Origin of the sequence: Flagellimonas sediminis, from assembly GCF_010500845.1 — a bacterium.
In the GTDB taxonomy this organism is placed as follows: domain Bacteria; phylum Bacteroidota; class Bacteroidia; order Flavobacteriales; family Flavobacteriaceae; genus Flagellimonas; species Flagellimonas sediminis.
The window spans coordinates 115,343-346,028 of sequence record NZ_JAAAMI010000005.1 but is presented as its reverse complement, the minus strand read 5'-3'; the positions used below and the strand labels follow the sequence as shown (position 1 = coordinate 346,028).

225 protein-coding genes, 1 other RNA gene, 2 pseudogenes and 1 riboswitch (2 of these 229 cut by a window edge) are annotated in these 230,686 nt (G+C 43.4%); of the genes and pseudogenes, 137 read left to right on the top strand and 91 right to left on the bottom strand.

Going from position 1 to position 230,686, the window contains the following annotated elements; translation table 11 throughout:
* From GTK07_RS19180 to GTK07_RS12410, 4 genes and pseudogenes are all read left to right on the top strand, one after another.
* Positions 1 to 347: pseudogene (locus GTK07_RS19180) on the top strand (hypothetical protein); its annotated part reaches 84 nt to the left of the window's first position; the annotation flags it as partial.
* 189 nt (positions 348 to 536) lie between these two features.
* Positions 537 to 1,733 (top strand): serine hydrolase domain-containing protein, encoded by a 1,197-nt coding sequence (locus GTK07_RS12420; RefSeq protein ID WP_163635555.1) that lies wholly within the window; start codon positions 537 to 539, stop codon positions 1,731 to 1,733.
* Between the two features lie 236 nt (positions 1,734 to 1,969).
* Entirely contained in the window at positions 1,970 to 2,740 is a 771-nt protein-coding gene (locus tag GTK07_RS12415) for a DUF6090 family protein (protein WP_163635265.1), read from the top strand.
* 1 nt (position 2,741) lies between these two features.
* Positions 2,742 to 3,116 (top strand): iron chaperone, encoded by a 375-nt coding sequence (locus GTK07_RS12410; protein ID WP_163635554.1) that lies wholly within the window; start codon positions 2,742 to 2,744, stop codon positions 3,114 to 3,116.
* A gap of 210 nt (positions 3,117 to 3,326) precedes the next feature.
* Here GTK07_RS12410 and GTK07_RS12405 read toward each other — a convergent pair whose 3' ends face one another.
* Entirely contained in the window at positions 3,327 to 4,310 is a 984-nt protein-coding gene (locus GTK07_RS12405; protein WP_163635553.1) for a GlxA family transcriptional regulator, read from the bottom strand.
* Positions 4,311 to 4,486: 176 nt separating this feature from the next.
* Between GTK07_RS12405 and GTK07_RS12400 the strand changes: the two genes are divergently transcribed.
* The 5 genes from GTK07_RS12400 (at position 4,487) to GTK07_RS12380 (ending at position 6,981) form a co-directional block, all read left to right on the top strand.
* Complete coding sequence (locus GTK07_RS12400; protein WP_163635552.1) at positions 4,487 to 4,720, top strand: hypothetical protein; 234 nt, start codon at positions 4,487 to 4,489, stop codon at positions 4,718 to 4,720.
* 76 nt (positions 4,721 to 4,796) lie between these two features.
* Positions 4,797 to 5,171, top strand: coding sequence for a DoxX family protein (locus GTK07_RS12395; RefSeq protein WP_163635551.1), 375 nt, complete (start codon positions 4,797 to 4,799; stop codon positions 5,169 to 5,171).
* A gap of 75 nt (positions 5,172 to 5,246) precedes the next feature.
* Positions 5,247 to 5,636, top strand: a complete 390-nt coding sequence (locus GTK07_RS12390) for a VOC family protein (protein ID WP_163635550.1) — start codon at positions 5,247 to 5,249, stop codon at positions 5,634 to 5,636.
* Between the two features lie 111 nt (positions 5,637 to 5,747).
* Entirely contained in the window at positions 5,748 to 6,536 is a 789-nt protein-coding gene (locus GTK07_RS12385) for a helix-turn-helix domain-containing protein (protein ID WP_163635549.1), read from the top strand.
* A gap of 85 nt (positions 6,537 to 6,621) precedes the next feature.
* Entirely contained in the window at positions 6,622 to 6,981 is a 360-nt protein-coding gene (locus GTK07_RS12380) for a cupin domain-containing protein (protein ID WP_163635548.1), read from the top strand.
* A gap of 48 nt (positions 6,982 to 7,029) precedes the next feature.
* Here GTK07_RS12380 and GTK07_RS12375 read toward each other — a convergent pair whose 3' ends face one another.
* The 4 genes from GTK07_RS12375 to GTK07_RS12360 form a co-directional block, all read right to left on the bottom strand.
* Complete coding sequence (locus tag GTK07_RS12375; protein ID WP_163635547.1) at positions 7,030 to 8,148, bottom strand: TlpA family protein disulfide reductase; 1,119 nt, start codon at positions 8,146 to 8,148, stop codon at positions 7,030 to 7,032.
* Between the two features lie 125 nt (positions 8,149 to 8,273).
* Positions 8,274 to 9,131 (bottom strand): universal stress protein, encoded by an 858-nt coding sequence (locus tag GTK07_RS12370; RefSeq protein WP_163635546.1) that lies wholly within the window; start codon positions 9,129 to 9,131, stop codon positions 8,274 to 8,276.
* A 90-nt stretch (positions 9,132 to 9,221) separates the two neighbouring features.
* A complete protein-coding gene (locus tag GTK07_RS12365) occupies positions 9,222 to 9,596 on the bottom strand; it encodes a GerW family sporulation protein (RefSeq protein WP_163635545.1) in 375 nt (124 codons plus the stop codon).
* 16 nt (positions 9,597 to 9,612) lie between these two features.
* Complete coding sequence (locus GTK07_RS12360; RefSeq protein ID WP_163635544.1) at positions 9,613 to 10,104, bottom strand: hypothetical protein; 492 nt, start codon at positions 10,102 to 10,104, stop codon at positions 9,613 to 9,615.
* Between the two features lie 188 nt (positions 10,105 to 10,292).
* Between GTK07_RS12360 and GTK07_RS12355 the strand changes: the two genes are divergently transcribed.
* The 3 genes from GTK07_RS12355 to GTK07_RS12345 are packed head-to-tail and all read left to right on the top strand — an operon-like array spanning position 10,293 to position 13,322.
* Positions 10,293 to 11,378 carry an efflux RND transporter periplasmic adaptor subunit gene (locus tag GTK07_RS12355; RefSeq protein WP_163635543.1) on the top strand — a complete coding sequence of 362 codons (1,086 nt, stop codon included), beginning with the start codon at positions 10,293 to 10,295 and terminating at the stop codon, positions 11,376 to 11,378.
* Positions 11,375 to 12,637, top strand: a complete 1,263-nt coding sequence (locus tag GTK07_RS12350; protein WP_163635542.1) for an ABC transporter permease — start codon at positions 11,375 to 11,377, stop codon at positions 12,635 to 12,637. Before GTK07_RS12355 ends, GTK07_RS12350 begins: the two co-directional genes overlap by 4 nt.
* A gap of 7 nt (positions 12,638 to 12,644) precedes the next feature.
* Positions 12,645 to 13,322 (top strand): ABC transporter ATP-binding protein, encoded by a 678-nt coding sequence (locus tag GTK07_RS12345; RefSeq protein ID WP_163635541.1) that lies wholly within the window; start codon positions 12,645 to 12,647, stop codon positions 13,320 to 13,322.
* 7 nt (positions 13,323 to 13,329) lie between these two features.
* On the opposite strand, the gene GTK07_RS12340 is transcribed toward GTK07_RS12345, so the two are convergent.
* Genes GTK07_RS12340 through GTK07_RS12330 form a run of 3 tightly spaced genes read right to left on the bottom strand, consistent with a single transcriptional unit; the run spans position 13,330 to position 15,886 of the window.
* Positions 13,330 to 14,319, bottom strand: coding sequence for an MlaD family protein (locus GTK07_RS12340; protein WP_163635540.1), 990 nt, complete (start codon positions 14,317 to 14,319; stop codon positions 13,330 to 13,332).
* Position 14,320: 1 nt separating this feature from the next.
* Positions 14,321 to 15,103 (bottom strand): ABC transporter ATP-binding protein, encoded by a 783-nt coding sequence (locus GTK07_RS12335; RefSeq protein WP_163635539.1) that lies wholly within the window; start codon positions 15,101 to 15,103, stop codon positions 14,321 to 14,323.
* The gene (locus GTK07_RS12330) at positions 15,104 to 15,886 is read right to left on the bottom strand and encodes an MlaE family ABC transporter permease (RefSeq protein ID WP_163635538.1); all 783 of its coding nucleotides are present in this window, start codon (positions 15,884 to 15,886) and stop codon (positions 15,104 to 15,106) included. It abuts the gene before it with no gap.
* Positions 15,887 to 16,022: 136 nt separating this feature from the next.
* Between GTK07_RS12330 and GTK07_RS12325 the strand changes: the two genes are divergently transcribed.
* The 4 genes from GTK07_RS12325 to deoD all read left to right on the top strand — a co-directional run bounded on the left by GTK07_RS12325 (position 16,023) and on the right by deoD (position 18,249).
* Positions 16,023 to 16,403: a hypothetical protein gene (locus GTK07_RS12325; RefSeq protein ID WP_163635537.1), complete on the top strand. Its 381-nt coding sequence runs from the start codon at positions 16,023 to 16,025 to the stop codon at positions 16,401 to 16,403.
* A gap of 87 nt (positions 16,404 to 16,490) precedes the next feature.
* The gene (locus tag GTK07_RS12320) at positions 16,491 to 16,895 is read left to right on the top strand and encodes a hypothetical protein (protein ID WP_163635536.1); all 405 of its coding nucleotides are present in this window, start codon (positions 16,491 to 16,493) and stop codon (positions 16,893 to 16,895) included.
* 1 nt (position 16,896) lies between these two features.
* Positions 16,897 to 17,535, top strand: a complete 639-nt coding sequence (gene deoC / locus GTK07_RS12315) for a deoxyribose-phosphate aldolase (RefSeq protein ID WP_163635535.1) — start codon at positions 16,897 to 16,899, stop codon at positions 17,533 to 17,535.
* Between the two features lie 9 nt (positions 17,536 to 17,544).
* Positions 17,545 to 18,249, top strand: a complete 705-nt coding sequence (deoD, locus tag GTK07_RS12310; RefSeq protein ID WP_163635534.1) for a purine-nucleoside phosphorylase — start codon at positions 17,545 to 17,547, stop codon at positions 18,247 to 18,249.
* Positions 18,250 to 18,263: 14 nt separating this feature from the next.
* On the opposite strand, the gene GTK07_RS12305 is transcribed toward deoD, so the two are convergent.
* Positions 18,264 to 19,976, bottom strand: a complete 1,713-nt coding sequence (locus GTK07_RS12305; RefSeq protein WP_163635533.1) for an adenosylcobalamin-dependent ribonucleoside-diphosphate reductase — start codon at positions 19,974 to 19,976, stop codon at positions 18,264 to 18,266.
* 163 nt (positions 19,977 to 20,139) lie between these two features.
* On the opposite strand from GTK07_RS12305, the gene GTK07_RS12300 reads away from it, so the two are divergent.
* Positions 20,140 to 20,904: an exodeoxyribonuclease III gene (locus GTK07_RS12300; protein ID WP_163635532.1), complete on the top strand. Its 765-nt coding sequence runs from the start codon at positions 20,140 to 20,142 to the stop codon at positions 20,902 to 20,904.
* A gap of 65 nt (positions 20,905 to 20,969) precedes the next feature.
* Here GTK07_RS12300 and GTK07_RS12295 read toward each other — a convergent pair whose 3' ends face one another.
* Positions 20,970 to 22,274 carry an OmpP1/FadL family transporter gene (locus GTK07_RS12295; protein ID WP_163635531.1) on the bottom strand — a complete coding sequence of 435 codons (1,305 nt, stop codon included), beginning with the start codon at positions 22,272 to 22,274 and terminating at the stop codon, positions 20,970 to 20,972.
* Positions 22,275 to 22,494: 220 nt separating this feature from the next.
* Here GTK07_RS12295 and GTK07_RS12290 point away from each other — a divergent pair, with 220 nt between their 5' ends.
* Both GTK07_RS12290 and GTK07_RS12285 read left to right on the top strand, forming a co-directional pair.
* Positions 22,495 to 22,878, top strand: coding sequence for a DoxX family protein (locus GTK07_RS12290; protein WP_163635530.1), 384 nt, complete (start codon positions 22,495 to 22,497; stop codon positions 22,876 to 22,878).
* Positions 22,879 to 22,944: 66 nt separating this feature from the next.
* The gene (locus GTK07_RS12285) at positions 22,945 to 23,961 is read left to right on the top strand and encodes a DUF4421 family protein (RefSeq protein ID WP_163635529.1); all 1,017 of its coding nucleotides are present in this window, start codon (positions 22,945 to 22,947) and stop codon (positions 23,959 to 23,961) included.
* 63 nt (positions 23,962 to 24,024) lie between these two features.
* On the opposite strand, the gene GTK07_RS12280 is transcribed toward GTK07_RS12285, so the two are convergent.
* The 3 genes from GTK07_RS12280 to GTK07_RS12270 form a co-directional block, all read right to left on the bottom strand.
* Positions 24,025 to 24,510 carry a hypothetical protein gene (locus tag GTK07_RS12280; RefSeq protein WP_163635528.1) on the bottom strand — a complete coding sequence of 162 codons (486 nt, stop codon included), beginning with the start codon at positions 24,508 to 24,510 and terminating at the stop codon, positions 24,025 to 24,027.
* 97 nt (positions 24,511 to 24,607) lie between these two features.
* The gene (locus tag GTK07_RS12275) at positions 24,608 to 24,970 is read right to left on the bottom strand and encodes a hypothetical protein (protein WP_163635527.1); all 363 of its coding nucleotides are present in this window, start codon (positions 24,968 to 24,970) and stop codon (positions 24,608 to 24,610) included.
* Between the two features lie 35 nt (positions 24,971 to 25,005).
* Positions 25,006 to 26,490: a potassium/proton antiporter gene (locus GTK07_RS12270; RefSeq protein WP_163635526.1), complete on the bottom strand. Its 1,485-nt coding sequence runs from the start codon at positions 26,488 to 26,490 to the stop codon at positions 25,006 to 25,008.
* 461 nt (positions 26,491 to 26,951) lie between these two features.
* Between GTK07_RS12270 and GTK07_RS12265 the strand changes: the two genes are divergently transcribed.
* The gene (locus GTK07_RS12265) at positions 26,952 to 27,707 is read left to right on the top strand and encodes a TolB family protein (protein WP_235932788.1); all 756 of its coding nucleotides are present in this window, start codon (positions 26,952 to 26,954) and stop codon (positions 27,705 to 27,707) included.
* A 685-nt stretch (positions 27,708 to 28,392) separates the two neighbouring features.
* On the top strand, positions 28,393 to 29,037 hold the full coding sequence (locus GTK07_RS12260; protein WP_163635524.1) for a response regulator transcription factor: 645 nt from the start codon (positions 28,393 to 28,395) through the stop codon (positions 29,035 to 29,037).
* Positions 29,038 to 29,110: 73 nt separating this feature from the next.
* Here the strand turns inward: GTK07_RS12260 and dnaK are convergent, their stop codons facing one another.
* Positions 29,111 to 31,027 carry a molecular chaperone DnaK gene (dnaK, locus tag GTK07_RS12255; RefSeq protein WP_163635523.1) on the bottom strand — a complete coding sequence of 639 codons (1,917 nt, stop codon included), beginning with the start codon at positions 31,025 to 31,027 and terminating at the stop codon, positions 29,111 to 29,113.
* A 229-nt stretch (positions 31,028 to 31,256) separates the two neighbouring features.
* Between dnaK and GTK07_RS12250 the strand changes: the two genes are divergently transcribed.
* Positions 31,257 to 32,681: an L-serine ammonia-lyase gene (locus GTK07_RS12250; RefSeq protein ID WP_163635522.1), complete on the top strand. Its 1,425-nt coding sequence runs from the start codon at positions 31,257 to 31,259 to the stop codon at positions 32,679 to 32,681.
* Here the strand turns inward: GTK07_RS12250 and GTK07_RS12245 are convergent.
* Complete coding sequence (locus tag GTK07_RS12245; protein WP_163635521.1) at positions 32,678 to 33,157, bottom strand: nuclear transport factor 2 family protein; 480 nt, start codon at positions 33,155 to 33,157, stop codon at positions 32,678 to 32,680. The two genes, GTK07_RS12250 and GTK07_RS12245, sit on opposite strands and share 4 nt — an antisense overlap.
* A 71-nt stretch (positions 33,158 to 33,228) precedes the next feature.
* On the opposite strand from GTK07_RS12245, the gene panB reads away from it, so the two are divergent.
* From panB to GTK07_RS12230, 3 genes are all read left to right on the top strand, one after another.
* The gene (gene panB, locus GTK07_RS12240; protein WP_163635520.1) at positions 33,229 to 34,047 is read left to right on the top strand and encodes a 3-methyl-2-oxobutanoate hydroxymethyltransferase; all 819 of its coding nucleotides are present in this window, start codon (positions 33,229 to 33,231) and stop codon (positions 34,045 to 34,047) included.
* A gap of 84 nt (positions 34,048 to 34,131) precedes the next feature.
* Positions 34,132 to 34,482: a four helix bundle protein gene (locus tag GTK07_RS12235; RefSeq protein WP_163635519.1), complete on the top strand. Its 351-nt coding sequence runs from the start codon at positions 34,132 to 34,134 to the stop codon at positions 34,480 to 34,482.
* The gene (locus tag GTK07_RS12230) at positions 34,479 to 35,219 is read left to right on the top strand and encodes an RluA family pseudouridine synthase (RefSeq protein WP_163635518.1); all 741 of its coding nucleotides are present in this window, start codon (positions 34,479 to 34,481) and stop codon (positions 35,217 to 35,219) included. The genes GTK07_RS12235 and GTK07_RS12230 overlap by 4 nt, the downstream gene beginning before the upstream one ends.
* Here GTK07_RS12230 and GTK07_RS12225 read toward each other — a convergent pair.
* Positions 35,209 to 36,753 (bottom strand): hypothetical protein, encoded by a 1,545-nt coding sequence (locus tag GTK07_RS12225; protein WP_163635517.1) that lies wholly within the window; start codon positions 36,751 to 36,753, stop codon positions 35,209 to 35,211. The two genes, GTK07_RS12230 and GTK07_RS12225, sit on opposite strands and share 11 nt — an antisense overlap.
* Positions 36,754 to 36,899: 146 nt before the next feature.
* On the opposite strand from GTK07_RS12225, the gene GTK07_RS12220 reads away from it, so the two are divergent.
* Together GTK07_RS12220 and leuB are read left to right on the top strand one after the other, a co-directional pair.
* Positions 36,900 to 38,072, top strand: coding sequence for a 2-isopropylmalate synthase (locus GTK07_RS12220; protein ID WP_163635516.1), 1,173 nt, complete (start codon positions 36,900 to 36,902; stop codon positions 38,070 to 38,072).
* 14 nt (positions 38,073 to 38,086) lie between these two features.
* Positions 38,087 to 39,205: a 3-isopropylmalate dehydrogenase gene (gene leuB, locus GTK07_RS12215; RefSeq protein ID WP_163635515.1), complete on the top strand. Its 1,119-nt coding sequence runs from the start codon at positions 38,087 to 38,089 to the stop codon at positions 39,203 to 39,205.
* On the opposite strand, the gene GTK07_RS12210 is transcribed toward leuB, so the two are convergent.
* Positions 39,198 to 40,439, bottom strand: a complete 1,242-nt coding sequence (locus GTK07_RS12210) for a peroxiredoxin family protein (protein ID WP_163635514.1) — start codon at positions 40,437 to 40,439, stop codon at positions 39,198 to 39,200. The two genes, leuB and GTK07_RS12210, sit on opposite strands and share 8 nt — an antisense overlap.
* Positions 40,440 to 40,568: 129 nt before the next feature.
* Here GTK07_RS12210 and pheT point away from each other — a divergent pair, with 129 nt between their 5' ends.
* On the top strand, positions 40,569 to 42,986 hold the full coding sequence (gene pheT / locus GTK07_RS12205) for a phenylalanine--tRNA ligase subunit beta (protein ID WP_163635513.1): 2,418 nt from the start codon (positions 40,569 to 40,571) through the stop codon (positions 42,984 to 42,986).
* On the opposite strand, the gene GTK07_RS12200 is transcribed toward pheT, so the two are convergent.
* The gene (locus GTK07_RS12200) at positions 42,987 to 43,517 is read right to left on the bottom strand and encodes a fasciclin domain-containing protein (protein WP_163635512.1); all 531 of its coding nucleotides are present in this window, start codon (positions 43,515 to 43,517) and stop codon (positions 42,987 to 42,989) included.
* Positions 43,518 to 43,737: 220 nt separating this feature from the next.
* Here GTK07_RS12200 and GTK07_RS12195 point away from each other — a divergent pair, with 220 nt between their 5' ends.
* Entirely contained in the window at positions 43,738 to 44,454 is a 717-nt protein-coding gene (locus tag GTK07_RS12195) for a hypothetical protein (protein WP_163635511.1), read from the top strand.
* Here the strand turns inward: GTK07_RS12195 and GTK07_RS12190 are convergent.
* Positions 44,451 to 46,079, bottom strand: coding sequence for an ABC-F family ATP-binding cassette domain-containing protein (locus tag GTK07_RS12190; RefSeq protein ID WP_163635510.1), 1,629 nt, complete (start codon positions 46,077 to 46,079; stop codon positions 44,451 to 44,453). The genes GTK07_RS12195 and GTK07_RS12190 overlap by 4 nt on opposite strands.
* Positions 46,080 to 46,346: 267 nt before the next feature.
* Between GTK07_RS12190 and GTK07_RS12185 the strand changes: the two genes are divergently transcribed.
* On the top strand, positions 46,347 to 47,636 hold the full coding sequence (locus GTK07_RS12185; protein ID WP_313790807.1) for a TlpA family protein disulfide reductase: 1,290 nt from the start codon (positions 46,347 to 46,349) through the stop codon (positions 47,634 to 47,636).
* 54 nt (positions 47,637 to 47,690) lie between these two features.
* Here the strand turns inward: GTK07_RS12185 and fsa are convergent, their stop codons facing one another.
* From fsa to ffs, 3 genes are all read right to left on the bottom strand, one after another.
* Positions 47,691 to 48,347 carry a fructose-6-phosphate aldolase gene (fsa, locus tag GTK07_RS12180; RefSeq protein WP_163635508.1) on the bottom strand — a complete coding sequence of 219 codons (657 nt, stop codon included), beginning with the start codon at positions 48,345 to 48,347 and terminating at the stop codon, positions 47,691 to 47,693.
* Between the two features lie 38 nt (positions 48,348 to 48,385).
* Positions 48,386 to 49,195 (bottom strand): SDR family oxidoreductase, encoded by an 810-nt coding sequence (locus tag GTK07_RS12175; RefSeq protein ID WP_163635507.1) that lies wholly within the window; start codon positions 49,193 to 49,195, stop codon positions 48,386 to 48,388.
* Positions 49,196 to 49,219: 24 nt separating this feature from the next.
* An RNA gene (gene ffs / locus GTK07_RS12170) (signal recognition particle sRNA small type) lies at positions 49,220 to 49,318 on the bottom strand.
* A gap of 76 nt (positions 49,319 to 49,394) precedes the next feature.
* On the opposite strand from ffs, the gene GTK07_RS12165 reads away from it, so the two are divergent.
* The 7 genes from GTK07_RS12165 (at position 49,395) to GTK07_RS12135 (ending at position 56,268) form a co-directional block, all read left to right on the top strand.
* Positions 49,395 to 50,459: a glutaminyl-peptide cyclotransferase gene (locus GTK07_RS12165; protein ID WP_235932787.1), complete on the top strand. Its 1,065-nt coding sequence runs from the start codon at positions 49,395 to 49,397 to the stop codon at positions 50,457 to 50,459.
* Positions 50,459 to 50,848, top strand: a complete 390-nt coding sequence (locus GTK07_RS12160; protein WP_163635506.1) for an acyl-CoA thioesterase — start codon at positions 50,459 to 50,461, stop codon at positions 50,846 to 50,848. Before GTK07_RS12165 ends, GTK07_RS12160 begins: the two co-directional genes overlap by 1 nt.
* A 447-nt stretch (positions 50,849 to 51,295) precedes the next feature.
* Entirely contained in the window at positions 51,296 to 52,030 is a 735-nt protein-coding gene (locus tag GTK07_RS12155; protein WP_163635505.1) for a LytR/AlgR family response regulator transcription factor, read from the top strand.
* Positions 52,031 to 52,170: 140 nt separating this feature from the next.
* Positions 52,171 to 52,341 (top strand): hypothetical protein, encoded by a 171-nt coding sequence (locus GTK07_RS12150; protein ID WP_163635504.1) that lies wholly within the window; start codon positions 52,171 to 52,173, stop codon positions 52,339 to 52,341.
* 398 nt (positions 52,342 to 52,739) lie between these two features.
* Positions 52,740 to 54,743, top strand: coding sequence for a tetratricopeptide repeat-containing sensor histidine kinase (locus GTK07_RS19410; RefSeq protein WP_163635503.1), 2,004 nt, complete (start codon positions 52,740 to 52,742; stop codon positions 54,741 to 54,743).
* Between the two features lie 22 nt (positions 54,744 to 54,765).
* On the top strand, positions 54,766 to 55,434 hold the full coding sequence (locus GTK07_RS12140; RefSeq protein WP_163635502.1) for a response regulator transcription factor: 669 nt from the start codon (positions 54,766 to 54,768) through the stop codon (positions 55,432 to 55,434).
* A 174-nt stretch (positions 55,435 to 55,608) separates the two neighbouring features.
* Positions 55,609 to 56,268, top strand: coding sequence for a hypothetical protein (locus GTK07_RS12135; protein ID WP_163635501.1), 660 nt, complete (start codon positions 55,609 to 55,611; stop codon positions 56,266 to 56,268).
* 23 nt (positions 56,269 to 56,291) lie between these two features.
* On the opposite strand, the gene glyA is transcribed toward GTK07_RS12135, so the two are convergent.
* Complete coding sequence (gene glyA, locus GTK07_RS12130) at positions 56,292 to 57,566, bottom strand: serine hydroxymethyltransferase (protein ID WP_163635500.1); 1,275 nt, start codon at positions 57,564 to 57,566, stop codon at positions 56,292 to 56,294.
* A 248-nt stretch (positions 57,567 to 57,814) separates the two neighbouring features.
* Here glyA and GTK07_RS12125 point away from each other — a divergent pair, with 248 nt between their 5' ends.
* Positions 57,815 to 58,999 carry a hypothetical protein gene (locus GTK07_RS12125; protein WP_163635499.1) on the top strand — a complete coding sequence of 395 codons (1,185 nt, stop codon included), beginning with the start codon at positions 57,815 to 57,817 and terminating at the stop codon, positions 58,997 to 58,999.
* Between the two features lie 29 nt (positions 59,000 to 59,028).
* Here the strand turns inward: GTK07_RS12125 and ytxJ are convergent, their stop codons facing one another.
* The gene (gene ytxJ, locus GTK07_RS12120) at positions 59,029 to 59,418 is read right to left on the bottom strand and encodes a bacillithiol system redox-active protein YtxJ (RefSeq protein ID WP_163635498.1); all 390 of its coding nucleotides are present in this window, start codon (positions 59,416 to 59,418) and stop codon (positions 59,029 to 59,031) included.
* A 142-nt stretch (positions 59,419 to 59,560) separates the two neighbouring features.
* On the opposite strand from ytxJ, the gene clpB reads away from it, so the two are divergent.
* The 5 genes from clpB to GTK07_RS12095 all read left to right on the top strand — a co-directional run bounded on the left by clpB (position 59,561) and on the right by GTK07_RS12095 (position 65,937).
* Entirely contained in the window at positions 59,561 to 62,164 is a 2,604-nt protein-coding gene (clpB, locus tag GTK07_RS12115; protein ID WP_163635497.1) for an ATP-dependent chaperone ClpB, read from the top strand.
* Positions 62,165 to 62,331: 167 nt separating this feature from the next.
* Entirely contained in the window at positions 62,332 to 63,645 is a 1,314-nt protein-coding gene (locus GTK07_RS12110) for a gluconate:H+ symporter (RefSeq protein WP_163635496.1), read from the top strand.
* Between the two features lie 8 nt (positions 63,646 to 63,653).
* Entirely contained in the window at positions 63,654 to 64,121 is a 468-nt protein-coding gene (locus GTK07_RS12105) for a RidA family protein (protein ID WP_163635495.1), read from the top strand.
* 8 nt (positions 64,122 to 64,129) lie between these two features.
* A complete protein-coding gene (locus tag GTK07_RS12100; RefSeq protein ID WP_163635494.1) occupies positions 64,130 to 65,194 on the top strand; it encodes a dipeptidase in 1,065 nt (354 codons plus the stop codon).
* A 146-nt stretch (positions 65,195 to 65,340) separates the two neighbouring features.
* Positions 65,341 to 65,937, top strand: a complete 597-nt coding sequence (locus GTK07_RS12095; RefSeq protein WP_163635493.1) for a TetR/AcrR family transcriptional regulator — start codon at positions 65,341 to 65,343, stop codon at positions 65,935 to 65,937.
* Between the two features lie 10 nt (positions 65,938 to 65,947).
* Here the strand turns inward: GTK07_RS12095 and GTK07_RS12090 are convergent, their stop codons facing one another.
* A complete protein-coding gene (locus GTK07_RS12090; protein ID WP_163635492.1) occupies positions 65,948 to 67,363 on the bottom strand; it encodes a PorP/SprF family type IX secretion system membrane protein in 1,416 nt (471 codons plus the stop codon).
* Between the two features lie 71 nt (positions 67,364 to 67,434).
* Between GTK07_RS12090 and GTK07_RS12085 the strand changes: the two genes are divergently transcribed.
* Positions 67,435 to 67,956, top strand: a complete 522-nt coding sequence (locus GTK07_RS12085) for a SixA phosphatase family protein (RefSeq protein WP_163635491.1) — start codon at positions 67,435 to 67,437, stop codon at positions 67,954 to 67,956.
* A 2-nt stretch (positions 67,957 to 67,958) separates the two neighbouring features.
* Here the strand turns inward: GTK07_RS12085 and GTK07_RS12080 are convergent, their stop codons facing one another.
* Positions 67,959 to 68,696 (bottom strand): DUF6503 family protein, encoded by a 738-nt coding sequence (locus GTK07_RS12080; RefSeq protein WP_163635490.1) that lies wholly within the window; start codon positions 68,694 to 68,696, stop codon positions 67,959 to 67,961.
* An 80-nt stretch (positions 68,697 to 68,776) separates the two neighbouring features.
* On the opposite strand from GTK07_RS12080, the gene smpB reads away from it, so the two are divergent.
* The gene (gene smpB / locus GTK07_RS12075) at positions 68,777 to 69,238 is read left to right on the top strand and encodes an SsrA-binding protein SmpB (protein WP_163635489.1); all 462 of its coding nucleotides are present in this window, start codon (positions 68,777 to 68,779) and stop codon (positions 69,236 to 69,238) included.
* Here smpB and GTK07_RS12070 read toward each other — a convergent pair.
* Entirely contained in the window at positions 69,235 to 69,876 is a 642-nt protein-coding gene (locus GTK07_RS12070) for a protein-L-isoaspartate(D-aspartate) O-methyltransferase (RefSeq protein WP_163635488.1), read from the bottom strand. The two genes, smpB and GTK07_RS12070, sit on opposite strands and share 4 nt — an antisense overlap.
* 114 nt (positions 69,877 to 69,990) lie before the next feature.
* Here GTK07_RS12070 and GTK07_RS12065 point away from each other — a divergent pair, with 114 nt between their 5' ends.
* The 8 genes from GTK07_RS12065 (at position 69,991) to GTK07_RS12030 (ending at position 77,641) form a co-directional block, all read left to right on the top strand.
* Complete coding sequence (locus tag GTK07_RS12065) at positions 69,991 to 70,956, top strand: Gfo/Idh/MocA family protein (protein ID WP_163635487.1); 966 nt, start codon at positions 69,991 to 69,993, stop codon at positions 70,954 to 70,956.
* Positions 70,957 to 71,008: 52 nt separating this feature from the next.
* On the top strand, positions 71,009 to 71,896 hold the full coding sequence (locus GTK07_RS12060) for a 3-hydroxyacyl-CoA dehydrogenase family protein (protein WP_163635486.1): 888 nt from the start codon (positions 71,009 to 71,011) through the stop codon (positions 71,894 to 71,896).
* 206 nt (positions 71,897 to 72,102) lie between these two features.
* A complete protein-coding gene (locus GTK07_RS12055) occupies positions 72,103 to 73,338 on the top strand; it encodes a DUF1015 domain-containing protein (protein ID WP_163635485.1) in 1,236 nt (411 codons plus the stop codon).
* A gap of 18 nt (positions 73,339 to 73,356) precedes the next feature.
* Positions 73,357 to 74,031 (top strand): YggS family pyridoxal phosphate-dependent enzyme, encoded by a 675-nt coding sequence (locus GTK07_RS12050; RefSeq protein ID WP_313790808.1) that lies wholly within the window; start codon positions 73,357 to 73,359, stop codon positions 74,029 to 74,031.
* Between the two features lie 17 nt (positions 74,032 to 74,048).
* Positions 74,049 to 75,389, top strand: a complete 1,341-nt coding sequence (locus GTK07_RS12045) for an exonuclease domain-containing protein (protein ID WP_163635483.1) — start codon at positions 74,049 to 74,051, stop codon at positions 75,387 to 75,389.
* Positions 75,386 to 76,234, top strand: coding sequence for an ion transporter (locus GTK07_RS12040; RefSeq protein ID WP_163635482.1), 849 nt, complete (start codon positions 75,386 to 75,388; stop codon positions 76,232 to 76,234). The genes GTK07_RS12045 and GTK07_RS12040 overlap by 4 nt, the downstream gene beginning before the upstream one ends.
* Positions 76,231 to 77,160, top strand: coding sequence for a tRNA (adenosine(37)-N6)-dimethylallyltransferase MiaA (gene miaA / locus GTK07_RS12035; protein WP_163635481.1), 930 nt, complete (start codon positions 76,231 to 76,233; stop codon positions 77,158 to 77,160). Before GTK07_RS12040 ends, miaA begins: the two co-directional genes overlap by 4 nt.
* Complete coding sequence (locus GTK07_RS12030; protein ID WP_163635480.1) at positions 77,147 to 77,641, top strand: gluconokinase; 495 nt, start codon at positions 77,147 to 77,149, stop codon at positions 77,639 to 77,641. Before miaA ends, GTK07_RS12030 begins: the two co-directional genes overlap by 14 nt.
* Before the next feature lie 84 nt (positions 77,642 to 77,725).
* Here GTK07_RS12030 and GTK07_RS12025 read toward each other — a convergent pair whose 3' ends face one another.
* The 13 genes from GTK07_RS12025 to GTK07_RS11965 all read right to left on the bottom strand — a co-directional run bounded on the left by GTK07_RS12025 (position 77,726) and on the right by GTK07_RS11965 (position 90,099).
* Positions 77,726 to 78,439, bottom strand: coding sequence for a response regulator transcription factor (locus tag GTK07_RS12025; protein ID WP_163635479.1), 714 nt, complete (start codon positions 78,437 to 78,439; stop codon positions 77,726 to 77,728).
* Positions 78,440 to 78,447: 8 nt separating this feature from the next.
* On the bottom strand, positions 78,448 to 80,028 hold the full coding sequence (locus GTK07_RS12020; RefSeq protein ID WP_163635478.1) for a sensor histidine kinase: 1,581 nt from the start codon (positions 80,026 to 80,028) through the stop codon (positions 78,448 to 78,450).
* A 64-nt stretch (positions 80,029 to 80,092) separates the two neighbouring features.
* Positions 80,093 to 80,686, bottom strand: coding sequence for a dephospho-CoA kinase (gene coaE, locus GTK07_RS12015; protein ID WP_163635477.1), 594 nt, complete (start codon positions 80,684 to 80,686; stop codon positions 80,093 to 80,095).
* Positions 80,683 to 81,621, bottom strand: coding sequence for a CdaR family protein (locus GTK07_RS12010; RefSeq protein ID WP_163635476.1), 939 nt, complete (start codon positions 81,619 to 81,621; stop codon positions 80,683 to 80,685). Before GTK07_RS12010 ends, coaE begins: the two co-directional genes overlap by 4 nt.
* Before the next feature lie 16 nt (positions 81,622 to 81,637).
* On the bottom strand, positions 81,638 to 82,645 hold the full coding sequence (locus tag GTK07_RS12005) for a glycosyltransferase family 2 protein (protein WP_163635577.1): 1,008 nt from the start codon (positions 82,643 to 82,645) through the stop codon (positions 81,638 to 81,640).
* 55 nt (positions 82,646 to 82,700) lie between these two features.
* Entirely contained in the window at positions 82,701 to 83,513 is an 813-nt protein-coding gene (locus GTK07_RS12000) for an enoyl-ACP reductase FabI (RefSeq protein WP_119641335.1), read from the bottom strand.
* An 86-nt stretch (positions 83,514 to 83,599) separates the two neighbouring features.
* Positions 83,600 to 85,252 carry a DNA repair protein RecN gene (recN, locus tag GTK07_RS11995; RefSeq protein ID WP_163635475.1) on the bottom strand — a complete coding sequence of 551 codons (1,653 nt, stop codon included), beginning with the start codon at positions 85,250 to 85,252 and terminating at the stop codon, positions 83,600 to 83,602.
* A 46-nt stretch (positions 85,253 to 85,298) separates the two neighbouring features.
* Positions 85,299 to 86,189, bottom strand: coding sequence for a type IX secretion system protein PorD (porD, locus tag GTK07_RS11990; RefSeq protein WP_163635474.1), 891 nt, complete (start codon positions 86,187 to 86,189; stop codon positions 85,299 to 85,301).
* Positions 86,182 to 87,387: a bifunctional phosphopantothenoylcysteine decarboxylase/phosphopantothenate--cysteine ligase CoaBC gene (coaBC, locus tag GTK07_RS11985; protein ID WP_163635473.1), complete on the bottom strand. Its 1,206-nt coding sequence runs from the start codon at positions 87,385 to 87,387 to the stop codon at positions 86,182 to 86,184. The genes porD and coaBC overlap by 8 nt, the downstream gene beginning before the upstream one ends.
* Before the next feature lie 3 nt (positions 87,388 to 87,390).
* On the bottom strand, positions 87,391 to 87,717 hold the full coding sequence (locus tag GTK07_RS11980; protein ID WP_163635472.1) for a DNA-directed RNA polymerase subunit omega: 327 nt from the start codon (positions 87,715 to 87,717) through the stop codon (positions 87,391 to 87,393).
* A 22-nt stretch (positions 87,718 to 87,739) separates the two neighbouring features.
* A complete protein-coding gene (locus GTK07_RS11975) occupies positions 87,740 to 88,567 on the bottom strand; it encodes an outer membrane protein assembly factor BamD (protein WP_163635471.1) in 828 nt (275 codons plus the stop codon).
* Positions 88,568 to 88,675: 108 nt separating this feature from the next.
* Positions 88,676 to 89,566 (bottom strand): 4-hydroxy-tetrahydrodipicolinate synthase, encoded by an 891-nt coding sequence (gene dapA / locus GTK07_RS11970; RefSeq protein WP_163635470.1) that lies wholly within the window; start codon positions 89,564 to 89,566, stop codon positions 88,676 to 88,678.
* Complete coding sequence (locus GTK07_RS11965; RefSeq protein WP_163635576.1) at positions 89,566 to 90,099, bottom strand: DUF6913 domain-containing protein; 534 nt, start codon at positions 90,097 to 90,099, stop codon at positions 89,566 to 89,568. The genes dapA and GTK07_RS11965 overlap by 1 nt, the downstream gene beginning before the upstream one ends.
* Before the next feature lie 115 nt (positions 90,100 to 90,214).
* Here GTK07_RS11965 and GTK07_RS11960 point away from each other — a divergent pair, with 115 nt between their 5' ends.
* From GTK07_RS11960 to GTK07_RS11950, 3 genes are all read left to right on the top strand, one after another.
* Positions 90,215 to 90,928: a 5'-nucleotidase C-terminal domain-containing protein gene (locus GTK07_RS11960; RefSeq protein ID WP_235932781.1), complete on the top strand. Its 714-nt coding sequence runs from the start codon at positions 90,215 to 90,217 to the stop codon at positions 90,926 to 90,928.
* On the top strand, positions 90,929 to 91,840 hold the full coding sequence (locus GTK07_RS11955) for a bifunctional metallophosphatase/5'-nucleotidase (protein ID WP_163635469.1): 912 nt from the start codon (positions 90,929 to 90,931) through the stop codon (positions 91,838 to 91,840).
* Positions 91,841 to 91,908: 68 nt separating this feature from the next.
* Positions 91,909 to 92,829, top strand: a complete 921-nt coding sequence (locus GTK07_RS11950; RefSeq protein WP_163635468.1) for a hypothetical protein — start codon at positions 91,909 to 91,911, stop codon at positions 92,827 to 92,829.
* Between the two features lie 128 nt (positions 92,830 to 92,957).
* On the opposite strand, the gene GTK07_RS11945 is transcribed toward GTK07_RS11950, so the two are convergent.
* The 5 genes from GTK07_RS11945 to GTK07_RS11925 are packed head-to-tail and all read right to left on the bottom strand — an operon-like array spanning position 92,958 to position 97,257.
* Positions 92,958 to 93,251 carry a hypothetical protein gene (locus tag GTK07_RS11945; RefSeq protein ID WP_163635467.1) on the bottom strand — a complete coding sequence of 98 codons (294 nt, stop codon included), beginning with the start codon at positions 93,249 to 93,251 and terminating at the stop codon, positions 92,958 to 92,960.
* A complete protein-coding gene (gene ligA / locus GTK07_RS11940; RefSeq protein WP_163635466.1) occupies positions 93,248 to 95,251 on the bottom strand; it encodes an NAD-dependent DNA ligase LigA in 2,004 nt (667 codons plus the stop codon). The genes GTK07_RS11945 and ligA overlap by 4 nt, the downstream gene beginning before the upstream one ends.
* A gap of 3 nt (positions 95,252 to 95,254) precedes the next feature.
* Positions 95,255 to 95,836: an LOG family protein gene (locus GTK07_RS11935; RefSeq protein ID WP_163635465.1), complete on the bottom strand. Its 582-nt coding sequence runs from the start codon at positions 95,834 to 95,836 to the stop codon at positions 95,255 to 95,257.
* A complete protein-coding gene (prmC, locus tag GTK07_RS11930; protein ID WP_163635464.1) occupies positions 95,837 to 96,772 on the bottom strand; it encodes a peptide chain release factor N(5)-glutamine methyltransferase in 936 nt (311 codons plus the stop codon).
* Positions 96,772 to 97,257, bottom strand: coding sequence for a GNAT family N-acetyltransferase (locus GTK07_RS11925; protein WP_163635463.1), 486 nt, complete (start codon positions 97,255 to 97,257; stop codon positions 96,772 to 96,774). Before GTK07_RS11925 ends, prmC begins: the two co-directional genes overlap by 1 nt.
* A gap of 29 nt (positions 97,258 to 97,286) precedes the next feature.
* Between GTK07_RS11925 and ribD the strand changes: the two genes are divergently transcribed.
* From ribD to GTK07_RS11905, 4 genes are read left to right on the top strand one after another with little or no spacing between them, the layout of a single operon-like run.
* Positions 97,287 to 98,339, top strand: a complete 1,053-nt coding sequence (gene ribD, locus GTK07_RS11920) for a bifunctional diaminohydroxyphosphoribosylaminopyrimidine deaminase/5-amino-6-(5-phosphoribosylamino)uracil reductase RibD (protein WP_163635462.1) — start codon at positions 97,287 to 97,289, stop codon at positions 98,337 to 98,339.
* Entirely contained in the window at positions 98,332 to 98,934 is a 603-nt protein-coding gene (locus GTK07_RS11915; RefSeq protein WP_163635461.1) for an HAD family hydrolase, read from the top strand. Before ribD ends, GTK07_RS11915 begins: the two co-directional genes overlap by 8 nt.
* A complete protein-coding gene (locus GTK07_RS11910; protein WP_163635460.1) occupies positions 98,935 to 99,798 on the top strand; it encodes an EamA family transporter in 864 nt (287 codons plus the stop codon).
* The gene (locus GTK07_RS11905; RefSeq protein WP_203583783.1) at positions 99,798 to 100,409 is read left to right on the top strand and encodes an IMPACT family protein; all 612 of its coding nucleotides are present in this window, start codon (positions 99,798 to 99,800) and stop codon (positions 100,407 to 100,409) included. Before GTK07_RS11910 ends, GTK07_RS11905 begins: the two co-directional genes overlap by 1 nt.
* Positions 100,410 to 100,527: 118 nt before the next feature.
* Here the strand turns inward: GTK07_RS11905 and GTK07_RS11900 are convergent, their stop codons facing one another.
* On the bottom strand, positions 100,528 to 100,926 hold the full coding sequence (locus GTK07_RS11900) for an acyl-CoA thioesterase (protein WP_163635458.1): 399 nt from the start codon (positions 100,924 to 100,926) through the stop codon (positions 100,528 to 100,530).
* Between the two features lie 201 nt (positions 100,927 to 101,127).
* Here GTK07_RS11900 and dnaA point away from each other — a divergent pair, with 201 nt between their 5' ends.
* Genes dnaA through GTK07_RS11885 form a run of 3 tightly spaced genes read left to right on the top strand, consistent with a single transcriptional unit; the run spans position 101,128 to position 103,755 of the window.
* Positions 101,128 to 102,552, top strand: a complete 1,425-nt coding sequence (dnaA, locus tag GTK07_RS11895) for a chromosomal replication initiator protein DnaA (protein ID WP_163635457.1) — start codon at positions 101,128 to 101,130, stop codon at positions 102,550 to 102,552.
* Between the two features lie 17 nt (positions 102,553 to 102,569).
* A complete protein-coding gene (locus GTK07_RS11890; RefSeq protein WP_163635456.1) occupies positions 102,570 to 103,022 on the top strand; it encodes a low molecular weight protein-tyrosine-phosphatase in 453 nt (150 codons plus the stop codon).
* Between the two features lie 4 nt (positions 103,023 to 103,026).
* Entirely contained in the window at positions 103,027 to 103,755 is a 729-nt protein-coding gene (locus GTK07_RS11885; RefSeq protein WP_163635455.1) for an SAM-dependent methyltransferase, read from the top strand.
* Positions 103,756 to 103,803: 48 nt separating this feature from the next.
* On the opposite strand, the gene GTK07_RS11880 is transcribed toward GTK07_RS11885, so the two are convergent.
* The 4 genes from GTK07_RS11880 to dapF form a co-directional block, all read right to left on the bottom strand.
* The gene (locus GTK07_RS11880; protein ID WP_163635454.1) at positions 103,804 to 104,448 is read right to left on the bottom strand and encodes a lysozyme family protein; all 645 of its coding nucleotides are present in this window, start codon (positions 104,446 to 104,448) and stop codon (positions 103,804 to 103,806) included.
* Between the two features lie 157 nt (positions 104,449 to 104,605).
* Positions 104,606 to 105,649, bottom strand: a complete 1,044-nt coding sequence (mltG, locus tag GTK07_RS11875) for an endolytic transglycosylase MltG (RefSeq protein WP_163635453.1) — start codon at positions 105,647 to 105,649, stop codon at positions 104,606 to 104,608.
* A complete protein-coding gene (locus GTK07_RS11870) occupies positions 105,639 to 106,172 on the bottom strand; it encodes a GNAT family N-acetyltransferase (protein WP_163635452.1) in 534 nt (177 codons plus the stop codon). Before GTK07_RS11870 ends, mltG begins: the two co-directional genes overlap by 11 nt.
* A complete protein-coding gene (gene dapF / locus GTK07_RS11865) occupies positions 106,166 to 106,942 on the bottom strand; it encodes a diaminopimelate epimerase (protein ID WP_163635574.1) in 777 nt (258 codons plus the stop codon). The genes GTK07_RS11870 and dapF overlap by 7 nt, the downstream gene beginning before the upstream one ends.
* Positions 106,943 to 107,076: 134 nt before the next feature.
* Here dapF and GTK07_RS11860 point away from each other — a divergent pair, with 134 nt between their 5' ends.
* The 8 genes from GTK07_RS11860 (at position 107,077) to GTK07_RS11825 (ending at position 118,339) form a co-directional block, all read left to right on the top strand.
* The gene (locus GTK07_RS11860) at positions 107,077 to 108,474 is read left to right on the top strand and encodes a trypsin-like peptidase domain-containing protein (RefSeq protein ID WP_163635451.1); all 1,398 of its coding nucleotides are present in this window, start codon (positions 107,077 to 107,079) and stop codon (positions 108,472 to 108,474) included.
* Positions 108,475 to 108,606: 132 nt separating this feature from the next.
* A complete protein-coding gene (locus GTK07_RS11855) occupies positions 108,607 to 110,055 on the top strand; it encodes a glyceraldehyde-3-phosphate dehydrogenase (RefSeq protein WP_163635450.1) in 1,449 nt (482 codons plus the stop codon).
* A 114-nt stretch (positions 110,056 to 110,169) separates the two neighbouring features.
* Entirely contained in the window at positions 110,170 to 110,778 is a 609-nt protein-coding gene (locus tag GTK07_RS11850) for a tRNA (guanine-N1)-methyltransferase (protein WP_163635449.1), read from the top strand.
* Between the two features lie 96 nt (positions 110,779 to 110,874).
* Positions 110,875 to 111,549, top strand: a complete 675-nt coding sequence (gene trmD, locus GTK07_RS11845) for a tRNA (guanosine(37)-N1)-methyltransferase TrmD (protein ID WP_163635573.1) — start codon at positions 110,875 to 110,877, stop codon at positions 111,547 to 111,549.
* 127 nt (positions 111,550 to 111,676) lie between these two features.
* The gene (gene rplS, locus GTK07_RS11840; protein ID WP_163635448.1) at positions 111,677 to 112,027 is read left to right on the top strand and encodes a 50S ribosomal protein L19; all 351 of its coding nucleotides are present in this window, start codon (positions 111,677 to 111,679) and stop codon (positions 112,025 to 112,027) included.
* A gap of 634 nt (positions 112,028 to 112,661) precedes the next feature.
* Positions 112,662 to 114,884 (top strand): NADP-dependent isocitrate dehydrogenase, encoded by a 2,223-nt coding sequence (locus tag GTK07_RS11835; protein ID WP_163635447.1) that lies wholly within the window; start codon positions 112,662 to 112,664, stop codon positions 114,882 to 114,884.
* Between the two features lie 157 nt (positions 114,885 to 115,041).
* Entirely contained in the window at positions 115,042 to 117,441 is a 2,400-nt protein-coding gene (locus tag GTK07_RS11830) for a TonB-dependent receptor (RefSeq protein ID WP_163635446.1), read from the top strand.
* A gap of 4 nt (positions 117,442 to 117,445) precedes the next feature.
* On the top strand, positions 117,446 to 118,339 hold the full coding sequence (locus GTK07_RS11825) for a DUF4249 family protein (protein ID WP_163635445.1): 894 nt from the start codon (positions 117,446 to 117,448) through the stop codon (positions 118,337 to 118,339).
* A 2-nt stretch (positions 118,340 to 118,341) separates the two neighbouring features.
* On the opposite strand, the gene GTK07_RS11820 is transcribed toward GTK07_RS11825, so the two are convergent.
* The gene (locus tag GTK07_RS11820; protein WP_163635444.1) at positions 118,342 to 119,664 is read right to left on the bottom strand and encodes a GntP family permease; all 1,323 of its coding nucleotides are present in this window, start codon (positions 119,662 to 119,664) and stop codon (positions 118,342 to 118,344) included.
* A gap of 56 nt (positions 119,665 to 119,720) precedes the next feature.
* Between GTK07_RS11820 and GTK07_RS11815 the strand changes: the two genes are divergently transcribed.
* Positions 119,721 to 119,957, top strand: a complete 237-nt coding sequence (locus tag GTK07_RS11815; protein ID WP_163635443.1) for a DUF6095 family protein — start codon at positions 119,721 to 119,723, stop codon at positions 119,955 to 119,957.
* On the opposite strand, the gene GTK07_RS11810 is transcribed toward GTK07_RS11815, so the two are convergent.
* Positions 119,954 to 120,658: a DUF4294 domain-containing protein gene (locus tag GTK07_RS11810; RefSeq protein WP_163635442.1), complete on the bottom strand. Its 705-nt coding sequence runs from the start codon at positions 120,656 to 120,658 to the stop codon at positions 119,954 to 119,956. The two genes, GTK07_RS11815 and GTK07_RS11810, sit on opposite strands and share 4 nt — an antisense overlap.
* Positions 120,659 to 120,760: 102 nt before the next feature.
* Here GTK07_RS11810 and GTK07_RS11805 point away from each other — a divergent pair, with 102 nt between their 5' ends.
* Positions 120,761 to 121,849: a M42 family metallopeptidase gene (locus GTK07_RS11805; protein WP_163635441.1), complete on the top strand. Its 1,089-nt coding sequence runs from the start codon at positions 120,761 to 120,763 to the stop codon at positions 121,847 to 121,849.
* 133 nt (positions 121,850 to 121,982) lie between these two features.
* Positions 121,983 to 122,537: an NUDIX hydrolase gene (locus GTK07_RS11800; RefSeq protein ID WP_313790805.1), complete on the top strand. Its 555-nt coding sequence runs from the start codon at positions 121,983 to 121,985 to the stop codon at positions 122,535 to 122,537.
* Here the strand turns inward: GTK07_RS11800 and hisS are convergent.
* The 5 genes from hisS to rpsF form a co-directional block, all read right to left on the bottom strand.
* Complete coding sequence (hisS, locus tag GTK07_RS11795; protein WP_163635440.1) at positions 122,521 to 123,909, bottom strand: histidine--tRNA ligase; 1,389 nt, start codon at positions 123,907 to 123,909, stop codon at positions 122,521 to 122,523. The genes GTK07_RS11800 and hisS overlap by 17 nt on opposite strands.
* A gap of 165 nt (positions 123,910 to 124,074) precedes the next feature.
* Positions 124,075 to 124,545 carry a DUF6495 family protein gene (locus tag GTK07_RS11790; protein ID WP_163635439.1) on the bottom strand — a complete coding sequence of 157 codons (471 nt, stop codon included), beginning with the start codon at positions 124,543 to 124,545 and terminating at the stop codon, positions 124,075 to 124,077.
* Positions 124,546 to 124,646: 101 nt separating this feature from the next.
* Complete coding sequence (gene rplI, locus GTK07_RS11785) at positions 124,647 to 125,099, bottom strand: 50S ribosomal protein L9 (RefSeq protein WP_163635438.1); 453 nt, start codon at positions 125,097 to 125,099, stop codon at positions 124,647 to 124,649.
* 13 nt (positions 125,100 to 125,112) lie between these two features.
* Positions 125,113 to 125,409, bottom strand: coding sequence for a 30S ribosomal protein S18 (rpsR, locus tag GTK07_RS11780; protein WP_072882551.1), 297 nt, complete (start codon positions 125,407 to 125,409; stop codon positions 125,113 to 125,115).
* Positions 125,410 to 125,412: 3 nt separating this feature from the next.
* Entirely contained in the window at positions 125,413 to 125,751 is a 339-nt protein-coding gene (gene rpsF / locus GTK07_RS11775) for a 30S ribosomal protein S6 (RefSeq protein ID WP_119641296.1), read from the bottom strand.
* Between the two features lie 236 nt (positions 125,752 to 125,987).
* Here rpsF and GTK07_RS11770 point away from each other — a divergent pair, with 236 nt between their 5' ends.
* Positions 125,988 to 126,680 carry a LytR/AlgR family response regulator transcription factor gene (locus tag GTK07_RS11770; RefSeq protein ID WP_163635437.1) on the top strand — a complete coding sequence of 231 codons (693 nt, stop codon included), beginning with the start codon at positions 125,988 to 125,990 and terminating at the stop codon, positions 126,678 to 126,680.
* On the opposite strand, the gene priA is transcribed toward GTK07_RS11770, so the two are convergent.
* The 3 genes from priA to nadC are packed head-to-tail and all read right to left on the bottom strand — an operon-like array spanning position 126,681 to position 131,051.
* On the bottom strand, positions 126,681 to 129,137 hold the full coding sequence (gene priA, locus GTK07_RS11765; protein ID WP_163635436.1) for a replication restart helicase PriA: 2,457 nt from the start codon (positions 129,135 to 129,137) through the stop codon (positions 126,681 to 126,683).
* Positions 129,138 to 129,167: 30 nt separating this feature from the next.
* Positions 129,168 to 130,193, bottom strand: coding sequence for a YihY/virulence factor BrkB family protein (locus GTK07_RS11760; RefSeq protein WP_163635435.1), 1,026 nt, complete (start codon positions 130,191 to 130,193; stop codon positions 129,168 to 129,170).
* Positions 130,194 to 131,051: a carboxylating nicotinate-nucleotide diphosphorylase gene (gene nadC / locus GTK07_RS11755; protein ID WP_163635434.1), complete on the bottom strand. Its 858-nt coding sequence runs from the start codon at positions 131,049 to 131,051 to the stop codon at positions 130,194 to 130,196. It abuts the gene before it with no gap.
* Between the two features lie 93 nt (positions 131,052 to 131,144).
* Between nadC and rlmH the strand changes: the two genes are divergently transcribed.
* Positions 131,145 to 131,618, top strand: coding sequence for a 23S rRNA (pseudouridine(1915)-N(3))-methyltransferase RlmH (gene rlmH / locus GTK07_RS11750; RefSeq protein ID WP_163635571.1), 474 nt, complete (start codon positions 131,145 to 131,147; stop codon positions 131,616 to 131,618).
* A 69-nt stretch (positions 131,619 to 131,687) separates the two neighbouring features.
* Here the strand turns inward: rlmH and serA are convergent, their stop codons facing one another.
* Positions 131,688 to 133,580, bottom strand: coding sequence for a phosphoglycerate dehydrogenase (serA, locus tag GTK07_RS11745; protein ID WP_163635570.1), 1,893 nt, complete (start codon positions 133,578 to 133,580; stop codon positions 131,688 to 131,690).
* 158 nt (positions 133,581 to 133,738) lie between these two features.
* Complete coding sequence (locus tag GTK07_RS11740) at positions 133,739 to 134,191, bottom strand: methyltransferase family protein (RefSeq protein ID WP_163635433.1); 453 nt, start codon at positions 134,189 to 134,191, stop codon at positions 133,739 to 133,741.
* Between the two features lie 59 nt (positions 134,192 to 134,250).
* On the opposite strand from GTK07_RS11740, the gene GTK07_RS11735 reads away from it, so the two are divergent.
* The 4 genes from GTK07_RS11735 to GTK07_RS11720 all read left to right on the top strand — a co-directional run bounded on the left by GTK07_RS11735 (position 134,251) and on the right by GTK07_RS11720 (position 139,391).
* Positions 134,251 to 134,832 carry a non-canonical purine NTP diphosphatase gene (locus tag GTK07_RS11735; RefSeq protein ID WP_163635432.1) on the top strand — a complete coding sequence of 194 codons (582 nt, stop codon included), beginning with the start codon at positions 134,251 to 134,253 and terminating at the stop codon, positions 134,830 to 134,832.
* Positions 134,833 to 134,972: 140 nt separating this feature from the next.
* Positions 134,973 to 136,754: a DEAD/DEAH box helicase gene (locus tag GTK07_RS11730; RefSeq protein ID WP_163635431.1), complete on the top strand. Its 1,782-nt coding sequence runs from the start codon at positions 134,973 to 134,975 to the stop codon at positions 136,752 to 136,754.
* 75 nt (positions 136,755 to 136,829) lie between these two features.
* Entirely contained in the window at positions 136,830 to 137,609 is a 780-nt protein-coding gene (locus GTK07_RS11725) for a carboxypeptidase-like regulatory domain-containing protein (RefSeq protein ID WP_163635430.1), read from the top strand.
* 93 nt (positions 137,610 to 137,702) lie between these two features.
* Complete coding sequence (locus tag GTK07_RS11720) at positions 137,703 to 139,391, top strand: alpha-amylase family glycosyl hydrolase (protein ID WP_163635429.1); 1,689 nt, start codon at positions 137,703 to 137,705, stop codon at positions 139,389 to 139,391.
* Positions 139,392 to 139,398: 7 nt separating this feature from the next.
* Here the strand turns inward: GTK07_RS11720 and GTK07_RS11715 are convergent, their stop codons facing one another.
* Together GTK07_RS11715 and GTK07_RS11710 are read right to left on the bottom strand one after the other, a co-directional pair.
* Positions 139,399 to 139,923, bottom strand: coding sequence for an SRPBCC family protein (locus GTK07_RS11715; protein ID WP_163635428.1), 525 nt, complete (start codon positions 139,921 to 139,923; stop codon positions 139,399 to 139,401).
* A gap of 42 nt (positions 139,924 to 139,965) precedes the next feature.
* Positions 139,966 to 140,619: a TrmH family RNA methyltransferase gene (locus GTK07_RS11710; protein ID WP_163635427.1), complete on the bottom strand. Its 654-nt coding sequence runs from the start codon at positions 140,617 to 140,619 to the stop codon at positions 139,966 to 139,968.
* 127 nt (positions 140,620 to 140,746) lie between these two features.
* On the opposite strand from GTK07_RS11710, the gene GTK07_RS11705 reads away from it, so the two are divergent.
* From GTK07_RS11705 to GTK07_RS11690, 4 genes are all read left to right on the top strand, one after another.
* Positions 140,747 to 141,499 carry a DUF6090 family protein gene (locus GTK07_RS11705; protein WP_163635426.1) on the top strand — a complete coding sequence of 251 codons (753 nt, stop codon included), beginning with the start codon at positions 140,747 to 140,749 and terminating at the stop codon, positions 141,497 to 141,499.
* Positions 141,500 to 141,660: 161 nt separating this feature from the next.
* Positions 141,661 to 142,047: a hypothetical protein gene (locus GTK07_RS11700; RefSeq protein WP_163635425.1), complete on the top strand. Its 387-nt coding sequence runs from the start codon at positions 141,661 to 141,663 to the stop codon at positions 142,045 to 142,047.
* A gap of 102 nt (positions 142,048 to 142,149) precedes the next feature.
* Complete coding sequence (locus GTK07_RS11695) at positions 142,150 to 143,652, top strand: S10 family peptidase (protein ID WP_163635424.1); 1,503 nt, start codon at positions 142,150 to 142,152, stop codon at positions 143,650 to 143,652.
* A 14-nt stretch (positions 143,653 to 143,666) separates the two neighbouring features.
* Positions 143,667 to 144,365: an SIR2 family NAD-dependent protein deacylase gene (locus GTK07_RS11690; RefSeq protein WP_163635423.1), complete on the top strand. Its 699-nt coding sequence runs from the start codon at positions 143,667 to 143,669 to the stop codon at positions 144,363 to 144,365.
* Here the strand turns inward: GTK07_RS11690 and GTK07_RS11685 are convergent.
* Positions 144,349 to 144,801, bottom strand: coding sequence for a heme-binding domain-containing protein (locus tag GTK07_RS11685; protein WP_163635422.1), 453 nt, complete (start codon positions 144,799 to 144,801; stop codon positions 144,349 to 144,351). The genes GTK07_RS11690 and GTK07_RS11685 overlap by 17 nt on opposite strands.
* A 31-nt stretch (positions 144,802 to 144,832) precedes the next feature.
* Here GTK07_RS11685 and GTK07_RS11680 point away from each other — a divergent pair, with 31 nt between their 5' ends.
* Together GTK07_RS11680 and purB are read left to right on the top strand one after the other, a co-directional pair.
* Entirely contained in the window at positions 144,833 to 145,405 is a 573-nt protein-coding gene (locus GTK07_RS11680) for a hypothetical protein (protein WP_163635421.1), read from the top strand.
* 46 nt (positions 145,406 to 145,451) lie between these two features.
* Complete coding sequence (gene purB / locus GTK07_RS11675; RefSeq protein ID WP_163635420.1) at positions 145,452 to 146,795, top strand: adenylosuccinate lyase; 1,344 nt, start codon at positions 145,452 to 145,454, stop codon at positions 146,793 to 146,795.
* A 177-nt stretch (positions 146,796 to 146,972) separates the two neighbouring features.
* On the opposite strand, the gene GTK07_RS11670 is transcribed toward purB, so the two are convergent.
* The 4 genes from GTK07_RS11670 to GTK07_RS11655 all read right to left on the bottom strand — a co-directional run bounded on the left by GTK07_RS11670 (position 146,973) and on the right by GTK07_RS11655 (position 149,092).
* Positions 146,973 to 147,512 carry a DUF4252 domain-containing protein gene (locus GTK07_RS11670; protein WP_163635419.1) on the bottom strand — a complete coding sequence of 180 codons (540 nt, stop codon included), beginning with the start codon at positions 147,510 to 147,512 and terminating at the stop codon, positions 146,973 to 146,975.
* 112 nt (positions 147,513 to 147,624) lie between these two features.
* Complete coding sequence (locus GTK07_RS11665; RefSeq protein ID WP_163635418.1) at positions 147,625 to 148,164, bottom strand: DUF4252 domain-containing protein; 540 nt, start codon at positions 148,162 to 148,164, stop codon at positions 147,625 to 147,627.
* A gap of 12 nt (positions 148,165 to 148,176) precedes the next feature.
* Complete coding sequence (locus GTK07_RS11660) at positions 148,177 to 148,596, bottom strand: hypothetical protein (protein ID WP_163635417.1); 420 nt, start codon at positions 148,594 to 148,596, stop codon at positions 148,177 to 148,179.
* On the bottom strand, positions 148,583 to 149,092 hold the full coding sequence (locus GTK07_RS11655; RefSeq protein ID WP_163635416.1) for an RNA polymerase sigma factor: 510 nt from the start codon (positions 149,090 to 149,092) through the stop codon (positions 148,583 to 148,585). Before GTK07_RS11655 ends, GTK07_RS11660 begins: the two co-directional genes overlap by 14 nt.
* Before the next feature lie 214 nt (positions 149,093 to 149,306).
* Here GTK07_RS11655 and GTK07_RS11650 point away from each other — a divergent pair, with 214 nt between their 5' ends.
* Positions 149,307 to 150,779: a S41 family peptidase gene (locus GTK07_RS11650; RefSeq protein ID WP_163635415.1), complete on the top strand. Its 1,473-nt coding sequence runs from the start codon at positions 149,307 to 149,309 to the stop codon at positions 150,777 to 150,779.
* 30 nt (positions 150,780 to 150,809) lie between these two features.
* Here GTK07_RS11650 and GTK07_RS11645 read toward each other — a convergent pair whose 3' ends face one another.
* The gene (locus tag GTK07_RS11645) at positions 150,810 to 152,672 is read right to left on the bottom strand and encodes a TonB-dependent receptor plug domain-containing protein (RefSeq protein ID WP_163635414.1); all 1,863 of its coding nucleotides are present in this window, start codon (positions 152,670 to 152,672) and stop codon (positions 150,810 to 150,812) included.
* A 69-nt stretch (positions 152,673 to 152,741) separates the two neighbouring features.
* Positions 152,742 to 152,964: riboswitch (cobalamin riboswitch) on the bottom strand.
* 55 nt (positions 152,965 to 153,019) lie between these two features.
* Here GTK07_RS11645 and GTK07_RS11640 point away from each other — a divergent pair.
* The 3 genes from GTK07_RS11640 to GTK07_RS11630 are packed head-to-tail and all read left to right on the top strand — an operon-like array spanning position 153,020 to position 155,988.
* The gene (locus tag GTK07_RS11640) at positions 153,020 to 154,177 is read left to right on the top strand and encodes an ABC transporter substrate-binding protein (RefSeq protein ID WP_163635413.1); all 1,158 of its coding nucleotides are present in this window, start codon (positions 153,020 to 153,022) and stop codon (positions 154,175 to 154,177) included.
* Positions 154,178 to 155,209: a FecCD family ABC transporter permease gene (locus GTK07_RS11635; RefSeq protein WP_163635412.1), complete on the top strand. Its 1,032-nt coding sequence runs from the start codon at positions 154,178 to 154,180 to the stop codon at positions 155,207 to 155,209.
* A complete protein-coding gene (locus GTK07_RS11630) occupies positions 155,209 to 155,988 on the top strand; it encodes an ABC transporter ATP-binding protein (RefSeq protein ID WP_163635411.1) in 780 nt (259 codons plus the stop codon). The genes GTK07_RS11635 and GTK07_RS11630 overlap by 1 nt, the downstream gene beginning before the upstream one ends.
* A gap of 2 nt (positions 155,989 to 155,990) precedes the next feature.
* Here GTK07_RS11630 and GTK07_RS11625 read toward each other — a convergent pair whose 3' ends face one another.
* A complete protein-coding gene (locus GTK07_RS11625) occupies positions 155,991 to 156,695 on the bottom strand; it encodes a hypothetical protein (protein ID WP_163635410.1) in 705 nt (234 codons plus the stop codon).
* A 484-nt stretch (positions 156,696 to 157,179) separates the two neighbouring features.
* On the opposite strand from GTK07_RS11625, the gene GTK07_RS11620 reads away from it, so the two are divergent.
* The 4 genes from GTK07_RS11620 to GTK07_RS11605 are packed head-to-tail and all read left to right on the top strand — an operon-like array spanning position 157,180 to position 160,992.
* Positions 157,180 to 158,691: a reverse transcriptase domain-containing protein gene (locus tag GTK07_RS11620; RefSeq protein ID WP_163635409.1), complete on the top strand. Its 1,512-nt coding sequence runs from the start codon at positions 157,180 to 157,182 to the stop codon at positions 158,689 to 158,691.
* A 42-nt stretch (positions 158,692 to 158,733) separates the two neighbouring features.
* Positions 158,734 to 160,068, top strand: a complete 1,335-nt coding sequence (locus GTK07_RS11615; RefSeq protein WP_163635408.1) for a DNA recombination protein RmuC — start codon at positions 158,734 to 158,736, stop codon at positions 160,066 to 160,068.
* 10 nt (positions 160,069 to 160,078) lie between these two features.
* Positions 160,079 to 160,444 carry a 6-phosphogluconate dehydrogenase gene (locus GTK07_RS11610; RefSeq protein WP_163635407.1) on the top strand — a complete coding sequence of 122 codons (366 nt, stop codon included), beginning with the start codon at positions 160,079 to 160,081 and terminating at the stop codon, positions 160,442 to 160,444.
* Between the two features lie 2 nt (positions 160,445 to 160,446).
* Complete coding sequence (locus GTK07_RS11605; protein ID WP_163635406.1) at positions 160,447 to 160,992, top strand: acyl-CoA thioesterase; 546 nt, start codon at positions 160,447 to 160,449, stop codon at positions 160,990 to 160,992.
* On the opposite strand, the gene pgl is transcribed toward GTK07_RS11605, so the two are convergent.
* On the bottom strand, positions 160,973 to 161,698 hold the full coding sequence (gene pgl / locus GTK07_RS11600; protein ID WP_163635405.1) for a 6-phosphogluconolactonase: 726 nt from the start codon (positions 161,696 to 161,698) through the stop codon (positions 160,973 to 160,975). The two genes, GTK07_RS11605 and pgl, sit on opposite strands and share 20 nt — an antisense overlap.
* 52 nt (positions 161,699 to 161,750) lie before the next feature.
* The gene (gene zwf, locus GTK07_RS11595; RefSeq protein ID WP_163635569.1) at positions 161,751 to 163,283 is read right to left on the bottom strand and encodes a glucose-6-phosphate dehydrogenase; all 1,533 of its coding nucleotides are present in this window, start codon (positions 163,281 to 163,283) and stop codon (positions 161,751 to 161,753) included.
* Between the two features lie 167 nt (positions 163,284 to 163,450).
* Here zwf and gndA point away from each other — a divergent pair, with 167 nt between their 5' ends.
* From gndA to GTK07_RS11570, 5 genes are all read left to right on the top strand, one after another.
* Positions 163,451 to 164,863 (top strand): NADP-dependent phosphogluconate dehydrogenase, encoded by a 1,413-nt coding sequence (gene gndA / locus GTK07_RS11590; protein ID WP_163635404.1) that lies wholly within the window; start codon positions 163,451 to 163,453, stop codon positions 164,861 to 164,863.
* Positions 164,864 to 164,882: 19 nt separating this feature from the next.
* The gene (locus tag GTK07_RS11585; RefSeq protein WP_163635403.1) at positions 164,883 to 165,734 is read left to right on the top strand and encodes a ChaN family lipoprotein; all 852 of its coding nucleotides are present in this window, start codon (positions 164,883 to 164,885) and stop codon (positions 165,732 to 165,734) included.
* 153 nt (positions 165,735 to 165,887) lie between these two features.
* Positions 165,888 to 167,918 carry a S9 family peptidase gene (locus GTK07_RS11580; RefSeq protein WP_163635402.1) on the top strand — a complete coding sequence of 677 codons (2,031 nt, stop codon included), beginning with the start codon at positions 165,888 to 165,890 and terminating at the stop codon, positions 167,916 to 167,918.
* A 52-nt stretch (positions 167,919 to 167,970) separates the two neighbouring features.
* Positions 167,971 to 168,339 (top strand): DMT family protein, encoded by a 369-nt coding sequence (locus GTK07_RS11575; RefSeq protein WP_163635401.1) that lies wholly within the window; start codon positions 167,971 to 167,973, stop codon positions 168,337 to 168,339.
* A 155-nt stretch (positions 168,340 to 168,494) separates the two neighbouring features.
* Entirely contained in the window at positions 168,495 to 168,812 is a 318-nt protein-coding gene (locus GTK07_RS11570) for a Dabb family protein (RefSeq protein ID WP_313790804.1), read from the top strand.
* 124 nt (positions 168,813 to 168,936) lie between these two features.
* Here GTK07_RS11570 and GTK07_RS11565 read toward each other — a convergent pair whose 3' ends face one another.
* From GTK07_RS11565 to GTK07_RS11550, 4 genes are all read right to left on the bottom strand, one after another.
* Complete coding sequence (locus GTK07_RS11565) at positions 168,937 to 170,394, bottom strand: TolC family protein (protein ID WP_163635399.1); 1,458 nt, start codon at positions 170,392 to 170,394, stop codon at positions 168,937 to 168,939.
* On the bottom strand, positions 170,354 to 173,623 hold the full coding sequence (locus GTK07_RS11560) for an efflux RND transporter permease subunit (RefSeq protein WP_163635398.1): 3,270 nt from the start codon (positions 173,621 to 173,623) through the stop codon (positions 170,354 to 170,356). Before GTK07_RS11560 ends, GTK07_RS11565 begins: the two co-directional genes overlap by 41 nt.
* A gap of 21 nt (positions 173,624 to 173,644) precedes the next feature.
* Positions 173,645 to 174,730 (bottom strand): efflux RND transporter periplasmic adaptor subunit, encoded by a 1,086-nt coding sequence (locus GTK07_RS11555; RefSeq protein ID WP_163635397.1) that lies wholly within the window; start codon positions 174,728 to 174,730, stop codon positions 173,645 to 173,647.
* A 147-nt stretch (positions 174,731 to 174,877) separates the two neighbouring features.
* Entirely contained in the window at positions 174,878 to 175,282 is a 405-nt protein-coding gene (locus tag GTK07_RS11550) for a hypothetical protein (RefSeq protein WP_163635396.1), read from the bottom strand.
* Between the two features lie 286 nt (positions 175,283 to 175,568).
* Between GTK07_RS11550 and GTK07_RS11545 the strand changes: the two genes are divergently transcribed.
* From GTK07_RS11545 to GTK07_RS11535, 3 genes are all read left to right on the top strand, one after another.
* Positions 175,569 to 176,156 carry a Crp/Fnr family transcriptional regulator gene (locus GTK07_RS11545; RefSeq protein WP_163635395.1) on the top strand — a complete coding sequence of 196 codons (588 nt, stop codon included), beginning with the start codon at positions 175,569 to 175,571 and terminating at the stop codon, positions 176,154 to 176,156.
* 65 nt (positions 176,157 to 176,221) lie between these two features.
* Positions 176,222 to 176,662, top strand: coding sequence for a carboxymuconolactone decarboxylase family protein (locus tag GTK07_RS11540; protein WP_163635394.1), 441 nt, complete (start codon positions 176,222 to 176,224; stop codon positions 176,660 to 176,662).
* Positions 176,663 to 176,792: 130 nt separating this feature from the next.
* Positions 176,793 to 177,395, top strand: coding sequence for a hypothetical protein (locus tag GTK07_RS11535; protein WP_163635393.1), 603 nt, complete (start codon positions 176,793 to 176,795; stop codon positions 177,393 to 177,395).
* Positions 177,396 to 177,407: 12 nt separating this feature from the next.
* Here GTK07_RS11535 and carB read toward each other — a convergent pair whose 3' ends face one another.
* Both carB and rpmH read right to left on the bottom strand, forming a co-directional pair.
* Entirely contained in the window at positions 177,408 to 180,260 is a 2,853-nt protein-coding gene (gene carB / locus GTK07_RS11530; protein WP_163635392.1) for a carbamoyl-phosphate synthase large subunit, read from the bottom strand.
* 94 nt (positions 180,261 to 180,354) lie between these two features.
* Complete coding sequence (gene rpmH, locus GTK07_RS11525; RefSeq protein ID WP_072882462.1) at positions 180,355 to 180,513, bottom strand: 50S ribosomal protein L34; 159 nt, start codon at positions 180,511 to 180,513, stop codon at positions 180,355 to 180,357.
* A gap of 170 nt (positions 180,514 to 180,683) precedes the next feature.
* On the opposite strand from rpmH, the gene GTK07_RS11520 reads away from it, so the two are divergent.
* The 4 genes and pseudogenes from GTK07_RS11520 to GTK07_RS11510 all read left to right on the top strand — a co-directional run bounded on the left by GTK07_RS11520 (position 180,684) and on the right by GTK07_RS11510 (position 182,603).
* Positions 180,684 to 181,199: a DUF2892 domain-containing protein gene (locus GTK07_RS11520; RefSeq protein ID WP_163635391.1), complete on the top strand. Its 516-nt coding sequence runs from the start codon at positions 180,684 to 180,686 to the stop codon at positions 181,197 to 181,199.
* 105 nt (positions 181,200 to 181,304) lie between these two features.
* Positions 181,305 to 181,496, top strand: a pseudogene (locus GTK07_RS19480) (zinc-ribbon domain-containing protein); the annotation flags it as partial.
* 12 nt (positions 181,497 to 181,508) lie between these two features.
* Positions 181,509 to 181,913 carry a hypothetical protein gene (locus GTK07_RS11515; protein ID WP_235932779.1) on the top strand — a complete coding sequence of 135 codons (405 nt, stop codon included), beginning with the start codon at positions 181,509 to 181,511 and terminating at the stop codon, positions 181,911 to 181,913.
* A gap of 30 nt (positions 181,914 to 181,943) precedes the next feature.
* Positions 181,944 to 182,603, top strand: coding sequence for a peptidoglycan DD-metalloendopeptidase family protein (locus tag GTK07_RS11510; protein WP_163635389.1), 660 nt, complete (start codon positions 181,944 to 181,946; stop codon positions 182,601 to 182,603).
* Positions 182,604 to 182,606: 3 nt separating this feature from the next.
* On the opposite strand, the gene GTK07_RS11505 is transcribed toward GTK07_RS11510, so the two are convergent.
* Entirely contained in the window at positions 182,607 to 183,578 is a 972-nt protein-coding gene (locus tag GTK07_RS11505) for a lytic transglycosylase domain-containing protein (RefSeq protein WP_163635388.1), read from the bottom strand.
* 50 nt (positions 183,579 to 183,628) lie between these two features.
* Positions 183,629 to 184,291 (bottom strand): alpha/beta hydrolase family protein, encoded by a 663-nt coding sequence (locus tag GTK07_RS11500; RefSeq protein ID WP_163635387.1) that lies wholly within the window; start codon positions 184,289 to 184,291, stop codon positions 183,629 to 183,631.
* A gap of 160 nt (positions 184,292 to 184,451) precedes the next feature.
* Here GTK07_RS11500 and GTK07_RS11495 point away from each other — a divergent pair, with 160 nt between their 5' ends.
* Positions 184,452 to 184,745, top strand: a complete 294-nt coding sequence (locus GTK07_RS11495; protein ID WP_119641241.1) for a GNAT family N-acetyltransferase — start codon at positions 184,452 to 184,454, stop codon at positions 184,743 to 184,745.
* A gap of 51 nt (positions 184,746 to 184,796) precedes the next feature.
* Here the strand turns inward: GTK07_RS11495 and mtaB are convergent, their stop codons facing one another.
* Positions 184,797 to 186,125 (bottom strand): tRNA (N(6)-L-threonylcarbamoyladenosine(37)-C(2))-methylthiotransferase MtaB, encoded by a 1,329-nt coding sequence (gene mtaB, locus GTK07_RS11490; protein ID WP_163635386.1) that lies wholly within the window; start codon positions 186,123 to 186,125, stop codon positions 184,797 to 184,799.
* A gap of 214 nt (positions 186,126 to 186,339) precedes the next feature.
* Between mtaB and GTK07_RS11485 the strand changes: the two genes are divergently transcribed.
* From GTK07_RS11485 to GTK07_RS11435, 11 genes are all read left to right on the top strand, one after another.
* Complete coding sequence (locus GTK07_RS11485; RefSeq protein WP_163635385.1) at positions 186,340 to 187,335, top strand: SDR family NAD(P)-dependent oxidoreductase; 996 nt, start codon at positions 186,340 to 186,342, stop codon at positions 187,333 to 187,335.
* Positions 187,336 to 187,363: 28 nt separating this feature from the next.
* A complete protein-coding gene (locus tag GTK07_RS11480; protein WP_163635384.1) occupies positions 187,364 to 188,185 on the top strand; it encodes an AraC family transcriptional regulator in 822 nt (273 codons plus the stop codon).
* Between the two features lie 75 nt (positions 188,186 to 188,260).
* Positions 188,261 to 189,088 (top strand): helix-turn-helix domain-containing protein, encoded by an 828-nt coding sequence (locus GTK07_RS11475; RefSeq protein ID WP_163635383.1) that lies wholly within the window; start codon positions 188,261 to 188,263, stop codon positions 189,086 to 189,088.
* Between the two features lie 87 nt (positions 189,089 to 189,175).
* The gene (locus tag GTK07_RS11470) at positions 189,176 to 189,700 is read left to right on the top strand and encodes a YceI family protein (protein ID WP_163635382.1); all 525 of its coding nucleotides are present in this window, start codon (positions 189,176 to 189,178) and stop codon (positions 189,698 to 189,700) included.
* A 119-nt stretch (positions 189,701 to 189,819) separates the two neighbouring features.
* A complete protein-coding gene (gene ygiD / locus GTK07_RS11465) occupies positions 189,820 to 190,647 on the top strand; it encodes a 4,5-DOPA-extradiol-dioxygenase (RefSeq protein WP_163635568.1) in 828 nt (275 codons plus the stop codon).
* A gap of 219 nt (positions 190,648 to 190,866) precedes the next feature.
* A complete protein-coding gene (locus GTK07_RS11460; RefSeq protein ID WP_163635381.1) occupies positions 190,867 to 192,912 on the top strand; it encodes an amidohydrolase family protein in 2,046 nt (681 codons plus the stop codon).
* 99 nt (positions 192,913 to 193,011) lie between these two features.
* Positions 193,012 to 194,058 (top strand): DUF6090 family protein, encoded by a 1,047-nt coding sequence (locus tag GTK07_RS19350; protein WP_163635264.1) that lies wholly within the window; start codon positions 193,012 to 193,014, stop codon positions 194,056 to 194,058.
* Between the two features lie 29 nt (positions 194,059 to 194,087).
* Positions 194,088 to 194,954: a polysaccharide deacetylase family protein gene (locus tag GTK07_RS11450; protein ID WP_163635380.1), complete on the top strand. Its 867-nt coding sequence runs from the start codon at positions 194,088 to 194,090 to the stop codon at positions 194,952 to 194,954.
* A gap of 42 nt (positions 194,955 to 194,996) precedes the next feature.
* Positions 194,997 to 196,589: a serine hydrolase domain-containing protein gene (locus tag GTK07_RS11445; protein ID WP_163635379.1), complete on the top strand. Its 1,593-nt coding sequence runs from the start codon at positions 194,997 to 194,999 to the stop codon at positions 196,587 to 196,589.
* 209 nt (positions 196,590 to 196,798) lie between these two features.
* A complete protein-coding gene (locus GTK07_RS11440; protein WP_163635378.1) occupies positions 196,799 to 197,986 on the top strand; it encodes a porin family protein in 1,188 nt (395 codons plus the stop codon).
* Between the two features lie 311 nt (positions 197,987 to 198,297).
* Entirely contained in the window at positions 198,298 to 198,705 is a 408-nt protein-coding gene (locus GTK07_RS11435; RefSeq protein ID WP_163635377.1) for a lipocalin-like domain-containing protein, read from the top strand.
* Positions 198,706 to 198,842: 137 nt separating this feature from the next.
* On the opposite strand, the gene GTK07_RS11430 is transcribed toward GTK07_RS11435, so the two are convergent.
* Entirely contained in the window at positions 198,843 to 199,205 is a 363-nt protein-coding gene (locus GTK07_RS11430; RefSeq protein WP_163635376.1) for a hypothetical protein, read from the bottom strand.
* Between the two features lie 93 nt (positions 199,206 to 199,298).
* Between GTK07_RS11430 and GTK07_RS11425 the strand changes: the two genes are divergently transcribed.
* The 4 genes from GTK07_RS11425 (at position 199,299) to GTK07_RS11410 (ending at position 202,778) form a co-directional block, all read left to right on the top strand.
* Entirely contained in the window at positions 199,299 to 200,933 is a 1,635-nt protein-coding gene (locus GTK07_RS11425; RefSeq protein WP_163635375.1) for a bifunctional metallophosphatase/5'-nucleotidase, read from the top strand.
* 12 nt (positions 200,934 to 200,945) lie between these two features.
* Complete coding sequence (locus GTK07_RS11420; RefSeq protein WP_163635374.1) at positions 200,946 to 201,344, top strand: DoxX family protein; 399 nt, start codon at positions 200,946 to 200,948, stop codon at positions 201,342 to 201,344.
* A 4-nt stretch (positions 201,345 to 201,348) separates the two neighbouring features.
* Entirely contained in the window at positions 201,349 to 201,774 is a 426-nt protein-coding gene (locus GTK07_RS11415; RefSeq protein WP_163635373.1) for a sulfur reduction protein DsrE, read from the top strand.
* A gap of 146 nt (positions 201,775 to 201,920) precedes the next feature.
* The gene (locus tag GTK07_RS11410; protein ID WP_163635372.1) at positions 201,921 to 202,778 is read left to right on the top strand and encodes a hypothetical protein; all 858 of its coding nucleotides are present in this window, start codon (positions 201,921 to 201,923) and stop codon (positions 202,776 to 202,778) included.
* Positions 202,779 to 202,788: 10 nt separating this feature from the next.
* Here the strand turns inward: GTK07_RS11410 and GTK07_RS11405 are convergent, their stop codons facing one another.
* From GTK07_RS11405 to GTK07_RS11390, 4 genes are all read right to left on the bottom strand, one after another.
* On the bottom strand, positions 202,789 to 204,603 hold the full coding sequence (locus tag GTK07_RS11405) for a CocE/NonD family hydrolase (RefSeq protein WP_163635371.1): 1,815 nt from the start codon (positions 204,601 to 204,603) through the stop codon (positions 202,789 to 202,791).
* A gap of 87 nt (positions 204,604 to 204,690) precedes the next feature.
* Positions 204,691 to 205,416 (bottom strand): LytR/AlgR family response regulator transcription factor, encoded by a 726-nt coding sequence (locus GTK07_RS11400; RefSeq protein ID WP_163635370.1) that lies wholly within the window; start codon positions 205,414 to 205,416, stop codon positions 204,691 to 204,693.
* Positions 205,413 to 206,474 carry a sensor histidine kinase gene (locus GTK07_RS11395; RefSeq protein WP_163635369.1) on the bottom strand — a complete coding sequence of 354 codons (1,062 nt, stop codon included), beginning with the start codon at positions 206,472 to 206,474 and terminating at the stop codon, positions 205,413 to 205,415. Before GTK07_RS11395 ends, GTK07_RS11400 begins: the two co-directional genes overlap by 4 nt.
* A gap of 41 nt (positions 206,475 to 206,515) precedes the next feature.
* Positions 206,516 to 207,097: a hypothetical protein gene (locus GTK07_RS11390; RefSeq protein WP_163635368.1), complete on the bottom strand. Its 582-nt coding sequence runs from the start codon at positions 207,095 to 207,097 to the stop codon at positions 206,516 to 206,518.
* A gap of 336 nt (positions 207,098 to 207,433) precedes the next feature.
* Here GTK07_RS11390 and GTK07_RS11385 point away from each other — a divergent pair, with 336 nt between their 5' ends.
* A complete protein-coding gene (locus tag GTK07_RS11385) occupies positions 207,434 to 209,080 on the top strand; it encodes a SulP family inorganic anion transporter (RefSeq protein WP_163635367.1) in 1,647 nt (548 codons plus the stop codon).
* A gap of 6 nt (positions 209,081 to 209,086) precedes the next feature.
* On the opposite strand, the gene GTK07_RS11380 is transcribed toward GTK07_RS11385, so the two are convergent.
* Positions 209,087 to 210,262, bottom strand: coding sequence for a GlmU family protein (locus GTK07_RS11380; protein ID WP_163635366.1), 1,176 nt, complete (start codon positions 210,260 to 210,262; stop codon positions 209,087 to 209,089).
* A 101-nt stretch (positions 210,263 to 210,363) separates the two neighbouring features.
* Positions 210,364 to 210,615 carry a type B 50S ribosomal protein L31 gene (locus GTK07_RS11375; protein ID WP_163635365.1) on the bottom strand — a complete coding sequence of 84 codons (252 nt, stop codon included), beginning with the start codon at positions 210,613 to 210,615 and terminating at the stop codon, positions 210,364 to 210,366.
* 159 nt (positions 210,616 to 210,774) lie between these two features.
* On the opposite strand from GTK07_RS11375, the gene GTK07_RS11370 reads away from it, so the two are divergent.
* The 8 genes from GTK07_RS11370 (at position 210,775) to GTK07_RS11335 (ending at position 218,341) form a co-directional block, all read left to right on the top strand.
* On the top strand, positions 210,775 to 211,296 hold the full coding sequence (locus GTK07_RS11370; protein ID WP_163635364.1) for a DUF4199 domain-containing protein: 522 nt from the start codon (positions 210,775 to 210,777) through the stop codon (positions 211,294 to 211,296).
* A 42-nt stretch (positions 211,297 to 211,338) separates the two neighbouring features.
* The gene (locus tag GTK07_RS11365; protein ID WP_163635363.1) at positions 211,339 to 212,286 is read left to right on the top strand and encodes a glycosyltransferase family 2 protein; all 948 of its coding nucleotides are present in this window, start codon (positions 211,339 to 211,341) and stop codon (positions 212,284 to 212,286) included.
* Between the two features lie 59 nt (positions 212,287 to 212,345).
* On the top strand, positions 212,346 to 214,052 hold the full coding sequence (locus GTK07_RS11360; RefSeq protein ID WP_163635362.1) for a phospho-sugar mutase: 1,707 nt from the start codon (positions 212,346 to 212,348) through the stop codon (positions 214,050 to 214,052).
* A 4-nt stretch (positions 214,053 to 214,056) separates the two neighbouring features.
* On the top strand, positions 214,057 to 215,883 hold the full coding sequence (locus GTK07_RS11355) for an ABC transporter ATP-binding protein (RefSeq protein ID WP_163635361.1): 1,827 nt from the start codon (positions 214,057 to 214,059) through the stop codon (positions 215,881 to 215,883).
* 450 nt (positions 215,884 to 216,333) lie between these two features.
* Complete coding sequence (locus GTK07_RS11350; RefSeq protein ID WP_163635567.1) at positions 216,334 to 216,876, top strand: RNA polymerase sigma factor; 543 nt, start codon at positions 216,334 to 216,336, stop codon at positions 216,874 to 216,876.
* Positions 216,877 to 216,909: 33 nt separating this feature from the next.
* The gene (locus tag GTK07_RS11345) at positions 216,910 to 217,443 is read left to right on the top strand and encodes a hypothetical protein (protein WP_163635360.1); all 534 of its coding nucleotides are present in this window, start codon (positions 216,910 to 216,912) and stop codon (positions 217,441 to 217,443) included.
* Positions 217,436 to 217,876 (top strand): hypothetical protein, encoded by a 441-nt coding sequence (locus GTK07_RS11340; RefSeq protein WP_163635359.1) that lies wholly within the window; start codon positions 217,436 to 217,438, stop codon positions 217,874 to 217,876. Before GTK07_RS11345 ends, GTK07_RS11340 begins: the two co-directional genes overlap by 8 nt.
* A gap of 111 nt (positions 217,877 to 217,987) precedes the next feature.
* Complete coding sequence (locus GTK07_RS11335; protein WP_163635358.1) at positions 217,988 to 218,341, top strand: DUF6515 family protein; 354 nt, start codon at positions 217,988 to 217,990, stop codon at positions 218,339 to 218,341.
* A gap of 59 nt (positions 218,342 to 218,400) precedes the next feature.
* Here the strand turns inward: GTK07_RS11335 and GTK07_RS11330 are convergent, their stop codons facing one another.
* Complete coding sequence (locus GTK07_RS11330) at positions 218,401 to 219,432, bottom strand: WD40/YVTN/BNR-like repeat-containing protein (protein ID WP_163635357.1); 1,032 nt, start codon at positions 219,430 to 219,432, stop codon at positions 218,401 to 218,403.
* 59 nt (positions 219,433 to 219,491) lie between these two features.
* Here GTK07_RS11330 and GTK07_RS11325 point away from each other — a divergent pair, with 59 nt between their 5' ends.
* The 3 genes from GTK07_RS11325 to GTK07_RS11315 all read left to right on the top strand — a co-directional run bounded on the left by GTK07_RS11325 (position 219,492) and on the right by GTK07_RS11315 (position 222,634).
* On the top strand, positions 219,492 to 220,703 hold the full coding sequence (locus GTK07_RS11325) for an RsmB/NOP family class I SAM-dependent RNA methyltransferase (protein WP_163635356.1): 1,212 nt from the start codon (positions 219,492 to 219,494) through the stop codon (positions 220,701 to 220,703).
* Between the two features lie 125 nt (positions 220,704 to 220,828).
* Positions 220,829 to 221,671 carry an SDR family NAD(P)-dependent oxidoreductase gene (locus GTK07_RS11320; protein ID WP_163635355.1) on the top strand — a complete coding sequence of 281 codons (843 nt, stop codon included), beginning with the start codon at positions 220,829 to 220,831 and terminating at the stop codon, positions 221,669 to 221,671.
* A gap of 60 nt (positions 221,672 to 221,731) precedes the next feature.
* Positions 221,732 to 222,634, top strand: coding sequence for a helix-turn-helix domain-containing protein (locus tag GTK07_RS11315; RefSeq protein WP_163635354.1), 903 nt, complete (start codon positions 221,732 to 221,734; stop codon positions 222,632 to 222,634).
* A gap of 237 nt (positions 222,635 to 222,871) precedes the next feature.
* Here the strand turns inward: GTK07_RS11315 and GTK07_RS11310 are convergent, their stop codons facing one another.
* The gene (locus tag GTK07_RS11310) at positions 222,872 to 224,464 is read right to left on the bottom strand and encodes a zinc-binding metallopeptidase family protein (protein WP_163635353.1); all 1,593 of its coding nucleotides are present in this window, start codon (positions 224,462 to 224,464) and stop codon (positions 222,872 to 222,874) included.
* Between the two features lie 247 nt (positions 224,465 to 224,711).
* Between GTK07_RS11310 and purL the strand changes: the two genes are divergently transcribed.
* The 3 genes from purL to GTK07_RS11295 all read left to right on the top strand — a co-directional run.
* Positions 224,712 to 228,377: a phosphoribosylformylglycinamidine synthase gene (purL, locus tag GTK07_RS11305; protein WP_163635352.1), complete on the top strand. Its 3,666-nt coding sequence runs from the start codon at positions 224,712 to 224,714 to the stop codon at positions 228,375 to 228,377.
* Positions 228,378 to 228,504: 127 nt separating this feature from the next.
* Positions 228,505 to 230,274 carry an AMP-dependent synthetase/ligase gene (locus GTK07_RS11300; protein WP_163635351.1) on the top strand — a complete coding sequence of 590 codons (1,770 nt, stop codon included), beginning with the start codon at positions 228,505 to 228,507 and terminating at the stop codon, positions 230,272 to 230,274.
* Between the two features lie 398 nt (positions 230,275 to 230,672).
* Positions 230,673 to 230,686, top strand: partial view of a MarR family winged helix-turn-helix transcriptional regulator gene (locus tag GTK07_RS11295; protein ID WP_119649175.1) — the 5' end (the start) only. 436 nt of this gene lie beyond the right edge of the window; only the first 14 of its 450 coding nucleotides appear in the window; it begins with the start codon at positions 230,673 to 230,675; its stop codon lies beyond the right edge, outside the window.

Genomic DNA, 230,686 nt, shown 5'->3' with positions numbered 1-230,686 from the left:
ACTTTGACCCGCCGAAGGTGGTATACTATGCCCGTTTTTTGCACTTATTTTCGGAAAATAAAGATGATATGGATTCTGGAATGTTGGAGGATATAATTGCTCAAGCAGGTTCGTATATTTTTGAAGTTGCAAGACGTAATTATGGTGGAAAATATTATTGGTTTGACCAATTAAATCAACCGATTTTAGTTACGGGACAACCTGAATTTGAGATTTCAATTTTAGCTTTTGAGAAAGTTAAGCAACGAATTGAAAATGGTACAGAAGACAATATTCCTTTCTTTTTTGCAGGTTATTCAGAACGAGTAAAAAAAGGAAAAAAGGGAGACAGAGCAATGATAACATAAAAACGAACACACAACAATGGCTATAAGCAATTGCTTGTTCTCGCCTACTCAGAAAATCCTGCGGATTTTCAGCTTGTTGTGTACTTGCAAAGTTAAGTGCTAAACCGCGCAACTACTCATAGCCGAGACCGTTGTGCATAATTTAGGCACAAATATTGATTCGAAATTTAATCAATAAATTTTCAATCGATGAAACATACTATATTCTTCTTTATCGTCTTTGTGATATTTTCATGCCAAGTTCATTCACAAACAATTAAAAGGATAGATGATTCTATTATACATATTGAAACTCTAAATTCTAATTTTGAGCGTTTGCAGCGTGAAGCCAATGTTCATGGACTCACCATTTCTATTGTTACAAAAGACAGTATATTATTTCAAAAAGCATATGGTTCCAGAAATTTAAAGGGAAAACTACCTTTAGAAATGTCGAATAACTTTTATGCCGCCTCTTTAAGTAAACCTGTATTCGCTTTTATTGTGATGAAACTGGTAGATGCTGGAGTTATTGATTTAGACAAACCTTTGGTAGAATATCTTGATAAACCATTACCATCCTATACTTTTAAAGAGACCTATGAAGGGTATCAAGATTTGGAAGGTGATGAAAGGTACAAAAAGATAACCGCCAGAATGTGTTTATCTCATACCACTGGTTTTCCTAACTGGAGATATATTGGAAATTCGGGCATTGACATGAACAAACCACTAGAGATAGAATCAAATCCTGGAACTTTCTACAGCTACTCGGGAGAAGGCATTCAATTGCTTCAGTTTGTAGTGGAACAAGTCACTAAAAAAGGATTGGAAGAGTTGGCGCAGGCTTACGTATTTGAACCGTTTAACATGACCATGACTAGCTATTTATGGCAAGATAGATTTGAGACCAACTACGCGTTGGGGCATTACGGCAGAAAAAAGGTACTGGAACGACAAAAAAGGAATCGGGAATATGCTGCTGGAAGCATGGACACCACTCCAGAGGATTATGCCAGGTTCATTCAGGCAATGTTGGGAAGAAAAGGTTTAAGCCCAAAGGCATTTGATGAGATGTTCAAGCCACAAATTGCTGTTACCTCTAAACAACAGTTTGGAGATAATAGGTGGAAAACTACCGATGAAAATAAAAATATTAACTTAAGTTATGGCCTAGGCTGGGGTATATACGAGACCCCTTTTGGAAAAGCAATTTTTAAAGAAGGACACATGGATGGCTGGGAACATTATGCCATATTATACCCGTCAAAAAACATAGGCATGGTCATTATGTGCAATAGTTCAAACGGAGAGGGAATTTTTAAAGAGTTATTGGAAATTGTCATTGGAGATAGATGGATGCCTTGGTATTGGGAAAATTTTATACCTTATAATTTTAAAGATTAACCATGGCTGTAGATGAAATAAACCATGCACAGCAAAAGTTATATGTAATTCGGGGTACAGCGGGTAATTCAACCATAGTTCTTCGTAGCATCAACGCCAATTCGTCTTTGGCGATTTGGCTAAAAAAAATATAACCAAACGAATTGGCTTAGTGGCAGCCTGACAGTGAAAAGTTTCAAAGTCCCCCACTCCATATAGCCCAACCGTTGTGCCTCATTATAACCAACCACTGACCAATGATAAACTTCTTCAGAAGAATTAGGCAAAACTTACTTTCAGAGGGAAAAACTGGAAAATATTTGAAATACGCAATTGGTGAAACTGTTCTTGTGGTCATTGGTATTTTAATGGCATTGCAAATCAACAATTGGAATGAAAATCGAAAAAAAAGGGAACAAGAAGCCTACTATCTCAATCAACTTCTAGAAGATTTCACCATCAATAAATCTGTAGCCAAATTACTTATCGACTTTAATGGAATGCAATTCGAAAATTCGTCCCTTTTATTAAAAAGTTATACTGATTCGCTTACCCCAACGGAATCAAATAATTGGTTTTATGCCATGAACAAGCTTGGGTTTCTCCCCCACAATTCTTTTAATGACGATACATGGAAAGAGCTACAGAGTACCGGCAATATTGGATTGATCCAGAATAAATTACTTGTTCAAAAAATAGCGGAATTCTATTCCATTGTTGAAGATGTATCCATCTTGGAATCTGAATGGGGATTATTCAATCTGGATTTTCGCAACAAGACCAACGGTATTTTAGAACCGTCGTTGAGATTTAGAATTATGGACCTTACGCTCATAGGAAAGGATACGATTATTGATACAACCGAACAATTCCCTTCTTTCAAAACACATCTTGATGAATTAAAGAAAATTCAAGGATTACAAGGGTTGATCAGCGATATACAAATAAACAGAAATGTAGGCCATAAAGAAGTATTTTCTAAGATGGAAATTGGAATTGACTCCATAATCTCACTTCTTAAAAATTAAAATGAAAAAAAAGAACCCGACCAGCGTTGAAGAATATATTGAACAATTACCCGAAGGTGCCCAATCAAAAATAAATGCATTGCGCGCAATTTTAAAAAGTGTTGTTCCCGAAGCGAAAGAAGGATTGAAATGGGGAAAACCAGTATTTGAATCGGCAACGATACTCTTTGCATATTCCGCCCATAAATCTCATTTGAGTTTTATACCCACTGGGCCCGCCCTGAAACCGTTTGAAAAAGAACTTGTTAAATATACAACTAAGCAGGATTCTGTTCAGTTTCAATATGACGAACCCATCCCTGAAAATCTCATCCGAAAAATTGCCGAATACAGAAAAATGAGTGTCGAGGAAAATGGGGCAAAATGGAAATATTAAAAAAGAGTTGCACTACATGGCAATAAGTAAGTGTGAACTCCCCCACCCTTGGGCAGACACAAGACATTGCTTCTGGAATTTCTCTTGGATTTTCGGTATGGTGCAACTTGTAAGGTTAATTGCATACCTCCTCAAATATCCAATACATGGTCTATCTTCTCCAAACTGCCCCTATGATGTTGATCGCGATCGCTGTCAACCAATTTCCCTTTACGCACTGAACGCTTCCCGTTTGTATTTGACCATATAATCAAAGGGAGTCATTTCCGTATACTTTTTAAAGACCTCCCTAAAGGCTTTGGGGTCCGTGTACCCCGCGTCGTACATGACCTCGTTCACGGTTTTGAATCCTTTTTCAAATTCTTTTTTGGCCACTTCAATTTTTACCCGTTGATGGTACTCCAATACGGTATTCGAGGTAGCCTTTTTAAACCGGCGTTCAAAGGTTCTTCGGTTCAAGGCTACGGCATTGCTCAAATCTTCCACAGAAATCTTGTCCGTATAATTTTGCTCGATAATTTCCTGTGCCTTCAAAATAGAAATGTCCTGATGGGATTTTTGCCCCTTGAATATCATGAACGGCGTTTGGCTGTTCCTATCAATATCGATCATGAAACCCTTGGCTGCCAAAATGGCCAGTTCCCTACCTGCGAACTTTTCGATCAGGTAAATGATGAGATTGGTGAACGCATATGCCCCACCGCTCGTGTATATGCCCCCCGAATCGGTAACAATACGCTCATCGGTCAATATCACATTAGGAAAAAGCTCCCTGAACATGGGGGCGGATTGCCAATGGGTGGAACATGGTTTACCATCCAAAAGTCCGGTAGAGGCCAAGAAAAAAGAGGAAATGCACAAGCTAGCTATTTCTGAGCCTTCTTCATACCGATCAAGTAGCCATGGTATAAATGGCTGATTGTCTTCCAAGGATTGCAGGTAACTTTCATGGATTGCAGGTATGATGATCAGGTCGGTCCTTTGAACCTCCGCAATGGTCTGGTTATGGTGTACGGAGAACAAACCTTTATGGGTACCATCCCTATCATCCATAGCGACTAAATGAATATCGAAAAGCGGCTTACTGCCGGATTGCTGCAAGAATTCATTCACCCAGGACAACATTTGGTAGCTTCCCGCCACATTGACCACACTAATGGTACCCTGGGGCACCAATATTGAAACGTGTTTCATAACATCCTTTTTGATGATGAAAAGATATAAAAACAGATTGTCGCAATCAACCCCTCGGAATGTCGCAAAGACACACTCAATTTTTCACCTATCTCCAATAACTTGCCTATCAGTTCTTTAATCAGCATTTTAATATGCATAAGTCACAACACAACCATAGCCCACAAACACGAACCATGCACAGACCAAATCCAATAGAAATCTTTAAGACGAACGTGGAAGATGAATCCACGGCGGTTCGTACCGTGAATGCCCTACATGAAAATTTTAAGAATGTTTGTGCCAACTTCGATTTGGAAGATTGTGACCGCATTCTTAGGGTGGAGAGTTTGGACGGTAACTTCTTACTGCATGAAATACAACAGTTTCTGAACAATCTCAACCTTGAGGTTCAACTTATTATGGACTAGCCTTTACCAGATAACAGATAACAGATATCAGACTTCTGACTTCTGACATTTCTAACCACTAAAAACCATAAAACCAATGAAAAATAAAGTTTACAATGTAGTATCCATCCTTTTGGGATTATTATTGCTCAACGGCGGATTCAGCAAATTTTTCAACTACATGCCACAACCCGAAAACCTGTCGGAAGCCATCATAAAGGATTTCGACGCCCTAATGGAAATTTCATGGTTGATGCCCTTGATCGGAATTGCCGAAATTGTAGGTGGTATTTTGATCATCATTCCAAAAACAAGGGCCTTGGGCGCATTGGTCATCTTTCCTGTCATGGTGGGGATTCTTTTAACGAACACCCTTGTTGATACCAGCGGACTTATTATTTCCTTGGTCATTTGGGCCATATTCCTTTGGATTTTGATCGAGAACAAGGACAAATACAAACAATTGGTTTGACGCATTTCCTCTTTCAATATGAAGTTTTAATCCAAGCTTTTCATCACAACCTAATAAACCATAAACTATATATCCATGAAAAATGAAAATCCCGTTATTTGGTTTGAAATCTATGTAGACAATATCAACCGGGCAAAAAAATTCTACGAATCTGTTTTTGATTATGAGTTCAACCAATTGCCTATGCCGGATTCTGCATCCGATATGGAAATGTATTTTTTTCCAAGTGATATGCATTCCGAAAATCGGGCTTCCGGAGCCTTGGTGAAAATGGAAGGGATGTCACCCGGGAATAACAGTACCTTGGTCTATTTCTATAGTCAAGATTGTAGCATTGAAGAGGCAAAAATAGAAGCTGCCGGTGGATCCATCTGTAGACCCAAAACGTCTATTGGGCAATATGGTTTTATCGTTTTGGCCACGGATACCGAAGGCAACATGTTCGGCATCCATTCCATGAATTAATTTTTTTATCAGGCTATCCTTAGTATACCATAAAGAAATAATTCCCCAAATGCATCCCATCATAGTTTTGATTTGATAAGTTTGGGGAATTTCCATTTTCAAGGTTTTAATATGGTTGACATACAGCGCATAGAGACCATTGTTGATTTTACTCCAAAACGCATCAAAAAATACCTCTTCATTTGGTGCAACCAGGGAAAAATTGATATTGAAGTTGACCATAAAGCCATCACTATAAACAAAAGACAAGTACTTACGGTCACTTCTGGACAATACCACTGTTTCAAAAAGATGGATAATGCCCAAGGCTATTTGTTGGGCTTCACCTTGGATTATATGTGTAAAACGGAAAAGGACATTGAACTGATTTTTCAGAACAGTCTTTTTTGCCATTTTGATTACAATGAGGTCATTCCCATTGTCCACACTGAAGATTTGGATCGCGATCTTCAAAAAATTGAAGAAGAACTTCAGCATAAACCGTATCAATATCTAGAGTCCGTTCACTCCCGCATCGAATTAATCCTATTCGAGACCAACCGCTCCAAAATTGCCAACGGCGGTGAAATCTGGAAGCCAGATGCATTGTTTTTACAGTTTTTGGAGTTTGTCCGAAACAACTTCAACAAAAATCTTTCTTTGAAAGAAATTGCGCCACAACTGAAGACCACCGAGTTAAAACTGAACGAGTTGGCCAAACAACACGCAGGTAAAACAGCTCAAAATGTCATCTTTGGACTTGTAGTTTCCGAAGCCAAGCGAATTTTACAATATGAGAACTTAAGCATGAAGGAGGTCGCTTTTTCCTTAGGCTTTCAAGACCCCTATTATTTTTCCAAATTCTTCAAAAACCATGTGGGCATGTCGCCAACGGCCTATTTAAAAAGTATTGCTTCTTAAATTTTACATCTCAAACCCGAGATTTTCCATTTTTTAACGAAGCTGTGTTGCTGAATTTTGTCCCATCATGTAAAAATCAAGAACTATGAATATTAGGGATTACATAACCAAAAGCCATGGGTTATCCTGGCAGCCCCTTATTGAAAAAGGAATCCATTACCAAGGAGTTTTTGTGAAATCACTCCGTTTCGACAAGAGCACAAATCGGTCCAAAGCCATTTTATTGAAGTTTGAAGAAGGAGCTTCCTATCCATACCATGTGCATCCTGCAGGGGAAGAAATTCTTGTTTTGGAAGGTAGCTGTGAAATTCACCATGAGACCTTGTCTCAGGGAGATTATCTGTACACGCCTCCAAAAGGCAAACACAGTGTGCATTCAGAAAATGGATGTGTCCTATTTCTATCCATCCCGGAAGAAGTAATATTGGTACAAGAAACGGAATAAAGTCCATGAAATTGGACACTACTTAGATTTGGATTTTCACTTAATTGGTCAATCACCCAAGTAATTTGCCACAAATTGGACCAAATCCTCTCCGTGAAGATTTTTTGCCAACACTTTGCCATTTCCATCTAAAATGAAATTGGCAGGAATAGTGTGTATCCGCAAGGAATCCATTATAGGGTTTTGGTCCCCTTCGAGATGTGAGGCATGGAGCCAGCGGTTTGCCCCATCCTTTTGGATGGCATTTTCCCAAGCGGGTCTGTTACTTTCCAAGGCGTATGCAATCACCTGAAAGCCTTTATCATGGTACTTTTGCCAAAGGGGCAACAGCACATTTCGGTTTTCTAGCCGACAGGGGGCACACCAAGAGGCCCACACATCTAAAACAAGGAGCTTTTTACCATCCGTGATAGCATTGAGGCTGGTTTTGGAACCGTCAACCATGGGAAATTCAAGATTGGACATTTGATCCCCGACCAAAATGGGCAATTTTTCTTTACTGGCCAAAGCTGCCAACTCTTTGACCCATCGGTCGTTTGGATAACGTTCGGACCATTTTACTCCTTGGTTGACCAAAAATTCGGGAATGCGTTCGTAATTGCCTTCTGGACTCACCCATTTAATCGCCATTAAAGCTGGAAACAGTTCTGGGGTAGCATCAGCAAATTGCATCAGAATAGCTTGATATTCATGTAGTGCTTTTTCACGCTCCAACAATTGCTCATCCCCTTGCAATAGTTCCAGAGTGTTTTTATACTTCAAAAAAGCATTCTTTTTTAAATCTCGAAGTTCAAGGAAAGAAGCATTTACCGTTGATGGATTTTCTATAGTGACCGATGATTGAAATTGATCTATGGCGGCATTTATCACCAATGTTTCCCCACGAGTCCAGATCAACGGCATATAATTGTCCGAATCCGGATTTTCGTTTTCCAATCGATTGGCGTACCGTTCCCCTTTCTTTTGAACCACCACTTCCAACAAAACTTGACCTTCAACGTTCTTCAACGCCTCAAATTCAAAATGGCCCCTTCCATCGACCTCTGCAGAATCTAACAGTTTCCCGACAAAGCTTTGCCCCAATTGGTCAAAATTCTCCGGTTGGACCAAATATACCATTGGTTTCAACCCTTCAGCTTGTGAAATATCCAAATCACCAGAAAGCATGGGCTTTTGTAAACATGATACAAGAAAAAAAGGAATCAGTAGCAATCCATAAAAGTATTTCATACCACAAAAATAAAGAACTGTAATCAGCACAGATCGGCTAAAGTTCAGAGGTGTTAAAAAAATTATTTGGAAAGTTCAGAGGTATCCCGCAGCACCAAAAAAGGAATATCGCAATGGTATCCCAGCATATCCACATGGTGCCTCAACAATAGTTGATCTAAAAATTGATGTTTCCTGTTCATCATGACTACGAGTCCCACGTGATTTTTTTCAATATAGGTATGCACAATATTGGGCATGTATTCCTCCGTGGTGTCAACAAAGACAATGTCCTGAAGGTTTTTGAACATTTGTTTTAAATAGGATTTGTTATCTTTTTGTGATGGAGTCAGTTCAAAGTCCTCCAAAGCATGCAACACGTGTAGTTTTGCCTTGAACCTTGTTGCAATGGCCATCAATGGTTCCAATTCTTCCGCTTTGTATTTGGATTCATAGCCTGTGGGCAGTAACACATCCTTGATGGGTTTGAAATCATAGGAACGGGGCACTACCAAAACAGGCACCTTGCTTTTGCGGAGCACATGTACCGTATTGGAACCTAAAAAAAACTCCTTTGCCCCAGTGGCACCCTGGGTACCCATGACCACCATATCCACTTTCCTTCGTTCCGAAAATTCCCGTATTTCATCGGATAGCGTATTGAAAGAAGAAATCATTTCGAAACTGTGGTTTGGGTTCTTATATTCCTTTTCGATACGCTTTACGGTGTTTTCCAATCCTTCCAACGAAATATCCAGTCCAAAATCGGGAACGGCACTCATCGCGGGTCCACCTAAAAGATAATCCATTCTGTAAAATGCAGGTGTATAGGTATTCAAGATATAAAACTTGCATTTTTCATCTTTAAAAAAATGCAAAGCATACTCTATGGCATTCCATGCGTTTCTTGAAAAATCGGTGGGCAACAGCATATTTTTCATGACTTGATTTTTGTTATGTGGTTAAAGAAATGGGAAGCCGGGTTGTGCTATCCCCCAACAGTACAACCCGGTGAGTCAAGAACGCCAATTTTATACTACAACTTCTTCTTCTTTTCTGTTGCGTTCCTTGACGATGCGTTCGATCAAATCGGGCACTTTCTCAAAAGCTGCGGCCAAACCGTGTGTTTTGCCGGCTTCCAAGAAAGAAATCTCATCTCCCTTGGTTACCAAAAAACCGATGGGTTGGATGCCAATACCGGCACCTGCACCAACTCCTTCACCTTTTCTGGTCTTCCCTTCGATCCCTTCACCACCTCCGGAGCCAAAGCCCATACCTACCTTGATTACGGGAACACACTTAAATTCTCCCAGTTGGAAGGGTTCCCCCACAATAGTTTCGGTCTTGGCCTCTGTTTTAATAAAGTCCGTGACCTTGTTCAATAATTCTTCAAAATGTAAATCCATGACCTTTAGTTTACTGTTAAACAATTGATTTTATGATCCAGATGGGCCTATTGCGTAAGTCCACCCGTAAATGGTTCCTATCTTGAAAATTGATGTTGCAATGGCCCCAGTAGTGGTCCATAAAAGCAAAAGCAGGGTACATTTTAGCATTGGTGATGTAATCTCCAGTATCCATTTCCCATGCAAATTCGCGTACTTTGAAGGATTTTAGGAGCCGGATGACCTTCCGAAACCCTAACCTTCTCCCTGAACCCATTTTCTTGTCTTTTCCATGTTTCTTTCTCGATGTATGGGAATCGGTAATAGGATAAAAACTCCGTTCCACGAACAGGAAACGCATACGTACCCTTACTATCTCCTTTTCATCAGGTTCAAAGCTTAACCTGACAAGTCCTTTCAGCCTTAAAAAATACCTCGCAGAATCCGTATCGATATAAATTTGGATCGGTATAAAGAGTAACCCAAGGACAAGTAGCACAACGAACAATATCAAAGCATATAGTATCATCCGCTTTTTTGAGGCAAAGGAAAAAGGAAAGGTTTCCAAATGCAATGATCTGCGTCATGGAGTAGTATTTTGTTTGAGATAAAATCCATGTAAACAAGGTTTTGACCATAAACGGACCATCCTGACCCTTCTCATGTTTTAGTTCTGTTTTTTATTAGTAATTTGAAGGTTCAATCACGATGTTCATCATGAAACATTCGATACTGTTTTTGCTAATTTTCCCTGTTTTGTTCTCCTGTGGCAAAAAAAAGGAAAAAACCTATCCCCAATCCATGCCGTTGACCGAATCGGTCTATGCCTCGGCAACCGTTCAACCGGATAGCCTCTACCAAGCCTACTCCATTGTGATGGGTATTTTGGACCATGTTTGGGTAGAAGAAGGCGATGAAGTGTCCAAAGGGGATCGGATCCTACAAATTACGAACACTTCCCCGGAACTGAACCTTGAGAACGCCAAATTGGCCCTGAAGCTGGCACAGGAAAATTATAACGGGAATGCGGCGATGTTGTATAGTATCATGGATGAGATCCAAGCAGCGGAGCTTAAACTCCAAAACGATTCCATCAACTATTACCGTCAAAAAAACCTTTGGGACCAGAATATCGGTTCCAAAGTGGAGTTCGACAACCGTAAATTGGCATTTGAGCTTTCCCAAAACAATTTAAAACTGCTGAAAAAGAAATACCAACAGTCCAAAAATGAATTGGAAACCCAACTCCGTCAGGCACAGAACAATTATCAAACCTCACTGACCACGACGGAGGATTTTACCATCACCAGCAAAATAGACGGAAAGGTGTACGCCATTTACAAGAATCCAGGCGAAATAGTGAATACCGTGGAACCCGTTGCCGCTGTTGGCCGCAGCGACATCTTCATTGTGGAACTCTTGGTGGATGAGGTGGATATTGTAAAGTTGAAATTGGGACAACGGGTATTCATCACCTTGGATTCCTACAATTCAAGGGTGTTTGAAGCCACCTTGCACAAAATCTATCCACGAAAGGATGAACGCTCCCAAACCTTTAAGGTTGAAGCATGGTTCGTGGATCCGCCCACCACTTTATATCCAGGGCTTTCCGGTGAAGGCAATATCATCATCTCGGAAAAGGCAACAACGCTTACCATTCCAAAGGAATACTTAGTACAAGGTTCTAAAGTATTGACCGATGATGGAGAAACCGAAGTGACCCTTGGCCTACAAAATTTGGATAGGGTGGAGATCTTGGGAGGGATCACTGAAAAAACGGCCATCTACAAACCCGAACCATGATCAATTGGAGTGTCATACTAGGGATAGCCAAGACCCATTTGTTGACCAAGATGAAGTCTACGGGCACTGCCACCCTTGGTGTTACCTTTGGAATCGGGGCTTACATAACCTTGGTCAGTTTCATGACTGGACTCAACGGCATGCTAGATGACCTAATACTCAACCAAACGCCCCACATCCATATTTATAATGAAATAAGACCTTCGGACCATCAACCCATATCATTATATGGCGAATTCAAGGATGCTTTCAACATGGTACATTCCATAAAACCCAAACAGAACCAAAAAAAAATACACAATGCCCTGCCCATCTTGGATTACCTCAAAAAGCACCCTAACGTAAAAGGGGCCACACCACAACTTCGGGCACAGATATTTTATCTGTCGGGGTCAATTGAATTGGGAGGTAACCTGGTAGGTGTGGACATTATGGAAGAGGTCCGTCTTTCCAATATCCAGGATAACATTGTTGAGGGTACTCCAGAAGCATTGAAAAACAATGACAGTGGTATATTACTAGGTGCCGGATTGGCCAAAAAAATGTCGTTACACGTGGGTGACAGGGTACAGATCAGCACTGTGTACGGAAACATTTTCCCCTTGAAGATTGTGGGTATTTATCAAAGCGGTATTGCAGAAATTGATGATTCCCAGAGTTTTGCCAACCTAAAGACCGTTCAACGTATTTTAGGTGAGGCCGAAAATTATGTCACGGACATCAATATAAAATTGGTGGACATTGCCCAGGCAGTACCCATGGCGCGACAGTTGGAGACACAATTTAAAACGAAAGCCATCGATATCAACCAGGCCAATGCACAGTTTGAAACAGGTTCCAACATCAGGAACTTGATCACGTATGCTGTCTCCATTACCCTTTTGATCGTGGCCGGATTTGGCATCTACAACATTTTGAACATGCTCATCTATGAAAAAATGAAGGACATTGCCATATTAAAGGCAACCGGGTTTTCAGGTAGAGACGTGCAACTCATCTTTATGGCGCAGGCCATGATCATCGGATTTGTTGGTGGAATACTTGGCTTGCTCATCGGATTTGTACTTTCTCGAGCTATCGATCATGCCCCTTTTGAAACAGAAGCATTGCCCACCATCACTACCTATCCCGTCAATTACAACCCCGCCTATTATATAATAGGGATTACTTTTGCCCTTTTATCAACCTTTATTGCCGGGTACCTGCCATCCAATAGGGCCAGAAAAATGGATCCGGTGAAAATCATCAGGGGAACCTAGGAGCACTATGGACTACGTACTGGAAGCAAGAAATATTGACAAGCATTTTCACAAACCCAAGGATTTTCATGTACTTAGGGACATTACTTTTGGAGTGAAGAAAGGGGAATTTGCCACTATCATGGGTAAATCCGGTTCCGGTAAATCCACCTTACTCTACATTCTTTCCACGATGGATACCGATTATACCGGAGCGTTGTACCTCAACCACGAGTTGGTCACCGGAAAGACCCATCAACAATTATCACGTATCCGTAACAAGAACATTGGTTTTGTATTTCAGTTCCATTACTTGCTTTCAGAATTCAGTGTATTGGAAAACGTGATGCTACCGGCAAAAAAATTGGCGGAAAAAACCAATGCCCAGATTGAAAAGGATGCCCTGCAAAAGTTGGAAATGTTACATATCGGACATTTGGCCGACCAAAGGGCATCACGTATTTCAGGTGGTGAAAAACAGCGAGTTGCCATTGCACGCGCACTGATCAACGACCCCACCATCTTAATGGGCGACGAGCCTACAGGGAATCTGGACAGCCACAACTCGGAAAACGTGTTCAACATTTTCAAAAACCTAAAGGAAGAGCAAGGGTTATCACTTTTGGTGGTGACACATGATGAGGATTTTGCCAAACGTACCGATCGTATCATCCAAATGGAAGATGGGATGATCCTGAATCCTTAGTTCAAGATCAATTCCTGTTTTCGTTGGCTTTTTTCTGTTCCTTTTCCAGTCTTCGAAAATAACCTCGAGTCAAAAAATTGTGCTTTAGCGCTTCCATGTTTTCATTGAATTTTTCGGTCCCTTCCTCAATGTTCTTCATGGTCCTCATGAATTGGCTGGTCAAAACGGTATCCTGGATTGCGTATTGAAGGGCACCTTTGCCGTTTTTCATCTCACCCACCCATTGGTTCAGGGTTTGGGCCGTTTTATTGATTTGAGCACTGGTACTATCCATATTGATGAGGATAGTATTGAGTTTCTTTGCCGATACACTATCGGAAAGCAGCATGCCCGAAATAGTTTGGTCCGATTGTGCCCCTTGAACCATTCTTTGCAACTCATCCATCGTTCGGTTCATCTTTTGGCTACTATATTTGAGATTGCTCATGATCTGTTTCAGGTCGTCGCCCATTTTAGTATCGTTGAGCAAGCGTCCCAACGTTCCCCTGCCATCCATCAAGGATTGGGTCACCTTTAGCAGATCTGAAGTGAGCAAAGCAGCATTCTCATTGGTAACGCTAAGGGTGTTGAGCATGTTTTGGGAAGAAATCCTACTGTATGATTCCAAACGATCTCCCTCCATAACGGAAGCCGCTTCCCCTACCCCTGGCACGATATTCACAAGCATACTGCCCACCAAACCATCCGAACCAATAGTGGCAATGGCATTTTTCCTAATGTGTTCCCTCATTTTTTTCTCGACCTTCATTTGGACTACGATGGTAGTATCGTTCATCATATCAATTTTATCTACCGTACCGATATTGATTCCCGAAAAACGGACATTGTTCCCCACTTGCAACCCATTTACATTGTTAAAGACAGCATTCACCGTAAAGTTTTTAACGAACATATTTTGTCTATTCCCAATGAGATAGGATGCCACTAGGATCAATAAGGTGCCCAACACCACAAAGATGCCCAGTTTCAGATTTTGAATGGAAGTCTTGTTTGTCATATCACTTTTTAAAAAATGCGTTTACCTTGGGATCTTGGGAACCAATCAGCTCCGTAAAGGTTCCCTCTGCGTAATTGATCCCATCTACCAATAAGATCATCCGTTCCGAAATTACGCGGGCGCAATCCACATCGTGGGTGATGATCAATGCCGAAGTGCCATATTTATGTTGAATGTTCCGCATGAGTTCTATGATCTCTTTGGAGGTAATGGGGTCAAGGCCACTGGTGGGCTCATCGTACAAGATCAATTTTGGTTTCAGGATGATGGCACGTGCCAACGCCACTCGTCTTTTCATTCCTCCCGAAAGTTCCGAGGGCATCAAATCCATGGTATGGGCCAATCCCACATTCTCAAGTGCTTCCTTTACCAAAGGTAAGGTATCGGTGATTCCTTCGAATTTCTTACGATGTCGGCGCATGGGAAACTCCAAATTTTCACGCACCGTCATGGAATCGTACAGGGCACTTCCCTGAAACAGAAAACCAATATCGGAACGAAGCTCATCCAGTTCCATTTGGTCTAGTTGGTCAATATTTTTGCCTAAAACCTCGATGATTCCGCTATCAGGAGCCATCAGTCCCACCAAACATTTGATCATTACGGATTTGCCGGAACCTGATTTGCCCATGACCACCAAATTTTCACCTTTCCGCAAAACCATGTTGAACCCTTTCAAAACTTCATTGTCCCCAAAGCACTTGCGGAGATCTTTGATCTTTATGACGATTTCTTCCGAGGTCGGGGCCTCTCTTATGGGCACTGTTTTATCTTCTATTTTCATCTACAGTTCATAAAAAATATCAGAAACGAATACGGCAATAAAATCGACCACGAAGAGTAGCAAGGAGGCCATGACCACAGCGGTGTTGGCGGCAATGCCAACGCCAGCCGTTCCCCTACCCGTCTTATACCCTTTATAGCAGCCTGTTAATCCGATCACAAAACCAAAAAAGAAGGACTTGATGGTGGCTGGAATCAAATCCCCGAAGGACAGTGCTTCAAAAACTTTGTTGAAATAAAGTCGGAACGAGACATTCCCTTTGAAGAATTCCACCAGGGAAGAACCATACAGGGCAATCAAATCCCCGAAAATGACCAGTAACGGCAACATGAGGGTCGCTGCCAAAATTCGGGTGACCACCAAATACTTAAAGGGATTGGTGCCCGAAACCTCCATGGCATCAATTTGCTCGGTCACCTTCATGGAACCCAATTCGGCCCCAAAACCGGAGGCGATCTTCCCGGAACAGATAAGGGCAGTGATTACAGGACCTACTTCCCTTACTATGGAAATGCCCACCATATTGGGCATCCAAGAAACCGCCCCAAACTCGATCAAGGTGGGCCTGGTCTGCAAGGTCAGTACTAGACCGATGATAAATCCGGTGGTCACGACCAATAATAAAGACCTGTTTCCCACTTGGTAACATTGTCTCAACAGTTCTTTGAACTCAAAGGGAGAATTTACGGCCTGCTTAAAAAAGCGTGCCGCGAAATGGGAAAGATCGCCTATCTCCTCGAAGAATTGCTTGGTCCTTTGGACCATGTTAAAATCGACCTCCATAATTTCCGTTCAATTGTAGTCCTCTGGCTCGCAACATGATAATAAAGCTAACCCAAACCAAAACTTCTTGGAATGACCTAGATCATTTACTCGAATAGGCCCACTGCCCTACCTTGTTGTATTAAATAGATGAGCCATGAAAAAGTTTATTCCAATACCAATTGTAATGCTTGCCCTGTTGGCCATGCAAGCCTGCGGGCCGGTACTGGTTTCTGCCCGCTTGGGAGACCCACCACCTCCATGGTTTTATCCACATCGTGCGGAAACTGTTCGCTATGTATTCTTTCCGGACATCAGTATTTATTACGACCTGTCTACCAGAACCTATATCTATTTGGATGGCGGTATCTGGGTAAGGCATCGTGAATTACCGAGCCGATACCGTAGTCAAGACCTGAACCGATATCGCTACGAACGGATCCGTAATTATTATGAAGATGACATCCAAAGGTATCATCAAGAAAACAATGCTAACCGGGGCCGTAGCAACAAAACGGTAACCAGAAGAAGTAATTAAAGCGGTAGGAAAATCAAAAAAATAACCCTTGTCCTATGAAAACGTAAGGCATTGATTGTACTTTTATGGGATATTAACTTTTAAGATATGCTGAATTCAGAGAAAATAGGAAACGAATTTTACCAAAACCTAGGCAAGCTGTTTTATGCTGTTGCGATGGCCGATGATCAAGTAAGGTCGGTAGAAATTGAACGAGTACGAAAATACGTCCGACAACATTGGTTGGATGTAGATCAAGTGGAAGATGAATTCCAATCCGACGCCGCTTACCAAATTGAAACGGTTTTTGATTGGTTGGATGAAGAGGAAAAGGACGGGAACGAATATTTTGACCAGTTCAAGGAATTTTATAAAGATCACCCCGAAAAATTTACTCCGGCCTTGAAACAATTGATCATGGAAACTGCCGAATCCATTGCAAGTTCCTTTGCGGGCAAGAACAGATCGGAAATGATCGTGCTCATGGAGCTTGAAAAGTTGTTCGCCCATTAAAATGGATTTAGCAGACCATATAGACCATACTAACCTAAAAGCCACTGCCACAATGGATGATATTCAAAAATTGTGCGACGAGGCCAAAACCCAAGGTTTTTATGCGGTCTGTGTGAATGGGTGCCATGTTTCCCTGGCCAAAAAGGCATTGGAAAATTCCAAGGTAAAACTCGCCGCCGTGATAGGGTTTCCCTTAGGTGCCATGTCTACAAAGACCAAAGTTTTTGAGGCCAAGGATTGTGTGTTGAACGGTGCAGATGAAATTGATATGGTCATCAATATTGGATGGCTGAAATCCAAAATGTACGAAGCTGTAGGGAATGAAATCCAAGCCATTAAATTGGCCATTGGCGATAAAATCCTGAAGGTAATTTTGGAAACCTGTTACCTAACGGATGCAGAAAAAGAAAAAGCCTGTTCCCTCTCCGTGGAGGCCGGTGCCAACTTTGTAAAGACATCCACTGGATTTGGTAGTGGCGGTGCCACCTTTGAAGATGTGATTTTGATGAAAAGAGTGGTTGGCAACAAGGCAAAGATCAAAGCTTCAGGGGGCATCAAGGATAAAGAGACCGCGTTAAAATACATAGAACTGGGTGTTTCCCGCATCGGAACCTCCTCTGGACCCACACTATTAAAATAAACCATTCGCATGAGCATACACATAGAAGCCAAGAAAGGAGAAATTGCAGAAACCGTACTGATGCCCGGGGATCCCCTTCGGGCCAAATGGATTGCGGAAACTTTTTTGGACGACCCTATTTGCTACAATAGGATTCGAGGTATGCTAGGTTACACCGGTACGTACAAGGACCATAGGGTTTCCGTGCAGGGAAGCGGTATGGGTATGCCCTCGTCCATGATCTATTTTCACGAGCTCATCAAGGATTATGGGGTAAAGAACATCATTCGGGTAGGATCGGCCGGGTCATACCAAGCTGACGTTAAAGTGAACGACGTAGTCCTGGCCATGGCAGCCTCAACCACTTCCGGTATGAACAATTCCCGGTTTCTCAACTCCGATTATTCCCCTACCGCCGATTTTGAACTGTTCCAAAAAGCGGTAAACTATGCCAAAGAGCACAACATCCCCGTAAAGGCGGGCAACATCCTTTCCTCAGACGAATTCTATGGGGATGACCCGGAAGAATACAAGCTTTGGGCCCAGTACGGTATTCTTTGTGTGGAGATGGAAACTGCCGGACTTTATACCATTGCAGCAAAATACAATATAAGGGCCCTCACCGTTCTTACGATTTCAGATTCCTTGGTCACTGGGGAACGGTTATCGGCCAAAGCCCGTGAAAACTCGTTCACGGATATGGTTGAAATTGCCTTGGCAGCAGCAATTTCGTAGAAAAACGGGTCGGCCTAGCAATTGGCACTTTTGTTCAAATGACAGGCCTGCAGCACTTGGTTGGCCTTACTACCGTCCCTATAAACGGTAATACCCTTTAGTCCATATTCCCAAGCAGTCCGATAAATTTCAGAGATGGTCTCCGTATCTGTTTCATGGTTCAAGTTGATGGTTTTGGACACGGCATTGTCCGTATATTTTTGGAAGGCCCTTTGGTGCTGTAAATGATATTGCCAAGGTATCTCCAGACTGGTTAGGAAAAGCTTTTTGATTTCCTGAGGAATGGTTGCCAGGTATTGAATGCTTCCGGTGGACAAGACCTCATCTTTTAGGGACTCGTTCCATAATCCCAACTTTTTCATCTTCGAGACAAATATAGGATTGATCTCCAACTGGGTCTCGTTTTCCAAGATGCCCACCCGTTTGTAGGCCAAGGCATACAAAGGTTCAATGGAATAGGATGTATCGGCGATCACCGAAATACTACCTGTAGGTGCAATACTATTACAAGTGGCATTCCTCATAGGAGTCTTGGGACTAAAAATACTTTCTTCCCAATTGGGAAACGCTCCCCGTTCCCTTGCCAAGTCTTCAGAGGCTTCGTAGCTTTTGGCCTGTATAAACTGCATGATCCGTTCTCCCAATTCCACGGCCGTGCCCGAAGCATAGGGTATGTCCAAAATAGCCAACAATTCTGCCCACCCCATAACGCCCAGACCTACTTTTCGATTGTTCTTGGTCTCGGTTTCAATTTGGGGGAGCAGATAATGGTTGGCAGAAATGACATTATCCAAAAATCGCATGGAAACCTGAACACAATGCTCCAATGTCTTCCAATCCACCTGCCATGTACCATTCCCGTGTTTGACCATTTTTGAAAGGTTCAAGGAGCCCAGATTACAACTTTCGTATTCAAACAAGGGAACTTCACCACAAGGATTGGTGCTCTGTATTTTACCAAGTTTGGGTAACGGGTTATGTCTGTTGATGGTGTCCAAAAAAATCAACCCGGGATCCCCGGAGGCCCATGCCTCAGCAACGATCAAGTCCCATAGTTTTTTGGCTCTAATGGTCTTAGTAATTTTGTTATTCCTTGGGTTGATCAAATTCCAATCCTCATCATTTTGCACCGCCCTCATGAAACTATCCAAAATCCCAACGGAAAGATTGAAATTTTGAAGTTCGTCCCTTTTGGATTTTGATGTAATGAATGCCTCAATATCGGGATGGTCCACATTCAAGATACCCATATTCGCACCTCTTCTCTTGCCTCCTTGCCGTACCTGCTCTGTTGCCGCATCGTAAACTTTGATAAATGCCAAAGGACCGGAAGAGGTTCCGCCCGATGATGAGACACGGTCACCTTGGGGGCGAAGTTTGGAAAAGTTATATCCCGTTCCCCCTCCGCTCTGATGGATCAGTGCCATATCCTTCAACGTGGAAAAAATACTATCCAAACTATCTTCCACGGGCAATACAAAACAGGCGCTCAACTGTCCATTGGGCAACCCGGCGTTCATTAAGGTGGGTGAATTGGGCAAAAAATAGAGATGGGCCATCAAATCATAGAAACGATTTTCCCATGCGGCCTTATCCTCTTCAACACTAGCGATATGTTTGGCCACCCGCCTGAACAATTGTTCGGAGGATTCCACAATCTTGCCATGGGCATTTTTCAGAAAATACCTTGCTTCGAGCAGATGAATAGCGTTATTGGAAAGTTTCATTTCGTTTCAAACTAAAATCCAAATAAATGTACTGTACCGCGGTTTGGAAGGCTATGACTTAGATCAGTGCTTTGCTTGCCTCGAATTGATGGGTTGATGGTATTTACGTTTCCAAGACCACCCAATTTCCCTATCTTTAGCCATAAAGTTTAAAGTAGAAACCATGCGAATCATCTCTTGGAACGTGAACGGTGTCAGGGCCGTTGTGAAAAAGGATTTTTTTGAAAACATCAAAAATTTGGACCCCGATATTCTCTGCTTGCAAGAGACCAAGGCACAGGACCATGAAGTGGAAAACGAGCTCTCCATTATGGGGAATTATGTTTCCTATTTTAACTCGGCCAAAAGAAAAGGATATTCCGGAACTGCTCTGCTGAGCAAACAAAAACCATTGTCCATCAACAATGACATGGGTGTTCCGGAGCACGATACCGAAGGAAGGATCCAATGCGCGGAATACAACAACTTTTATCTGGTGAATGTATACGTGCCCAATTCCGGGCAGCAATTGGACCGTTTGGATTATCGAAAGACATGGGATGCGGATTTTCTGGCCTACTTAAAAAATTTAGAGACCAAAAAGCCCGTTATTGTTTGTGGGGATTTTAATGTGGCCCATCGTCCCATCGACCTGAAAAACGACAAATCCAACTATAATAAGACAGCGGGGTATACCCAAATCGAAATCGATGGGATGGACAATTTTTTGAATTCGGGTTTTGTGGATTCTTTCCGACAACTGCACCCAGATGAAGAGGCCTACACGTATTGGAGCTACCGTTTTAAGGCCAGGGAGCGCAATGTGGGGTGGCGCATCGATTATTTCTTGGTGAGTCCCAGCCTTATGGACAAAGTAAAATCCGTTGAAATATTTCCGAATGTGCTTGGCTCGGACCACTGCCCTATCGCATTGGACATCGAACTATAACATAAAATGAAAAAAGCCCCCAAGTATGGGGGCTTTCATATTTAGGTCGGTTATTTTGCACTATCTCACAATTTAATGGAAGCACCTATGCCTATCATGGAAGTGGTCATATCATAAGAAACCTTGCTCCCTGGAATGGCCCCGTAAGGTGGGTATGCTTGTGCAAATTGAGGGTTCAACAATGGACCAGAGGTGGAACCTCCACTGGAACCGTAATGGTAAAGGGCATCCATCGTGAACTTATCACTGAACTCGTAGCTAAACCCTACTTGGAAGGCATTTTTAATGATGGCGGTTGCGGGAATATTAAAAAAGGCCACATCACTATCTATAGGATTGGAACTATAGGTGTACCCGACCCGTATCGGAAACTTGTTGATGCCCTTGTACTGCAAACCGGCAGAAACGATGTTGATGTTCTTCCAACCAAAACCTTGAACAGAAGCGGTTTGGGTCCAACCCACAGCGGAAAAACCATCGGTGTTTTCATAGTCTACAATCCTGTAATCCAAGGCTAAATCAATGGTGCCTAAGGAATAGCCCAAACCAAAGGATAGAATGGCAGGGTAATCCATATTGAAGGAGTTGGTTCCTGTAGTACCGTCCAAATAGGTGTTATCCAATTCGAAATCGCCAAAATACTGGGTAGTTTTATAGGATACCCCTGCCTTTATACCCGAATGGGAGTTGTAAAAGAGTCCGACTTGACCTCCGAATCCTAGGGCAGATGCTTTGTCCGTGGATGGATATCCGGCTTGTGTGGGATTGGCTGTTGGGTTGGGCATCAATTCCAAAGCCGCATAATCTAGGGTAGGTTGAATACCGAAAGAAAGCTCATCGGTCAGCTCATAGGCCCATGCCAATCCAATTTGGAGCAGCATGTAATCCGATTCCACCCGTCCAAAACCACCCATGCTCTGCGGCATGTTGATGGGGTTGGACATACTTTCCGGAAAGGTGACCCCAAAGCCACTGATCCCAAAAACGGATGCTCCAAAGGTATGTTTACTCTCTGGTTTGCCCCAAACCATGGCCAATGCAGGCATTGGGGAAACACCACGATCATCCTTGGTAGTGCCGCTGTAAAAATTTCCGGTGGGTTGCCCCTCACCATCAAATTCAGGAACAGTAGAACTCAGTTCAGGAGAAGAAAAGAACAACCCAACATCCAGTTTTAGGATGGTGTCGTCAAAGGTCGAAATAGTGGCCGGGTTCCAATGTAAAGCTCCCGAAATATCCAGGGGCTGAGCAGTAGCGGCCCCACCCATGGACATATTCACCGAACCCACCCCTTGCATAATGTGTCCTGCTTGGGAAAACATCGTTGTAGAAAACAAGTAGACACACCATAAAAAGAAGAAATTTTTCATTTGAACAGATTTAAACAGTAAATGACTTTTTCACCTGTTTTGCCAATGTGAACAAGCACCAATAACTGTAAAGTTGATACTGGTCACAAACCTACGCACGACAGCATGAAAATAGTATGATAAATATCACAATTGTCACATATACAAGACTTCAGACTATACCGTTAATATTTAAAAAATCTTCCGACTAAAGGGACAAATCAAATAAAGATCCATCGTCATGAATTTTAAATCCATCCTTAATTTGGCCCTGCGAGTGGTACCCGCAGTCATCTTGTTACAGACCTTGTTCTTTAAATTTTCAGCAGCACCGGAATCCGTTTATATTTTCTCCACTTTGGGCTTGGAACCTTACGGAAGAATTGGACTTGGGATTGTGGAGTTGGTCGTGGCCATCCTCCTCCTCATTCCCAAAACCACTTGGTTGGGTGGACTTTTAGGGGTTGGTATTATGAGCGGTGCCCTTTTTTCGCACCTGACCAAATTGGGTGTTGCGGTACAGGGTGATGGCGGCACCCTTTTCATTCTGGCCTTGATTACTTTTGTGTTCTGTGTGATTCTGCTTTGGAAAAACAGAAAAGATATTCCCTTTCTTCATTTGTAAATAGATGTAATCCCGATAAAAAGAAAAAAATCCGGGATTGCAATTTGCTGTGTATCTTGTGGTTTGATGAGGACCACAATCAATTTTCAGAAAAAATCCCTTTTCTTGGGTTGGACCTGGGGTCTTTGCATGTGGATAGGTGCCATACAAGCCCAGCATGATACTACATATATCATCAATTATGCGGATAAAATTATTCTAAAAGCCAATTTGGATACCCGCACGGATGCTTTTAAGTACAAAAACCGCGAAGATGGGTCCCAACTCTATTTGGTTCCCAATAGCCGATACCGTATGTTCCTTTCTTTGGATTATGAGTTCATCGGGGTGAGCGTTGGCTTGGTACCCAAGTTTTTGGGAGCCAATGCGGATGAGGACCTGAAAGGCTCCACAAATTATACCGATTATAATTTCCGGTTCTTTTTGGGCAAGTGGGTTCAAGGTGTTTCATACAGCAAGACCAATGGGTACTATGTTCGGAATACTTCGGATTTTGTCCCGGGTTGGTCCCAGGGCATCGACCCCTATTTGCAGTTCAATGATCTGAGTAATTCCATTTATGGAATGTCCACTTCCTATGTGTTCAATCCCAATTTTTCATACCGGAACATTGTGTATCAAAATGAATGGCAAAGAAAAAGTAGTGGCAGTATTGTAGCCTCCTTATATTATGATTATTCCATTCTTAAACTGAAAGAAGGAAGTGTGGACGCGGTTGAAAAATTTTTCAACGTCCGTTTGGCCTCTACTTATTTTTATACTTGGGTTTTGCACCAGAACTGGTTCCTCTCAGGAAATATTTCTCCATCAATGGGTATTAAAACCTCAAGATATGAGGCACAAAACACTGATGCTTCCAAGGAAGTGGAAAGGAACAACTATTTAACCAAAAACCTCTCTGGGGGAATCAACTTGGGGTACAGTTCGGAAAAAGTCATATTCGGCATCAATGTAAATGTAAGCGCGGATTGGTACAACGAAGATGATGCCTCTAGCGTGGAGACCGACCAGTTTTATGGTTTGCTTTATGTTGGGTATCGTCTAGAACCGCCCAAAGCTGTCAAAAAGCTGTTCCATCCTTGACCTGGAGATATTTAAAGGCCCCAGGATATTCCCCAGGGCCTTCATTATTTAGATATTACCGCCTTACGCAGCCAAAGATCCATTTATCAAGGAAGTCCATTTTTCAATAAGCTCTATTTCACTATTGATCTGCGAATATTCCTCCGAATTGAAAAACTCCAATCGTTTTGATTCCAAACCTCTGTCCTTAAAATGGAACAAAAGCTCTATCTTATCGATTACGGATTCAGTGCCGTTTTTGGTCCTTATCTTGCGCTTGGTATACTCCGGAACACATTTTTGTACCTGATTTAAAGGGATGGTTGTTCTGACCTCTTGTGTTTTGCCTTTTTTATAAAAGAACACAAGGCTTTTTGATTTGGAAAGACCAATGGCAAATTCCATCCCATAATCCACTATTTCAATGTGGCTATTGTTTGAAGACGCCATTGCGTTCAATCCAACCAACAATTCTTTCTCCTTATTTTTTCTGCTTTTGTTCAATATTACCACAGGCAATACGAACAGGGCTATTGCAAATAGCCCCATGATCGATGTTCCTAATTCCATGGAAATGTATAATTAATTAAAAATGATATAGGTAAAATCCACCTATAAAAAGGTTAAAAGGTGAAGGAGGTATTTTAAATACCCATCCACGGAAAGGTCACCAGAAAAAATGAAAGGGGTATAATAGGTCTATTTTCCGTTGTGCAATGGAAAAACGGAGTGTGCTATAACCTTGTTTGGCAAGTAGGTTTTTAAAATGAAGTATATGCGCCACTTGAATGGCCCATACATGATCGGTATCCCCATTGGCTGGATGAAAGGTAACGGCCTCAAAACTGATTGTGTGGTCCGAAAGCAGACCATGATCAAAGTGGTTATTGAAATCATCCGCCTGAAACCAGCCTTGTGAGTTTTCCTTGGTGGACAAAGAACCTTTTTCCTTGGGATGATAATCCACTGAAGCCAACACATATATGGCCAGTAACAAAAAAACGGATACTATGTTTTTGATTGCCTTCAATGAATATACTTCTAAGCAAGTACAAAAGTACTTATTTAATCCATCGGCAGGTCTTCCTTCGACAAGGAAAGTGAGGTGTACACCTTGTCAAGAACCTCAGGTTTATCTGTAAGGACCACCAACTTATCATTGGCCTCTATTACCGTGGAACCATTGGGGGTCAAATAATTGCCTTCACGTTCGATCATGGCAATAATGGCATTCTTTGGAAAGTCAAGGTTTACTATTTTAAGCCCAACGGAAGGGGTATTCTCCATAATTCTGATTTCCCTCATCAGGGCCTTTGGATGTTCGGTAAGCAGTTCATCCGTTGGGGATAAGGGCTTTGCCTTTTCCGGTAACCCAACTCGCAGCCATTTAGCCACAATGGGCAATGTACTCCCTTGGATGAGCACCGAAGTAAGCGACACAAAGAATACAATGTTGAAAATGGCATCGGCCTTATCAATCCCCGCCAAAAGCGGATAGGTCGCAAACACTATAGGCACGGCTCCCCTCAATCCAACCCATGAAATGTAGAATCGTCTTCGGAGTTTCATCCTGAACGGCAACAACGAAAGGAATACCGCAATAGGTCTGGCCACAAAAATCAAAAACAATGAAATCAACAGCCCAATTCCTATAAATGGGACAATTTGGGAAGGAAACACCAAAAGACCCAAGGTGAGGAACAAAACGATTTGCATGAGCCACGCCAAACCATCGAACATCCGCATGATGGTCTTTTTATGGATCAGGTTTTGGTTCCCAAGATAAACCGAACAGATGTAGATGGCCAGGAATCCGTTCCCCCCTATTCTATCCGTTGCGGAAAAGGTCATGAACATCAGGGTAATGGTAAGAACAGGATATAGTCCCTCAAAGTCCAATTTTATCCTATTGATGACGATCTTGCTCAATTTTCCAAATAGGAAACCGGAAATACCACCAATGACCATTTGCAGCAAAAACAAAGGAAGTACAGACCATATTCCCTTTTCCGGATGTTGTACCAAGGACAAAAAAGCGATGGTCAGTACATAAGCCATGGGGTCATTACTCCCACTCTCCAACTCCAATGTGGGCCTCAAGTTCTTTTTAAGGGCCAAATTCTTGCCTCTGAGTATGGAAAATACCGCAGCCGCATCCGTAGAAGATACGATTGCACCTAACAACAAACTTTCATACAGTCCAAAATCGGTTATCAAATAAACAAAATAACCTAAGCCAACCGCTGTGAGCAAAACGCCTAAAGTAGAAAGAGCTACACCTTCCCTCAATACGGGCTTCACAGATTGCCAACTGGTATCCAATCCACCTGAGAACAAAATGAAATTGAGGGATACCACTCCTACAAACTGGGCAATCTTAGGGTTGTCAAAATTAATGCCACCGATACCATCAGAACCGGCCAACATTCCTATGACCAAAAACAATAGTAAGGTTGGAACACCAAAACGGTAGCTGGTCTTACCTGCTATAATGCTGATAAGCAACAAAACAGAGCCGATCAAGATGATGTTTTCTATGGTGATATCCATTCGTTCTTTCGTAGCTTGCCAGTATGGGACACTTTTTAAGATGAAGACTTCGGATTAACTTATTGCTGTATGTAGCACTTGCCAATATGCCGAATTCTGCGGTAGCGAAGGTACACTAAATTGCCCTATCCACCGTTCCATTTCAGGGTAGTCTGCGCATACCTACCACATAGAAATTCGAGCGAGGATGCTCGTTTATCCGTTCAATAATCCCGTTAACCAGTATACTGGGTGTTTTTAAACCCAAAAAACCATAAAAAATATTCGATAAACTGCACCTTTTTATCGTTAAAATCAAAAACCTATGAAAAATTCATAAGTATTCCCTTAAAATCTTTTTGATCTTTGTCATGTATTAACCCCCAAATCAATGCATCATGACACGTTCAATCTTTTACAGCCTACTAGTTTCAGTTACAGTTTTTGCAAGCCAAAACACTTTTGGCCAAATGGCAAAAGAAATGCTTAATACCATCGAAGGTGGAGTTTCCGCAGAAGAAGGATACGTTCCATCCATGTCGATAACCAAAGACGGCCAAACTGCCTACTTCAGCAAGGCCACTTATCAAAAACCACTTTATGGGGTTTTCTCCAAAAAAGAATTGATCCATGAAATTTATCGTGCCGAATTGGTGAACGGTGAATGGACCAACATTACCAAAATGGCCGTTTGTCCTGAACATTACTCCGCCAAGCATCCTACCGTTTCCGAAGATGGGAAAAGATTGTTCTTCGCTTCCAACATGAAGGGCAGCTATGGAAAATATGATATTTATGTTGCCGATATCAAATCTGATGGCAGCTTAGGAGTATCCAAAAACTTGGGTCCCAAGGTAAACACCAAAGAGGATGAGCTATATCCCAATATTTATAATGGCACCCTGTTGTTCTTCGCATCTGAAGGAAGGGACGGATTCGGTGGTCTTGACCTATATGCCACTCAAGTGGTACAGAACACCCTTACCCCTTCTGTAAACCTTGGAAGCCACATAAACAGCAATAGTGATGAGTATGCCATACAACTGAGCCCTGAAAAGAAAATGGGATTCGTAGTATCAAACCGCGGATTTAACAACACCATATCACAATACACCGTTGCCTACGGACGTTCCAATAAGCAAGCGGACTACAACGATGTTGCGGAAAGCGATAAAGGTCTCCAAACCGTAATAAATGCTGGTTCTAACTATGTGGCCACTTCCTACGAAGACCAATAGAAAACCAAATAACTGACTACACGGAATCGGTCAACTACCTGAAGTGTCAAATGGTGCTGTTTCACATAGCCGAGTATCGAAACACTCATGACCATGATAAGAAAGACAGGGGGAACTGAAAGTCTATCATAGAATGCGGGTTGTATTATTTCAATCTGACCGATTTTACCAAGAATAGGGTGCTGATGGGACGGCACCCTATTTTTTTTATTTACACCCCTACCTATCAATAAGTTATATGTTATTTATCGGACAAAATGCACATTATAACGATATTCCAAAAGTGCAGTTGAACGAAAAACACTACAAAAAATTCTATGGAAATAGAAAAAATTCTAATTTGACTCATGAAATAATACAATCCCAAATCTATTAGTCATGAAAAAAAATTACAACACTCGGAAAAAAGGCATTCCAAAGTCCCATTTGGAATAGCTTCCAAAGAGGTAAACCTACACCTCGACTAAACCCAATTTTTGATTAGATCCCTCTGGGATCGTGCCCGGTTTACCTGGTTAAGCCTTGGTATTTCCATATTGTAAGTTGTTGTTCAACAACACTTTGCATTCCTTTGGTTTTATCTGAACTTAACCTTCCATAGCCGTGGAATGGGCCTGTTTTGCCCAATGCTAACCTTTACTATTGCAATAATGTAAAAGAATTCATCCCCCAAATCTTTCTTATCATGAAAACTAACACATTAAAAATTGCCATCATCGACAATGATGAGGCGCTCGATCCCATTTACAGACTTTATTTTAATGATGAAGTAACCTACGAACTGCACGGTGTTTACAAATCCGTGCATGAACTGTTGTCCAATTTTGGACGTACCACTCCCGACATTATCCTTTGCGAGGCCCAGTTGAACGGCATTTCAGGGATTGATGGTCTTGACTATTTTTACAAGAAGAATGAAGACCTTAAAGTACTGATGATGAGCCAAAAGAACGATTTCAAGCTTATCAAGGAAGCTTTCAGGAAGGGAGCCAACGGATTCCTGATAAAACCATTGACCAAGGAAAGGTTGTTCAATGCCCTGGATGCTTTGGGTCAACATGGTGTGGCCTTGGAACTGGATGTAGCCAAAAAGATCATCAGTTCGTTCCAAACGAAGGGTTACGACACTTTTTCACGAAAGGAAAATGAGATCATTGAACTGTTCACCCAAGGCTTTACCTACAAAATGATTGCAGATAAACTCTGCGTGTCGGCCAGTGCGGTGAATTTCCACATTCAGAACATTTATGTAAAACTGAACGTGAACTCTAAATCCGAAGCCTTGAAAAAATTAAAGGAAATGGAAATCAGACAATTGAATGCGGCTTGATGACTAATTAACTCCAATGAAAAAACCCTGACTTGAGTCAGGGTTTTTTGTTGTTGATTATACTAAATATGGATTATTTCACTTCTTCGAAATCCACATCTTCCACATTGTCACCTTCGGCAGTCGATCCACCTGCTGCGCTTTCCGCACCCGCAGAAGTATCTGCACCGTTGGCCTGGGCAGCATCGGCCTGTGCCTTGTACATTTCCTCGGAAGCTACTTTCCAAGCTTCGTTGATTTTGTTCAAAGCCGGCTCGATCACTGCAAGGTCCTTACCTTCATAAGCCTTCTTCAATTCTTCCAAAGCATCTTCAATTGGCTTTTTCTTGTCGGCTGACAATTTATCACCAAACTCCTTCAACTGCTTTTCGGTCTGGAAGATCATTCCATCCGCCTCGTTCAACTTATCGGCAGTCTCCTTCGCTTTTTTATCCGCTTCGGCATTGGCTTCGGCTTCGGCTTTCATCTTTTTGATTTCTTCCTCGGTCAAACCTGATGAAGCTTCGATTCGGATATCCTGGGTCTTATTGGTGGCTTTGTCCGTAGCAGAAACCTTGATGATACCATTGGCATCGATATCAAAAGTTACCTCAATTTGAGGAGTGCCCCTTGGTGCTGGTGGAATACCATCCAAGTGGAACCTACCAATGGTCTTGTTATCCCCTGCCATGGGCCTTTCCCCTTGCAGTACATGGATTTCTACCGAAGGTTGATTATCCGCTGCAGTGGAGAACACTTGTGACTTCTTGGTCGGGATGGTCGTGTTGGACTCGATCAATTTGGTCATTACACCACCCATGGTCTCAATACCCAAGGAAAGTGGGGTAACATCCAACAACAACACATCCTTCACATCCCCGGTCAAAACACCACCTTGAATTGCGGCACCAATGGCCACCACCTCATCAGGGTTCACCCCTTTGGAAGGTTTTTTACCGAAGAATTTCTCAACGGCTTCCTGTACCGCAGGGATACGGGTAGAACCACCTACCAAGATGATCTCATCAATATCGCTTTTTGAAAGTCCTGCGGATTTCAAAGCCGTTTCACAAGGGGCGATAGTCCGTTTTACCAAATCCTCGATCAATTGCTCAAACTTGGCCCTGGTCAATGTTCTCACCAAGTGTTTGGGGCCAGAAGCCGTAGCCGTAACATAAGGCAAGTTGATCTCTGTCTGTGCAGATGATGATAACTCGATTTTCGCTTTTTCAGCGGCTTCTCTCAAACGTTGAAGGGCCATGGCATCTTTTCTAAGGTCCATGTCCTCGTCTTTCTTAAACTCTTCGGCCAGCCAATCGATGATTTTCTGGTCCACGTCGTCACCTCCTAAATGGGTATCACCATCTGTCGCCAAAACCTCGAATACACCGTCACCCAACTCTAGAATGGATACGTCGTGCGTACCACCACCAAAGTCGAATACCACAATCTTTTGGTCTTTGTCCTTTTTGTCCAGACCATAGGCCAAAGAGGCTGCGGTTGGCTCATTGATGATTCGCTCTACGGTAAGTCCGGCGATTTCACCGGCCTCCTTGGTGGCCTGTCTTTGGGAATCGTTAAAGTAAGCAGGAACGGTGATTACCGCCCTGGTTACGTCTTGTCCCAAGTAGTCCTCGGCAGTCTTCTTCATTTTTTGAAGGATCATGGCCGAAAGTTCTTGTGGGGTATACAAACGACCATCGATATCCACCCTTGGGGTATCGTTATCGCCTTTTACCACTTTGTACGGAACCCTTTCCGCTTCCTTTTGTGATTCTGAGTATTTGTTCCCCATGAATCGTTTAATGGAATAAATCGTTTTGTGTGGATTGGTTACCGCTTGTCTTTTAGCTGGATCTCCCACTTTGATCTCCCCGCCTTCAACAAAGGCAATCATGGATGGGGTCGTACGTTTACCTTCGGCATTTGGAATCACCACTGGTTCGTTACCCTCCATTACAGAGACACAGGAGTTGGTCGTACCCAAGTCTATACCTATAATTTTGCTCATTGTATCTAAGTTATATCTGTTTAAAATTCTATTGTCTTCGGACATGAAATGTCAATGATCGTGCCACGGACAATAATCTGACAAGGTGTCAGCTAATTGAGGATATTTTTTGTAATGCCCTCAAAACATGAATCCGTTTGATCAAAAATCAAAATTGCGCCTTCCCCAATTCGAAATTCTCAATTTTATTAGGTACAACATGTTATATTTGGGAGTGTAAATTGAACCTATGGAATGTATCAGTGTTTTTGACATGCTCAAAATTGGCGTGGGGCCCTCCAGTTCACACACTTTAGGCCCATGGCGTGCCACAGAGCGCTGGATAAGCGAATTGGAAGACGAAGGAGTCTTTGAACAGGTACAATCCATTTCGGTATCACTCTATGGTTCCCTGTCATTGACCGGTAAAGGACACGCTACGGACATTGCGGTGGCCATGGGACTTTTGGGTGCCGATCCTGTAACAGTTCCCATTGACAGTATTTCAGGAAGTATTGACAGGATTAAAAAAGAAGGCAAGATTCTTTTTGATGGAAAATTGGAAATTCCATTCAATTATTCACAGGATATTACTTTTAAAAAGGAGTTTTTGCCCTTTCATGCCAATGGCATCCGTTTTACAGCACAATTGTCCAATGGCAAAATTGTCGAAGAGACATATTATTCCATTGGTGGGGGATTCGTGGTGAAGGAAGAACTCCTCCATTCCAAAGAAAACAAGGAGACGTTCAAAACCTTTCCCTATCCCATTAAAACTGGCAACGAATTACTTCACTATTGCGAGACGGAAAAGAAATCCATTTCAGAAATTGTGATGGAAAATGAACTTTCCTTGAGGTCATCCGAAGAAATTGATCAAGGCCTGCAAAGCATATGGAACACCATGTTGGAGTGCATGTATGTGGGCTGTCACACCCAAGGTACGTTGCCTGGAGGGCTCAACGTAAAGCGCAGGGCTTTTGACCTGCATCAAAAACTGAAGGGAACGGTCCCCTACTCCAATCCCCATGAATGGCTGGAAAGCATTCGCGATACCGAGGTAAAGTTTCGCCAGATCATTAAATGGGTGAGCTGTTTTGCCCTGAGCGTAAATGAGGTGAACGCATCACTGGGCAGGGTGGTCACCGCTCCCACCAATGGAAGTGCAGGGGTCATCCCAGCCGTGCTGATGTACTATATGGTCATCGAAAACCACGACGCCAATTTTGATGACGTGAGACAATTTCTCCTTGTGGCCAGTGAAGTAGGCAGTATTTTCAAGAAAGGGGCCACCATATCCGCGGCAATGGGTGGTTGCCAAGCAGAAATAGGAGTGTCATCCGCTATGGCCGCTGCAGGATTGACGGAACTCATGGGTGGAACACCGGAACAAGTGCTCATGGCCGCCGAAATTGCCATGGAACACCACTTGGGCCTTACCTGTGACCCTATCGGTGGATTGGTACAGGTGCCTTGCATTGAACGCAATGCCATGGGAGCCATAAAGGCTATCAATGCTGCGGAGCTAGCCTTGGATACGAATCCCAAAGACGCCAAAGTGCCATTGGACAAAGTGGTGAACACCATGTGGGAAACCGCAAAGGATATGAGTTCCAAATACAAGGAAACCTCCGAAGGAGGTCTTGCCGTAGGGGTGTTTTTGAGTGATTGTTAGTCCATACAACCTTCTTTCCCCCTAGTGTCTATCAGGTACACAATTTTCCATTCCCCATCAAAATCTATGAGTTGGAAAGAGTCGATACCACAGTGGCTAAACTGACCATTAACCCAAAATTCATAGCCTACCCAGGCATTGGCCATGGTCCGGTCCACTTGAATGGAAAAGGAAGTCAGTTTCTCCTCGAATTTCACACTATCCGGAATACTGAGGATGGATTTCAGAAATCCTGAAAACTCCTCATTCTTGAACATAGTCTTACCATTAGGACCTTTACCCGTTGTCTGCAACACTACATCATCGGCAACTGTTGATTTTATAATTGTGGAATCCTGTTTATGGAAACCCTCAAAAAAGGTTTCAATGACGCCTTTGATCTTTTGTTTGGTTTCTTCCTCTGACGGATTTGGACCCTGGGCATTCATAGTAACAGCTAATAAGAAGAGTATTAGTGCGCTAAGTGTGTTTTTCATTTCTTTAGTTTTTTGATTGAAGTCCAAATTAAACAAATCTGCTTACATTTAGCTGATAAATAACGAGGACAATGTCTGTTGCGAAAAAAGAATACAAAAGGATAACCGTTAAGTCGTTAGTGGAAATGAAACAAACAGGGGAGAAAATCTCCATGTTGACCTCCTACGACTATTCCATGGCCAAGATCGTGGATGCTGCCAATGTGGATGCCATTTTGGTAGGAGACTCGGCCAGTAATGTGATGGCCGGCCATGAGACCACGTTGCCCATAACCCTAGATCAAATGATCTATCATGCTTCTTCCGTAGTCCGAGCCGCCAAAAGAGCCTTGGTGGTCGTAGACATTCCTTTTGGCAGCTATCAAGGTGATTCCAAGGAAGCGCTCCGCTCCGCCATTAGGATCATGAAAGAAAGTGGTGCCCACGCGGTAAAGGTGGAAGGTGGATCGGAAATCAAGGTTTCCATCAGTAGGATTCTGGAAGCAGGCATCCCGGTTATGGGACATTTGGGACTAACCCCGCAATCCATCTATAAATTCGGGACTTATACCGTTAGGGCCAAGGAAGAGGAAGAGGCGGAGAAATTGATGGAGGATGCCAAATTGTTGGAAGAATTGGGTTGCTTCGCCATCGTTGTTGAAAAAATTCCTGCCAAATTGGCCCAAAAAGTTGCGGAAAGTGTTTCCATTCCCGTCATCGGCATTGGAGCCGGAGGTGGAGTTGACGGTCAGGTTTTGGTGGTCCACGACATGTTGGGCATGACCCATGAATTCCATCCCAGGTTCTTAAGACGCTATCTGAACCTTTATGACGAAATGAGCAATGCCATTTCCCAGTACGTAGAAGATGTAAAAAGCAAGGACTTTCCAAACGAGGAAGAATCGTACTAGACTGTTGGACAATTGGATAGTTTGATTATTGGAAAATCAGTAAAAAGATAACATAATAATTTCAGCCTCCTTAAATCAACAAATATGCATCGGTTTAAAGAGCTGGCCATATGGAAGCTGAGCAGGGAATTTTGTTCAGATATCTATGAGGTGACTACCACTTTTCTTGAAACTGAAAAGTTTGGAATCATTAATCAGTTAAGACGGGCTTCTATTTCGGTTCCATCAAATATTGCAGAAGGCTGCTCTAGAAAATCGAACAAAGATTTCTCAAGATTTTTGGAAATTGCAATAGGTTCCATGTATGAATTGGAAACACAACTTCTAATTTCAAATGATCTGGGATTTATCACAAAAGAAAAAGCGCAGGAACTCATCAAAAAACTGAATGGAATCATCAAAATGACCTCAAAGTTCAAATCAACCCTAACGTGAAATCTAACAATCCCGAAACACAACAATCCAACAATCCAAAGATCCAAAGGTCTGACAAATCCAACCTTAAGGTACTTTTTGAGGACAACCATGTTATTGTGATCAACAAGCACGTTGGGGATATTGTACAAGGGGACAAAACTGGGGATGCACCTTTGAGCGATGTGGTCAAGGACTACCTCAAGGAAAAATACAACAAGCCCGGCAATGTGTACTTGGGTGTGGTCCATCGGTTGGACCGACCCACCTCTGGACTTGTGGTTTTTGCCAAGACCTCCAAAGCACTACCCAGGCTGAACAGGTTGTTTTCCGAAGGAAAAACCAAAAAAACGTATTGGGCCGTGGTGAAAAATCCTCCTGAAAAGGAGAGTGACACGCTCACCCATTGGATGGTGCGCAATCCCAAACAGAATAAATCCTATGCCCATACCAAGGAAGTGCCCAACAGTAAAAAGGCCATCCTCGATTACAGGTTGATCAAAAAACTGGATAGTTACTTTTTGTTGGAGATCGACCTGAAAACGGGAAGACACCATCAGATTAGGGCTCAATTGGCCGCCATGGGATGTTGGATCAAGGGTGATCTGAAATATGGAGCGGACCGCAGCAACCAAGACGGCGGGATCCATCTGCATGCCAGAGGCTTGGAACTGGAACATCCCGTTACCAAGGAAACCGTCAAATTTGTGGCACCGCCTCCAAAAGATCCTCTTTGGGATGCGTGCATTAACGGGTAAGGGCCAACGCCTTTTCCCGTATGATCTGTCCTACCGGCTTGTTCTCCAAGTGGCTTTCCAACCATGAAAGGATGTCCAAATACAAAAATGCCCGTTTTTCATAAGGATGGTTTTCGTATTTCTTCAGCTCGTTATATAACTTTTGAAACTCGTTCCTGAGGTCTGAGGGGTAAATCTCCCCAAGGTTTCTCAAGAACTTGATCATCTCCTTCTGAACAGCATGTAAGTCATTCATTTTCAGCAAGAATTTGTAGGTGCTCTTAAGTTGTACTTCCAGATGGTAATCCATGCCGGCCTCGTAATGGGCAACCAAACTCAACACCCGAGCAAAGCACATCAGATCCTCCCGCATTTTGAGGTTTTTGTTCGAGATGATCTTTTTGAGATAAACAATGCAGTTTTTGTTGTCCCCATGGCCAAAATAAAGACACGCGATTTTATAATAGAGCAACATTATATGGTGCTCATCTATTCTTTCCTTGTGTTTTTTGATTCCGTATTCAATGATATTCACCAAATAGAGTCCCTTGTCAAAGGTACCCTCTAAAAAATGAAGGTTCAATTTATTGGTGTTGATATATAAAAAGGCCAAAGATGCGATATTGTCATTCTGTGGAAAATTGGGATCTTCCACCTGTTCATCCAACCGTTCCAAGGTTTCCCTGAACTGGGAAGCATACTTCACAAAAAAGAGGGATTCCAACAAATAATGGTTTCCCTTCAAATAGAACACGGGGTTCAGCGGAATCATTGTTTTGTTCTCATTGAACAGATCCACCCACTTACTGGCATATTTGTAGGCTGACAAAAAGTCCTGGGTTAAAAGACTGTACCACAAATAGGCCTTGTACAACCATAGTTTTTCACGGAAGCCCAAACTATCGATATCGTAATTGGGCAAATGAGCCTCAAAATAATTTTTGACCGTATTAAGGTCTTCATCACTCCGCACATAGCCTACCTTCAACATCATACTGTAAAGTTGAAGGGAAAGATTGGACAATTTACTGGTCATCACATTATGGGCACTGAGTTCCTTGGCCTGTACCGCCAATTCGTCCGCACGATCGGGAATACTTCGGGTGATGTATTGGGTCTCAATTACCTTTTCCAACTCCACAATTTCGTAGGCCACGTTCTTCTCCTCATTTTCTATGGCGAAGCTTTTTGCCTTATCCAAGATTTTCAGGCTTTGCTTATAAAGCCCCTTCTGATAAAGAATGGTGGCAAAATCCAATTGCTCACGAATTTGGATACGCACATTTTGATTCACTGGATTCAACCGTAAACTGACCAAAATTTGTTTATAAAGGTGGGCCTTCAGGTTGGATAACTGCGCTTTTGTGACAATGCCACTGTCCAATATTTGATGCTCATCATACTTCCGCATCTTGTCCAGCAGGTTAAACAGCGCCAAAAACTTCGCATCCGTATTGACCCCCAATCGGCCAACATACAGTTTAAATTGGCGCTTTTCCGATTTGGAAAGCGATTTTATCAGCACGAACAACGCGTCCTTATGGGCATTTGTCATCGTAAAAAAATCAATTTAAAGTATTGTAATTCAGCATTTTAAACTACTCAGTATGTGATTTAACGTTGTAACGAAACCCAGCCAACCTTTCATCTTAGCCCTACCTTCTCTATTTTCGTATATCCTAGAAAAAACAGATTGGAATAATGGGTAAAGATAAGGTACAAATTTTTGATACAACGCTAAGAGATGGAGAACAAGTTCCGGGGTGCAAATTGGACACGGAACAAAAATTGGTTATCGCCGAAAGATTGGATCAACTGGGTGTTGATGTGATCGAAGCCGGCTTCCCTATTTCCTCCCCTGGCGACTTCAATTCTGTACAAGAAATTGCCAAATTGGTAAAGAATGCTACGGTCTGTGGATTGACACGTGCCGTTAAAAAAGATATAGAAGTGGCCGCCGAGGCCATCAAAATTGCGAAAAAACCAAGAATACATACAGGGATCGGAACCTCTGATTCCCATATCAAATATAAATTCAACTCCACTCGCGAGCAGATCATTGAAAGAGCAGTTGAGGCAGTTGCCTACGCTAAAACGTTTGTGGAAGATGTAGAATTTTATGCCGAAGACGCGGGCCGTACGGACAACGAGTATTTGGCCAGGGTCTGCGAAGCCGTGATCAAAGCTGGCGCCACTGTATTGAACATTCCCGATACCACTGGTTATTGTTTGCCTGAAGAGTATGGGGCCAAGATGAAATATTTGAAGGAAAACGTCAAGGGCATAGACAAGGCCATCCTGTCTTGCCACTGCCATAACGACCTTGGTCTTGCCACTGCAAATTCCATTGCCGGGGTAATCAACGGGGCAAGACAGATAGAATGTACCATAAACGGTATTGGGGAACGTGCAGGTAACACTTCGTTGGAGGAAGTAGTGATGATCTTGAGACAACACCCCTACCTAAACTTAGACACCAACATCAACAGTAAATTATTGTGGGATACCAGCCAAATGGTTTCCCAAAAAATGGGGATGCCTGTACAGCCCAACAAGGCCATTGTGGGATCCAATGCTTTCGCCCACAGTTCAGGGATCCACCAAGATGGGGTGATCAAACAGCGTGAAACCTATGAAATCATCGACCCAAAGGATGTTGGCGTCAGTGAATCATCCATTGTTCTGACAGCCAGAAGCGGACGTGCCGCTTTGGCCTACCGTGCCAAAAAAGTAGGCTACGAGCTCACCAAACTGCAATTGGACGTAGTCTACGAAAACTTCCTGAAATATGCTGACCGCAAAAAGGAAATTGTGGACAACGATATCCATGAAATTGTGGAAACCAGTAACATTGGCATTCAAAATCTTGCATAAACAAAGGTCTTCTTATGAACCTTAATATTGCTTTACTTCCTGGTGATGGTATTGGACCCGAAGTATTGGCCCAAGCGGTGAAGTGTTTGCAAGCGGTAGAAGAAACCTTCAACCACACTTTTACGTTTAAGGAAGCACCCGTAGGTGCCATAGCCATGGAGCAAAAAGGCACACCCTTACCCGAGGCAACGCTCAGTCTTTGCCTAGAAGCGGATGCGGTATTGTTCGGGGCAATAGGCGACCCCAAATACGATAGCAATCCGGATGCCAAGGTCAGACCCGAACAAGGCTTGCTCCAACTCCGAAAAGCACTTGGGCTTTACGCCAATATAAGGCCTGTTATTTCTCACCCCACCCTTTTGAACAAATCTCCATTAAAAAAGGAAATCATTGCAGGTACAGATTTTGTGATCTTTAGGGAATTGACCGGTGGTATCTATTTTGGTGAGAAAAAATTGAACGAAGAAGGTACCGTTGCTTCCGACCTTTGTGAATATTCCGAAGATGAGGTCAGTCGAATTACCCACTTGGCCTTCAAGGCCGCCAAAGCCAGAAAAAAGAAAGTTACCCTGGTGGACAAGGCCAACGTATTGGAATCGTCACGGTTATGGAGAAAAGTGGTCACCCGTATCGGTGAAAGTTATCCGGAAGTGACCTTGGAACATATGTTCATGGACAATGCTGCCATGCAGATCATTTTAAACCCAACCCAATTTGACGTGATCTTGACGGAAAATATGTTCGGTGATATTCTTTCCGACGAAGGAAGTGTCATCAGCGGTTCCATCGGGTTATTGGCCTCGGCATCCATTGGAGATGAGAATGCACTTTTTGAGCCTATTCATGGATCGTACCCTCAAGCAAAAGGCAAAAATATTGCCAATCCCATCGCCTCTATCCTGTCCGCAGCAATGCTTTTGGAACATTTCGGACTACATGAAGAGGCTTGGGCCGTGAAAAAAGCGGTGGATAAATCATTGAAGAAAGGTATTGTCACCATCGACCTAAAATCTAAAAGTCACCACAGTACAAGCCAAGTGGGCGATTTTATTGCCCATAACATTGTGGATATTGAGGACAACTTCAACATGAACGATGAGAATATCGATCTAGGTAAATCAACCATTATTTAGCCTCAACTTTTTCTCCCGTCAACGACCGCAACGTTTCATTGAACTGTTGTTTGAATTGTTCAAATTTATCCCCAGTGGCAGGCCCATTGAACCCCGTGTGGATTTTGGAAACCTGTCCGTCCTTATTAATATAAATGGTTGTTGGATAGGACAAAATATGATTGAGCATGGGCAATTTTTCATTGGCCTTTTGTTTGTTGGAAGTGCCATACTGGGCCAATAGAATGGGATAGGGAACATCTTCGCGCTCTTTCAACCGTTTAATGCCTTCAAATGCTTTCTCTTCCGTTTTGGCATATTCAAAAGCCAACCCTACAAACTGCACATCAAGATCAGGATTCTTTTCCAAAAAATCCACATAGAACCGGGTTTCATCCAAGCAATTGGTGCACCAAGTACCCATAATCTGTACCAAAACGGGTTTGCCTTTAAAAAGCGGATCGGAAAGGTGTACCATTTTTCCCGTTTCATCAGGGAAGGAAAAATCCAGTTTTTCATAACCGTCCCTCAAATAGGTAAGACTATCAGAATCAGGAAGTTCAAAGGCTTCATTGCGGGCACCCAAAAACTCCTGCACACTATGCCTGCCCGAATAGAACCTACCATCCAAAGTACTATCGGTCACCTGTGCCAAGAACAGAAAAACATGGGAACCATCAAACGCGGAAAGTTTAAGACTGTCACCGGATAGCACTCCATCCAAATAGCGGTAATCCCCAGTTTTGGTCCGGAAAGTACCCTTTACTTTATTGCCATTCTGCATAAAAATACCTTTGGCCGGGTATTCATTATCCGTATTTACGTTGAAATATGCTTCCCAAACACCGGAAATGTTCACCAAGGCTTCTTGTTTTACTTCAAATCGATCATGCTTGCCAAATTTTGCGGCAAACGACACGGAACGCTCCTTTTCTTCTTCAATGAAATTACCTTTGATTTCGTTTTCCGAATAGGTTCCGGAAATATATCCCTCAAAAATGGGCATCCGTATGTTGATGGAATCCCCGTTAAAGGAGAACTCGTCCACCACCACTTCTTCCTCTGCATTGTACATTTTCATTAGATAATTGCCAGTTTCATCTTTGGACAGGGTAAAGTTAAAAGGCAATTCCTGCCCTTCCGAAACACCCATAGTAGCCCTCCAGTCACCTAGGGCCAGTTCTTTTTTCACATCCTTCTTGCAGGACGTAACCACCAGTAAAGCAACCACTAACAAGGACCATTTCCATTTCATATAATGAAAGATTTTTCTTAAATGTAACAAATCCAGTCGACAACATATCAAACCAAACGGTATATGACCATTATTTACGTTGAATCTGTTCCCCTATTGTTTTATATTTGTCCACTCTAAAAACGGGGTATGAAGATTTCTTACAACTGGCTGAAGCAATTTTTGAATATTGATTGGGACTCCCAAAAAACAGGCGAACTTTTAACAGATTTAGGTCTGGAAGTTGAGGGTATATCCAAATTCGAATCCGTGAAGGGCAGTTTAAAGGGTATTGTTGTGGGACATGTGCTCACTTGCGAACAGCACCCAAATGCAGACCGACTTAAATTGACCACCGTGGATGTTGGCCAAGAAACTCCGTTACAGATTGTTTGTGGTGCCCCCAACGTAGCTGCAGGCCAAAAAGTTCCTGTGGCAACCATCGGAACCACCTTGTATACCACAGAAGGGGAAGCTTGGGTAATTAAAAAAGGTAAAATCCGTGGGGAGGAAAGTCAAGGGATGATCTGTGCCGAGGACGAAATTGGTCTCGGCAGCAGTCACGATGGCATAATGATCCTGAACGAAGAATTGAAGCCTGGCACGCCTTGTTCCAAGATTTTTGATGTGGTGGATGATGAGGTTTTCGAAATAGGCCTTACCCCTAACCGTGCGGATGCCATGAGCCATTTTGGGGTGGCCCGTGATCTAAAGGCCGGATTGGAACAAAAGGAAATCCTAAAGGAGTTGGTTACCCCATCAACCAGCAACTTTTCTATTGACAACCGATCTTTAAAAATTGATGTTGAGGTCAAGGACAGCCATTTGGCCCCTAGATATTGCGGGGTTACGATTACCAACATCATTGTTCAAGATTCTCCCGATTGGTTAAAAAACAGGTTGAAGGCCATTGGACTATCCCCTATAAACAACGTGGTGGACGTTACCAACTATGTATTGCACGAGCTTGGCCAACCTTTGCATGCTTTTGATGCCTCTAAAATTAAAGGCAATAAGATTGAAGTGAAAACTTTGGCTGCCGGTACCAAGTTCAAAACATTGGATGGGGTGGAAAGGGAACTGCACGCTGAAGATCTAATGATCTGTGATTCTGAAAAACCAATGTGTATTGCCGGGGTTTTCGGTGGACTGAACTCTGGGGTTACTGAGAACACTTCTTCCATATTTTTGGAAAGTGCCTATTTTGATTCAATTGCCATTCGCAAAACAGCTAAAAGACACGGCCTTAACACCGATGCGTCCTTCCGTTTTGAGCGCGGAATCGACATCAACATGGCTGAATACGCCCTAAAACGGGCAGCACTGCTCATCAGGGAAATTACCGGGGGATACATTTCTTCTGAAATCGTAGACCTCTATCCTAAAAAGCCACAGGAACGTCAAGTGTTTTTGACTTTCGATAAGATATACAACCTTATTGGACAGGAAATACCAAGAGATACCATCAAATCCATTTTGTCTTCCTTGGAAATCCGCATCAATAACGTGACGGAATCAGGGCTTGGCTTGACTATTCCCACGTATCGGGTGGATGTCACGCGCGAGGTAGACGTTATTGAGGAAATACTTAGGGTCTATGGGTACAACAATATCGATTTCAAAGAAAAATTGAATGCCTCCATAGCAACAACCTCCAGATTTGAAAACCATAGGATCCAGGATATTGTTGGAAACACTTTGGCCGCAAAAGGTTTTTATGAAATCATGACCAATAGTCTAGTTTCGGTTGACACTATTTCTTTGCAAGAGGAAAGCCTGGCAGTAAAAATGTTGAATCCCTTAAGCTCGGACCTATCTGTCATGAGAACATCCATGTTGTCTTCCGGTCTACAAACCGTAGGATACAACCATAACAGGCAAAAAACCGATCTCAAGCTTTTTGAGTTTGGTAAAACCTATAAAAAAATTACGAACGGACATGAAGAGAAAAGGCATTTAGCCCTCTATGTTTCCGGGGAGCGCAATCAGAATTCTTGGTCCACAGTTTCAAAAAATACAGATTTCTTCTATATAAAAGGAATTGTGGAAACCATTTTTGACCGCTTGGGCATAAAAGACCTTGAGGCACTACCGCAACATCCCCATCAACTATCCGAAGGGTTAAGCCTTGTGAAGAACAAAACCACCTTGGCCACTTTTGGGTTGGTCTCCAAGAAAGAGCTTAAAAAATTCGACCTGAAACAAGAAGTGTTCTTTGCTGATTTTGATTGGGATGCGATTTTGGAAACAATCAGCACCCAAAATGTAACTTTCAGGGAAATACCAAAATTCCCCGAGGTAACCCGTGACTTCGCTTTATTGTTGGATGACTCGGTAAGTTTCCAAAAAGTATATGACATCGCTTGGAAAACTGAAAAATCGCTTTTGAAAAAGGTAAACCTCTTTGATGTGTACACGGGCAAAAACCTTCCAGAAGGCAAAAAATCCTATGCAGTGAGTTTTACCTTGTTGGACGAGGAAAAAACCCTTACCGATAAGCAAATCGACAAGATTATGGGCAAACTATTGGCCCAGTATCAAAAGGAGTTGGGAGCGGAACTTCGCTAATTACATTTGGGTAGGTAGAATCACGCTATCAATTTCATGAACCACATCATCCTTGTTCATATTGAGGTCTGCTGTGGTAATGCGTGCTGTATTTCCCATGGGGTCGGTCAAAACAATATCGTAACCATCTAAATGGGCCATTAATTTTTTCCCTTGGACTGTGGTAAAGCTTGCTTTGCCATTTCCCCTGCACATCGCGCTCAAAATACGACTAGCCGTCAATTGTCCAGCCACGATATGGTAGGTCAACAATGATTTCAGCGCACTTTTGTCCTTTGAATTGATAAGTTGGGCAATTTTCTCGCTAGAAAATTTTTCAAAAGCTGCATCCGAAGGAGCAAAAATGGTAAAGGGCCCGGATTTATCCAACAAATCTTCCAATTGGGTAGCTTTTACCGCTGCCAATAAAATCGTATAGTTGCTGGTTTCTTCGGCATTGAAGTTTAGGTCTTTGGACGCATTTTGGGCCATTCCGAAGACGGAAATGACCATACAAATGCCGAATAGGATTTTTGAAATGGGGGCTTTCATCAGTGTTCTTAAGAGTTTGGGACCAACTTTGTTATAGTATAATTATACGATTAAATGCCAAAAACTTCGATAAGATACACCATTTTCCTGAATTCCACTTTGAAAATTCGATAGCCTGTTTTATTTAACAATATCTTAACATATTGAATTTTATGACGGATGTCATATTCAAGAATTCAATTCCTTAACTTTGAGAGAATTGCTAAGAAAAACGACCCAAATGTTCCAGAAAACTAACATTCAGTGTAAACTCCAAAGAACCAAGGAGAACCAACATAGAGAAGCTAAAATCTTGTCCGAAGTCCGAGAGATTTTAAAGCAGCACAACCTTAATGACGCAAGGATCCAGCAACAATTGGGGAGCCAAAACAACAGCAACCATAACCATTTTGATTTTGACCTATTGGAGACCGATAGAATCTTCCACATTGACCAAATCAAGGAAATTTGCATTGATTACAGGCTTCGGTTTTTGAATAGTGCCTATTTCAAAGGAAAAATTCCCCAGGAAGCCATATCAAAAATCAAACATTTGGAGCAAATCCATAACACGGAAATCAAAGGGTTCAAGATTATGGCGCCTTCCAAGTTGTTCAAGCTGGAAGACAAGGACGACCCCCTACTTTTTGCCCCCATTGGCAACGAGTATTTTTATCTGGTACACAAATGGGGCAACGACCTACATCCGTTGCGGAAGCTACTGGTTTGGCCCTTCAAGAACATTGGCAACTTGGTGGTTTTGGTCTTGATCATCAGTTATTTGGCAACCTTAATGGTGCCCGAAGGTCTTTTCTCCAAAAAAAGCACCACAGCGGAATTCTGGATCATTTACTTCTTTATGTTCAAATGCATTGCGTCCGTAGTAATCTTTTACGGATTTGCACTGGGAAAAAATTTCAACCCTGCCATTTGGAACAGCAAGTACTTTAATGCCTAGGCCGTAACAGCGTACATTTTTTCACGCTGCTCCCTGATGGTTTTGTCAGACATATAATCATCAAAGGTTAAGTAGCGATCAATGGTTCCTTTAGGCGTAAGTTCAATGATCCTGTTGGCCACTGTATGCACAAATTCGTGGTCATGGGTTGTCAATAGTATCGTTCCCTTAAAGTTCTTCAACGAGTTGTTGAAGGCTGTAATACTTTCCAGATCCAAGTGGTTGGTAGGTTCATCCAACAAGAGCACATTGGCTCGGAGCATCATCATACGGCTTAGCATACAACGTACTTTTTCACCCCCGGAAAGGACGGTACATTTTTTAAGGGCCTCTTCCCCACTAAAAAGCATTTTACCAAGGAATCCCCTGATGTACACTTCTTCCCTCTCTTCTTCGGTTTTGGCCCATTGACGCAGCCAATCCACCAAATTGATGTTGTCCTTGAAAAAATCCGAATTATCTGCCGGTAAATAAGACTGGGTAGTGGTTACCCCCCATTGAAAGCTGCCAGAGGTTGCCTTAGACTTGCCAGAAATAATATCGTAAAATGCCGTGGTGGCCCTGGAGTCCTTAGACAAGATGGCCACTTTGTCCCCTTTGGCCAAGTTGATGTTCACATCTTGAAAGAGTAAATCCCCATCATCAGAGGTTGCGGACAATTTTTCAATGTTCAATATTTGGTCACCAGCTTCGCGCTCCCTATCAAAAATGATGGCAGGGTATCTTCGACTAGATGGTTTTATGTCCTCCACCTTCAGTTTGTCCAACATTTTTTTACGGGAAGTGGCCTGTTTACTCTTGGCCACGTTGGCACTAAAACGCATGATAAACTCTTGAAGTTCCTTGGCCTTTTCCTCGGCTTTCTTGTTTTGTTGGGCACGCTGGCGGGCAGCCAATTGGCTACTTTCGTACCAGAAAGTATAGTTGCCTGAGAACAGGTTTATTTTTCCAAAATCGATGTCCGCAATGCTTGTGCAGACCGCATCTAAAAAGTGCCTGTCGTGGGACACCACAATGACGGTGTTTTCATAGTTGCCCAAGAAGTTCTCCAACCAGTTGATGGTCTCGTAATCCAAGTCGTTGGTAGGCTCATCCATCACCAATACATCGGGATTCCCGAACAAGGCCTGGGCCAAAAGCACCCTCACCTTCAACTTGGAATCCATATCGGCCATGGTGGTGTAATGAAGATCTTCAGCAATACCCAAATTGGACAAAAGAGCAGCAGCATCACTATCGGCGTTCCAACCGTTCATTTCTTCGAACTGTACTTGGAGTTCCCCGATCTTCTCGGCGTTTTCATCAGTATAGTCGGCATAGAGAGCATCAATTTCCTTTTTAATATTGAACAATGGCTTGTTCCCCATCACTACGGTTTCCAATACCGTAAATTCATCGTAAGCGTTATGGTTCTGTTCCAAAATGGACATCCTTTTCCCAGGCTCCAAATGCACGTGGCCCGAAGTGGGGTCAATCTGTCCCGAAAGAATTTTTAGAAATGTGGATTTTCCAGCACCGTTGGCGCCAATAATACCATAACAGTTACCATGCGTGAAGGTTACGTTAACTTCATCAAACAATACTCTTTTGCCAAACTGTACGGATAAATTGGATACTGATAACATGCAACTATGTAATTTTTGTGCAAAAGTAGCTAAAACGAATCCTTATTTCTAACATATGCAGTGTTATTTGAACGGCAGAATTACGCACCTTAACAACATTTAACTACCCATTAACAACGTGGACCCACCCGTATTGCTATTTTTGGTAGCCTAATGGAAGGTTCCCTGCATATGGTAAAATTTTTACTCGGCCTCACCTTATTCTTTGTTTTCTCTTGTTCTGACAAAACAGAACAACAATCAACAGTTTTTTTTGGTGGCGAGATAGTGAACCCTACGAGTGACTATGTGGTGCTCTATCACAACGACTCTTATGTAGATTCAGTAAAGCTCGACGACCAGAACCGATTTGCCTTTAACTTGGACAGTATTGACGAAGGACTTTACCACTTTGATCATGCGCCCGAACTGCAATATGTGTACCTACAACAAGGGGACAGTTTGTTGGCCAGATTGAATACCGTTGAATTCGACGAATCCTTGGTGTACTCCGGGAAAGGAAGTGAAATAAACAATTTTTTGATAGAAATGTTCTTGAGCAATGAGAAGGATGAAGCCGTTGTTCAAGATTTTTACCCTTTGGACCCAAACGAGTTTTCCAGTAAAATTGATTCCCTACGCGCCCTTAAACTGGAGCATTTAAATCAGTTTGTCACCGACAACCAATTATCCGGTCGTGTTTTGGACATGGCCAAGGCTTCCATCGATTATGACCTGTACATCAATAAAGAAAAATATCCCTTCTTCCATAAGAAACAAACTGGAGAGGTATCCTTTCATGACCTCCCCCAAAATTTTTACGACTATAGGAAAAACATCAATTTAGACAATAAGGACTTTACCTATTTTAGGCCCTATTTTGACTACATGAAGTGGCATTTTGGAAACTTGGCCTATATGACCTGTCTTGAGGATTGTACCACCGAAGGACAGCCAGTGAGTGATCGTCTTCATTTCAACAAACACAAACTAACCTTGGTGGACAGTATTGTGAAACAGCAGGGTCTTCGTGATATACTCTTTAGAAATATTGCAATTGATTATTTATTGAAGGAACATAACCCTAGCGAGGAATGCCGTCTGTTCATCGATAAGTTCCAATCGCTATCGTCCAATAAGGAGCACAAGGAAGAAATAGATTTGCTCTACAGAAGTATCAAAAACCTGCAACCCAACACTACTCTTCCGAATTTGGCACTCAGAAATGCGCATGGCCAAGAGGTTTCTTTAAAGGAATTGGCCAATAGCAAGAAGAACACGGTATTTTATTTCTGGACTGCTTCCCAAAAGAAACATTTCAAAAATGTGAACCAGCATATAACCGAACTTGAAAAGAAATACCCCCATTACAATTTTGTGGGCATTAACCTGAGGACCAGTTACCCACAATGGAAGATGCTGATGGATGAATACCGCTTGGACAAGACGAAGCAGTATTATGGTGAAAACTTCAAAGAAATCCAGATGGCAATGATCATCGATGGCCTCAACAAATGTGTGATAGCCAAGGACACCGTGGTCATTGACGGTTTTGCCGATCTCTACAAATCCCTATAAATAAAAAAGCCCCGAATATTCAGGGCCTTTATTTTTTGTTTTGATCCTAATTATTTAGGAATTTCCTTTTCTATAATCAGCAAGGAATTGTTGTAATCCGATATCGGTAAGAGGGTGCTTCAACAAACCTTCTATGGATGACAAAGGTCCGGTCATGACATCGGCACCAATCTTGGCACAATCGATCACGTGCATGGTGTGGCGGATGGATGCAGCCAAAATCTGGGTCTCAAAATCGTAATTGTCATAGATCAAACGGATTTCGGATATCAAGTTAAGACCGTCGGTAGAAATATCATCCAACCTTCCCAAAAATGGTGAAACATACGTGGCTCCTGCCTTGGCTGCCAATAATGCCTGACCTGCAGAGAACACCAAGGTGCAATTGGTACGGATTCCTTTATCCGAAAAGTATTTAAGGGCTTTTACCCCATCTTTAATCATCGGGATCTTTACTACAATCTGTTCATGAAGATCGGCAAGCTCCTCTCCTTCCCTGATCATACCATCTAAATCCGTGGCGACCACTTCAGCGGAAACATCCCCTTCCACAATATTGCAGATATTCACATAATGCTTGAGGATATTGTCCTTTCCTGTAATGCCTTCCTTGGCCATTAGGGATGGATTGGTAGTTACCCCGTCAAGTACGCCCAATGCTTGGGCTTCCTTAATTTGGTCAAGATTGGCGGTATCAATAAAAAATTTCATTGGTGACTGTTTATGATTTGTTTTTAAGGGTTATAAAACTACAACTTATAATGGTTGATCAATAGTTTTTCGTAGACTTTGTCGGGCAAAAGACTTTTTAGTCTCAAGGAAAACTTTTGCATGAACGCCCCAACGGGGTTGTGTACTTTGGGCTTTTTTTGCTGCATGATCTTGTATACTGCTTTTGCCACTTGAATGGGATCACCGGCACTGTCCACATCATCATTGATGGCATTAATGGTCTGGGCATATTTATCCTCGTAGGCCGAACCGTCTAAAACGGGAGCATGGTACCTTCCCGCCGCAATATTCGTGGCAAAATCACCTGGGGCAATATTGGTGACCGTCACGTCAAAATCCTTCACTTCCATACGCAACGCTTCGGTAATCAATCCCAAGGCGCCTTTAGTGGCTGAATAGAACCCTCGATAAGGTAAGCCCATATATCCCGCAATGGATGTAATGTTGATGATGGTGCCCCCACCCTGCTTGCGCATTTGAGGCAATACGGCCTTCATCATGTGCACGGGACCGTGAAAATTGGTATCGAAAACGTTCAGGATCTCCTCATGCGGAGTTTCTTCAATGGGACCTGTAATACCCATCCCTGCGTTGTTGATCAACACATCCAATCGGCCTGCTTTGGCAATGACCTGTTTGACGGCATTTTTAACACTTTCCGTATCCTTTACATCCAACTGGACCAACTCAAAGGTATCAAAATCGGGGTAGTTTTGGGGATTACGGGCAGTACCATACACTTTGCATCCCTTGGCTGATAAAAAGGTTCCGATCGATTTTCCGATGCCGGACGAACCTCCTGTAATCAGTACAACTTTATTTTCCATGATTGCTTAAATTCTGGAAACAAAAAACGGCAAGCTACCTACATCGCACCGCTACAACCATATACCCTTGCTGCGTTCCCACCCTGGGGGATTCTACAGGAGCTGGTCGTGTAGGACTTGCCGAGTGCAAATATACGACCTTTTAAATTTGTCGCAATCCCAATTCATTCTTAATTTCGAAGTTCTAGGAACAGATAGCATGAAACATGAAATTAAGACCATGGTGAAACTTTTTTCTTTAACGGGGATCCTTCTCTTCTTTTTGGCCTGTGGAGGTGATTCGGACCCTTCCAAACTCTTTTCCATTCAGCTGGAAAACAAAACTTTGCAACAGAATGACCAGGTTGGGGTTGCTTTGAAGAACAAGAAGGAACTCGAAATTTCCAACCTTCACTATTATATGGATGGACAGGAACTACCTGTTGAAAATGGAAAAATCACTTTGGATCTTCCCACTTTGGGCAACAAAAAATTGATCGCCAAATTTGATTTGGATGGCCAATCCGTGGAAGTTGAAGAGGATTTGAGGCTTTTGGCCGCTTCTGCCCCAGAAGTGTATACCTATGAAATCATCAAAACTTATCCACACGACACCAAAGCCTACACCCAAGGCTTGGAATTTCATAATGGTATGCTCTATGAAAGTACCGGCAAACGAGGTGCGTCAACAGTAAGAAAGGTGAATTTTGAAACCGGGGAAGTACTTCAAAAAATTGATTTGGACAATTCCCTTTTTGGAGAGGGCATTACCTTGATGAACAACAAACTCTACCAACTTACCTGGCAAAGTGGAATGGGCTTTGTATACGATGCCACCAACCTTGAAAAGATCAAAAGCTTTACCTATGGTAAAAGCAGGGAAGGCTGGGGACTATGCAACGATGGTAAAAAAATATTCAAGAGCGATGGTACTGAAAAGATCTGGTTCCTTGACCCCGAAACCTTGGAAGAAACAGGCCATGTGGAAACCGTGACCAACAAGTCTATCTTCAATATGGCCAATGAACTGGAATATGTGGATGGAAAACTATATGCCAATGTATACCAAAAGGAAAGTATGATGATCATTGATGCCACTTCAGGTGCCATTGAGGGAGTCATCAATTTTGGTGGCCTAAAAAGTCAGGTGAAAAAGGGTACCGAATGGGACGATACCAATTCTGTTTTGAACGGTGTAGCCTATCACCCTGTTAGAAAGACCTTTTTTGTTACGGGTAAGAACTGGGACAAATTGTTCGAGGTACAAATCCTTAAAAAGAATTGATGAGGGTCTATTCCGAAGTCTTTGAGGTGGAACTAGATGATCTGGATGACTTGAACCACGTGAACAATGTAAGATACGTGGAGTGGGTCCAGGCCGTTTCCAAAAAACATTGGGAAAAAGTGACCACAAAGGACATAAGAAAGGATCTGATCTGGGTGGTTCGTAACCATAACATCTCTTACCATAAATCCGCCCTTTTGGGAGATGCCATCTTGATCAACACCTACATTGAAACCAACCAAGGACCAATTTCGACCCGAATAGTAGAAATCATGAAAAAAGACACCAATGAACTTTTGGTAAAGAGCATTACCGAATGGTGCCTTTTGGATGCAGGAACCTTTAGGCCCAAACGGGTGCCCGAGGTCGTTAAATCCCTTTTTATCTGAAATGCAACCTACCGCGTTTGCCTCATGATCCAATCATTTTTTTGGGGTAGTTCCTACCTATTTGTGTAGTTCATCGAATTTCATGGATTCAGAAGGGCATTAAGGTTTCAAAAATTAGGAAAATACTCTCTCAAATCGTAAACTCGTAGGTAACCAAAATAACAACCAACCCAAAAAACCAACGGAACTTATGAGAAATCTCTACACGACCCGGTATTATCCAGCCAAATTTCCACGCTATTGAAGTGTTGACCCTTCAATTAAATGTCCCTGAAAATTGACTTGTTGTAAACCGCCCTTTATGTTATCATTATTTGGGCGTTAACAAAATTTTAAGAAAAACTGTAGGAAAATCAACCAATTTGGAATGAAACCCATAGTTTTTTTAAGGAAAAACTGCAATGGGAATTTTATGGCCGTTAGTAACTTGCAATCAGCATTTTGCGCATGGAATATACCTATAACATCATTGATTCGAACGCTGCCTCCAAGCTACAATTACAGCTCTATTTGGAGGAGTACGAAGATTTGACCTGTTCAGGGGTAGCCACCAGTGCATCGGAAGGCCTGAATACCATATTAAAACACTCCCCGGACGTAGTACTTATTAATTTAGGTGAGGAAGGGATGGAATATTTTCAGATGGTTACCGAGTTGAACCAGTACATGCCAACCCTGCCTATTATAATCGGGTATGCCACTTCTAAAAACTATGCATACAACGCCATTAAAAGCGGGTTCTTTGATTATTGGATCCTTCCGCACAATGAGTTTGATGTAAGAAAGACCATTTTACGTCTAAGAAAACTTCATCCAAAACAGGATATCCCCTCCACTATCTGCCTAAAATCCTATAATGACTACAGGTATTTGGACACCAAGAACATCCTTTATCTAAAATCCGACAACAACACTACGGACTTTTATATGAGGGACGGGAACGTAATCAGTGCTTTCAAGACTTTAAAATCGTTCGAGGACAAGCTTCCTGAGGGATTCATCAGAATCCACCAAAGCTATATTTTGAACAGTCGCTATGTTTCGCGCATCAACTATGGCAAATCTATCTGCACCTTGAGCCATGACCGCGAAGAAGAACTACCGTTTTCCAAAACGTACAAGGATAAAATTGATGCGTTAAAGGAAATTCTCTCCAAAACAGCGGTAAAGGCACTCAATTAGCAGAATTCTAGCAGAATCCTGCCAAATCCTATCAGAATTCCATGCTATACTAAACTCATGTTGGTTGGTACAATATGCCTTTGAAGCCTCTATATCTTAGTCCAATAAACCAATTTTAACACCCCCTAAAACCTAACATTATGAGAAAAGTAGTAAGTATTTTGGCAATCGCATTATTGACCGTTGGATTTTATTCTTGCGAAGCCGATACCGATGTACAGGACACCGAAGCAACCTTTAAACAATTAAAAGTGGATCAAAGTGCTACGGATGGAGATGGAACGATTAATGATGGCCGTGGTAACGGATAATTGTCTTTATTAAATTAACCAGACCACTTCAAAATGAGCGTTATATTGAGACCAGTTTTATTGATTGCCTTTTTATGTGTATTTCTTGTTCATGACAGGGACAGGTCTTCAAGAACGATAGAAAATAACAGATTGAGCATCAACACCCTATCTTCATATACATTTAAAGTAAACGTTGGTATTCAGAATACTCGCATGAAAAGATTGGAACAAAGTACCAATGACAACCGCAATCTGTAGCATTCAAATAGATTAAGATACAGCCCCAGACATTTCAGTTTGGGGCTTTTTTATTACTTTGGATACAATAATGACTTATACTTTTGAAAATTAAGACCTACATAGTGTTTTTACTTTTTTGTTTCGGATGCAGTCATTCCGAACCGAAAGGTGCCACTGTGTCCGACTCTCAATTGGACTCCATCAAAAGCTGGATAAAGATTGCCCAAACAGCAAAAGAACTACCTTCTTCGGATCGTGAACAATACTTAGGAGATGCCCTAGAAAAAGTTTTGGACTTAAAAAACGATACCCTTATCATTGAACAGCTTTCCAATATTTCTTTGGCTTACAAAAACTTAAATGATTCATTGGAGTTCCGGAGAACTAATACGCAAGTATTCAATTTAGCTGCAAAGGCAAATTTATTTGAACAGTTGGGATATTCCCATTGGGATCTTGGTGATTTTCTACAATCCTATGGGGTATTGGACAGTTCTTTTTATCACTACAAAAAAGCATTGAGCAGTTTTGAAAAAATGCCTAACGATTCGACCTCTAAGTCTCTCCGCGCAAGGATACTTTATAGTATGGGAAGGGTACAAGATTCCTATAAGGATTATTTGGGAGCCGAAATTAGTATTACCTCTGCCCTTAAAATTTTCGATGAACTTGGTGATGGTAGCAGGATTCATAATTGTTACAATGTTTTGGGGGTTATTGCCAATGGCATGAATGACAGTAAAAGCTCTTTGGAATACTATAGGAAAGCAAGTGATTATCTACCGAAATCTTCTAGTAAAAAGAAACCGTTATGGTATAACCAAAACAATATAGCCAATGCATTCTTAAGCATGGGGGATTATCGCAAAGCCAAGGAATCATACCGAGAGCTTTTGGATGATCCTGATTTTAAGAAAGAAGATCCCGAATTATATACTAAATCCATATCGGGATTGGCCTATTCCATGTTCAAGTCCAATGAAAATTATGATTCGGTGGAGGGCCTATTGAAAGAGGCTATAGCTATCAACAATAATAATGGACAACTATACGAGATGGCTCGTCCCAAACAATATTACGCCGAACTTTTGGCGGCAAAAGGAGACACATCCCAAGCCATTCTGCTTGCCAAGGAAGCCTATGAGGTAGCCAAGGAAACTTTTAACAATGACCGATCTCTTGAAACGCTACAATTGTTAGGGCAATTGGATACCGCCAATGCTAAGTCTTATTTTGAGGAATATTCCAAACTTAACGAAGCTGTTCAAGAAGAGGAACGCACCAAAAGGGACAAATTTGCCCGCATACGTTTGGAAACCGATGAAATTATAGAGAAAAACGAAATCCTGACCCAAGAAAAACAAGTTTGGGTAGGGGCAGCGCTTGCCCTTATACTGTTTGGCTCGGCATTTTTGATCATCGTAACCCTCTACATCAACAATAACCGACTCAAATTCCGTCAAAAACAACAGGAGAGCAATCAAGAGATATATAACCTCATGCTTTCCCAACAAGGGAAGTTCGAGGAAGGGAAACAATTGGAACAAAAACAGATTTCAGAAGAACTCCATGATGGCATTTTGGGCGAAATGCTCGGTATTCGACTTATTTTAAGCGGTTTGAATGAACGAGAAGACCAAGCATCGGTAGCACATCGTGCTGAACTCATTGAAAAATTAAGGGACGTAGAGGAAGAAATCAGGACTATTTCCCATGAGCTCAACAACGCCTCTTATGAAAAATTTCATAATTTTATCGTATCGTTGGAAGACCTGATAGAAGGGATTCAAAGTTCTTCCGGTATATCATGTTCTTTTACTTTTGACAATAAGGTCAATTGGGATAATTTGTTGGGCGACATCAAAATCAATGCCTACCGGATTGTGCAAGAAGCACTTAAAAATTGCGTGAAGCATGCCAAAAGTAAACATGTGGATATTTCCTTTGAATCCTATGGAAACAAATTGAAATTGACCGTCACCGATGATGGTGTTGGTTTTGATATGAACAAGGGAAAACGTGGAATAGGTTTGCGAAACATCATTTCACGGGCTAAAAAAATACATGCAGCACTGGATATTGATAGTAAAAAGGGGATCGGTACCACCATTACGTTGACCATTCCGGCTGTTTATATCAATTCGGACGCTGCGGAACGCAAAGAAGTGTTGAACACCTAACTTTTGCAACAAAAAAACTTAAATGGAAACGCTTAGAATATTGGCTATAGATGACCACGAAATGACCATGCTCGGTTACAAGTTTATCCTTGAAGGCATTGAACTGGAAGGTCATAATATCATAGTGGATACTGCCACAACCTATGAGGCAGGCAAAAAACTGATTGAAGACTCCGCCCATTCCTTTAAGTACGATATTCTATTCTTGGATGTGCAACTTTTTGCCCCAAATGAAGAGCAGCCACATTCTGGTGAGGATTTGGGAATGTTGGCCCGAAAGATCGTTCCGGAGAGCAAGATCGTTTTCATGTCTTCCTTTAGCGACAATTACAGGATCAATAGCATTTTAAAATCCGTGGATCCCGATGGATATCTGGTTAAGACCGACATTGATCCGAAAACCTTGGAAGATGCGGTGAAAACAATTATTTCCGACCCTCCCTACTACTCTTCCAAAGCTTTGTCCGCCATCCGTAAAAAGATGGCCAACGATATTGAGTTGGACGAAAAAGACAAGCAAATTTTGTTTCACCTCTCCAAAGGAACCAAGAACAAGGATCTTGAAAAATACATCCGCCTTTCCCCCTCCTCCATAGAGAACAGAAAACGCCATTTGAAAACACTTTTTGGCACCGAAAACGAGAATGATCTGGCCCTAATCCTGGCTGCGAAAAACAGAGGCTTTATTTAAATCTTCATCAATGATTGTCCCTAAAGGCCATTTTAGTAATTTTTCCTGACCCAACCTTGCAATAAACCCCCTACATTTAAGGAAAATCCCCAGAATTTTTAAGGTTTTTGTGCAATCCAATAACAAAGATTCATCCTAACTTTAAGGTGGAAAGAAAATTACACCCTTAAAAACATGTCGTTCCCAAAAAAAGACAACTTCAACTCACGTAGTAGCGGCGCAAAAGTCTTTGAGGCCGCCAATGGACTGGACGATTTTCTTAAAACCCTGGAAAAGGACCTTTTTGCAACGGCCAAAGTCCAATGTAAATTCAACCACCTTGAGAACAGGGCAGACCTGATCATTGATCTACATCTCAATTTTGGTCTGGTGGATTGCCTTAGACATTTCAATAACGGGGATTGGGGAGGCACCGCATTTACCGAGGAAAGCCAATTCAACCTATCATCATCGGCGGTAGGCGCACTGGAAAAATTGAACTCTATCAATAATCATTCTATCGATATTTTGGAACTATCGCTCCATTTTGTTGAAACTTCCATCGTCATTTCCAGGTTGGAGGAATATAGTATCCCAAAACAATTGGGCCCTATCATTTTCCACATTGGCCAACATTTCGTTTATTTCACCAAAGGCTTAAGCGAAATGCCTTATGAGATCTTTGTGCCCGTTTTTGAAGATACAACCTTGGAGAACCCTGGGATAAAATCCAGCAAAAATGGATATTTTGATTATTGGGGATTGTATTTTGAAAACCAGTCTCAACACGAGGCCATGATCTATTCCTTGAGCAACAAAAAGTTACAAAAGGAAGATTTGTTCCTTTTCGAATAAAAAATAGTACTCACAAGTAAATACTAAACACTGAACAGAGGTCGCGATTTCATCAAATCGTTGACCTTTTGTTTTATTTGGCCAATTTTCTTTTCGTTCTCGGGATCCATGATCACCTCATCGATGAAACCAACGATCGTTTCCATATCCGCCTCCTTCAATCCTCTAGTGGTAATGGCCGGGGTACCGAACCGGATGCCTGAGGTAATGAATGGCGATTGGGTATCAAAAGGCACCATGTTTTTGTTTGCCGTGATGGCAGCATGCTCCAAGGCCTTTTCAGCATCTTTCCCTGTAATGTTCTTGTTTCTTAGGTCAATCAACATCATGTGGTTGTCCGTACCTCCAGAAATCACCTTATAATCGAGTGACATGAATGCCTTGGCCATAGCTGCCGCATTTTTCTTCACTTGAATCATATAATGTAGGAAATCATCGGATAGGGCCTCTCCAAAAGCAACCGCTTTGGCAGCAATGATGTGTTCCAATGGACCACCTTGGTTTCCTGGGAAAACCGCTAGGTCCAAAAGTGTCGACATTTTCCTTAGTTCTCCATTTTTTAAGGTTAGACCAAAGGGGTTGTCAAAGTTTTCGCCCATCAAGATCAAACCTCCACGTGGACCACGCAGGGTCTTATGGGTAGTGGTGGTCACGATATGGCAATGTGGGATGGGGTCGTTCATGATTCCTTTGGCAATAAGTCCGGCAGGGTGGGAAATATCGGCAACCAAGATGGCCCCAACACTATCCGCAATTTCACGAAAACGCTTGAAATCCATGTCCCTGGAATAGGCAGAGGCACCGGCAATCATCAATTTTGGCTTTTCCCTATCGGCAATCTCCTGAATCTTGTCATAGTTCAACGTGCCGGTTTCTTCATCAACACCATAAAAAACGGGGTTGTACAACTTTCCTGAGAAATTCACGGGTGATCCGTGGGTCAAATGTCCACCGTGTGACAGATCAAAGCCCAAAATGGTATCCCCTGGCTGCAAACAGGCATGGTACACCGAAGCATTGGCCTGAGAACCTGAGTGGGGCTGCACGTTCGCATACACGGCTCCGAACAATTCCTTGGCCCGGTCAATGGCCAGTTGTTCCACTTGATCCACGACCTCGCAACCACCATAGTAGCGTTTTCCTGGATAGCCCTCCGCATATTTGTTCGTCAAAACAGAACCTGCGGCTTCCATTACCTGCGGGCTGGTAAAGTTCTCGGAAGCTATCAATTCAATTCCTTCAATCTGTCTTTCCTTTTCTTGCGCTATCAAATCAAAAATCGCTTGGTCTCGTTGCATTGCCTATAGTTTTTAATAAGCGGTAAAATTACAAATTGAAAGGGGATTAATACCTAAAAAAAATGGGATGGACTTCAATTTTATCAAACGGCAATTAACAATTTTCATCTTTTTGACAAACGACCCAAGCCACTCATTTTTAAGCTTTTCATCCGAGATATACTACCGTTCGTCCTTTTTCGTTAATTAGATGTGGTTTTTTGGCACAGCTCTTGAATCCGCCTAAGTAACCAGTAAAATCGACGACCATGAAAAAAGTTCTACTCTTAACCACAATTGTTGTGCTTGCCGCCTGCGGAGGTGTCAAGAAAACCCAAGAGGCCCTTAATACCGGAAACTATGTTGCGGCCATGAACAAGGCCATTAAAAATTTGGCAGAAAACAAGACCAAAAAAGGCAATCAAGAATACATTACCCTTTTGGAAGAAGCCTTTGCCAAACATTCGGAAAGGGAGCAGCAAGAAATCGCTTTCTTGCAAAACGATGGCAATCCAGCCAATTTGGAAAACATCTACAATAAGTATTTGCAGTTGAAGCAGATCCAAGAAAGGATCAAACCATTGCTTCCACTTCATATCAATGATGAAGGTAGAAACGCCAAGTTCAATTTTGTGAACTACGACAACAAAATCTTGGCAACAAAGGACGATCTTTCCCAGCATCTTTACGAAAATGCCTCCAGCTTATTGGCCAATGCCAAATACAAGGCTGATTTTAGGGCCGCCTATGACGATTTGAAGTATCTACAGGAAATCAATCCTGGGTACAAGGAAACCGTTGCCAAAATGGACGAAGCCTATAACAAGGGATTGGAATTTGTACGGGTAGAAATTGCCAACCAGACCGAGCAAATCATTCCCGAGCGTCTGGAAAGTGAGCTTTTGGATTTTAATGCCTTCGGCATTGACAATTTCTGGTTGCAATACCACACCAACCCATTGGCCAATGTAAAATATGATTATGCCATGAACCTGGATTTCATGGAAATCAATGTCTCTCCTGAGCGTGTAAACGAAACCCAAATCATCAAAGAGAAACAGATCAAGGATGGCTGGGAATATCTGTTGGACACTAATGGAAATGTAGTAAAGGACAGTTTGGGAAACAAGATCAAGGTAGACAAAATGCGTACCGTTACGTGTAAATTCTTCCAGTTCACCCAAACCAAAAGTGCCCAAATTGGGGCAAAGGTTCGGTTCACCGATTTGAACAGCGGACAGGAAATAAATGCCTACCCCCTATCCAGTCAATTTGTGTTCGAGCATGTATTTGCCAATTACCAAGGTGACAAAAGAGCTTTGGAAGATGATCTTTTGGTTTTTCTAAATGCTAGGGAAGTTCCCTTTCCATCCAATGAACAAATGGTATATGATGCCGGAGAAGACCTCAAGGCGAGGCTGAAGGGCATTGTCTCAAAATATCAATTCAACTAAAATGGGCCCTGATTTTCATCAGGGCTTTTTTATAGTTTTTGCTTCAAATCGGTATCGGCAATCGCCCCGTGCGAAGTATGGAATGTCACTTCCCCATTCTTAACGACCAACAACTGTGGGGATTCGTGCCTTACCCCGAACTTTTGGGCAATTTCATTGGAAATGTCCCTATGGTGCTGAATGGTCAAAAAATACAGGTCACAATCCGCGTCCAAATCATACGATTGGGTAAACATGCTCAATACCATGCTACTGATTCCACACGTGCGGGAATGCTTGTAAATTACTTGTGCCCTATCCTTTGATTTTTCTAAAATCCTTTCCAATTGTGCCAATTCCTTCAATTCTATCCAAGGTAATTGCTTTTTCTCGTTCCCTTGTTTTTCCTTCTTTCCGAAGACACTGTCAAATATTCCCATAGTGCAAATTTAGTTCATAGGTCGCAGTACTTCCAAAAGCTTACAACTGACTAAATGTCTTTCATTTTTCCTGTTCATCAGACATTTTGACGGTAATTCATCGCTGGTAGGATTCTTGACTATAGAGAGAAAAACAACGACGATGAACTTTAATAATTTTACCATAAAATCACAGGAAGCCATACAACGGGCCCAGCAATTGGCCCAAGAATTAGGGCATCAACAAATTGAGAACGAACACCTTTTCAAAGCCATTGCCGAAGTGGATGAAAACGTGCTTCCCTTCATTTTGAAGAAATTGAACGTGAACGTAAACCTGCTGAACCAAATCTTGGATAAGGAACTTCAAAGTTTCGCCAAGGTTTCGGGCGGAGATATCATGCTTTCAAGAGAAGCGGGCAAGACCGTAAACGAAGCTAGCATTGTAGCCAAGAACATGGGCGATGAATTCGTTTCCTTGGAGCATTTGTTGTTGGCCATATTCAAATCAAAAAGCAAAATTGCCCAAATCCTTAAAGATCAAGGCGTAACCGAAAAAGATTTGACCGCTGCCATTCAGGAATTGCGCAAAGGTGGAAAAGTTACTTCCCAAAGTGCAGAGGAAACCTATAATTCCTTGGACAAATACGCCAAGAACCTGAACCAATTGGCCGATAGTGGCAAATTGGACCCTGTCATCGGCAGGGATGAAGAAATCCGAAGGGTTTTGCAGATTCTGTCCAGACGGACCAAGAACAACCCCATGCTGGTGGGTGAACCCGGTGTGGGTAAAACTGCCATTGCTGAAGGTTTGGCCCATCGAATCGTACAAGGCGACGTTCCTGAAAACTTGAAGGACAAAATCATTTACTCCTTGGACATGGGTGCCTTGATCGCAGGGGCCAAATACAAAGGGGAATTTGAAGAGCGCCTCAAAGCCGTAATCAAGGAAGTTACCTCATCCGATGGCAATATTGTGTTGTTCATTGATGAGATCCACACTTTGGTGGGTGCTGGGGGTGGCCAGGGTGCCATGGATGCTGCGAACATCCTGAAACCTGCCTTGGCAAGGGGTGAACTTAGAGCTATCGGAGCCACCACTTTGGACGAGTACCAAAAATACTTTGAGAAGGACAAAGCCTTGGAGCGTAGGTTCCAAAAGGTCATGGTGGATGAGCCCGATACCGAGAGCGCCATTTCCATCCTTAGGGGTATCAAGGAAAAATACGAGGCACACCATAAGGTTCGCATCAAAGATGAGGCTGTGATCGGAGCCGTGGAACTGTCTCAACGCTATATCACCAATCGGTTCTTGCCCGATAAGGCCATCGACCTTATGGACGAGGCTGCTTCCAAACTTCGCATGGAAATCAACTCCAAACCAGAAGAATTGGATGTGTTGGATAGAAAGATCATGCAGTTGGAAATAGAGATAGAGGCCATTAAAAGGGAAAACGACAAAGCCAAATTGCAGACCTTGAACTTGGACTTGGCCAATCTCAAAGAAGAGCGAAACGAGATCTTTGCCAAATGGGAAAGTGAAAAAACCGTGGTGGACAATATCCAAAAGACCAAGGAAGATATTGAAAACTTCAAAATGGAAGCCGAACGCGCCGAACGTAACGGGGACTACGGAAAAGTGGCCGAGTTACGGTATGGCAAGATCAAGGAAGCCCAGGAAAAACTGGACAAATTGGAGGATGAGCTTGAAAAACAGCAAACTGCCGGCACCTTGATCAAAGAAGAAGTGACGTATGAAGACATTGCCGAAGTGGTCGCCAAATGGACCGGAATCCCCGTGACCAAAATGATGCAGAGCGAACGTGAAAAATTGTTGAAACTGGAGGATGTGCTCCATCAACGGGTAATCGGTCAGGATGAAGCCATTACAGCCGTATCCGATGCCATACGAAGAAGCCGTGCCGGTTTGCAGGACGAGAAAAAACCTATTGGTTCGTTCCTCTTCTTGGGCACCACGGGTGTGGGTAAAACAGAATTGGCAAAAACCTTGGCCGCCTATCTGTTCGATGATGAAAACGCCATCACCCGAATAGATATGAGCGAATACCAAGAGCGCCATTCGGTGAGCCGATTGGTCGGTGCACCTCCAGGATATGTAGGGTATGACGAAGGCGGACAGTTGACCGAGGCCGTGCGAAGAAAGCCGTATTCTGTAGTCTTGTTGGATGAGATTGAAAAAGCACACCCCGATACCTTTAATATTTTATTGCAGGTATTGGATGAAGGAAGACTGACCGACAACAAGGGTCGCTTGGCCGATTTCAAAAACTCCATCATCATCATGACCAGTAACATGGGAAGCGATATCATCCAGGAGAAATTTGAAAATGCCATCGATCTGGAAAGTGCTTCGGAAGCCGCTCGAGTGGAAGTTTTGGGATTGTTGCGCAAAACCATCCGACCAGAGTTCTTGAACCGAATTGACGATATCATCATGTTCGCACCTTTGAACAAAAAGGACATCAAGGACATTGTGGGACTTCAGTTGAACGGATTGAAGAAAATGTTGGCCAAACAGCACATCACTTTGGATGCAACCCAAGAAGCCATCGATTATTTGGCGCAAAAAGGATACGATCCCCAATATGGTGCGAGACCGGTAAAACGTTTGATCCAAAAAGAGGTCCTCAACAATTTGTCCAAAGAGTTGTTGGCCGGTAAGATCCAATCGGACAGTATCGTACTTTTGGATTCATTCGATGACGAACTGGTGTTCAGAAACCAGGATGAGTTGATTCAGAAATAATTGAATATTGAAATTACAAGGTAAAGCCTTCTCCGAGCAATTGGGGAAGGCTTTTTTATTTACTTATTGTACCAATTCTGTTGGAAATCAAAATCGACCTAGGTCATTACATTTAAATCCTTATTTTAGCTAGCGACACATATTTTAGCTACAAACACATCCAACCTATGCCACTCGTCATTGCCGTTCTCGGGATTCTCCTTTTGTTCGTACTTATTGCCAAGTTTAAGCTGAATGCCTTTCTATCCTTCATCATCGTATGTCTTTTCGTTGGGATTTTTCAGGGCATGGAACTGGATAATCTTGTCAAATCCATTCAAAGGGGAATCGGAAATACCTTGGGATTTTTGGTATTGATCCTTGGTCTCGGTGCCATGTTGGGCAAATTGGTGGCAGATAGTGGTGCCGCCCAACGGATAACTACCCAATTGGTGGCCAAATTTGGGTTGAAACACGTACAATGGGCCATGGTAATTACCGGTTTCATTGTCGGGATTCCCATGTTCTATTCCGTCGGATTTGTGATTTTGATTCCCTTGGTGTTTACCGTAGCATATTCCACGGGGCTTCCTTTATTGTATGTTGGTTTGCCCATGCTTACCTCGCTTTCCGTAACACATGGTTACCTTCCACCCCATCCTGCGCCAACCGCTATTGCGGCCATGTTCAATGCGGATATTGGAAAAACATTGCTGTACGGTATTTTCATTGCTATTCCTGCCATCATTGTGGCCGGACCTTTGTTTGCCCGTACCATTAAAAAAGTGGAGGCAAAACCACTTAAAGAGTTTTACAATCCGAACACTATTCCTGAAAAGGAACTACCTTCTACCGCGATCAGTATTTTTACGGCTTTGTCCCCCATCATTTTGATTGGAATAGCCATAGCCGCGGAACATTTTTTGGAGGAAAGTTCAGTTCGCAGCATCCTCACCTTCATTGGGAATCCTGTGATAGCACTACTGATTTCTGTGCTTTTAGCGATTTATACCTTAGGCATTGCCAAAGGAAAGGAAATGTCCAAAATAATGGACTCCTTGACTTCCTCCGTTACTGGCATCACCATGATCCTTTTGATCATTGCCGGTGCGGGAGCGTTGAAGGAAGTACTGATAGATAGTCATGTAAGCGATTACATTGCCGATAGCCTGAAAGGTTCCAGCATTTCCCCGTTAATTTTAGCTTGGCTTATCGCTACGGCCATCCGGGTCAGTGTTGGTTCAGCTACTGTAGCCGGATTGACCGCTGCGGGAATTGTTTTGCCCTTGGCCTCCAGTACTGGGGTAAGTGCCGAGTTGATGGTCTTGGCCATTGGTTCCGGAAGCTTGATGCTATCCCATGTGAACGATACCGGATTTTGGATGTTCAAGGAATACTTCAACCTTTCGGTAAAGGAAACCCTGTCCACCTGGACGGTCATGGAAACCCTAGTGGGCATCATGGGTCTTATTGGGGTTTTGGTTTTAAATACAATCATTTAATTAGATATATGCAAAGTTTGCCTACCAAACGATTAGAGGAATTGAACATTCAACTTCCTCCCGCTCCACCACCTGCAGGGGTGTACAAACCAGTATTGGTCGTGGATAATTTTTTATACGTATCGGGCCAAGGACCCATTAATATGGATGGCTCCAAGATAGTTGGTCGTGCCGGGGACGATCTGGATAAGGATCAGGCCAAGTTGGCCGCCCGCCAAGTCGGGTTGACCATGCTTTCCACCATTACCACCCATTTTGGGAGTTTGGACAAAATCCAAAGAGTGGTCAAGGTATTGGGCATGGTAAACTGCACCCCGGATTTTGGAAATCAACCTTATGTGATCAATGGTTTTAGCGAATTGATGGCCGAAGTCTTTGGGGAAGATAATGGTATCGGGGTCCGAAGTGCCGTGGGCATGATGCTCCCAGGCAATATTGCGGTGGAAATCGAGGCCATGTTTGAACTCCATCCTTAACACTTCCTATGTTTATTTTTGATGCCCATTTGGACCTTTCCATGAATGCCATGGAATGGAACCGAGACCTAACCCTGACTGTTCCAGAAATAAGGGAGCGTGAAGTTGGCAAGACCGATAAACCCGACCGCGGCAAAAATATGGTTTCGCTGCCGGCCATGCGAAAAGGGAACATTGGCCTTTGTGTGGCCACCCAAATTGCGCGATACGTAAAAAAAGGAAACAACTTGCCCGGATGGCATTCCCAGCATCAGGCTTGGGCACAGACCCAAGGGCAATTGGCGTGGTACAAATCCATGGAAAAGGCCGGTGAAATGGTTCAGATTCGAAATTTAACCGACATGGAAACCCATTTGGCGCTGTGGCAAACCGACCAACCCAACAAGCCCATTGGTTTTATTTTAAGTCTGGAAGGTGCGGACTCCATCGTGGACATGGGATATTTGGAACAATCCTATGAAAGTGGTTTGAGGGCCATTGGTCCAGCTCATTATGGACCTGGGGTTTATGCCTATGGAACCGATTCCGTGGGCGGTATTGGAGTGAAAGGAAAAGAGCTTTTGAAGAAAATAGAGGAACTCAACCTCATTTTGGATGCCACCCACTTGTGCGATGTGAGCTTTTGGGAAACCATGAAAGTGTATAACGGTCCTGTTTGGGCCAGTCATAACAATTGCCGGAAGTTGGTAGATTACAATAGGCAATTTTCAGATGAACAAATAAAGGAATTGATCCAAAGAAAAGCCGTAATCGGGGTTGTACTGGATGCTTGGATGATGGTACCCAATTGGGTCCGTGGCAAATCGACTCCCCAAGATATGGGTGTAACCTTGGAAATTGTGGTAGACAATATTGATCATATCTGTCAATTGGCCGGAAATACGGACCATGTCGGTATCGGTACGGACCTAGATGGTGGTTATGGATTGGAACAGAGCCCCGCGGATATGGATACCATTGCCGACCTTCAAAAAGTTCCGGATCTTTTGAAACAAAGAGGCTACAGTCGATCTGATATTGAAAAGATCATGAACCTAAATTTCATCAACTTCTTAAGAAGGGTTTGGGCGTAAACCCGGCTTAGTTCAGCATCAAACCAAAACTTGGTACGCGGTTTTAAGGGTGAAATCTGTTAAAATAAAGGCATTTATTGGCTTACATACCAAACAGTATGTGTTTTTTTATATCTTAGTTTCACCCTAAACCAACCTTTTCCTCCATGACCAAGAAAGCAGAGCGAACCACCGCTTACATAATTGAGACCGTGGCCCCCATTTTCAACAAGCACGGTTATGTGGGAACCAGTATGAGCGACCTTACCGAGGCCACGGGCCTTACTAAAGGCGCCATCTATGGTAATTTTGAGAACAAGGAAGCGTTGGCACTTTCCGCTTTTGAATACAATCGAAACCTTTTATTGTCTGCTATTGATGCTAAATTGGAGGAGAACGAAGGGGCAATGGACAAGTTGTTCACTCTGATCCAGTTCTACAAGCAGTATGATGTGTTCACCTTGCCTATGGGCGGGTGCCCTATTCTAAATGTGGGTGTGGATGCCCAAGGGAACAATACCCTTTTGGCGGCAGCCGTAAGGGAAACCATTAAGGATATTGAAGGTAAAATTGCCCTGGTATTGGAGAACGGTGCCAAAAGTGATGAATTATACTTATCCGTACCTCCTTTGCAATTTGCCAAGCAATTATTCACCATGATCCAAGGTGCCGTCGCCATGAGCACCATGACCCGTGACCGAAAGTATTTGATCAACACCTTGACCTATTTGGAACATTTGGTCAAAAAGGAAATCAAAAAGTAAGGCTGGGCAATCAATTGCCCCTGACCCTGAAAATCCAAGTCTTGTCAGGGTATTTTCCGAAAAATTTACTGTCCCTTGCCTTTCTGGCCTCGTCCATGGAATTGTATCGTTCTAAATACACGTAATTGTATTTATTGAGCTTTCGATAAAACGACTTAGGCTCCAATCCCTTTTTGCGCAAGGTATTCATGAAATTGTCAAAGTACTTTTGGGTGCCATATACATTGGCAATCAAGTAAAAACCGGGTTCCAATCCCTCCTCGTTTTCCACCTCCTCATATTTTTCATTGGGTCGAAGCTCCACTTTTTGGGTTTGCAAGGCTGAAATACTGTCCCTTTCACGTTGTGCTTTTAATTCCATGGCCAATTGTTGTGCCCGGGCAATGGAATCCTGCTCCCTTTGAAGTGCCAATTGTCTCTGTCTTTCCAATTCTTCTTGACGAAGGGCCTCTTCATTCATTTGGTCTTCTCCCGCAACTTCTTCCACCTCCTTTGGTTCAGGTTCCCTGACTTTTTCTTCTTTTTTTCCAAAGTAATAAGACGCAATCAGTTCCAAACTAGGGTCCTTGGCATCCAATTCGGTATCCATGCCAAACTCCACTAGCCCTCCAATGGAAAAGGACTTGGCGAAAGTGGCCCCCAATCCGCCGGAGACCCCATAAAAACTGTTGTAACCACCCTGCACCCAAAATTTTGGCGTAGAAAGCAGTCCGTTGATCCCAAATTGAGAGTCCATATCAGGAATCGATTTGATATATAGCACGGGTCTAAAAAAACTTTCACCCCAATCCTGAAAAATAGCCAGTGGAAAATCGTTACTCAAAGTTCCTAAAATCGTTTTGAAGTTATTGGCAGTTGCACTTTCACTATCCGAAAGATTAAAGCCGAAGGCATTTTCAAAGGCCAAACCAACTCCAAATCGATTTACCATCAAACGCAGGGCCGGTGAAAATTTTACCCGGAAGCCTTCAAAACTCTCCAATTCTTCTTGACTCAACCCTTCATTGGCCACATACAATTCGTCTGCCACCGTTTGTTGAAAGGCAAAAGCATTGATGCCTGCCAGCAGTTTTACATCATCATTAAGGGGAAAGGCATAAACGTATTTGGCATTGCCCCCTGTATTAAGAAAAACACCTGTATTGTGCTGTAAAAATCCCAGGCCAACAATCGATTTAGATCCCAAAGCATGGGAGTAATTGGCAAAAATGGAAGAAGGGTCACCATCTATAGTCTGCCATTGCCACCTTGACCAAACGGAAAGGGAGTTGGGTCGGTTCCAATCATAGGCATAGGTGGCATTCAAAAGGCTGGCGTTGTATTGTGTTAGGGAATGCTGTCTAAAGTCAGAAGGCAGAGCGGGCCCTTGGGCCCTTAATCCCAACCAAAACAGTGCACATAATAGAAATACCGAGAACCTACGCATACAAGAAAATAAAAATTAAACGTTACTTTTAGATCAGATAAACAAAAACACGGGAACTTTAGATCAGTACTATGCGAACCATCAAACCTCTGATTGCCATTGCAATTTTAATCGTTGGAAGTATCAGTTGCAAAAAAGATACGAAAAATGTTGAACCTGTGATCTCCACTTTCTATTTTATCCGCCATGCGGAAAAGGATAGGACCGATCCGGAAAACCCCGATCCAGAGCTCAACCAAGAGGGTTTAGATCGTGCCATAAGATGGGCAGAAGTTTTTGATGCCATTCCCATGAATGCGATTTATTCCACCAATTATGAACGCACTTCGATGACGGCTGCACCAACTTCTGTAAAACAAAATGTAGACGTACAATACTACGACCCCAAATCCTTAGACGTGGAGGAATTCAAATTAGCGAACGAAGGGAAAAATGTGCTCGTAGTCGGCCACAGTAACACCATCCCCGATTTTGTGAACAAAATGATCGGTTTTGATAAATATGAACAGATGGATGATACTGACAATAGCAGTTTGTTCATCGTTCGCATTATTGATGGGGTGCCCACCGATTTCCGATTAAAAATGGATTGACCCTAATCTACCTGAATATTGGTCAGTTCTATTTTGGATAACAATTCCAATTCCCCCTTATCAAAAAGGTGTCCGATTTCCAAAATGTCGGAATTCTCATTTTTGGCCTTGTAATTCTCGTAATCCACAAAGCGGATACCCTTTATATATCTTTCGTTATACGCTTTTCTAAAACGTTGCCCCCCTCCATTCACATGAAAGTCGTATGCTAAATAATTCGGCTTAAAAGTTTCTATATCAAACCAATATAGATAGGTGTCATCAAAATCGTCGCCACCGCCCTGCTGGTCAAAGGTTACTTTGATCTTGTAATATTCCTTGCCACCAATGGATTCTTTACCCAACAATTCCTTGTTCACGGCACCGTCATTCAAGCCATATGGCAAGCGGGCAAAATAGTGTACTGAATTTACCGAATTGGCATATCGGACGGCCATGCTATCGGGTACGGTAACCAAGGAATCGTTCATGTACCTTTCAAAATCATTTCCATTTTTAACGTCGCGAATGATTACTGAATCCAAATCGAACACTCGGTCCAAAACAATCTTGCCGTTTTCATTTCTGGAATGATAGGTTTTGTCCCTAAAGGTAAAGGCACTGCTATGGTCCTTATAAAGCACACCCCCACTTACTTCAATGGATTTATCAACAATTTCCTGGGCGGTCAAAGGTTGGGGGGCCTTCTCCTTGCAGGCAAGGAAGAAAATAACAGTTATAGCGGTAAAAAGATATTTCATGGTTTTGGTTTTGTTCATAATCGTAAAATCTATTGTAACATTACAATTTTCTTGGCGAAGAGTTTATACTTTTGCACACGATGCAACAAAATATCAACATAAAAAACAAAAGGGCCCGCTTTGATTATGAAATCCTCGATACCTACACTGCGGGTATTGTGCTGGGAGGAACGGAAATCAAATCGATTCGATTGGGCAAGGCCAACCTTTCCCAAAGTTTCTGCGAATTTAACGATAATGGTGAACTTTTTGTGGTGAACATGCAGGTAGATGAGTATAGTCACGGAAGCTATTACAACCATAAACCCAAGGCAGAACGCAAACTGTTGCTCAACAAAAGGGAACTGAAAAAACTCCGCAAGGAAGTGACCACTTCAGGCCTTACCATCATTCCCTTGAACCTTTTCATCAACGACAGGGGCTTGGCAAAGGTGAACATCGGTTTGGCAAAGGGTAAAAAACTGTATGACAAGCGGGATACCATCAAAGATCGGGACACCAAACGGAATCTGGACCGCGTGAAAAAAAGTTTCAACAACTAGTTTTTGTCCTCCAATAACGGAACAAACCTAAAGGCACCCAATTCCCTTTTCTCAAACTCTTTTTCAGATTTACGCACGAATAGCGTCATGACCTGTTCATTTTCACCCACAGGTATCACCAATCTGCCCCCAACTTTTAGTTGGGACATCAAAGCCTTTGGAACCTCAGGGGCACCGGCAGTAACAATGATCCCATCGAACGGGGCATCCTCGGGCAATCCTTTGTATCCATCCCCAAAGATCATTTTCTTGGGTCTGTAGCCCATTTTGGCAAAAAACAGTTTGGTTTTCTTGAAAAGTTCCTGCTGCCGTTCTATGGTGTACACCTTGGCTTTTAAATGGAGCAAAACTGCTGTTTGATAGCCGCTTCCCGTTCCAATTTCAAGGATTTTGTCGTTGGGTTTCACTTGTAGCAATTCTGTCTGGAAAGCTACGGTATAGGGTTGCGAAATGGTCTGGTCAGCACCAATGGGGAAGGCCTTGTCCTGATACGCGTGGTCCTCAAAACCACTATCTAAAAAAAGATGTCTTGGTATAGTCTTTATGGCTTCTAAAACCTTCTTGTCCGTTATCCCCTTGGCCTCAACAATTTCGGCCAATTTATTGCGCATTCCCCTATGCTTGAGCGTATCCTTCATGGTCATTGGTCTGGTCCACGAATTTAACAAGTTCTCAAAAAAATACCCCTAGTTCCCATCTTATTTTTGCGGCAAAGTGCCATCATATCCGTATTTTTGACAAAAATGGATACTATGCTAAAAGTTGGTGTTCTGGGTGCAGGACATTTGGGGAAAATTCACCTTAGGCTCTTAAACCAATCGGAAAAATATGAACTTGTTGGGTTCTACGACCCTGATGAGATCAATGCAAAAAAAGTAGCGGCAGAATTCGGATACACGTATTTTGAGAACATCAACACCTTGATCGATGCCGTGGATGTAGTCGATATTGTGACACCTACCCTATCCCATTACGAGTGCGCCAAAAAATCCATTCTGAAGGGCAAACACATCTTTATAGAAAAGCCCATCACCAATACGTTGGAAGAAGCCCAAGAGCTTTTAGATCTTTCACAAAAGCACGGCGTAAAGGGACAAGTGGGCCATGTAGAGCGGTTCAACCCTGCATTTTTGGCCGTGAAGGACAAGATTGAGAATCCCATGTTCATCGAGACCCACCGTTTGGCGGAATTCAACCCAAGGGGCACCGATGTTCCCGTGGTGCTGGATCTCATGATCCATGACATCGACGTGATCCTGAGCGTCGTTCCTTCAGAAGTAAAACAGATCAATGCCAGTGGGGTATCCGTAATCAGTAATTCCCCGGACATTGCCAATGCTAGAATTGAGTTCGAGAACGGTTGTGTGGCCAATCTCACTTCAAGTCGCATTTCCCTGAAGAACATGCGCAAATCGCGTTTCTTTCAAAAGGATGCCTATATTTCCGTGGACTTTTTGGAGAAAAAAGTGGAAGTGGTAAAAATGAAGGATGCCCCTGAAAAACCTGGGGATTTTGACATGATCCTTCAAAATGCGGAAGGGGAGAAAAAACAGATTTATTTCGAAAACCCTGAAATAGATGTAAACAATGCCATATTGGATGAACTGGAGACTTTTGCAGATGCCATCAACAATGATACACCTCCAGTTGTAACGCTACAACAAGGTACCAATGCCCTTAGGGTGGCCCTACAGATCATTGAATCGTTTAAAAAGTAACCCAATGTCAGTTCATTCTTAATCTAGAACTACAAAACATAATATTATTTCCATGAAAAAAATAGCGGTAATAGGTGCAGGAACCATGGGCAACGGTATCGCCCACGTTTTTGCGCAAAGCGGCTTTAATGTAAACCTTATCGATATCTCTCAGGCTTCCTTGGAAAGAGGATTGGCGACCATTGCCAATAACCTGGACCGCATGGTGGCCAAGGAATCTATCAGTGAAACGAACAAAGCGGCTACTTTGGCCAACATTTTGACCTTTACCCATATCATGGACGGCGTTTCGGAAGTGGACCTTGTGGTAGAGGCCGCCACCGAAAATCTGGATATTAAACTTAAAATTTTCAAAAATTTGGATGAAATGTGTCAGCCACAGACCATTTTGGCCAGCAACACGTCCTCCATATCCATTACGCAGATTGCCTCCGTGACCCAACGGCCGGATAAGGTCATCGGGATGCACTTCATGAACCCTGTACCCATCATGAAGTTGGTAGAGATCATCCGCGGATACAGCACATCAGATGAAGTGACCCAAACCATCATGGATCTTTCGGAAAAATTGGGTAAAACCCCTACGGAAGTAAATGACTATCCTGGTTTTGTGGCCAATCGTATTTTAATGCCGATGATCAACGAAGCCATTGAAACCCTATATCATGGCGTTGCGGGTGTGACGGAAATCGATACGGTGATGAAATTGGGCATGGCCCACCCGATGGGTCCTTTACAGTTGGCCGATTTTATTGGATTGGATGTTTGCCTTTCCATTTTAAACGTGATGTACGATGGTTTTAAAAATCCGAAATATGCCCCTTGCCCCTTACTAGTGAATATGGTGATGGCCGGTAAATTGGGCGTAAAATCCGGGGAAGGCTTTTACGATTATTCCGAATCCAAGAAAGCGGAAAAGGTTTCGGCACAGTTTAAATAACCATCTATCAATTTAAATCTCTTGCATTTAAAAACTTCTATATTGAGTTTGGCCGTCATTCCGACAGAGCAATGCGACGAGGAATCCCAAGTCGTTTAATTGAATGAGATTTCTCACTTTGTTCGAAATGACAGGAGATTCCTAAATATTGAAAAAAGTAACAACAATAAATTGTTGGATATTCACCTTAACCAGATGATAATTTCATGGCCGTAGTAAAACCTTTTAAGGCCATACGCCCTACCAAGGACAAAGCTTTTTTTGTGGCATCCCGATCTTATGAGGAATACAGTCCAGAGGAGTTGCAGGCCATACTGCAGTTCAATCCGTTTTCATTTCTCCATATCATCAATCCCGGGTTTAAGTTTGAAAAGCATATTACGGGAAGAGAACGTTTTCACTTGGTCCGGAACCGATATCTTGAATTTTTGGAGGAAAACGTCTTCCTGAAAGATAAAGAACCAAGCTTTTACCTCTATCAGATTGAAAAAGGCGATTTTAAAAGCTTGGGGTTTTTCTGCGCCTGTAGTGTGGAGGACTATCGGAACAATGTCATCAAAAAACACGAGGATACCATCCATCATCGGGAAGAATTGTTCGCGGACTATCTCTATTCCGTAGGCTTCAATGCCGAGCCTGTATTGATGACGTATCCCGACAATCCCACCGTGGATGAAATCTTCCAGAAAAAAATCCAACGGGAGCCCGAGTACGATTTTACCACCACGGACAAGGTCAACCATAAACTCTGGAAAATTTCCTATCCCGAAGGCATCGAAAAACTCCAAAAGGCTTTTGGGGAGTTAGAGGCCCTTTACATTGCGGACGGTCATCATAGGAGTGCCTCGAGTCATCTGTTGGCCCAACAGCTTCAAAATGAAAACCCTGCACATACCGGAACCGAACCCTACAATTATTTCATGGCGTATCTGATTCCTGAATCCCAAATTAGAATTTACGGGTTCAACCGTATGGTGAAGGATTTGAACGGTTTAACCAAGGAAGAATTCTTGATCAGGCTGGACGAACATTTCAGAATAGAGAAACGGGAAGACGGCTTGTGCAAACCATCCAAGAAGCATGAATTCGGCATGTATTTGGAAGGCGAGTTTTATTTACTGCATCTGCGAATGACCAACTATACGTTTACCGATGCCTTGAGCCAATTGGATGCCCAAATTCTATACAAGACCATTTTGGAACCTATTTTGAATATTACGGATTTGCGGAACGACAAACGGATTGCATATGGTTATGGCAAAAACAATCTTATCCAGATGAAGGATGCCGAGGACCATGGTGAATTTGCAGTTGGTTTCAGTTTAATGCCCATAATGGTGGATGAGATCAAGGCGGTTGCAGATGCAGGGTTGACCATGCCGCCAAAAAGTACCTATATTGAGCCAAAACTTCGTAGTGGTCTCACAATTTACGAACTTTGATTTCATAAGTTCAACAACATTCAACAGTACAAAATGTCAATAAAGGACAAATTAGAGCACATTAAATCTGGCATTCCTGAAAAAGTGACCTTGGTCGCCGTTTCCAAAACCAAGCCCAATGAGGCCCTTTTGGAAGCCTATGAAGCTGGTCAACGGGTATTTGGGGAGAATAAGGTCCAAGAAATGATGGAGAAATGGGAGGCCCTTCCAAAAGACATCGAATGGCATATGATCGGGCACTTGCAGCGCAACAAGGTCAAATACATGGCCGAATTTGTGTCGTTGATCCATGGTGTGGACAGTCTTAAACTTTTAAAAGAGATTGACAAGCAGGCCCAAAAACATGATCGTGTCATTCCCTGTCTGCTACAAATACACATTGCCGAAGAGGACACCAAATTTGGACTGGACAAAAAAGAATTGGAAGAGTTGATCCACTCGGAGGATTTCAAGGCCATGAAAAACATTAAATTAGTCGGGCTCATGGGCATGGCAACCTTTACTTCGGACGAGACCCAGATCCGAAAAGAGTTCGCTCATCTTAAATCCATTTTTGGAGATTTAAAGCAACAACTGCCCAATATCTCTGTACTTTCCATGGGAATGAGCGGTGACTATCAAATCGCGATAGAAGAAGGCAGCACCATGGTGCGAATAGGAAGTAGTATATTTGGGTCTAGGAACTATTCGTAAAACATTCTAGGGATTTCATGTACGCCATACTCGATATTGAAAGCACGGGAGGAAAATACAATGAAGAGGGTATCATGGAAATTGCCATTCACCGCTTTGATGGCCATCAAGTTGTGGATCAGTTTATTTGCTTGATCAATCCCGAGCGCGAGATCCAGCCCTTTGTCTCCAAACTAACGGGCATCAACAATGCCATGCTCCGCTCCGCACCCAAGTTCCACGAAGTGGCCAAACGCATTGTGGAAATCACCGAAGGGGCCGTCATTGTTGCCCACAATGCCCAGTTCGACTATAGGATCCTCCGCACGGAGTTCAGGCGCTTGGGTTACAATTATCAGCGCAAAACATTATGTACGGTAGATCTTTCCAAACAATTGATACCCGATGCGGAATCGCATAGTTTGGGGAAATTGGCCCGTTCGTTGGGCATCCCCATGAGCGATCGGCACCGCGCCAATGGAGATGCCCTGGCCACCTTGAAATTGTTCAAACTGTTGTTGAACAAGGATACGGACAAAAAGATCATCACAGAGGTGATCCGCGAGGAGACCCATGGTGAACTATCCCCAAACCAACTGGATATGGTGTTCAACCTTCCTTCGGAAACCGGTGTCTATTATTTACATGACCGGGATGGGGCCATTATTTTTTTGGGCAAGACCAAGGACATCAAAAAACGGGTGAACCAACATTTTACCGATGTGGGAAAGCTTGGCAGAAAGCTGCAAAAAGAGACCAAGAAGGTTTCCTACGAACACACAGGAAGCGAGCTGATAGCCATATTAAAGGCTTATTTGGAGCAAAAGAAAAACAATCCGAAATACAACCAGATCACTAAAAAGAAACTGTTTTCACATACCGTGGATTTTAGTCGGAACGGCACCGAACATATTGTTCTGGAGGTGGAGAGCAGCAGAACGCTCAAAACCAGCGCCATGGCTTTCAATGGTGCAGAAGCAGCCAAGAATTTCTTAGGGAAAATCCAGGACGAATTTGAACTTTGCCCCTGCTCCCTTGATCTGGAAGCCATTTGCAAACAACAGGAAATGGAAGGAGTGGGCGTAATTGAATGCAATGAAAAAGTAATCACCGCCTATGAAAAATATAGCGTTAGGGGGAAGGATATTGCACTTTTGGATCGAGGTAGGGTAACTGGTGAGCGGAGTTTTATTTTAATAAAAAACGGTCAACTTCAAGGGTTTGGATATGTAGAATTGAATTATCAAATCAATAATATTCATATCTTGGAATCCATTATGACGCCCATGCCAAATGATGATAACACAACTTTTATAATAGAATCTTATTTAAGAAAAAACAATAGATTAAAGACCATACCCCTAACCAAGCAAACTTGAAAGACCATAAAGCACAATCCAAATGGAAAAGCAAACTTCATGAAGTAATCTATGAAGCGGACACTCCTGCGGGCAAACTCTTTGATCTTTTACTTTTTGTACTGATCATCTTCAGTGTTGTTCTGGTGATGTTGGAAAGCATTAAAGAATTCGATGATAAACACCATGCCACCCTTTTTGCTTTGGAGTGGGTCATCACTATTCTATTTTCCTTGGAATATATAGCCAGACTCATCAGCATTAAAAAGCCGTTGAATTACGCACTGAGTTTCTATGGCATTATTGATTTTCTATCCACCATTCCCCTGTACCTCAGCTATATTTTTGCTGGGTCCCAGGTATTGTTGGCGGTTAGGGCATTCCGTTTGCTAAGGATTTTCAGGATCTTAAAATTGGTGAAATTTATTGGGGAGGCTTCCCAATTACAGGCTGCCTTAAAGGCAAGTCGGACCAAGATTGCCGTTTTTATATATGTAGTACTCATCCTGTCCGTTATTTTAGGCACATTGATGTACATTGTGGAAGGGGATGAATCCGGTTTTACCAGCATACCGAGAAGTATCTATTGGACCATAGTCACCTTAACTACGGTAGGATATGGTGACATTGCACCCCAAACCAATTTGGGTCAGTTTTTGGCAACGGTGATCATGATTTTGGGTTATGGCATCATTGCGGTACCAACCGGTATAGTTACCGCTGAATTTACGAGGCATAAGCAGGATGGGGAATCAAATGATGAAAGTACCACGGTTCATGTGAACACCCAAGCCTGTCCCAATTGTTCCGTGGAAAGTCATAGAGACGATGCAGCACATTGTTATAATTGTGGACACCCATTATGAGCAAAAAGGTTCTTTTGACGGTGGTTGGACCCACGGCCATAGGAAAAACAGCCTTGGGCATCCTTTTGGCAAAACATTTTGATACCGAAATCCTTTCAGCAGATTCTCGACAGTTTTTCAAGGGACTGGAAATCGGTACCGCAGTGCCCTCAAAGGAAGAACTGTTGGCCGTCCCACATCATTTTATTCAGCACAGGAACATTTTTGATCCTTATTCCGTTGGAGATTTTGAAAAAGAGGCCTTGGCTTTGTTGAATGTAATGTTCCGAAAACGGGACATTGCCGTTATGGTCGGTGGCAGCGGGCTTTATGTGGATGCCGTAATCAATGGACTTAATGATTTCCCTGATGTTGAACCTATTATTCGTCATAACCTCAACCAGAAATTAAAAAGTAACGGATTGATTTCCCTTCAAGAAGAACTTAAGGTTCGTGATCCAGACTATTATAAAATGGTGGATTTGGATAATCCCCATCGACTGATCAGGGCACTTGAGGTTTGCATTGCCGGCGACAGTCCATACTCCTCTTATCTAAATCAAAAGAAAGCAGAAAGATTCTTTGAAGCCATTTATATTGGGCTAGACGCTCCACGGGAAGTGATTTACGAGCGTATCAATTTGCGTGTGGACCTAATGATGGAAGCAGGATTATTGGAAGAAGTGAAAAAATTGTCCCCATATCGTGACCTGAATGCACTCAAAACAGTTGGCTACAAAGAACTTTTTGAATATCTTGACGGCCATTATCCACTGGAACATGCCGTTTCAGAAATCAAGAAAAATACCAGACGGTTTGCCAAGCGACAACTGACCTGGTTGCGGAAGAATGAAAGCATTTTGTGGATACCCTATAATCTTGAACCTGATAAAATGATCAAATTGGTTACGGACCGCCTTAAATCCTTACAGCATGCCGCACAATAAGAGTGTTTTGGTCATTATGGGTGTAAGCGGTTGTGGAAAAACCGAAATTGGAAAATTATTGGCCGAAGAGTTGGACCGCCCTTTTTTTGATGGGGACCACTTTCATCCTGAATCCAATATAGAAAAAATGAGTTCTGGTCAGTCCCTGAATGATGAAGATCGAAGAGAATGGCTGATCAAGCTGAACCAATTGGCCTTGGAGCACCGACATACAGGTGCCATTATTGCCTGCTCCGCCCTAAAAAAAAATTACCGGAGCCTACTACGTGCCGGAATGGGTTACTGCATGGCTTTTGTGTACCTAGATGGGTCATTTGACCTGATCCAAGCCCGCCTGCTAAAACGAAAAGGCCATTTTATGCCCGCGAGCCTGCTTCAATCACAGTTTGATGTCTTGGAGCCTCCTAAAAAGGAAATCACCGTATCCATAGAGGATAAGCCTGAAAAAATTGTGAAGGAAATTTTAGGACGATTGAAATAACGAACGGGACTCCACGATAATCCCTCCGGACAAAAAGCAAAAAAGCCACCATTATTGGTGGCTTTTCTATTTAAATTATGGTGATTATTGGTTCTCCGCCTTTACCACCAATCGGAATCCTTCCCCATGAATGTTCAGGATTTCCACCGAGTCGTCCCTTTTCAGGTACTTTCTCAACTTGGCAATATAGACATCCATACTTCTTGAGGTAAAGTAGTTATCATCTCTCCAGATTTTGGTCAATGCCAATTCCCTGGGCATCAGGTCATTCTCATGCAGTGCCAACAAACGCAATAGTTCATTCTCTTTTGGTGAAAGTTTAATAGGTTCCTCTTCCTTGAATTTAAGAAAGCGAAGCTTGGAGTTCAAATGGAAATGCCCAATCTGAAACTCAAACTGCTTGCTATCCGCCAAAGAGCCAGTTGCCTTTCTTTGCAGGATGGCCTTAAGTTTCATCAACAATACCTCTGAATCGAAAGGTTTGTTCAAGTAATCATCGGCACCTGCCTTGTAACCCTTTAACACATCTTCCTTCATGGTTTTTGCGGTAAGGAATATAATCGGAACATTCTCGTTCTTTTCACGAATTTCCTTGGCTAGGGTAAATCCATCCTTGTAAGGCATCATGACATCCAGAATACAGACATCGTAATTGTCTTTTTTGAATTTTTCAAAACCTTCCATACCATTTTTGGCCAAAACCACCTCAAAATCATTCATCGCCAAATAATCCTTCAACACAATCCCAAAATTGGGGTCGTCCTCCACGAGTAGTATCTTCTTTCTTTCTGTTTCCATAGTTTGTTTTAAATTAAAGGGAGCTTTATGAAGAAGGTACTTCCTTTACCTTTTTCGCTTTCTGCATAAACCTCTCCTTGATGATCATCAATAATTCGTTTTACGTAGGCCAATCCTAATCCGTGGCCCTTTACATTATGAACGTCACCGGTATGTTCCCGGTAAAATTTTTCGAACACTTTTTTCAGTACCGCCTTGCTCATACCGGCTCCTTGGTCCTGAATCTTGATTATGATATTGTTTTTCACCATTTCGGTGAACACATCTATTTTTGGGGTTTCTGGTGAATACTTGATTGCATTGTCCAGAATATTCACCACCACATTGGTCATGTGCATGTCGTTGGCCAAAACATCAGATCTTTCCGCATCCAAATGGGCATTAACATAACCTCCACGATCTTGAACGATCAACTCCACGTGGGCAATGGCATCACTAATGATGTCATGCATATCCACCCTATCCTTACTGATGTCCAACTGGTTTTTTTCCAGTTTAGAAATCCTCAAAACATTCTCCACTTGGGCGTGCATCCGTTTGTTCTCATCCCGGATCATTCCCAAGTAGCGCAATACCTTTTCCTTATCCTCTATGGCCTTAGGATTTCTTATGGCCTCCACTGCCAAATTGATCGTGGCAATCGGTGTTTTAAACTCATGGGTCATGTTGTTGATGAAATCCGACTTGATTTCTGAAATCTGCTTTTGCTTTATCAATTGATAAATGGCACTGGAATACGCCAACATGATGATCAAAATAAACATCAAAGACAAAAAGGCCATTCCCATGATCGATCTGAAAATGTATTTCTTCATTCCCGGAAAGGTCAACAACAATGAAAAACTGGTCTGCCCTTCGCTATCCTTGAAAATTGGGGCCCGATACATTTTGGTTCCCGTAAATTTGAATTTATTAGACCTTATCTTGGTTGGATAGCCTTGACTATACACGCCATATTCATAATCAATATCAATGTTCCGATTTTGCAGTTCTTGGCTCAGCAGCAATTCCAATTCCTGTTTGGATACGCGTTTGTGAATGGGAGTGGTCTTGGCATATTCCCTTAACACATCTTCCATTGCCGCACGCTCCACACTGTTCAGGTTCCCAATTTTCTCATAACGTTGCAATGGTGTCAATCCATAGGTTTTTCCATCGAGACCAGTTTCTTGCTTGTAAATAGCCTTGGTACGTTTGCTCGTATACTTTTTGAGCGTAGTGGTATCCTCCCCGTCTGTGTTATCAAAGAACGTAGATGTTATGTTGTAGTCTTCCTCAAGTATTCCGTGAGAATAAAATAAAATCTCATCGGAGTTCAAATCTTGGTCTACAAACAGAATTTTTTTGTACTGACTACTTGTTGGCGGCCCAAGGGAATCTAACTGAGAAGCGATAAGGTCGGATACCTCCTTCATCTCCATCATCTCCACCCTATTGGCCACCTTGTCCAAAATGTCCGTGACCGTTCTCGAAAATTGTTCTTCTTTGTCGTTTATGGAGGTCCTGATCCAATAAACCTGTACAAATATTATCCCGATCAGGGATAAGCTCATAAGAATGACCAGAAGAACGAATAGCTTCTTGTTCATTGAGTCAAAATTAAAAATTTAACATTTAGGCCTTTTACCGTTTAACCTAACCTTAACAAAAATGTTAAAATTTAGTGGCAAGGGCCAACAGTTTGGCGTGAAGTTGTTTAACCTTCTTCTCGGTTGTTTTCAAATTGATGTTCTCAATGCAAAAATGGGCCAGTGGTATCTTTTGCCTATCCTGCATTTGGTTCTCCATGCGGTCCATCACTGCTTCGATGTCTACTCCATCCCTTTCTATAACGCGCTTGGCCCGTATATCTTCGGGAGCAGTGACCAAAATGATGAAATCATATTTGTCTTGTGCCTTGTTCTCAAAAATCAAGGCGGTTTCTTGGATAACATAGGGCGCTGCTTGTTGCGAAGTCCACTCCAGAAAATGCCCGCGTACCACCGGATGAACTATGGCATTCAATTGTTGAAGCAGTTCCTTATCCTTAAAAACCTTTGAAGCGATGAACTTTCGGTTCAAATCCTCTCCATGGTATGCATCTTCGCCGAAAATCTTTTTAAGACCATATCTTATTTTCGGCGAGGTCACCATCAAAATTTTAGCCTCATGGTCCGAATCATAAACAGGCACTCCCAAATTCCCGAACATTTTGGACACAGTACTTTTCCCGCTCCCAATTCCCCCTGTAAGCCCAACGACCATCATAGCTGTTCCAATACAAAGTTCACACTGGTTTGCTGTAACCGCACATCGTAGGTATTCTCTGGTCGCTTGGCAATCGTCAGGAAGAGGGTGTTATCGGAACCCTTGGACTTTTCATAATCGGATTCAACGGCAAAATCCGCAGCTGAAAGCGATTTTAACCTCTCAATGCTTGCCTTACAAAGAACTGTGACCGTACTTGGAAATGTTTTTACATGAAAACCTTCGGGAATATTGAGTACCTGCACAGGAACTTCGAAAACTTTTTCCGAAAATTTATCCACCTTGCCTGAAATAGACACCCGAGCATCTGAAAAAACACTGTTCTCCAATCCTTTGGGGAAGACCAAAACAGCTTCTCTTTCAAAACTATCCGAAACATTCGCCAACTTGATGGGTGAAGTCCGGATTTCCATGATGGTGTCAATTTCACTATTGGGTCCTTTTACCGTAACTGAATCCGGAATCAATATCAGTTTACCGTCCAAAATATAGTTTTGTTCCAATTGTAGATCCATTTTAGGAACAATCGGTATTTTTCTACTGGCCACTTGATACAGATCCAAAACCAATTGGTTTTGGCTTACGTCCAAAAGTGAAATGTTCTGCGATAATTGCTGGTCCAATTGCTCCTTGAGTTGATCTTCCAAGAGCACGTACCTCCCATTTCTAAAAACAGCCTGTGATACATTGATGTCCACCCGCTTTTTAAAAAAATTGTAGTATAAGAATTGAAATCCACTCGTTCTGAGTTTCACTTCAAGGTGTTGGTTGGAATTCTTCCCTTGTAAAAGGGTATCGGGTAAGTTGCGGTAGTTCACCAAAAAATCCGATCTAGACTCGTAGGTGTCGGAAAGATTGCTGATGAACCAAGCCAAAAAAGAGCATAACAAGAAGAGCGAAAACACTTTCGCTTTCTTCTGGTTCAAACCTTTCATTACCTTTTTGACCACGTTACTTTTTCTTAAAAAACAGTTTGGGGAACAATTCCTCTGGATCCTTGTTACTAAAATTAAGCAACATTGTGGACTTGAAGAAACCAATTCCGTAACCTGTGAATTGGATAATGGCAGCGCAAAGTGCCCAAAAGGCAATTTTAATGTTTCCTTCCTTGTGTAGAGCGTCCAAAAACAGGATGAAAAAATAGAAGGCGTACAAGGCGATGGGAAAAACAATGCCGAAAAGGGACAAAAGCAAAGCCCACATCAACCCGAACATAAAAAGCGTTGGGAACCAATACGTGGTGCGTGAAGTTCCAGGATGCCACTTGTTCAGTATGGGGCGTACCATCCCAAATTTGTTCACCTGGATGTAAAATTTGTTCCAATCTATCCTGCGTTTGTGGTACACAAAAGCGTTGAGAAACAATCTGGATTCGAAACCGGCCTTCCAAATACGAAACGTGAGATCCGGGTCCTCCCCTGGGTGAATCCTTCCAAAACCACCGGCCTCTTCAAAAGCTTCCTTGGAAATCCCCATATTGAAGCTGCGGGGCTGGAACTTGCCTACTGATTTCTTCCCGCCACGTATCCCACCTGTAGTGAAAAAGGATGTCATCACATAGTTAATGGCCTTCTGTACTTTAGTGAAAGAAGGATCTGCCGCGTCAGGTCCACCAAAACAATGCACAAAGTTCGCTTTCAGTTCTTTGTCTACTTCTGAAAGGTATTGTTTGGGCAAGATGCAATCCGAATCCAAAATCAGGAAATAGTTCCCTTTTGCTTTTTGCATCCCAAAATTACGGGAATCGCCCGGTCCGGAGTTTTCTTTGAAGTAATAGGAGATCTGAAGCTGTTCTTGAAAGTTTTGGACTATGGCTTCCGAACTTTCCCAAGAACCATCTTCTACGATCACGACTTCAAAATCCCTTTCAAAATCTTGTTGGGCAAGACTTTGCAACAGTTCCCGAACTTCTTCGGGCCTGTTGTACACCGGTACCACTATGGAAAAGAATACATCCATATGAAATAGAAAAGCCATCCCTTAAAAGGATGGCTTCCTGTAATATCTTTATTGATTACTTTGAAAATTCATCGATTACCTCTTGGCTAACACCGGTGTTGGAGAACCCGCCATCATGGAACAAGTTCTGCATGGTCACCTTTTTGGTAAGGTCGGAAAAAAGGGAAACCGTATAATTGGCACAGTCATCCGCGGTGGCATTGCCCAATGGCGACATTTTTTCAGCATAGTTGATGAAACCATCAAACCCTTTTACCCCTTGTCCTGCAGTGGTTGGGGTCGGTGATTGGGAAATGGTGTTCACCCTTACTTTTTTCTCCTTTCCGAAGAAATAACCAAAACTTCTGGCAACCGATTCCAAATAGGCCTTGTTATCGGCCATATCGTTGTAATCAGGGAAGGTTCTTTGTGCTGCCATATAGGTAAGGGCTACAATACTACCCCATTCACTCATGGCATCGGATTTGTAAAGCGTCTGCATTACCTTATGAAAGGAAAGCGCGGACACATCCCAACCTTTTGCGGTAAAATCGTAATTCTCATCAGTATAGGCCCTGCCCTTTCTAACGTTAACGGACATTCCAATTGAATGAAGGACAAAATCCAATTTCCCACCCAAAATCTCCATGGATTGCTCCACAAGGTTCTTTAAATCTTCTTCGCTGGTGGCATCGGCAGGAATGATCTCGGAATTGGTCTTACTTGCCAAATCCTTGATCTGGCCCATACGCATGGCAATCGGAGCATTGGTCAGTACAAATGTACCGCCTTCCTCATGAACGCGTTCTGCTGTTTTCCAAGCAATGGAATTCTCATCCAAAGCCCCAAAAATGATTCCTTTTTTACCTTTTAAGAGATTGTATGCCATATTTTCTATCAATTGTTGATTGTTCTGCAAAGATATTTATTCTTATTGAAGATTTGGGTATTTAGCTGTATCAGCTTTAACAGTTTTTACTGCAAAAGCTCACGGGCATGGGCCAATGCCGATTCGGAAAGTGATTTACCACCCAACATTTCCGCCAATTCACGAATGCGTTCCTCCGAACTGAGTTGTTTGATATGGGTACTGGTGCCCGAGGCGCTTTCTTCTTTGTAAACTTTGTACTGGTATTGTCCCTTGGAAGCCACCTGCGGCAAGTGGGTGATGGAAAACACTTGCATGGTACGGCTCATTTGTTGCATGATCTCTCCCATTCGGTTCGATATCTCACCGGAAACCCCGGTATCGATTTCATCGAACATCATGGTAGGTAAGTTTTCATATTGAGCCAAGATGGATTTTATGATCAGCATGATCCGGGACAACTCCCCTCCTGATGCCACTTTTTTAAGCTCTCCGTAACTGGAACCTTTGTTGGCAGCAAAAAGAAATATCAAATCATCTTTTCCGTTGGTTTTAAAGGAGTTGGACGGATTTACTTCGATCTTAAAACTAGCTGAGGGCATCCCCAATGTAGCCAGATTTTCTTCCAACATCCCCTTCAATTTTGGAATGACCGCTTGCCGGGCCTTGTGGATTGTATTGGCACAACCATCGACCTTGGTAGTCATTTGGGCAACCTCACCTTTCTTTTGTTGAATTTTGGATTCTATATTGGCGACTGCTTCAACCTTGATCGCCAATTCTTCACGAATGGCGATCAAATTTGTCACAGAGTCGGTATGGTGCTTTTTCTGAAGGTCGTACAATTGTTGTAATTGACCGTTCACCGTTTCCAAACGTTCGGGATTGGCTTCCACGGAGTCTTTCAATTGCTCTATTTCAGAAGCCATGTCGTCCATTTCAATAAGCACGGACTGAATCCTTTCACTCAAAGCCTTATACGCCGGACCAAATTCCGAAAGAGTCTGAAAAGCGCGTTTCAAGTCTCCCAACCTTCCTAAAAGCCCCAATTGCTCATCGTTCATCAATTGATATCCGGCAGAAAGCTGCTCCATGATTTGCTCCACGTTGCTCAATTGCTCGTATTCGCTTTCAAGGGCTTCCTGCATACCATCCTTGAGTTTGGCTGCTTCCAATTCCTCCAATAAAAAACTATTGTAATCGTGTTCCTTATCGGCATTGGCCTGAAATGTTTCCAACTCCTGAAGTTCCTTGGATACTTTTCGCAGTTGCGACAATAACTTTTGGTATTCCCCGAGATTATTGGAATTATCTGCCAATGCATCCACCACTTTCATCTGAAAATCGTTTTCCGTAAGCCTAAGGGTTTGATGTTGGGAATGTACATCCACCAATTGGTCGCCCAGCTCCTTGAGAACGTCCAATGTTACCGGAGAATCATTGACGAACGCCCTGGATTTACCACTTGGGAGGATTTCCCTGCGTAGGATGGTCCTATCCTCATAATCCAAGTCATTGTCGATAAAAAATTGCTGTAACTGGTATTTTGAAATGTCGAATTCTGCTTCGATCACGCATTTTTGTTCCTCATTTTTGAGGGATGAAAGGTCCGCGCGCTTACCCAAGACCAAGGAAAGACCTCCCAAAAGAATAGATTTTCCCGCTCCGGTTTCACCTGTAATAGTGGTAAAACCGTTGGTGAATGCAACGCTCACATCATCAATCAGTGCGTAATTTTGGATGGAAAGATTTGCCAGCAATTCTGAAGATTTTACCGTAAAGATAAATCTCTTTTGTAGAAATGCACTAGTAATTTATCTCATTCCAGGTTGAGGAATAAAATGGGGCCACTTTGTTCAGGGTTTCCTTTAGTTTGACCATGTCTATTTTTGGGCCATCGGAAAAGACGTTCTTTATTTCCTCTGATTTGGCATCAAAAAAGGTCTGTATCAAAAAGGCATTGGGTCTGCGTTTGATCAAAGTCTCGAACAAGCGGAGGCTCCCTGAAATGATCTGCTTGCCCGTACTGTTATTGTCCGCGAGGATGTCAAGCCCCTTTCTATGGTAATTGTACATGGCCACCCTGTACTCCCTAAAGGAGTTGCTCAAGAGGTTGTCAATCAATTCAAATCGGCTACGCGTCCCAGTCTCTTGGCTCCAACCACTATAGTTGGAACTTTGCGCCTGGGTTACGATGTTCTGTGCCAAACGATAAAAATCATTGCCGCCTTCCAATGAAAACGTATCCGCATCCAACCCCAAGACTACATACACATAATATGAAATCACGGCAACCAAGTTCGAGTCGAACGAGTTAGGATTGTACACCAAAGGTTGGAATTCCTGGTATTGAAAGTTAAAGGCGTCGTCCTTGTAATTAAAAACGGGACTTTCGTAACTGGTATTGAAAACGGGACGGCTGGATTGTATCTGAATGTTCGCCTCGAACCGGTCCGATTCGTATTGGGTCACCGTGATGAACATGCGGGCGTTTAACTTTTCATTCTCACGATAGACGCGATTGGTCCATTTGCTCTTGTTGACAAAGTCATTCAAAGAACGCTCCAATGTCCTGAATATCTGCTGATTGGTCTGCCCTACCTGATCGGAGTTCACGGTTATGGAGCAGTTGAGTTCCTGTGCGGGAACCGCAAATGAAATTGCTGCAAAAAAAATAAAAATCAGTACGTTACGCATGGATTCTGGAGATGATTTCGTCCCAAATATCCGAGGCCACTTCGGGCTTCGTCTTCAAACCAAACGTTTTAATCTTCAAATTCTTATCAATAAATGTGATTTTATTGGTAGTGCCCCCAAATCCAGCTCCATCATCTTTCAAGGAGTTAAGAACAATGGCATCCAGGTGCTTCCGTTGAAGCTTTTCTTTGGCATTTTCAAGCTCGTTTTGGGTCTCTAAGGCAAATCCCACTAAAAATTGATGCTTTTTTACTTCACCCAAGGATAAAAGGATATCAGGATTGCGTTCCAGTTCCAAATGCATCTCCCCTTCTTTCTTCTTTATTTTTTCGGTCGCCACGTGCTTGGGGCGGTAATCCGCTACAGCTGCGGCGCAAATGGCAATGTCCATATTTGGGTATACCTTGTGGCAGGCATCGTACATTTCTTGGGCGGATGTTACCTGAACCAATTGAATGCCGGAATGCGAGATGGATAAATGTGTAGGTCCCGAAACCAAAACCACTTCTGCCCCCAGATCGGCCGCCTTTTGAGCCAATTCAAACCCCATGGCACCGGTAGAGCGGTTGCCCAAGAAACGGACAGGGTCAATCGCTTCATAGGTGGGTCCTGCGGTGATGAGTACTTTTTTACCACTCAAAGGAAGTCCTTCTGCCAAATCTTTTTCAATAAATTGAATGATATTTTCGGGTTCGGCCATGCGCCCCTCTCCATGCAGTCCGCTGGCAAGTTCACCCGACTCTGCAGGAATCATCACATTACCGTACGATTGCAGTTTTTCAATGGAATTTTTGGTAGATGGATGCTTGTACATGTCTAAATCCATGGCCGGGGCAAAATAGACCTGACATTTGGCGGACAAATAGGTAGCTAATAATAGATTATCACACACCCCGTTTGCCATTTTGGAAAGCGTGTTAGCAGTGGCCGGGGCAACCAGCATGATGTCTGCCCAAAGCCCCAATTCCACATGGTTGTTCCATGACAGGGAACCGTCCTCCTCATTAACAAAATCCGACAAAACTGGATTTTTGGAGAGGGTGGACAAGGTAAGTGGGGAAACAAAAGAGCTGGCGCTCTGGGTCATTACTATTTTGACCTGAGCGCCAGCTTTTATGAATAACCTAACAAGAAATGTAGTCTTGTACGCGGCAATTCCCCCGGAAATACCCAAAAGGATTTTTTTACCGCCAAGCATCTCTTAGGCGTCTTTCTCTGTGTTCCTGTAATAGATTTTATCTTCCAACCACTCTTGTACGGCCAAAGCGTGTGGTTTTGGCAATTTTTCGTAGAACTTGGAAACCTCTATCTGCTCTTTGTTCTCAAAAACTTCCTCCAAACTGTCGCTGTAGGTAGCGAACTCTTCCAACTTCTCCAACAATTCCTTTTTGATCTCGGAATTGATTTGAATGGCACGCTTTGAAGCAATGGAAATGGCTTCATAAATGTTCCCTGTACTCACGTCAAATTCGTTCCTGTTCAAGGTAACAGTAGAAACCGGGGCTTTTGTATTTTTCAAATCTTGCATATGCAACTGTTTAAAAACTTTTTTATTTGGAAATGGTGTATTCGCTCAATTCTTTCTGGATTTTCTCGGCTAGCTTATCGGCATCATCCTTAAACTTAGACTCGGGAAAATATTTCATCAGATTGTTGTAGGAGGCCAATGCATCCTGAAGGCGTTCCTGTTTCTTGTCAAACGTGCTGTAGAATGCCAGATTTGCTGCTGCCTCAATACGGTAATACAGGGCTTCTTCCCTATACACAGAACCAGGATTGTCCGTAACGAAATTATCGAACGCCTTTATTGCCGATACCAATCTTGGCAAATCCCATGCGCCAATTTTGTTGTATTGTTTGGCAATCTCAAGTTGTTTCTTCTCTTTTTTTGTGGTCAATTCCTTGGCCATGGTATTGGCTTCATCAAAATATTCGGAATCCGGATAATTGTTGATGAATACCTGAAGTTTGGCAAGTGCCTTATCAGTATCGGTTTGGTCCAAAGAGTAACTTGGGGAAAGCATATAGTAGCTTTTGGCGCCTAAAAAGGTAGCTTCCTGGATCTTTTCGCTCCTTGGATAGGATTTCACAAAACGCTCGAACTGATATCCGGCCAGATAGTAATCCTTTGTTTTGAAATACGAATCCGCAAAAAAGAACATGACCCGCTCTCCTTGTGGCTTCCCAACATATTTTGGGGCAATCTGCTCGAACAGACGAACGGCCCTTTTGTAGTCCCCTTCATTATACAATTTTTCGGCCATTTCATACTTGGGCCCAACATCAGTATTCTTAAGCACCTTTTGGTACTCGCTACAGGATGTTAGGAGAATGGCTGCGAAGCAAAGAAGGAGTATAGACCTCATTTTCAAAAACATTTTGCAAAATTAGTGATAATGAACGGATTTAAAAAAAGAATTTACCGTTCCCAAATGTAACGGGCAAAATGTGGTTCCTGCAAGGTTTTGGGGAACATTTAACGAATTTTAAACATGGGCCTTTTCCAAACCCTTCAAAGACAAACCGATTTTATTCCTCAAAGTAGTACTGGCCTCTACCAATGGCAAACGGACCGTTGCGCTGGCCAACCCCAAACTTTCAAAAACACTTTTGATACCTGCCGGGTTGCCTTCCTCAAAAATTTGGTTCATGAGCGATTTTAGACTGTTGTGGATTTCATAAGCTTCCTCTGAGTCACCCGAAAGCCCCAAACGGATCATATTGGAGAGTTGGGCCGGCAATCCTTGTCCCAAAACGGAAATCACTCCTGCCCCACCGGCCAATACGGTAGGCAAAGCAGTGACATCATCCCCGGAAATTACCATAAAATGTTCAGGTTTGTTCTGGATGATCTTTTCGATTTGGGCCATATCGCCGCAAGCTTCTTTGATTGCCACTATATTGGAGACCTCGTGGGCCAATCTTAAGGTTGTTTCGGGTAGCATGTTACTGCCGGTCCTTGAGGGTACATTATATAAAATGATGGGTTTTGGCGATGCCTCTGCCAATGCCTTGAAATGACGGAAAATACCCTCTTGGGTCGGTTTGTTGTAGTATGGGGACACGGAAAGAACTGCATCAAAAAAGCTCAGGTCTGTGGTTTTTAATTCCTCCACAAGGGCCATGGTGTTATTACCACCAATTCCCAGTACAAGCGGTAATCGACCTGCATTGGCGCGGACCACCACATCTATAACCAATTGTTTCTCGGATTTGGATAAGGTTGCAGATTCGGCTGTTGTTCCCAACACTACCAAATATTCCACTCCACCCTGCACACTATGTTCCACAATACGCTCCAAGGCTGCCACGTCTACGGACAGATCTTCGTTAAAAGGGGTGACCAAGGCAACTCCCGTACCCAACAATTGTTCCATTATATTTCGTTTAATACCTTCAAATATTTTTTTAATTCACTCTTGAAGAGCTTAAAATCTTTTAACGATGTGTTCAAGATCAAATCGTTTACCTTGGAGTCCTGGGATCCCAGCCCTACCTTTAGTCTTGCAGGGGTCTTCACGGACAGCAACTTCATCATCAGATTGTCTTCATCATAATAATTGATGAGCATATCATATTCCCTGCCCAAAAATTCCAGAACATATCCATTTTCAATCTGGCCCTTCCACCCCAGGTCCCTATCGGAGAACATTTGGATCGCGTAGGGAGAATTCTTATCGTACTCCCTTTTGTAACCAATGATCTTTATGGCATTCGGGCGCAATGAAAACTCCTCTATCAATCCATAAAAGGCTTCCGCGTTGGCAAAACGATCCACGTCAACAATACAGCCAACACTAGTGATCCCTTTTTTCCGGGTCGAGGTCAAGGAAGGCTTTTCCATTTCTTCCTTTAAATATTTAAGCCCCGATTTAACCTTAAATTTGTCTTGGAGTCCCCTTAAAAACATATTTTTGTGCATTTATGCAAAGGTAATTAATCTACCAAGACGACTTAACAAAGATACGTACGTGAATGATTTAAAATTCAAACAATTTGTTACGATTGTAACTTTTTGTTTTTTAATGGCCTGTAAAAATGATACGGGCAAACTCACTGAAATACAAGGAAAACAACTGCCGATAAACGCCTCCACAGAAGAGACCGATTCCATTTCCGGTTTTGTGGAACCTTTCAGAGATCGCATAAACCAAGTGCTTGACAGTACATTGGCATACGCGCCAAAATCCTTGCTATTGGACGATGGAAAACGCAACACCTCCATGGGAAATTTAATGGCCGACATTGTTTTTTCCGAGGCCGCCCCCATATTTAAATCAAGGACTGGAAAGGATCTGGATTTTGTGGTGTTGAACTATGGCGGGGTACGCTCCATTATTTCCGCAGGAAAAGTAACGGCACGGAACGCTTACGAGGTAATGCCGTTTGAAAACTACATTGAAGTGGTGGAACTGAACGGGGCCGCCGTACGTAAATTGATCGACTTTTTGACCAAGGCCACTCGCAGGCATCCTATATCCGGCATACAGATCGTGACCGACAAGAATGGTTCATTGGAATCGGTGAACATTCAAGGAAAACCTTTTGATGAAAACCGTAACTATTATGTGGCAACTTCGGATTATTTGGTACAGGGCGGGGCCAGCATCGGTTTTTTTGATGAAATGGTTTCCGTTACCGATACGGACTACCTGCTCCGCAATGCCATTATCGATTATTTTAAGAAAGTGGATACCGTACAGTCCGTGGTCGATGACCGCTTTATACAATTGGATTAAATGAAAAGAAGGGATTTTATCGTCAACTCTGCCGCTGCTTCTGCCTTGATTGGCATGGGAGGGCTTAGCTTGAATTCTTGCTCCAACATAGGCAAAAAACATATTACGATTTTGCACACCAACGATGTGCACAGCCACATCGACCCGTTTCCCGCAACCCATTCCAGCTATCCGGATATGGGTGGCGTAGCCCGAAGGGCAACCTTGGTGCAACAGATCCGTAATGAAAACCCAAACACGCTCCTTTTTGATGCAGGGGATATTTTTCAGGGTACCCCCTACTTCAATTTTTATGGTGGTGAACTGGAATTCAAATTGATGAGCAAACTGAAATATGACGCCTCCACTATTGGCAATCATGATTTTGACAATGGAATCGATGGCCTCTTGGCGCAAATGCCCTATGCCACTTTTGACATGATCTCTGCCAATTATGATTTTTCCAACACGGTAATGGACGGCTATGTAAAGCCGCACAAGACCTACGTGGTTGATGGTGTGAAGATTGGCGTGTACGGACTTGGCATTGAACTGGATGGGCTGGTCACCAAAAAACTGTACAAAGAGACCAAATATCTTGATCCTTATGAGATTGCTTTGGACATGGAACGAAAATTAAAGGAGGACGAAAAATGTGACCTGGTCATCTGTCTTTCCCATTTGGGTTATGATTATGAAAATCCTGAAAAACCTATGGATACCCAATTGGCACAACGTACCTACCACACCAACCTCATTATTGGAGGGCATACCCATACCTTTTTGGACAAGCCGGATGTGCGTACCAACAAAAATGGTGATCCAGTTCTGGTAAACCAAGTGGGGTGCTACGGGATTAACTTAGGTCGCATCGACTTTTATTTTGATGCGGATAAAAAGGCTGCGGCAAACGGGGTAAGTATCGTCGTATAGTCAAACTGTAACAGAACCTCCATTCGGTTGTCTTTTAAGCAATTAATTTCTTTTATTTCAATCGAAAAATGTACACTTACGTTAAAAAATCCTTGCTTTTAGGGCTTACCCTTCTTCCCATTCTTGCTTTTTCGCAAGCTGAACAAGTATTCAATCAAATCCGATTTTATGAACCTTTGGTTACGGTTCAGGAAAAATTGGAGGAGATTTCTCAAACTGTTGAACTTATAGCTCCAGAAGAAACCTCCTTCCCATTGGCCAAATTGAAAGAGGCACATCTTATTGTTACCAATATTGAAACCAAAGCGGGTAAGATCAACAAAGCAGTTTTCACATTCTCTGACGATAAATTGACCAATATTGAGGCCCAGGGAAATGCCGTTAAGGTATTGATGGAGTCAGAGCAGGATTCACTTGGTACTTATATGGATTATTTGGTCAACTTTAAGAAAGGTATGCTGGGTAAAGCTGGGAGCGATAAGGTATGGATACTTTCTGAAGAAGCCCTACACATTAACCTCTTTGCATGGGAAAATCCCTATTTAAATTCCGTCCATAGTTCAGTTCCCAAGTACAGCGCTTCTGCCCAAATTCCAGATTTCTTGCAAATGGGTGCAGATCTTGAAGTGCTCCGTCCATTACTTGAGGCCAACAGTGATATGGTTTATGAAGAAAAATTAGACGGGTCAGACCCCAACGCTCAAATACAGTTAAATTGTTTTGGTGTTGAATATGCAGGGTTCCCAAGAAAGGTAGAGGCGCGGTTTGGTGACAACAAATTGAACATGGTCTGGATTTTAACAGGAAAAGGAGACGAAGACCGACTCCTAAAGAAATTGACCGAAATTTACGGTGAACCTGTTTTTAGAAACGAGGCTTGGGAAATATTTAATGATTGGACCATTGGTTTGAGAAAGGATAAACCAGAAGTGCTGATCATGACCAAAACACTGGGTCAATTCTATAAAAAAGAATATTTTAAACAATGAAGGGACATCTTGGGTATTCTAATTATAAAGTACTTTTGAAGGAGCTTTTATGCGAAAATGCGCTTATGCCCGGTTAAATGGTTCTACACTAAAATCATTGACAACGAATAGTAGTTCTCTTAACCTGTTTATAGATTATTCTCCACCAAAACCCTCAACTCATCACTCAAACTGTAATCAGGAAAAGGCCTGTCCGCATGATTATACCAATACTGGGCATTCCATCTATCCCCTTCTTTTCGGTGCAAATAAGCGTGGATCCAACTTCCCATGGGAGAGTGGATGTCTTGTGCAATATCATGGGAAGATTCCCAATCCCCTTTGGCATCGTACCACAATGCCTGTAATGGTAAGGACCAATTATCAGGCAGTAATTGCCCATTCAGGGATTCTTGAAACTCCTCATAGTTTTTTGGTATCATGCCTCCAGTTTTTGCAAAAATTCCTGTTCCGAAATAATGGGCACACCCAAACTCTCCGCTTTTGTCTTTTTACTGGGGCCCATATTATCACCAGCTACCACAAAACTTGTCTTGGACGAAATGGACGAAGCCACTTTCCCTCCATTATCCTCGATCAGTTTCTTCAGCTCGTCCCTACTCAAGGCCTCAAAAACCCCAGACACCACAAAGGTTTGACCCTTGAGCTTGTCCGTTTGGTTTTCCAACTGTTCTTCAGACAACGAAAACTGCAATCCGTAGGATTTTAGCCTGTTAATAATCTCCACATTGGTAGGATCAGAGAAAAACGAGATAACACTCTCTGCAATCCGATCCCCGATTTCATCCACAGCAACCAATTCCTCTTTGGATGCCACCATCAACGCATCAATATTTTTATAAGCCTTGGCCAGTTTTTTGGCCACCGTTTCACCTACATATCGAATTCCCAAAGCAAACAATACCCGTTCAAAAGGAATGGCTTTGGATGCCTCCACCCCATTGACCAAATTCTCCGCTGATTTCTCCGCCATCCTTTCCAAAGGAACTACTTGTTCCTTGGTCAAGGTATATAGGTCCGCATAATTGGCGATGAGTCCTTCCTTAAAAAGCAGCTCCACCGTTTCACTCCCCATCCCTTCGATATCCATGGCCTTCCGTGAAATAAAATGCTGGATACGACCCGTAATCTGTGTTGGGCATCCGGTATCGTTTGGACAGAAATGTTGGGCTTCCCCCTCTTTCCGAATCAGTTCCGTGCCACATTCGGGACAATGCGTAATATACTGGGCAGGTTTGGAATCCGCAGGTCGCTTGGTAAAATCGACCCCGACTATCTTTGGGATGATTTCCCCTCCTTTTTCCACAAAAACCGTGTCCCCTTCCCGGACATCCAGTTTTGCGATTTGGTCCGCATTGTGTAAGGAAGCCCGTTTCACTATAGTCCCTGCCAACAAAACCGGTTCCAGATTGGCAACCGGGGTTATGGCCCCCGTACGGCCCACTTGATAGGTAATCTTGTCCAAAATGGTGGTGGACTGTTCCGCCTTGAATTTATATGCCATCGCCCATCTTGGGGATTTTGCGGTATATCCCAATTCCTCTTGTTGTTGTATGCTATTCACCTTTACCACCACACCATCGGTCTCAAAGGGCATGCTATGCCTATGTGAATCCCAATAATCCGCAAATTGCATCACTTCTTCCGTGGACTTGCAGAGTTTGGCAACTGTCGGCACTTTAAAACCCCATTCCCTTGCCTTTTCCAACATTTCAAATTGGGATGAAATGCCCAAATTGTTCCCCACAATACTATATAAAAGACATTCTAAGGGTCGTTGCGCCACCAAAGCACTATCCTGAAGCTTTAAACTACCTGATGCGGTGTTCCTTGGGTTCATATAAGGGTCTTCCCCAGCTTCGATACGCTCTTGGTTCATTTTGGCAAATCCCTCGAGAGTCAAAATAATCTCACCCCTGATGTCGAATTTGGGCGGATAGTCACCCTTTAACTGCAAAGGAACCGATCGTATGGTCTTGATGTTCGTGGTCACATCATCCCCCTGAAAACCATCACCACGGGTAATGGCACGAACCAATTTTCCATCTTCATAGGTAAGGCTGATAGAGGCTCCATCGTATTTCAACTCACAGGTAAACTCCACGGGTACATCACCCAATATGCGTTGGATGCGCTTCTCCCAATCTTCCAAATCTTCCTTGGAATAGGAATTTTCCAAGGAATACATGCGATGCTCGTGCACCACGGTCTCAAAATTCTTGGTGACCATTCCCCCGACCCGAAGCGTTGGCGAAGTAGAGTCATAAAATTCCGGATGCTCTTCTTCCAATTTTTGAAGCTCTTTAAGCTTCATATCAAACTCGTAATCGGTTATGGAAGGCTGGTCCAGAACATAATATTTGTAATTGTGTTCCTGGAGCTCTTCCCGGAGGGAAGTTATTTTTTCTTTGATACTGGCCATGTATTATGTCTGTTCTTTTTTTATCCATTTTGGTATATGTACGGGTCGATAGGACTTCATTTGTTCCAAAAGTCCTGTGCAGGAGTCATCCACCAAGAGCATATTGCGGTTTTCTGGCCTGAGCAGTCCTTTTGACACCATAGTATCCAAAAAGGCCAACAATTCGTCAAAAAAGCCATTCACATTCAAAATTCCCATAGGCTGTTGGTGCAGTCCAAGTTGACTCCAGGTAACCACTTCGAACAATTCTTCCAAAGTGCCGAATCCTCCAGGAAGGGCAATGATACCATCCGAAAGTTCGTGCATTTTCATCTTGCGCTCATGCATATTGTCCACTATGATCAACTCCGTGATCCCTTCATGGAAAATCTCCTTGGACTTCAAAAAATCAGGAATCACCCCAATGACCTTACCGTCATGATCCAATGCTCCATTGGCCACCTGACCCATAAGCCCAACTTTGGCTCCACCATATACCAAGGTCAAATTTTGTTGCGCCAAGTTTTTGCCCAATTCATAGGCCATGGAAACAATATGACTGTCATTCCCCTCGCTGCTGCCACAAAAAACCGAGACACTCTTCATTCAAATACGTTTACCTTTTAACATCCTATCGTTGCCGAAAATGTCCTTGCGCAGTTCAATTTCCGAAAAATTATGGGCTTTCAAAACACTCTTGGTCTCTTCACCTAAATATTGATTGATTTCGAGATACAGACTTCCCTGCTTTGCCAAATGCCGCTCGGAAAATTGGGCAATGGCCCTATAGAAGACCAACGCGTCATCATCTGGGACGAAAAGTGCCAAATTTGGTTCGTATTCCTTTACGTTTTTATTCATTTCCGACTTTTCCAAATTCCTGACATAGGGCGGGTTGGAAACGATGATGTCAAACTGAAGTTCAAGATCCAATTCAGGGTCTAAAATATTCTTATGGATGAATTCAACATCAACCTGATTGGTTTTTGCATTTTCTTGGGCCACTTTTAAGGCTTCTTCCGAAATATCCAAAGCATACACTTTGGCATTGGGAAGTTGTTTGGCCAAGGCAATGGCAATACAGCCGCTTCCGGTTCCGATATCCAAGATGGTTAAGGGTGAAGGGCGAAGGTTTGGGTTCTCTCCTTTTTCTTCACTTAATTTCCCATCTCTGACATCTGATATCAGTTCTCTGATTTCTGACCTCTGATTATTCGCATCCTCCAAAATCCATTGTACCAGTTCCTCGGTTTCGGGTCTTGGGATCAATACATGCTCGTTCACCTTGAGTTCCAACTCCATGAAATGGGCTATCCCTAAAATGTACTGCAGCGGTTTTTCTTGTTTTAATTGGGCCAGGGCATCAAACAGCGGTTGCTCCTCTTCTTTGGTCAAAACGATGTTGGGTTTAATGGCCAGAATGAACCGTTCCATTTTAAGGTAATTTTCGATACAGCTATAAAAAAAGGAATCGATTTCTTCCTTCGGATAGATCTTTCCCAAGTCATTATGGAATATGTTTTTGATATCCCGAAGCAACATTACAATTGTTTAAGCATCCAGACAGGACATGAATAATGCCCTGTATTGCCCAAAGGGGCATCGATATAATCGAAACCGTTCTTCTTGTAGAGTTTTTGGGCCGCTTCCATGTAGGGCATGGTTTCCAAATAACATTGCTCAAAGCCAAATTCCTTGGCTTTCTCCAAACAAATGGAGATCATCATTGCACCTATCCCCTTGCCTCTGGCTTCTTCCAAAAAATACATCTTTTGGAGCTCACACACATTGCCGTCATAGTTTTGAAGTTGGGCCACTCCCGCACATCCAATAATCTTGCCTTCATGCTCCACTACAAAATAGGCCGCACGCGGCACATTGTAAGTGGAATACATATCTTCCAAGGCCTTGTCCTCATAAGCGGTACCCACTTTAGGCACCCCCATATCCTCAAAAACCTTGCGTATTACTTTGGCCACTTGTTCGTTGTCTTCGGGCTTAATTTCCCGAATCGTTGCATTTCCCATAATGCCGTTTAATATGCTATTTTTGCTGGGTGAATATACACCAAAAATATATCCTCCGCTGTATAGAACTGGCCAAAAAGGGACTGGGCACCACGGCTCCAAATCCTATGGTGGGTTGTGTCATTGTTCATGATGGAAAAATCATCGGCGAAGGATTCACCAGTCCATACGGCGGACCGCATGCGGAAGTGAACGCCATTAATTCCGTGGAGGACAAAACTTTACTTGGGACATCTATCTTATATGTGACATTGGAACCATGTTCGCATTATGGTAAAACACCCCCTTGTGCCGATTTGATTGCACACTATAAAATTCCTGAAGCCTACATTGGGCTAAAGGACCCCCATGATAAAGTTGCTGGTAAAGGCATCCAAAAACTGGAAGAAACAGGTTGTAAGGTCACCGTTGGAGTGTTGGAACAGGAGTGCAGGGAACACCACAAAAGGTTTTTAACCTATCAAGAAAAGAAAAGACCCTACATCATTTTAAAATGGGCCGAGACCCAAGATGGCTTTATGGCCCCTGACAAAACACAAAGAAATTCCAACCCAGAACCTTATTGGATCACCAATCCGTATTCCAGACAGTTGGTGCATCAATGGCGAAGTGAGGAACAAGCTATCTTAGTTGGAACGAATACGGTTTTAGAAGATAATCCCAAACTGAACACCAGGGATTGGGCCGGTAAAAATCCCATCCGGGTGGTTTTAGACAAAGACTTAAAAATCGGTAACGATTTTCATGTTTTGGACAAATCCGTAAAGACCATTGTAATTACCCATGAAAAAGATTCATCGAAATATTTGGATGGAATCGATTACGAAACCATTGATTTTTCGCAACCATTGGCACAACAAATTTCGGAAATCCTTCATAAACATTCCATTACAAGTGTATTGGTTGAGGGTGGTGCCAATACCCTTCAATCATTTTTAAACGAAGGTCTTTGGGATGAAGTAAGGGTTTTTGTGGGTCCTACACGATTCAAAAATGGCATACCTGCCCCAAAATTTGCTGGAAAATTAAAAAGTACCCAAAATATAGTATCGGACACCTTATCCATTTATACCCATGATTAAGAACATCATTTTTGATTTTGGCGATGTGCTCATCAACCTTGATAAACCTGCAACGGCCCGAGCCATGTTGCCCTTTGGTTTTTCAGGGATAACCCCAAGCCTTGATCAATTGTTCAAAGACTACGAGAAGGGATTGATGGGTTCTTCCGAGTTTTTGGATGAGGTTTCTTCCCATTTTCCAGATGCAAACCGAGAATATTTGATCCAATCTTGGAACGCCATTCTTTTGGATTTTCCCGAAGAACGTTTACAATTCCTGGAAGGATTGGCGAACGAAAAGGAATTCAGATTGTTCCTCCTAAGCAATACCAACGACCTACATATGGAAAGTGTGAGACAACAAATAGGTATGGAACGCTATAACCGTTTTAAGAACGTATTTGATGTTTTCTATCTGTCTTATGAAATAGGGATGCGAAAACCTGACGAGGAAATCTTTCAATTTGTTTTGGACGAAAACGGACTGATTGCCGAAGAAACTTTTTTTGTGGACGATGTACAGGAAAACACCGTGGCCGCGGCAGGTTTGGGCATCAAAGTATGGAATCTGCGGGTGGGACAAGAGGATATCACCCAATTAAAATCCCGTCTGTAAATGTTGGCCCTTGCATTGAGTGTACTGAGTTCCACATGGATTTTTGTGGTTTTCAAATTATATGACATCTATAAGGTCCAGACATTGGTCGCGATTATCATCAACTATATCACGGCCTGCACAGTAGGTTTTCTATTGTATGATGGACCTATTGGAATATCCGAAATTATGGACACCTCATGGGCTTGGGGACCTTTGGCCATGGGGGTTCTATTCATCACCATCTTCAACTTGATGGCCAAAACGGCCCAAACTTTGGGGGTATCAGTTGCTTCTGTAGCTACCAAAATGTCGTTGGTGATTCCTGTAGTCATTGGGCTTATCTTTTATGGAGAGCATCTTAGTTTCTTCCAAATAATAGGCATATTATTGGCATTGGCCGCCGTCTATTTTGCATCCTTGAAGGAAAACGGCATCACCATCAACCGAAAGGATCTAATCTTGCCCATACTGGTGTTTTTGGGATCTGGGGCCATTGATGCAAGCATCAAATATTTTGAAGAAAAACATTTGACCGATCAGGAAATTCCCATTTTCTCATCCATGGTATTCGGTTGTGCCGCTTTATCGGGTCTTATATATGTAGGCTTGGGTTCCAAAAAACAAAGCCTGAAATTGAATATCAAGAACATAATCGGCGGAGTAGCACTAGGAATTCCAAATTATTTTTCAATCTATTTTCTCATACGGGCCTTGCGAAGCAACAATTGGAGCAGTGCAGCGGTTTTTACCTTGAACAATGTGGCCATAGTAATGCTCTCCACCCTTTTGGGCATTTTGTTGTTCAAGGAGCGGTTGAGTATCAAGAATTGGGGCGGAGTGGCTTTGGCCGTCATCAGTATTGTATTGGTAGCTTTGTTTTGATGGAGAAAACAGATGTATATAGAACCGTTGCCGAAACTTCCCCAGAAATCCTGCACAAGGACAAAAAGAGTAAGTTCTACGCAGCCGTACATCCCATAACATCAGAGGAAGAAGTAAAACCGATTGTGGAGGAACTCAAAAAAAAATACCATACCGCCAACCATGTGTGTTATGCTTGGCAATTAGGGGTAGAAAACCCATCTTATCGTGCCAATGACGATGGGGAGCCCAACAATTCGGCGGGAATGCCCATTTATGGTCAGATTCAAGCCTACGACCTTACCAATGTATTGATTACGGTTACCCGTATATTTGGAGGCACCAAATTGGGTGTCGGCGGATTGATACAAGCTTACCGTACGGCCGCGCAAATGGCATTGGATGGTGCAAAAATTGTTGAAAAGATTGTGGAAACACGGTTCAGAATTCAGTTCGGGTATGCGGAAATGGATAAGGTCATGCGTATTGTCAAACAAAAAAACCTGAGCATCGTTTCCCAAAAAATGGATATGGATTGTGAGTTGATTTTATCCGTTCGGATGGGTGAATCCGATGGAACTTTCCGACTTTTCGATGAAATGCACCCCGTGGAGATTGCGATTATTGACTGAATTGACCTTTGGGGGAAAATCCCAGTTAACTTTTTCATCTTAGGTTATTAAAGAATCAAGACCGCTTCGCTACCAGAAATAAGATTCATCTGTCTCTTGTCTCTTGTCTCTAAAAAAATTAATCTTCCAATCGCTCTAAAATGTAATCAGGACATTTGATTGGCTTTCCTGTTTTTTTGTCCATAAATGCTAAGACGGTATGCGCGGTAGCCAACAAATCTCCGGCCTCGTTGAACACTTTATAATCGAACTCGATCTTAACCAATGGTCTGGCTTTCAACCGGGTCTCCACTGTAAGAAGATCGTCGTAGAGGGCAGATTTTTTATAATCAATATGTAAGGAAATTACAGGCAACATAATACCACTTTCCTCCATGCCTTTATAGGTGACCCCAAGAGCTCGTAACCACTCTACCCTACCCATTTCAAGGTATTGGGCATAATTGCCGTGATAAACCACTCCCATTTGGTCTGTTTCTGCGTATCTTACTCGAAAAGAATGTGAATTAACGCCCATTTGTAAATGAAAAATTATATATTTAGAGGCTTGCTTTTTGCGGGGGTAACATGCGAAAAAAAAACAAGAGATTCAATGACAAATTGATTTTTTTTTTAAAAGAATTGTTCACATATTTGTCGCATCCAATAAGCATCTTGCTACCCTTTAGATGTTTAATCTTAAGTATTAAAGCTAACCATTAAAACAAGGAAAAACTTCATGAGTGTGACTGCTAATTCCGTATGGAACAACTGTTTGGCTTTTATCCAGGATAATATCCAACCGCAGGCATTCAAAACATGGTTTGAACCGATCAAGCCCATGAAGTTGACCGATAAGGCACTTAGTATTCAAGTGCCAAGCAAGTTTTTTTACGAGTGGTTGGAGGAGCATTATGTGAAGCTTTTGAAGGTTGCCCTGACCCGTGAACTGGGAGCCAATGCCAAGCTCATCTACATCATCAAGATGGAGAACAAATATGGGAACAAGGAACCCTTTACGGAACAGATCCCAAGTTCTAACAGAACCTCTGTTGGACCACAGGAATTGGATGTTCCGATCACCTCCAAAAGCCCCGAACTGAAAAACCCTTTTGTGATTCCTGGGATACGAAACATCAAAATAGAGTCCCAGCTCAATCCAAACTACAATTTCGACAATTTCCTTGAAGGGGATTCCAACCGTTTGGCCAGATCGGCAGGCATGGCCGTTGCCAACAAACCGGGAGGTACCTCTTTCAACCCACTTTTGGTATTTGGTGGTGTTGGTTTGGGAAAGACCCACTTGGCCCACGCCATTGGGGTTGAGATCAAGGACAAGTATCCCGAGAAAACGGTACTCTATATTTCCGCGGAGAAATTCACCCAACAATATATTGAATCTGTAAAGAAGAACACCCGTAACGATTTTATCCACTTTTACCAATTGATAGATGTGCTCATTATTGATGATGTACAATTCCTATCCGGTAAATCAGGAACCCAGGATGTGTTCTTCCATATCTTCAACCATTTGCACCAAAATGGCAAGCAGGTAATCTTAACGTCGGACAAGGCACCTGTGGACATGCAGGATATTGAGCAACGCCTTTTGTCGCGTTTCAAATGGGGGCTTTCAGCAGAATTACAAAGTCCTGATTATGAGACACGTGTATCTATCCTTAAGAATAAATTATACAGGGACGGTGTTGAAATGCCTGATGACATCATCGATCATGTTGCAAGGAACATCAAGACCAATATCCGTGAGTTAGAAGGTGCCATCATTTCTTTGATCGCCCAATCCTCTTTCAACAAAAGGGAGGTGACCTTGGAACTCGCTCAACAAGTGGTCGAGAAGTTCGTCAAGAATACCAAGCGTGAGGTTTCCATAGATTATATCCAAAAAGTAGTGTCCGATTACTTTGAAATGGATGTGGCCACCCTGCAATCTAAAACGAGGAAAAGGCATATTGTACAGGCTAGGCAATTGGCCATGTTCTTTGCCAAAAAATTCACAAAGGCCTCCTTGGCCAGTATCGGTTCCCAAATCGGAAAACGTGACCATGCCACTGTTTTGCACGCTTGTAAAACTGTGGACAACTTGGCCGAGACCGATAAACAGTTCCGCAAATACATCGACGACCTGAACAAAAAGTTCAGTTAGGAACTAATCCCTTTTTTATGAAAACCAAAGTCTTGATGGTCTGCTTGGGTAATATTTGCAGATCACCCTTGGCCGAAGGCATTTTACAATCCAAAGTAGATCCTGATAAAGTTTTTGTGGACTCTGCCGGTACCGCGGGATATCATGTGGGCAATCCCCCAGATTCCCGATCCATTGCCGTAGCCAGAAAATATGGGTTGGATATTAGTCGTCAAAAATGTCGACGCTTTTCAGCTATAGATTTTTTGGAATTCGATCACATTTATGTAATGGACCGAAGCAACTATTCCACGGTGGCCAGTTTAGCGGCCAATGCAATGGGTGCCAGTAAAATAAAATTGCTATTGGAGGAAGTGGATTTGGGTATTGACGAAGTACCAGATCCGTATTATGGAGGTGAGGATGGATTTGAAAAAGTCTACCAAATGATCGATAAGGCTTGTGAGGCCATTGCAAAAAAGCTAAATTGAACCTATGCAAGAGCCTAAGCCAGGTTTAGTGGTCGGTAAAGTATATTTGATTCCTACAACATTGGGAGACAATGCCCCTTTGGAGGTAATGCCTATTTCCATAAAGGGAACCATTGAACGGATCGATCATTATATTGTTGAAAATGAGAAAACCGCAAGGCGTTTCATCAAAAGAATCAGTCCCAGCAAACCACAACCCAACCTGAAGCTGCAACCCCTGAATAAATATACCAACCCGGCGGTGATCCCTTCCTATTTAGATCCCTGCATACATGGATTTGATATCGGGGTATTGTCCGAAGCAGGCTGTCCGGGCATTGCCGACCCAGGTTCAGATGTGGTCCGGGTGGCCCACGAGAAAAGGATACAGGTGGTTCCCTTGGTGGGTCCTTCTTCTATACTCATGGCCATGATGGCAAGTGGTATGAATGGGCAGAATTTTGCCTTTAACGGCTACCTGCCCTTAGACCTTGCAGAAAGGAAAAATATGGTAAAACAATTGGAACGTACGTCCCTGGAAAAGGGGCAGTCCCAAATTTTTATGGAAACCCCTTACCGCAACAATAAACTTTTAAAAGATCTCCTAAAAATATTACATAAGTCTACGCGATTGTGCATAGCGTGCGATATTACCCTGCCCACAGAATTCATTAAAACGAAGAGCGTTCATGAATGGGGCGAGATTGAACTGGATCTGGACAAAAGACCTACCATCTATATTTTACATGCATAAAAAAACCCGGAACTTTGTTCCGGGTTTTCATCTTTTAGGATGCGTGTACTACACTTTGGCGTTTTTTTTCTGCTCTATTTTGGAAATATCATAACCCGCAAACTTTTTCAAGTAATACGAAATACTACTTCCGTATGCATCCGTCACATCTTCTTGTCCATAAGAACGTAAATATTTCTTCACGTTTCCGGCTCCGGCCAAATGGGCCGCAGCCAAAATACCTGATTCGGTAACCTCCACACCACCTATCCTCTTACCCATAAAACGTTTGATATCCCTACGCAATATCCATTTGTTACGGGCAATATTGGTTGCAAAAGCCTTCTCTTGAAGTTCGGGGCTATCCAAAAAAGTCTCCATGTCATAGATGCCCATCAAATTAAGGGTGCTACTTCCAAATTGATACTTTCCTAAATATCCCAATGTATTTACTACGTGGTATCTTCCTTGGGATTCCTTAAAGGCCAGTGCCTCTTTGAAGCCATTGTAGGCTTTACCCAAAAAAGGAGGGGTTACTTCATCAACATCAAGACCCGTAATGGAATCCAATGGTGCAAAGATTTCAGACCCGTTCTCTACCTTCAATGAATCAGGAACCGTAAAATCCCCTTTTTTCATTATGGTGTACGTACCAAAACTGGTCAAAACTACGATCATGGCAAGATGTAGAGCAATTCTAATCCATCTTTTCATATAGTTCCTATTTAAGATTTCCAGACCTGGGTCCAGAAAAAAATTTCGGCCGGCAAATATAGGGGGAGACATTTTTTTAACAGTTATAAAGCTCATAAGATTTTCTTAAATGAGGCTTAAAATCCGTTAAAAGGCTGAAAATTAACGTCAAGGAGGATTATCTGAGCACTTTTTGCTCATTCAACCATCGGGTGTATTGCACTTTATTCCGGTTGTGTTGCTCCAAGGTTTTGGCAAACATATGGTATCCGAAGTTGGAAACGTCTGCCACAAAATAGAGATAATCGTGTTTTTCGGGATTCAAAACGGCATCAATGGAAGAGATGTCCGGCATTGTAATCGGGCCAGGGGGAATTCCCACATATTTATAGGTATTGTAAGGGGAATCCATTTCAAGGTCTCGATACAACACACGTTTGATAATGGTATCATAATTACCCGTTTCCTTTTTAATGGCATAGATAACCGTTGGATCGGCCTGAAGCAACATTCCTTTTTTAACCCGGTTCAGATAGACCCCGGCAACCCGTGGACGCTCATCCGATTTAACGGTCTCTTTTTGAACAACGGCCGCCAAGGCTATAACCTGATTTGGGGTGAGCCCCAAATTTTTGGCTTTGGCACGTCGCTCCTCGTTCCAGAAACGCTCATATTCCTTGAACATGCGGTCCCTGAAACTTTTGGCGTTGGTATTCCAAAAAAATTCATATGTATTGGGCAGGTACATCCCCAATTTGGAATCTTCATCAAAATGGGATGTATTCAAAAAACCAGGATCATTGAAGGCTTGGAGCAGAGAAACGCTATCAGCCTCAATCTGTTCCGCAATCCTTCCGGCCAAATCCTGCAATGATTCTTGATTGTTAAAGGAAACCCTAACGGGTAAGTTGGCACTTCGTAAAGTGTTGATGATCTCATTGTTGTTCATCCCCTTTTTTAGAGCATACTTACCTGGTTTAATGTTGGCAACATACCCTTTGCGTTTTGCTACAGCTTCAAACGAAGAAATATCCTTCAATAAAGGTTCTAAGGATTCTTTAACGTCGGCAAAAGAGGCATCGGAATGGATATAAACAAACGCTTCCTCATTGTTGAACTGGGTATTGGGGCTAAAAATGGCACTGTAAATTTGATACGCGATGAACCCGCAGATCAATAATCCCAAAATGGCCGTGGCCCAAAGTACGCGTTTAAGATTCATTCGAATTTATCTTTTGAAACATGATTTCATTTTTGAACCCTGAACTGGTCCTGATCCATTCTTTTTTGACTCCGATCCTTTCAAAACCCATTTTTTCGAATAGATGAATACTGGATTGGTTGTTCTCTAATATATTGACAAAAAGCTGATGTAGGTCCAAAACCGAAAAAGCATACTTGCAAAGCAATGACAGGGCCTCGGCCCCTACACCCTTGTTACGATCTTCTGGATGGGCGATCACAATACCTATACCCGCCCTTTGGTTTTTGGGGTCAAAATCGAAAAGGTCAATCAAACCTATACATTCCCCTTCCAGATCGCAAACGCACAAACGAAGCTGCTTTACTTCATAGATATCCCGATGGGCATTTTCCAGATAAAGCTGTAACACTTTTTTGGAGTATGGCTTTAGGGTACCGCTTATTTCCCAAATGGAAGTGTCATTTTCCAACTGGTAAAGAAAATCCAGATCGGACGGTTCCAAAGCCCGCAATACAACCTTATCCCCTCTTAGCTTCAACATTCAATCTCTCCTTTATAGACCTGTATGGCGGGACCCTTCAAAAAAATATTGGTATAGCCCCCAGCGCGTTGTTCAAAACTGATGGCCAAATCGCCACCCAAGGTATGGATGTGGACCTGGTTTGCTTTCGTTTTTCCAGCGGTATGCATGGCAAGGGCCACAGCTGTAACCCCTGTACCGCATGAAAAGGTCTCATCCTCCACACCTCTTTCATAGGTTCTTACTTGAAAGGTCTCCTCATCTTCCTGCTCCACAAAATTGATATTGCTTCCTGTTTTTCCGTAAAGACCGTAACGCAGTTTTTTTCCTTCCTTCTGTACATCAAAATGACCTAGGTCCTTCACTAATTGTACATGATGGGGCGAGCCTGTATCCAAAAAACTATAGGCAGGTTTTTCATGGACTTGGTCCACATCCACCATTTTCAAGTTCACCATGTCGCCTTCAACCTCTGCATAATGCAAACCGTCCACCGCATTAAAGGTGGTCTCTTTGTCCACAATCCCTAAATAATGTGCAAAGGCCACCAAACACCTTCCACCGTTTCCACACATGCTACCCTCCTCACCGTCTGCATTGTAATACACCATTTTAAAGTCGGTTGTTTCGTCATTTTCCAACAAGATGAGGCCGTCAGCTCCAATCCCAAAACGGCGATCACAGAGCTTAGCCACCAATTGGGTGTCGGATTTGGGAAAACTGCCCTCACGATTGTCCAAAATCACGAAATCATTGCCCGTACCTTGATATTTAAAAAACTGTAGTTTCATCATTTGCTACAAAGGAACAAATTTAGGGTATTTTTTAAGGATTTTTTTGGAGTTAAAACAGCGTTAAACAAACAAATGAAAAATTTGATTTCCTTTAATTTTGTTGGAGCTAAATGTTAAATAATTATCGAATTATGAAGAGAATAGCCAGTTTGTTCCTAGTCTCCCTTTTTGCTGGGGCGATTACCTTAGGGGCGTACAAAATGTTTTTCGAAAAAGAAAATTACAAATGGGTGACCACCGCCCAAGAAAACCCCATAATCAATACAAGCAACCTGCCGACCTCGGCAAAAGGGGCCGGAATCAATGAGGTAGATTTTACCCTGGCTGCTGAAAAAACCGTGAATTCTGTGGTACACGTAAAAAACCTGACCATTAGTAAAGGGCCTGCAAGCCTATCAGATTTTTTTTATGGATTTGAACGTCAGCAAGTTCCGCAGGTTGGAACGGGTTCCGGGGTGATCATTTCCCCAGATGGTTATATCGTGACCAATAACCATGTGATCGCCAATTCAAGTCAATTGCAGGTTACCCTGAACAACAATAGAATATATGATGCCAAAGTCATTGGAGCCGATGAAGATTACGACATTGCCCTTCTAAAAATTGATTCCGAGGAATCCCTCCCCTATTTGGCTTTTGGTGATTCCGACAATGCAAGGATCGGGGAATGGGTTTTGGCCGTTGGAAACCCCTTCAACCTAACATCTACAGTAACCGCAGGGATCGTGAGTGCTAAAGCAAGATCGTTATCACCTCAAAAACCACAATCCTTTATTCAGACTGATGCTGCCGTGAACCCTGGAAACAGTGGCGGAGCCCTTGTAAATACCAATGGGGACCTGATCGGCATCAATACCGCTATCACCTCCCAGACCGGTTCTTACGTAGGATATGCCTTTGCCGTTCCCAGTAATATTGCCAAAAAAGTAGTGGAAGACATCATGGAGTTCGGGAATGTGCAAAAAGGACTTTTAGGCATAAAAGGGGGCGACCTTAACCCTGAAGCCGCTACCGAATTGGGTATTGATGACCTTGAAGGTGTTTACATTTCCGAAGTGACGGAAGAATCCGGTGCCGCTAATGCAGGACTCTTGAAAGGGGACATCATTAAACAAGTGGATAATCTATCCGTTCATAAATTTTCGGAACTTACTGGCTATCTTTCCTCCAAACGCCCAGGGGATGTGATCAAGGTAATGGTAGAAAGGAACGGCAAGAACATTACCAAGGATGTAACCCTTACCAAACAAACCAGCATTCTACTGCCTGCAACAGGTTTTACCGTAAAGAATCTTTCCAAAGAGGATAAAAAGAAATTTGGGGTATCCAAGGGTGTGAAGATTACAGATGTACCTGAAGCCTATGGCCGATATGGCCTCAAAAACAAAATTATCGTTGAGGTAGATGGCAATGAAGTGAACAATATTGATGACGCCAAAAGGTATTTTGGTGAAATCTCAAGATATGGAAGGACCAGTTTTACCATGATCAACGAAAATGGTGAAAAAGAACATATGATCCTACAATAGAAAAAGTGAGGAAAAAAAACGTAAAGACACCTGTAAAAGGGTGTCTTTTTTTATGTTCAATTTCTTTTACGAAAACGATTGAAATATCTAATTTAGCCGAAATTTTCAACCCAATCAGTACAGATTTGATTCATGAGTGATATTAAAAATTATGAAAAAGAGCTTGCTTTTCAAGCAGATAGAAGAAAGGCAACTACGGAATTCATCAAAATCATTAGCGACCTTTGGTATGACAAGGCCATTGAGGTGGTTTTGTTCAAAAACCAGATCATAGACAAAAACGTCAGTGATATCATCAACCTGCACGAATATGCAGGGGAATTTGTACAGAAACCCATTTCCATTTTCGATTCAGTAGAAATATTGAGGGCCATCAATGATATCAACCTGCCTCCCGCCAAATTGGATATCGGTAAATTAACCTACGAATTCCATTCCGATGAAAACAATGACCTGAATGTGAAGGCTTTTGTCATCGATAAATTGAAAGACGCACAGACCTCCAAGGCCATCAAACCAAAAGATGTGGTCCTTTATGGATTTGGCAGGATCGGAAGACTTGTGGCCAGGGAACTGATGGCCAAAACGGGACGAGGGAGCCAACTCCGGCTCAGGGCCATTGTGGTCCGTGACGAATTGACCCTGGAAATGCTGGAAAAAAGAGCCGCTTTGCTCAAAACGGATTCCGTTCACGGGCAATTTACAGGTACCGTGGATGTGGATGCAAAAAATGAAGCCTTGATCATCAACGGTACCACAGTAAAGCTCATCCAGGCCAGTAAACCAGAAGATATCGACTATACCAAATACGGTATCTACAATGCGCTGATCATAGACAATACAGGAGTTTTCAGGGACCAAAAGGCCCTATCCCGTCACTTGGACGCCAACGGTGCCGGGAAAGTGTTGCTCACTGCGCCGGGCAAGGAAGTGCCCAATGTGGTCCATGGGGTAAACCATAAAAATTTTGACCCAGACAAGGTCAAGATTTTTTCCGCAGCATCTTGCACCACCAACGCCATTACCCCTGTGTTAAAGGTTATCGAGGATTCCTTGGGTATCAAAAAAGGCCATTTGGAAACCATTCACGCCTATACCAATGACCAGAACTTGGTAGACAACATGCACAGCAAATACAGACGGGGTCGTGCTGCGGCACTAAACATGGTAATAACCGAAACAGGCGCGGGAGAGGCGGTTGCCAAAGCTCTTCCTTCATTAAAAGGGAAACTGACCTCCAACGCCATTCGGGTTCCGGTACCCAATGGTTCTTTGGCCATTTTACATTTGGAGGTAAAAAACAAGACCTCCAAAGAAGGCATCAACACCATATTAAAAAAATATGCATTGGAAGGTGATCTTGTGGAACAGATCAAGTATTCCTTAAGCAATGAATTGGTTTCTTCGGACATTGTAGGCACCTCTGCCCCATCTATTTATGACAGTAAGGCAACCCTGGTCTCCGCGGACGGTAAAAGTGTTGTGCTCTACATATGGTATGATAACGAATACGGATATTCACACCAAGTTGTGCGCTTGGCGAAATATATAGCCAAGGTTAGGCGTTATACGTACTATTAAGATCGGGTAACCCGGATTAACCTCTCCAGGAATCAGGTTTTTCTTTTGATTTTTGGTTTAATGGTGTACTTTCGTTTTACCCTTAATCTAAATTTTACGAGAATATATTTGACCATGAAGCATTTACGAACACTTTTAGTACTAGCATTACTCATCCCCATTTTTAGGGTACAAGCGCAGGAAGACGAAACATCCGAGTCCACGGACACTACCCTTAAAGGGCAGTTTGAAGACTTGGAACGGGTATCCACAAATTACAAGTCTACCAATGGAGTGGCCTACGAGGTCATTAAATTATCGAGCCTCAACGATATCAAAAGAAATATTTTTGATACCATCAGTACGGCCAATAAAACTATCAAGGACCTGACCGGGACCATAAATGCAAATAATGCAGTAATCGAGGACCTGAACAACAAGCTACAGGAGACCACCAATAATTTGAACAACGTGACCGAAGAAAAGGATAGTATTTCCTTCTTTGGGGCCTTGATCAGCAAAGGGGCCTATAATTTGATTTTGTGGTCCATCATTTTTGGACTCTTGTTGTTGTTGCTTTTCTTCATTTACCGCTTTAGAAACAGTAATTTTTTAACGCAACAGGCCAAATCGGCACTTGCGGAATTGGAAGAAGAATATGAGACCCATAGACGCCGGGCCTTGGAGCGCGAGCAAAAAATTAGCCGCCAGTTACAGGACGAATTGAACAAACAGAAAAAATAATATGATCAGGCTTCCTTCCGGAAGCCTTTTTTATATCCGAACATTGTTTCAGCTTTCCTTACTTTTGGGGCGAACTAAAATTCAGCAACCATGTCCATGCGGATCGATATCATTACCGTACTCCCGGAGCTTTTAAATAGTCCTTTTGAAGCATCTATTTTAAAGAGGGCCATTGAAAAGGATTTGGTGAAAATCCATTTGCACAATTTAAGGGATTACGCCACGGGAAAGTATAGGCAGATTGATGATTACCAGTTTGGGGGCGGTGCTGGAATGGTGATGATGGTGGAACCCATTGATAAATGTATTTCCCAATTAAAAGCCGAACGGGAATATGATGAAATCATCTACATGACCCCAGATGGGGCCACTCTGAACCAACGAATGGCCAACGAACTTTCCCTAAAGGGAAACCTGATCATTTTATGTGGACACTACAAAGGAGTGGATCAACGGGTCAGGGATATGTTCGTAACCCGGGAAATTTCCATCGGGGATTATGTGCTCTCCGGGGGCGAATTGGCAGCCGCCATCCTATGTGATGCCATTATACGGCTACTCCCAGGGGTTTTGAACGATGAAACCTCTGCCCTTACCGACACCTTCCAAGACAACCTTTTGGCACCTCCCGTATATACGAGACCGGCAGAATACAAAGGAAGGGAGGTCCCTAAAATATTATTGAGCGGGAATTTGCCCGAGATCGAAAAATGGAGGGAACAGCAATCCTTGGAGCGCACCCAAGAAAGAAGGCCCGACCTATTAAAATAAGAGCCTTCCACTAAAAATCAAAAAACACCTTGCCAATTCTAAATATTGCATTACTTTTGCAGTCTCAAAATCAACCTCTGACGAGATACGTGAAAGTTGGTTCTGGTAAACACTAAAAAAACAAACAATGGAATCGTTAGTAAAATTTGTTGAAGACGAATTTGTTCCAAAAAAAGACTTCCCAGAATTTTCATCCGGTGATACCATCACTGTTTATTATGAAATCAAGGAAGGTGAAAAAACACGTACCCAGTTCTTTAAAGGAGTTGTGATCCAAAGAAGAGGAAGTGGTGCAACCGAAACCTTCACTATTCGTAAAATGTCAGGTACCGTTGGGGTAGAAAGGATTTTCCCTATCAACATGCCTGCTTTGCAACGAATCGAGGTAAACAAAAAAGGCAAAGTACGCAGATCTAGAATCTTCTACTTTAGAGGTCTTACCGGTAAAAAGGCCCGTATCAAAGAAGTTAGGGGCTAATCCAATTAGCACCGCATCTGAAAAAGCATCCACTTCGGGTGCTTTTTTTTATGAACAATTGTTAATAACTCCGGTTCATATATTGTTGATTTTAAATCCGTTACAAAATTTGTTTTTCTCCTTCTTTACCCTACATTAGTAAAAGAAATATGAAGGTGATACCATCACAGGCGTATTTCAACTTTTAAAGTTGACGTTCTTTAAAAAAACCGAGATTTCCCTTTTAATTGGTAACACTACTGATCACAAAAGGAATTTCAAATTGAAACTGGCTTATGGTCGGTTTTTAGGAGAAATAGTAAATTTTATGTGCGAATGGGAGGGAAATTTCCCATTTTGATAAAGTTTAGGAAAGAATCGGAACGCTTTGTAACACGGGGCCCGATCGAAAGATGGGTAAACCGGGCAAAGAAAACGTCGAAGGGGCGAAAGAGGCGATCATTAGATTGCGGTGCTGTAGCAACACAGAACAACTCTTGCGATCCCATTCTGAAAGCCATATCTATGTGAAAACAAAGATATGGCTTTTGTTTTTTTGTGATAATACCGCCGCATGGCCTATATTTAGCCATTCCATAGCGAGTGCACCATTCATAAATTGTATATTTGCACCGCTCAAACATAACACATTTAAATGGCTAAAATTTTTTACACCAAAACAGACGAGGCACCTGCCTTGGCTACCCTATCCTTCCTTCCAATTGTAAAATCCTTTACCGAGACCGCCAATATTTCCATTGAGACCAAGGACATCTCGTTAGCAGGGCGTATTGCCGCTATTTTTCCGGAATATCTGACAGACGATCAAAAGGTTGCTGATGACTTGGCCATTTTGGGAGAACTTGCCAAAGCGCCTGAAGCCAATATCATAAAATTGCCCAATATCAGTGCTTCCATTCCCCAGTTGAAGGAAGCCATTACGGAATTACAGAAAAAAGGATACAATCTTCCCGATTATCCAGACGACCCCAAAACCGACGAAGAAAAGATCATCAAGGCCAAGTATGACAAGGTGAAGGGAAGTGCCGTAAACCCTGTGTTAAGGGAAGGTAATTCAGACCGTAGGGCACCAAAGGCCGTGAAAAATTATGCCAAGGCACATCCCCATTCCATGGGAGCTTGGGCAGCGGATTCCAAGACCCATGTGGCCACCATGGCGCATGGCGACTTCAAATCAAATGAAAAATCATTGACCACTGCAGAGGCCTGCGATATCCGTATTGATTTGGTGGACAACAAGGGGGGAGTCACCATCTTAAAGGATAAGATTGCCCTTCAAAAAGGAGAGATCATCGATGCTACGGTTATGAGCAAAAAGGCGTTGGTGGAATTCCTTTCCAAAGAAATAGAGGACGCCCGCAAAAACCATATATTGCTTTCACTTCACTTTAAAGCGACCATGATGAAGGTTTCCGACCCTATCATCTTTGGACATGCATTGAAGGTGTATTTTGCTGAGCTTTTCAAAAATTATGGGGATACTTTCCAAAAATTGGGCATTAATGCCAATAATGGCCTAGAGACCCTTTTGGACAAGATTGGCCAGCTTCCCGAAGACCAGCACAAGGAAATAAAGGCAGCCATTGCCAAGAGCATCGAAAATGGCCCAGACCTGGCCATGGTGAATTCCGAAAAAGGCATCACCAACCTACATGTTCCGAGTGATGTGATCATTGATGCATCCATGCCGGCCATGATTCGTAATTCAGGAAAAATGTGGGACAAGAATGGTCAATTGCAGGATACCAAAGCCATCATACCTGATAGCAGCTACGCTGGGGTATATCAGGCTACCATCGATTTTTGTAAAGAAAATGGTGCTTTTGACCCAACCACCATGGGTACCGTCCCGAATGTGGGTCTTATGGCTCAAAAAGCAGAAGAATATGGTTCCCATGACAAGACTTTTGAGATTTCTACTGCAGGTATCGTAAAAGTGGTCAATATTGCCACTGGTGAAACCTTGATTCAGCACAGTGTTGAAGAAGGAGATATCTGGAGAATGTGCCAAGTGAAGGACGCTCCGGTTCAAGATTGGGTTAAACTGGCCGTTTCTCGTGCCAGGGCTACCGATACCCCTGCCATTTTTTGGTTGGATGATGAAAGGGCCCATGACCTTGAACTGATCAAGAAAGTGAACGTTTACCTAAAGGACCACGATACCAAAGGATTGGATATCCGAATCCTTTCCCCAATCGAAGCAACCAAATTTACATTGAAACGCATGAAGGAAGGCAAGGATACCATTTCGGTTTCCGGTAACGTATTAAGGGACTACTTAACCGACCTTTTCCCGATTTTAGAAGTGGGAACCAGTGCCAAGATGCTTTCCATTGTTCCTTTGATGAACGGTGGTGGGCTGTTTGAAACCGGTGCCGGAGGTTCCGCCCCCAAGCACGTGGAGCAATTCTTGGAAGAAGGACACTTGCGATGGGATTCCCTTGGGGAATTCTTGGCCTTGGCCGTTTCCTTGGAATTCTTCAGTGAAAAGAACAACAACAAAAAAGCCCAGGTTTTGGCCGATGCCCTAGATAAAGCAACGGAGGAGTTCCTGAACAACGATAAATCCCCTTCCAGAAAAGTGAATGAAATTGACACAAGGGGTAGCCACTTTTATCTGACTTTATATTGGGCGGAGCAGTTGGCGGCTCAGAATGACGATACCGATTTAAAGGCCACCTTCGGCAAGGTATATCAGGAACTATCAGCGAACGAGGCCAAAATTGCGCAAGAATTGATCGATGCCCAAGGTAGCACCGTTAATATTGGTGGTTATTACCTTCCCGATGCGGAATTGGCATCCAAGGCCATGCGCCCGAGCGCAACGTTGAACAAAATATTGGATTCCATAGCCTAACTGGCCGAACAATTTTACTACTGATGAATGGGTACAGGTTCCTTTTATAGGACTGCACCCATTTTTTTTAGTGGGTAATTTTGTTAAAATCGCTTGAACGGACCCTATCGATTTTTCACTGACCCATCTAATTTGTATTTTTAGAAAAACCAATCAAATGCCCAGATACCGTCTTGCATTTTTGCTGGCCCTGTTTGGGCATTTTTTTGTCCTTAAGGCCCAACAGAAATACACCTTGAGTGGAACCGTTTCCGAAGCTGTAAGCAACGAGACCCTTATTGGTGTCACCATCGCCGTACAAGAGCCTAAAACCGGCACAACGACCAATGAATATGGATTTTACTCCATAACGCTCCCCGAAGGAGAATATCGCATCACCATAAGCTATCTTGGGTTTCAGGAGGTTTCTGAAACCATCAGTTTAAACCGTGACCTTAAAAAGGATTTCAGCCTTGTTGAGAAAGCCGAGGAATTGGAGGAGGTTGTGGTAACCGATGATGTGGAACGACTCGACATTCGAAAACCCCAAATGAGCGTGAACACCCTTGCTGCCCAGACGATTAAGCAGATTCCCGTGGTGCTTGGCGAGGCAGATGTGATCAAATCACTGTTACTGCTCCCCGGGGTCTCCAATGCAGGCGAAGCTTCTTCAGGATTTAATGTAAGAGGAGGCGCTGCAGACCAAAATTTGATTCTGTTGGACGAGGCCACCGTGTTCAACTCTTCCCATTTATTTGGATTCTTTTCCGTTTTCAACCCAGATGCCATCAAAGATGTAAAACTGTTCAAGGGAGGTATTCCGGCGCGGTATGGCGGACGGGTATCCTCAGTGTTGGAAATATTCCAAAAAGAAGGGAATAGCAAGGACTTTAATGTGAGTGGAGGTATTGGCGCCGTGGCAAGTCGATTGCTTTTGGAAGGCCCAATACAGAAAGATAGGACCGCTTTTTTGATTGGCGGCCGGGCCTCTTACGCCCATCTTTTCCTTCCTCTTTTCGATGTGAACAACAAGGCTTATTTCTACGACCTGAACACCAAGATCAACCATAAGATCAATGAAAACAACAGCATCTTTCTTTCGGGGTATTTTGGACGGGACCTTTTCAGCATCAATGAGAAATTTGTGAACACTTACGGAAATGCCGTGGGCAACTTTAGATGGAACCATTTGTTCTCCGATAAACTTTTTTCCAACCTTTCCTTGATATACTCGGATTATTATTATGGCTTAGAACTTGATTTTGTGGGATTTGAATGGGATTCTGGCATCCAAAACTTTAACTTGAAGTACGACTTGAAGCATTATCTCAGTGATAAGCTACAACTCAATTACGGCATCAACAACACCTATTACGTCTTCAATCCGGGGAAGATCAAGCCCAACAGCCCTGACTCGGGCATTGTTGAGGAACAACTCACAAAAAAGTACGCCAATGAAAATGCGGTTTACATTGATGTGGAGCAAACCATCTCCGAGGGCCTAAGCATTGAATATGGCCTCAGGGTTAGTCAATTCAACCGATTGGGGCAGGATGAATTCTATGTCTATAAAAATGACAATCCCGTTAATTTTGATCCCTTTACCTTGGTGTATCGCGAAGCGGAGCCTATAGATACCCTACATCCCGGTAAGAGAGGAACCCTCAAAAAGTTTTTGAACTTGGAGCCCCGGGTGGCCGTTTCGTTTAGCTTCAACAACAAAGCTTCGGTAAAGGCAAGCTACACGCGGTTGGCACAATACCTGCATCTATTGTCCAACACCAGTTCCCCTACCCCTTTGGATGTTTGGACACCTAGCGGTCCTTTTGTGAAACCCCAGTTGCTCGACCAATATGCCTTGGGGTATTTCAGGAACATAAAAAATGGGGACTATACCTTTGAAACGGAAGCTTTTTACAAAGAAATCCAAAACAGGATCGATTATATTGACGGGGCCAACCTGATTGCCAACAACGCCATTGAACAAGTCATCCTAAATGGTGAAGCGCGGGCCTATGGCCTTGAATTCTTGATCAGGAAGAACACAGGAAAGCTGAAGGGCTGGTTGGCCTACACCCTCTCCCGTTCCGAGCAAAGAACTCCCGGAAGGGACCTCGATTTTGACAATGGAAGATCAAATCTGGAGACGGGCATCAATTTGGGAGAATGGTACAGTACGCCTTATGACAAGACCCATGACCTTGCCCTTTATGGCAGTTATGACTTGAACGAAAAATGGAATTTCAATGCCAATTTTATCTTTCAAACGGGGCAACCCACCAATTATCCCATAGGCCAGTTTGAGTTTGAAGGCGTTACCGTGCCCTACTATGGGGAAAGAAACAAGGAACGATTGCCCAATTATCACAGATTGGACATTTCTGCCATATTGACACCAAAACGGAATAAATGGAAAAAAATACAGTCACAATGGGTTTTCAGCATCTATAATGTTTATAACAGAAAGAATGCAGCTTCCATCAATTTTAGGGAAAATGAGGATACGGGCAGGAACGAGGCGCTTCGCACCTCCATTTTTGGCATTATCCCATCCATAACCTACAACTTTAAATTTTAGCGTTATGAAAAAAGAAATCATCTACCTATTGGCCTTTACCTTATGCTTTTCTTGTGAGGATGTCATCGATGTTGACCTGCCGGAAACAGAACCCAAACTGATTGTTGAAGGACTTTTACGGGTGGACAAAAGCGAAGAGTTCATTAATGTGGAGATTAAAATGAAGGAAACCAGCAATTATTTTGATGAAAACCAACCTGTACAGGTGGAAAGCGCTGTGATCACTTACGGTAGACCTCTGAACGATGGGCTTTTTGAGACCTTGGCCTTCTCCTCTTTGGCCGAAAAGGAACCGGGAACAGGTATCTATATTCCAGACCCCAATTACTCCTCTGATCAGCGCATCAGGACATCGGCAGCAGAACCGGGTATCGTCTTTATTTTGGAAATTACCTATCAAGGAAAATACTATTATGCGCAGACCGAATATGCCCCTACCGTTCCGCTGGATAATCTGGAACAGGGGGACGGTACCCTTTTTGAAGACGATGAGACCGAAATGATCGTAACCTTCACGGATGATTCCGAAGCGAACAATTTTTATGTGTTCGATTTTGATTTTGGGGAATTTTTGACCGTCGAGGACCAATTTTTTCAAGGACAGCAGTTCTCGTTTTCGTATTTCTATGATGATAGCCTAGATCCAGGTCAGGAAGTTACCGTAAGCATACTGGGGGCTACAGAGGAATTTTACAACTATATGGACCTAATTCTGGAACAGACCACGAACACCGGAGGGGTCTTCCAAACCCCTATTGCAACGGTACGGGGCAATGTATTTGATGTTACCGGTTTGGACAACATCAATATTTATGACAATGTAGAGCGCCCCAACGATTACGCCCTGGGCTATTTTGCGGTGGTACAGGAATATTCCCGGACCGTTACCATACAATAGGTCTATAAAATCATATAAAGAAGTAAGACCATAACAATACCTACGGTTCCCTGTAGCAAGGTACCCATGGTATGTCCTCGGAGTGCGGTCTTTACATTCATGTTCGAAAATTGGGAAACCACCCAAAAATAGCTATCGTTGATATGGGACACCGTCATGGCCCCGGCCCCAACGGCCAAAACGGCCAATGCCTTATCCGAAATACCAAGCAAACCAAAGGTTTCCAGCAAAGGAGCAATAATGGCAGATGTAGTGATGATGGCCACGGTAGAAGATCCTTGGGCCGTTTTCAGGATAGCAGCAATGACAAAAGCGATCAAAAGCCCGCCCATACCTGTACTGGACTCCAAGTTGATGAGTGATGCGATATCAATGGTCCGCAATATGGCACCAAAAGCGCCCCCTGCCCCTGTGATCAATACAATGGACCCCGCTTGTTTGAACGCTTCTGCCACCCAACCTTCTTTTTCTTTGGAAGGTACTTTTTTTCCCAGTGAAAAAGCGAAAAACACTCCGATCAACAAGGCAATCACGGGGCTCCCCAAAAAGTCCAAAATTTTGAATACCCAACCATTACCCAAAGGGTAAGTAGGGTAATTGACAACAGATTTTAAGGCAATCAATATGATTGGCGCCAACAAAGGCATAAAGGCCTGAATGGGTTTGATGTCATAACCGGTTTCTTCAGCTTTTTCTTTAACTGCTGCCACTTCCTCATCTTCTTTTAAGGATTTACCGATATACGTCGCCCAAAAATAACCGGTCAAGGAAACGGGAATCGACACCAATAGCCCCAAGAGCAGCACCAGTCCCAAATCGGCTTCCAAAATAGCCGCCGCCGCCAAAGGACCAGGGGTTGGCGGCACAAAAACATGTGCAGAATACAGCCCTGTGGCCAAAGCAATGGCAAAAACCAAGGCAGGTATCCCCGTTTTTTTACTAATGGCCTTGTTCAATGAGGAAAGGATGATGAACCCCGAGTCGCAGAAAACCGGGATGGAAATGACATATCCGGCAAGGTTAATGGCCAGTGGTGATCGTTTTAACCCTATCCATTTTAAAATACTGTTGGCCAATACCTGTGTACTACCCGTTTTCTCGAGATAAATCCCGATAACGGTTCCAAAGGCAATTACCAAACCGATTCCTGAAAGTGTCTTTCCAAAACCATCCCCGATGGTGGCCATGATATCCTGGGGTGAAAGCCCTAACAAAAAACCAGATGCCACGGCCGCAAGAGTGAGCGAGAAGATAGGGTGCATCTTAAACTTTACAGTGGCCAAAATGATAAAGAGGACAACCACCGCAAGAACTAGTATTTCCATGGTCAATTTTTGTGCATTACCCTCTAAATATAAGTTAATATTCCTACTTTGGTCCTATGAGGCGAACCGACAAGGAACTTTTGGTCAAAGGCATAAAATCATTCGGATTTACCGTATTGGCAATGTTCATGGGGCCTTTTTTGATCTACGAGGCCTTTAAGAACGAAGACCATTTTCTTTATATCCCCGTATTGATCTTGGGTCTTTTGTTCGCTGGATTGGCCATTTATCTGGGATTCCGTTCGGTAAGTATTGTGATGGATGCCCTTTTTGGAAAAAAGACCAAGAATTAATTTTTAGAGGTAGGAGATTTACTTTTCCACTTGTTGGTCAACTGGGCATAATCGTAGTCCAAAACCGATTTTTGACGGACCAATTGATTCGCCGAAAAGGCACGTTGCAAGATATCCTCAATCAAATAATCCTCAAGGACTTGCTCAGGCAAAAACTCCTCTTTTAAACTGATTTTGAACATACTGGCTGTAGTGTTGTACCAAAAGGCCCTCCACCCGCTCCGTAATTCCTTTACCAAATCAAAAGCCGTTTCCCCAGTCTGTCTGTGTATCAATTTGACCAAAATCTGCCCTTCGGTACGGGTCAATTTTTTCAATTCCCCTGAAAATTCTTCCTCTATATATTTCTGGACTTTTTTGGTGTATTTTTTCTGATGGCGCTTCTTCGTAATGTGTTGTAGACTATCGTTCAACTCCACCAAACGTTCAGCGGCCAATTTTGCATATGGGTATACCTTTAAGGTCTTTCTGCGTAGGATCAAATAGCGGAGCCGTTCGTTCTTGTCCGCAAACTCCAACTTTCCAAAAATGTAGACTTCATCGAGCTCAATGGAACTCAATAATATGGAATCTCCCTCAAACCGGACGTAGTAATCCTCCACGGTATCCTTCGGAAACAAAATAGAATCCTTTTCGGTCTCCTGGGAAAACCCAAGGAACCAAATCATGAGGAAGACACCTAAAATAGCACTACGAAACATGCGGTTCATTTGTCAAAAGTCCAGCCAAAATTACATATAAAGGTATGATTTGGCTATTAAATAAAAGTGAATATTCTTATGTTTGTGTACTAAATCAGACGTATGGCATCAGCTAAGATCATCAACAAAAAATCCCTTGAATTTCTAGAAAAATATCTGAACAACCCATCGCCCACGGGCTACGAATGGGAAGGTCAGAAAATTTGGATGGACTACCTAAAACCCTATGTAGATGACTTTATAACGGATACCTATGGTACCGCGGTGGCCGTCATCAACCCAAAGGCAAAATACAAGGTGGTCATAGAGGGCCATTCCGATGAAATTTCCTGGTATGTCAACTATATTACCGATAATGGGCTGCTTTATGTTATCAGAAACGGAGGCAGTGACCATCAGATAGCCCCATCCAAATGGGTGGACATCCATACCAAAAATGGTGTGGTGAAAGGTGTTTTTGGATGGCCGGCCATCCATACCCGTGACCGAGCCAAGGAAGAATCCCCAAAATTGGAAAACATCTTCATTGACATCGGTGCCAAAGACAAGGCCGAAGTGGAAAAAATGGGCGTGCACGTAGGTTGTGTAATCACTTACCCCGACCAGTTCCAAATTTTGAACAAGGACAAATTTGTTTGTCGCGCCCTGGATAACCGTGTAGGTGGATTTATGATTGCAGAGGTGGCCCGATTGCTTCATGAGAACAAGAAGAAACTACCTTTTGGATTGTATGTGACCAATTCTGTACAAGAGGAAATTGGTCTTCGTGGTGCCGAGATGATCACACAGACCATTAAACCTAACGTAGCCATCGTAACGGATGTTTGCCACGACACCACCACCCCGATGATCGACAAGAAAAAAGAAGGGGAAATCTTAATCGGTTCAGGACCTGTGGTTTCTTATGCTCCTGCGGTGCAGAACAAATTAAGGGAACGCATCATTGAAACGGCCGAAGGAAAAAAGATTCCTTTCCAACGCCTAGCCGCATCTCGCTATACTGGCACGGATACTGACGCCTTTGCCTATAGCAATGGCGGTGTGGCCTCGGCCTTGATCTCCCTTCCACTGCGCTACATGCACACCACGGTGGAAACCGTGCACAAGGAAGACGTGGAAAATGTGATTCGATTGATCTATGAAACCCTATTGACCATAAAAGAGGGGGAAACGTTCAGTTATTTTGACTAACTAAAGGTCATTCTGAGCGCAGCGAAGAATCTGTATAAAGTATTATATTCTTCAGTCGCAAAGCTCCTTCAGAACCACCGTTGAGAACTAAGTGTCCACTCGACTACGCTCGAAGTGACAATTTCTTATCTTTATGGGTATGGATGAATATGTGGACATTTTGGATGAGCAAGGTAACCCAAAGGGGCAGTCCTGTTTAAAATCCGAAGCGCATCGGAAAGGTTTACTACATCCCACCATCCATGTGTGGCTGTACACCCAAGATGGTCGGGTGTTGATCCAACAACGGGGCAAACACAAGGATACCCATCCCCTACTTTGGGATGTTTCCGTTGCGGGACACGTGTCTTCGGGCGAGGAAATTTCCGTAGCTGCCGTACGCGAAGTACAGGAAGAAGTTGGTCTTACCGTTTCCGAAAAGGATTTGGAACCTATCGGCACCTTCAAAGCCGTGCATAAAATCTCTGAAGACTTTATCGATGCCGAGTTCCACCATATCTATCTTTGTAAATTAAAGGTTCCTCTGACCGCATTGACCAAGCAGGACAGTGAAGTGGATGATCTGGCGTTGATTCCCCTGTTCAAATTTGCCGAGGAAACCTGGGGGCTGGCCAATGTTGCCAAGTATGTGCCCCACGGTCCCACTTATTACAAAACCATCGTAAAGGAAATTAAAAGTCGGATTTGATGGTTTCGGCAAATTGTTGGACAGCATCGAAGTCGTACGATTTTTGGTCACCCGTTTTCATGTTCTTGACCACAAATTTTCCTTCAGCAAGTTCCTGTTCTCCCAATAGAATCACATAGGGGACATTTCTTTTATCGGCATATTTGAACTGTTTTTGCACTTTGGCATCAGACGGGTATAAATCAGCACGAAGGCCAGATTTTCTTAAGGTTGACACCAACTTCAAGGAAGCCAATCCCTCACCCTTACCGAAATTGAGGCAAAGCACATCCAAAGAAGTATCCAAACTATCGGGGAACAGGTTTAATTCTTCCAACACAAGGTAAATACGATCCAATCCGAAGGAAATCCCCACGCCACTTACATTTGGAAGGCCAAAAATGCCGGTTAGGTCGTCATAACGGCCACCACCACCTATGGAACCCATGCTCACCCCTTCGGGAGCGGCTACTTCAAAGATGGCACCGGTATAGTAGTTGAGTCCTCTGGCCAAGGTCACGTCCAATTGTAAATGAGCGGATTGTAAACCAATCATGTTTACTGTGGAAATAATTTCCTCCAATTCGGAAAGCCCACGCATACCTACTTCTGAGTTGGCAAGTAAGGTTTTCAATTGCTCCAATTGCTCTGAAGCGTTTCCTTTCATTTCAAACAAAGGCTGGGCCTTGGCTATGGCGTTCTCAGAAATGCCTTTTTCCATCATTTCTTCCTTCACCTTCTCCTCTCCTATCTTATCCAATTTATCCAGGGCCACGGTAAAATCGATCAATAAATGTTTGGCGCCGATCACTTCAGCAATGCCCAAAAGAATTTTTCGGTTATTGATCTTTATGGTACAGCCCTTCAATCCCAAATCGGTAAAAACGGCATCGTACAACTGCACAAATTCCACTTCTTGCAACAACGAATCGGCTCCTACTACATCGGCATCGCATTGATAAAACTCACGGAAACGTCCTTTTTGGGGCCTATCGGCACGCCAAACCGGTTGAATTTGATAGCGTTTAAAGGGAAAATCAATTTCATTTTGGTGCATGACCACATAACGCGCAAAAGGCACCGTAAGATCATAACGAAGAGCCTTTTCAGAGATTTTGGGGGTAAGCGAAGTTGAATTTTTGGAACTGTAGGTCACATCGTCCACCTTGGATATAAAATCGCCGGAATTCAAGATCTTAAAAATCAGGCGATCTCCTTCATCCCCATACTTGCCCATCAAGGTCTCTGAATTTTCAAAAGACGGGGTCTCTATCGGCATGAAACCAAAGGTTTCAAAATGTTTTTTGATGCTTTGGATGATATAATTACGCTTTGCGACCTCTGCAGGTGAAAAATCGCGGGTTCCCTTGGGTATGGATGGTTTTTGTGCCATGTAATTTCAAATTCTCGTGCAAATATACGGTTTTGGGTAAAGGATCAAGGGCATGGGGATGAAAGGTTAAGGGATTCTTCAGTCGCTTCGCTACATTGGAATGACATTTTTATATGCTAATGAATAGCATCCTTTCCCAAAAACCATTTACCCTAAACCCCTGAATCATTCCATAATTTGCTCGAACCACTGGTAGAGTTCCCCTTTGGTGATTACAGCCCCTTGTTTAATGATTTCAAACTTGTCCACGTTTTTATCTTCCCCATAGGCTTTGGAAGCGGTCAGGTATTCCACAAAATCGGACTGAAAGTTACGTTTGAACCAATCGAAACCGACTTTGGTCCGTAGGTCTATTTCAGGATTCATCACCTTTACGGAAAGGAGTTTCATCTCTTTGTCGGTCAAGTGGAACAAATGCATGTGCCGTTCCGAAATATTTTCCAGATATTCCACTTTGGAGAGTACTCCTTCCCAGATCAGGTCACTGAACACATCGATTTCCTCCTCGGCCACCTCTGGCTTCTCGGCCTTAATGGTTTTCCACTCTTTGGCCGTAATGGACTGTGTGGCCAAAAAGTTGATGAACTCAGGATGTAACTCCTCCAACTGTTCTTTTGAAAGTCTTTTGTATTTCATGCTGCAAAAATAATCGGTCTGGGTTTGTCCCAAAAAAATCAAAATAAAAAAAGAGCCATGCGAACACGGCTCCTTTATTTCCAAATACTTATTACAGTATGTTACTTCGTTTCAGCGATAACCTCAAAAGGAAATTCCACAACAACTTCCCTGTGAAGTCTGATGACTGCTTCGTAAGGCCCCACTCGCTTGATCGCTCCACCTTTGATATTGATGAACTTTCGCTCGATTTGGTGTCCTTCTTTGTCCAAAGCCTCTGCCAAATCAATATTGGTGACAGACCCGAACAATTTGTCACCTGCACCAGCTTTGGCAGCGATGCGGATCTGTAATTGTTTTAGGGCTTCGGCAACTTTAGTGGCCTCATCAACAATTTTCTTCTCTTTGTGGGCTCTTTGCTTAAGGTTCTCGGCCAAAACTTTTTTGGCAGATGGAGTAGCCAATGTGGCCAAACCTTGTGGGATAAGGTAGTTTCTTCCGTAACCGTTCTTTACGGAAACGATATCATCCTTAAATCCCAAATCTTGTACATCTTCTCTTAGAATAAGTTCCATTCTTCGGTATTTTTTATTTCAACATATCGCCTACGTACGGCATTAACGCAATGTGACGGGCGCGCTTAACGGCCTGGGCCACTTTTCTCTGATATTTCAAGGAAGTACCGGTAAGTCTGCGAGGAAGCAATTTTCCTTGCTCGTTCACCAATTTCATCAAGAAATCAGGATCTTTGTAATCAATGTACTTAATACCTGATTTTTTGAATCTACAATACTTCTTTTGCTTGTTGGTCTCAATGTTCAGAGGGGTCAAATATCTAATTTCCCCGTCTTTTTTTGCTTTTGCTTGTTGTTCAATAGATGCCATAACCTATGCCTTTGCTTTTAATTTGGTTCTACGTTTTTCTGCCCAAGCAATAGCATGCTTGTCCAGCTTAACGGTCAAAAAACGCATAACGCGCTCATCTCTCCTGAATTCCACCTCGTAAGGACCGATGGCCTCACCAGGGGCGGTGAATTCGAACAAGTGGTAAAAACCACTTTTCTTGTGCTGAATGGGATAGGCCAATTTTTTAAGTCCCCAATCTTCCTTGGAGACCATTTTGGCACCATTGTTAATCAAAAAATCCTCGAATTTTTTGACTGTTTCCTCTATCTGTGTTTCAGACAGAACGGGATTCAAAATGAAAACAGTTTCGTAATGGTTCATTATATTATATTTAAAAGGAGCGCAAAAATAGTAATATTTCCATCACCTTGCAAGAAAAGCAAAAAAACTTCGTTTAAAGTACAAGAGTTATCAACAATAACAAACCCAATAAACCTAAATAACGTATATGGCAATATACACAACAAAATATACCATGTTTACATCTTTTGTTGTTCCTAACCGTCATTTTTGTGTAATTTGCCGATGATTTAAAACCCTACAAATCACCCCATTCTATGAAATTAAAAAGTATAATTGTAGACGATTCTTCCATGCAGCGGATGGCCGTTGCCAAATTGGTCAACAATCATCCACATCTTGCTTTGGTTGCTGAATACAGTAACGCCATTGAAGCCAAAAATGGCCTGAAAAACCACGACATCGACCTTATTTTTCTTGATGTAGAGATGCCTATCATCAGTGGTTTTGACCTTTTAGAGGCCCTAGAGAACCCACCACAGGTAATCCTGATCACCGGAAAACCTGATTATGCACTTAAAGCTTTTGACTACGATGTAACCGATTACCTTCACAAACCTATTACCTTGGCCCGTTTTGAAGCCTCCGTGAAAAGAGCCGTTGCCAAATTCGAGCAAATGAACAGGGTAGATGAGGACGAGGAGCACATCTTTGTAAAGAGCAACCTTAAAAAACGTAAGGTTATCCTAAACGACATTAAATGGGTAGAAGCGTTGGGAGATTACATCAAATTGGTCACCGATGAGGCCAATATCGTAATCCTTTCCACTATGAAGTCTTTCGAAAAGCAATTGCCTACCGAAAAATTCCTTCGCATCCATAAATCTTATATTGTGAATCTGGAGAAGATAGAAAAATTCAACAGCAAAAATGTTGAAGTTGGGGGGAGACAGATTCCATTGAGCCGAAACAAGAAAACCGAGCTGGCTGAAGCACTTGCCAACGTATAATTATATGTGGTCTACATTGTAGACCAATCGTACACTTTTATACTTGGAAATAGCATTAAAAGATCTTTCGATTCTTTTAATGCTATTTTTTGTTTGTAACAACGGGTAATCCCGCGGGATCTTAACCAGTACATTCTTTAAATAATCCCTTCGGATGCGGGCCACAGGAGGATATTCCGGGCCCAGAACAGGTGTCTTGAGTACATTGCACAATGAACTGGCCAACCAGTCCGAAGCCTCGTTCAATTTATTGAAATCCCTGTCCTTTAAAGTGATCTTGATGATCCTCACCAAAGGTGGGTATTTGAACTGTTCCCTTTCGTACAACTGCTCAGCGAACATTTTGTCATAATCATTGGTGGTCACCTGCTGCAAAATCTGGTGGTACGGATTGTAGCTCTGAATCAACACCTTCCCGCGTTTTTGGGTGCGTCCTGCCCTACCCGCCACTTGGGTAAGCATTTGAAAACTACGCTCATGGGCACGATAATCCGGGAAATTGAGCATGGTATCCGCATTCATGATGCCTACCAAACTTACATTCCTGAAGTCGAGACCTTTGGTCACCATTTGGGTACCCACCAAAATGTCTATTTCTTGGTTTTCAAAAGCCGAAATGATTTTTTCATAGGCATATTTGCCCCGTGTGGTATCCAAATCCATCCGCCCGACGGTTGCTTTGGGGAAAAGCTCTCCCAATTCTTCCTGAATCTGTTCCGTACCGAAACCCTTTTTATCCAAAGTGGTATTCCCGCAGGCCAAACACGCTTGTTGCAAGGCCATGTGGTATCCGCAGTAATGACAGCGCAGTTGATTTCTATGTTGATGGTAGGTCAGGCTTACATCGCAATTGGGGCACTGGGCCACATGCCCACAAGTGGTACACTCCACCACGGGCGCAAATCCCCTTCGGTTTTGGAAAAGAATCACCTGCTCCCCTTCTTCCAAGGCCTCCGCAATGGCGTTGATCAAGATTTCCGAAAAATGACCTTTCATCCGTTTCTTTCGGGTGGCCTCCTTAATATCCACTAAATTGATTTCGGGCATTAAAACATTTCCGAATCGGTAGGGAATGGCAGCATAGCCATACTTGCCCAACTTGGCATTGTACATACTCTCTATACTTGGGGTAGCAGACCCCAAAACCGTATCCGAACCATGGAGCGAAGCCAAAACTATGGCCGCATCCCTTGCATGGTACCTTGGGGCAGGATCAAATTGTTTATAGGAGCTCTCGTGTTCCTCGTCCACTACAACCAAACCAAGATTAGAAAATGGCAAAAACAACGAGGAGCGTGCACCAAGAACAATCTGGGCCTTTTCTGCGTTGTGCAGCACATTGTTCCAGACCTCCACCCTTTCATGAATACTGTATTTGGAATGGTATACCGAAACTTTGTTCCCAAAATAATGCTGCAACCTATTGATCAATTGGGAAGTCAACGCGATTTCCGGCAATAGGTAAAGGGCCTGTTTGCCTTCATCTAGGCACTTTTGGATCAATTTTACATATACCTCGGTTTTTCCAGAGGAAGTTACCCCATGCAACAGTACCGGTTTCTTTTCTTCAAAAGATGAACGTATAGCTGTCAATGCCTTGGTCTGGTGTTCATTCAAGGAAATATTCTTGGACTCGTCGGAGGCATCTCCATGCTCCACCCGATCCTTTCTGATGTAATATTCTTCCAGCACACCTTTATCGATCAAGGCTTTGATCACCGCTTTGGAACTGCCGCTTTCCCTTTCCAGGTCATCAATGGGAATTGGCTTTTTATTCTTGGCCTGTATCTGAAAAAGGGTCAATACCACTTGACTTTGTTTCGGTGCGCGGGAAAGCTCGTTCAGCAATTCCTCCAGTTGCGCATCACCACTGTAGGTGTCCGAAAGCTTCACATAGCGTACCATTTTGGGTTTGTACTGTTCGTAAAGCTCTTCCTTTTGAAGTACCACCCCTTTCTGCACCAAACGGTTGATGAGGGACAGTACATTCTTCTTGTCCACAATATCACTGATTTCGCCAATTTGGAGGTGGGTCTGGTGCTGCAGGGCCTCAAAGACCAAAAACTCATCATCCTGAAGTCCCATTTCATCCACTTGGACCTCTTTGTTCAACAACACCAAGGTCTCGCTTTCCAGCATGAAGGCACTGGGCAATGCACTACGGATTACCTCTCCCAAGGTACACATGTAGTATTCGGCGATCCATTCCCAATGTTTTAGCTGAAATTCATTGACCAAGGGGATTTCGTCCAAAATCTGATAGATTTCCTTGGGTTCATAGGCACTAGGGGCTTCACGGTGTACCCGATAAGCAATTGCGGTATAGATCTTGGATTTACCAAAAGGCACTGCGACCCTCATCCCCTTTTTAATAAAATCTGCTTCTTGCGATGTGATTTTATAGGTAAAAAGTCTTTCCAAGGGAATGGGCAGTACTACATCCAAAAAAAAGTCCATACACTATCTAAATTTTGCCAACCTTATCATTTATTGGTCCTCACTGATTTGTTGTGGTTGTTCTTCCAGTTTTTTGGCTCGCTCCTCTTGGTTTTTCCGATGTCTCCTACCTAAAGAATTCAAGGTGGCATTCAATTCAAATCCCAATAGTAAAATATTGGAATTCAGCCAGATATAAACCATCAGAATCAACAGACCCCCCAAAGCACCATAGAGCTCGTTGTATCGGGCAAATTTTTCCACATAAATACCGAACAGATAGGACGTCAACAAAAAAAGTAAGGTGGTCATCAGGGCACCTGCAGAAAAAAACCGTGCTTTTCGCCCTTCTGCCGTACCGAAATAATACAGAATGGCAGTAGTAAGGTAGGAAAGACACAAGAAGAACAAGATTTTAGCTACTTGTATTCCGACGGAATCACCTTTTGCCACATCATATCCTAATTTTTTTCCCAGATACTCACTGGTGTATTCCACAATATAGAATTCGAAATAAACGAAGGCCACAGCACCAATAATCAGGAGAATGGACAGAATAAGTCCCACCATTAAAGCATAGGCATACTGACGGAAAAAATTGCGCGTCAACTCTACGTGGTAGGAATTCTCGAACCCTCCAAAAATGGCATTCACCCCGTTGGCCACCAAAAAAATGGACAAAATAAAGGCTGAGGACAATAACCCCCCTTGTTTTTGATCTTTGATCTGTTGGTAAATATCTCCGAAATATTCACTGGTCGCCGATGGTAGAAAAGATTCCAGAAAATCCAGAAACTGGTGATCAAAATTGGCGTTGCCCACACTCACGTAAGGAATGATGAAGGGAATCAGTGTCACCAGAAAAATCAAAAGTGGGAACAAAGCCAAAAAGATACTGAAGGCAATGGAACTGGCTCTTGTGGAAACCGCCCCCCTCACAATACCCATCAAATACATTTCGATAAGATCATAAAAGGACATCCCCTCAAAAGCCTTGAGCTTTATTTTTTTCAATAGCCTCGCAATCCAATTGACCACGGGTATTTTTTCCAATTGGGCTTCAATGGCTTCGGACATTTACACCGCTTTTAAACTTAGATCCATATTGTATACTGAATGTGTCAAGGCACCGGAAGAGATATAATCGACACCACACTCGGCATAACGCCTAATGGTTTCTTCATTGATCCCGCCTGAAGATTCGGTCTGGCATTTACCCCCAATTCTTTTGACGGCTTCACGGGTCTCTTCATAATCAAAATTGTCCAAAAGTATCCGGTGTATTCCCTGAGATTTCAAGATTTCATCTACTTCGTCCAAGTTCCTGGCCTCCACTATGATCTTAAGATCTTTGCCCTTTTCTTTAAGGTACTGTTGCGTTTTTTGAATGGCCTTGGTAATTCCCCCCGCAAAATCGATATGATTATCCTTGAGCATGATCATGTCGTACAGGGCAAATCGATGGTTTTCACCACCGCCTATCCTCACCGCCCATTTTTCCAAAGCACGGATACCGGGAGTGGTCTTTCGGGTATCCAAAATCTTGGTGTCGGTACCATCCAAAAGGGAAACAAAGTCCTGGGTCTTCGTGGCAATGGCGCTCATCCGTTGCATGGCATTGAGCACCAATCGCTCTGCCTTAAGTATGCTTTGGGAACTACCTTCCACGTAAAAGACCACATCCCCATATTTTACAGGACTCCCATCTGTGACCAACACTTCCATTTTCAAATTGGGGTCGATGTATCGGAACACCATCCGGGCAAAATCTACCCCGGCAATGATGCCTTCGTCCTTCACCAAAAGTTTTGCCCTACCGGTCGCCGTGGCCGGAATACAGGCCAATGAGCTATGGTCGCCATCGCCCACATCTTCACGGACAGCGTTGGCAATGATCAAATCAAGTTCTTTCTTAAATTGTTCTTCGGATATCATTCCATTGGGGTTTCAACGAAAATAGTAAAAACATTGCTCCTTGTCCATGCTATTTCAATGCTTATTGTTTTGCCCGAATCATTATTTTTGGGCATGCAGATAACTTTGATAGCCATAGGAAAAACGGACAGGGCTGAGTTGGAAGAACTTATATCGATATATGCCAAGCGGTTACAGCACTATATCAAGTTTGAATTTCGAATTATCCCCGATATCAAAAACAGTAAAAATCTTTCCGAAGCGCAACAAAAAGAGAAGGAAGGCGAACTGATCTTGGCACAGTTGCAACCTACGGACACCCTTGTTCTTTTGGATGAAAAAGGAAAGCAATACACTTCTGTCGAATTTGCCGATTACCTCCAGAAAAGAATGAACAGCGGTATCAAAAACTTGGTTTTGGCGATTGGCGGACCTTATGGATTCAGCGAGGCAGTGTATGCCAAATGTTCAGGAAAAATCAGTTTGTCCAAAATGACCTTTTCGCACCAAATGGTAAGGCTGTTCTTGGTGGAACAAATTTACCGCGGGTTCACCATTTTACGGAACGAACCATATCATCACCAGTGATTTTTTAGATTTAAGAATCAAGAGACAAGTCTTTGCTCTTGCACCTAAAGCGAAGCGGTCTTTTATCTTTTAATAAAGTACCCTAAACTTGATGGTGTTTTCCACATTCTTAAGTTCCTTCACCACCTCTTTGTCGTACTCACGATCCAAGTCCGTGATCACATAACCCACCTCTGGGTCGGTTGAAAGGTATTGTCCGGTTATGTTAAGGCCGTATTTGGCCAAAACTTCATTGATCTTTGCCATGATGCCCGGTACGTTTTTATGGATATGCAAAAAGCGGTGCGACTTGTTCTGTTTTGGCAACCTAATATTTGGGAAGTTTACAGAATCTACCGTAGTTCCCGAGTTCATGTAATCCATGATCTTATTGGGTACAAACTCGGCAATATCACGTTGGGCTTCTTCTGTGCTACCACCAATATGAGGAGTCAAGATTACGTTGGGCAGGCCTTGCAACGGCGTTTCAAAAGCTCCGTTTCCTGCAGGCTCCACTGGAAAAACATCCACTGCGGCACCACCCAATTTTCCACTTTTCAATGCGGCGGCAAGAGCGTCGATATCCACTACAAAACCTCTGGATAGGTTGATGAGCATGGCGCCATCCTTCATCTGGTTGATCTCACGTTCCCCGATAAAGTTTTTGTTTGCCTTGTTGTCATCCACATGCAGGGTCACCACATCAGATACGGATAACAAATCTTCCAAACTGTTGCATTTTACGGCATTGCCCAAGGCCAATTGGTCGGCCACATCGTAATAATACACCCGCATACCGATTGCCTCGGCCAAAACGGACATTTGTTTTCCGATATTACCATAACCGACAATACCCAAGTTCTTACCACGGACTTCCCTTGAATTGGAAGCGGTTTTGTTCCACTCCCCATTGTGGATTTCGCTACTGCGGGTAAAAATGTTCCGCATGAGCATGATGATATGCCCTACGGCAAGCTCCACCACTGAACGGGTGTTGCTGTACGGCGCATTGAAAACCACCACTCCCTTTTTCCTGCTGTAATCAAGGTCAATTTGGGTGGTTCCTATACAGAAAGCACCGATTACCATCAATTTGTTGGCAGCGTCCAACACTTTTTTGGTCACCTGGGTCTTGGAACGGATACCCAAAACATGAACGCCTTTTAAACGCTCGATAAGTTCATCCTCGGACAAGCTATGCTTTACCAATTCCACGGAAAAACCTTCCTCGGATAGGTTTTGAAAAGCAGCGGGATGCACATTTTCAAGCAAAAGGATCTTGATTCTATTTTTGGGATATGACAGGTTTCTTGGTAAATCGTTCACAAATAAAAATTCATCTAGGTTAGGTGCCACGTGGTCGGCATTACTTGCCGCTTTTTCACGGTGCACATTTTCAGTGTAGGCAAAAAACTTATGGGCGATACCGGCCTCGCGCATCACATAATCGCTATAACCATCGCCAATGACCTGAACCTCTCCGTCCAGATCCAATCTTTTCAAACATTCAATTTTTCCGTTGTGGGCCGCCAGTACGTTGGTCTCATCAAAACCGATGATGTTACCTTCCTCATCAAATTTGAAAGTATTGGCATATACCCTATCGGAAGGGATGTTGTACTCTTTAACAATAGGATCGATAAATTCCTTGAACCCACAGGAAATCACATAGATGTCTTCTGAAAATTCATGGAAGAATTCTTTATTGGCCGCTATGGAACGGGATATTTTTTGACGAAGTTCGGCAACAAGGTTTTGAAGATCGGCTTTGTTGGCATTCAATAATCGTATCCTCCGCTCCAACGACTCAGTAAAGGAAATATCCCCATCTATCCCCAAATTGGTGATTTTCTGGATTTCCTTCACGATTTCATCCCTTTTCGGGTTGCCCTGCAAGGTCATTTCCGCCAAAACATCCAATGCCTCTACCCGGGTAAGAGTGCTATCAAAATCGAAAACATATTTTCGTCCAGCTTCCACCATGAATCGCTTCAAAAAAAATTAAAGTGTAAAATTACATATTAATTCATTGCTTGTAATCGCATCTTTTTAAAAACCTTACAGAATTGTGGATAAATCAAAAAACGCTTTCAAATTGTTTTAAATAGCACCCAAAAACGGAATTTCTACAAGTTTGCAATTCAGAACCAACGCCTTGTCAGTTTGCTATAGATTCGGTACTCCTTTCCAAATTTGGCTTCCAAATGTTGCTCTTCGCTTTTAATTTGAAATTGGTTCATATAGGATACAAAACCTGCCGCCAAAAGGGAATTAAAGGCGTTTCCAAGTTGAAGGCCTAAAGCGAGTAAAAACAGGAGCATCCCTAAATACATGGGGTTGCGGGTATAGGTATAGATGCCATTGGTGACCAATGTGGTGGTTTTTTGGGGGGCCAAAGGATCGGTGGTAGTCTTTTTCGCCAGGAATTGCACAATGGATATCAGGATCACCAAAAGCCCAAGTGCCAACAGTCCATAGGAAAGTTCCTTCCTGCCAAAAAAATCGAACTCCCCTATTGGGAGAAATTGGGCCAAGAGGTACATCAATCCACCAAAAACCAGCATGACCAAAGCAGGAGGTACTTTAAATTTCATTCTAAAATTGTTGTAGGGCGAAATTAGTACTTTTGAATTTCAATTGAAGCCAATACGATTTGAAACTTGTTTTTGCCACCCATAACGACCATAAACTGCGGGAAGTAAAGCAGCTCCTTCCCGATTCCATTGAACTTTTGTCCCTGAATGACATCAACTGTTTTGATGAAATTCCGGAGACAGGGTCCACTTTGGAAGAAAATGCGAAGATCAAGGCTGATTTTGTGACCCAAACCTATGGTTTCAACTGCTTTTCGGATGATACCGGACTATTGATCGATGCATTGGACGGTAGGCCTGGTGTTTTTTCGGCCCGATATGCAGGTGAAGGCAAAAATTCCCAGGACAATATGGCCAAGGTCCTGAATGAGCTGAAAGGACAAAGAAACCGAAGGGCCCAGTTCAAAACCGTTATCCATTTAAATTGGAACGGTTTGCCACATTTATTTGAAGGTATTGTAGAAGGCGAAATTACACATGGTCAGCATGGGGAAGGTGGTTTCGGATACGACCCTATTTTCATGCCATTCGGTTATGACCAAACCTTTGGCGAACTCCCACCCGGGACCAAAAATGCGATAAGTCACAGGGGAAGAGCCGTGGCAAAATTGGTCGCTTTCTTAAAAAACTCGCCTTCTTAGATCCCACTGATCATATTTAGCGTACCTTTGCCGCTTTATTAACGCCGCCGGTATGGGCAAGGTGTTGCGATGGGCTACTGGGATATACTAAAACCGCTCTATGCAACACAACATATTTGCGATCAAAGGTATATACCATTATGACAAAATTTGAAACCTTGGGGTTGAACCAACCCTTATTGGACGCTATTTCCGACCTAGGATTTGAAACTCCATCAGAAGTACAAGAAAAAGCAATCCCCATTTTATTGGAGCGAGACACCGATTTGGTGGCCTTGGCGCAGACCGGAACAGGAAAGACCGCAGCATTCGGTTTCCCGATGATCCAAAAAATCAATGTGGAGAGCAGAACTACGCAGGGATTGATCCTTTCCCCTACCCGTGAACTCTGCTTGCAGATCACAAATGAAATCAAACTATACTCCAAATACCTTAAAGGATTGAACGTAGTTGCCATTTATGGTGGCGCGAGCATTACCGAACAGGCAAGCCAGATCAAAAGAGGAGCGCAGATCGTTGTGGCCACCCCAGGTCGTATGAAAGATATGATCGGCCGAGGAATGGTCGATATTTCCAAAATTGATTATTGCGTTCTCGATGAGGCCGATGAAATGTTGAACATGGGCTTTTATGAGGACATCAAGGATATTTTGTCCAACACCCCTGAAGAAAAATTAACTTGGCTCTTCTCGGCCACTATGCCCAAAGAAGTGGCTTCCATTGCCAAAAAATTCATGGATAATCCCGTTGAGATTACCGTGGGAACCAAAAATGCAGGAGCCGCCACCGTACAACACGAATATTATACCGTTGGAGGAAGAGATCGCTACTCCGCCCTTAAACGCTTGGCCGATGCCAACCCCGGAATATTTTCAGTGGTTTTCTGTCGTACCAAACGCGATACCCAAAAAGTGGCCGAAAAGTTGATCGAGGATGGTTACAATGCAGGTGCACTGCATGGGGATCTAAGCCAAAACCAAAGGGATTTGGTGATGAACGCCTTTAGAAAGAAACAGGTACAGATGCTTGTTGCCACCGATGTGGCCGCACGTGGCATCGATGTGGATGATATCACCCACGTTATCAATTATCAGCTTCCTGATGAGATCGAAACCTACACCCACCGAAGTGGCAGGACCGGTAGGGCCGGGAAATCAGGTATTTCCATGGTCATCGTAACACGTTCAGAAATAAGGAAGATAAGATCCATAGAAAGTAAGATCAAGCAGGAATTCATACAAAAACAAATTCCCTCAGGAATTGAAATATGTGAGATCCAGTTGTACCATTTGGCCAATAAGATAAAGGACACCAAGATCAATAAGGAAATAGACAGTTACCTACCCGCCATTTATGATGTGTTGGATGGCATTGACCGTGACGAATTGATCAAAAAAATGGTTTCCGTGGAATTCACCCAATTCTATAACTACTACAGCAAGACCAAAGACCTGAATTCTTCCGAAGGCGGGAAAGAAAGAGGCGACCGGGAAGATTTCTCCAAGGACGATCTTCCATCGGAGGGATCTGTGCGTTATTTCATCAACATTGGAGAGCGTGATGGTTACGATTGGATGTCTTTAAAGGATTTTCTTCGCGATACCTTAAATCTGGAAAAAGAAGACATCTACAATGTGGATACCAAGGACAGTTTTTCCTTCTTCAATACTGATGCACAGCTTACCGAACTTATCATCCAAACCTTTACCGAATTTAAGGTTGACGGACGCTTTATAAACGTTGAAGTATCCACCAAGCCAGGAGGCGGCGGCGGCAAAGGCGGTGGCAAAAAACGTAGCGGTAGAAAAGGAGGAGGCTATCAAGGCGGTGGTCGCAAAGACAGGGGCAACAAGCCTTTCAAAAGTGGCAAAAAAGGAAATTTTGCCAAAAAGGGAGGTAAAAAGAGACCTGGTTTTTATTAGTTAATTCTATATTAAATCATAGCGGGATCCTGTTTATTTTTCTTTGTTTAGTACATTTATACCTACAAAGATTGCATGAGAAGAATTCTACTAACATTTTTTTTCTTGGTCTCCCTTATGGGCTTTGCCCAAACTGAGGAAGAAAATCAGGAAATAAGGGATATTACGGCCACGGTTGTCAATGCACAAACGGATTTTCCCTTGGAAAGTGTGCACGTCATCAACCTGAACCTGGTAAAGGGAACCATTACGGACCAAAATGGAAGGTTTACCATTTCGGCGGCCGTGAATGATACCCTTTACTTGTCCTACCTCGGTTTCAAGACACAAAAAGTACGGGTCACAAATGACATGTTCAGGTTTGGGGATACCAAAATTGCCCTAACAGAATTGGCTTACGCCCTAGAAGAAGTGATCGTTAGACCATATCAACTTACAGGTTATCTCGAAATAGATGTAAAGAACCTGCCCATCAACAATTCCCAACAATATAGCATTTCAGGATTGCCTACCAGTTATGAGGCGGGAAGCAAAAATCCCAGCGCGGTGACCAAGGTTTTGGGAGCCATTCTCAATCCAGCGGACCTGCTGCGGAACCTTTTTGGGAAAAAGCCCAGGCAAATGCGGAAACTTCGCCAAATTAAGGAAGATGATAACATCCGTGACCTTTTGGCGTCCAAATTTGACCGGGAAACCTTGATGGAACTTCTCCAGTTGGAAAAAGTGGATATTGAGGACATTTTGAACAATTGCAACTACTCCAAATCCTTCATCACTACAGCGAACGACCTCCAGATTTTGGACGCCATCTCAAGCTGTTATGAAGAATACAAGGTGCTGAACAGAAAACAGTAAAAGGGTTGAAGGCATAGTGGTCTCCGTGACCCGGCTATAAATAAATTTTCGAATTCCATATTCATTTTATAGCTTTAGACAAAATCCCAATTCATGAAAAAACTACTTGTCGTCATGTCCATGATACCCCTATTTTCAGGATGTAAGGAAGTTCCAAAGCAAGAAGAGACAACAGTGCAGGTAGCAGAACTACAAGAACCCAAAAAAGAGGTTCCCTTTGTTTGGGAAGGGGCCAATGTATATTTTTTGTTGACCGATCGTTTCAACAATGGCAACCCCAAAAACGATGTAAATTTTGACCGTACCGAAGAAACTGGGGTCTTACGCGGATTTGAAGGCGGCGACATCCAAGGCATCATTCAAAAAATAGAAGAAGGATATTTTACCGATTTGGGCGTAAATGCCATTTGGTTGACACCCATTGTAGAACAAATTCATGGTGCCACAAACGAAGGCACTGGCAATACTTACGGTTATCATGGTTATTGGACCAAGGACTGGACTTCCATGGACCCTAATTTTGGAACGAAAAAAGATTTGGCCAATTTGGTCAAAGTAGCCCACGGTAAAGGAATACGTATCCTTTTGGATGTAGTATTGAACCATACCGGACCTGTGACCGATAAGGACCCTGTTTGGCCCGATGATTGGGTAAGGACTGGCCCTACCTGTGAATTCACCACGTATGAAAACACCACGGAATGTACCTTGGTGGCCAACCTGCCAGATATCCTGACCGAATCCGATGAGCCTGTGGAATTGCCCGATGCCCTTTTGGCCAAATGGAAAGATGAAGGTAGGTTAAGCAAGGAATTGGACGAGCTAAACTTGTTTTTTGAACGTACCAATTACCCAAGGGCACCAAGATATTACATCATCAAATGGTTGACAGATTATATTAACGATTATGGCGTGGACGGCTTTCGGGTGGATACCGTAAAGCACGTGAACGAAAATGCTTGGGGAGACCTTTACAAAGAAGCCTGTTATGCCTTCGACATGTGGAAGAAGAAACATCAAGACAAGATTTTGGATGAAAACCCTTTCTATATGGTTGGTGAGGTATACAATTATGGCATTTCTGGCGGACGTGATTACGATTTTGGGGACAGAAAGGTGGATTTCTTCGGATATGGCTTCAAAAGCCTCATCAATTTTGAGTTGAAGAGTGATGCCAACAACACCTATGAGTCCATTTTTACGAAATACAGTAACCTCCTGAATACCAAATTAAAAGGAAAGAGTGTCCTGAACTACCTTTCCTCCCATGATGATGGCGCACCGTTCGATCGTGAACGTAAAAAACCATATAGGGCAGCCAATGTGCTATTGTTGACACCTGGGGCCTCCCAAATTTATTATGGGGATGAAACCTCAAGGCCATTGATCGTGGAAGGTGCCGAAGGTGATGCCAACCTCCGTTCGTTCATGAACTGGAAGGACTTGGACACGGTTCCCGAAATCCAGAAAATACACAAACACTGGCAAAAATTGGGGCAATTCCGAAGAAATCACCCCTCCATTGGAGCTGGCAAACATAAAATCTTGACCAAGGCTCCTTATGTATTCTCCAGAACCTATATGGAAGACGAATACAAGGACAAAGTGGTGGTGGGATTGGACCTGCCCAAAGGCAAAAAGTCGCTTTCCGTAAAAGGATTCTTTGGTGATGGCACTAAGCTGTTCGACACCTATTCCGAGACCGAAGTAATGGTCACCAACGGTAAAGTGGTATTGGAAAATGACTTTGATACCGCCCTTTTGGAACTGTTGGAGCAGTAGATTCCCGTTATTTTTCCAAAATATTTTTCAAATTGGACAGGCCTTCCTCAAAGTCTTTCCCGATTATTTTATCCATGTTCATGAACAACATCATAATACTCATGGGAAACTTGTTCTTGCCTGAAAATCCCCAAATCACCTTGGTATGGTTGTCATCCAACGCCTCAGAGATCAAATAAGCATCCGATGTAGATTTCCAAGGTTTCAGAAATCGGAGTTGGGTCTCAACCCGTTCCCCGTCCGCAATTTTGGTAATTTCCTGCTCCCCTTCCCCAACTTCCTTGTTTCCGTTCCAATAGCTGATCGCCCCTACCTCGCCATCGGTACCCGTAAACTTTTGCTCCATGTTGGGATCCCGTCTGGCCCACGGACTCCATTCATCCTGCTTTTTTAAATACTTTAATTGCTGAAAAACTTCAGATTTAGGCTTGGCAATTTCAACAGATCGCGAAACATCATACGTTTTAGGCGCAAGGGCGGCCAAAATCAGGATGAGCACTACAAGCCCCAAGAGGATATACAGGAACAACATAACGGTAACGAATTGGTTTACAGCTAAAAATACAAAAAATCCTCAGTCGGCATAATACCTTTTGATGATGCCTTTTACATGTTGAATGGATTTTTTCGTCCAGTCCAATCGCTTTTCAAGGATTTCGTCGTCGGTCAGGCACCAATCCAGTTGGGAGGTCCTTACTTTATGTGCCACCTCTTGGATGATGATAGCCGCCGCTACGGAAACGTTCAAGCTTTCCGAAAAGCCGACCATGGGAATTTTAAGGAATCCGTCGGCCTGTTGCATAACCTCGTCACTTAAACCCCCTTTTTCCGTGCCAAAAAATAGGGCCGACTTTTGGTCCGGGAAAAAATCGGATAACAGCGTGGAGTTGTCATGTGGTGTGGTGGCAATAATTTGATATCCTTGTTTTTTCAAGGCAGCCATGCAAGCAGTAGAGTTGTGGTATTTATACACATCTACCCATTTTTCAGCGCCCATGGCAATGTTCTTATCCAGCATTCTGGCGAAACGGTCCTCCACTACATGCACTTCCTGCACCCCGAACACATCACAACTGCGGATAATAGCACTGGTATTGTGCATTTGGAAGACATCTTCAATGGCAACGGTAATGTGCCGTGTACGAAGCTTTAACACCTCCAAAAACCGCTGTTTGCGCTCCTCGGTAAGGTATCCTTCCAAATAGGCCAAAAGATCGAGATCCATCATGGTGCACAAGATAGAAATTTTTGTAAAAGTTGGGTTTTAGAAGATTTTGTGCCAATTTGGGTACATATAGATGTGCTTTATATTCATATAAACACGTGGTTCACCATTGGATGTAAAAAAATAGTCAATGAAACTTTTTAGAAAAATAAGACAAGGGTTGATTGCGGAAAGCAAACTTTGCAAGTATGTGATCTATGCCTTGGGTGAAATCCTCCTGGTGGTCCTTGGAATATTGATCGCTCTGCGCATCAACAACTGGAACGAAAACCAACAATTGCGAAAGGCGGAGCTGCAAACCTTAAAAAGTCTGCATGAGTCGATCAAAATCAATTTGGACGAGTTGGACCTTATTTTAGAGGCGCAGGTCCATAGAAACCGAAGCCTGCAAGAAGTGCTTTTCTCCGATGTGTCCAACCGGAAACTGGTATATCTGGATTCCTTGATCACCACCAATGTGGAGAATTATACGTTCGACCCCTCCACCGGAATTTACAATGCCATCATCAATTCCGGTAAAATTGAGATCATCACCAACGATTCGTTGCGCAATAGAATTTCCAAATTGTACGATAGAGTGGCCGATTACCAAGAAATTGAAGATGAGGTAACCGAATTCACGAAAGACCATTTGGAAAAAAATTTCATCGAAAATCTAAGTATTGACCCTTCCATCTTGGCCAAAATCCGAAAACGAACCCCAGCGGAAAAACAAAAGGATAGCGCTCTTTATCGTGAAACCTTCGATTCGCAACGACTCAAGAATATGTACATTTTGCTGCTCAACAAAATGAACGTGGTGATCACCAAAGGGGAAAGTCTGGAGGCCGAATATCAGAGTTTGATCGCTGATCTGGAAAATGAAATCCAAAGTAAGGAATGATGAGGAATACACTTATGGCCATAACAAATCGTTTGATGGCGTTACATGCATCTACCTAACTCCCAGACATCTGCGCATAATTAACCATCTCTTAAACTTACCCATTGTAAATCGAAAACTATAATAGCGTATATTTCCTGTGCTATGTAAATTAAATGGTTATGAAAAAGAAACTGCTTTTGCTCCTGGTGCCCTTTCTGTTGGCGTTTCAATGTGACGAAGAAGAAATCTCAGGTTTTGAGACCAACTACCTTCTTCAAAATGCCACTACCACTGACTTATTTTATTTGTCCGAGAACGACAACTTTATAGCCGTGGAGAACCAATCCCGGTTTTCCATCGGAAGTAGTCTCAATCCAGTTTCCAGTCCCATTACACCTGCGGACTCTGAGCTCTTCAGTGCCATTAAATTGTACGTATTGACCGGTACCGATTACGTGCTGGTCTATTCCCAAGACCCCATCGATGATGCAGCCTGGGTGTTGACCGAACCGGAAACGAACCGATTTGAATATCGGTTGACCATAACCGATTCGGACCTCGAATAAACTTCTCCTCACATAAAATGCCACTGTACGGTTCATTTTGATAGCTACCAAAATGGATTCGAGACCATTGCTTTTTCTATATTTAGGCAAACAAACCACACTATGGGAAAACTATCCACCCTCGTTTCATGCTTGCTGCTTTCTTTGTTCGTTACAGCACAGGATAAAATCACCGATTCCACTAGCATTCCAGAACCGAAAGTCTTTGTCTCCAATCACCAAATCATGAATGGTGGCAAATTGATCAAATACAAAGCCGTTGCCTCGGAAACCTATTTAAAGAACAAATCAGGGGAACCTGTGGCTTCATTGTGGTCAGTGGCGTATGTACAAACGGGAACTACGGACACCACCAAACGCCCGGTGACCTTTGTGTTCAACGGTGGGCCTGGTTCGGCATCCATGTGGTTGCAAATGGGAATGTTCGGTCCCAAATTGGTGAAAGTGGACTCCGATGCCACCAAGGATGACGGGGCCGCGCCCTATACCATGGTAACAAACACACACGGTATTCTCGATCTTACCGATCTGGTATTCATCGATCCCGTGGGGACCGGGTACAGCAAGGTTATCGGGAAAGGCAAGGTCGAAGACTTTTGGGGACTCACCCAAGACGCCAATTCCGTGGCCCAGTTTATGCGACACTGGGCAACCGAGAACAACCGCTGGATGTCGCCCAAATACATCATCGGGGAAAGTTTTGGTACCACAAGGGCGGCCGGAGTGGCCAATGCCCTGGAAGGTGGGGGCCAGAATATGGCACTCAATGGCCTGATCTTGATTTCGCAGGCATTGGATTATGCAGGCTCCACATCGGAACACGACAATATTACCTCCTACCTGACCTATCTGCCCAGTATGGCGGCCACCGCTTGGTACCACAAAAAAACGGGACAGGGCAAATCCTTGGATGCCTTTGTGCAGGAATGTCGTAATTTCACCTACAACACCTATGCCCCTGCTTTGTACAAAGGATCGTTGCTATCAGCTACCGAAAAAGATAACATTGCCGAACAACTCAGTTACTTTATGGGCCTGGAAAAGGCCTACATTCTCAAATCAAATTTGAGGGTATTGATGCCCCGGTTCCAAAAACAGTTATTGGCCGATGAAGGACTTGCCGTTGGGCGGTTGGACGGTCGTTTTATGGGTGACGAAGTGGACAAACTTTCCGATGGCCCCCACTTGGGCGATCCGGCCAGCTATCAGATCAGTTCGGCCTACACCGCCGCTCTGAACCATTACTTTGCCACAGACCTCAATATTAAAATGGATCGGCCCTATTTAACCAGTAACGGGGCCATTTATGGCAAATGGAATTGGAAACCGGTACCCGATGGCCAGGGTTGGGAGCCTTCCTATGTGAACGTGACCCGCAAATTAAGCGAAACGATGAGGCGCAATACCGGCATGAAAGTGATGGTGGCCAATGGATATTATGATCTGATCTGTCCTTTCTTCGATGCCGAGTATACATTTTCCCGAAATGGTATTGAACGTGAAAAGATACAGATGTTCTATTATGAGGCAGGCCACATGATGTACACTCACGAACCGGATTTGATCAAGTTAGCCACAGATGTCAGGACATTTTTGACCAATTAAATCGCTTTTTGACCATGCCCAAGCCAAAAATCGTTGTTTTAACCGGAGCGGGAATGAGCGCCGAAAGCGGATTGAAAACCTTTCGCGATGCCGATGGGCTTTGGGAGGGCCATGACGTGATGGAAGTGGCCTCACCCCAAGGTTTTGCACGCAATCCGGAATTGGTACTGGAGTTTTATAACCAACGGCGACGACAGTTATTGGAAGTAAGCCCGAACCAAGGACATCTGGCCCTTGCCGAACTCGAAGCCCAATTTGATGTGAGCATTGTGACCCAAAATATCGATAACCTTCATGAACAGGCCGGAAGCACCCATGTGGTACATTTGCATGGGGAACTGTTCAAGGTGCGCAGTAGCAGGGATGAAAACCATATTTTGGAGTGGAAAAAAGACTTGGTTTTAGGCGATACCGATCCTCACGGCCATCAATTGCGACCACATATTGTTTGGTTTGGTGAAATGGTGCCTTTGTTGCAAACCGCGGCCCAAATTACACAACAAGCCGATATTTTGATCATTGTCGGTACTTCCATGCAAGTGTATCCGGCGGCAAGTCTGATCCATTATGTGGACCGCCATACACCCATTTATTTTATCGATCCAAGGCCCACCGTCCGGGCATCGGATTTTGGCAACCTGACCATTATTCCAAAAACGGCCGTAGCTGGTGTTCCACCCTTGGTGGAGCAACTTTTTAGTACTTTTTCCTAGTTTCTTGGGCCCAAGTCAACAAAGCGGTGATCTGTTCCTGGGTCAAACGGGCATCGGCATGGGTCCAAGTGTACTCGTTTAGGGGCATTTCCCCTTCTTTGACTTCCTCTACCAATTCTTCCAATTTGTGGTCCTTCTTTTTGTCGGTATAGTTGGTCCAATCCGAAAAGTTCAAATGCTCCTTGCCCTCTTCAATGTGGTCGGCCAACCAATAGGAAATCGGCGCCACATTGCTGTACCATGGATAATTGGTGTTGGCACTGTGACAATCATAACAGGCTGATTTTAAAATGCCCTGAACCTCGGGACTCGGTTGTGTCTCGGCAACAAAAGCAGCCACATAATCGCCTTCTGCCTGATTCTTTTCAGGTCGGAAAAACTGCATGCCGATCAAAACGACCAATAGGGCAATTGCTATTTTTTTTACTATTTTCATCACATAAGGGTTTTCGTAAATATACGCTTTTGTGACCGAAAAAGAACTGCATATTGCCCTCACTTCAGGACGGATTTCGAAGGATCGGGTAGATACTTTGGTCGGTATTTTGGTGCATCAACCTGAGTTGATGAAAAAATTGTTTCAATTGGTGCTTTTGGAGGATGGTACCGGTGATTTTTATGCCAGTTGGACCTTCGACCATTTAATGCGCAAAAAATTGGAATACCTGCTGCCCATTTTTGACGTCTTTGCCAATGGGTTGTCACAATTGAAAACCGATTCCTGCATTCGTCCCATGGCCCATGTCTGTGAGATGATCTGTGAGGCCTATTTCAAAAAGAAGGACCCAGCTTTTGTAAAGAACATCACAGACGACCAACTCGAGAAACTGATGGCCTGTTGTTTTGATTGGCTCATCGGTCCGTTGAACATTGCTCCTAAGGTGTTTGCCATGACAAGTCTCTATTATTTGGGCCTGAAATTCCCATGGGTGCATCCCGAACTGAAACAGGTTTTGTTGGATACCTACGCAAATGGCAGTACCGGTTATCAGAACAGGGCCAAAAAAACCTTGGATAAGTTGGCCAAATTGGGTAGCTAAACTGTGGCGTTTAAGTATCTTTGTGGCTTTCAAAATCCATAGGACCATGTCGTTGACCCAACTAAATGCCATTTCGCCCATTGACGGGCGATACCGAAACAAAACCGAGGCCCTTCAAAACTATTTTTCAGAGGAGGCCTTGATCAAGTACCGCGTTCAAGTTGAGATCGAATATTTTATCGCACTTTGTGAGATTCCGTTGCCCCAATTGGCAGATTTCAACACGGCATTGTTTCCGGAACTGCAAAAAATCTATCAAGATTTCACTGCGGAAGACGCCCAGGCCATAAAAGATATTGAAAAGACCACCAACCACGATGTGAAGGCCGTGGAATACTTCATCAAACAAAAATTTGATGCTTTAAATTTGCAGAAATACAAAGAGTTCATCCATTTTGGATTGACTTCCCAGGACATCAACAACACTGCTATACCGCTTTCCATCAAAGAAGCCATGAACGAAGTCTACGTTCCGGCATATTTTGAGGTTTTTGAAAAGTTGAAGAAATTGGCCAAGGAATGGGAGAACATCCCCATGTTGGCCCGCACACATGGACAACCGGCCTCCCCTACCCGTTTGGGAAAGGAAATTGAGGTGTTTTTGGAACGATTCAAGGAGCAGTTCAATTTGTTGAATGATATTCCCAGTGCGGCCAAATTTGGAGGTGCGACGGGGAATTACAATGCGCACAAAGTGGCCTATCCCGATCAGGACTGGCGATTTTTTGGGCAACAGTTCGTGCAGGGAAAACTGGGTCTTCACCATTCCTTCCCTACCACCCAAATTGAACATTACGACCATATGGCCGCCTTGTTCGATTGCCTGAAACGCATCAATACCATTTTGATCGATCTGGATCGTGATTTTTGGACCTATATCTCAATGGATTACTTCAAACAAAAGATCAAGAAGGGTGAAGTGGGGTCATCGGCCATGCCGCATAAGGTAAACCCGATCGATTTTGAAAACTCCGAGGGTAATTTGGGTTTGGCCAACGCCATTTTTGAGCATTTGTCCGCCAAATTACCGATTTCCCGATTGCAGCGCGACCTAACCGATAGCACCGTTTTGCGAAACGTAGGTGTACCGTTCGCCCATACTTTGGTCGGGTTTCAATCCACACTGAAAGGCTTGAACAAATTGGTGCTCAACAAGGAAAAGTTCGAGAAAGATTTGGAAGACAACTGGGCCGTGGTGGCCGAGGCCATCCAGACCATTTTGCGAAGGGAAGGTTATCCCAACCCTTACGAGGCCTTGAAAGGATTGACCCGCACCAACGAGAAAATCACCCAAAAGTCCATAGCGGATTTTATTGAGACACTGGAGGTTTCGGATGCCATTAAAACGGAACTGAAGCACATCACCCCAGCGAATTATACCGGGGTATAATTTTATCATTCGTGTAAAAGTACGAATCCATGGGTTGTGGGATTCTTCGCAACGCTCAGAATGACAGGTGGTGATAAATATGTTTTAACTGGATAAAGAACAATTCCATTTTGTTCCGTCTTTAAAAAGGAAAAGGGCGACAAATGTCGCCCTAACCAAAATTTATGATGATTGGTCTTAGCCTTTCAAAAATTCGCCGATCTCACCCAAACCTTCTCCTTTAAATTCGGATTTTTGGATGGCCTGCATCAATTGCATGATGTGGGCGGGATTCATATCCTTGCCCAAAACCCTTACCAGGGCGAATCCCTTATCACCACTGTCTCCATAAATGATCACTTCATCAATGGCATCTTCCTCTCCCAAATATTTGATTACGCCTTTGCCATATTTGGAGTTGATTTTCATAAGTTCCACAAATTCATCGCCTTTCAGGATTTCTTTCACCTTTTTCTTCTCCAATTCGTATTCCGCTTCGTTACTGTCATTCTTTCTAAACGCCAACAAGTTGAACTTACGCAAGGATTCCACAGCTTCCCTTTGGGTGGGTGTCAAATCAATACCATCCATTTTTAGGATACTGGCCGGAACATCAATGGACAAAAAATTGGGGTTCTCGGAATTATCCACATAATATTCCTGCAAACTTTGCTGCGAGGAGCAGGAAGCCAACAGTATGGCCACTAGAACTGCGATACTTTTTAAAAAATTTTTCATTGCTATGTTTTTTGATTGATCTAATGCCAACAAAATCAGCTGACAGTAATTAGTTGCCGATGATTGCCTTTTGTTACAATCCTGAACCAATTACTGCCAACCGAAAATGCTTTTAGTTATCCTTGCCTGCCTTGTTCAACTCTTCGGGAAGGTTCATCTTTTTGGTCAACGAATTGATCTTGTTCAAATCGATATCCCCGGTAAGGGATAGAATCACGGTCTCGAACTTACGGCCATCGGCCTCAACATTGTTGATTCCAGTTATGAACATCAACAGCTCGCTTACGTGATCATCGTCCCTACCTTGCTTAATGTAGAACTTTACATTGGCGTCCTTATCCTTCACACGCATCAACTCTTCCATCTTGGCCGAACCCAAGTAACTGTTCACGGCGGATTTCATATCGGCACCGATGTTTTTGTTGTCAGTGGTGAACACCTTCAAACTCTTCAGACTGCTGGCAATGTCCATAAAATCCCTGGCCTCTGGATCATCTACTTCTACATCGATCTTTGCCAATAGGTTGAACATGCTCTTGTTCACTACCACCGAGGTCACATCGTCCATGTCCTCGAACTTGTCAAAAAGGGATTGTGAAAATCCGGCAAGCGGTAGTACGGTCATCAATAGGATTAAAATATGCTTTTTCATCTTTTTCGTTTTTTAATTGTTGTTGTAAATTTTCTCTTTTGCTTCTTGAAACTCTTTCAGATAGGCCACTTTTTCTGTTCCCCGGCCAAAATTCTCTGCTAAGAGCTCGAACGCTTTTTTGGTTTCCTGATAGGCATACTCTGCATCTTTTCTTTCTTGGTATTGTTTACCAAAATAGATGCCAAAGGTGAGAACTACTGCCGCTGCAACGGATAGCCACTTGTAATAGTTTACTCTAGGTTTTAATGGAACCTGCTTGGTGTACCTTTCTTCCTTGGCAATGGAAAAGTAGTTGAACATGGGCCTATATTGTTCCAGGTGCGGTGCTATGCTGTCCTGTGCGAAATACTCCCTAAGTTTCCGTTCCTCGGCTACAGTGGTAGTGGCCTCGAAATACTTTTCCAATATTTTTTCTATGTTACCCAATTCCATAGCTATGTTTTTTTGTTAATTCGTCCCTAACTGTTTTTCTTGCCCTGGACAGTGCCACGCGCACTGCCGTTGGTTTCATGTCGAGCAGATCGCAGATCTCCTCAAATTCGTATTGCTCCACATCGCGCAGTTGCAACACCATTTTTTGTTGTTCTGGCAGGTCTTCCATAATGCGTTCCATCCAACCTATGCTATCTTCGGCTTCCAATTGCTTCTGTAGCGATACGGTTTCGTCCGTGTAGTTGCTGTGCACCAATTTCAAGTTACCTGCTTGTTTGGACTTTAAACGGTCCAAACAAAAGTTTTTGGTCATGGTCATGGCAAAGGCCTCTACATTTTTGTACTCTCCCATCGACTCATTTTTCGACCAAAGCTTCAACAAAATTTCCTGTGTGGCATCTTCCGCTTCCTCCCTGGACACCAACAGCCTTTTGGCCATTCGGTAAAGTTTGTCCTTAAAGGGCATCACCACGTTTAAAAATTCCGTTTGTTTCATTTGGTTGTCTTGGTTGTTCAGGGCTCTTTTAATTGCCCTACATTATCACGACGACGCATATCGAAAATTGTTACAAAAAATTTGCAATCTCCTTAGATGTACCTATTTTGCATAGCAAATGTATACGGTTATACAGGGATTCCATGATACTTCTTTCAATACATCTAGCGTGAATTGGAACGAAAGTTGCGGGATTTAAATTAAAAAATAGGCTATGAAAAAATTCTTTTTATTGTTTGTGGGATTCTCCTTTGTGCTCATTTCTTGCAGTAAAGACGATAATTCCATTAAAAATGGGGAAACCCCGGACCCAAATGCAGATGATGTAACGGCGCAGAATTTTATGTGGCAGGCCATGAACCTGTGGTATTTTTGGCAGGCAGACGTGAATGACCTTGCGGATGACCGTTTTGCTTCGGATGCCGCGTACACCGAATTTTTACAAACGTATGATGATCCTGAAAGCTTTTATTACGACATCTTATTATATGGTGACGATCGTTTCAGCTTCGCTGACGAGGATTACGCCGTATTAGTCAACAGTCTTTCGGGAATTTCTCAAAGCAATGGTTTGGAATTCGGATTAGGTCTAATTGGAGATACTGGAGATGTTTTTGGGTATGTTCAATATATTGTACCCAATTCCGATGCAGCCACCAAGGATATTCAAAGAGGTGAATTTTTCACCCGGGTTGATGGGGTTCAACTTACCGTTAGTAATTATCGAAATTTGCTATATGGAGAAAATAGCACTTATACCTTAGGAATGGCAACGGTGTCCAACAATACCATTTCGGATAGTGCTAAAGAAGTTACGCTTACCAAAATTGAAAATCAAGCAGAAGACCCCATTCTGATTGCCGAGACTTTGGAAGTTAACGGAACCAATGTGGCCTATTTGATGTATAACCGTTTCCTAAGTAGTTTTAATGAAGACCTAAATGCCGCTTTTGCCAAATTTAAGGCAGATGGTGCCACTGAATTGATTTTGGATATGCGCTACAACCCAGGAGGTTCCGTGAACACGGCCAGGTTGCTGTCAAGCATGATCTATGGCACCAATACCAACGAAGTTTTCATCAGACAAAGATGGAACGATAAGATCCAAGCACAATTAAGCGATGACTACCTGACGGATTATTTTGCTAATACAACAGGTGTCACTGCCATTAATACGCTTAATTTAAGCAGGGTTTTTGTTTTGGCAACTGGTGATTCTGCTTCTGCCAGTGAATTGGTCATGAATGGATTGGCTCCTTATATTGATGTAATCCACATTGGGGAGACTACACGAGGTAAAAATGAATTTTCGATTACCTTGGTAGACGATGAGGACAACGCCTACATCTACTCCAGTGATCGGGAAGATGAAATCAACCCAGATAACCTTTGGGGCTTACAACCCTTAGTAGGTCGCAATGAAAATGCCGATGGTTTCTATGACTATACCAGTGGCCTTGAACCTGACATTGAATTACCGGAAGATTTAACAAACCTTGGTGTTCTAGGAGATGTTAACGAGCCCTTATTGGCACGTGCACTTCAAGAAATCTCAGGTGTTGGTGCCAAAAAGGATTTCACAGTGCAAATGAAGGCCGAATCGTTTACCTCTTCAAGATTACAAACTCCGCTAAAGGATAATATGTATCTGGACAAACCCTTGCCAACAACATTATCTATACAATAAGAAAGCGGCCTCAAGGGCCGCTTTTCTTTTCTAAAAATTTAGGTTCATACCTATCCGGAAATTCCTTCCCCTTGTGGTGTACCCCACAATTTCAGTGAACTTCTCATTCAATAGGTTTTCTGCATTAAAGAAAACATTCAGTTTATTGGGAATCAGCTCATGTCCCACGTAAAAATTCACCAAGGAAAAAGAATCCAGGGCCACATCCGTATAGGTCGTGAAGTCCGTATCAAAACGTGCTCCGGTATACGCATAGGTCAAGGAAAAATTGGTGGCCTGCCCCAACTGGTAACCCACGGAAACATTGGCCTTATGTTTAGGGATCCGGATTGCATTGTCCCCTTTTCGTTCAGTGAAGGTGTAATTGGCATCAACGCTCAAAGAACCTAATGGCGACCAAACCGCTTCCACCTCTACCCCATTGGCATTGATTTCATCCGCCAGATTGATACTGGTATAGTTCACGTCGTAACCAATGGTATTCTTCTCGTTTCGGTCAAAATATACTGTGCTGAACCGCAGTTTGGTGTTCAACTTAAATTCCAGACCACCTTCCAAGGTCCGGTTTTCCTCGGGTTTCAAATCCGGGTTGCCACCAAAAGCCCCGAACAATTGGGTCAGATTTGGCGTGATGTAGGATGTAGCATAGGAACCCAGCACTTTTACATATCCCTTTGGGGTAGGAAAAACGAAAGACGGGTTCACATTGTACACCAAATGATTCCCATATTCGGAATGGTGGTTCAATCGTCCACCTACGTTCAGGTTAAGGCCAAAATTGGAAACATAGACCACATTGGCGTAAGGGTCCACAATGGTAAACCGGGCATCTTCCGCAAATACCGCTTCATCTTTAATGTAGTTTACCCCCAGTATGGTATGCCACTGTTTTCCGAGGGTATATTTGTTGTAAAGATCCAAAACCCAGTTCTTTCCTTTGGTGGTGCTTTCACCATAGCTGTCTTTGGAGTTGGTTTCATAATCCGTATAAGCGGTATTCAAATGAACCGACCCTTTTCCATAAGTGAACGAAGATGACAAGCCAGCCCGTTTCTGCTCACTCTTTCCAATATTAGATGCATCGGCATATGAAGCATCGTATTCATTACTGAACTTGGTTTGGTTTCCATAGACCGAAACTTCAAAATCTTTTGAAAATGCATACCCTAACCTCACATTGGTACTGTAATGGGAAAAGATGTCCTCTTCATTTTGCGGGGTGACCGCTGCGGACAAGCCACTTTTATATCGGTTTGCAAAATCAACGGCGTACTTGAACTTGTTCAAGGTACCGTTCACATTGACGGCATTGCTGATGCTTCCCAAATTGTAATTTTGATCGTCAGTGGTTTGATTGGTACCAATACTGGTTTGAAAGTTCCCTGCCATCTTTTCCTTGGAGCTTTTCTTCGTGGCGATGTTGATCACAGCCGTAGCGGCATTGGTTCCATAGAGTGTGCTCGCTGCCCCTTTAATGATTTCAATGGATTCAATGTTCGAGGGGGAAAGCAATCTCATGTCATATTCTTGGGAAAAAGACGATGGGTCGGACACCCGGACCCCATCAATAATGATCAACACCTGTCTACCTCGGCCACCTCTGGCATAAACGCCCAAGACATCGCCATCGCGTCCGCGACTTCCGGTAATCTCGATACCGCTTTTGGTGTTGATGATTTCGGCAATTGTTTTGCCCTGGTTACGTTCCAACTCCTGGACCGTGATCTTGATCACCGTTTTCCCAGAGTTTTCCCTTTTCAATTCAAATTTTGAATCGCTTACCACCACTTCGTTGAGTTGGTGCACTTTTAGGGAGTCTTGCAGTACATTTTGCGCAAAAAGTCCCTTGCCCGCCAATAAAGCGGCCACAAACCAAAAATGATTTTTTTTCATTTCGTTTACGTGAATAAACGGGAGAATAGTATGGCTTCCATACGTAAACTTTTATCCCGAAAGTTTAACATTGTTTGTTTGAATTTGGCAGGTCTCCTGGCTCGTTTTATGTTGCCTCACCTTCCCATCCGATGACCGAACAGTGGTTTTGAAGAAAGCAACATCCCCAAAGGGGTGCCAAATAAATTTGGCATGGACTTACAGTTGCGGGAACAGCTCCGGATTTACACCGGATTCCCTTTTAATCATACAAGAATGAATCCCTGCATGAACCTAAATTCGGCACGAAAGTAATCAATCTGTTTAATCTTTTTTGGCAAAAGTTAAATAATCTTACTTTTGGGACCATGGTACGCAAACATCATATTACAGCATGGGTTTTGTTCCTTTTTTGCACCTTGTTTGTTGAATGCAAAGAGAATCAAAGCGCAGATATTTCCCAGCCTGAAGCATCAAAATCGAGCATCACCTATGCTCAGGGCTTTACTGTTCAAAAGTTGGAGGACTATACCGTTTTGGAAGTGACCCAACCTTGGGTTGGCGCCAATACCCATTACAAGTATGCCTTGGTTCCAAAGGAAAAATTGGCTGCCATGACCTTCCCAAAAGGGGAATATGATGCCATTGTGGGCACACCAGTAGAGAAAATTGTGGTTACATCCACCACGCACATTGCTGCTATTGAAGCATTGGGGGAACTCAAAACGTTGGTCGGTTTTCCCGATACCGATTATATTTCCTCCCCTGCCGGCAGAAAACGAGTGGATGAAGGCCAGATAAAGGATTTGGGCATGAACGAGGTCATCAATACGGAAATGGTGTTGGTACTCAACCCCGAACTCATCATAGGGTTCAGCATCAACGAGGACAATAATGCCTACGACGTTATAAAACGGGCTGGCATACCTGTGGTCTACAACGGAGATTGGGTAGAACAGACCCCGTTGGGCAAGGCGGAGTGGATCAAGTTTTTCGCTCCATTCTTTCAAAAGGAGGCTAAAGCGGACAGTATTTTTAAAAGCATTGAATCTTCCTATCTTCAAGCGAAGGACCTGGCAAAAAAAGCAACCCAAAAACCTACGGTAATTACTGGCGGATTGTACAAGGATGTGTGGTACGTGGCGGGCGGAAAAAGTTGGATGGCCCAATTTCTTGAAGATGCCAATGCCGATTATTTGTGGGCAGGGGGGCCAGAGACGGGCAGCATTGGTTTGAGTTTGGAATCAGTTCTGGAAAAAGGGCAGCAAGCGGATTTTTGGTTCAATCCTTCATCTCACACTTCCTACGCCGAATTGGAAAGCGTGAATGCCCACCACAAAGAGTTTGCAGCTTTTTCCAATAAAAAAATCTATTCCAACGCTATTGAAAAAGGCGCTAAAGGAGGGCTGCTCTTTTATGAACAAGCACCCCAACGGCCCGATATCGTCCTTCAGGACTTTATTGCCATTCTGCACCCAGAATTGCTCCCGAACCACCAACTCCGCTTTATCAAACCCCTAGAGTAAATGCAGCACCCAAGGTCATATCATATTTCCTTTATCCTGATTGGTCTGGCATTGTTGTGTTCTTGGATATTGAACATCGGTTCCGGATCGGTTCACATTCCCTTTGAAGAAACCTTTTCTATCCTTTTTGGCGGTAACCCTAAAGTAGAGGCATGGAGCTACATTGTTTGGAACTACCGATTGCCAAAAACTTTTACCGCAATTTTGGTAGGCGGTGGACTGTCATTAAGTGGCCTGTTGATGCAAACCTTGTTCCGAAATCCTTTGGCCGGGCCTTTTGTGTTGGGTATCAGTTCCGGGGCAAGTTTGGGAGCCGCTCTTCTACTTATGGGCATGACTTTGTTTACAGGAATAGCATCCTTTTCGTTCTTGGGAGATGTTTCCTTGGCTTTGGCAGCTAGTGTGGGCAGTTTTTTGGTACTTTCCGTGGTGATGATCGTGGCACAAAAGGTAAAGGATACCATGGCGCTTTTGATCATTGGGCTGATGTTCGGCAGCATCACCTCGGCAATTGTGAGTGTCCTAGCTTATTTCTCCAGTGCCGAAAGCTTGCAACGGTTCATTTTTTGGTCCTTCGGAAGCGTGGGCAACCTAACCCCCCATCAAATTGTTCTATTGACGGGTATTGTATTTGTTGGACTTTTGCTCAGTATCGTTTCCCTGAAACCCTTGAATGCTTTTCTATTGGGAGAACATTATGCCCAGAGTCTCGGGGTTTCCCTAAAAAAAACGAGATTGGTCATCATTATTGCCACAGGGATTTTGGCTGGCGGAATTACTGCCTTTGCCGGCCCCATTGCATTTGTGGGATTGGCGGTTCCGCATCTTACCAGGCAAATATTCGACACTATGGAACATAAAGTGCTGATTCCGGCCGTGTTTCTTTATGGCGCTATTTTGATGCTCTTATGCGATACCTTGGCACAATGGCCCAATTCGGCCAGTGTGCTGCCCATTAATGCCATTACCTCCTTGGTCGGGGCTCCTGTTGTAATTTGGCTATTGGTCCGAAAACGTAAAATGCTGTTCTGATGGAAAAAAGGGTTCAAAAAAGTCTTTCGGTATGTAACCTATCAATTGGTTATGGGAAAAATCTGGTGGGCGAACACATTAATTTTGACTTGGAACTAGGCACCCTTTGCGCCATCGTGGGAATCAATGGCATTGGCAAGTCAACATTGCTGCGTACCATGGGAAAGTTCCAATTTAAATTATCGGGAAACATCAAGCTACATGATAAGGAATTGGACCTTTATTCTCCTCTGGACCTATCCAAAAAACTCAGTGTGGTGTTAACAGAGCCTCCTGCATCCAAAAACTTGACGGTGCTCGAACTCATCGCTTTGGGAAGACAGCCCTATACCAATTGGTTGAGCACCTTGTCTCCCGAAGACGAAAAACATATCCAAATTTCTTTGGATGCCTTTTTGCTCAATGACCTCAAACATCGGAAGTGCCACGAGTTGAGCGACGGTCAATTGCAACGTGTACTGATTGCCAGAGCTATGGCACAGGATACCCCCATTATTTTACTGGATGAGCCGACCACCCATCTAGATTTGTACCACAAAGTTCAGATTTTGAAAATGTTACAGCAATTGGCACATGACCAACAAAAAACCGTCCTTTTCACTACCCACGAGATAGAACTGGCCATACAATTGTGTGATAAAATCTTGATTTTGGATGGCAACAACAACCCCTTCGGTGCACCTTGTGAACTGATTGAACAAAACCATTTTGAAAAGCTGTTTCCTTCGGAAATGGTTCAATTTGATGCCAAGACCGGTTCGTTTAAAATAACTAAGTAAGTTTAATCTAACTTCATTTTATCTGTTAAAAAGCTATCAGGAACATATTGTTCTGAAAATTTTTGCTGAAACGGGTTGAACCATTTAATCTTAAATAAGTTTTCTGCAACAATCTTTTTCAAGCTGCCATCTGGATAATGTGAGTTTTTCTCATCATTCTTTTTAAATCCGCAAACTATAAAATCAGGCGAAGTGTAATTAACGACATACTGCACAGACTCTTTCGGATTCAATACTTCCTCCCCTTCTTCATTTTTAATAACCTTAAATGTTTTGGATGAGCGTTTTTTATAAATTTCTATCTTCTTTGTTTTTAATCGGAAAATTTCTCCGTATTTATATTCTGGGGTTTTATATCCATCTATTTCTTCAATTATAGTTTTTTCATCTTTTTGAACTATACCATCCGGAGTTATTTTTTCAATCTTAAGGTTTCTAAAAGAATCAAGCATTGATTCATACAAAACAACTTCTAAAAATTCACTTTTGGCATCATTAAAATAAGTACAAGTGTACTTGATTAGTTCTGCTATGACATTACCTGTCTCATCGTCACAAATTATCTTCTTTTTACTCTCGATGAAAACCTCCCTAACTAGTAAAATAGGAGGCACTAATTTGCCATCTCCCTTAATCCTATAACTCTTAAGTAAAGGGTGTGTTTTTAATACAACTAGTTCACCTACATTAAATTTTGGCTTTTCCATTTGAAAGTATTTTCCTTAAAAATAGAAATATTTATATTTACAATGAAGTGGGTATAGATACTTGTTAAATTTTCGGATACGACTTTTGTTGAACTATTGTGCTAAATCTACAATTTGAAGATTTAGCCACCTAATCAAACCTTCGGGGTTAAACTAAATATGTGTATTAGGAATTGTGTATCTGCTGTTGTATTCAGCACGTATAACGTTATAAGTCCTGCATACAATAGCAGCATTGAGAACCTTCGGGTTGACCTATAAGCTATACTTATTAGACGAGATAATTTGATAAATGTTACAAACATTTGGATATTATTTAGGTTATTAATAGTACACTCAGCGTCTTGCCCAAAGGGTAAGAACAATGTAAGAACAAAGCTGGAGTCGAGAATTCGGCTAACGGTTCGTTCCAGAAATGGATGTCAGGTTTTATCCATATGAAAATCAGCGAAATAATTATCTTCCCACTTCATTTTTACTTTTCATGATACAACAGAAAGACTGGTTTAAGGAAAGAGCTTATCCTCATTTCACCAACAAAACTCCTAATAGAATCCGTAAAGGCGTTGAGAAATATATTAAAAACCAAAATAAGGTAACTACTCATTCATTCAGCCCATTAATCTTTAAAGAAATCAAACAAAGGAGGTATAAACTTTCTGAATTTAATGGCGAGTTACGGCGTTCACATAAAAAAACATCAAAAAATAGAGTTCAGTCAACAACAAAAATCCGTGAGATTTTGTACTCTACTCATATTGATAGTCATATTTATTCATATTACACTCAAAAAATAATTGGTCCTAAATATGAAGAGCATTTAAAAAAGGATATAGATTTAGATTTGGCAATAACTGCATATAGAAGAGTTAAAACTAAAGATAGTATAACGCACAAAAATAACGTACACTTTGCCAAAGATGTATTCGATGAAATTAAGCAAAGAGGGAATTGTGCGGTATTGGCTTTTGATATTGAAAATTTTTTCCCAAGTTTAAATCATAAATTGCTGAAGACCATATGGTGCAAAATCCTTGGTTGTAAGTCTTTACCCGAAGATCACTACAATTTGTTCAAGGCTGTAACCAACTATTCTTATGTTAGATTAAGTGATTTAAAAGTTGGTAAGAGAAGGTTTGACGAGAAAAAACTTGCACAGTTACGAAAGGAAGGTAGGGATACATACTTTAAATCAATAAAGGATTTAGTAAACTCGGATATCGTAATTCATAAAAATCAAAAGAAAAAAGACGGAGCAACTGTTGGAATTCCTCAAGGGCTTCCAATAAGTGCTTTGTTAGCTAATATTTATATGCTTCCTTTTGATTTTAATATTATTGAAAGTCTTGTCAAAGGAAAGAGAATGTTTTACCGTAGATATTCTGATGATATAGTCCTGATTTGTAATTTGGATGAAATAGAGCAGGTGGTCAAAACAATTGGTGAGGAGATTAGGAAAATCAAACTTAAAATTTCTGTTGAAAAAAAGGAAGTGACCATTTTTAAAGAATATCAAGGTAGACTACAATCCTTTCGATTAGATGAAGATGAGCTAAAATTTAACCACCCGCTATGTTATTTGGGGTTTGAATTTTATGGTTATCAAACTTTAATAAAATCAAAAAATCTTGCAACCTTCTATAGAGAAATGAAAATGGCTATTAAAAGGAAGGATGCAAGGGTAAATAGTATCAAAGAAAAATATTTACTGGATGAAGCCCCAATTTTTAAAACTAAAATATATCGGCTGTACAGCCATAAAGGAACACAATCCAGAAGAATTCCGACTAAAAGAATAGAGTTGAGGAACGGCTCACAAATCCCAAAAAGTTTCAAAAGAAAATACAGAGGTAACTTTATAAAATATGCTTACTCGGCTTCCGATATAATGGAGGCCCCAGAAATCAAAAAACAGTTACGCCGTCATTCTGTCATTCTCAGAAATACTCTAACTGAATATGATTATAGTAACGTTAGAAAGATACAAAGTCAGTAATAGGATTTTCTCTACTTTTACTTAATAATAGATTCTAGAAAAATGAGTGTTGAATTAGTATACATCATCATCGGAATAATCACTTTGACCCTTGGACTGTTCGGAGGCATGTACATCCAAAAATTGAAGACCAAATCCACCGAAGGTGTTTGGAACGAAAGGGAACACCAACTCAACAACGCCATTAAATCCCTGAATGATAAATTACTGCTCACCGATGAGGAAAAAAAAGAACTTCAGCGGGAAAAAGAACAACAGGGAAACCAGTTGGTACGGTTTCAGGCCGAAATGGAATACTTACAACGCATCAATGGTGAACAGAAAGAAGAAGTGGAAAAACTTCAGGAAAAGTTCACCAAGGAGTTCGAGAATCTGGCCAATAAGATCCTGGATGAAAAAAGTACCAAGTTCACGGAACAGAACCAGAAGAACATCAAACTCATCTTGAGCCCTCTCCAAGAAAAAATCCAGCTTTTTGAAAAGAAAGTGGAAGAAAACCAAAAGGAGAGCATTAGCATACATTCAGCATTAAGGGAACAACTCTTGAACCTACAAAGCCAGAATTTGAAAATCACCCAAGAGGCGGAAAACCTCACCAAGGCGCTGAAAGGCGATAGCAAAATGCAGGGGAACTGGGGAGAATTGGTCCTAGAACGCGTTTTGGAAAAGTCTGGTTTAGAAAAAGATAGGGAGTATAGCATACAACAAAACTTTAAACGGGAAGATGGTAGCAGGGTCATGCCCGATGTAATCATCCACCTGCCCGATGGAAAGAAAATGGTGGTGGATTCCAAGGTATCGTTAACCGATTACGAGCGGTTTGTAAATGCCCCGGATGAGGACAAACCCAAATTCCTGAAGGACCACATCAATTCCCTGCGCAGGCATGTGGAGCAACTGTCGGCTAAAAAATACGAGGACCTCTACGAAATGGAAAGTCCTGATTTTGTATTGATGTTTGTTCCCATAGAACCCGCTTTTGCCATCGCCATAAACGAGGACAATTCCCTTTACAACAAAGCATTTGAACAGAATATCGTCATTGTCACCCCTTCCACCCTATTGGCCACCTTGCGTACCATAGATTCTATGTGGAGCAATGAAAAGCAACAACGGAACGCTATGGAAATTGCTCGACAAGCCGGGGCACTCTATGATAAGTTCGTCGGTTTTATGAACGACTTGACCCAAGTGGGCAAAAAGATGGACGATGCCAAGGGGGAATACAAGAATGCCATGAACAAATTGTTCGATGGCCGTGGCAATATCATCACAAGCATTGAAAAGTTGCGTACCATGGGGGCAAAGGCAAAAAAGGCTTTGCCAGAACCCATCTTGAAGCGTGCGCAAGACGACGATCTGGAAGAACTTAATTAAAGAACCGACCATGAAAAAATTCCTGACCATTCTCATTGCCGTCATCGTGCTCGGTATCGGTGGGTATTTTGCTTTCATCTATTACGTTCCCTACAGCGTGGGCTATCGCTCCGGGGAACTCATCAAATTCAGCAGGAAGGGGGTCATGGTAAAAACATGGGAAGGTCAGATAAGTCAGGGGCTATCGGGCACCAATGTCTTTTCCTTTTCGGTGGAGGACAAGGAGAAGGACATCGTGGAAAAATTAAAGGAATACCAAGGCCAGTACATTAAAGTAACCTACAAGGAGCGCTATGCCACCTTCTTTTGGTTGGGAGACACCAAATATTTTATTACCGAGGTAGAAGTGGAAAAATCCCCTCTTTTTAGAAATTGACTATGAAAAAATTCAAATCATCCAGAGAAAGCAGGGTCTCCATTACCGAACTGATGCTCCCCTCCCATTCCAATTTTGGGGGCAAGGTACATGGGGGCCACATTCTAAACCTGATGGATCAAATTGCCTTCGCCTGTGCTTCCAAACATTCCCAAAGCTATTGTGTGACGGCCTCAGTGAACCGGGTAGATTTTCTGAATCCCATTGAGGTGGGGGAATTGGTTACGCTCAAGGCATCCATCAATTATACTGGGAAGACCTCCATGGTTGTTGGAGTGCGGGTGGAGTCCGAAAACGTGACCACGGGATTGGTAAAACATTGCAATTCCAGTTATTTTACCATGGTGGCCAAAGGAAAAGATGGTAAGAACAAGATTGTCCCAGGATTGATCTTAAAAACCAAGCAGGATATCAGACGGTTCGCAAGGAGCAAGGAAAGGAAGGAATCCGCTTTTCAAAGGGACAGCAAGTACGAGTCGGCCAATTTTAAAGTGAACGATTTTTTGGACTTTCTACGGGGCGAAAACGCTATGATGGATTTTGATTGAGCTTTGCCGCTGCGTCCTCATCCAAAAACCAAACCAGCTTCCCTGATTTGGGGTTGACCAACGATGCTGGGTAAACTTCCGATCCTTCGGTCTTTTTAATAACGGCTTCCACTTTTTCCGCTTTTGAAGCTCCCGTGACCAAAAAGGCCACTTCCTTGGCGGTGTTGATGACTTTTCCGTTGATGGACACCCTCTTTTGCCCAGAATCTGGATGGGTGGCCACCACACAATGGTCCTCGGCGTTCCAAAGTTGGATCTCATGGGGGAAAATGGAAGCGGTATGACCATCGTCACCCATGCCCAAGATTACCAAATCAAATTGGGGCACTCCATCCTCTCGATCCAAATCGATTTCCAAGAGATTGGCATAGCGCATGGCCTCACCGTTAGGGGCCTTTTCTCCCAAAATACGGTTGATGTTTCCTTCAGGCACTTCAATCTTGGAAAACAGGTGCTCCACCGTCATTTTATAGTTGCTCTCATCATCTGTCGGAGGCACACATCGCTCATCTCCCCAATAAAAATGAACCTTGTTCCAATCCACTTGATCGGCAAAATTTTCTGCCAATACATCGAATACAATCTTTGGGGTGCTTCCTCCAGAAAGTGCCACATGAAAAATGTCGTTCGCTTTGACCTTTTCCAAAAAATAGACCGAAAATTCCTCGGCAACTTCTTGTTTGTCCTTATATATTTTTATCTCCATCTATTGTTATCTTTTTGTCCTCGATAACCCAATTGTTCATTGCTGGTTGAAATCAACAAATGACACAATACCCCGGGTCATCGGCCAGATTCTCCCCTGGGTTGCGCCAGAATCCTTTTCCTTCAAACAGTTCATCGGCATTTTCAGGACCCCAAACACCAGCGGAATAACCATACATACGCACATCTTTTCCTTTTTGCCAATAATTGAGGATGGGGTCCACAAATTCCCAAGCAGCCTCTACTTCATCCGCTCGGGCGTACAAAGTGGCATCGCCCTGCATGGCATCCAACAAAAGTCGTTCGTAGGCTTCCATTACATAGGTTTCGGCCAAACTTGAATAATAAAAATCGAGATTGGCTCTTTCTACCTTAAATCCTTGTCCTGGAACTTTTACACCGAATTTGATCAAGATTCCTTCATCAGGCTGTATTCTAATGATTAGCTTATTGTCCTTGCGATGCATGCCGGGTTCGTTGAAAATCTGGTGGTGCGGTTCCTTAAAATGGATGACCACTTCGGTAACCTTCGTTGGCATCCGCTTGGCGGTCCTTACATAGAAAGGTACCCCGTGCCATCTCCAATTATCCACGTAAAATTTGATAGCTGCATACGTTTCGGTAGTGGAATCAGGGTCTACCCCATCTTCCTCTCGGTACCCTTTCACCTTTTTTCCGTCTACAACCGATTCCACATATTGGGCCCGAATGGTATTTTGGAAAAGCGCTTCTTCATCCCTCATCACCCTAAGAGACTTCAATGCCTTAACTTTTTCATTCCGGATTTCTTCGGCTTCTGCCCCAATTGGCGGCTCCATGACCACCAACGAAACAATTTGAAGTAAGTGATTCTGGAACATATCTCGCAATGCACCGGATTTATCGTAATAACCGCCACGCTTTTCTACCCCAACGCTTTCCGCATTGGTGATTTCTACATGTTCGATATAATTGCGGTTCCAAAGCGGTTCAAAAATGCTATTGGCAAATCGTGTCACCAAAAGGTTCTGTACAGTTTCCTTACCCAAATAATGGTCGATCCTATATATTTGTGGCTCCGTAAAATATTGGTGGAGGCCCTTGTTCAGGTTTTTGGCCGTTTCCAAGCTATAACCGAATGGTTTTTCCACGATCAAACGCTTCCACCCATTGTTTTGGGTATTCATGCCGGCCTCGGCCAGATTGTGCGCAATCGTTTCATAAAGGGTTGGAGGAGTGGAAAGGTAATAAATGATATTCCCTGAAGTCTTATAGGTCGCCTTCAGATCTTCCACCCGTTTGCGCAAGGTTTTATAATCGGTATCATAGCTTTCTCCTAAATCTTCGTAGAAAAGTTTATCTGCAAATCCCTTGATCTCGTCCTTGCCCAGTTTTTTGAGTTTTTCCTTCAAATAATCACTTTCATAAACCACATGGTCACGGAAAGATTCATCGGTCAATGCGCTACGACTAACGCCCAGTACCACAAAATTTTCGGGCAGGTGTTTGGCAACATACAAGTTAAAAAGGGCTGGAATCAGTTTTCTAGCAGTCAAATCTCCGGATGCCCCAAAAATTACGAGCATCTGGTTTTCGGTCTTTTTCATCATCTTTTTTTGGTTTCTGGCTGATTGCATCCAACACGCACTCCAAGGTTACACAATGAAGCCGTTTATTTTTTGAGCATAACGAATATAAGGTTTATTTTAGGTTCGTAATTCAAGAAATGGCAACCTTAGGGTTGTCTTAACAACGGAAGAAGAAAAAATACAAGATGGCAGATACGTATGATTTTGGCCTTGTGGGCCTTGGGGTAATGGGACGCAATTTTATTTTAAATGTGGCCGATAATGGATTTACCGCTTTTGGTAATGATTTGGATGAAGAAAAGGTTGGTGCATTGATCACCGAGGGAGGCGATACAGACAAAGTGAATGCCTCTTCCGACGTAAAAACCTTCGTAAATGCCCTGACCACACCCCGGAAAATCATGCTTTTGGTGCCGGCCGGAAAAGTGGTGGACATCGTCATTGAAAGTTTGTTGCCCCATTTGGACAAAGGTGACATCATCATCGATGGCGGAAATTCCTTTTTTACCGATACCGACCGTCGCGAAGCCTATTTGAAAGAAAAGGGAATCAACTTTTTTGGCGCAGGGGTCTCCGGGGGTGCCAAAGGTGCCCGAAGGGGTCCCAGCATCATGCCCGGCGGTTCCCGGGAGGCCTATCAGCACGTAAAACCCATTTTTGAAGCCGTATCCGCCAAATACAAAGGGGAGCCCTGTGTGGCCTATCTAGGCCCTAAATCGGCCGGAAACTACGTGAAAATGGTACACAACGGCATCGAATACGGGTTGATGCAACTTACTTCGGAAATCTATGACCTCTTGAAAAAAGCAGGCGGACTCTCCAATGCGGAACTGCACCAAACCTTTGGCCAATGGAACGAGGGCAGGCTACAATCCTTTTTAGTGGAAATCACTTCGGAAATCTTTGAGCAAAAAGACGACTTGGGCGATGGTGAACTAGTGGACAAGATCTTGGACAAGGCCAAACAAAAGGGGACCGGAAAATGGACCTCTCAAAATGCCATGGACCTCGGTATTCCCGTACCCACCATCGATGTGGCCGTGAGCATGCGGGAACTTTCCGCCTTGAAAGAGGAACGCATAAAAGCGGATGCCCTTTATGATCGCCCAACACCAAAAACGGTAGACAAAGCTGATTTTATCTCCAAAGCGGAACAGGCGCTATATTTTGCCTTTATCATCACCTATGCACAGGGCATGCACCAATTGGCCGATGCCTCGAAGGAATATGGGTATGAACTGGAACTGGGCGAGATCGCCAAGATCTGGAGGGCGGGTTGTATCATCCGGGCCGCTTTGCTGGCGGATATTACGGATGCCTACCAAGCCAATGAAAACTTGGAAAACCTATTGCTCTCCCCTTCCTTTGTGGAAAAAGTAAAGGAAACCGTGGATGCCGCTCGGGAAATGACGGCCTATGGTGCCTTAAACGGAATTCCTTTGGCGGGACTCTCCAACGCCCTTACATATTTTGATGCCTATACCAGCAGTAGATTGCCGCTGAACTTGATCCAGGCGCAGCGCGACTATTTTGGCTCGCACACCTATGAGCGCGTGGACCGTGAAGGGATCTTTCATACAGAATGGGAAGACAATTAATTCTAAATTTTAAATTGAAATGAAAAAACTCCTCTTCCTTTTTGCCTTCACCTTCTACCTTTTTTCCGTTTCAGCCCAAAAAGCGCCCTATGTCATCTACAACGCCAAGGGTAAAAAGGTGTCCTATGAAAAAATGTTGAAGAGTTTGGAGGAAAAGGATATGGTCCTCTTCGGGGAACTGCACAACAACCCCATTGCACATTGGTTGCAGTACGAACTCACTTCCGACCTGTATGCCAAAAGACCGCTCATTCTAGGTGCGGAAATGGTAGAGGCCGACAATCAGGATGAATTGGACGCCTATTTGGCGGGCACCATCGATTACAAAGCTTTGGATTCCACTGCCCGTCTTTGGAACAACCACAAAACCGATTATGCCCCTTTGGTGGACTTTGCCAAGGACAAAAAATTGGTCTTTGTGGCTTCCAATGTACCCCGTCGCTATGCAAGCGTGGTGTACAAAGGCGGATTTGAAGCCTTGGACACCCTTTCCGTGGAAGAAAAATCATGGATTGCTCCCCTCCCCATTGCCTTTGATCCCGAATTGCCGGGATACCAGAATATCCTCAAAATGATGGGCGACCACGGTAGTCCCACCTTGGTGATGGCCCAAGCCATCAAAGATGCCACCATGGCACACTTCATCCTAAAAAACTATAAGGAAGGAAGTTTGTTCCTCCATTATAACGGAGCCTACCATTCCAACAACTATGAAGGTATTCTATGGTACCTGAAAAAGGACCGCCCCGATTTGCAATACAGTACCATCTCTACCGTGATGCAGGACAATGTGCACAAACTGGAAGACGAAAACAAGGGCATTGCGGACTTTATCATTTGTGTGGACAGCAATATGACCACCACCTATTGAGCTAAAAGCATTTCTATTCTTTTCTTCTGAAGATTGGGATGAAATCCCAGGCTTTTCGACTCCGCTCAAGGCCCTTAAATACCTTCAGCATTGCTCTCATTGCGGAGAATTATTCCGTATTTTTAGAAATCAAAACTTTCTAAACCAATCCTCATGAAAAAATTACTCGGCACCCTGCTTCTCTTGGTGGCCATAAACCCTTTAGGGTTTAGCCAAGTGCAATCCAATTTGGAACTGTTGGACATCTTCAACATGGAGTTCGTTTCCGATCCACAGATTTCGCCCGATGGCTCCAAAATCATCTACGTGCGGAATTTTAAGGATGTGATGACGGACCGAAATCTATCCAACCTCTGGATCGTAAATTTTGATGGGTCCAACAACCGTCCGTTGACCACGGGAAACCATAACGATTTCTCACCCAAATGGTCGCACGATGGCAAAAAGATCGTTTTCAAATCCAATATGGCGGATGAAAAAATGAAATTGTACCTCATGTGGTTGGATACCAAGGAAACTATGGCCCTGACCAACACGCCACAATCCCCAGGGCAAGTGTCGTGGTCATATGATGACAAGTACGTCGCCTTTAATATGTTTGTGCCCGCCGAGGAAAAATCCATCATCAAACTACCCGCCAAGCCGGAAGGCGCCAAATGGAACGCGCCTCCCAAATACATCGACAAAATCAACTACCGTGGTGATGGCCAAGGGTATCTGAAAGGCGGAAATATGCAGTTGTTCACATTGCCTATCAGTGGTGGTACCCCAAAACAGCTTACATTCACCGAGTTTGATCATGGAGGACCCACTTGGGCCAAAGATAATGCCCACTTGTACTTCAGTGCCAATTTTCATAAGGAAGAGGAGTTTGAGCCTGCCGACAGTGAAATCTACCAAATCAGCGTAAACAGTGGAGAAATCAAGGAATTGACCAGTCGTTATGGGCCTGATGCGAATCCCGTGCTATCCCCCGACGGTACCAAGATCGCTTATCTGGGCTATGATGACCGTTACCAAGGGTATCAGTTGACCCAATTGTACGTGATGAATGCCGATGGTTCCAATTCCCAATTGATTTCCAAGGATTTTGACCGCGATGTGGAGGACATGGTCTGGAACAGTAAGGGCACTGGCCTGTATTTCATCTATACGGACAAAGGAATGGGCAAACTGGCATCCATCAGCCTTTCTGGAAAAGTGGACGACATTACCGACGGCTTGGGAGGACTCTCTTTGGGACGTCCTTACAACGCGGCCAGCTTTTCGGCATCTAACAACAATAAGTTCGCTTATACCATTGGGGATACCAGCAATCCCTCCGATTTGGGAATATCCGACACCAAAGGCAGCAAGCGTCTTACCGCCTTGAACGACGACCTGTTTTCCTTTAGGAAATTGGGTAAGGTAGAGGAAATTTGGTGGGAGTCCTCCTATGATCAACGTAAAATCCAAGGTTGGGTGGTCACGCCCCCAGATTTTGATCCTTCCAAAAAATACCCGATGATCCTGGAAATCCACGGAGGCCCATTCACCAGCTACGGTTCGGTATATTCTGCCGAGATACAGGCCTATGCCGCGGCCGGTTATGTGGTACTCTACTCCAATCCGCGCGGAAGCACCAGTTACGGGGAGGAATTCGGGAACCTGATCCACCACGATTATCCCAACCACGATTATGACGACCTCATGTCCGGCGTGGATGCCGTGCTTGCCAAAGGCTTTGTGGACAAGGACAACCTATTTGTTACCGGTGGCAGTGGTGGCGGTGTGCTTACCGCTTGGATCGTGGGTAAAACGGACCGTTTTAAGGCCGCCGTGGTGGCCAAGCCCGTAATCAACTGGTACAGCTTTGTGCTCTATGCGGACGGTATCCAATTTTTCTCTAAATACTGGTTTGGCAAAAAACCTTGGGAAGATCCTGAAAACTATATGCGCCGCTCTCCGTTGACGTATGTGGGCAATGTGACCACGCCCACCATGTTGATGACCGGTGAGGATGATTACCGTACTCCTATTGCAGAATCGGAGCAGTTCTATGCCGCGTTAAAACTCCAGAATGTGGAAACCGCCATGGTGCGCATCCCCAATTCCGGGCATGGAATTGCCAACAAACCCAGTAACTTGATTGCCAAGATTGCCAGCGTGTTGGCTTGGTTTGAGAAGTATAAGGACAAAGGATAAAGAAGTTTAAAGGCAACCATATATTCTATCCATTGTAAGTCAATATCTGCCAATGAAAGCATTTTTAACAATAGGATTGCTAATCATAAGCAATACCTTCATGGTGATGGCTTGGTATGGCCATTTGAAGTTTTCCGAGTGGAAATGGTTCAGTAAACTCGGCTTAATTTCGATTATTTTAGTAAGTTGGGGAATTGCCCTCTTTGAATATGCCTTCCAAGTTCCCGCAAACAAGATTGGTTTTAGGGAAAATGGCGGGCCTTTTAGCCTTATTCAATTAAAGGTCATACAAGAAGTCATCACGCTGGTTGTCTTTGCGGTTTTTACACTTATCGTTTTTAAAACGGAAACTTTTCGGTTAAACCACATCATCTCGTTTATTTTTTTGATCTTGGCCGTGTATTTTATGTTCAAAAAGTAGCATGTTTTTCATATCAAAGACAGAAGCATTCATGTAAATAACCAAACACCTTCAATACTAACAACATGATGAAAACAAATCTTTTAACCCTTTTCCTTCTAGTTTTGGTCGGATGCAATTCTCCAACCAAAGAAACGCCCAAAAATGACACCGAAATGGAAAAACCAACCTCCCATTTACGACATGTGGTCCTGTTCCAATTTAAGGACACCTCTACGCCTGAAGATATTGCGGCCGTGGAAGCCGCTTTTAATGAACTGTCTTTTAAAATCTCAGAGATCAAGGGATTGGAGTGGGGCCTTAACAACAGTCCCGAAAACCTGAACAAGGGGTTGACCCACTGTTTTTTTCTGACCTTTGATAGCGAAGAAGATCGTGACTCCTACCTTACCCATCCCGACCATTTGGCGTTTGTAGATATTGCAGGCCCGCACATTCAAGATGTGGTGGTCGTAGATTATTGGACGAAATAATTTCCAGCTTAAACCTATCCTGAATATCCCAAATTAAAAACCCGATTTACAAATGTAAATCGGGTTTTCGCTTTGGGTAAATCAATAGCCAAGGTAGTAGGCCAAACCATTGATTTGGGGGTTCTTAATTCCAGCCGCCGCCCAAGGCCCGGTACATGTTTACCTGGGCGAGCATCTGGTCTTTTTTGGTCTCCACAAGCTCCATTTTCGATTCCAGGGCTTCCCGTTGCGCCAAAAGCACCTCGATGTATTCCACCCTTGCGGATTGGAACAAACGTGTGGAAAGATCAATGGACTCCGTAAGGGCTTGCACTTGACCATTCTTCAATTCATAGCTCTTTTTCAAATTATCGATATTGGACAACTGATTGGCCACTTCAATATAGGCGTTCAAAATGGCCTTTTCGTACTCGTAAACCGCTTGCAACTGTCTATCCGTAGCATTCAAATACTGCGCCTTGATCGCATTCCTATTGATCAGAGGTGCTACCATGTCCCCCATTACCGAATACAGAACGGATTCCGGTGTGGTGGTCAGGTATTTGGTATCGAACGCCTCTAGACCCAAACCGGCCTTAATGGTGAACTGAGGGTAAAAACTGGCCTTGGCCGCTTTAGTATCCAATTTGGCGGCTGCCAGTTCATACTCGGCCTGACGTACATCAGGACGGTTCTGAAGCAGTTGCGAAGGAATTCCTGCATACAGATGATCAATTGGGGTATCGATAAAGTTGTCCGAAGCCCGATTGATATGCTGTGGCGACCTACCGATCAAGAAATTAAGTCGGTTTTCAACCTCCACAATCTCCTGATGGATCTCGTATTTATGGCTCTGGTTCTTCAATACCTCGGCCTGGAAACGCTGTACGGCCAGTTCCGTGGCACGAGCAGCTTGTTTCTGCAGTTTTACCATTTTAAGGGCGTTCTGCTGAATTTCCAAGTTTTGGTCGATGATGGCCAACTGGTTGTCCAACGCCATCAGTTCATAGTACGAATCCGCAATCTCTGCAACCAAGTTGGTAACCATAAAGTTCTTCCCTTCCACACTGGAAAGGTATTCGAACACGGCCGCTTTTTTCTCGTTGCGAAGCTTCTTCCACACATCGAGCTCCCAAGTTGCAAAGGCACCCAGACCATAATTGGTCAATGGTTCAGGAAACTCTTCCCCTTCCTTTATCTCGAGGTTCTTCTCCACGGCACCATTACGGGTATACTCGCCCACTTTTTCCACTTCGGCACCAGCCTGAAAGTTTACAAAGGGCAAATATTCCCCTGTCTTGGCTCGGATTACGTTCTTGGACATATCCACCCGTTGCAACATAATGTTCAACTCCTGGTTCTTGACCAAGGCAGTATCGATCAACGCAATCAGGTTGGGGTCTTTGAAAAACTCCTTCCACTGCACCAACCCCGTATTCACGGTATCAGTGGGCTGGTTTTGGTATTGTTCGGGAACCGAGGTATTCTCGTCCCGGATCTCGCGGGTGGGCACACAAGAATAGAGGGCCACTACTGCGAGAATGCCCATCAATATGGATTTACTATTCTTCATCGTTATCACCTTTTTTCTTTTTATTTCCATTTCTTGTGGTCATTTTTTTCAACAGTTTGTTCACCTCACGCAAACGGGCGCGAAGCTTACTTTCCGTGTCATTATCCTTGAACAATTCTTCGGAAATCGGTTCATCGTGCTCATCGCGGATAAGGCTTTTCCCTTCGGCCATTTTGGCGAAAATGAAATACAAACCAGGTATCAGCAATACCCCGAATATGGTACCTATAAGCATACCACCAAGGGCAGAACCGCCAATGGTACGGTTACCAATGGCACCTGCACCAGAAGCCACTACCAATGGGATCAACCCGGCGATAAAGGCAAAGGAAGTCATCAAAATGGGGCGGAACCGCTGCTTGGAACCTTCAATGGCCGCTTCCAGAATTGTGGCACCCTGCCGGTGTTTCTGAACGGCAAATTCCACAATCAATACCGCGTTCTTACCCAGAAGTCCCACCAGCATGATCACACCGATCTGTGCATACACGTCGTTGGCCAATCCCATCATCTTCAACAGGAAGAAGGAACCGAATACCCCAACAGGCAATGAAAGGATTACCGCCAACGGAAGCAGGAAGCTTTCGTATTGGGCAGCCAATACCAAATACACGAAGATCAATACCACTATGAAAATGTATAGCGACTCGTTACCCCTTTGTGCCTCATCAAAGGAAAGTCCTTCCCATGCAATGTCATATCCACGTGGCAACGTCTTCGCTGCAACCTCTTTGATGGCCGCAATGGCATCACCAGTGGTGTAGCCTTTTGCTGGGAGACCGTTAATGGCAGCGGAGTTGTACAGGTTATAACGGGTAATCTCGTTAGGACCCAAACGTTTTTCCATGGTCATGAAAGCAGAATAAGGTACCATTTCCCCTTCTTCGTTCTTCACAAAGAGTTTCTCCAAATCGGAAGGAAGCGCACGATATTCCGGGGCCGCCTGGGTATATACCTTAAAGAATCGACCGAAACGGATAAAACCTTGTTCATAGGTACTACCAATCAAAATGTTCAGGTTCTCCATGGCTTTTCCAATGGAAACTCCCTTCTGCATAGCTGCCTTATTATTGATTTTCAGTTCGTATTGAGGATAATTGGCCGCGTAGAAGGTAAACAGACCTGTCAACTCCTTACGTTGCCTTAGAGCGTCCATAAAGTTGTTGTTCACCTTTTCAAACTCGTGGTAATCGGTACCATTGGTCTTATCCAACAAACGCATGGCAAAACCACCGGAAGAACCGAACCCAGGAACGGCGGGGGGCTCAAAGTATTCTATGACCGCTCCCAGGTCTTTGGTTTCTTCCTCCAATTCTTCCATGATCTCGTGAACGGTGTGTTCCCTTTCGGACCATGGTTTTAAGTTGATCAAACACGTACCGGCATTGGAACCCCTACCCTCTGTCATGATCTCATAACCGGCCAAGGAAGAAACGGACTCCACTCCTTCTGTTTTCTCACATATTTCCTGAAGTTTACGTGCCACGGCATTGGTACGTTCCAAAGTGGCTCCCGGAGGGGTCTGGATGATCGCGTAGATCATACCTTGATCCTCGTTGGGGATGAATCCTGCGGGTAACACCTGATTGGTAAAGAAGATTCCCGCGCAGAAAGCGATAAGGATACCAAAAGTGACCACCCTTCGGTTTACGATCTTGTTCAGGACGCCCACATATCTTCCTGTAAGTTTTTCAAACTTGCCATTGAACCAATCGATAAAGCGGTTCACTGGGGATTTTTTCCTGGGTTGACCATGGGTATTCTTCAACATCATGGCACAGAGTACCGGGGTCAATGTAAGGGCCACAATGGCCGAAATCACAATAGATCCCGCCATGGTGATGGAAAACTGTCGGTAGAAAACCCCAACCGGTCCGGTCATGAACGAAATAGGAATGAACACCGAGGTCATTACCAAGGTAATGGCGATGATCGCACCCCCAATCTCACCCAAAACTTCATAGGAAGCTTTGTATGGTGTGAGATTTTCCTCATGCATCTTCACGTGCACCGCTTCCACCACCACAATTGCGTTATCCACCACAATACCGATAGCCAGTACCAAAGCGAAGAGCGTAATCAGGTTGATGGACAGTCCGAACAATTGCATTACAAAGAAGGCACCGATCAAGGAAACGGGTACCGCAATGATCGGGATAAGGGTAGAACGCCAGTCTCCCAAGAAGAGGAACACGACAATGGCCACCAAAATAAAGGCATCCCGAAGGGTGTGCAATACCTGCTCAATGGAGGCATCCAAGAAGTTGGAAACGTCATAACTGATCTGGTAATCTATCCCAGGAGGGAAATCGGGCTCCAATTCCTTCAATTTGGCCTTCACTTCCTTTATAACATCGCTACCATTACTGTCGAACGTTTGTTTCAATACGATGGATGCGGACGGTTTTCCATCCAAGTTGGAATAAATATCGAAGAACTCACTACCGAGCTCCACATCGGCCACATCTCCTAATTTTAAGATTTCACCATCCTCGTTGGCCTTGATGATGATCTCTCGGTATTGTTCCGGTTCGTTATATCTATCCTGATACACTAATACGTATTCAAGGGACTGGGCATTTTTTCCGGAACTCTGCCCCAATCTACCTGGTCTGGCAATGATACTCTGCTCTTCCATGGCCTCCAACACCTCTTCTGCAGAAATGCTATAAGCACGCATACGGTCCGGTTTCAACCAAACCCTCATGGCGAACTTACGGCTACCCAAAATCTGGGCCGTGGCTATACCATTGATCCTTTGTATTTCGGGGATGATTTTGGTGTATGCATAGTTGTATAGGAACCTCTCATCCGTATTGTCTTTTTTACTGTATAGGTTCACGTACATCAACATACTGGGGATTACCGGGGTAATGATGACCCCTTCCCGCTGCACCAGATCGGGCAACAATGGCATAACCTGGTCTACCCGGGTCTTGACACGTACCACCGCTTGGTTGGGATCCGTCCCCGGTTCAAAAATGATACGAACGGTTCCTTCCCCGGCACTGGTGGCATCGGAAGCTATATAACGCATGCCCTGCACTCCGTTGATGGCCGTTTCCAAGGGAATCAAAGTTGATTTCACCAATACGTCGGCACTAGCTCCGGGGTAGGCTATGAATATGTTTACGGTTGTTGGTGCAATCTGTGGAAACTGTGAAATGGGCAACTGCTTGATTGCAAGCATACCCGTGAACACAATGATCACAGAGATTACTATGGCCAGTACTGGCCTATGTATAAACTTTTTAAACATCTTTTTTGAAGATTTAGGTTGTTACTCGGCGTACAGGTCCAGACTGGACAAAATTTTGTCCGGCTTTTCGAACGTATAGTGAATTTTCTCTCCGTTCTTGACCATACGGATACCTTCCAACAATACTTTATCATCTTTGGAAAGTCCTTTTTCCACTACAAATAGATGTTGCAGTTCGGCACCTATCTCTATTTCCCTTTGGCTTACCTTACCTTCTTTGTCAATGACAAAGACATACTTCTTGTCCAACACCTCAAAGGTTGCCTTTTGTGGGATCAACATGGCATTTTTAAGGGGAACTGTCATTAGGATACTCCCTGTTTCACCATGTCTGAGAATTCCATCGGGATTAGGGAAGGTGGCACGAAAAGCGATGTTTCCTGTTTCGTTGTTGAATTCACCTTCTATGGTTTCCACAATGCCATCTTGGTTGAATTTTTTGTTGTTGGCCATTAAAAGCTCCACTTGTTGTTTGCTTCCCTTTTTGGTACTGGTAATATAATCCAGGTACTCCGCTTCGGGAACGTTAAAGTAGACCCACATTTTGCTGTTATCCGAAAGGGTGGTCAACAACTCCCCTTCATCCAAAAGGCTTCCCTCCCGAGCTTCCAAATGATCCATGATACCATCAAAAGGAGCACGGATATCGGTAAAGCCCAAATGGGTCTCCGCAAGGGCTACTTCTGCTTTGGCCCTATCGAATTCTGCCTTTGCCATGGCCAATTCGTTGGCAGAAACCACATTACCATCAGCAAGCAATTTGGTGTTTTTATATTGGATTTCGGCTACCTCTGCCTCGGCCTTTGCCTTTTGAAGATCGGCCTGGTATACGTTTGGCATAATGTAGAACATTTTCTGACCTTTGGTCACTGTCTGACCCTCATCCACATAAATATGTTGCAGGTATCCTTTTTCCAAGGCCCTCAACTCAATATGCCTTATGGAATGGATCTGGCAGACATAGTCTTTGGTTATGGAGGTATCCTTTAGAATAGGGCTGGACACCAAGAATTTGGTCTCGACCTCGGTTTCATGCTTTTTGGATTCGCAGCTTGTATTGTAACATAGCAGTACAATAAAGCCAATGAAGAAGGGAATTCTCCTCATAGTTCTAAATGTTTAAAAATGGTTTTTGAAATGATTTAGGGAAGTCCTAATCCTTTATCATGGACCTGTCCCCTGGTTATTGATGATTACTCAAAGTGCTGTGCAAGAATGGTTCCGTGAAAAAATGGGACCATTGAAAAGAAAATCCTAAATGCGGAATACCTGGAACCTGATGTACCGTTTAAGGGGCGTAGTTTGGGAACCATAGGGTATGGCTCCTAAATCATTATCAGGTAAATAGGTGAATTGCCCCGATTGGGAAGTATAAAAAAAAGCAGTCAAATAACTGCCAAACTCTAAATTTAAATCATGTGAAGCTGCTTCTTCTTCCCTTTCTTCTTGTTCCTCCACCTCCGTTTCGGTACAATATTTTTTTTCAGGGTTGTATTGAAGTGATCCAATGGAATCTATATGTTCAAGATTTTGGCCAGCTTCCAGATAGCAAGCGCTTTCTTCATCAATCCCGTCCTGGGCATCAGCATAAAGATTGATAAACCCTCCCAAGAGGAGAAGGCAAAGGGGAAATAAATATCGCCTAAACGCTTTTTTCATTTGGGGAACAAAACTAGGTCAAGCAAAGATTTTCAACAAATACAGCTTGTTAATAAAGGTTAAAATTAGTCTTGGCCTACGCATTTTTATTGATAAGATCATTGTTTACCCGTAATTATTCATTAAGTGCAAAATAAACACAGGAGTTTTAACAAAAATTTATCCTGTTGGGGCCATTGGTGTGTAATGCATTGGATTCTAGCAACATTTTAAAATTATAAATGATAATTATTTAGCTATCTAAAGAGCGATTAATGTATTTTGTAATATTTCAAGCAATATTTTCATGATAAAAGCAAAGGCACATCCATTTTTTGATCACTTGAACCAATTTATAACGGTCTCGGAAAAAGAATTTGAGATCATACACTCCTATGTTTCCATTAAAAGACTGGAGAAAAAACAGTTATTGATGGAGGCAAATGGCCCTTGCAACCATGCTTATTTTGTATTGAAAGGTTGCCTACATATGTATTTCATAACCGAAAAGGGCACGGAGCGTACCGTTCAATTTGCATTGGAAAATTGGTGGATCACTGATTTTTTAGCCTATCAAAAACATTTAAAGACCGATTTTTTCATTCAAGCTGTGGAGCCCTCCGAAGTTTTATCCATTGAATCTGAAAGCCTTGAAAAAATCCTTCAAGAATTTCCTAAACTAGAGCGCTATTTCAGGGTGATTTTCCAAATTGGCTACGGCTCATCCATCATGAAAATGAAATATTTGTACGATTTCACCAAGGAAGAAATTCATTTTCATTTTACCGAGAACTTTCCAGAATTCGCTCAACGAGTACCACAATATCTAATTGCTTCCTTTTTAGGTCTAACACCAGAGTATGTAAGTGAGATTCGCGCCAAAAAGCGTTCTTAAACCAGTTTAAGGATTCGGGAATTTGGCCAATATACCTTAGCATCAAACTTAAAAACCAAAAAAAAATGGAACGAAGAATCCAAATTGATGCAACGGAGCCAAAAGCCTTTAAGGCTATATTGGGACTGGAAGGCTATATGCAAAAAAGCGACCTGAACAAGTTGCATTATGAACTGATCAAAATTAGGGCTTCCCAAATCAACGGATGTTCTTTCTGTCTGAACATGCATACCAAAGATGCCCTTGCCATGGGTGAAAGTGCCAAACGAATATTCCTATTGGATGCCTGGAAGGACACCGAACTGTATTCCGAAGAGGAAAGGATCCTACTAAAAATTACCGAAGAAGTGACCTTAATCCACGAAGGAGGGTTGAAAACGGAAACCTACGATAAGGCAATCGAAATTTTTGGCGAACATTATTTCTCACTCATCATCATGGCCATTGTCACGATCAATGCATGGAACAGGATCGCCGTCAGCACCCTTAAACCTATTGGCGACTAGTAAAAAAATATCGAAAAACAACGGAAGGGCCTAATTGGCCCTTTTGTTTTTATATGACATTGGATACCAAAATGAGAATATTTAAACCGTAATTTCGTTATTTCACTAATCAAACTATCATCCAATATCCATGAAAAACATTTCCATCCTGTTCCTAATTCTGTGTTTTACAACTTCTTCCTGCATCAAGTTCAAAAAAAAGGACACTGATGAATCCAGAACAGAAATATTCAACACCGTGACCGTTGATGATGAATACCGGGTAGGTATCCCAAAATTTATGAGGAATACCACAGGTTTGAACGAAGAAGCGGCACTTCAATACCAAAACGCTTTTAAAGAGGCATACACCATCATCATTGGTGAGCCCAAGCAAGAGTTTGTGGATGTTTTCATGGAATTGGACCAATACAATGAAAATATTAGCCTTTTACAGAACTACCGTGAAATACAACTGCAATCCTTTACCAGTACCATTTCCGTGAGTATGGAATCTGAAATAAAACCATTGAAAATAAATGGTTTAGATGCGGAATCTGTCCAAATTGATGGAAGTGTGGAGGGTATAAATGAAGAAATCGCCTATTTTTTAACATTTATAGAGGGAACGGAAAACATTTATATGATGATGTCCTGGACGCTAAAAAGCAAAAAGGAAGAACATAAAAAAACCTTTGAAACGATTGCCCAATCTTTCGAACTGATCGATCAAGAAACCGTTACAAAGGTTTAATTCAAGCTTAGTTTATTTGCTCAAGTACATTTTTCTTCGAGAATACAGGTTGTAGAACTCATCGTCTTTCAAACTGTCAATGAACAGAATACTCTCGCCGGTACTCTTCATCTCTGGTCCCAAATTCTTGTTCACATTCGGGAACTTGTTAAAGGAGAACACAGGCTGTTTAATGGCGTATCCTTCCAAATGCGGGTTGAACACAAAATCCTTCACCTTCTTCTCCCCGAGCATCACCTTGGTGGCATAGTTTACATAAGGTTCCCCATATGCTTTCGCAATAAAAGGAACGGTACGTGATGCCCTTGGGTTCGCCTCTATAATGTATACAATGTCATCTTTGATGGCGAACTGTATGTTGATCAGCCCAACCGTATTCAAGGCCAAGGCGATTTTCTTGGTGTGGTCCTTGATCTGTTGCATGACAAATTCACCTAAATTGAAGGGTGGTAATGTGGCATTGGAATCCCCGGAGTGGATACCACAAGGCTCAATATGCTCCATGATACCAATGATATACACATCCTCCCCATCACAAATGGCATCGGCCTCCGCCTCAATGGCACCATCCAAGTAATGATCTAGAAGCAGTTTATTGTTAGGAATACTTTTCAACAAGGAAACCACATGGGATTCCAGCTCTTCTTTATTGATCACGATCTTCATCCCTTGACCACCCAATACATAGGAAGGCCTTACCAATAATGGAAAGTTCAACTGATCTGCCAAATCCAAGGCTTCATCAGCGGTTTCAGCTACTCCGAACCTTGGGTAAGGAATGTTGTTGTCCTTTAAAAGCGTGGAGAAACTACCCCTATCCTCGGCCAAATCCAACGATTTAAAACTGGTTCCGATGATATTGATCCCGTATTTATCCAGTTTCTCTGCCAATTTCAATGCTGTTTGGCCACCTAATTGAACGATCACACCTTCTGGTTTTTCATGAAGGATGATATCGTAAATATGTTCCCAGAAAACAGGTTCAAAATAGAGTTTGTCCGCCGTATCAAAATCCGTGGAAACCGTTTCTGGGTTACAGTTGATCATGATGGTCTCATAACCACACTCTGCTGCGGCCAAAACCCCGTGAACACAACAGTAATCAAACTCTATTCCCTGGCCAATTCGGTTTGGTCCTGAGCCCAAGACCACTACTTTTTTCTTATCGGTGACCTCACTGTCGTTAGCTATGTAACGTTTTCCGTCCGGAGTCTCTATCTCTTCCTCAAAAGTGGAATAATAATAAGGCGTTACGGCCTTGAACTCTGCCGCGCAAGTATCCACCAGTTTATATACTCTATTGATTCCCAAATCCATACGCTTGGAATGTACTTCACTTTCGTAGCAATCCAACATATGGGCAATTTGGCGATCGGCAAAGCCTTTTTGCTTGGCTTCGAGCAACAAATCTTTGGGCAGGCTCTCAATGGTATATTTGGAAACCTCCAATTCCAAAAAGTGTAGTTCTTCGTATTGCTTCAAGAACCACATATCAATTTTGGTGATTTCATGGATTCTCTTCAACGGAATACCCAACTGAATGGCATCATAGATCACGAAGACCCTGTCCCAGCTTGGAACGCGAAGTTTCTCGATGATGGTATCGTAATCTTTGTACCCCTTGCCGTCGGCTCCCAATCCATTTCGTTTGATCTCCAAGGATTGCGTGGCTTTGTGCAGGGCTTCCTGAAACGATCGGCCAATACCCATAACCTCCCCTACAGATTTCATTTGGAGTCCCAAAGTCCTATCAGAACCTTCAAACTTATCAAAATTCCAACGTGGTATTTTTACGATCACATAGTCCAACGTGGGCTCGAACAAAGCTGAAGTGGACTTGGTAATCTGGTTGTCCAATTCATCCAAGGTATATCCGATAGCCAATTTGGCGGCAATCTTGGCAATGGGGTAACCTGTAGCCTTGGATGCCAAGGCAGACGAACGGGAAACCCTAGGATTGATCTCGATGGCGATGATGTCCTCTTTTTCATCGGGGCTCACGGCGAACTGTACGTTACAACCTCCGGCAAAATCCCCGATACTGCGCATCATATGGATGGCCATGTCCCGCATGCGTTGGAACGTCCTGTCAGAAAGCGTCATGGCCGGGGCCACGGTAATGGAATCCCCAGTATGGATGCCCATCGGGTCCATATTTTCAATGGTACAGATGATGACCACGTTATCATTCTTGTCACGAAGCAGCTCCAACTCGTACTCCTTCCAGCCCATCAAGGCCTTATCGATCATTACCTCATGGATAGGGGATACTTCCAGCCCATGGCTCAACATATCATCAAAATCCTCTGGATCATAAACAATGCCCGCTCCGGCACCTCCCAAGGTGAAGGATGCGCGGATTACTAGGGGAAAACCGAATTCTTGGGCAATTTCCTTTCCTTTTAGGAAAGAGGTAGCAGAAGCCTGGGGAGGCATGCCTATCCCAATCTTCAACATAAGCTCCCTGAATTTCTCACGGTCCTCGGTAATGTTGATGGCATCGATATCAACTCCAATAATCTCTACTCCAAAATCTTTCCAAATCCCCTTTTCGTCTGCTTCAATACAAAGGTTCAAGGCCGTTTGGCCTCCCATTGTTGGTAAAACGGCATCGATATTCGGGTGTTTCTTTAAAATTTCCACGATGGATTTGGTGGTCAGTGGTTTCAGATACACGTGGTCCGCCATAGATGGGTCGGTCATGATCGTAGCTGGGTTGCTGTTGATCAAAACGGTTTCGATACCGTCTTCACGTAACGACCTAAGTGCCTGGGAACCAGAATAATCGAACTCGCATGCCTGACCAATGATGATAGGGCCAGAACCAATAATCAAAATGGATTTTAAATCTTTTCTTTTGGGCATTCTTGTTGGTGTTTCTCGTTTATTTGCTTTTAAGTCAAAAAAAAGGTGTTACCTAGAAAAGTAACACCTTTAATTTAAAAATTAAATACTATCATTATTTTTTATGTCTTGGCTCAGAGGAAACGGTTAATCTCTTTCTTCCTTTGGCTCTTCTTCTCGCAAGAACTTTTCTACCATTGGCAGTCGCCATGCGCTCCCTAAAACCATGCTTGTTTCTTCTCTTCCTTTTTGACGGCTGATACGTTCTTTTCATTTCGGAACTCTTTTATGGATTTTGTTGAGTGGGAAAACAGTATTTTCCCGAAAAAATTCTGGGCGCAAATATACAAAGACTTTTTACTTTGACAAGCCCAAAAGGAAAATATTTAAATTAGTTTTTAGTACTTTTGCCACCTCTTAACCCTAGGAAAAATTTCCAGAGATATGTTCAATAAAAATATCAAGCTCGTTATCGCAGGTCTTATCATTGCCTATGCTGTTTACCAATTTGTGGAAGGTAACATTGGCAATGGCATTGCCCTGATTTTGTTTTCCCTTGTTTTTATCTTTTTATACTTCAGGAACGAGTTCATTTTATTGGCGTTCCTGAGAATGAGGAAACAGGACTTGGAAGGCACCCAAAAATGGCTTGATAAGATCAAGAACCCCAGCGCTGCCCTGATCACCAAGCAACAAGGGTACTTTAACTATCTACAGGGAATCATCTACTCCCAAAAAAACCTGACCCAGGCGGAAAAATTCTTCAAAAAGGCGTTGCAGTTTGGATTGACCATGGATTACGATGTGGCCATGGCCAAGTTGAGCTTGGCGGGTATTGCCATGCAAAAGCGCAGAAAGCGTGAAGCCACCCAATTGTTACAGGAAGCCAAAAAGCTGGACAAGAACAACATGCTGACCGAGCAGATCAAGATGATGCAACAGCAGATGAAGAAGATTTAGGGCGGCTAGAATCAATCACCATTCAAAGTTTATTTGAACTCATTTATACAATCAATTAATCCGAATATACATCGGACAATTATTGTATATTTCCTTTAAAAACCAATGATTATATATGGAGCCCGGGCAGTTCATTTGAAATCAGCCCAACCAAAAAGTATAATTTGTCCAAGCTGTAGCACTCAAGGTTCATCTGTAATCAGTATTTATAGAAAACACGCGCACATTTTTTGGATACCCTTATTCCCGATTACAAAAAATGGAATCTCGCAATGTCAACATTGTAAAAAGGTACTTGAGCCCAAAGAAATGCCCGAACCCATCAAAAGGGAATACATCAATTTAAAAAATGATACAAAAGGACCCATTTGGCAATTTGCTGGGTTAGGGATCATTGCCGCCCTGATTTCTTGGGGCATCTATACCAATATTGAAGACAAGAAAAAGGAAAGTGTGTATTTGCAATTGCCGCAAATGGGCGATGTATACAAATACAAAGTGGAAAATGGCAATTACTCTACGTTTAAAATCGTAGATGTTTCGCAGGACAGTATTTTCATTTCACCAAATGAATATGAAATAAACAAAATCGGCCAAGTTTATACTATTGATAAACCCGAGAATTATTCTGAGATAGTATACGGCATGTCTAAAACCAAGGTTAAAGAGATGTATGATTCAGGTGAGATATACGATATAGATCGTTTAGAATAAATTTTGTATTGATTCACACACCCACTCCCTATGTACTATCCCCTCAACCTTAACGGCGTTCCTATCCATCCCTTATTTGGTGATTTCCTAAAAGGAAAACCGCACATCTTTGATTTTTCCTCCAACAATCCAAAAGTTTTAGCATACAACCTATTCGATTTCGAGGAGTTCAACGACATGATTTTTGAGGAACTGAAAGCTTCTTCCCACCAATGGGGCATTGGCAGATACCTGGAAGAACGCAAAACCCTTTTAAGGGCTTATCCTAATATTATTGAAGAACAACGGTATTATCATCTCGGCTTGGACATTGTTGTGCCCTACAACACTCCCCTATTTTCACCTTTGGATGCCGAGGTATACAAAACCGGGAAAGAAACTACGGTTGGGAACTATGGTGGCTACCTCATCCTAAAACATGGCATCAATGATGTGGCGTTTTATTCGTTCTACGGACACTTGAAAACACCGCATTCGTTCAACGTGGGTGACCAAATCAAAGCTGGGCAAGAGTTTGCTTTTATAGGAAAAGAAAGTGATAGCGGCGGCTGGTTCTGCCATGTACATTTACAAATCCTTACCCAGGAAGCTATAGATGCCGAATATACGGATTGGGGATATATTTCACCCGAACTATTGCCCAAAGTAGAAACGTATTTCCCTTCGCCTTACTTTCTGTTCAAATATTAAAACCTATTTCCCCACATTCCCAATGCGGTAATACCCCTTATTCGGAATCTCGATCACGTATTTTTTATGGGTGGTATTGTTCAAATGGGGTTCGCGCAACCAAGGATTGTGGCGCTTCAAAACTTTATAGTTGATTTCGTAAAGATTGGCAAAATCGGCCCAACTGGTCACGGCACTGTCCACCTCAACGGTAAACGTGGGCACCTTGCTGTACATGTCTTCCTCCTCTACCTTAAAACCATATTTTTCAGGGTTGGAAATGATTTCCTTTATCGCCATGATACGGAACACGTAACGACCGGTTTCGTCACCCAATAAAAGATTGTAGTAATCATCCACTTTTTGAATGTTCATATATTTTTGGACGCCAGCCGGACCTGCATTGTAGGCGGCAGCGGTCAAGGTCCAGGTACCGAAGCGTTCTTTCCATTTTTTGATGTACTCACAGGCCACTTGGGTAGATTTTTCCACATGATAACGTTCATCTACGTTGGCATTCACTTCCAAACCGTATTCTTTGCCCGTATCCTTCATGATCTGCCAAAATCCGGTGGCACCGGCTGGCGAAACCACATTAAGCAATCCGCTTTCGGCCACAGCCAAGTATTTGAAATCATCAGGAATGCCGTTCTTTTTCAAAATGGGTTCAATGATGGGGAAATATTTATTGGCACGTTTAATGATCAGCACGGCATTGGATTGCCAATAGGTATTCACCAAAAACTCACGGTCCACTCGTTCCATGATTTCGGGATCTTCCAAAGGAACAGGCTCACCGGCAAAATTCAGGTCCTCCGGAATTTCAATGGCGCTGATCTGATAGGTGTCCGGCACACTTTTGTCTATAACCTCATCCTGGGTCACTTCCGGTTGTTGTGGTTTTTCCTCAATATCTGTGGATTGCACTGCAAAAATAAAGGTGCCTGCCACTGCCAATAATCCTATAAATGCCAATATGTTTTTGATGTGTTTCATAGCCTAACTTTTTTGAAAAGTATCCTAAAGATACTATTATAAAGACGAAATTATTGCAAAATAATTGTAGGGAGGTGTTCATTGAACCATTTTGCCCTATGAATGATCATGGTATGCGTGCCCATTTTCACTGGAATGCAATCCTTGATGTTGTTTATCGGAAACACGGTGTCCTTCTCCCCGTGAATGTGTACCAAATTGGGCATTATCTCCGATTGACCCCAATTGACGATCTGGTCTATGGACCAATCAATGTAGTATTTGTCCCGAACCGATAAATATTGTTCATATAAATGTAACCGCTTGGTCACCGTTTCCCCAAAAGCGTACTTGGCCAATAGCTCCACATTGTTCACCAGACCTGTGGGCAATAGTTTATGTACCTTGGTGTACTTGGCAAAGAGCATTTTTTTGGGCAGTTCGTGCTTGCTTTTTACGGCCGACACCACGATGACCTTTTGCGTAGGCATACATTTGGCCATCTCCTGCACCAACATCCCACCGAAGGAAACTCCCAAAAGAACAGGATTTGGGTGCGCGATCTTGCCGCACATCTTTTGGGCATAGTCATGAAGGCTCATGCCCTTTTCGGGAACAAACCACTCCAGGGTGTGCATCTCAAATGTTTCAGTGGGAAGGTGGATACCATCAAATATGGAAGGGTTGGCCGCCATACCCGGCATGAGGTACACATGGATTTTATTATCGGGCATATTCACCAAATATCGGCAAGCCCTAGGAATTTAGCAATTTTTTGACTAAATTTGTACCCCTTTTGCAGTTAACCCCATCTAACGGATTATTTTTTATAATGGGGACCCACATAATCATCGCTTTGATGATTTTACAGAGTCATTAACAAAACAGTACTATATGACACAAATGGAAATCAATGACAATAGTTTCCTGCGCCAGTTTGAAACTAGGGTCAATGGGCATTTAGCCAAAATTGAGTACTCTTCACAAGAGCGCAAAGTATTCCTGACCAAGCTGGTTATTCCAGAAGAAATTGAACAAGAAGGCTTTAGGGAAGAATTCATCAAAGCCGTACTACACGAAATCCAAGAGAAAAACCTTAGAGTGGTACCGACCAGCCCTCAAATAGCAGGTTTCTTGAGAAAAAACAGACAGTATAAGGAAATGTTGCCCGTTGGCATCCGCATCTAAGGCCAACCCAACATCCTAAAAACAAAACCTCTCACATTTGGGAGGTTTTTTTTATGCCATAATGTTTTCGGGGACAAATTCGAAACGCACCAGACCATCTTCGTCTATGGAGGTCAGCTCCACTTGGTGCAAGGTATTTACCAATCCAGGGTTCCAAGGAGCCTTTACCTTTACATAATTCTCGGTAAACCCGTGGATGTAGCCCATTTTATTTTCCCCTTCAAAAAGAACCGTTCGCACACTGCCCAATTGGCTCTCGTAAAAAGCTCTTCTCTTTTTAACGGATAAGCCACGAAGCATTTTGCTACGCTTGTTCCGCACATTCATGGGCACCACGTCGCCCATATCGGCTGCAACGGTATTGTCCCGTTCGGAATAGGTGAACACGTGTAGATAGGAAATATCCAATTCGTTCAGGAAATGATATGTTTGGAGAAAATGCTCATCAGTCTCCCCCGGGAAGCCCACAATCACATCTACCCCGATACAGGCATGTGGCATTGCTTTCTTGATACGTTTTACCCGGTCCAAATACAGGTTGGTCAAGTACCTACGTCGCATTTTCTTCAAAATCTCGTCGCTGCCACTTTGTAACGGTACGTGGAAGTGAGGGACAAAGGAATTGCTCTGCGACACAAAATCGATGGTCTCATTTTTTAACAGGTTGGGCTCAATGGACGAAATACGCAAACGGTGAATGCCTTCCACGGTATCCAACGCTTTTACCAGATCCAAAAAGGTATGCTCGTGGCGTTTGTTGCCAAATTCACCCTTGCCGTAATCCCCAATATTGACCCCTGTCAACACAATTTCCTTGATATCCTTTGAGGCAATCTCTTTGGCATTGCGCAACACGTTTTCCAAAGTGTCGCTTCGGGAAATGCCACGGGCCAAGGGAATGGTACAATAGGTGCATTTGTAGTCGCAACCATCCTGGACCTTCAAAAAAGCACGGGTCCTATCCCCGATGGCATAACTGCCCACATAAAAATCGGCCTCCTCGATCTCGCAGGAATGTACCTCGCCTTTATCATTTTTGGTGAGATCGTTCAGGTAATCCGTAATCTTGAACTTTTCGGTGGCTCCCAATACCAAATCCACTCCATCCACAGCGGCCAGTTCCTCTGGTTTCAATTGGGCGTAACATCCCACCGCGGCCACAAAGGCCTCTGGGTTGGCTTTTTGGGCCTGTTTCACAATGGTCTTGAAACGTTTGTCGGCATTCTCCGTAACCGAACAGGTATTGATCACATACACATCCGCCCTTTCGGAAAAGTCCACACGCTCAAAGTCTTCCTTTTCAAAACTCCTTGCAATCGTGGAAGTTTCGGAAAAGTTGAGCTTACAACCGAGGGTGTAAAAAGCGACCTTTTTGTTCATATGCCTTTTGCGTTTCAGGGCCGCAAAGATAGTGATTTGTTGGGAGTTATAAGAACAGCTTAACTATAGAAAAATCAAACTGTATTTGGTAAAACAACAGGACGTACATCCCCACTACTCCAACAAATGACCGTTTGAACAAAGTGTATTCGGACGTTTGAACAAACCTGTCTGCTTTTTTCCCCTCTAGTTTTGTCCCATAAAACAAATCAAAATGGAACAGAACAATTATCAAGGTGCCTTGCAAAACCCCATAGGTTCGGGATTCAATGCAGCATCAACAACAAAAGAAGTCATCCAAGGAATCGACCTTTCCGGCAAAATAGCCATCGTGACAGGCGGCAACACGGGCATCGGCCTGGAAACCACCAAAACGTTGGCGAACGCAGGGGCGACCGTAATCGTTCCAGCAAGGGATATCAAAAAGGCCAAGGCCAACCTGCAAGGGGTGACCAATGTGGAAGTAGAAGCCATGGATTTGATGGATTCCAAATCCATCGACGTTTTTGCCGAAAAATTCGTGGCCTCGGGCAGACCGTTACACTTGCTCATCAACAATGCGGGCATTATGTGGGTACCGTTGCGAAGAGATAATCGTGGCATGGAATCCCAATTGGCAACCAACTATTTGGCACAGTTTCAGCTCACCGCCAGACTATGGCCCGCACTTAAAATGGCCAATGGAGCAAGAGTGGTCAATGTATCTTCGTACGGCCACCAATTTGCCCCCTTTCATTTTGACGACCCCAATTTTTTAAACAGGGATTATGAGACTTTGCAGGCTTATGGACAATCAAAAACAGCGGTTAACCTATTTTCCCTTGAACTGGACACCCGGGCCAAGGCCCACAACATCCGAGCCTATTCGTTACATCCCGGGTCTATAGGCGGAACAGAGTTGGCCAGGGAAGCATCGTTGGAACTGTTCCAACAAATGGGTTTTTGTGATGCCGAAGGCAATATTCTGCCCGAGGTGGCCGCATCCTTAAAAACCATTCCCCAAGGAGCGGCCACAACGGTATGGTGTGCCACAAGTCCCATGCTCCATAACTTGGGAGGGGTGTATTGCGAGGATGTGGAAATAGCAACCCTAACAACCAACCCCTCAACATCCAATGGGGTCAACCCTTATTCTTTGGACCAAACGTTTGCCAAACAACTATGGGATTTGAGCGAAGAACTCACAGGGATACAATTTCCCATCCATTGATATTGCTACCTTTACACTGCACAGGCATATGGACTATCAGTTAAAATACATAACACCCGATATCAAGCTTTCATCCTATGAGGACAGGCTCTTCAAAACGGAAGTGGTATTTGACCACCATATGCTTGTGTGGTTCATTTCAGGGGAAACAAAGATCATACAGGCGGATGAAAGCCACGTGTTCAAGCCAGGGGACATCTTCCTGATTCCCAGAAATCAACTGGCTACGATCATCAACTATCCCAAGGACGGCCTCCCCCATAAATCGGTAGTGATGCACCTTTCCACGGACAGGCTTAGGGACTTTTATGCCCAACTGGATGTGAAACCAAAGGTGGTCTCCACACCCAAAATCGTCCGTTTCGGGAGCCATCCCTTATTGAAAAGCTGTTTGGCATCCTTGATTCCCTATTTTGATATGCAGGAGGAAGAATTCCCCGAAAACATCGCTTCCTTGAAGATTACCGAGGCCATTTCCATCCTGAGAACCCTAGATATGGGCATCGACGATGTTTTGGCCAATTTTGAGGAACCCCACAAAATTGACCTGGCCACTTTTATGGAAAGGAATTTCATGTTCAACATGCCGCTGGAAAAGTTCAGTTATTTGACCGGCAGGAGTCTGACCACTTTTAAACGGGATTTCCACAAAGTGTTCCACACCACCCCGCAACGTTGGCTTACCCAAAAACGTTTGGAACTGGCCCATTACCAATTGTCCAAGAAAAATCGGAAACCTGTTGAAGTCTACCTCGAAACAGGGTTTGAAAACCTGTCGCATTTTTCGTATGCGTTTAAAAGACATTTTGGGTACACCCCTACCGCCGCATTGGCAGAAGCTGGGCACTGACAATCACGACACAGGAATGTTGACCCTATTTTTGCTTAGTTTTGTAGCTATCTTGTCTCATGAAAGCCCAAAACTGTGCAGGAACTCTTCAAAATTTTCCGATTTACAGCCAAAGATGCCAAGGCCATGGAAAGCCAAAGCATTGAACCGCACATCCACGATTTTGAGGAACTGATCATTGGGGTGGAAGGGAAAATCTCCCATTTTATCGATTTTGATGATGAAACGGTCTATGCCCCGTTCGTGAGTTTTGTTACCCAGGGCAAACCGCACCTGCTCCGACCACAGTTGCATGAAGGCAAATGCGACCTTTGGGTCATCCGGTTCCGAAGCGAGTTTATGTCAGAGACCATTTTTAATCTGTATGGCTACTTTCATAACAGGGCCAACATCACCCTGCCCACCAACCGTTGCTTTGGAAGGCTCACCTCCCTTTGCGAGATGATGCATGACGAGGTACAGCGACCCAACCCTAACCTGTCCATCATCAAACAATTGCTGAATACCCTACTCACCATGGTCTACAATGAAAAGCCAGAAGATTCCGAGCAGGAATCGAGCAATGCCCATTCCCAGACCTACGCCAATTTTTTGCGCATTTTAGAGGAAAATTTTAGAAGGCCTGAAAAAATCTCGTTTTATGCCGAAAAACTGTTCATGAGCGAGCGTAACCTCAACCTCATCTGCCAGGAAGTGATGCAGCAAAGTGTAGGGGAAATCATCGAGACCCGCAAATTGACCGAGGCCAAAAACCTGCTCATCAATACCAACAGGACCATTGCCGAAATCGGTTTTGAACTGGGCTACAACGAAAAAGCCTACTTCTCCAAAGTCTTTAAACGCAAGACCGGCCAGACCCCTTCCGACTTCCGAAACGAGATGAAACAGCTCATTTCCAAATAGTACAACCCTTCTTCCAAATGGTATTACCCCCTGCTCCCTTTCTTGCGGGATCTTTGTACCATCATTAAAACCATAAAAAGTAAAACAATGTCAACAACCATTTGGAATTTAGACCCAACCCATAGCGAATTGACCTTTAAGGTAAAGCACCTGATGATCTCAAACGTAAAGGGATCCTTTACCAAGTTCAATGCAAAAATCGAGGGGGACGATTTTGAAACCTCCAAAATCACCGCAACGGTGGATGCCACATCCGTTTTCACCAATAACGCCGATAGGGACGGACATTTGAAGAGTGCCGATTTCTTTGAAGTGGAAACTTATCCCGAATTGAAATTTGAAAGTACTGGCATCACCAAAACGGATGATGGGGAATATACCCTGATCGGGAACCTTACGATCAAAGGCATCACCAAATCCGTGGAACTCGAAGTGGAGTTCGGTGGGTTCATGAAAGATCCCTATGGCAATGAAAAGGCCGGGTTCTCCTTTGAAGGAAAGATCAATCGCAAGGATTTCGGTCTCAACTGGAATGCCGCACTGGAAACCGGTGGTGTTTTGGTAAGCGATGAAGTGAAAATTGCCGCCGAGGTTCAGTTTGTAAAGGCCTAGGCGTAATTATTGTGTACCAGTTGCCCGGGTTCCGAAAGGGGTCCGGGCTTTTTAAAGTTCCCTTCATGAACAGAAAGGAGTTTATCAAAATCTTGGGAATTGTACCTTTAACCACTACCATGAACAATTTAAGCACATTACGGTCGCTCGATCAGAGCCTGCCCCTTTCCGAAAAGATGCCCGTGCTCTTTTTGGGACACGGTAGCCCCATGAATGCCATTGAGGAAAACGAATTTGTATCCTCTTTCCGCAAACTGGGCAAGGAAGTGGCCAAGCCCAAGGTTATCCTTTGTGTTTCAGCCCACTGGGAAACGCGTGGCACCAAGGTAACGGCCATGCAAAACCCACCTACCATCCATGATTTTGGTGGCTTTCCGCAAGCGTTGTTCGACGTGCAATATCCCGCACCCGGCAGTCCCGAAATGGCGCAAGAGACCAAGGACATCATCACCAAGACCGAAGTGGAACTAGACCATCATTGGGGATTGGACCATGGGGCCTGGAGCGTGATCAAACACATGTATCCCGATGCCGATGTTCCTGTGATCCAATTGAGTTTGGACTACACCAAAGACCCACAGTACCACTATGAGCTCGCCCAACAATTGGAGCGCCTTCGACATAAAGGGGTATTGATCGCGGGCAGCGGTAACGTGGTGCACAACCTGCGTCGCGTAGCATGGCAAAAGTTGAACGATACCTATGCCTGGGATTGGGCCCAAGAAGCCAATGACAAGATGAGGAATTTCATTTTGGACGGCAATCACGATGCCCTTATCCACTATCACAAGCAAGGAAGCAGTTTTGCCATGTCCATTCCCACCCCGGAGCACTATTTGCCCCTACTGTACACCCTCGCCTTGAAGGACAAAAAAGAGGAAGTGGAACTTTTCAATGACAAAACCGTTGGCGGATCTATTAGTATGATGTCCCTTCGGATTGCATAAAGCATTAATTATAACATTCAAATCGCAGATCAGGTAATCCTGATGTGCGATGATTACCTTCTTTTTTGATTGATGATGGAAACCCCAGTTGCCAACGTACCAGTGGCGCTGGGGTTTTTTGTGGCCCATCAACAGACAGAACACGGAATATCTTAACGACTCCATCACCCAAAATAGGTTAGAAATCGTTACCTTGATGCCTTTAATAAAACCAACCACATGAAGATTCGATTTTTGGTGATTGCCATGACCGTTTTGGCAATCCAATCCTGTAAAAAAGAAACCGTTTCATCCCTGGCCAACTACCAAGGGGATGAAAGCTATACCGTGATCATCGGTGAGAACAAGGTGGGGTACCTGAAGACGAACACCGTAGGGGACACCATCAACGTCGACTACGATTTTAAGAACAATGGCCGTGGCCCAACGGTGAAGGAAACCATCGTCCTGAATCCCGAAGGCTATCCCATCGATTGGAAAATTACCGGGAACACCACTTTTGGCAATGCCGTGGATGAACATTTTTCGTTGGAAGGCGAAAATGCCTCTTGGACCGATGCCACGGGAACTGGTTCCACCACCGTTACCGCTCCCCAACTGTACGTAAACCAATTTGGCAGCCCCTACTCTACTGTTTTGGCGGCCCGTTTGCTGTTGGATGCTCCCGAGAATACCCTGCCGGTATTGCCTGCCGGCAACCTGAAACTGACCAAGATGGAAGACCTCCTGATCCCTAAACTTTCCGGGGATGGAGAACTGTCCTTGACCACCTACGCCCTTACCGGAGCTGACCTGAACCCTTCCTATTTTATCCTGGATGGCGATCAACGCTTCTTTGCGGCCATCACCCCAAGGTTCATCCTGATCCGTGAAGGATATGAAAATGTGGAAAAGGATATGCGGGAACTTGCAGAAAACTATTCCACCCAACGCTACGAGACCCTTCAGAAACAATACGCCCATAACTATGGCAAAAAGGTGCGCATCCAGAACGTGCATGTGTTCGATGCCAAGAATATGATCGTTTCCGACCCCGTTTCCGTGGTGGTGGAAGGCGACAAGATCGCTGCCATTGAAGCGACCGATGCCTCTGGCGACAATGAAGTGGTGATTGCCGGCAATGGCGGCACTTTGGTTCCCGGTCTGTACGAAATGCATGCCCACTCCGGTGACAACGGTGCTTTGCTGAACGTATTGGCAGGGGTGACCTCCTTCCGCGATATGGGGAACGACAACGAGGTGCTGGCCGACCTTATCGACAAAATTGAAAAGGGTGTTTTGGCCGGACCCCGCATTACCCGTTTGGGCTTTATTGAAGGAAAGAGCCAGTACAACGCCAACAACGGTATTGTGGTTACCAGCGAGGCCGAAGCCTTGGCCGCCGTGGATACCTATGACAGCTTGGGCTATTATGGCGTAAAACTTTACAACAGTATGAACGGCGATTGGGCCCCGGCCATTGTAAAAAAGGCCCACGAAAAAGGCCTGTTCGTCACTGGGCACGTACCTGCATTTTCCAATGCCAACGCCATGCTTAAGGCAGGGTTTGACGAAATGACCCACATCAACCAGACCATGCTCGGTTGGGTGTTGCAGCCCGAAGAGGATACTCGTACGCTGCTACGGTTAACTGCCATGAAACGTTTTCCCGGTTTGGACCTCAACAGTCCCAAAGTACAGGAGACCCTTGATCTCTTCTTGAAAAACGAAACCGCCATTGACCCTACCTTGTCCATTCATGAAAAATTGATGCTTTCCCGCAACGGGGAGGTTTCCCCGGGTTCCGAGGATTATGTAGATCATATGCCCCCCAATGCCCAACGGGGACTGAAAGTGGCCATGGCGCAGATTGCCGATGCCGAAGAGGACAAAGCGTATCGCGAAGCCTACAATAAAATTGTGGAGACCCTGCAACTAATGAAGGACAAAGGCATCTTTATTGTACCCGGAACTGATTTGGGCGGCGCCTTTAACCTGCACCGCGAATTGGAACTATATGTGGACCAATTGGGATTCACCAATGGCGAAGTGTTGAAACGTGCCACCTACGACATGGCCCAATACCTTGGCCAAGCGGATTTGGGAACCTTGGAACCCGGCAAGTTGGCCGACTTTTTCTTGGTGCCCGGCAATCCCGTGGAAGACATCAAGGCGATCAAGACCATTGGAATGGTGAGCAAGGGCGGTACGTTCTACTACCCTACCGAAGTTTATCCTGAATTTGGCATTACCCCTTTCACCGAAAAACCCGAAGTAAAGGAATAACGTCTTCAAACCAACCCATAAAAGCCAGTAGCTCTTGTTACTGGCTTTTTTTATCCCCTAAATTCATAAAAATCATATATTTAGGGAAACCAACCTCGCGTGATCCAATTCTTTCGCACCATAAGGCAACGATTACTTGCCCAAAATAGGTTCACCAAATACCTCGTTTATGCTACGAGGGAAATTGTACTGGTGGTCATCGGGATCTTGATCGCGTTGCAGATCAATAATTGGAACGAGGAGCGAAAACGAAAGGAAAACTACCAAGCCACCATTGAGCAGATTTACAATGGTCTGGAATTGGAAACCCAACAATTAAACTTTAATATAGCGGGATTGTACCTGCAACAACGGTATGCGGATAGCCTCTACAACTTTTCGGATTCCCTTCGCTTGGAACAAATCCCCGGACTTCTTTTTTACTTGGAATCCGAACCTCGGGCCTTTACTACATCCATAGGTTTTCATATTCAAAATATGGTAGTGAACCCAAAGGACAAGAATGAAAACTTGTTGGCAAGGAACCTGACCAATTACCTGTCCCTGGCTTCTTCAGATGTATCCACCAATGACAAACCCATTTCGGCCATAATGATCAAGGAGGGTTTCCCTGTCCCTTCGGTCAACTTTGGGTATTCGCTTTTTATGGGGATGCTCAACGACACGGCCTACTTTAAACAAAAGGATTGGGAAAAGGCCAAATCCCTGCTGCAAACACCTGAAATCCGGTCCGGTTTGGTGCAACTGGCCCAACAAAAGGAATTTTTAAAAAATCAATTGGGTCAATTGCATGAACTCTCCACCAATTCCATGGTCCAAATTCACGATCTGTATCCCGGGGTGAGGCTCCTGTATGAAAATATTGGCATCATCGGCCAGGGAACCTCCAACCAAAACTGGGTAGATGATACTCCCCTAACCTTGGTGGACGAAAAGCAGGCCATTTGGCAGGCCGTAGTTACCTTAAAGGGAGGCGGTATTAAGTTTAGGGAAAACAAGAGCTGGAACGTAAACTGGGGCGGAACCACTTTCCCAAAGGGACAACTGGAATGGTTTGGCCCGGATATCATCACGGAACCAGGAACATTTCGGCTGATCGTTAATCTTTCTGAAAAGAACTATGAATTTATTCCTGTGGCCCAATGATCACATTCCAAAGTCATCATTCTTGAACTATGAACACAGCACAGCAATTGGGTTATGATCCCCAGGCCAAACTTTTAATGATCCATGCCGATGATGCTGGATTGTCCCATGCAGAAAACCGGGCCACCATACAAGCCTTGGAAAAAGGCATGGTGAACTCCTATAGCATTATGGTGCCCTGCCCTTGGTTTCATGAAATGGCCCTGTATGCCAAAGATCACCCACAATACGATATGGGTCTGCACCTTACCCTAACCTGCGAATGGGAGACCTACCGTTTTGGTCCCGTGTTGCCCGTTTCGGAAGTACCCGGTTTGGTGGACGGGCACGGACATTTCTTTAGAAAAAGGGAACAATTGCGTGAAAAGGCCACAGCGGAAGAAGTGGAAAAAGAACTGAGGGCCCAAATTGAAAAAGCCCTCCGGATGGGGCTGCGACCTACTCATTTAGACTCCCACATGTACAGCGTGGGATCCCACCCCGATTTTTTTACCGTGTACAAAAAGTTGGGAGAAGCGTATGGACTCCCCGTGTTGATCAACAAACAGATGATGGAAATGGTGGGACTGGACCCTAAAACCCATATAGGTCCCAACGACCTGACGATCGACCATACCTATTTGGGTGCCATTGCCGATTTTGAAAAAGGCCAGTTTAACCAAGGGTACCAACACATTTTAGAAAAACTGCAACCGGGCCTGAACCTGATCTTGATCCACCCTGCTTTTGATGAGCCCGAAATGCAGGCCATTGCCATAAACCACCCCAATTTTGGGGCCGAATGGCGACAAATGGACTTTGATTTTTTTACCAGTGAAAAAACCAAAGCAACCCTCGTAGAGCATAACATCCAGATGGTGACCTGGGGTGATATTAAAACCCAAAATTCATTTTAAAATGAATCTTATCTTTAACAGGTACCTTCTAACACAAAAGGAATGAAATACTTACTTTATCAACTTGCCGCCATTTGTTTGGTCACGATCCTTTTTTCATGCAATACAAAACAAACCACCGAAACAACGACCGAAAGCCCGGCGCACTCTTATTCCGAGTCGTACAAAGCACCCATTTTTGAGCCCGATGACCGGATAGAAAAGATCAAAAAAATCGCACCAGAACTGCAGCGATCCATAGAAGAGCATGCCAAGGCCGAGCATTTACCGGGTGTTGCCTTTGGTATTGTGGTGGACAACGAATTGGTATTTACGGCTGCCACCGGATACCTGAATCTCGAGAAGGAGATTCCCGCTTCGCCCTCATCCGCTTTTCGAATAGCCTCCATGACCAAAAGTTTTACCGCAATGGCCATTATGAAACTCAGGGATGAAGAAAAACTGTCGCTGAACGATCCCGTGAGCAAATACATTCCGGAAATGTCAAAACTCACCTATCTCACCAAGGATGCACCGACCATAGACATTGAAAATCTTTTGACCATGACGGCAGGATTTCCCGAGGACAATCCCTGGGGCGACCGCCAATTGGACGAACCCGATCACATGTTGATCGATCTTGTGGATGAAGGGATTTCCTTTTCCAACGTTCCTTCGTACGGGTTCGAATACAGCAATACCGGGTATGCCCTTTTAGGGCATATTGTTTCCTTGGTTTCCGGGATGCCTTTTCAGGAGTATATCACCCAAAACATTTTTAAACCCTTGGGCATGGACCACACCTATTGGGAATACGAAGGCATTCCCGAAGAACAACTGGCCATCGGGTATCGCTGGGAAGACGAACAGTGGAAACTGGAACCCATGCTGCACGACGGCTCTTTTGGTGCCATGGGAGGAATCATCACGTCCATAGCCGATTTTAGTAAATATGTAAGTTTTCACCTTTCGGCATGGCCTCCACGAAACGACGATGACAACGGTCCCATTAAACGAAGTTCCTTACGCGAAATGCAGACACCGCAGTTCCCAAGACTGTACGCCGATGCAAAGGACTATAACGGGGACGACTGCCCTGTTCTTGGCGGGTATGGTTTTGGATTGGGCATTACGGAATACTGCAATGGCCTAAAACGGGTCTCGCACGGGGGTGCGTTGCCGGGATTTGGAAGCAACTACACCTTTTACCCCGAGTATGGTGTAGGCATTATGGCTTTTTGCAACCTTACCTATACGTCGCCCTGGTCGTTAAATGAGCTTAGCAAACTATTGTTCGAGACTGCCGATCTACAACCTCGGAAACTGCCCGCCTCTGATGTGCTATTGGAACGACAGGAACAGATTACTCAATTGATCCAGCATTGGGACCCCGCTTTGGAGGAGCAAATTCTGGCAGAGAATTTTTATTTGGACACATCGAGGGAAAAACGGATGGCTGCGATACAGGAAGTTTTGGAAAAAGCCGGTCCCATTAAAAACGTTGGTGAGATGCACCCCATAAACCAGCTACGGGGACGCTACCCCCTACAGACCGAAAACGGGGAAGTGAACATCTTTTTTACGTTGACTCCCGAGAAATACCCAAAAGTACAACGGTTGGATGTCTCCTTTAAACCAAACGAACCGGATGCATAAACAAGGTCGGATATATAACATACTGCCCCCTATATCAATGAATTCCTGTTGATAAAACGACAAAACCTTACGGAAAAACGGAAAGGTTGTAAATGCTTTTCTGTTAACTTGGCGGTCGGTCGATCTAATTCATTTAGAATCGAATCACATCTTTAACATCATGGGTTAATACAAAAGGCAACTCAAATTATTAAATATAAAAAAGTACAATGAAAAAGTGTTTATTACTCATTTTGATCACAATTGTTTCTACAAATATTTACAGTCAAATTTCTTTTGAACAAGGATATTACGTTGATAATTCTGGAGAAAGAATTAATTGTCTTATTAAAAATATTGACTGGAATAATAACCCCACTGAATTTGAATATAAGTTATCTGCGAACAGTGATCCTGAAACGGCAACCATAGAATCAGTCAAAGAATTTGGCATTGATAATGTTTCAAAATATATAAGAAGCACTGTAAACATCGATAGATCCAGTGAAGATATTGAGAGATTAAGCTTAGATAGAAATCCTATTTTTAAAGAAGAAACTTTGTTTTTAAAAGTGCTAATTGAAGGCAAAGCAGGTCTATATGGATATGTAAATAATAACTTAATAAGATATTTTTACAATAAGGAAAATTCCAGCATTGAACAATTGGTTTATAAATCTTACGAAAAAGAGAATAATGAAATTGGCAAGAATGATAGGTTTAAAAATCAAATATGGAACGATTTGAAATGTTCAACTATTAAAATTAATATGGTTGAGAATTTAGAATATAAAAAAAATGATTTGATTAATTATTTTGTTAAATACAACGAGTGTACTGATGGAGCATATGTAAACTATGAAGAAAAACAACAACGGGATTTTCTTCATATAAGTCTTAGACCAGGGGCTAATATTTCCGCTCTTTCAATACATAGCGTATCCAATTCCAGTAATACAGACTTTGGCAATGAATTGACTTTTAGGTTTGGGTTAGAAACCGAGTTCATAATGCCGTTCAATAAAAATAAATGGGCAATAATCGTTGAGCCTACATATCAATATTACAAAGCAGAAGCAGAAATTTTCACCCAAAATGTTAATGCGGATTATAAATCAATTGAGCTACCTGTTGGAATAAGGCATTATTTCTTTTTAAATGAAGATTCTAAACTTTTTATTAATGGTTCTTTTGTTTTTGATTTAAGCACCAATAATTCCAAAATAAACTTTGAGTATGCGTCAGATTTAGAAATTAAAACAAGAAATAATTTAGCGTTTGGACTAGGTTATAAACTCAATGACAGATATAGCTTAGAATTTAGATATCAAACGTCAAGAGAAATATTGGATAAATTTGTATACTGGAGTTCCGATTACCAAACATTTTCTATAATATTTGGTTATACGATTTTTTAAATTAACACCCATGAGATATTATAAACTCAATAAGAGCTAAATTTTATATCTAACCCAACTTCTTTGTGCCTTTTGCTTGGATTGTCTTTAATTTAAAAACTATATCCTTTTTCCTGTCACCCAGAACCCTATCAGTTCGACACTCTATCATCAGGCAATATTCAGCAAAAATCATTCTTACGAAACCTTAAATCAGATAACACTTCTCCTCTGCAATAATCTTTTGGGTCTATCCGTTCTCCCTACCAAATACTATTTAGAAACCTCAACCTACTATGATGCACAAAAGACTTTTTTTATCTGTACTTTTTTTGAATTTGCTATTTGTTTCATGTGAAAGTGAGTCCGCCGATCCCGATCCAGAGGAACCTCTTGCCGAAACGGAACTATTGGGCACTTGGAACTACGTGGCCTACATTGATGACGATGGTGAAGAACCCGCCACGGATTGCGAGCAAAATCAGACCTTGACCTTTGAGGAAGATGGGGTCTTTCGTTTTACCTATTATGATGACTCTGAAGGCCCATGCGAAAAAACCCAAGATTCACAAGGTACATGGGAATTTGTCTCCGATGCTGTAATCAAAACGGACTACACGTATGGCGATTATGTGGACCAAGATAAATTTGAGGTTGGTTTTGAAATCTCCGGGAACACCTTAACCCTTTACTTAGACGAAGGAGAAGGAGAATACCAAGAACGATACGAAAAACAATAGACTATTGTGACCCACAAAAAAGCCCTTTTTAGGGCTTTTTTTGTTTTCGGGGTTTGGTACAACGCCCCTCAATGCCCCCTATTTTTCACCCCAACCCAAAACTCTGTAACTTTAGTTACAGCCTCTTTGCCTTTTTCTTATTTTATTTGGAATATGCAGGGAATCCGCACATCACCACCTAGCACTAAAAAAGGACTGTCCGTTCTGTTGATCGGGCTGCTCCTGTTGGCGCCCTGCAAGGTCCGGAACACCATAGAGTCCTCCTTGGGCCTCACCACCACCAAGGTCACCAACAAGATCAAGGCCACTGCGGCCTCCAAAACCTGCTGTGCCTCCTTTGTTACGGTGTCCACTTCCAAAGGAAAGGAAGTCAACACCCAACCTCTGCCCTTTTTGCCCGTTACTACAACGGCATTGGCAGCACTTGGATCAACTAGGAGCCAACAGTTGCTCCCTACAGCAAACAAAGTGGCTTTGCCACCTTCGGTACCGTTGTACATTCTCTACCATCAGTTTAAGGGCTACCTGTAAGCCAACCTCCCCCAGACCCTTTTTTTATACGTAGCTTACGTTTCATTACAAACACAAAACACATGATACCACATAAAATCCTGGGCTTGGCGGCCCTAGCCCTCCTCGGCGGAACCCTGTTTTCCTGCAAGGATGCCAAAACCGCCGACGAAAACACCGAACAGACCATCACCATTTTACAGACGGCCGATATTCATGGGCAATTGCAGCCCCACGACGAACTTTTCTGGGAAAATGAACAGATCACCTTTCGCAAATTGGGCGGTTTGGCCCATATGAAGACCCTTTTTGAGCAGGAACGCAGCAAAGACCCTGAAGGCACCCTGATCTTGGATGGGGGCGACATGATCCAAGGCAGTGCCGTGGCGGCCCTTTCGCACGGAAAGGCTTTTGCCCCCATCATCAAGGCCATGGGCTACGATTTTCTGATTCCCGGCAACTGGGAGGTCGTCTATGGCAAACAGACCATGATGGACGTGCTCCAGCACTACGACACCCCGGTCATTTCGGCCAATATGTATGACGAGGCTTCGGGCGAGACCCTGTTCCCCCAATATTTCATCAAGGAACTGAAAGGGGTGAAACTCGGTTTTATCTCCTACAACGATTCCGAGATTCCCGTGCGCCAAAACCCTTCGTTCAGCAAGGGCATCCGTTTTGATCCTATCGACAAAAACTTGGAGGCTTTGATCACCGAACTCAAGGACAACCAAAAGGTGGATCTGCTCTTTTTGGTGACGCATATCGGCGTCAGCAAGCAATACGATCTGGCCAACCACCCTGCCCTGCAGCGTGTGGATTACATTTTGGGCAACGATACCCACGAGCGCATCCGCAAACCGCTTCAAGCGAAATATTCCATGGTGACCGAACCCGGGGCCTTTGCCTCCTTTGTAGGCAAACTGACCTTGACGGTGAAGGATGGCAAAATCATCAAGGAAGATTACGACTTGATGGAAGTGGATCCTAACACCTATCCCGCCGATGCACAGGTGGCCCAGCTTATTGATCAAGAAACCGCTCCGTACAAGGAAGAAATCGAGCAGGTGTTGGGCTATACCAGCACGCCCCTCTACCGTTATTTTGTGGTAGAAAACCCCATGGACAACTTCATCACCGATGCCGCCCGATGGAAGACTGGGGCCGATATTTCCATTTCCAACGGATTCCGGTTCAGTACGCCCATTTCCATCGGGGAAAGTGGCAAGGCTCCCATTACCCGGGCCGATCTGTGGAGCATGCTCCCCGTAAACGAAAAGGTCAAGATCGGCAAAGCCACGGGCAAGCAGATCAAGGACTGGTTGGAAAAGGAAATTCACAACGTATTCGCCCAAAACCCCATGGAACGCTTCGGGGGTTGGTTGGTGCGCTTTTCGGGCATGGAACTCACCTTTTATGCCAACAAGCCCAAAGGAGAGCGGGTGGCGTCGATCCTTATCGGTGGCGAGCCCATGCAGGAGGATAAACTGTACACCCTTTCCGCCTGTAGACGCGAAGGCGAACCGCTACCTACCCTCTGCCGCATGCCGAACACCGTGGAGACCGAAGTGATGGACTATACCGTGCATGACGTAATCGTGGAATACCTCAAGGCGAAAGGTACCATTGCCCCAGTAATGGACGGTCGGGCCAAGGCACTTGATTTAGGCGATAATGTGTTGTCGCAATTGCCTGGAACCGATTATCAATTCCACTAAAACCTGACCCATATGGAAAACAAGACGATTACGGTCAGTCGCACCTCGGTAACCGTTCTGCGGATGTTGGTGAGCCTGATCTTTATTGTGGCCAGCCTGAACCATCTGCTCAACGTGGACAAGACCATTGCCAAAATGGATCAGGCCCGATTCGGTGCCTTGGGCCATTTGTTGGGTCCCCCCGAAATTTCGGTGATGGTGTCGGGCGTGGTCATGTTCGTGTTCGGGATTGCCTTTTTCGCGGGATTCAAGACCCGTTTGTCGGCCATCGTGCTCATCTGTGTGTTGGTACCCATCACGCTCACCGTTCAAGTAGGACAAATGGCCACGATCGGGCCGTTGTTCAAGAACATCGCCATTTTAGGCGGACTCCTATTTTTTGTACTGAATCCAAAAATTTTAAAAAACTAAAACCATGAAACATATCTTGACCGTGGCCTTGGTGGCCATGACCTTTTTCACCGGACTCCACGAAGGGAGTGCCCAGACCACCTACAACAAAGAGCAGAACAACTATTTTGTGCTTACCCGGAGCGTTCCGCAATTAAAGGCCATTATACTGGCGGCAGATGCCCTCGCTGCGGATGATGGGGAAAAGTTCGGTGAGTTCCATGTGGTGATCTGTGGGCAGACGGTTTCCGACCTCACCAATATGGAGACCATGCAACCCTATCTGGCTATGGCCAAAGACAAGAACATCAAGTTGTTGGCCTGTGGATTTTCGTTGAAAAAGTTCGGGGTGGATGCCACTAAACTTCCCAAGGAAATGGGTGTGGTGGAAAACGGCATTTTATACGGATTTAACCTGCAAAAAGATGGTTTTCTGAGTATTACGCTATAGCGAAACCTGGTTTTTATTTTGTTAAAGGGGCGGTTTTTGGACCGTCCCTTTTCTTTTTTTGGTACTTTCAAGAAGGTTAGATGATGGGGATATTTGGAACCGCTCCAAAAACCAAAGTTTTCCTTTTCAACCTCAAAAATATTCCCATGAAAAACGAAACCGTCAACAGAAGAACTGCAGTAAAGGCCTATTCCTTGGGGATGTTGGGACTATCCTTACCGAGCATCACCATGGCCCATCCACCCAAAACCGACTCTTGGTTTAGCAGCGCGGAAATTCCCGAACATTTTCCCAACATTGCCCCTGAAATCATCTCCGAAGTGGTGGGCAGTTCCCATTTCGATTTGGATAAGGTCAAGACCTTAGTAGACAAAAGACCAGAACTTTCGCGGTCGGTGTGGGAATGGCGATTTGGTGATTTTGAGTCCGCTATTGGCGCGGCTTCGCATGTAGGGAGAAGAGATATTGCCCAATACCTCATGAAAATGGGTGCCCGGCCTACCCTCTTCACCTTTGCCATGTTGGGGCATTATCAAGTCATCCAAGCTGCTGTGGAGGCAACTCCTGGGATACAGGAAGTTGCGGGTCCGCACGGTATCAGTTTGTTGGATCACGCTTATGCAGGCGAGCGCATGAAGAACAGCATGACCGCTTCGGAAATAGAACAATTGGAACAGACCATCGCCTATCTAAAAAATTTAGGCAATGCCGGTGGCCCTACCTATATCGAAGTGAGTCCAGAAGAACAACGGAAATATTTGGGCAATTACCTGTACGGGGCATCGGAAAACGAAGGGTTTACCATTTCCGTGAACATGAGGAAACTGCTTTCGTTGGGACCGATTGGCGGGTTTGGAGGTGGCTTGTATAAAATTGGGGACAACCAATTCACCTACAACGGTACGCCTTCGGTTACCCTTTCTTTTGACATTCAGGAAGATATCGTTAAATCGCTGACCCTAGCGGAACCTGATATCACCATTACGGCCAAAAAAGTTTCCTGAAAAGGGAGCATCAATCTTTCTTTACCGGAATTTCCAAATAACTATCCCCATACCATTTGATAATCAGGGGCTCCTCGGCATCTTTGATGGTTTCATCCGCCACATTTTTACCCGTCCCATAATTGATTTCAGTAAAGGGGTCCTTGATTCCATTGATGACCACAACCAATCTACTTCCCTTATTGATCTTCTTGCTCGTCATCCGTATGATGCCAAAAGGAAGTTTTGTCTTTTCATTTGGTGTCAACAATTGTCGGTGCTCACGATCTCGTACATAACTCGCCCTACCCACATAAGGTAATGCCAGCGCAAAGAATTTGCCATCAGGGGTCTGCTCGAACAACGCCACCTTATAATCAAAATCCTTTTTGTTGATGGATACCGAAATCTCCCCTCCAAAAGAACCGTTCAGTTCAAAATCGGAGTCAAAAGGTTCGGTCACAAAGGAAAAACCATGTCCCACCATCAAGCTGTCAGTAATAATGTTCCTCCAACCGCTAGAATTCCAGGTGAAGTTGCTACGATCCGAAAAATCAATGGTCTGCTCCAAATATGCATTCGGGTCTTCAGGTTGATCCGACAGCGTGTAATGGATATCCTCCCCGTTGTTTCCCGTACCAAACAGCGAGGAAAAGGCCACTCCTGATCGCTGGTTGCCCAAATAAAAGTTGAGCGTGTCCGTGGCCATCTGCTCCAAAGAAGCAGCGTGTCCCCATTTGTTGGCTCCCATGACCTCGTAATTGATCTTATCTTGAAGCAATGTGGGTTTGGCCTCACCCTTCATGACGTAATCAAACCACTCGAAAATCAACTCCGTGATATCAATTTGTGCCACGGAATCGATGTCATATCCCAAAACACGGGCATCTGGTTTTTGTTGGGCGCCAAAATGGGTGTATGGTCCAATGACCAGATAATGATCCGCATTCTTGTTGTAATTCATGTGCTCCCTCAAATAGTACTGGGTGCCAATTTGCCCCCCATCATAATACCCGGTCGTGGCCAAAACAGGTATGTTGATATGGGCAAAATCCTCTTTATAGGGTATCATGTCTTGCCAATAAGTGTCAATGGTCGGGTGTAACAATCGCTCTCTAAACTGGGGATTGGGCAATCCATCCAAACTATCCATGGCACTGTAAGCCACCCCTTTTTGAAACCATTCCATGTTCAAATCCTGCCAACGTTTCCCGTTGGAATACAGGGTGGTATCCAAATATTTGTTGTTGGAAACATAATGGTGCCATGGAAAGTGAAAATTGAAATAGACCCCATTCTCCATAGGCTCGGCGATACCCGGTGCCGCAGAAACCGAAGGAACGATCGTTTTTAAGGCGGGATGCACCTTGTTTTTTACAGCCGCCCATTGTGTGAAGCCTACATAACTTCCGCCATACATCCCCACTTTTTGGTTGCTCCAATCTTGTTTGCTGATCCAATCAATGACCGCATACGTGTCGGTTGCTTCATATTTATAGGGTACTATGGAATCGGGGCTCAATCCCTTCCCACGGGTATAGGAAACCACCCCGACATACCCGTGTTCCGCTGCCATTTTTGCTCTTTTTAGGTCGCTTTTACGTGCGTAGATGGTATGGAACAACACCGCAGGAGTGGGTTCCTCATTTTGGGTGTTCCGAACCACGATCGCATGGATTTTGGCACCATCCTTCGTTGCAATCAAGATACTGTCCTGAACTAGATAGGTTGTGCCATTTTCGGTAACAGTCCTTGGCGTTTGAACCGGGGTCTGTTCCTTGCATGAGGCTACAAAAAATAGGGCCAGAACTGCTATACTGTATGCCTTACTGATGGATTTTTTCATTTTGATTGATTTTGAGTTTAGGGCATAGCCGCCCTATAGCTATATACTTTTGCCATTCGTTTTTTGATATGATTACATGTTACATCGCTATAAACTGTTTCGGTTTTTGAACGCTACCGATTGTCTTGTCGAGAGGTCAATAGTTTCTCCTGTGGTCAATACAATTCGTAGTTTGTTGTTGAAATAAGGTTGTATTTCCTTGATGTATTCCGTGTTGATAATTTGTCCTCTGTTGGCCCTGAAAAACGTATTGGGGTCCAATTTTTCCTCCAGTTGGTTCAGGGAACGCTTCACCATGGCTTTTTGATCACCAAAATAAAGCCGCACATAATTGTCCAGGGACTCCACTAAACGTATCTCGGCCAATGCGATGAAATACACCTTTTCACCATCCTTGATAAAGATTTTTTGATGGCTTGCCAACAGTGCTTTCTGTGCTTCTTTATTCTTTTGTAATTCAGACTTTACCTTTTCTATGGTTTTGGCAAAGCGCTCTTCCCTAAGTGGTTTTACCAAATAATCCAGTGCATTTACTTCAAAAGCTTGCACGGCATAATGATCATACGCGGTTGTGAACACCACTTCGGGAACGGTTCCCAATTCCTCCAGCAAATCAAACCCTGATTTCCCTGGCATGTGAATATCCAAAAAGATAATATCGGGTTGTTCATTTTCAATCAAATTGATGGCGACTTCTGCATTGTTCGCTTCACCCACAATTTCAAATTCGGGATAGTCTTCAAGCGCCCTTCGCACCTCTTCACGCGCCAAGCGCTCATCATCAATAATCAAAGTTGTAAATCTATCCTTCATTTTTCAATCGGTATCATTAAGGTGGCAACCACCTCGTTTTCGGAAGGAGACTCCATCTTAAAATCCGCCTTCCCTTCATATTGCAACAAAAGGCGTTGGTTCAAGTTTTTTAGCCCTACTCCCTTATGCTCCCCGTTGGAAAGATTTCCTGGGTTTTCAACGCTGATCACCACATGGTCGTTCTCCCTTTGGACCGAAATGGCAACGGTACCTCCTTCCAACTGTTTATCTACCCCGTGTTTGATGGCATTTTCTACCAAAAGTTGAATGCTCAATGGCGGGATTTTAAAGTTTTCAAGGGTCCGGTCCACATTGAATTGAATATTGAGACGTTCCTCAAATCGAAGTCTTTCCAACTCCACATAATCCTTTACCAGTGCTATTTCTTCCGAAATGGATATGGTGGAATGCTCTTTTTCATAAAGTGATGAGCGCAATAGATCGGATAATAGATCGATGGCCCTCCGTGCACTTTTTGGGTTTTCAATGACCAATGCTTTAATGGAATTTAGGGAATTGAACAAAAAATGAGGGTTCAACTGCGCCGCTAGATTGTCCAACTGGGTTTGCTTTGCAATTACCGAAAGCTGGGCATTCGTTTTGGCCGTGTTCACCTCCTTGATGTAGAAGTGATAGGCATGATAGGCAAGTACCCAAATGGACATATGCCTGAGTCCCGTAATCAAAACAGGGTTCCAAACCAGAAGATTCTTGGAGAACGTGTCGGTATCATGGACCAAATAATCATATCCTGACCATTTTAAATTCATGAAAAGCATGAACAAAACAGCTAATATCAAAATCGATGGCACAACCCTTCGTATCAACTTTTGGATTCCCAATTGGTTCCATTTTGATCTTAGGACCATAAAACGGTAGGCATGTGTAAGGCCAATGCAAATGGCAACATCAAGGATATAATTGATGAGGGCATGGGTAAGGGTAAAATGGTCCCGTACCAAAGCAACATACAGCCATAAAAGGGATACCATGCCCCAACCTAGCAACTGGCATTTCCAATAAAGCGATATTCCTGTATTTGATTTTTTACTTCCCAAAGTTCTTGTTTGAAATGTATTGGATTTAGGCTAAGGTCATTTTAATCGGCTTTTGAATAGCTTATCAATTCATTGGTATACAAGCCATAACCATCATCGTTGACATGCTTGATGTATGTTTTCAATTCCGGGGAATACCACCAAATATCGGTCATCTCCCCTTTAAAACCTCTAGAATTTGTTACAATTCCCTTGTATTCTATTTGATAAGCCTTGAATGTGCCAGCTACCACATGTAACTCTTCAAATGCAGTAATTTCAACATCTTGACTGGTTTTCCCCGTAGTACCTTCATTATTTTCCCATTCCGACTCATATTTCCATTTTTTTCCTACCTGCAAGGGCCAATTGCGAAAAGGGGTATCGCTCTGCTCTTGATGTAACGTATTCGAAATTTGAACGGTATCGACACCATTCCAAAGCCCTAACGTTCCCCTATAGTTCACTACTTCCTGCATGTCTTCCCCTTGCGCCCGGACCTCTCCCTCAACTACACGTTCCCATTTCCAGATCCATTTCTCCCCAAGAGTATAATCTTTTAAAATAGGTGGATGGGTTTTTGTGGTTGCACAATTACCGAAGATCAGTAGGAGTGCCATGTGGAATAGTACCTTTGTTTTCATTTCTGTTGATTTTGATTGATGTATAATGATGGTTGTGTTTACATGAATCATGGACAACCGGTACAAAGCAACAGAAAACATCCCATCCGAGGAATAGAAAGTACATGGACGTAAAAAACTAGGGGTTAAGCGTATGACATCAGTCAGACGTATGCCACTTTTGGGTAATCTCAAAAAACTTTTCCAAGATACAGGCCTCCCAATTATGTTTAAATGCCAAAACAGTTGACAAAAAGGGTGATAACCTTCTTGAGCTTCCGTATCAACCATATCATTTTTCAACTAAATTCGAAATCTGTCTACAAGAATAGTGTATTGGCCAAAGCCCCCTGAAACATGAATGTGGAATTCACCCCAAAATTATTTTCCCTCCTAAAAGGAGGTATCTCCAAGGAAACCCTTTCTAAAGATATCATCTCTGGTTCTATCGTTGGAATCGTGGCCTTACCCTTGGCCATTGCCTTTGCCATTGCCTCTGGTGTTTCCCCGGAAAAAGGTCTGATTACCGCCATCATAGCCGGAATCATTATTTCAGTGTTAGGTGGAAGCCGGGTACAGATCGGAGGCCCCACAGGCGCCTTTATTGTTATCGTATATGGCATCGTGCAAGAGTTTGGCCTGCCCGGGTTGACCATAGCCACTTTTATGGCAGGTTTTATCCTGATCGGGTTCGGACTTGCCAAACTGGGCAATCTCTTGAAATTTATACCCTACTCGTTGATCGTGGGGTTCACCAGTGCCATTGCATTGATCATCCTATCTTCGCAGGTAAACGATTTTTTGGGATTGGGTTTGAAAAAGGTTCCATCCGATTTTTTGGAAAAATGGACCCTTTACTTTCAAAGCTTCAGCCATGTCAATGGATATGCCATTGCCATTGCTGTGGGTACGGTCTTGCTGACCCTGTTCTTTCAAAAATGGATAGCAAAAGTCCCTGGGTCCATTGTGGCCATCCTATTGTCGACTATAGCTGTCAGTGTCTTTGATATTCCGGTGGACACCATCAAAAGTAACTTTGGTGAAATCCCGAACCGTTTTGACGTGTCCTCCTTTCCTTCCATTGATTTTGAAACCGTGAAATCCCTCATCCAGCCCGCATTTGCCATCGCATTGTTGGGCGGCATCGAATCACTGCTCTCTGCTGTGGTCTCCGATTCCATGATCGGCGGGAAGCACCGTTCCAACATGGAACTCATAGCCCAAGGGACCGCCAATATTTTTTCTGCCCTTTTGGGCGGAATCCCTGCCACCGGAGCCATTGCCCGGACCGCTACCAACGTAAAGAACGGTGGGCGTACCCCGATTGCGGGTATCGTGCACGGGCTGGTCCTGTTGGCCATTATGCTCTTGTTTGCCCCATATGCCAAATTGATCCCCCTTTCCTGTTTGGCAGGTATCTTGATAGTAGTGGCTTACCACATGAGCGAATGGAGGCAGTTTGTATCCATTCTCAAAGGAAACCGAATGGACATCATCATTCTATTGACCACATTTTTCCTTACCGTCCTATTTGATTTGATCATTGCCATTGAGGTCGGTGTGGTGTTGGCAAGTTTTTTATTCATGAAAAGAATGAGTGAATCCGTTCAAATACAGAATATTACATACGAAAGCCAAGAGGCGGAACAACTTTTTGAGAACGAGAACCTGGAAATACCCAAGAATGTAGTCCTCTATGAAATCAATGGTCCTTTGTTCTTTGGTGCGGCAAGACAATTTCAAGAAACGATAACCCAATCCCATATCCAACCCAAGACCGTGATCATACGGATGCGGTATGTTCCCTTGATCGATGCCACAGGTTTTCAAGGGTTGAAGGAAATCATCAAAACTTTCAAATCCAAAGGGATCCAAGTCATCATTTCAGGAGTGAACGATGGCTTGGAGAAAGATTTTGAAAAATTCGAACTTTATGGATTGATAAGCAAGGAATTAGTAGTTAGGGATATCCAAACCGCCTTGGAAAAAGCCAAAACCATTTAAATTTCCTCAATAATTCCGCCACTTCTGGGTAAGTTCAAAAACGTGTTCCAGAATACGGGCCTCGGTTTCGTTGAACTGCATGCCTCGTCGCTCCATCATGGCCGCGGCCACTTCAAAGGCTTTTTTGGGTAAAAAGGAAGTAAAACCAGATGCCCCGCCCCAACTGAAACTGGGTATAAAATTCCGGGGAAAGCCACTGCCATAAATATTGGCGCTTACGCCTACCACCGTTCCGGTATTGAACATGACGTTAATGCCACATTTGCTGTGATCACCCATCATCAAACCGCAAAATTGAAGACCCGTTCTTGCAAATCCTTCTGTTTTGTAGCTCCAAAGTCGCACCTCCGCATAATTGTTCTTCAGATTGGAGGTGTTGGTATCGGCCCCGATGTTGCACCATTCCCCTAACACGGAATTGCCCAAAAATCCGTCATGTCCTTTATTGGAATTGGCAAACAACACAGCATTGTTCACTTCACCACCCAGTTTACAACCCGGTCCGGCCGTAGTGGGACCGTAAATCTTTGCCCCCATTTTTAAAATGGCACCATCGCACAGTGCTAACCCGCCACGCACCATACAACCTTCCATGGCCAAGGCATTCTTGCCAATATAGATAGGCCCAGTGGAAGCGTTCAAAATACAGAACTCAACGGTGGCTCCTTCTTCAATAAAAATATTCTCAGGGTTCAACACTTGATTGGTAGCTGAAACAGGTTGACTTTTTCTTCCTTTTGTCAACAGTTCAAAATCGGACTGCAGGGCTTCACCATTTTTAGAAAAGATGTCCCATGTATTCTTTACGGTCAAGGTTGGTGCTTGGAAGGGAACCAAATTAAAATTATCGCTGTTGAAAGAAACTTTGGGGTCCGGGGTACAATAGGCAATGTACTGGTCGCCATCCATTAAAGCTTCGCCATTCTTCAGATTATGAACGGAGGCCAATAATGCTGTATTGGGCAGATAACTACCGTTGATCACCTTGTTCTCCTTCCCCACCACCAAAGGAAATTTTTCTGAAAGATATTCCTCCGAAAGGCTGCTTACAGTTGTGCCAAGCCATTTTTCCCACTTTTCCCGAATGGTGAGAATACCGATCCGAATGTCGCAAACAGGCCTGGTAAAAGTAAAGGGATATAGATTTTCGCGGTGGTATCCGTCAGAAAGAATATAGTTCATGGTTATATCTTGGATGGGACAAAAATAAAAAACGCTCCCGAAAAGTTTCAGGAGCGCTTGTATATTTCGTTGAAGAGAAGGCCCTTATCGGCCTAATCCCATTACTTGCTGAATTTCTGGTACTTGTTCTTGAACTTGTCAATCCTACCAGCGGTATCCACCAATTTGGTCTTACCAGTATAGAAGGGGTGTGAAGTTCTTGAAATCTCCAATTTTACCAAAGGATACTCAACGCCATCCACTGTGATGGTCTCTCTTGCTTCGGCAGCAGATTTTGTAATAAATACATCCTCGTTGGACATATCTTTAAAAGCTACCAATCTATAGTTTTCTGGGTGTATACCTTTTTTCATTGTCTTTAATGCTTAATCTCAGAATTTTCGAGGTGCAAATTTAATGATTTCTTTGATTCCTCCAACTGAAATGTGGTAAAAAATAAAAAAGTAAATTTATGTAACAAATTAGGGATATCCAATACTAACATACTACAATCAACACAAAATTTAAAAAACATGGAAGAACAACAACCTAAAGCAACAAAATTCATGCTGAACTATGGCCTAATTTTAGGCTTGGTTTCTGTAATCTTCGGGGTAATGCTTTATACCCAAAAGATGCACTACGAAATGGGTACTCCTGTCATTGTTATTTCGGTATTATTGACCGTTGTAGCCATATTTTTAGGGGTAAATGCCTACAAAAAGGCCAATGGTGGCTATCTTAAAATCTCCGAGGCTCTAAAAATTGCAGTGGGAATTGCATTGGTCTCCACTGTCATTTCCCTTATTTACCAGTATGTGCTCATCAACTTTATTGAGCCCGATTTTATGGACAAGGCGATCGAAATGGCCAAACCAAAAGCCATGGCACAAAATCCTTCCATGACGGAGGAGCAATGGGAACAAGGGGTGGCCATGCAGAAAAAACTGGGATGGCTTCGCTATCCGATCGGTTTGATCTTTAGTTGCATCATAGGTTTGGTCGTGGGAGTCATCACCGGGCTCATCCTAAAAAAGTCCAAGCCGGAATACTAAACCAAAAAGTGCTACTTTTGAAAGGAATTCGAGAAACTAACAATGCAGATTTCCATTGTAATTCCTTTACTCAACGAGCAAGAATCGCTTAAAGAACTACATGATTGGATTGTACAGGTGATGCAATCCAATCATTTTTTATATGAAATCATCTTTATTGACGATGGTAGCACCGATGGTTCCTGGGAGACCATTTCCACACTTTCCCAACAAAATGAAAACGTCAAGGCCATCCGGTTTTTGAAGAATTTTGGCAAGTCGCAGGCTCTACATGCTGGTTTTAAGGCCGCCGAAGGCGATGTGGTCATCACCATGGATGCCGATCTTCAGGACAATCCCGAGGAAATCCCTGAAATGTATCGCATGATCACCCAAGAAGGTAATCAAGTGGTTTCAGGCTGGAAGAAAAAAAGGTACGACTCGGTCATCACCAAGAACATCCCCTCCAAACTGTTCAATTGGGCCGCCCGAAAGACCTCCGGGGTAAAATTACACGATTTCAACTGTGGCCTAAAAGCTTTTGACCATCAGGTGGTGAAGGCTATAGAGGTACATGGAGAAATGCACCGTTACATCCCCGTATTGGCCAAGAACGCCGGATTCTCCAACATTTCCGAAAAAGTGGTACAACATCAGGCCCGCAAATATGGTACAACCAAATTTGGCATGGAACGCTTCATCAATGGTTTTCTGGATTTGATTACCATTTGGTTCGTTTCCAAGTTCGGCCGTAGGCCCATGCATCTGTTCGGGGCCCTGGGTGTGCTCATGTTCATCGTAGGTTTTGGGTTTGCACTCTATTTGGGTATCGATAAGCTTTTTTTGAACCCCATGGGTAGATTGATCACACAACGACCCCAATTTTATATTGCCCTGACCGCCATGGTTATAGGAACCCAACTATTTTTGGCCGGTTTCTTGGGCGAGATCATGGTGCGCTCCCGTAAAAATGACACTCGGTACACCATCTCCGATAAAATTAATCTTTAGGGTATTCCCAAACTCTTTAATCTTTGTATTTTTAAGCATCTAAACAAGCATAAAACACTATGGATTCCATTACCGCCACCGCACAATCTTGGTTGACCGATTTTTTTGACGACGCAACAAAAAAAGAAATCCAACATTTAATGAAAAACGATCCCGAAGAACTCAAGGAACGTTTTTACAAGGATTTGGAATTCGGCACCGGAGGTATGCGCGGGGTCATGGGTGTGGGCACCAATAGGATCAACAAATACACCTTGGGGAAAAACACCCAGGGATTGAGCAATTATCTTAAAAAGTCGTACACGGACAGTAATTTTAAAGTAGTGATCGCCTACGATTGCAGGCACAATTCCAAAACATTGGCAAGGACCGTTGCGGAAGTCTTTTCTGCCAACGGAATACATGTTTACCTGTTTTCCGATTTGCGCACCACACCGGAACTTTCCTTTGCGGTGAGGCATTTGGGCTGCCATGCCGGTATCGTTTTGACCGCATCGCACAATCCACCCGAATACAATGGTTACAAGGTGTATTGGGCCGATGGAGGCCAGATCGTTCCCCCTCAGGATGGGGAGATTATAGCGGAAATCAATGCCTTGTCATTTGAGGATATCAATTTCAACAAAAATGAAGCCTTGATCCATTTGATCGATAAGGAGGTGGACGAAGTGTTTTTTGAAGCATCGGTGAAGAATGGGAATTTCAATGCAAAAGGAAAGGATGATTTCAAGATCGTTTTTACCTCCTTGCACGGAACGTCCATTACCGCCATTCCGGAAGTGTTAAAACGTGCGGGGTATAAAAATGTCACCATCATAGAAGAGCAGGCCGTTCCGAACGGTGATTTCCCAACGGTAGAATCCCCTAACCCCGAAGAACCTGAAGCCCTAAAAATGGCCATCAAAAAAGCGGAGGAAATTGGGGCGGACATGGTTGTGGGCACCGACCCCGACAGTGACCGATTGGGCATTGCCGTGCGCAACCTGGAAGGTAAAATGGAATTGCTCAACGGCAACCAGACCATGGTCTTGATGACCAAGTTCCTGTTGGACCAGTATAAGGCAAAGGGATTCAAAGGCAATGAATTTATTGCCACCACCATAGTTTCCACCCCTATGATGGAACAGATGGCCAAAGCCTATGGCGTGGAGTTCAAAACGGCACTGACCGGATTCAAATGGATCGGTAAAATGATCAAGGATTTCCCCAACTCAACCTTTATTGGCGGTGGGGAAGAAAGTTTCGGTTATATGGTCGGTGATTTTGTACGTGATAAGGATGCGGTCACCTCTACCCTGTTGGCATGTGAAATTGCCTCCAATGCCAAGGCCAATGGCAGTTCTTTTTACAAAGATCTGATCGATGCCTATGTGCAATTCGGTTTTTACAAGGAAAAACTGATTTCCCTAACCAAAAAGGGCATGAGCGGTGCCGAGGAAATCAAACAAATGCTCAAGGATTTCAAGGAAAATCCTGTGAAGGTTGTCCAAGGCTCCAAATTGCTCTGGATAGAGGACTACAACACTTCCACCGCCAAAAATGTACAGACAGGGGAAGAAAAACCGATCAATATTCCAAAATCCAATGTATTGATCTACGAGACCGAGGATGGCACCCGCATTGCGGCACGACCCAGTGGCACCGAACCCAAGGTGAAGTTCTACATCAGCACAAATGCAAAATTGGACAAGGCCGCCGATTATTATTCCGTAAATTCGCAGCTGGAAACCAAAATTGATGGTATCCTATCCGAACTGAATTTGTAGGTGAATGAACTACTTTAAAAAAATTCTCCGGTTTGCAGGTCCCTACCGCAAATTTGGGTATTTGAATGTTTTCTTCAATATTTTATATGCACTGTTCAGTGCGTTGTCCTACGCTGCATTAATTCCTATGTTGAATGTGCTTTTTGACAAAACAAAAAGTGTAACCAATGCGCCTTCATATCAAGGAATAGGAAAATTAAAAGAGTATTTTACCGATTACATGAGCTATAAGGTAACCCAGCTTTCTGGTGATGATCCCATGAAAGGACTATTACTGGCCATCGGGTTGATTTTGGCATTGTTCCTTTTAAAGAATGTATTCAATTATATGGCCATGTACTATATCACATTCTTGCGTAATGGGGTGCTCAAGGACATCCGCAACAAGATGTATGAGAAAATCGTGGACCTTCCCATTTCCTATTTTTCCGAAAAACGAAAAGGCGATGTTATTGCCCGGATCACATCGGATGTGTTGGAAATACAACATTCGTTCCTGTCTGTTTTGGAACTGATCGTACGGGAACCTCTTACCATCTTGTTTACCATTATCGTAATGTTTTTGATCAGCGTTAAGCTGACCATTTTTGTTTTCATTTTTATTCCCGTCGCAGGGATGTTGATTTCCCGAATTGGCAAATCCTTGAAACGAAAATCTGACAAGGTTCAAAAGGAACAAGGCGAGTTTTTGTCCATTGTGGAAGAAACCTTGGGTGGCCTTCGGGTTATCAAGGCCTTCAATGCAGAATCAAAATTCTACAACACTTTTAAAAAATCTACAGATCGTTTTTTTAAGTTTTCCAATTCATTATTGAACCGACAAAACCTCTCTTCGCCTATTAGTGAATTCCTTGGAATTGTAGTTTTTGGCGTGCTACTTTGGTACGGGGGACATATGGTACTTATTGAAAATGATCTAGACCCCGCCTCTTTCATCACCTATATGGGACTTGCTTTCAATATCCTAACCCCTGCCAAGGCTATTAGCAAGGCTTCTTACGGGGTGAAAAAAGGAAACTCCGCCGCGGAACGGGTCTTGGAAATATTGGAAACGGAAAACCCGATCAAGGACAAAGACGGTGCAACCGAGAAATTGGATTTCAACACAGGCATCGAGTTGAGCAACGTTAGTTTTAAATATGAAAACGATTACGTGTTGAAAGACTTCAACCTAAAGGTTGAAAAAGGCAAGACCGTTGCGTTGGTGGGGCAATCAGGAAGCGGTAAGAGTACCGTGGCCAATTTGGTCACCCGATTCTATGATGTGAACAAAGGGGAGATTTTGATTGATGGAACCAATATCAAGGACATCACCAAAAAATCCTTACGCGGATTGATGGGACTGGTGACACAGGATTCGATCCTCTTCAATGATTCGGTAAAAAACAATATCGCCTTGGGCAAGGAAAATGCCACCATGGAAGAAATTGTGGCAGCCGCCAAGGTTGCAAATGCGCACGACTTCATCATGGAACTGCCCCATGGCTATGATACCAATATTGGCGATGGTGGTGGCAAATTAAGTGGGGGTCAAAAACAACGCCTTTCCATCGCCAGGGCCGTGCTTAAAAACCCACCTATCATGATCTTGGACGAGGCCACCTCGGCACTCGACACTGAAAGTGAACGATTGGTGCAGGATGCATTGGAGAAAATGATGCAGAACCGCACCTCGATCGTGATCGCCCACCGCCTTTCCACCATCCAAAATGCGGATACCATTGTGGTCATGAGCAAAGGAAAAATTGTGGAACAAGGCACCCACGACGAACTCATGAAAGCACAGAACAACTACAAAAAACTGGTGGATATGCAGTCTTTTAGTATTTGATCGGTCAAAGAGTCAGGAACCTAGAGTCATAAGATTCTTCACTACGTTCAGAATGACCATTAGAAATTTTTATGTGTCATTTGTCATGCTGAGCATCGCGAAGCATCTAATGCATATTATGATTCTAAGGGATTCTTCCCTTCGCTCAGAATGACAATGGAATAATCTAGCCCTAAAATGTCATGCTCAACACCGTGAAGCATCTCAATGCAAACCAAACTTTTGGGATTCTTCGCTTTGCTCAGAATGACAATGGAATAATTTAGCTCCAAAATGTCATGCTGAACACTGTGAAGTATCTAAAACAAAACCTGTCAGCAGAGATTCTTCGCTTTGCTTAGAATGACAATCCTGACAATTGATTATTGCATATTGGTCATTGATAATTGTCCATTGTAGCATTAAACCTTTTCCCCGTACCTTAGTCAAAGCATCAAATTGTATGGACCATTGATCGCTGAGGAAACCTTAGTACAAGAACTTAAGGACAAAAATAGCCAGGCAAAGGCCTTTGAGGTGTTGGTGAACACTTACAAAGAACGTCTCTATTGGCACATCAGGAGGATTGTATTGGATCATGACGATGCCGATGATGTATTGCAGAACACCTTTATCAAGGTGTATAAAAACATAGATGGATTTAAGGGCGACAGCAAGTTATACTCTTGGATGTACCGCATTGCAACCAATGAATCCTTGACTTTTTTGAAGCAAAAATCAAAAAAAATGGGAATCGGGGATCAAGAACTTAAAGATAGACTGGTGAAGAACCTAGAGGCAGATGTATATTTTGAAGGGGATGAAATCCAGTTAAAATTACAGCAGGCACTGGCTCAACTGCCCGATAAACAGAAATTGGTATTTACCATGAAGTATTTCCAAGAAATGAAATACGAGGACATTTCCGAAATACTGGAAACCTCTGTGGGGGCCTTAAAAGCCTCCTATCATTTGGCAGTAAAGAAAATTGAAGTGTATCTTAAAGCAGATTAAACCTTTGGCAAAAATTGATGTCAAAACCATATCATGAAAAAGGACAAAAAAAATAGTTTCAACACCCCGGAAGGCTACTTCGAAAGCTTCAACAAACGTTTGATGGACCGCATCCAACAAGAAGCGGCTGGTGAAACAGGTTCCATCATTCCCAAAACGGATGGCTTTGGTACACCCGAAGGCTATTTTGATGCTGTTGTCCCTAAAATATTGTCCAGAACCATTGAAGAAAAGGGTAAGGTAATCCAACTCAAGCCTTACAGGAAAGTATACTATGGGGCAGCCGCTGTGGCAGCGGTTTTCCTTTTGATCTTCGGATTCAATTGGAAGTCAGAGACTTCACCTGTTACCTTTGATGATTTGGCGAATACCGAAATTGATGCCTATTTTGACAACAATAACATTGATATGAGTTCCTATGAACTGGCCGAAATGGTCTCCTTTGAAAACGTTCAATTGAACGATATTTTGGAAGAGGACCTCAGCGGCGAAGTCATTCTGGAATATCTTGATGAGAATGTTGACGACCTTAGGGACCTAAACATAGAATACATAGATCATGAGTAAAAAAACACCCATACTGATCGCATTTTTGATCGGCACCTTTTGGATGCAGGCCCAAGGACCGGTAAGGGATCGTATCAAAACGCTTAAAGTGGCCTTTATTACGGAAAAGGTGGGTTTGACCAGCAAGGAGGCGCAGCAATTCTGGCCCGTATACAACGAGCATGAAGATGTATTGGAAAACATCCGGCGACGGGAACGTGCCGAACTACAATCCAAAATTTCCATGGCCCATGAGCTATCCGACGAAGATTCGGAGGAGCTTTTGGACAATATGCTCTCCCTTCAAAATGAACGGCACAATGCCGAACAGCAATTTATGGCCAATATCCGGAAAGTAATCCCTGCAAAAAAAGTGTTGCTACTTATCAAGGCTGAGGAAGACTTCAAAAAGCAACTACTACAAACCTATCGAAATCGTAGAGGTGGGGGATAAACCGCATAAAAAGTCAACAAAAAACAAGAGAAGAGCCGATTTGGCTCTTTTTTTATTAAACCTTTTTACGATTCCAAAGTCTTAGATACAGAAACCATAAAAATCCGCATTATGAAACGCATGAAGACACTTTTGGTTATCGTGGCCTTTTTGGGAACAATCTTGGCCGCCCAAGCACAAAGAAGAACCGTGGTGAAGGTTTATCCAAAATATGGAACCGTGGTCACCACCGTTACAAGTCCCACAATTGTGGTGCATAACAGCAACAACTTTTACTATGCCGATGGTGTATGGTACAAACCCAGGGGAAGAAAATATGTAGTCTGCGCCGCACCACGGGGAGTGATCGTGAACACGTTGCCCAGAGGAAGCAAAGTGGTGTATGTAAACGGCCGTAGACTCTACAAATACAGAGGTGTTTGGTATAAGAGAACAGGGCGACAATATGTGGTCGTCACCGTATAGTTTTAATTGTTTTTTGGTTGGTTATTGATTCTGGAGTGGCGATGTTATCGCCGCTCCTTTTATTTGAATACGAGTTTGGCAATACGGTTTCTACCTGCAGCATAGGCAATGGAGTCGTTCAAAAAGCGAAGGGTGAAAAAGGACTCCTCACTAAGTTCTTTCCAATTCTCCCCGCCATCGCCAGAATACGAAATACCTGTGAATCCTATAGCCACCAATCCCTTCCCTTCGGAATTGGGCACAAACTGCACACAGCTTTTATAATCCGGTTCCTTGCCATCTGCAATCAGGTTCCATGTTTTTCCACCGTCCATGGTAATGATCTTGTTCTTTTGGTTGGATTCGGGCGAAGTGTAATCCCCACCAATGGCAAAGCCAAGGTTTTCATCATAAAAATCCATGGAATAGATGCCTTGGGTGGGCTCTTCATGAATGATTGGGGTTTGTTGAATATCCCAAGTAGCCCCCTTGTCCGATGAATGATAGATCCGCCCTTCGGTGGTACCAATCCAAACTTGACTTCCCGCAACGGCTATATTGCTGTTGCTGGCTGCAAAGGCACCCTCCCCTTCAACCCCTTCCGGCAACTCGGAACAGGGGATTTTGGTCCAAGTTTGTCCCCCATCTTTGGTAAGGATGATGGATAGACAACCATCCACCGTATCACCTACCGCAATGCCTTCGGTGTCGTTCCAAAAGGTCATGGCATCATAAAAAACTCCTTCTCCATCTTCCTTATAAACCGCTTCCATTTTACCATTCCCCCCGGTTTTGTATAGCAAAGCGGGACTTTCAATGGAAAGCATGAAAAAGTCCTTGGAGGTTTTCCCCACTGCCCTAAAACTTGGGGTCAGTGAATCATAGGTCTGAATGTTGGACCGTACTTTGTGGCTGTTCACATCCACGGTGCCGTAAACGCCCCCACTTCCTGCAAAGGCCAAGGTTTGCCCATCCAAAAATGTAATGGCCCGTATGCTCACCGAGTCTTGAAAAACTGGCGTTACAGATACGGTTTGAAAGGGTTGTTGTTTTTTTTCAGTGGAACAGGACGCCAAAACCAAGAGCGTCAGGAGTACAATGGATAACCTCATTACATTTATTTTCCCCAAAAGTAAGGAGAAATGGTACCTTTGCAACCTTATTTTATGTCATGCGTCTACACAGAAACTTGGTATTTGCCGTAATTGATGCCCTGCACTTGATCTTCAATGAAGGGGAATATGCCGATAAGGTCATTGAAAAAGTATTGAAGTATGACAAACGTTGGGGTGCTAGGGACCGCGCCTTTATTGCCGAAACCACCTATGACATTGTTCGTTGGAAACGGTTGTATACCGAAATAGCCGAGGCCCACAAACCCTATACCCGCCCCCATTTGTTCCGATTGTTTGGGGTTTGGTGTGTATTGCGCGGCATAAGGCTTCCCGATTGGAAACAATTGGATGGGACTCCTGAACGACGCATCAAGGGGCGGTTTGACGAGCTTTCCAAAATCAGAAAGTTTAGGGAATCTGTTCCCGATTGGATGGATGAACTGGGAGAAAAATCCTTGGGCAACGAGCTTTGGACCAAGGAAATTGCAGCACTCAACCAACAAGCAGAAGTCATCCTTCGAACCAACACATTAAAAATTCCAAAACCCCAGTTGCAATCCTTTTTGGCAAAAGAAGAGATTGAAACAGAACCCTTAAAAGGCTATCCAGACGCTTTAAAACTGAAGGAACGGAAAAATGTGTTCACCACAGAAGCCTTTAAGGACGGACTTTTTGAAGTACAGGATGCCTCCTCACAATTGGTGGCCCCGTATTTAGAGGTGGAACCAGGTCAGCGTGTCATTGATGCCTGCGCCGGTGCAGGTGGAAAAACCTTGCATTTGGCTTCCATGATGCAGAACAAAGGCCAACTCATTGCCCTTGACATTTATGAAAGCAAACTGAAAAAGCTGAAAATCAGGGCTCGCCGTAATGGCGTTCACAACGTGGAAACCCGTGTCATCGATTCCAATAAAGTCATCAAAAAACTCCATAACAGTGCAGACAGACTCCTTCTTGATGCGCCTTGCTCCGGATTGGGGGTCATCAAAAGAAACCCTGACTCCAAATGGAAATTGGAACCGGAGTTTATCGACCGAATCATGGATGTGCAACAGGATATTCTCCAAAACTATAGCAAAATGCTAAAAAAAGGCGGGCAAATGGTCTATGCCACCTGTTCCATCCTTCCACAGGAAAATACCGAACAAGTCAAAAAATTCTTGGCCTCTGAAGCTGGGAAAGAATTTGAGTTGGTCCGGGAGCAAAACGTTTATGCTTCCCAAAGTGGTTTTGACGGTTTTTATATGGCACTTTTGAAAAAGAATTAATTCTTCAGGAGCTTTTAACACCCAACTAAAATTTCGGCTACAACAACCGTAGATTAGGCTACATCCTTGCATTCCTTCTAGGGCAACTTTGCTGTGTCAATTCATAACAATAAAAATTCTAGAAAATGGACACAAAAAAAGTATGGTTGGTCACCGGAGCCTCTAAAGGATTGGGACTAACATTGGTAAAAACATTGTTAAACCGCGGATACCGGGTAGCGGCTACTTCCAGAAATTTAAACGCTTTGGAAAATGCCGTGGGAAAGCATGAAGATTTCCTCCCCCTGCAAGTAGATTTGATGAACGAGGAAAGTGTGGAATCCGCCATTTCGGAAGTGGTGAACACTTTTGGTCGAATCGATGTGGTCGTCAATAATGCCGGATACGGCCAAAATGGAACATTGGAGGAAATTTCAGATACGGAAGCGCGACAAAATTTTGACGTGAATGTATTTGGTCTGTTGAACGTCATCCGTAAGTCCATGCCGCAATTAAGGGCACAACAATCGGGACATATTTTCAATATTGCATCCGTTGCGGGTGTTGTGGGTAATTTTCCTGGCTTTGGAGTCTATTGCGCCACAAAGTTTGCCGTTGTTGGTTTAACCGAGGCCTTGTCTGTGGAAGCCAGCCCGTTCGGGATTCACACCACTTTGGTATACCCAGGATATTTCCGCACGGAGTTCTTATCCGATGATTCCCTAAAATTGGCCAAAAACCGCATGGATATATATGCCCAAGCCCGTGAATCAGAACGCTTGCACAAAGAGGAGATAGCCGGCAACCAACTCGGAGATCCCGAAAAAGCAGCAGAGGTGCTCATAAAGGTAGCCGAAAGTGATGACCCCACCCTACATTTGTTCTTGGGTAGCGATGCCTATGGCATGGCACAACAAAAATTGAAAACCCTGGAATCAGCCTTGGAGGCCAACAAAGCATTGAGTCATTCCACGGACTTTAAAAATTAATGAGTAATTTGAACATGGGGCAGGGTGCAAAACCTTGCCCCTCATCCATCAAAAAAGCTTATGCATACTTTCAACACCTTGAGCGAGTTCCACAAATTTTGTGCGCTCCCCAAACCGGAACATCCTTTGATAAGCTTGGTCGATTATGGCCAAGTGGATTACCAGACCATTGAAAATCAAATTACTTGGATGCAAAATTTCTATTCCATTGGTTTGAAACGGGATATACAGGCCAAGGTTAGATACGGACAACAGCAATACGATTTTGATGAAGGCTTGTTGAGTTTCATCGGTCCAAGACAAGTGCTACAGTTTGAGATGCTTCCAAGAGAACGGAAACCTTCGGGTTGGTTATTGCTCATCCACCCTGATTTTCTGTGGAATACCCCTTTGGCCAAGACCATCAAAAGCTATGAGTTCTTTGGTTACGCCATCAATGAAGCCTTATTTCTCTCAGAAAAGGAAGAAAAGACCATGATTGAAATTTTGTTGCACATCCAGCAAGAATATCGGTCCAACATCGACAAATTCAGTCAGAACATCATCATTGCCCAACTGGAATTATTGCTCAATTATGCCGAACGATATTATCAAAGACAGTTTCTTACGAGAAAAATCAACAACCACGAGGTTTTGGTTCGGTTGGAGGATATCCTCGACACCTATTTCAACGGAGAAGAAGCCATCAACAAAGGAATACCTACCGTCCAATTCGTAGCGGACGCCCTGAACGTTTCCTCCAATTACCTGAGCAGTTTGCTCAAAGTTCTGACGGGACAAAGTACCCAGCAGCACATACATGAAAAACTGATAGAGAAAGCCAAGGAAAAATTATCGACCACCCAACTTTCGGTCAGCGAGATTGCATATACGCTAGGATTCGAGCACTCCCAATCATTCAGTAAGTTGTTCAAAAGTAAGACCAAGCAATCACCCTTGGCTTTTAGGGCATCATTCAATTGAAACGGTCATGTCAAGCCGAGTCGAGATATCAGTTTAAAGGTTCTCGACTCCGCTCGAACTGACAACCCGAAGATTTCCAAGAAATAGTGGACAGTCCAGCGGAAATGCGTTTCGCAAGGCGAAAAAGAGCATGAAGCATTGGACTGGAACGATTTTGTCTAAATGACAAAAATTTCCTAGAAATCTTCTTGATTTTTTGGTTCGTTTTGTATCAAGACAAAATGAACAATATCAAAACTATTTCTTCACAGTAGGATACTCCACTCCCAATTGCTCCAAATAGGTATCGTATTTGGTCTCATCGTAGTAAAACTTCTCCAATGCAGGTCGGAACGTATCCTGTTTATCCTTGTTCAAATAGATGGGAGGCATGTCATCAGCTGCGATCATAGGCTGGTATTTGGTCTCCTTGGTCTGTTCGTTGTTGAAATAATCCCAAGCCTGGGTCAACAGTTCTGGTTGCAACAAGAAATCCAAAATGGTCATGGCCTCAGCCTTGGCGCCTGCAGTCACCCCTTTGTGCGCAATGGGAGTGGCCATGGCAATGGCATTGGCCCAGTGGTGGCCTGGCAATCCTGGAATGTTGGAAGGAAAACGCATGGTCACGGTAGGTACTTTCCAAGAAATATCACCAATATCATCGGAACCACCACTGATAGGCTCCAAAACGGGTAATCCCAATTCGGACAATTCCGTGGGCAATCCTTCGATCTTTTTAGCCTTCACTTCAGTCTGAACGGCCTTGGCCAATTCCTGATCGGCCGTGGTCCATGTGGGAAGTCCCACATCTTTAATGTTTTCGTACATGGTCTCGGCAATCACTTTGTTGTAGTGGCGTGGCCAAGCAGTACCCAAAACACGGGAAGTCATGGTAGTACTGGTCATTAAGGCAGCACCCTTGGCAATCTCATTGGCCTGGGCATACATTTCCATGATACCTTCATAGCTGACATCCCTAAAATAGAACCAAATGGCAGCTTTTGAAGGCACTACGTTGGGTTGATCCCCGGCATCCGTGAAAATGGAGTGGGAACGTTTTAAAGGGTGCAAGTGCTCCCTTTTGTAGTTCCATCCGATGTTCATGAGTTCAGCGGCATCCAAGGCGCTACGACCTCTCCAAGGTGCCCCTGCGGAGTGGGCCGCTTCCCCTTCAAAAAGGTATTCCACGGAAATAAGCCCTGTACCACTGGTTGGTCCCCATGAAACTCCCAAGTTATTGCCCACGTGGGTAAAGATGCACATATCAATTTTGTCAAATAGGCCATCACGAACGTACCAAGCTTTGGCGGCCACCAATTCTTCGGCAATACCAGGCCACAGGATCAAGGTGCCCCCGATGTTTTCGCGCTCCATGATTTCCTTTACGGCCAAGGCAGAAGTAATGTTCAACGGGTTACCGGCATTGTGCCCTTCTCCGTGTCCGGGTGCGCCATCCACAATCGGCTTATGATAGGCCACTCCTGGATATTGGGAGGCTTTGGGAATACAATCCACATCACTACCTAGGGCGATGACGGGGCCATCCCCATTGCTCCACGTGGCGAACCAAGCAGTAGGAATCCCTGAAATGGAATGTTCGATGGTAAAACCGTTACTTTCCAAAATACCCGTAAGGTATTTGGAGCTTTCTTCTTCTTGAAAACCAAGTTCGGCAAAGCTGAAAACCTTGTCCACCATCACTTGGGACTGTTTTTTATGGGCCTCCACAATGGCAGCGGCTTCGCTTTTTAGCTTTTCAATCTGTTTTTTGGAGTATTTTTTTTGAGCGGATGCAAAGGTGACACTGCTCAGGATCAGTATCCCGGACAACAGGATCTTGGCATTTTTCATAAGGTTGGTTATTTGAGTTAGTTACAATGCTTCTAAGATAGTGAAACCCTTCAATAGTTTATCATTTTTGGTTCGGATGACAGGACACTTTTGCCAAGGAATCAATTTATTCCATGAAAAATTCAAGATTTGTTTTCCATAGGAAATAATCAACATCCATAGTTAACAATTCCAAAATGCATTATGTCATTTTCCACTCCAAAATCGTAAATTTGCACTTTCTTAAACCGCTCAACGCACCACTCGTATGATCCATTTTTTTGGGGACAAGGCTACCAAGGTTTTTGCCGTCCAAACCACACAGGAAATTGCTCAGGAAGACAACAGTAAACTGACATGGTTGTTCGGCAACCAACCCAAGATAGAAGCGGCGTCACTTGACGCCTTTTTTGTTGGCCCCCGTGCCGCCATGGTCACGCCCTGGAGTACCAACGCCACCGAGATCACACAGAATATGGGTATTTCGGGTATCATTCGAATTGAGGAATACTATGCTGTATCCGAGGACTTTACAGATTACGACCCCATGCTCTCCCAAAAATACAAGGGTCTGGGACAGGATATTTTCACCATCAACATTGTACCCGAACCCATTTTGGAGATCGAGGACATCGCTGCCTACAACCAAAAGGAAGGCTTGGCCTTGAGTGAGGAGGAAGTGGATTACCTAGAAGGATTGGCCAAAAAACTCGGCCGTAAGTTGACGGATTCCGAAGTGTTCGGCTTCAGTCAGGTGAACTCGGAGCATTGCCGACACAAAATTTTCAACGGGACTTTTGTCATCGATGGCGAAGAAATGCCTTCTTCCCTATTCAAATTGATCAAAAAAACGTCTGAAGCCAATCCCAACGATATTGTTTCGGCTTACAAGGATAACGTGGCCTTCATCAAAGGGCCCAAAGCAATCCAATTTGCTCCCAAAAGCGCCGATAAACCTGACTTTTATGAGGAAAAGGAATTCAATTCCGTGCTTTCCCTAAAAGCGGAGACCCACAACTTTCCCACCACGGTAGAGCCCTTCAATGGTGCCGCCACAGGTTCCGGAGGTGAAATCCGCGATCGCTTGGCAGGAGGAAAAGGCTCTTTGCCCTTGGCGGGAACCGCGGTGTATATGACCTCCTACTCCCGCTTGGACGCAAACCGTCCGTGGGAAAAAGGAATGGCCGAAAGGGAATGGTTGTATCAAACCCCAATGGATATTTTGATCAAGGCGTCCAACGGTGCTTCCGACTTCGGAAATAAATTTGGACAACCGTTGATCGCAGGATCTGTTTTAACCTTTGAACATCAGGAAGAGGCCCGTAAATTAGGCTTCGATAAGGTCATTATGATGGCTGGTGGTATCGGGTACGGTAAAACCGAACAAGCCTTAAAGGACACCCCGAAAACGGGAGACAGAATAGTCATTCTGGGTGGTGACAATTATCGCATCGGGATGGGCGGAGCGGCTGTATCCAGTGCCGATACGGGCGAATTCAGTTCTGCCATCGAGTTGAATGCCGTACAACGTTCCAACCCCGAAATGCAAAAAAGGGCTTCCAATGCCATCCGTGGCTTGGTGGAAAGTCATGACAATCCCATCGTTTCCATTCACGATCATGGTGCAGGTGGACATTTGAACTGCTTGTCTGAATTGGTGGAAGAAACCGGGGGTAAAATCGATACGGACAAACTTCCCATCGGAGATCCTACCCTATCCAAAAAAGAATTGATCGGCAACGAATCCCAGGAACGTATGGGATTGGTAATCGGCGAAAAAGATATTGATTTGCTAGATCGTGTGGCGGCCCGTGAGCGTTCGCCCATGTATCAAGTGGGAACCGTTACTGGGGACCATACATTTACCTTTACCTCCGGTACTACAGGTGAAACCCCCATGAACTTGGAACTTTCCGACATGTTCGGAAGCTCTCCCAAGACCATCATGGAAGATACCAAAGTGAAACAAACCTATCCTCCCCTTTCCTATTCGCTGGAACATTTCCACGATTATTTGGAGCAAGTACTGCAATTGGAGGCCGTAGCCTGTAAGGATTGGCTGACCAACAAAGTGGACCGATGTGTAGGTGGTAGAGTGGCCAAACAACAATGTGCCGGACCACTTCAACTGCCATTGAACAACGTTGGGGTGATGGCTCTAGATTTTAAAGGCAAGGAAGGGATTGCGACCAGTATTGGGCACTCCCCCGTTTCCGCATTGATCGACCCTGTTGCAGGAAGTAGAAATAGTGTGGCGGAATCCTTGACCAATATGGTTTGGGCCCCTTTACAAGATAGTTTGAAATCAGTTTCCCTTTCCGCCAACTGGATGTGGCCCTGCCGCAATAAAGGAGAGGATGCGCGTTTGTACGAAGCGGTAAAATCCCTTTCTGATTTTGTAATCGAACTGGGCATCAACGTGCCTACCGGAAAGGATTCCCTTTCCATGAAGCAAAAATACAAGGACGGTGAAGTGCTTTCCCCTGGAACTGTAATCATTTCTGCGGCAGCGCATTGTGATGACATCACCAAAATTGTGGAGCCAGTACTGCAAAAAAATGGTGGGGACATTTATTACATCAATTTGTCCAAGGACAACCATAAATTGGGTGGATCGTCCTTTGCCCAGGTCTTAAACAGTATTGGGGATGAAGCTCCATCCGTTTTGGATGCCGCTTATGTGAAAACGGTTTTCAATACACTTCAACAATTGATCAAGGATGGACAGATTTTAGCCGGACATGATATTGGTTCTGGAGGTTTGATCACCACTTTGTTGGAAATGTGTTTTGCCGATAACGACCTTAGCGCCGAACTGGATTTGACTCCCATCGGCGAATCGGACATCATCAAACTATTGTTCTCGGAAAACATTGGGGTTGTACTTCAGTCCAAGGACAGTTCTATCGAAAAAGTTTTGGCTGAAAATGGCATCGCATTCAACAAAATTGGAAGTGTTTCCACTGGTAACATTCTGCATATCAAGAACAATGGTGTGGAAATCGGCCTGAACATCGAATCGCTTCGGGATACCTGGTTCAAAACGTCTTATTTATTGGACAGTAAGCAGACTGCCAATGGTTTGGCCAAGGACCGTTATGACCACTACAAGGAACAACCATTAATGTATGCTTTCCCTGAAAACTTTACAGGTGTATTGCCCAAAGTTCCCTCCTCAAATCGACCCAAGGCTGCCATCCTTCGTGAAAAAGGAAGCAACTCGGAACGCGAAATGGCCAACGCTATGTATTTGGCCGGTTTTGATGTGAAAGACGTGCACATGACCGACCTCATCACAGGTAGGGAAACGTTGGAGGATATCCAATTTATCGGTGCCGTGGGAGGCTTTTCCAACTCAGATGTTTTGGGCAGTGCCAAAGGTTGGGCAGGTGCTTTCAAATATAATGAAAAAGCCAACAAGGCCTTAAAGGATTTCTTCGCAAGACCCGACACCCTTTCCGTGGGTATTTGTAACGGCTGCCAGTTGTTCATGGAGTTGGATCTTATCAACCCAGAACATGAGACTCATGGCAGAATGACGTATAACGAGTCACACAAACACGAAAGCAATTTTACTTCGGTAAAGATCCAAGAAAACAACTCCGTGATGCTGTCCAATATGGCTGGCACCACCTTAGGGGTTTGGATCAGTCATGGAGAAGGGAAATTCAGTTTGCCACACAATGAAGACCAATATCACATTGTGGCCAAATACGGATACGAAGGCTATCCAGCCAATCCAAATGGAAGCGATTACAACACCGCAATGCTGTGTGATAAAACGGGTAGGCATTTGGTGACCATGCCCCATATTGAGCGATCAACCTTCCCGTGGAACTGGGCCCATTATCCAAAGGATAGACAGGACGCGGTTTCACCTTGGTTACAGGCCTTTGTGAATGCACGGGAATGGTTAGCAGCCTTGGATGATTAGTAATTTAGGGATTCGATATTGTGAATTATTTAGGGAATTTTCAAAAATTCACCTTGGTAATTGTTAAATCGTTTTCTTTGTTAAGCTCCGATTTGCTAATTTGCAATCGCTTTACATAAAACTTACTATGCAATCTGTTACCCGATTATTTGATTTTCCCTATTACCAACTTGAAAAACGCCCCCTAGAAAAGTCATTGGTTACCAAATATAATGGCAAATGGGTAGCGACCTCCACACAGGAATATTTGGACAAGGCCAATGCCATAAGCAGGGCTTTGTTGCGCATGGGGGTGAAACCCAATGACAAGATTGCCATCATTTCCATGACCAATCGCACGGAGTGGAACATCATGGATATCGGTGTTTTACAGATTGCTGCACAGACCGTTCCTATTTACCCAACCATTTCGGAAGACGATTACGAATATATTTTGAACCATTCCGAGGCGAAATATTGTTTTGTTTCCTGCGCCGAGGTGCTGGAAAAAGTCTTGACCGTCAGTTCCAATCTCAAGAATCTTGAAGAGGTGTATTCCTTTGACGAACTTTCCAATTGCAAAAATTGGAAAACCGTATTGGATATGGGTGCCGATATGTCCAACCAAGAGGAGGTTGAAAAATTGAAAGAGTCGGTCAGTCCCATGGATCTGGCCACCTTGATCTATACTTCGGGAACTACGGGAAGGCCAAAAGGGGTCATGCTATCACACGATAATATCGTTTCCAACGTCATCTCCAGTGAAAAAAGAGTGCCGTTTGAATCGGGGGCTACTGCCTTGAGCTTCTTGCCTGTCTGTCACATTTTTGAACGGATGATTCTCTACCTATACCAATATTGTGGTGTGGAAATCTATTTTGCCGAAGGTCTTGACAAGATCAGTGATAATGTTAAAGAAGTCAAACCACATGTAATGACGGTGGTACCCCGTTTGTTGGAAAAGGTCTACGATGCCATTATCAGCAAAGGTGCCGCCCAGCCAGGCATTAAAAAGAAACTGTTTTTCTGGGCCGTTGAAGAAGGCCTTAAGTTTGAACCTTATGAAGCCAACGGTTGGTGGTACGAAAAGAAATTGGCCTTGGCCCGCAAACTCATCTTTAGCAAATGGAAGGAAGGTCTGGGCGGTAACTTGGAAATTATGGTTTCCGGTAGTGCCGCATTGCAGACCAGGCTCGCACGGGTATTCGGGGCAGCCGGCATGCCCGTGATGGAAGGGTATGGTTTAACGGAAACTTCACCAGTAATTGCTGTGAACGACCAACGCAACAAAGGTTGGAAAATCGGTACAGTAGGTAGGATTATTGATGGCGTTGAGGTAAAGATTGCAGAGGATGGCGAAATTCTATGCAAAGGCCCCAACGTGATGATGGGGTATTACAAAGATCCCGAGAAAACCGCCGAAGTGATGACTGGCGATTATTTCCATACCGGGGATATCGGTGAAGTGGATGCTGAAGGATTTTTGAAGATTACCGACCGTAAAAAGGAAATGTTCAAGACCTCAGGTGGAAAATATGTAGCTCCGCAGATTTTGGAGAACCGATTTAAGCAATCCCGTTTCATTGAGCAGATCATGGTCATTGGCGAAGGTGAAAAAATGCCGGCAGCATTCATCCAGCCCAATTTTGAATTTGTACGGGAATGGGCCAAAAGACATGGTATCGACCTTGGAAGCAATGCCGAGTTGGTCAAAAACGAAAAAGTAATAGCCCGATTCCAGGACGAAGTGGACTTGGCCAACGAAGAATTTGCCAAATGGGAAAAAGTCAAACAATTCCGATTGACCCCCGATGTTTGGAGTGTGGATGGCGGACACCTTACCCCTACCATGAAATTGAGGAGGAAACCCATCAAGGAAAAATATATTGCGCTTTACAATGACATCTATGGACATTGAACAATAACCAATTGGCAATTAACAATAACCGATGTCATTTTGAGCGAAGTCGAGAAATCTCCTTTTGTCCAAGGATAATGGCAATAAACAATCTCTGTTCTCATTTCGAACGTCTCGATAACTATCGGGATGAGAAATCTGTTCTTTGCCAAAGTTTGCATGTCATGCTGAGAGGTCATTAGGTATGTTATAGAATGAGCATTCAAGAAAACTGTACCTTTTAAATTATCCACTAAACTTTCTTATTTGTCATTCTGAACAAGGCGAAGAATCCAAACATCACCAATATCCCTACCCTCACTTTCTTTCCATAGGACAAAATTTACCATCCTCTTAACCATAATTTATTATGCATGCATAATAAATTTTTATATATTTGAAGACACCAAACCGGTTCTATGAAAGATTTGAC

Bases quoted from the DNA above. Each gene is read 5' to 3' on its own strand.
- gndA (WP_163635404.1), top strand. From the start codon at position 163,451: ATGGCAGATACGTATGATTTTGGCCTTGTGGGCCTTGGGGTAATGGGA.
- GTK07_RS12420 (WP_163635555.1), top strand. From the start codon at position 537: ATGAAACATACTATATTCTTCTTTATCGTCTTTGTGATATTTTCATGC.
- GTK07_RS11645 (WP_163635414.1), bottom strand. From the start codon at position 152,672: ATGAAAAAAAATCATTTTTGGTTTGTGGCCGCTTTATTGGCGGGCAAG.
- GTK07_RS11700 (WP_163635425.1), top strand. From the start codon at position 141,661: ATGAAAAAGAAACTGCTTTTGCTCCTGGTGCCCTTTCTGTTGGCGTTT.
- GTK07_RS11620 (WP_163635409.1), top strand. From the start codon at position 157,180: ATGATACAACAGAAAGACTGGTTTAAGGAAAGAGCTTATCCTCATTTC.
- carB (WP_163635392.1), bottom strand. From the start codon at position 180,260: ATGCCCAAAAGAAAAGATTTAAAATCCATTTTGATTATTGGTTCTGGC.
- GTK07_RS12020 (WP_163635478.1), bottom strand. From the start codon at position 80,028: ATGAACAAGAAGCTATTCGTTCTTCTGGTCATTCTTATGAGCTTATCC.
- GTK07_RS11625 (WP_163635410.1), bottom strand. From the start codon at position 156,695: ATGGAAAAGCCAAAATTTAATGTAGGTGAACTAGTTGTATTAAAAACA.
- GTK07_RS11460 (WP_163635381.1), top strand. From the start codon at position 190,867: ATGAAGATTCGATTTTTGGTGATTGCCATGACCGTTTTGGCAATCCAA.
- GTK07_RS11720 (WP_163635429.1), top strand. From the start codon at position 137,703: ATGAAAAAACTACTTGTCGTCATGTCCATGATACCCCTATTTTCAGGA.
- GTK07_RS11390 (WP_163635368.1), bottom strand. From the start codon at position 207,097: ATGAAAACAAAGGTACTATTCCACATGGCACTCCTACTGATCTTCGGT.
- GTK07_RS11450 (WP_163635380.1), top strand. From the start codon at position 194,088: ATGAACACAGCACAGCAATTGGGTTATGATCCCCAGGCCAAACTTTTA.
- fsa (WP_163635508.1), bottom strand. From the start codon at position 48,347: ATGAAATTTTTTATTGATACCGCCAATCTTGACCAAATTAAGGAAGCC.
- GTK07_RS11485 (WP_163635385.1), top strand. From the start codon at position 186,340: ATGGAACAGAACAATTATCAAGGTGCCTTGCAAAACCCCATAGGTTCG.
- GTK07_RS11975 (WP_163635471.1), bottom strand. From the start codon at position 88,567: ATGTTTTTGAAAATGAGGTCTATACTCCTTCTTTGCTTCGCAGCCATT.
- GTK07_RS11415 (WP_163635373.1), top strand. From the start codon at position 201,349: ATGAAACATATCTTGACCGTGGCCTTGGTGGCCATGACCTTTTTCACC.
- GTK07_RS12305 (WP_163635533.1), bottom strand. From the start codon at position 19,976: ATGAAACTTTCCAATAACGCTATTCATCTGCTCGAAGCAAGGTATTTT.
- GTK07_RS12055 (WP_163635485.1), top strand. From the start codon at position 72,103: ATGGCCGTAGTAAAACCTTTTAAGGCCATACGCCCTACCAAGGACAAA.
- GTK07_RS12210 (WP_163635514.1), bottom strand. From the start codon at position 40,439: ATGAAATGGAAATGGTCCTTGTTAGTGGTTGCTTTACTGGTGGTTACG.
- mltG (WP_163635453.1), bottom strand. From the start codon at position 105,649: ATGAATCTTAAACGCGTACTTTGGGCCACGGCCATTTTGGGATTATTG.
- GTK07_RS11685 (WP_163635422.1), bottom strand. From the start codon at position 144,801: ATGAAAATAGTAAAAAAAATAGCAATTGCCCTATTGGTCGTTTTGATC.
- GTK07_RS12090 (WP_163635492.1), bottom strand. From the start codon at position 67,363: ATGCGTAGGTTCTCGGTATTTCTATTATGTGCACTGTTTTGGTTGGGA.
- GTK07_RS12060 (WP_163635486.1), top strand. From the start codon at position 71,009: ATGAAAAAAATAGCGGTAATAGGTGCAGGAACCATGGGCAACGGTATC.
- rplI (WP_163635438.1), bottom strand. From the start codon at position 125,099: ATGGAACTTATTCTAAGAGAAGATGTACAAGATTTGGGATTTAAGGAT.
- GTK07_RS11575 (WP_163635401.1), top strand. From the start codon at position 167,971: ATGAAAGCATTTTTAACAATAGGATTGCTAATCATAAGCAATACCTTC.
- GTK07_RS12410 (WP_163635554.1), top strand. From the start codon at position 2,742: ATGAAAAAAAAGAACCCGACCAGCGTTGAAGAATATATTGAACAATTA.
- GTK07_RS12080 (WP_163635490.1), bottom strand. From the start codon at position 68,696: ATGAAATATCTTTTTACCGCTATAACTGTTATTTTCTTCCTTGCCTGC.
- GTK07_RS12395 (WP_163635551.1), top strand. From the start codon at position 4,797: ATGAAAAATAAAGTTTACAATGTAGTATCCATCCTTTTGGGATTATTA.
- dnaK (WP_163635523.1), bottom strand. From the start codon at position 31,027: ATGAGCAAAATTATAGGTATAGACTTGGGTACGACCAACTCCTGTGTC.
- GTK07_RS11690 (WP_163635423.1), top strand. From the start codon at position 143,667: ATGCCCAAGCCAAAAATCGTTGTTTTAACCGGAGCGGGAATGAGCGCC.
- GTK07_RS11440 (WP_163635378.1), top strand. From the start codon at position 196,799: ATGAAAAAGTGTTTATTACTCATTTTGATCACAATTGTTTCTACAAAT.
- GTK07_RS12200 (WP_163635512.1), bottom strand. From the start codon at position 43,517: ATGAAAGCCCCCATTTCAAAAATCCTATTCGGCATTTGTATGGTCATT.
- GTK07_RS12085 (WP_163635491.1), top strand. From the start codon at position 67,435: ATGCGAACCATCAAACCTCTGATTGCCATTGCAATTTTAATCGTTGGA.
- GTK07_RS11630 (WP_163635411.1), top strand. From the start codon at position 155,209: ATGGAAAAAAGGGTTCAAAAAAGTCTTTCGGTATGTAACCTATCAATT.
- GTK07_RS11965 (WP_163635576.1), bottom strand. From the start codon at position 90,099: ATGTTTTTAAGGGGACTCCAAGACAAATTTAAGGTTAAATCGGGGCTT.
- GTK07_RS11835 (WP_163635447.1), top strand. From the start codon at position 112,662: ATGGCTAAAATTTTTTACACCAAAACAGACGAGGCACCTGCCTTGGCT.
- GTK07_RS11855 (WP_163635450.1), top strand. From the start codon at position 108,607: ATGAGTGATATTAAAAATTATGAAAAAGAGCTTGCTTTTCAAGCAGAT.
- GTK07_RS12400 (WP_163635552.1), top strand. From the start codon at position 4,487: ATGCACAGACCAAATCCAATAGAAATCTTTAAGACGAACGTGGAAGAT.
- GTK07_RS11610 (WP_163635407.1), top strand. From the start codon at position 160,079: ATGAAAAAATTCCTGACCATTCTCATTGCCGTCATCGTGCTCGGTATC.
- ygiD (WP_163635568.1), top strand. From the start codon at position 189,820: ATGAACAATTTAAGCACATTACGGTCGCTCGATCAGAGCCTGCCCCTT.
- GTK07_RS12270 (WP_163635526.1), bottom strand. From the start codon at position 26,490: ATGGATATCACCATAGAAAACATCATCTTGATCGGCTCTGTTTTGTTG.
- GTK07_RS11805 (WP_163635441.1), top strand. From the start codon at position 120,761: ATGGCATCAGCTAAGATCATCAACAAAAAATCCCTTGAATTTCTAGAA.
- GTK07_RS11580 (WP_163635402.1), top strand. From the start codon at position 165,888: ATGAAAAAATTACTCGGCACCCTGCTTCTCTTGGTGGCCATAAACCCT.
- GTK07_RS12105 (WP_163635495.1), top strand. From the start codon at position 63,654: ATGCAAAGTTTGCCTACCAAACGATTAGAGGAATTGAACATTCAACTT.
- miaA (WP_163635481.1), top strand. From the start codon at position 76,231: ATGAGCAAAAAGGTTCTTTTGACGGTGGTTGGACCCACGGCCATAGGA.
- GTK07_RS11980 (WP_163635472.1), bottom strand. From the start codon at position 87,717: ATGCAAGATTTGAAAAATACAAAAGCCCCGGTTTCTACTGTTACCTTG.
- GTK07_RS12355 (WP_163635543.1), top strand. From the start codon at position 10,293: ATGAAACATTCGATACTGTTTTTGCTAATTTTCCCTGTTTTGTTCTCC.
- GTK07_RS11890 (WP_163635456.1), top strand. From the start codon at position 102,570: ATGAAAACCAAAGTCTTGATGGTCTGCTTGGGTAATATTTGCAGATCA.
- GTK07_RS11555 (WP_163635397.1), bottom strand. From the start codon at position 174,730: ATGAGGAGAATTCCCTTCTTCATTGGCTTTATTGTACTGCTATGTTAC.
- GTK07_RS12010 (WP_163635476.1), bottom strand. From the start codon at position 81,621: ATGAAAGGTTTGAACCAGAAGAAAGCGAAAGTGTTTTCGCTCTTCTTG.
- GTK07_RS11665 (WP_163635418.1), bottom strand. From the start codon at position 148,164: ATGAAAAAGCATATTTTAATCCTATTGATGACCGTACTACCGCTTGCC.
- GTK07_RS11420 (WP_163635374.1), top strand. From the start codon at position 200,946: ATGGAAAACAAGACGATTACGGTCAGTCGCACCTCGGTAACCGTTCTG.
- GTK07_RS12225 (WP_163635517.1), bottom strand. From the start codon at position 36,753: ATGACAAATGCCCATAAGGACGCGTTGTTCGTGCTGATAAAATCGCTT.
- GTK07_RS11560 (WP_163635398.1), bottom strand. From the start codon at position 173,623: ATGTTTAAAAAGTTTATACATAGGCCAGTACTGGCCATAGTAATCTCT.
- GTK07_RS12260 (WP_163635524.1), top strand. From the start codon at position 28,393: ATGAAAACTAACACATTAAAAATTGCCATCATCGACAATGATGAGGCG.
- GTK07_RS11640 (WP_163635413.1), top strand. From the start codon at position 153,020: ATGGTACGCAAACATCATATTACAGCATGGGTTTTGTTCCTTTTTTGC.
- GTK07_RS11365 (WP_163635363.1), top strand. From the start codon at position 211,339: ATGCAGATTTCCATTGTAATTCCTTTACTCAACGAGCAAGAATCGCTT.
- GTK07_RS11860 (WP_163635451.1), top strand. From the start codon at position 107,077: ATGAAGAGAATAGCCAGTTTGTTCCTAGTCTCCCTTTTTGCTGGGGCG.
- GTK07_RS11550 (WP_163635396.1), bottom strand. From the start codon at position 175,282: ATGAAAAAAGCGTTTAGGCGATATTTATTTCCCCTTTGCCTTCTCCTC.
- rpsR (WP_072882551.1), bottom strand. From the start codon at position 125,409: ATGGCATCTATTGAACAACAAGCAAAAGCAAAAAAAGACGGGGAAATT.
- purL (WP_163635352.1), top strand. From the start codon at position 224,712: ATGATCCATTTTTTTGGGGACAAGGCTACCAAGGTTTTTGCCGTCCAA.
- GTK07_RS11605 (WP_163635406.1), top strand. From the start codon at position 160,447: ATGAAAAAATTCAAATCATCCAGAGAAAGCAGGGTCTCCATTACCGAA.
- GTK07_RS12125 (WP_163635499.1), top strand. From the start codon at position 57,815: ATGAAAAAAGTTCTACTCTTAACCACAATTGTTGTGCTTGCCGCCTGC.
- GTK07_RS12290 (WP_163635530.1), top strand. From the start codon at position 22,495: ATGAATTTTAAATCCATCCTTAATTTGGCCCTGCGAGTGGTACCCGCA.
- GTK07_RS11345 (WP_163635360.1), top strand. From the start codon at position 216,910: ATGAAAAAGGACAAAAAAAATAGTTTCAACACCCCGGAAGGCTACTTC.
- serA (WP_163635570.1), bottom strand. From the start codon at position 133,580: ATGGTGGAAGCTGGACGAAAATATGTTTTCGATTTTGATAGCACTCTT.
- GTK07_RS12340 (WP_163635540.1), bottom strand. From the start codon at position 14,319: ATGACAAACAAGACTTCCATTCAAAATCTGAAACTGGGCATCTTTGTG.
- GTK07_RS12155 (WP_163635505.1), top strand. From the start codon at position 51,296: ATGGAATATACCTATAACATCATTGATTCGAACGCTGCCTCCAAGCTA.
- GTK07_RS12320 (WP_163635536.1), top strand. From the start codon at position 16,491: ATGCTGAATTCAGAGAAAATAGGAAACGAATTTTACCAAAACCTAGGC.
- GTK07_RS12265 (WP_235932788.1), top strand. From the start codon at position 26,952: ATGCTTAATACCATCGAAGGTGGAGTTTCCGCAGAAGAAGGATACGTT.
- pheT (WP_163635513.1), top strand. From the start codon at position 40,569: ATGAAGATTTCTTACAACTGGCTGAAGCAATTTTTGAATATTGATTGG.
- GTK07_RS11425 (WP_163635375.1), top strand. From the start codon at position 199,299: ATGATACCACATAAAATCCTGGGCTTGGCGGCCCTAGCCCTCCTCGGC.
- trmD (WP_163635573.1), top strand. From the start codon at position 110,875: ATGCGGATCGATATCATTACCGTACTCCCGGAGCTTTTAAATAGTCCT.
- GTK07_RS12350 (WP_163635542.1), top strand. From the start codon at position 11,375: ATGATCAATTGGAGTGTCATACTAGGGATAGCCAAGACCCATTTGTTG.
- GTK07_RS11695 (WP_163635424.1), top strand. From the start codon at position 142,150: ATGGGAAAACTATCCACCCTCGTTTCATGCTTGCTGCTTTCTTTGTTC.
- GTK07_RS11815 (WP_163635443.1), top strand. From the start codon at position 119,721: ATGAGGCGAACCGACAAGGAACTTTTGGTCAAAGGCATAAAATCATTC.
- GTK07_RS12025 (WP_163635479.1), bottom strand. From the start codon at position 78,439: ATGGAAACAGAAAGAAAGAAGATACTACTCGTGGAGGACGACCCCAAT.
- GTK07_RS12245 (WP_163635521.1), bottom strand. From the start codon at position 33,157: ATGAAAAACACACTTAGCGCACTAATACTCTTCTTATTAGCTGTTACT.
- GTK07_RS12360 (WP_163635544.1), bottom strand. From the start codon at position 10,104: ATGATACTATATGCTTTGATATTGTTCGTTGTGCTACTTGTCCTTGGG.
- deoD (WP_163635534.1), top strand. From the start codon at position 17,545: ATGAGCATACACATAGAAGCCAAGAAAGGAGAAATTGCAGAAACCGTA.
- zwf (WP_163635569.1), bottom strand. From the start codon at position 163,283: ATGAAAAAGACCGAAAACCAGATGCTCGTAATTTTTGGGGCATCCGGA.
- GTK07_RS11660 (WP_163635417.1), bottom strand. From the start codon at position 148,596: ATGGAATTGGGTAACATAGAAAAAATATTGGAAAAGTATTTCGAGGCC.
- GTK07_RS11375 (WP_163635365.1), bottom strand. From the start codon at position 210,615: ATGAAAAAAGGTATACACCCAGAAAACTATAGATTGGTAGCTTTTAAA.
- rlmH (WP_163635571.1), top strand. From the start codon at position 131,145: ATGCAGATAACTTTGATAGCCATAGGAAAAACGGACAGGGCTGAGTTG.
- GTK07_RS12330 (WP_163635538.1), bottom strand. From the start codon at position 15,886: ATGGAGGTCGATTTTAACATGGTCCAAAGGACCAAGCAATTCTTCGAG.
- GTK07_RS11900 (WP_163635458.1), bottom strand. From the start codon at position 100,926: ATGGGCGTTAATTCACATTCTTTTCGAGTAAGATACGCAGAAACAGAC.
- GTK07_RS11310 (WP_163635353.1), bottom strand. From the start codon at position 224,464: ATGAAAAATGCCAAGATCCTGTTGTCCGGGATACTGATCCTGAGCAGT.
- nadC (WP_163635434.1), bottom strand. From the start codon at position 131,051: ATGATATCCGAAGAACAATTTAAGAAAGAACTTGATTTGATCATTGCC.
- GTK07_RS12285 (WP_163635529.1), top strand. From the start codon at position 22,945: ATGAGGACCACAATCAATTTTCAGAAAAAATCCCTTTTCTTGGGTTGG.
- ytxJ (WP_163635498.1), bottom strand. From the start codon at position 59,418: ATGGGAATATTTGACAGTGTCTTCGGAAAGAAGGAAAAACAAGGGAAC.
- GTK07_RS12065 (WP_163635487.1), top strand. From the start codon at position 69,991: ATGCTAAAAGTTGGTGTTCTGGGTGCAGGACATTTGGGGAAAATTCAC.
- GTK07_RS11315 (WP_163635354.1), top strand. From the start codon at position 221,732: ATGCATACTTTCAACACCTTGAGCGAGTTCCACAAATTTTGTGCGCTC.
- GTK07_RS12195 (WP_163635511.1), top strand. From the start codon at position 43,738: ATGTTCCAGAAAACTAACATTCAGTGTAAACTCCAAAGAACCAAGGAG.
- GTK07_RS11320 (WP_163635355.1), top strand. From the start codon at position 220,829: ATGGACACAAAAAAAGTATGGTTGGTCACCGGAGCCTCTAAAGGATTG.
- GTK07_RS11650 (WP_163635415.1), top strand. From the start codon at position 149,307: ATGAAAAAATTCTTTTTATTGTTTGTGGGATTCTCCTTTGTGCTCATT.
- GTK07_RS11410 (WP_163635372.1), top strand. From the start codon at position 201,921: ATGAAAAACGAAACCGTCAACAGAAGAACTGCAGTAAAGGCCTATTCC.
- coaE (WP_163635477.1), bottom strand. From the start codon at position 80,686: ATGATGGTCGTTGGGCTTACAGGGGGAATTGGGAGCGGGAAAAGTACT.
- GTK07_RS11360 (WP_163635362.1), top strand. From the start codon at position 212,346: ATGGATTCCATTACCGCCACCGCACAATCTTGGTTGACCGATTTTTTT.
- GTK07_RS12345 (WP_163635541.1), top strand. From the start codon at position 12,645: ATGGACTACGTACTGGAAGCAAGAAATATTGACAAGCATTTTCACAAA.
- GTK07_RS11655 (WP_163635416.1), bottom strand. From the start codon at position 149,092: ATGAAACAAACGGAATTTTTAAACGTGGTGATGCCCTTTAAGGACAAA.
- dapF (WP_163635574.1), bottom strand. From the start codon at position 106,942: ATGAAACTACAGTTTTTTAAATATCAAGGTACGGGCAATGATTTCGTG.
- GTK07_RS11850 (WP_163635449.1), top strand. From the start codon at position 110,170: ATGAAGCATTTACGAACACTTTTAGTACTAGCATTACTCATCCCCATT.
- GTK07_RS11705 (WP_163635426.1), top strand. From the start codon at position 140,747: ATGAAACTTTTTAGAAAAATAAGACAAGGGTTGATTGCGGAAAGCAAA.
- GTK07_RS11545 (WP_163635395.1), top strand. From the start codon at position 175,569: ATGATAAAAGCAAAGGCACATCCATTTTTTGATCACTTGAACCAATTT.
- GTK07_RS11770 (WP_163635437.1), top strand. From the start codon at position 125,988: ATGAAATTAAAAAGTATAATTGTAGACGATTCTTCCATGCAGCGGATG.
- GTK07_RS12380 (WP_163635548.1), top strand. From the start codon at position 6,622: ATGAATATTAGGGATTACATAACCAAAAGCCATGGGTTATCCTGGCAG.
- hisS (WP_163635440.1), bottom strand. From the start codon at position 123,909: ATGGCACAAAAACCATCCATACCCAAGGGAACCCGCGATTTTTCACCT.
- GTK07_RS12335 (WP_163635539.1), bottom strand. From the start codon at position 15,103: ATGAAAATAGAAGATAAAACAGTGCCCATAAGAGAGGCCCCGACCTCG.
- deoC (WP_163635535.1), top strand. From the start codon at position 16,897: ATGGATTTAGCAGACCATATAGACCATACTAACCTAAAAGCCACTGCC.
- GTK07_RS11505 (WP_163635388.1), bottom strand. From the start codon at position 183,578: ATGAAACACATCAAAAACATATTGGCATTTATAGGATTATTGGCAGTG.
- GTK07_RS11950 (WP_163635468.1), top strand. From the start codon at position 91,909: ATGTACACTTACGTTAAAAAATCCTTGCTTTTAGGGCTTACCCTTCTT.
- panB (WP_163635520.1), top strand. From the start codon at position 33,229: ATGTCTGTTGCGAAAAAAGAATACAAAAGGATAACCGTTAAGTCGTTA.
- GTK07_RS11715 (WP_163635428.1), bottom strand. From the start codon at position 139,923: ATGTTGTTCCTGTATATCCTCTTGGGGCTTGTAGTGCTCATCCTGATT.
- GTK07_RS11830 (WP_163635446.1), top strand. From the start codon at position 115,042: ATGCCCAGATACCGTCTTGCATTTTTGCTGGCCCTGTTTGGGCATTTT.
- GTK07_RS12150 (WP_163635504.1), top strand. From the start codon at position 52,171: ATGAGAAAAGTAGTAAGTATTTTGGCAATCGCATTATTGACCGTTGGA.
- GTK07_RS11355 (WP_163635361.1), top strand. From the start codon at position 214,057: ATGAACTACTTTAAAAAAATTCTCCGGTTTGCAGGTCCCTACCGCAAA.
- GTK07_RS11300 (WP_163635351.1), top strand. From the start codon at position 228,505: ATGCAATCTGTTACCCGATTATTTGATTTTCCCTATTACCAACTTGAA.
- GTK07_RS11510 (WP_163635389.1), top strand. From the start codon at position 181,944: ATGTACTATCCCCTCAACCTTAACGGCGTTCCTATCCATCCCTTATTT.
- smpB (WP_163635489.1), top strand. From the start codon at position 68,777: ATGCAACAAAATATCAACATAAAAAACAAAAGGGCCCGCTTTGATTAT.
- GTK07_RS12045 (WP_163635483.1), top strand. From the start codon at position 74,049: ATGTACGCCATACTCGATATTGAAAGCACGGGAGGAAAATACAATGAA.
- purB (WP_163635420.1), top strand. From the start codon at position 145,452: ATGTCGTTGACCCAACTAAATGCCATTTCGCCCATTGACGGGCGATAC.
- GTK07_RS11760 (WP_163635435.1), bottom strand. From the start codon at position 130,193: ATGTCCGAAGCCATTGAAGCCCAATTGGAAAAAATACCCGTGGTCAAT.
- GTK07_RS11870 (WP_163635452.1), bottom strand. From the start codon at position 106,172: ATGTTGAAGCTAAGAGGGGATAAGGTTGTATTGCGGGCTTTGGAACCG.
- GTK07_RS11385 (WP_163635367.1), top strand. From the start codon at position 207,434: ATGAATGTGGAATTCACCCCAAAATTATTTTCCCTCCTAAAAGGAGGT.
- GTK07_RS12175 (WP_163635507.1), bottom strand. From the start codon at position 49,195: ATGGAAAATAAAGTTGTACTGATTACAGGAGGTTCGTCCGGCATCGGA.
- GTK07_RS11405 (WP_163635371.1), bottom strand. From the start codon at position 204,603: ATGAAAAAATCCATCAGTAAGGCATACAGTATAGCAGTTCTGGCCCTA.
- GTK07_RS11585 (WP_163635403.1), top strand. From the start codon at position 164,883: ATGAAAAAACTCCTCTTCCTTTTTGCCTTCACCTTCTACCTTTTTTCC.
- GTK07_RS12325 (WP_163635537.1), top strand. From the start codon at position 16,023: ATGAAAAAGTTTATTCCAATACCAATTGTAATGCTTGCCCTGTTGGCC.
- dapA (WP_163635470.1), bottom strand. From the start codon at position 89,566: ATGGAACAATTGTTGGGTACGGGAGTTGCCTTGGTCACCCCTTTTAAC.
- GTK07_RS12140 (WP_163635502.1), top strand. From the start codon at position 54,766: ATGGAAACGCTTAGAATATTGGCTATAGATGACCACGAAATGACCATG.
- dnaA (WP_163635457.1), top strand. From the start codon at position 101,128: ATGAGTGTGACTGCTAATTCCGTATGGAACAACTGTTTGGCTTTTATC.
- ligA (WP_163635466.1), bottom strand. From the start codon at position 95,251: ATGGCCAGTATCAAAGAAAAAATAACTTCCCTCCGGGAAGAGCTCCAG.
- GTK07_RS12220 (WP_163635516.1), top strand. From the start codon at position 36,900: ATGGGTAAAGATAAGGTACAAATTTTTGATACAACGCTAAGAGATGGA.
- GTK07_RS11800 (WP_313790805.1), top strand. From the start codon at position 121,983: ATGGGTATGGATGAATATGTGGACATTTTGGATGAGCAAGGTAACCCA.
- GTK07_RS11915 (WP_163635461.1), top strand. From the start codon at position 98,332: ATGATTAAGAACATCATTTTTGATTTTGGCGATGTGCTCATCAACCTT.
- GTK07_RS11470 (WP_163635382.1), top strand. From the start codon at position 189,176: ATGTCAACAACCATTTGGAATTTAGACCCAACCCATAGCGAATTGACC.
- GTK07_RS11670 (WP_163635419.1), bottom strand. From the start codon at position 147,512: ATGAAAAATTTTTTAAAAAGTATCGCAGTTCTAGTGGCCATACTGTTG.
- GTK07_RS11880 (WP_163635454.1), bottom strand. From the start codon at position 104,448: ATGAAAAGATGGATTAGAATTGCTCTACATCTTGCCATGATCGTAGTT.
- GTK07_RS12390 (WP_163635550.1), top strand. From the start codon at position 5,247: ATGAAAAATGAAAATCCCGTTATTTGGTTTGAAATCTATGTAGACAAT.
- GTK07_RS12030 (WP_163635480.1), top strand. From the start codon at position 77,147: ATGCCGCACAATAAGAGTGTTTTGGTCATTATGGGTGTAAGCGGTTGT.
- GTK07_RS11480 (WP_163635384.1), top strand. From the start codon at position 187,364: ATGGACTATCAGTTAAAATACATAACACCCGATATCAAGCTTTCATCC.
- GTK07_RS11910 (WP_163635460.1), top strand. From the start codon at position 98,935: ATGTTGGCCCTTGCATTGAGTGTACTGAGTTCCACATGGATTTTTGTG.
- GTK07_RS11810 (WP_163635442.1), bottom strand. From the start codon at position 120,658: ATGTTTCGTAGTGCTATTTTAGGTGTCTTCCTCATGATTTGGTTCCTT.
- GTK07_RS11710 (WP_163635427.1), bottom strand. From the start codon at position 140,619: ATGATGGATCTCGATCTTTTGGCCTATTTGGAAGGATACCTTACCGAG.
- GTK07_RS11565 (WP_163635399.1), bottom strand. From the start codon at position 170,394: ATGGAAATAAAAAGAAAAAAGGTGATAACGATGAAGAATAGTAAATCC.
- GTK07_RS11400 (WP_163635370.1), bottom strand. From the start codon at position 205,416: ATGAAGGATAGATTTACAACTTTGATTATTGATGATGAGCGCTTGGCG.
- GTK07_RS12135 (WP_163635501.1), top strand. From the start codon at position 55,609: ATGTCGTTCCCAAAAAAAGACAACTTCAACTCACGTAGTAGCGGCGCA.
- GTK07_RS11520 (WP_163635391.1), top strand. From the start codon at position 180,684: ATGTTCAATAAAAATATCAAGCTCGTTATCGCAGGTCTTATCATTGCC.
- leuB (WP_163635515.1), top strand. From the start codon at position 38,087: ATGAACCTTAATATTGCTTTACTTCCTGGTGATGGTATTGGACCCGAA.
- porD (WP_163635474.1), bottom strand. From the start codon at position 86,189: ATGCGTAACGTACTGATTTTTATTTTTTTTGCAGCAATTTCATTTGCG.
- GTK07_RS11885 (WP_163635455.1), top strand. From the start codon at position 103,027: ATGCAAGAGCCTAAGCCAGGTTTAGTGGTCGGTAAAGTATATTTGATT.
- GTK07_RS11740 (WP_163635433.1), bottom strand. From the start codon at position 134,191: ATGAAATTTAAAGTACCTCCTGCTTTGGTCATGCTGGTTTTTGGTGGA.
- GTK07_RS11790 (WP_163635439.1), bottom strand. From the start codon at position 124,545: ATGAAATACAAAAGACTTTCAAAAGAACAGTTGGAGGAGTTACATCCT.
- GTK07_RS11905 (WP_203583783.1), top strand. From the start codon at position 99,798: ATGGAGAAAACAGATGTATATAGAACCGTTGCCGAAACTTCCCCAGAA.
- rplS (WP_163635448.1), top strand. From the start codon at position 111,677: ATGGAATCGTTAGTAAAATTTGTTGAAGACGAATTTGTTCCAAAAAAA.
- GTK07_RS12250 (WP_163635522.1), top strand. From the start codon at position 31,257: ATGGAATGTATCAGTGTTTTTGACATGCTCAAAATTGGCGTGGGGCCC.
- mtaB (WP_163635386.1), bottom strand. From the start codon at position 186,125: ATGAACAAAAAGGTCGCTTTTTACACCCTCGGTTGTAAGCTCAACTTT.
- GTK07_RS12095 (WP_163635493.1), top strand. From the start codon at position 65,341: ATGACCAAGAAAGCAGAGCGAACCACCGCTTACATAATTGAGACCGTG.
- prmC (WP_163635464.1), bottom strand. From the start codon at position 96,772: ATGTTGCTTCGGGATATCAAAAACATATTCCATAATGACTTGGGAAAG.
- GTK07_RS11445 (WP_163635379.1), top strand. From the start codon at position 194,997: ATGAAATACTTACTTTATCAACTTGCCGCCATTTGTTTGGTCACGATC.
- GTK07_RS12110 (WP_163635496.1), top strand. From the start codon at position 62,332: ATGCCACTCGTCATTGCCGTTCTCGGGATTCTCCTTTTGTTCGTACTT.
- GTK07_RS12190 (WP_163635510.1), bottom strand. From the start codon at position 46,079: ATGTTATCAGTATCCAATTTATCCGTACAGTTTGGCAAAAGAGTATTG.
- GTK07_RS12280 (WP_163635528.1), bottom strand. From the start codon at position 24,510: ATGGAATTAGGAACATCGATCATGGGGCTATTTGCAATAGCCCTGTTC.
- GTK07_RS12000 (WP_119641335.1), bottom strand. From the start codon at position 83,513: ATGGCATACAATCTCTTAAAAGGTAAAAAAGGAATCATTTTTGGGGCT.
- GTK07_RS11330 (WP_163635357.1), bottom strand. From the start codon at position 219,432: ATGAGGTTATCCATTGTACTCCTGACGCTCTTGGTTTTGGCGTCCTGT.
- GTK07_RS11430 (WP_163635376.1), bottom strand. From the start codon at position 199,205: ATGTACAACGGTACCGAAGGTGGCAAAGCCACTTTGTTTGCTGTAGGG.
- GTK07_RS12160 (WP_163635506.1), top strand. From the start codon at position 50,459: ATGAGGGTCTATTCCGAAGTCTTTGAGGTGGAACTAGATGATCTGGAT.
- GTK07_RS12415 (WP_163635265.1), top strand. From the start codon at position 1,970: ATGATAAACTTCTTCAGAAGAATTAGGCAAAACTTACTTTCAGAGGGA.
- GTK07_RS11340 (WP_163635359.1), top strand. From the start codon at position 217,436: ATGAGTAAAAAAACACCCATACTGATCGCATTTTTGATCGGCACCTTT.
- GTK07_RS11955 (WP_163635469.1), top strand. From the start codon at position 90,929: ATGAAAAGAAGGGATTTTATCGTCAACTCTGCCGCTGCTTCTGCCTTG.
- GTK07_RS12100 (WP_163635494.1), top strand. From the start codon at position 64,130: ATGTTTATTTTTGATGCCCATTTGGACCTTTCCATGAATGCCATGGAA.
- GTK07_RS11945 (WP_163635467.1), bottom strand. From the start codon at position 93,251: ATGATACCAAAAAACTATGAGGAGTTTCAAGAATCCCTGAATGGGCAA.
- clpB (WP_163635497.1), top strand. From the start codon at position 59,561: ATGAACTTTAATAATTTTACCATAAAATCACAGGAAGCCATACAACGG.
- GTK07_RS11335 (WP_163635358.1), top strand. From the start codon at position 217,988: ATGAAACGCATGAAGACACTTTTGGTTATCGTGGCCTTTTTGGGAACA.
- GTK07_RS11500 (WP_163635387.1), bottom strand. From the start codon at position 184,291: ATGCCCGATAATAAAATCCATGTGTACCTCATGCCGGGTATGGCGGCC.
- GTK07_RS11960 (WP_235932781.1), top strand. From the start codon at position 90,215: ATGGCCTGTAAAAATGATACGGGCAAACTCACTGAAATACAAGGAAAA.
- GTK07_RS11535 (WP_163635393.1), top strand. From the start codon at position 176,793: ATGAAAAACATTTCCATCCTGTTCCTAATTCTGTGTTTTACAACTTCT.
- GTK07_RS11615 (WP_163635408.1), top strand. From the start codon at position 158,734: ATGAGTGTTGAATTAGTATACATCATCATCGGAATAATCACTTTGACC.
- GTK07_RS12375 (WP_163635547.1), bottom strand. From the start codon at position 8,148: ATGCTTTCTGGTGATTTGGATATTTCACAAGCTGAAGGGTTGAAACCA.
- GTK07_RS12295 (WP_163635531.1), bottom strand. From the start codon at position 22,274: ATGAAAAATTTCTTCTTTTTATGGTGTGTCTACTTGTTTTCTACAACG.
- GTK07_RS11495 (WP_119641241.1), top strand. From the start codon at position 184,452: ATGACACAAATGGAAATCAATGACAATAGTTTCCTGCGCCAGTTTGAA.
- GTK07_RS12005 (WP_163635577.1), bottom strand. From the start codon at position 82,645: ATGGATGTATTCTTTTCCATAGTGGTACCGGTGTACAACAGGCCCGAA.
- GTK07_RS11730 (WP_163635431.1), top strand. From the start codon at position 134,973: ATGACAAAATTTGAAACCTTGGGGTTGAACCAACCCTTATTGGACGCT.
- GTK07_RS12405 (WP_163635553.1), bottom strand. From the start codon at position 4,310: ATGAAACACGTTTCAATATTGGTGCCCCAGGGTACCATTAGTGTGGTC.
- GTK07_RS11380 (WP_163635366.1), bottom strand. From the start codon at position 210,262: ATGAACTATATTCTTTCTGACGGATACCACCGCGAAAATCTATATCCC.
- GTK07_RS11935 (WP_163635465.1), bottom strand. From the start codon at position 95,836: ATGAAGAGTGTCTCGGTTTTTTGTGGCAGCAGCGAGGGGAATGACAGT.
- GTK07_RS12365 (WP_163635545.1), bottom strand. From the start codon at position 9,596: ATGGATTTACATTTTGAAGAATTATTGAACAAGGTCACGGACTTTATT.
- GTK07_RS12370 (WP_163635546.1), bottom strand. From the start codon at position 9,131: ATGAAAAATATGCTGTTGCCCACCGATTTTTCAAGAAACGCATGGAAT.
- GTK07_RS12165 (WP_235932787.1), top strand. From the start codon at position 49,395: ATGAAACATGAAATTAAGACCATGGTGAAACTTTTTTCTTTAACGGGG.
- GTK07_RS12070 (WP_163635488.1), bottom strand. From the start codon at position 69,876: ATGAAGGATACGCTCAAGCATAGGGGAATGCGCAATAAATTGGCCGAA.
- rpsF (WP_119641296.1), bottom strand. From the start codon at position 125,751: ATGAACCATTACGAAACTGTTTTCATTTTGAATCCCGTTCTGTCTGAA.
- priA (WP_163635436.1), bottom strand. From the start codon at position 129,137: ATGGACTTTTTTTTGGATGTAGTACTGCCCATTCCCTTGGAAAGACTT.
- GTK07_RS11635 (WP_163635412.1), top strand. From the start codon at position 154,178: ATGCAGCACCCAAGGTCATATCATATTTCCTTTATCCTGATTGGTCTG.
- GTK07_RS11515 (WP_235932779.1), top strand. From the start codon at position 181,509: ATGCCCGAACCCATCAAAAGGGAATACATCAATTTAAAAAATGATACA.
- GTK07_RS11570 (WP_313790804.1), top strand. From the start codon at position 168,495: ATGGAAAAACCAACCTCCCATTTACGACATGTGGTCCTGTTCCAATTT.
- GTK07_RS11825 (WP_163635445.1), top strand. From the start codon at position 117,446: ATGAAAAAAGAAATCATCTACCTATTGGCCTTTACCTTATGCTTTTCT.
- GTK07_RS12235 (WP_163635519.1), top strand. From the start codon at position 34,132: ATGCATCGGTTTAAAGAGCTGGCCATATGGAAGCTGAGCAGGGAATTT.
- GTK07_RS11325 (WP_163635356.1), top strand. From the start codon at position 219,492: ATGCGTCTACACAGAAACTTGGTATTTGCCGTAATTGATGCCCTGCAC.
- GTK07_RS11370 (WP_163635364.1), top strand. From the start codon at position 210,775: ATGGAAGAACAACAACCTAAAGCAACAAAATTCATGCTGAACTATGGC.
- GTK07_RS11540 (WP_163635394.1), top strand. From the start codon at position 176,222: ATGGAACGAAGAATCCAAATTGATGCAACGGAGCCAAAAGCCTTTAAG.
- pgl (WP_163635405.1), bottom strand. From the start codon at position 161,698: ATGGAGATAAAAATATATAAGGACAAACAAGAAGTTGCCGAGGAATTT.
- glyA (WP_163635500.1), bottom strand. From the start codon at position 57,566: ATGCAACGAGACCAAGCGATTTTTGATTTGATAGCGCAAGAAAAGGAA.
- GTK07_RS12300 (WP_163635532.1), top strand. From the start codon at position 20,140: ATGCGAATCATCTCTTGGAACGTGAACGGTGTCAGGGCCGTTGTGAAA.
- GTK07_RS11925 (WP_163635463.1), bottom strand. From the start codon at position 97,257: ATGGGAAATGCAACGATTCGGGAAATTAAGCCCGAAGACAACGAACAA.
- rpmH (WP_072882462.1), bottom strand. From the start codon at position 180,513: ATGAAAAGAACGTATCAGCCGTCAAAAAGGAAGAGAAGAAACAAGCAT.
- GTK07_RS11820 (WP_163635444.1), bottom strand. From the start codon at position 119,664: ATGGAAATACTAGTTCTTGCGGTGGTTGTCCTCTTTATCATTTTGGCC.
- GTK07_RS11725 (WP_163635430.1), top strand. From the start codon at position 136,830: ATGAGAAGAATTCTACTAACATTTTTTTTCTTGGTCTCCCTTATGGGC.
- GTK07_RS12385 (WP_163635549.1), top strand. From the start codon at position 5,748: ATGGTTGACATACAGCGCATAGAGACCATTGTTGATTTTACTCCAAAA.
- coaBC (WP_163635473.1), bottom strand. From the start codon at position 87,387: ATGCTTGGCGGTAAAAAAATCCTTTTGGGTATTTCCGGGGGAATTGCC.